The organism is Paenibacillus litoralis, assembly GCF_046244365.1.
Taxonomy (GTDB): Bacteria; Bacillota; Bacilli; order Paenibacillales; family NBRC-103111; genus Paenibacillus_V.
Window position 1 is genome coordinate 6067708 of record NZ_CP176395.1, and the last position, 230686, is coordinate 6298393.

At 53.7% G+C, this 230686-nt stretch carries 193 protein-coding genes, 2 tRNA genes, 2 pseudogenes and 2 other annotated features (2 of these 199 running past the window's edge); of the genes and pseudogenes, 30 read left to right on the plus strand and 167 right to left on the minus strand.

Features of this window, described 5'->3' with window-relative positions:
• The 12 genes from ACKGJP_RS25680 to ACKGJP_RS25735 form a co-directional block, all read right to left on the minus strand.
• Positions 1 to 699, minus strand: partial view of a SpoIID/LytB domain-containing protein gene (locus tag ACKGJP_RS25680; protein ID WP_409341630.1) — the start only. Its footprint begins 1434 nt before the window's first position; only the first 699 of its 2133 coding nucleotides appear in the window; the start codon lies at positions 697 to 699; its stop codon lies off the left edge, out of view.
• Between the two features lie 86 nt (positions 700 to 785).
• The gene (gene ruvB / locus ACKGJP_RS25685; protein WP_409341631.1) at positions 786 to 1796 is read right to left on the minus strand and encodes a Holliday junction branch migration DNA helicase RuvB; all 1011 of its coding nucleotides are present in this window, start codon (positions 1794 to 1796) and stop codon (positions 786 to 788) included.
• 18 nt (positions 1797 to 1814) lie between these two features.
• Positions 1815 to 2447, minus strand: coding sequence for a Holliday junction branch migration protein RuvA (ruvA, locus tag ACKGJP_RS25690; RefSeq protein ID WP_409341632.1), 633 nt, complete (start codon positions 2445 to 2447; stop codon positions 1815 to 1817).
• Positions 2448 to 2956: 509 nt separating this feature from the next.
• Complete coding sequence (gene ruvC / locus ACKGJP_RS25695) at positions 2957 to 3532, minus strand: crossover junction endodeoxyribonuclease RuvC (protein WP_409341633.1); 576 nt, start codon at positions 3530 to 3532, stop codon at positions 2957 to 2959.
• A gap of 223 nt (positions 3533 to 3755) precedes the next feature.
• Positions 3756 to 4445: a BofC C-terminal domain-containing protein gene (locus ACKGJP_RS25700; RefSeq protein WP_409341634.1), complete on the minus strand. Its 690-nt coding sequence runs from the start codon at positions 4443 to 4445 to the stop codon at positions 3756 to 3758.
• Between the two features lie 75 nt (positions 4446 to 4520).
• Positions 4521 to 6560: a LysM peptidoglycan-binding domain-containing protein gene (locus ACKGJP_RS25705; RefSeq protein WP_409341635.1), complete on the minus strand. Its 2040-nt coding sequence runs from the start codon at positions 6558 to 6560 to the stop codon at positions 4521 to 4523.
• A gap of 246 nt (positions 6561 to 6806) precedes the next feature.
• Positions 6807 to 7700, minus strand: a complete 894-nt coding sequence (gene pheA / locus ACKGJP_RS25710; RefSeq protein ID WP_409341636.1) for a prephenate dehydratase — start codon at positions 7698 to 7700, stop codon at positions 6807 to 6809.
• Between the two features lie 61 nt (positions 7701 to 7761).
• A complete protein-coding gene (gene thrB / locus ACKGJP_RS25715) occupies positions 7762 to 8709 on the minus strand; it encodes a homoserine kinase (protein WP_409341637.1) in 948 nt (315 codons plus the stop codon).
• Positions 8710 to 8884: 175 nt separating this feature from the next.
• Positions 8885 to 9943 (minus strand): threonine synthase, encoded by a 1059-nt coding sequence (gene thrC, locus ACKGJP_RS25720; protein WP_409341638.1) that lies wholly within the window; start codon positions 9941 to 9943, stop codon positions 8885 to 8887.
• A 62-nt stretch (positions 9944 to 10005) separates the two neighbouring features.
• Positions 10006 to 11292 carry a homoserine dehydrogenase gene (locus tag ACKGJP_RS25725; RefSeq protein WP_409341639.1) on the minus strand — a complete coding sequence of 429 codons (1287 nt, stop codon included), beginning with the start codon at positions 11290 to 11292 and terminating at the stop codon, positions 10006 to 10008.
• Between the two features lie 178 nt (positions 11293 to 11470).
• A complete protein-coding gene (locus ACKGJP_RS25730; protein ID WP_409341640.1) occupies positions 11471 to 11920 on the minus strand; it encodes an ACT domain-containing protein in 450 nt (149 codons plus the stop codon).
• Between the two features lie 935 nt (positions 11921 to 12855).
• Entirely contained in the window at positions 12856 to 13020 is a 165-nt protein-coding gene (locus ACKGJP_RS25735) for a hypothetical protein (protein WP_409341641.1), read from the minus strand.
• A gap of 179 nt (positions 13021 to 13199) precedes the next feature.
• Here ACKGJP_RS25735 and ACKGJP_RS25740 point away from each other — a divergent pair, with 179 nt between their 5' ends.
• The gene (locus tag ACKGJP_RS25740; protein ID WP_409341642.1) at positions 13200 to 13721 is read left to right on the plus strand and encodes an NUDIX domain-containing protein; all 522 of its coding nucleotides are present in this window, start codon (positions 13200 to 13202) and stop codon (positions 13719 to 13721) included.
• A 76-nt stretch (positions 13722 to 13797) separates the two neighbouring features.
• Here the strand turns inward: ACKGJP_RS25740 and ACKGJP_RS25745 are convergent, their stop codons facing one another.
• Positions 13798 to 14607 (minus strand): IclR family transcriptional regulator, encoded by an 810-nt coding sequence (locus tag ACKGJP_RS25745; protein WP_409341643.1) that lies wholly within the window; start codon positions 14605 to 14607, stop codon positions 13798 to 13800.
• Positions 14608 to 14896: 289 nt separating this feature from the next.
• Between ACKGJP_RS25745 and ACKGJP_RS25750 the strand changes: the two genes are divergently transcribed.
• Positions 14897 to 16192 (plus strand): aspartate aminotransferase family protein, encoded by a 1296-nt coding sequence (locus ACKGJP_RS25750; protein ID WP_409341644.1) that lies wholly within the window; start codon positions 14897 to 14899, stop codon positions 16190 to 16192.
• A 163-nt stretch (positions 16193 to 16355) separates the two neighbouring features.
• Here the strand turns inward: ACKGJP_RS25750 and ACKGJP_RS25755 are convergent, their stop codons facing one another.
• Positions 16356 to 17822 (minus strand): MDR family MFS transporter, encoded by a 1467-nt coding sequence (locus tag ACKGJP_RS25755; protein WP_409341645.1) that lies wholly within the window; start codon positions 17820 to 17822, stop codon positions 16356 to 16358.
• A 180-nt stretch (positions 17823 to 18002) separates the two neighbouring features.
• Between ACKGJP_RS25755 and ACKGJP_RS25760 the strand changes: the two genes are divergently transcribed.
• Positions 18003 to 18569 (plus strand): PadR family transcriptional regulator, encoded by a 567-nt coding sequence (locus ACKGJP_RS25760; RefSeq protein WP_409341646.1) that lies wholly within the window; start codon positions 18003 to 18005, stop codon positions 18567 to 18569.
• A gap of 68 nt (positions 18570 to 18637) precedes the next feature.
• Here ACKGJP_RS25760 and obgE read toward each other — a convergent pair whose 3' ends face one another.
• The 9 genes from obgE to ACKGJP_RS25805 form a co-directional block, all read right to left on the minus strand.
• Positions 18638 to 20005 carry a GTPase ObgE gene (obgE, locus tag ACKGJP_RS25765; protein WP_409341647.1) on the minus strand — a complete coding sequence of 456 codons (1368 nt, stop codon included), beginning with the start codon at positions 20003 to 20005 and terminating at the stop codon, positions 18638 to 18640.
• 31 nt (positions 20006 to 20036) lie between these two features.
• Positions 20037 to 20762: a Spo0B domain-containing protein gene (locus ACKGJP_RS25770; RefSeq protein WP_409341648.1), complete on the minus strand. Its 726-nt coding sequence runs from the start codon at positions 20760 to 20762 to the stop codon at positions 20037 to 20039.
• Positions 20763 to 21005: 243 nt separating this feature from the next.
• The gene (rpmA, locus tag ACKGJP_RS25775) at positions 21006 to 21317 is read right to left on the minus strand and encodes a 50S ribosomal protein L27 (protein ID WP_409341649.1); all 312 of its coding nucleotides are present in this window, start codon (positions 21315 to 21317) and stop codon (positions 21006 to 21008) included.
• 14 nt (positions 21318 to 21331) lie between these two features.
• Positions 21332 to 21667, minus strand: coding sequence for a ribosomal-processing cysteine protease Prp (locus ACKGJP_RS25780; RefSeq protein ID WP_409341650.1), 336 nt, complete (start codon positions 21665 to 21667; stop codon positions 21332 to 21334).
• Between the two features lie 9 nt (positions 21668 to 21676).
• On the minus strand, positions 21677 to 21988 hold the full coding sequence (rplU, locus tag ACKGJP_RS25785; RefSeq protein ID WP_113030278.1) for a 50S ribosomal protein L21: 312 nt from the start codon (positions 21986 to 21988) through the stop codon (positions 21677 to 21679).
• 14 nt (positions 21989 to 22002) lie between these two features.
• Positions 22003 to 22082, minus strand: a sequence feature (ribosomal protein L21 leader region).
• Positions 22083 to 22303: 221 nt separating this feature from the next.
• Entirely contained in the window at positions 22304 to 23545 is a 1242-nt protein-coding gene (locus ACKGJP_RS25790) for an Rne/Rng family ribonuclease (protein ID WP_409341651.1), read from the minus strand.
• Positions 23546 to 23707: 162 nt separating this feature from the next.
• Positions 23708 to 24583 (minus strand): M50 family metallopeptidase, encoded by an 876-nt coding sequence (locus ACKGJP_RS25795; protein ID WP_409341652.1) that lies wholly within the window; start codon positions 24581 to 24583, stop codon positions 23708 to 23710.
• Positions 24576 to 25664: a peptidoglycan DD-metalloendopeptidase family protein gene (locus tag ACKGJP_RS25800; RefSeq protein ID WP_409341653.1), complete on the minus strand. Its 1089-nt coding sequence runs from the start codon at positions 25662 to 25664 to the stop codon at positions 24576 to 24578. The genes ACKGJP_RS25795 and ACKGJP_RS25800 overlap by 8 nt, the downstream gene beginning before the upstream one ends.
• A gap of 284 nt (positions 25665 to 25948) precedes the next feature.
• The gene (locus tag ACKGJP_RS25805) at positions 25949 to 28246 is read right to left on the minus strand and encodes a glycosyl hydrolase family 95 catalytic domain-containing protein (protein WP_409341654.1); all 2298 of its coding nucleotides are present in this window, start codon (positions 28244 to 28246) and stop codon (positions 25949 to 25951) included.
• Between the two features lie 168 nt (positions 28247 to 28414).
• On the opposite strand from ACKGJP_RS25805, the gene ACKGJP_RS25810 reads away from it, so the two are divergent.
• Positions 28415 to 28564 (plus strand): hypothetical protein, encoded by a 150-nt coding sequence (locus ACKGJP_RS25810; RefSeq protein WP_409347254.1) that lies wholly within the window; start codon positions 28415 to 28417, stop codon positions 28562 to 28564.
• 111 nt (positions 28565 to 28675) lie between these two features.
• Here the strand turns inward: ACKGJP_RS25810 and ACKGJP_RS25815 are convergent, their stop codons facing one another.
• The 12 genes from ACKGJP_RS25815 to ACKGJP_RS25870 form a co-directional block, all read right to left on the minus strand.
• On the minus strand, positions 28676 to 29830 hold the full coding sequence (locus ACKGJP_RS25815; RefSeq protein ID WP_409341655.1) for an FtsW/RodA/SpoVE family cell cycle protein: 1155 nt from the start codon (positions 29828 to 29830) through the stop codon (positions 28676 to 28678).
• 6 nt (positions 29831 to 29836) lie between these two features.
• Entirely contained in the window at positions 29837 to 30631 is a 795-nt protein-coding gene (gene minD / locus ACKGJP_RS25820; protein ID WP_409341656.1) for a septum site-determining protein MinD, read from the minus strand.
• Positions 30632 to 30723: 92 nt separating this feature from the next.
• Complete coding sequence (gene minC / locus ACKGJP_RS25825) at positions 30724 to 31383, minus strand: septum site-determining protein MinC (RefSeq protein ID WP_409341657.1); 660 nt, start codon at positions 31381 to 31383, stop codon at positions 30724 to 30726.
• Between the two features lie 68 nt (positions 31384 to 31451).
• Entirely contained in the window at positions 31452 to 31982 is a 531-nt protein-coding gene (gene mreD, locus ACKGJP_RS25830) for a rod shape-determining protein MreD (RefSeq protein ID WP_409341658.1), read from the minus strand.
• Positions 31979 to 32848, minus strand: coding sequence for a rod shape-determining protein MreC (gene mreC / locus ACKGJP_RS25835; protein WP_409341659.1), 870 nt, complete (start codon positions 32846 to 32848; stop codon positions 31979 to 31981). Before mreC ends, mreD begins: the two co-directional genes overlap by 4 nt.
• Positions 32849 to 32939: 91 nt before the next feature.
• Positions 32940 to 33974 carry a rod shape-determining protein gene (locus ACKGJP_RS25840; protein ID WP_409341660.1) on the minus strand — a complete coding sequence of 345 codons (1035 nt, stop codon included), beginning with the start codon at positions 33972 to 33974 and terminating at the stop codon, positions 32940 to 32942.
• 57 nt (positions 33975 to 34031) lie between these two features.
• Positions 34032 to 34721, minus strand: coding sequence for a RadC family protein (radC, locus tag ACKGJP_RS25845; protein WP_409341661.1), 690 nt, complete (start codon positions 34719 to 34721; stop codon positions 34032 to 34034).
• A gap of 873 nt (positions 34722 to 35594) precedes the next feature.
• Entirely contained in the window at positions 35595 to 36362 is a 768-nt protein-coding gene (locus ACKGJP_RS25850) for a flagellar motor protein MotB (RefSeq protein ID WP_409341662.1), read from the minus strand.
• A complete protein-coding gene (gene motA, locus ACKGJP_RS25855) occupies positions 36355 to 37152 on the minus strand; it encodes a flagellar motor stator protein MotA (protein WP_409341663.1) in 798 nt (265 codons plus the stop codon). Before motA ends, ACKGJP_RS25850 begins: the two co-directional genes overlap by 8 nt.
• A gap of 463 nt (positions 37153 to 37615) precedes the next feature.
• Positions 37616 to 38941 carry an RNA polymerase factor sigma-54 gene (gene rpoN / locus ACKGJP_RS25860; RefSeq protein ID WP_409341664.1) on the minus strand — a complete coding sequence of 442 codons (1326 nt, stop codon included), beginning with the start codon at positions 38939 to 38941 and terminating at the stop codon, positions 37616 to 37618.
• Between the two features lie 479 nt (positions 38942 to 39420).
• Positions 39421 to 40077 (minus strand): response regulator, encoded by a 657-nt coding sequence (locus ACKGJP_RS25865; protein ID WP_409341665.1) that lies wholly within the window; start codon positions 40075 to 40077, stop codon positions 39421 to 39423.
• Positions 40074 to 40910, minus strand: coding sequence for a sensor histidine kinase (locus ACKGJP_RS25870; protein WP_409341666.1), 837 nt, complete (start codon positions 40908 to 40910; stop codon positions 40074 to 40076). Before ACKGJP_RS25870 ends, ACKGJP_RS25865 begins: the two co-directional genes overlap by 4 nt.
• 158 nt (positions 40911 to 41068) lie before the next feature.
• Between ACKGJP_RS25870 and ACKGJP_RS25875 the strand changes: the two genes are divergently transcribed.
• A complete protein-coding gene (locus ACKGJP_RS25875; protein ID WP_409341667.1) occupies positions 41069 to 41224 on the plus strand; it encodes a DUF1540 domain-containing protein in 156 nt (51 codons plus the stop codon).
• A 208-nt stretch (positions 41225 to 41432) separates the two neighbouring features.
• On the opposite strand, the gene ACKGJP_RS25880 is transcribed toward ACKGJP_RS25875, so the two are convergent.
• Positions 41433 to 42074, minus strand: a complete 642-nt coding sequence (locus ACKGJP_RS25880) for a Maf family protein (RefSeq protein WP_409341668.1) — start codon at positions 42072 to 42074, stop codon at positions 41433 to 41435.
• A 42-nt stretch (positions 42075 to 42116) separates the two neighbouring features.
• Complete coding sequence (locus ACKGJP_RS25885; protein ID WP_409341669.1) at positions 42117 to 42359, minus strand: DUF4321 domain-containing protein; 243 nt, start codon at positions 42357 to 42359, stop codon at positions 42117 to 42119.
• A 202-nt stretch (positions 42360 to 42561) separates the two neighbouring features.
• On the opposite strand from ACKGJP_RS25885, the gene ACKGJP_RS25890 reads away from it, so the two are divergent.
• Positions 42562 to 43830 carry an N-acetylmuramoyl-L-alanine amidase gene (locus ACKGJP_RS25890; protein WP_409341670.1) on the plus strand — a complete coding sequence of 423 codons (1269 nt, stop codon included), beginning with the start codon at positions 42562 to 42564 and terminating at the stop codon, positions 43828 to 43830.
• A 108-nt stretch (positions 43831 to 43938) separates the two neighbouring features.
• Here ACKGJP_RS25890 and ACKGJP_RS25895 read toward each other — a convergent pair whose 3' ends face one another.
• From ACKGJP_RS25895 to ACKGJP_RS25905, 3 genes are read right to left on the minus strand one after another with little or no spacing between them, the layout of a single operon-like run.
• Positions 43939 to 45177 carry an MFS transporter gene (locus tag ACKGJP_RS25895; RefSeq protein WP_409341671.1) on the minus strand — a complete coding sequence of 413 codons (1239 nt, stop codon included), beginning with the start codon at positions 45175 to 45177 and terminating at the stop codon, positions 43939 to 43941.
• Entirely contained in the window at positions 45174 to 45587 is a 414-nt protein-coding gene (locus ACKGJP_RS25900; RefSeq protein WP_409341672.1) for a GIY-YIG nuclease family protein, read from the minus strand. The genes ACKGJP_RS25895 and ACKGJP_RS25900 overlap by 4 nt, the downstream gene beginning before the upstream one ends.
• Positions 45588 to 45614: 27 nt before the next feature.
• A complete protein-coding gene (locus tag ACKGJP_RS25905; RefSeq protein ID WP_409341673.1) occupies positions 45615 to 46379 on the minus strand; it encodes a DUF2087 domain-containing protein in 765 nt (254 codons plus the stop codon).
• Positions 46380 to 46597: 218 nt separating this feature from the next.
• Here ACKGJP_RS25905 and ACKGJP_RS25910 point away from each other — a divergent pair, with 218 nt between their 5' ends.
• Both ACKGJP_RS25910 and ACKGJP_RS25915 read left to right on the plus strand, forming a co-directional pair.
• Positions 46598 to 46942, plus strand: coding sequence for a YckD family protein (locus ACKGJP_RS25910; RefSeq protein ID WP_409341674.1), 345 nt, complete (start codon positions 46598 to 46600; stop codon positions 46940 to 46942).
• 168 nt (positions 46943 to 47110) lie between these two features.
• A complete protein-coding gene (locus tag ACKGJP_RS25915; protein WP_409341675.1) occupies positions 47111 to 48160 on the plus strand; it encodes a phosphatidylinositol-specific phospholipase C/glycerophosphodiester phosphodiesterase family protein in 1050 nt (349 codons plus the stop codon).
• Between the two features lie 58 nt (positions 48161 to 48218).
• Here ACKGJP_RS25915 and ACKGJP_RS25920 read toward each other — a convergent pair whose 3' ends face one another.
• The 18 genes from ACKGJP_RS25920 to ACKGJP_RS26005 form a co-directional block, all read right to left on the minus strand.
• Positions 48219 to 48425, minus strand: coding sequence for a GapA-binding peptide SR1P (locus ACKGJP_RS25920; RefSeq protein WP_409341676.1), 207 nt, complete (start codon positions 48423 to 48425; stop codon positions 48219 to 48221).
• On the minus strand, positions 48401 to 49450 hold the full coding sequence (gene gap, locus ACKGJP_RS25925; protein WP_409341677.1) for a type I glyceraldehyde-3-phosphate dehydrogenase: 1050 nt from the start codon (positions 49448 to 49450) through the stop codon (positions 48401 to 48403). Before gap ends, ACKGJP_RS25920 begins: the two co-directional genes overlap by 25 nt.
• A gap of 275 nt (positions 49451 to 49725) precedes the next feature.
• Entirely contained in the window at positions 49726 to 50187 is a 462-nt protein-coding gene (locus ACKGJP_RS25930; protein ID WP_409347255.1) for an ArsI/CadI family heavy metal resistance metalloenzyme, read from the minus strand.
• A 16-nt stretch (positions 50188 to 50203) separates the two neighbouring features.
• Positions 50204 to 50635 carry a dual specificity protein phosphatase family protein gene (locus ACKGJP_RS25935; RefSeq protein ID WP_409341678.1) on the minus strand — a complete coding sequence of 144 codons (432 nt, stop codon included), beginning with the start codon at positions 50633 to 50635 and terminating at the stop codon, positions 50204 to 50206.
• 34 nt (positions 50636 to 50669) lie between these two features.
• Entirely contained in the window at positions 50670 to 51731 is a 1062-nt protein-coding gene (gene arsB / locus ACKGJP_RS25940) for an ACR3 family arsenite efflux transporter (RefSeq protein WP_409341679.1), read from the minus strand.
• A 129-nt stretch (positions 51732 to 51860) separates the two neighbouring features.
• Positions 51861 to 52283, minus strand: a complete 423-nt coding sequence (gene arsC, locus ACKGJP_RS25945) for an arsenate reductase (thioredoxin) (RefSeq protein WP_409341680.1) — start codon at positions 52281 to 52283, stop codon at positions 51861 to 51863.
• A gap of 46 nt (positions 52284 to 52329) precedes the next feature.
• Positions 52330 to 52653 (minus strand): ArsR/SmtB family transcription factor, encoded by a 324-nt coding sequence (locus ACKGJP_RS25950; protein WP_409341681.1) that lies wholly within the window; start codon positions 52651 to 52653, stop codon positions 52330 to 52332.
• 262 nt (positions 52654 to 52915) lie between these two features.
• Positions 52916 to 53953, minus strand: coding sequence for an MFS transporter (locus ACKGJP_RS25955; RefSeq protein ID WP_409347256.1), 1038 nt, complete (start codon positions 53951 to 53953; stop codon positions 52916 to 52918).
• Positions 53954 to 54315: 362 nt separating this feature from the next.
• The gene (locus ACKGJP_RS25960) at positions 54316 to 55821 is read right to left on the minus strand and encodes an SPOR domain-containing protein (RefSeq protein WP_409341682.1); all 1506 of its coding nucleotides are present in this window, start codon (positions 55819 to 55821) and stop codon (positions 54316 to 54318) included.
• A gap of 75 nt (positions 55822 to 55896) precedes the next feature.
• On the minus strand, positions 55897 to 57462 hold the full coding sequence (locus ACKGJP_RS25965) for an SAM-dependent methyltransferase (RefSeq protein ID WP_409341683.1): 1566 nt from the start codon (positions 57460 to 57462) through the stop codon (positions 55897 to 55899).
• Between the two features lie 673 nt (positions 57463 to 58135).
• A complete protein-coding gene (gene murC / locus ACKGJP_RS25970) occupies positions 58136 to 59515 on the minus strand; it encodes a UDP-N-acetylmuramate--L-alanine ligase (RefSeq protein ID WP_409341684.1) in 1380 nt (459 codons plus the stop codon).
• A 7-nt stretch (positions 59516 to 59522) separates the two neighbouring features.
• Positions 59523 to 60875 carry a bifunctional folylpolyglutamate synthase/dihydrofolate synthase gene (locus ACKGJP_RS25975; RefSeq protein ID WP_409341685.1) on the minus strand — a complete coding sequence of 451 codons (1353 nt, stop codon included), beginning with the start codon at positions 60873 to 60875 and terminating at the stop codon, positions 59523 to 59525.
• A gap of 257 nt (positions 60876 to 61132) precedes the next feature.
• On the minus strand, positions 61133 to 63829 hold the full coding sequence (locus tag ACKGJP_RS25980; protein ID WP_409341686.1) for a valine--tRNA ligase: 2697 nt from the start codon (positions 63827 to 63829) through the stop codon (positions 61133 to 61135).
• Between the two features lie 186 nt (positions 63830 to 64015).
• Positions 64016 to 64300: a binding site (T-box leader), on the minus strand.
• Between the two features lie 124 nt (positions 64301 to 64424).
• On the minus strand, positions 64425 to 66023 hold the full coding sequence (locus ACKGJP_RS25985) for a response regulator (protein ID WP_409341687.1): 1599 nt from the start codon (positions 66021 to 66023) through the stop codon (positions 64425 to 64427).
• Entirely contained in the window at positions 65998 to 67875 is a 1878-nt protein-coding gene (locus ACKGJP_RS25990; RefSeq protein WP_409341688.1) for a sensor histidine kinase, read from the minus strand. Before ACKGJP_RS25990 ends, ACKGJP_RS25985 begins: the two co-directional genes overlap by 26 nt.
• A 139-nt stretch (positions 67876 to 68014) precedes the next feature.
• Positions 68015 to 68905, minus strand: a complete 891-nt coding sequence (locus tag ACKGJP_RS25995; RefSeq protein ID WP_409341689.1) for a carbohydrate ABC transporter permease — start codon at positions 68903 to 68905, stop codon at positions 68015 to 68017.
• 16 nt (positions 68906 to 68921) lie between these two features.
• On the minus strand, positions 68922 to 69842 hold the full coding sequence (locus ACKGJP_RS26000; protein WP_409341690.1) for an ABC transporter permease: 921 nt from the start codon (positions 69840 to 69842) through the stop codon (positions 68922 to 68924).
• A 124-nt stretch (positions 69843 to 69966) separates the two neighbouring features.
• Positions 69967 to 71583, minus strand: coding sequence for a hypothetical protein (locus ACKGJP_RS26005; protein ID WP_409341691.1), 1617 nt, complete (start codon positions 71581 to 71583; stop codon positions 69967 to 69969).
• A 326-nt stretch (positions 71584 to 71909) separates the two neighbouring features.
• On the opposite strand from ACKGJP_RS26005, the gene ACKGJP_RS26010 reads away from it, so the two are divergent.
• A complete protein-coding gene (locus ACKGJP_RS26010; RefSeq protein WP_409341692.1) occupies positions 71910 to 72074 on the plus strand; it encodes a hypothetical protein in 165 nt (54 codons plus the stop codon).
• A gap of 131 nt (positions 72075 to 72205) precedes the next feature.
• Here the strand turns inward: ACKGJP_RS26010 and ACKGJP_RS26015 are convergent, their stop codons facing one another.
• The 3 genes from ACKGJP_RS26015 to ACKGJP_RS26025 form a co-directional block, all read right to left on the minus strand.
• A complete protein-coding gene (locus ACKGJP_RS26015) occupies positions 72206 to 73546 on the minus strand; it encodes a LysM peptidoglycan-binding domain-containing protein (RefSeq protein WP_409341693.1) in 1341 nt (446 codons plus the stop codon).
• Positions 73547 to 73743: 197 nt separating this feature from the next.
• Positions 73744 to 74631, minus strand: a complete 888-nt coding sequence (locus ACKGJP_RS26020; protein ID WP_409341694.1) for an RluA family pseudouridine synthase — start codon at positions 74629 to 74631, stop codon at positions 73744 to 73746.
• Between the two features lie 863 nt (positions 74632 to 75494).
• The gene (locus tag ACKGJP_RS26025) at positions 75495 to 75620 is read right to left on the minus strand and encodes a hypothetical protein (protein WP_409341695.1); all 126 of its coding nucleotides are present in this window, start codon (positions 75618 to 75620) and stop codon (positions 75495 to 75497) included.
• A 315-nt stretch (positions 75621 to 75935) separates the two neighbouring features.
• Between ACKGJP_RS26025 and ACKGJP_RS26030 the strand changes: the two genes are divergently transcribed.
• From ACKGJP_RS26030 to ACKGJP_RS26045, 4 genes are all read left to right on the plus strand, one after another.
• Positions 75936 to 77513, plus strand: a complete 1578-nt coding sequence (locus tag ACKGJP_RS26030; RefSeq protein ID WP_409341696.1) for a phosphodiester glycosidase family protein — start codon at positions 75936 to 75938, stop codon at positions 77511 to 77513.
• A 277-nt stretch (positions 77514 to 77790) separates the two neighbouring features.
• A complete protein-coding gene (locus ACKGJP_RS26035) occupies positions 77791 to 79266 on the plus strand; it encodes an FTR1 family protein (RefSeq protein WP_409341697.1) in 1476 nt (491 codons plus the stop codon).
• A gap of 19 nt (positions 79267 to 79285) precedes the next feature.
• Entirely contained in the window at positions 79286 to 79642 is a 357-nt protein-coding gene (locus tag ACKGJP_RS26040; RefSeq protein WP_409341698.1) for a hypothetical protein, read from the plus strand.
• A gap of 140 nt (positions 79643 to 79782) precedes the next feature.
• Positions 79783 to 80892, plus strand: coding sequence for a GRAS family protein (locus ACKGJP_RS26045; protein WP_409341699.1), 1110 nt, complete (start codon positions 79783 to 79785; stop codon positions 80890 to 80892).
• Between the two features lie 279 nt (positions 80893 to 81171).
• On the opposite strand, the gene ACKGJP_RS26050 is transcribed toward ACKGJP_RS26045, so the two are convergent.
• Positions 81172 to 85092 carry a polysaccharide lyase family 8 super-sandwich domain-containing protein gene (locus ACKGJP_RS26050; protein ID WP_409341700.1) on the minus strand — a complete coding sequence of 1307 codons (3921 nt, stop codon included), beginning with the start codon at positions 85090 to 85092 and terminating at the stop codon, positions 81172 to 81174.
• 354 nt (positions 85093 to 85446) lie between these two features.
• Here ACKGJP_RS26050 and ACKGJP_RS26055 point away from each other — a divergent pair, with 354 nt between their 5' ends.
• The 4 genes from ACKGJP_RS26055 (at position 85447) to ACKGJP_RS26070 (ending at position 91656) form a co-directional block, all read left to right on the plus strand.
• Positions 85447 to 87060 (plus strand): ABC transporter substrate-binding protein, encoded by a 1614-nt coding sequence (locus ACKGJP_RS26055; RefSeq protein WP_409347257.1) that lies wholly within the window; start codon positions 85447 to 85449, stop codon positions 87058 to 87060.
• Between the two features lie 148 nt (positions 87061 to 87208).
• Complete coding sequence (locus ACKGJP_RS26060) at positions 87209 to 88183, plus strand: ABC transporter permease (RefSeq protein WP_409341701.1); 975 nt, start codon at positions 87209 to 87211, stop codon at positions 88181 to 88183.
• A 94-nt stretch (positions 88184 to 88277) separates the two neighbouring features.
• Positions 88278 to 89153, plus strand: a complete 876-nt coding sequence (locus tag ACKGJP_RS26065) for a carbohydrate ABC transporter permease (RefSeq protein WP_409341702.1) — start codon at positions 88278 to 88280, stop codon at positions 89151 to 89153.
• A 112-nt stretch (positions 89154 to 89265) separates the two neighbouring features.
• Entirely contained in the window at positions 89266 to 91656 is a 2391-nt protein-coding gene (locus ACKGJP_RS26070) for a helix-turn-helix domain-containing protein (protein WP_409341703.1), read from the plus strand.
• A 120-nt stretch (positions 91657 to 91776) separates the two neighbouring features.
• Here the strand turns inward: ACKGJP_RS26070 and ACKGJP_RS26075 are convergent, their stop codons facing one another.
• The 13 genes from ACKGJP_RS26075 to hemL all read right to left on the minus strand — a co-directional run bounded on the left by ACKGJP_RS26075 (position 91777) and on the right by hemL (position 110726).
• On the minus strand, positions 91777 to 93969 hold the full coding sequence (locus tag ACKGJP_RS26075) for a glycosyl hydrolase family 28-related protein (protein ID WP_409341704.1): 2193 nt from the start codon (positions 93967 to 93969) through the stop codon (positions 91777 to 91779).
• Positions 93970 to 94016: 47 nt separating this feature from the next.
• Positions 94017 to 97040, minus strand: coding sequence for a cadherin-like beta sandwich domain-containing protein (locus ACKGJP_RS26080; RefSeq protein WP_409341705.1), 3024 nt, complete (start codon positions 97038 to 97040; stop codon positions 94017 to 94019).
• A 197-nt stretch (positions 97041 to 97237) separates the two neighbouring features.
• A complete protein-coding gene (gene tatA, locus ACKGJP_RS26085) occupies positions 97238 to 97438 on the minus strand; it encodes a twin-arginine translocase TatA/TatE family subunit (RefSeq protein ID WP_409341706.1) in 201 nt (66 codons plus the stop codon).
• A gap of 211 nt (positions 97439 to 97649) precedes the next feature.
• Positions 97650 to 98885, minus strand: a complete 1236-nt coding sequence (locus ACKGJP_RS26090; protein ID WP_409341707.1) for a M20 family metallopeptidase — start codon at positions 98883 to 98885, stop codon at positions 97650 to 97652.
• A 14-nt stretch (positions 98886 to 98899) separates the two neighbouring features.
• Positions 98900 to 100633: a dihydroxy-acid dehydratase gene (locus tag ACKGJP_RS26095; protein ID WP_409341708.1), complete on the minus strand. Its 1734-nt coding sequence runs from the start codon at positions 100631 to 100633 to the stop codon at positions 98900 to 98902.
• Positions 100630 to 100785 (minus strand): SDR family NAD(P)-dependent oxidoreductase, encoded by a 156-nt coding sequence (locus tag ACKGJP_RS26100; RefSeq protein WP_409341709.1) that lies wholly within the window; start codon positions 100783 to 100785, stop codon positions 100630 to 100632. Before ACKGJP_RS26100 ends, ACKGJP_RS26095 begins: the two co-directional genes overlap by 4 nt.
• A 27-nt stretch (positions 100786 to 100812) precedes the next feature.
• Positions 100813 to 102027, minus strand: a complete 1215-nt coding sequence (locus tag ACKGJP_RS26105) for a Gfo/Idh/MocA family protein (protein WP_409341710.1) — start codon at positions 102025 to 102027, stop codon at positions 100813 to 100815.
• Positions 102028 to 102057: 30 nt separating this feature from the next.
• Positions 102058 to 102936: a carbohydrate ABC transporter permease gene (locus tag ACKGJP_RS26110; RefSeq protein WP_409341711.1), complete on the minus strand. Its 879-nt coding sequence runs from the start codon at positions 102934 to 102936 to the stop codon at positions 102058 to 102060.
• Positions 102937 to 102953: 17 nt separating this feature from the next.
• Complete coding sequence (locus ACKGJP_RS26115; RefSeq protein WP_409341712.1) at positions 102954 to 103895, minus strand: ABC transporter permease; 942 nt, start codon at positions 103893 to 103895, stop codon at positions 102954 to 102956.
• A gap of 76 nt (positions 103896 to 103971) precedes the next feature.
• The gene (locus tag ACKGJP_RS26120) at positions 103972 to 105708 is read right to left on the minus strand and encodes an extracellular solute-binding protein (RefSeq protein ID WP_409341713.1); all 1737 of its coding nucleotides are present in this window, start codon (positions 105706 to 105708) and stop codon (positions 103972 to 103974) included.
• A gap of 167 nt (positions 105709 to 105875) precedes the next feature.
• Complete coding sequence (locus ACKGJP_RS26125; RefSeq protein WP_409341714.1) at positions 105876 to 107318, minus strand: response regulator; 1443 nt, start codon at positions 107316 to 107318, stop codon at positions 105876 to 105878.
• 3 nt (positions 107319 to 107321) lie between these two features.
• Complete coding sequence (locus ACKGJP_RS26130; protein WP_409341715.1) at positions 107322 to 109082, minus strand: sensor histidine kinase; 1761 nt, start codon at positions 109080 to 109082, stop codon at positions 107322 to 107324.
• A 342-nt stretch (positions 109083 to 109424) separates the two neighbouring features.
• Entirely contained in the window at positions 109425 to 110726 is a 1302-nt protein-coding gene (gene hemL, locus ACKGJP_RS26135; RefSeq protein ID WP_409341716.1) for a glutamate-1-semialdehyde 2,1-aminomutase, read from the minus strand.
• 80 nt (positions 110727 to 110806) lie between these two features.
• On the opposite strand from hemL, the gene ACKGJP_RS26140 reads away from it, so the two are divergent.
• Positions 110807 to 111466, plus strand: a complete 660-nt coding sequence (locus tag ACKGJP_RS26140) for a Crp/Fnr family transcriptional regulator (protein ID WP_409341717.1) — start codon at positions 110807 to 110809, stop codon at positions 111464 to 111466.
• Between the two features lie 110 nt (positions 111467 to 111576).
• Here ACKGJP_RS26140 and hemG read toward each other — a convergent pair whose 3' ends face one another.
• From hemG to lonB, 17 genes are all read right to left on the minus strand, one after another.
• Positions 111577 to 113031 carry a protoporphyrinogen oxidase gene (gene hemG / locus ACKGJP_RS26145; RefSeq protein ID WP_409341718.1) on the minus strand — a complete coding sequence of 485 codons (1455 nt, stop codon included), beginning with the start codon at positions 113029 to 113031 and terminating at the stop codon, positions 111577 to 111579.
• Entirely contained in the window at positions 113031 to 113969 is a 939-nt protein-coding gene (gene hemH, locus ACKGJP_RS26150) for a ferrochelatase (protein ID WP_409341719.1), read from the minus strand. The genes hemG and hemH overlap by 1 nt, the downstream gene beginning before the upstream one ends.
• The gene (hemE, locus tag ACKGJP_RS26155) at positions 113966 to 115036 is read right to left on the minus strand and encodes a uroporphyrinogen decarboxylase (RefSeq protein WP_409341720.1); all 1071 of its coding nucleotides are present in this window, start codon (positions 115034 to 115036) and stop codon (positions 113966 to 113968) included. Before hemE ends, hemH begins: the two co-directional genes overlap by 4 nt.
• Before the next feature lie 223 nt (positions 115037 to 115259).
• Positions 115260 to 116192 carry a Gfo/Idh/MocA family protein gene (locus tag ACKGJP_RS26160; protein WP_409341721.1) on the minus strand — a complete coding sequence of 311 codons (933 nt, stop codon included), beginning with the start codon at positions 116190 to 116192 and terminating at the stop codon, positions 115260 to 115262.
• Positions 116193 to 116199: 7 nt separating this feature from the next.
• Positions 116200 to 117192 carry a porphobilinogen synthase gene (gene hemB / locus ACKGJP_RS26165; protein ID WP_409341722.1) on the minus strand — a complete coding sequence of 331 codons (993 nt, stop codon included), beginning with the start codon at positions 117190 to 117192 and terminating at the stop codon, positions 116200 to 116202.
• A 72-nt stretch (positions 117193 to 117264) separates the two neighbouring features.
• Complete coding sequence (gene cobA, locus ACKGJP_RS26170) at positions 117265 to 118851, minus strand: uroporphyrinogen-III C-methyltransferase (protein ID WP_409341723.1); 1587 nt, start codon at positions 118849 to 118851, stop codon at positions 117265 to 117267.
• Positions 118852 to 118903: 52 nt separating this feature from the next.
• Entirely contained in the window at positions 118904 to 119863 is a 960-nt protein-coding gene (gene hemC, locus ACKGJP_RS26175) for a hydroxymethylbilane synthase (RefSeq protein ID WP_409341724.1), read from the minus strand.
• Between the two features lie 154 nt (positions 119864 to 120017).
• A complete protein-coding gene (locus tag ACKGJP_RS26180; protein ID WP_409341725.1) occupies positions 120018 to 120698 on the minus strand; it encodes a bifunctional precorrin-2 dehydrogenase/sirohydrochlorin ferrochelatase in 681 nt (226 codons plus the stop codon).
• Between the two features lie 31 nt (positions 120699 to 120729).
• Positions 120730 to 121554, minus strand: coding sequence for a cytochrome c biogenesis protein CcsA (gene ccsA / locus ACKGJP_RS26185; protein WP_409341726.1), 825 nt, complete (start codon positions 121552 to 121554; stop codon positions 120730 to 120732).
• Positions 121555 to 121793: 239 nt separating this feature from the next.
• Positions 121794 to 123206 carry a glutamyl-tRNA reductase gene (hemA, locus tag ACKGJP_RS26190; protein ID WP_409341727.1) on the minus strand — a complete coding sequence of 471 codons (1413 nt, stop codon included), beginning with the start codon at positions 123204 to 123206 and terminating at the stop codon, positions 121794 to 121796.
• Positions 123207 to 123287: 81 nt separating this feature from the next.
• Positions 123288 to 123818, minus strand: a complete 531-nt coding sequence (locus ACKGJP_RS26195) for an S-adenosylmethionine decarboxylase (RefSeq protein WP_409341728.1) — start codon at positions 123816 to 123818, stop codon at positions 123288 to 123290.
• Between the two features lie 190 nt (positions 123819 to 124008).
• Positions 124009 to 124410, minus strand: a complete 402-nt coding sequence (speD, locus tag ACKGJP_RS26200) for an adenosylmethionine decarboxylase (RefSeq protein WP_409341729.1) — start codon at positions 124408 to 124410, stop codon at positions 124009 to 124011.
• 385 nt (positions 124411 to 124795) lie between these two features.
• A complete protein-coding gene (locus ACKGJP_RS26205; RefSeq protein ID WP_409341730.1) occupies positions 124796 to 125374 on the minus strand; it encodes a non-ribosomal peptide synthetase module in 579 nt (192 codons plus the stop codon).
• A gap of 353 nt (positions 125375 to 125727) precedes the next feature.
• Positions 125728 to 126198: a hypothetical protein gene (locus ACKGJP_RS26210; RefSeq protein ID WP_409341731.1), complete on the minus strand. Its 471-nt coding sequence runs from the start codon at positions 126196 to 126198 to the stop codon at positions 125728 to 125730.
• Between the two features lie 127 nt (positions 126199 to 126325).
• On the minus strand, positions 126326 to 127060 hold the full coding sequence (gene yihA / locus ACKGJP_RS26215; protein ID WP_409341732.1) for a ribosome biogenesis GTP-binding protein YihA/YsxC: 735 nt from the start codon (positions 127058 to 127060) through the stop codon (positions 126326 to 126328).
• A 1119-nt stretch (positions 127061 to 128179) separates the two neighbouring features.
• Complete coding sequence (gene lon, locus ACKGJP_RS26220) at positions 128180 to 130528, minus strand: endopeptidase La (RefSeq protein WP_409341733.1); 2349 nt, start codon at positions 130526 to 130528, stop codon at positions 128180 to 128182.
• Between the two features lie 95 nt (positions 130529 to 130623).
• The gene (lonB, locus tag ACKGJP_RS26225; protein WP_409341734.1) at positions 130624 to 132315 is read right to left on the minus strand and encodes an ATP-dependent protease LonB; all 1692 of its coding nucleotides are present in this window, start codon (positions 132313 to 132315) and stop codon (positions 130624 to 130626) included.
• Positions 132316 to 132594: 279 nt separating this feature from the next.
• Here lonB and ACKGJP_RS26230 point away from each other — a divergent pair, with 279 nt between their 5' ends.
• Complete coding sequence (locus ACKGJP_RS26230) at positions 132595 to 133296, plus strand: N-acetylmuramoyl-L-alanine amidase (protein ID WP_409341735.1); 702 nt, start codon at positions 132595 to 132597, stop codon at positions 133294 to 133296.
• Here ACKGJP_RS26230 and ACKGJP_RS26235 read toward each other — a convergent pair.
• From ACKGJP_RS26235 to ACKGJP_RS26295, 13 genes are all read right to left on the minus strand, one after another.
• The gene (locus ACKGJP_RS26235) at positions 133262 to 134104 is read right to left on the minus strand and encodes a divergent polysaccharide deacetylase family protein (protein ID WP_409341736.1); all 843 of its coding nucleotides are present in this window, start codon (positions 134102 to 134104) and stop codon (positions 133262 to 133264) included. The genes ACKGJP_RS26230 and ACKGJP_RS26235 overlap by 35 nt on opposite strands.
• Before the next feature lie 176 nt (positions 134105 to 134280).
• A complete protein-coding gene (gene ispG, locus ACKGJP_RS26240; protein ID WP_409341737.1) occupies positions 134281 to 135378 on the minus strand; it encodes a flavodoxin-dependent (E)-4-hydroxy-3-methylbut-2-enyl-diphosphate synthase in 1098 nt (365 codons plus the stop codon).
• Between the two features lie 79 nt (positions 135379 to 135457).
• Positions 135458 to 136732, minus strand: coding sequence for an ATP-dependent protease ATP-binding subunit ClpX (gene clpX, locus ACKGJP_RS26245; protein WP_409341738.1), 1275 nt, complete (start codon positions 136730 to 136732; stop codon positions 135458 to 135460).
• 13 nt (positions 136733 to 136745) lie between these two features.
• A complete protein-coding gene (gene clpP, locus ACKGJP_RS26250; protein ID WP_409341739.1) occupies positions 136746 to 137336 on the minus strand; it encodes an ATP-dependent Clp endopeptidase proteolytic subunit ClpP in 591 nt (196 codons plus the stop codon).
• Positions 137337 to 137622: 286 nt separating this feature from the next.
• Entirely contained in the window at positions 137623 to 138924 is a 1302-nt protein-coding gene (gene tig, locus ACKGJP_RS26255; RefSeq protein ID WP_409341740.1) for a trigger factor, read from the minus strand.
• Between the two features lie 136 nt (positions 138925 to 139060).
• Positions 139061 to 139969: a hypothetical protein gene (locus ACKGJP_RS26260; protein WP_409341741.1), complete on the minus strand. Its 909-nt coding sequence runs from the start codon at positions 139967 to 139969 to the stop codon at positions 139061 to 139063.
• A gap of 164 nt (positions 139970 to 140133) precedes the next feature.
• Complete coding sequence (locus ACKGJP_RS26265; protein WP_409341742.1) at positions 140134 to 141939, minus strand: sensor histidine kinase; 1806 nt, start codon at positions 141937 to 141939, stop codon at positions 140134 to 140136.
• Between the two features lie 13 nt (positions 141940 to 141952).
• Positions 141953 to 142777, minus strand: coding sequence for a response regulator (locus ACKGJP_RS26270; RefSeq protein ID WP_409341743.1), 825 nt, complete (start codon positions 142775 to 142777; stop codon positions 141953 to 141955).
• Between the two features lie 112 nt (positions 142778 to 142889).
• Positions 142890 to 144566, minus strand: a complete 1677-nt coding sequence (locus ACKGJP_RS26275) for an extracellular solute-binding protein (protein ID WP_409341744.1) — start codon at positions 144564 to 144566, stop codon at positions 142890 to 142892.
• 63 nt (positions 144567 to 144629) lie between these two features.
• The gene (locus tag ACKGJP_RS26280; protein WP_409341745.1) at positions 144630 to 145523 is read right to left on the minus strand and encodes a carbohydrate ABC transporter permease; all 894 of its coding nucleotides are present in this window, start codon (positions 145521 to 145523) and stop codon (positions 144630 to 144632) included.
• Positions 145524 to 145535: 12 nt separating this feature from the next.
• Positions 145536 to 146399 carry an ABC transporter permease gene (locus tag ACKGJP_RS26285; RefSeq protein WP_409347258.1) on the minus strand — a complete coding sequence of 288 codons (864 nt, stop codon included), beginning with the start codon at positions 146397 to 146399 and terminating at the stop codon, positions 145536 to 145538.
• Positions 146400 to 146737: 338 nt separating this feature from the next.
• A tRNA-Arg gene (locus ACKGJP_RS26290) sits at positions 146738 to 146814 on the minus strand.
• Between the two features lie 684 nt (positions 146815 to 147498).
• Positions 147499 to 147572: transfer RNA gene (locus ACKGJP_RS26295), tRNA-Gly, on the minus strand.
• 220 nt (positions 147573 to 147792) lie between these two features.
• Between ACKGJP_RS26295 and lepB the strand changes: the two genes are divergently transcribed.
• A complete protein-coding gene (gene lepB / locus ACKGJP_RS26300; protein WP_409341746.1) occupies positions 147793 to 148344 on the plus strand; it encodes a signal peptidase I in 552 nt (183 codons plus the stop codon).
• Between the two features lie 208 nt (positions 148345 to 148552).
• Here the strand turns inward: lepB and hisJ are convergent, their stop codons facing one another.
• The gene (hisJ, locus tag ACKGJP_RS26305; protein WP_409341747.1) at positions 148553 to 149389 is read right to left on the minus strand and encodes a histidinol-phosphatase HisJ; all 837 of its coding nucleotides are present in this window, start codon (positions 149387 to 149389) and stop codon (positions 148553 to 148555) included.
• Between the two features lie 259 nt (positions 149390 to 149648).
• Between hisJ and ACKGJP_RS26310 the strand changes: the two genes are divergently transcribed.
• Together ACKGJP_RS26310 and asnB are read left to right on the plus strand one after the other, a co-directional pair.
• The gene (locus ACKGJP_RS26310) at positions 149649 to 149792 is read left to right on the plus strand and encodes a hypothetical protein (RefSeq protein WP_158560350.1); all 144 of its coding nucleotides are present in this window, start codon (positions 149649 to 149651) and stop codon (positions 149790 to 149792) included.
• 281 nt (positions 149793 to 150073) lie between these two features.
• Entirely contained in the window at positions 150074 to 151915 is a 1842-nt protein-coding gene (gene asnB / locus ACKGJP_RS26315; protein WP_409341748.1) for an asparagine synthase (glutamine-hydrolyzing), read from the plus strand.
• Between the two features lie 123 nt (positions 151916 to 152038).
• On the opposite strand, the gene ACKGJP_RS26320 is transcribed toward asnB, so the two are convergent.
• On the minus strand, positions 152039 to 152368 hold the full coding sequence (locus tag ACKGJP_RS26320; RefSeq protein WP_409341749.1) for a winged helix-turn-helix transcriptional regulator: 330 nt from the start codon (positions 152366 to 152368) through the stop codon (positions 152039 to 152041).
• 154 nt (positions 152369 to 152522) lie between these two features.
• Between ACKGJP_RS26320 and ACKGJP_RS26325 the strand changes: the two genes are divergently transcribed.
• A complete protein-coding gene (locus ACKGJP_RS26325) occupies positions 152523 to 153545 on the plus strand; it encodes an NADH:flavin oxidoreductase/NADH oxidase (RefSeq protein ID WP_409341750.1) in 1023 nt (340 codons plus the stop codon).
• Positions 153546 to 153745: 200 nt separating this feature from the next.
• Here the strand turns inward: ACKGJP_RS26325 and ACKGJP_RS26330 are convergent, their stop codons facing one another.
• From ACKGJP_RS26330 to ACKGJP_RS26405, 16 genes are all read right to left on the minus strand, one after another.
• Positions 153746 to 154414 (minus strand): non-canonical purine NTP pyrophosphatase, encoded by a 669-nt coding sequence (locus tag ACKGJP_RS26330; protein WP_409341751.1) that lies wholly within the window; start codon positions 154412 to 154414, stop codon positions 153746 to 153748.
• Positions 154389 to 155156 carry a ribonuclease PH gene (rph, locus tag ACKGJP_RS26335; protein WP_409341752.1) on the minus strand — a complete coding sequence of 256 codons (768 nt, stop codon included), beginning with the start codon at positions 155154 to 155156 and terminating at the stop codon, positions 154389 to 154391. The genes ACKGJP_RS26330 and rph overlap by 26 nt, the downstream gene beginning before the upstream one ends.
• A gap of 207 nt (positions 155157 to 155363) precedes the next feature.
• Entirely contained in the window at positions 155364 to 156422 is a 1059-nt protein-coding gene (locus ACKGJP_RS26340; RefSeq protein ID WP_409341753.1) for a GerMN domain-containing protein, read from the minus strand.
• Positions 156423 to 156727: 305 nt separating this feature from the next.
• A complete protein-coding gene (locus tag ACKGJP_RS26345; RefSeq protein ID WP_409341754.1) occupies positions 156728 to 158098 on the minus strand; it encodes an Nramp family divalent metal transporter in 1371 nt (456 codons plus the stop codon).
• Between the two features lie 474 nt (positions 158099 to 158572).
• The gene (locus tag ACKGJP_RS26350; protein WP_409341755.1) at positions 158573 to 159562 is read right to left on the minus strand and encodes an MBL fold metallo-hydrolase; all 990 of its coding nucleotides are present in this window, start codon (positions 159560 to 159562) and stop codon (positions 158573 to 158575) included.
• Positions 159552 to 160304, minus strand: a complete 753-nt coding sequence (locus ACKGJP_RS26355) for a class I SAM-dependent methyltransferase (RefSeq protein ID WP_409341756.1) — start codon at positions 160302 to 160304, stop codon at positions 159552 to 159554. Before ACKGJP_RS26355 ends, ACKGJP_RS26350 begins: the two co-directional genes overlap by 11 nt.
• Before the next feature lie 110 nt (positions 160305 to 160414).
• Entirely contained in the window at positions 160415 to 163072 is a 2658-nt protein-coding gene (locus ACKGJP_RS26360) for an SLC13 family permease (RefSeq protein ID WP_409341757.1), read from the minus strand.
• A 286-nt stretch (positions 163073 to 163358) separates the two neighbouring features.
• A complete protein-coding gene (locus tag ACKGJP_RS26365) occupies positions 163359 to 163583 on the minus strand; it encodes a response regulator transcription factor (RefSeq protein ID WP_010271013.1) in 225 nt (74 codons plus the stop codon).
• Between the two features lie 269 nt (positions 163584 to 163852).
• Positions 163853 to 164695, minus strand: coding sequence for a sugar phosphate isomerase/epimerase family protein (locus ACKGJP_RS26370; protein ID WP_409341758.1), 843 nt, complete (start codon positions 164693 to 164695; stop codon positions 163853 to 163855).
• A 501-nt stretch (positions 164696 to 165196) separates the two neighbouring features.
• Positions 165197 to 165850, minus strand: coding sequence for a YhcN/YlaJ family sporulation lipoprotein (locus tag ACKGJP_RS26375; protein ID WP_409341759.1), 654 nt, complete (start codon positions 165848 to 165850; stop codon positions 165197 to 165199).
• Positions 165851 to 165918: 68 nt separating this feature from the next.
• On the minus strand, positions 165919 to 166683 hold the full coding sequence (locus ACKGJP_RS26380; RefSeq protein ID WP_409347259.1) for a peptidoglycan-binding protein: 765 nt from the start codon (positions 166681 to 166683) through the stop codon (positions 165919 to 165921).
• 165 nt (positions 166684 to 166848) lie between these two features.
• The gene (locus ACKGJP_RS26385; RefSeq protein WP_409341760.1) at positions 166849 to 167730 is read right to left on the minus strand and encodes a TetR/AcrR family transcriptional regulator; all 882 of its coding nucleotides are present in this window, start codon (positions 167728 to 167730) and stop codon (positions 166849 to 166851) included.
• A gap of 14 nt (positions 167731 to 167744) precedes the next feature.
• Complete coding sequence (locus ACKGJP_RS26390) at positions 167745 to 170879, minus strand: efflux RND transporter permease subunit (RefSeq protein ID WP_409341761.1); 3135 nt, start codon at positions 170877 to 170879, stop codon at positions 167745 to 167747.
• A 360-nt stretch (positions 170880 to 171239) separates the two neighbouring features.
• Positions 171240 to 172118: an L-serine ammonia-lyase, iron-sulfur-dependent, subunit alpha gene (gene sdaAA, locus ACKGJP_RS26395; protein ID WP_409341762.1), complete on the minus strand. Its 879-nt coding sequence runs from the start codon at positions 172116 to 172118 to the stop codon at positions 171240 to 171242.
• A gap of 2 nt (positions 172119 to 172120) precedes the next feature.
• The gene (gene sdaAB / locus ACKGJP_RS26400; protein WP_409341763.1) at positions 172121 to 172801 is read right to left on the minus strand and encodes an L-serine ammonia-lyase, iron-sulfur-dependent subunit beta; all 681 of its coding nucleotides are present in this window, start codon (positions 172799 to 172801) and stop codon (positions 172121 to 172123) included.
• A gap of 297 nt (positions 172802 to 173098) precedes the next feature.
• On the minus strand, positions 173099 to 173374 hold the full coding sequence (locus tag ACKGJP_RS26405; RefSeq protein WP_409341764.1) for a hypothetical protein: 276 nt from the start codon (positions 173372 to 173374) through the stop codon (positions 173099 to 173101).
• A 143-nt stretch (positions 173375 to 173517) separates the two neighbouring features.
• On the opposite strand from ACKGJP_RS26405, the pseudogene ACKGJP_RS26410 reads away from it, so the two are divergent.
• Together ACKGJP_RS26410 and ACKGJP_RS26415 are read left to right on the plus strand one after the other, a co-directional pair.
• Positions 173518 to 173640: pseudogene (locus ACKGJP_RS26410) on the plus strand (IS3 family transposase); the annotation flags it as partial.
• On the plus strand, positions 173632 to 173799 hold the full coding sequence (locus tag ACKGJP_RS26415; protein ID WP_409347260.1) for an IS3 family transposase: 168 nt from the start codon (positions 173632 to 173634) through the stop codon (positions 173797 to 173799). The pseudogene ACKGJP_RS26410 and the gene ACKGJP_RS26415, both read left to right, overlap by 9 nt.
• 126 nt (positions 173800 to 173925) lie before the next feature.
• On the opposite strand, the gene ACKGJP_RS26420 is transcribed toward ACKGJP_RS26415, so the two are convergent.
• Positions 173926 to 174879 carry a DUF4838 domain-containing protein gene (locus ACKGJP_RS26420; RefSeq protein ID WP_409341765.1) on the minus strand — a complete coding sequence of 318 codons (954 nt, stop codon included), beginning with the start codon at positions 174877 to 174879 and terminating at the stop codon, positions 173926 to 173928.
• Positions 174880 to 175018: 139 nt separating this feature from the next.
• On the opposite strand from ACKGJP_RS26420, the gene ACKGJP_RS26425 reads away from it, so the two are divergent.
• Complete coding sequence (locus ACKGJP_RS26425; protein ID WP_409341766.1) at positions 175019 to 175894, plus strand: helix-turn-helix domain-containing protein; 876 nt, start codon at positions 175019 to 175021, stop codon at positions 175892 to 175894.
• Between the two features lie 135 nt (positions 175895 to 176029).
• Complete coding sequence (locus tag ACKGJP_RS26430) at positions 176030 to 177010, plus strand: ketoacyl-ACP synthase III (RefSeq protein WP_409341767.1); 981 nt, start codon at positions 176030 to 176032, stop codon at positions 177008 to 177010.
• A 275-nt stretch (positions 177011 to 177285) separates the two neighbouring features.
• Here ACKGJP_RS26430 and ACKGJP_RS26435 read toward each other — a convergent pair whose 3' ends face one another.
• The 14 genes and pseudogenes from ACKGJP_RS26435 to ACKGJP_RS26500 all read right to left on the minus strand — a co-directional run.
• Positions 177286 to 178299 carry a phosphotransferase gene (locus ACKGJP_RS26435; RefSeq protein WP_409341768.1) on the minus strand — a complete coding sequence of 338 codons (1014 nt, stop codon included), beginning with the start codon at positions 178297 to 178299 and terminating at the stop codon, positions 177286 to 177288.
• A gap of 7 nt (positions 178300 to 178306) precedes the next feature.
• A complete protein-coding gene (locus tag ACKGJP_RS26440; RefSeq protein WP_409341769.1) occupies positions 178307 to 179428 on the minus strand; it encodes a glycosyltransferase family 4 protein in 1122 nt (373 codons plus the stop codon).
• A gap of 150 nt (positions 179429 to 179578) precedes the next feature.
• Entirely contained in the window at positions 179579 to 180574 is a 996-nt protein-coding gene (locus ACKGJP_RS26445) for a glycosyltransferase family 61 protein (RefSeq protein WP_409341770.1), read from the minus strand.
• Between the two features lie 315 nt (positions 180575 to 180889).
• Positions 180890 to 181789, minus strand: coding sequence for an ATP-grasp domain-containing protein (locus tag ACKGJP_RS26450; protein ID WP_409341771.1), 900 nt, complete (start codon positions 181787 to 181789; stop codon positions 180890 to 180892).
• 32 nt (positions 181790 to 181821) lie between these two features.
• Positions 181822 to 182526 (minus strand): PHP domain-containing protein, encoded by a 705-nt coding sequence (locus ACKGJP_RS26455; RefSeq protein ID WP_409341772.1) that lies wholly within the window; start codon positions 182524 to 182526, stop codon positions 181822 to 181824.
• Between the two features lie 25 nt (positions 182527 to 182551).
• Positions 182552 to 183235 carry a PIG-L deacetylase family protein gene (locus tag ACKGJP_RS26460; RefSeq protein ID WP_409341773.1) on the minus strand — a complete coding sequence of 228 codons (684 nt, stop codon included), beginning with the start codon at positions 183233 to 183235 and terminating at the stop codon, positions 182552 to 182554.
• A gap of 69 nt (positions 183236 to 183304) precedes the next feature.
• A complete protein-coding gene (locus ACKGJP_RS26465) occupies positions 183305 to 184288 on the minus strand; it encodes a hypothetical protein (RefSeq protein WP_409341774.1) in 984 nt (327 codons plus the stop codon).
• Positions 184289 to 184305: 17 nt separating this feature from the next.
• Complete coding sequence (locus ACKGJP_RS26470) at positions 184306 to 185211, minus strand: NAD-dependent epimerase/dehydratase family protein (RefSeq protein WP_409341775.1); 906 nt, start codon at positions 185209 to 185211, stop codon at positions 184306 to 184308.
• Positions 185208 to 185777 (minus strand): dTDP-4-dehydrorhamnose 3,5-epimerase, encoded by a 570-nt coding sequence (rfbC, locus tag ACKGJP_RS26475; RefSeq protein WP_409341776.1) that lies wholly within the window; start codon positions 185775 to 185777, stop codon positions 185208 to 185210. Before rfbC ends, ACKGJP_RS26470 begins: the two co-directional genes overlap by 4 nt.
• Positions 185764 to 186876, minus strand: a complete 1113-nt coding sequence (gene rfbG / locus ACKGJP_RS26480) for a CDP-glucose 4,6-dehydratase (RefSeq protein ID WP_409341777.1) — start codon at positions 186874 to 186876, stop codon at positions 185764 to 185766. The genes rfbC and rfbG overlap by 14 nt, the downstream gene beginning before the upstream one ends.
• A gap of 36 nt (positions 186877 to 186912) precedes the next feature.
• Positions 186913 to 187686 (minus strand): glucose-1-phosphate cytidylyltransferase, encoded by a 774-nt coding sequence (gene rfbF / locus ACKGJP_RS26485; RefSeq protein ID WP_409341778.1) that lies wholly within the window; start codon positions 187684 to 187686, stop codon positions 186913 to 186915.
• Positions 187683 to 189008, minus strand: coding sequence for a lipopolysaccharide biosynthesis protein RfbH (gene rfbH / locus ACKGJP_RS26490; protein ID WP_409341779.1), 1326 nt, complete (start codon positions 189006 to 189008; stop codon positions 187683 to 187685). Before rfbH ends, rfbF begins: the two co-directional genes overlap by 4 nt.
• A 58-nt stretch (positions 189009 to 189066) precedes the next feature.
• A complete protein-coding gene (locus ACKGJP_RS26495) occupies positions 189067 to 190923 on the minus strand; it encodes a methyltransferase domain-containing protein (protein WP_409341780.1) in 1857 nt (618 codons plus the stop codon).
• 356 nt (positions 190924 to 191279) lie between these two features.
• Positions 191280 to 191768 (minus strand): annotated as a pseudogene (locus ACKGJP_RS26500) (DUF1796 family putative cysteine peptidase); the annotation flags it as partial.
• A 191-nt stretch (positions 191769 to 191959) separates the two neighbouring features.
• On the opposite strand from ACKGJP_RS26500, the gene ACKGJP_RS26505 reads away from it, so the two are divergent.
• Positions 191960 to 192814 carry a class I SAM-dependent methyltransferase gene (locus ACKGJP_RS26505; RefSeq protein WP_409341781.1) on the plus strand — a complete coding sequence of 285 codons (855 nt, stop codon included), beginning with the start codon at positions 191960 to 191962 and terminating at the stop codon, positions 192812 to 192814.
• A 69-nt stretch (positions 192815 to 192883) separates the two neighbouring features.
• On the opposite strand, the gene ACKGJP_RS26510 is transcribed toward ACKGJP_RS26505, so the two are convergent.
• From ACKGJP_RS26510 to ACKGJP_RS26550, 9 genes are all read right to left on the minus strand, one after another.
• Complete coding sequence (locus ACKGJP_RS26510; protein ID WP_409341782.1) at positions 192884 to 193504, minus strand: CmcI family methyltransferase; 621 nt, start codon at positions 193502 to 193504, stop codon at positions 192884 to 192886.
• Between the two features lie 40 nt (positions 193505 to 193544).
• Entirely contained in the window at positions 193545 to 194951 is a 1407-nt protein-coding gene (locus ACKGJP_RS26515; RefSeq protein WP_409341783.1) for a glycosyltransferase family 2 protein, read from the minus strand.
• 162 nt (positions 194952 to 195113) lie between these two features.
• Positions 195114 to 195470, minus strand: a complete 357-nt coding sequence (locus ACKGJP_RS26520; RefSeq protein ID WP_409341784.1) for a hypothetical protein — start codon at positions 195468 to 195470, stop codon at positions 195114 to 195116.
• Positions 195470 to 195841: a hypothetical protein gene (locus tag ACKGJP_RS26525; RefSeq protein WP_409341785.1), complete on the minus strand. Its 372-nt coding sequence runs from the start codon at positions 195839 to 195841 to the stop codon at positions 195470 to 195472. Before ACKGJP_RS26525 ends, ACKGJP_RS26520 begins: the two co-directional genes overlap by 1 nt.
• The gene (locus ACKGJP_RS26530) at positions 195828 to 196115 is read right to left on the minus strand and encodes a nucleoside-diphosphate sugar epimerase (RefSeq protein WP_409341786.1); all 288 of its coding nucleotides are present in this window, start codon (positions 196113 to 196115) and stop codon (positions 195828 to 195830) included. The genes ACKGJP_RS26525 and ACKGJP_RS26530 overlap by 14 nt, the downstream gene beginning before the upstream one ends.
• A gap of 165 nt (positions 196116 to 196280) precedes the next feature.
• The gene (locus ACKGJP_RS26535; RefSeq protein ID WP_409341787.1) at positions 196281 to 197570 is read right to left on the minus strand and encodes a beta-propeller fold lactonase family protein; all 1290 of its coding nucleotides are present in this window, start codon (positions 197568 to 197570) and stop codon (positions 196281 to 196283) included.
• Positions 197571 to 197602: 32 nt separating this feature from the next.
• Positions 197603 to 198895 (minus strand): beta-propeller fold lactonase family protein, encoded by a 1293-nt coding sequence (locus tag ACKGJP_RS26540; RefSeq protein ID WP_409341788.1) that lies wholly within the window; start codon positions 198893 to 198895, stop codon positions 197603 to 197605.
• 62 nt (positions 198896 to 198957) lie between these two features.
• Positions 198958 to 200232 (minus strand): beta-propeller fold lactonase family protein, encoded by a 1275-nt coding sequence (locus tag ACKGJP_RS26545; protein WP_409341789.1) that lies wholly within the window; start codon positions 200230 to 200232, stop codon positions 198958 to 198960.
• Between the two features lie 31 nt (positions 200233 to 200263).
• Positions 200264 to 201547 (minus strand): beta-propeller fold lactonase family protein, encoded by a 1284-nt coding sequence (locus ACKGJP_RS26550; protein WP_409341790.1) that lies wholly within the window; start codon positions 201545 to 201547, stop codon positions 200264 to 200266.
• A 169-nt stretch (positions 201548 to 201716) separates the two neighbouring features.
• Between ACKGJP_RS26550 and ACKGJP_RS26555 the strand changes: the two genes are divergently transcribed.
• Positions 201717 to 203021, plus strand: a complete 1305-nt coding sequence (locus tag ACKGJP_RS26555) for a beta-propeller fold lactonase family protein (RefSeq protein WP_409341791.1) — start codon at positions 201717 to 201719, stop codon at positions 203019 to 203021.
• A gap of 116 nt (positions 203022 to 203137) precedes the next feature.
• Here the strand turns inward: ACKGJP_RS26555 and ACKGJP_RS26560 are convergent, their stop codons facing one another.
• The 17 genes from ACKGJP_RS26560 to ACKGJP_RS26640 all read right to left on the minus strand — a co-directional run bounded on the left by ACKGJP_RS26560 (position 203138) and on the right by ACKGJP_RS26640 (position 225844).
• Positions 203138 to 203803, minus strand: a complete 666-nt coding sequence (locus tag ACKGJP_RS26560) for a class I SAM-dependent methyltransferase (protein WP_409341792.1) — start codon at positions 203801 to 203803, stop codon at positions 203138 to 203140.
• Positions 203804 to 203843: 40 nt separating this feature from the next.
• The gene (locus ACKGJP_RS26565; protein WP_409341793.1) at positions 203844 to 204761 is read right to left on the minus strand and encodes an NAD-dependent epimerase/dehydratase family protein; all 918 of its coding nucleotides are present in this window, start codon (positions 204759 to 204761) and stop codon (positions 203844 to 203846) included.
• A gap of 36 nt (positions 204762 to 204797) precedes the next feature.
• Positions 204798 to 205877, minus strand: coding sequence for a glycosyltransferase family 4 protein (locus tag ACKGJP_RS26570; protein WP_409341794.1), 1080 nt, complete (start codon positions 205875 to 205877; stop codon positions 204798 to 204800).
• A 65-nt stretch (positions 205878 to 205942) separates the two neighbouring features.
• Positions 205943 to 207019: a glycosyltransferase family 4 protein gene (locus ACKGJP_RS26575; protein WP_409341795.1), complete on the minus strand. Its 1077-nt coding sequence runs from the start codon at positions 207017 to 207019 to the stop codon at positions 205943 to 205945.
• Between the two features lie 2 nt (positions 207020 to 207021).
• Complete coding sequence (locus ACKGJP_RS26580; protein ID WP_409341796.1) at positions 207022 to 207750, minus strand: glycosyltransferase family 2 protein; 729 nt, start codon at positions 207748 to 207750, stop codon at positions 207022 to 207024.
• Positions 207751 to 207753: 3 nt separating this feature from the next.
• Positions 207754 to 208665: an NAD-dependent epimerase/dehydratase family protein gene (locus tag ACKGJP_RS26585; protein WP_409341797.1), complete on the minus strand. Its 912-nt coding sequence runs from the start codon at positions 208663 to 208665 to the stop codon at positions 207754 to 207756.
• Entirely contained in the window at positions 208662 to 209492 is an 831-nt protein-coding gene (locus ACKGJP_RS26590) for an SDR family oxidoreductase (protein WP_409341798.1), read from the minus strand. The genes ACKGJP_RS26585 and ACKGJP_RS26590 overlap by 4 nt, the downstream gene beginning before the upstream one ends.
• Positions 209489 to 210475 (minus strand): polysaccharide biosynthesis protein, encoded by a 987-nt coding sequence (locus ACKGJP_RS26595; RefSeq protein ID WP_409341799.1) that lies wholly within the window; start codon positions 210473 to 210475, stop codon positions 209489 to 209491. The genes ACKGJP_RS26590 and ACKGJP_RS26595 overlap by 4 nt, the downstream gene beginning before the upstream one ends.
• A 21-nt stretch (positions 210476 to 210496) precedes the next feature.
• Complete coding sequence (gene wecB / locus ACKGJP_RS26600) at positions 210497 to 211585, minus strand: non-hydrolyzing UDP-N-acetylglucosamine 2-epimerase (RefSeq protein WP_409347261.1); 1089 nt, start codon at positions 211583 to 211585, stop codon at positions 210497 to 210499.
• 72 nt (positions 211586 to 211657) lie between these two features.
• Positions 211658 to 213457 (minus strand): glycosyltransferase family 4 protein, encoded by a 1800-nt coding sequence (locus ACKGJP_RS26605; protein WP_409341800.1) that lies wholly within the window; start codon positions 213455 to 213457, stop codon positions 211658 to 211660.
• A 36-nt stretch (positions 213458 to 213493) separates the two neighbouring features.
• Positions 213494 to 213718, minus strand: coding sequence for a hypothetical protein (locus tag ACKGJP_RS26610; RefSeq protein ID WP_409341801.1), 225 nt, complete (start codon positions 213716 to 213718; stop codon positions 213494 to 213496).
• Positions 213715 to 215049, minus strand: a complete 1335-nt coding sequence (locus ACKGJP_RS26615) for a glycosyltransferase (protein ID WP_409341802.1) — start codon at positions 215047 to 215049, stop codon at positions 213715 to 213717. The genes ACKGJP_RS26610 and ACKGJP_RS26615 overlap by 4 nt, the downstream gene beginning before the upstream one ends.
• Positions 215021 to 216286: a glycosyltransferase gene (locus tag ACKGJP_RS26620; RefSeq protein WP_409341803.1), complete on the minus strand. Its 1266-nt coding sequence runs from the start codon at positions 216284 to 216286 to the stop codon at positions 215021 to 215023. The genes ACKGJP_RS26615 and ACKGJP_RS26620 overlap by 29 nt, the downstream gene beginning before the upstream one ends.
• Before the next feature lie 12 nt (positions 216287 to 216298).
• Positions 216299 to 217027 carry a sugar phosphate nucleotidyltransferase gene (locus ACKGJP_RS26625; RefSeq protein WP_409341804.1) on the minus strand — a complete coding sequence of 243 codons (729 nt, stop codon included), beginning with the start codon at positions 217025 to 217027 and terminating at the stop codon, positions 216299 to 216301.
• Between the two features lie 184 nt (positions 217028 to 217211).
• Positions 217212 to 217955 carry a glycosyltransferase family 2 protein gene (locus tag ACKGJP_RS26630; protein ID WP_409341805.1) on the minus strand — a complete coding sequence of 248 codons (744 nt, stop codon included), beginning with the start codon at positions 217953 to 217955 and terminating at the stop codon, positions 217212 to 217214.
• 376 nt (positions 217956 to 218331) lie between these two features.
• Positions 218332 to 224298, minus strand: coding sequence for a WIAG-tail domain (locus ACKGJP_RS26635; RefSeq protein ID WP_409341806.1), 5967 nt, complete (start codon positions 224296 to 224298; stop codon positions 218332 to 218334).
• A 358-nt stretch (positions 224299 to 224656) separates the two neighbouring features.
• Positions 224657 to 225844: a glycosyltransferase family 4 protein gene (locus ACKGJP_RS26640; RefSeq protein WP_409341807.1), complete on the minus strand. Its 1188-nt coding sequence runs from the start codon at positions 225842 to 225844 to the stop codon at positions 224657 to 224659.
• Positions 225845 to 226165: 321 nt separating this feature from the next.
• On the opposite strand from ACKGJP_RS26640, the gene ACKGJP_RS26645 reads away from it, so the two are divergent.
• Positions 226166 to 227287, plus strand: coding sequence for a YheC/YheD family protein (locus ACKGJP_RS26645; RefSeq protein ID WP_409341808.1), 1122 nt, complete (start codon positions 226166 to 226168; stop codon positions 227285 to 227287).
• A 90-nt stretch (positions 227288 to 227377) separates the two neighbouring features.
• On the opposite strand, the gene ACKGJP_RS26650 is transcribed toward ACKGJP_RS26645, so the two are convergent.
• The 3 genes from ACKGJP_RS26650 to ACKGJP_RS26660 all read right to left on the minus strand — a co-directional run.
• A complete protein-coding gene (locus ACKGJP_RS26650) occupies positions 227378 to 228232 on the minus strand; it encodes a protein phosphatase 2C domain-containing protein (protein ID WP_409341809.1) in 855 nt (284 codons plus the stop codon).
• 63 nt (positions 228233 to 228295) lie between these two features.
• Positions 228296 to 229546, minus strand: coding sequence for an extracellular solute-binding protein (locus ACKGJP_RS26655; RefSeq protein ID WP_409341810.1), 1251 nt, complete (start codon positions 229544 to 229546; stop codon positions 228296 to 228298).
• Between the two features lie 115 nt (positions 229547 to 229661).
• Positions 229662 to 230686: the 3' portion of an ABC transporter permease gene (locus ACKGJP_RS26660; protein ID WP_409341811.1), read on the minus strand. 658 nt of this gene lie beyond the right edge of the window; 1025 of the gene's 1683 nt are visible here — the last part of the coding sequence; the start codon falls outside the window, past its right edge — the gene reads right to left on this strand; its stop codon occupies positions 229662 to 229664.

Genomic DNA, 230686 nt, shown 5'->3' on the forward strand with positions numbered 1-230686 from the left:
ATCCGCATCCGTTTCTCGGCCGATCCATACGGCGTATGCCGCTCCGCCTGCACCGTTGTCGGTATAAACGAGATCCGCATCGATGCCGGCTTGCTCCAGCGCTGTTTGCTTGGCCGCCGCTTCCGCTTCGCTGGCGAAAACTCCTGCCGACAAGTGCAGCGGCCCGGTCAACTGCTGAGCTTGAAGCAGCTTGGCCATTTCGGCGTTCTTCATAAGGTCGAATAAGGCGGTTGCCGCCGCATCCTTGGTCGGATAAGCGCCTGCGGATACCTGATAAATCGCTTTACCTTGGCGGGCTCGTTTCCAAACGGCAGCCGCATAGCCAGCTTTGCGCAGCTTGTCCGATAAGGCGGTCGCTTTAGCCGGATCATCGGTTTCGAGCGCCTGAAAACCGAACTGGTCGGCGCTTGCCCTTACGTTCGTAAGCGAGTCTCCGCCTAGCCAAGATACGGAGCCGGCTGCATTGCGCAGCCCTACCGTCAATCCTTTATCCGAAGATAGCGTAACGACCGGCGCCGAAGCCCGGTACTTCCCGTTATCCAAAAAGAGCGCGACGCGTATGGCGTCCAGCTTAGCAACAGCCGGTGCGGCCGGCGCTGCAGCCGCGTAGGCCTGCTGCGCTTGCTGGATCGGCACCGCCGCCGATAGCAGCGAGACGGCTGCGCCGACGATCAGCCGCTTCTTGATACGTTTGGTCATCGGTTGCGTCTTCTCCCCTCACATGTTGTCGCTAGTTAAGACGCTTGCGACATACGAAAAGTTACGGTGTAGAAACGATTGCCTGTTTACTTATCCTCCCGCTTCGGCGGTTCAAAGCCCAGATGACGGTAAGCGAGAGGCGTTACCATGCGGCCCCGCGGCGTTCGCTGAAGAAAGCCGATCTGCAGCAAATACGGCTCGTATACGTCTTCAATCGTTTGGCTTTCTTCGCCGATCGTGGCAGCGATCGTCTCGAGTCCGACCGGTCCGCCTTGAAAGCTCGTAATGATCGCTTTTATCATTTTGTGATCGATAAGATCCAAGCCCAGTTTATCCACTTGAATTTGCTCAAGTGCCGTCCCTGCGATATCAACGGTAATAACGCCGTCCCCGCGGATTTGCGCGAAATCGCGGACCCGCTTCAAAAGACGGTTGGCGATACGCGGAGTCCCCCGCGAGCGCATCCCGATTTCCTCGGCCGCTTCGCCGACGATCGGCACCTGCAAGATTTCGGACGTACGGCTGACGATATAAGTCAACTCGTCCACCGTATAGTATTCCAGTCTGCTAACGACGCCGAAACGATCTCTCAACGGAGCGGATAGGAGTCCGGCTCTCGTTGTAGCTCCGATCAGCGTAAATTTCGGCAGATCGAGCCGAACCGAGCGGGCGCTCGGGCCCTTGCCGATCATGATGTCGAGGGCGAAATCCTCCATCGCCGGGTACAGCACCTCTTCCACCGTTCGGTGGAGGCGATGAATTTCGTCGATAAAGAGCACGTCGCCTTCCTGCAGATTCGTCAGCAGCGCAGCCAAATCGCCGGGTCTCTCGATCGCGGGACCGGATGTCGTGCGAATGTTGACGCCGAGCTCGTTGGCGATTATGTTCGACAGCGTCGTTTTGCCGAGCCCCGGCGGACCGTAGAGCAGCACATGATCGAGCGCCTCGCGACGCTGCTTGGCGGCCTCGATAAACACCTTCAAATTTTCCTTGGCCGTTGTCTGGCCTATATATTCGGATAAATAGCGGGGACGGAGGCTGAGCTCGGCGGCCTGTTCTTCCATCATCAGCTGAGCCGAAATAATGCGGTCTTCCATAATCGTCCTCCTCGTCCGTTAGCCTTTAAACAGCGCCTGCAGCGCCAGCTTCACAAATGTATCCGGCTTCTCCAGTCCCGTCGCCTTGTCCCGCACATCCGGCCAAACGCGGTCCACTTCCGTCTCGCTGTATCCGAGAGCGACAAGCGCAAGCTTCGCTTCCTTCCAAGCGCCGCCCCCGGCCCCCGGTGCCTCTTCTTTCTCCGCCGCGAACGCCGCAGCGACCGGAATAAGACCGCCTACAGGCAAATCCGCAAGCTTATCCTTCATATCCAAAATGATGCGCTGTGCCGTCTTCTTGCCGATGCCCGGCAAACGGGTTAGAAACGCGATATTCTCCTGATAAATGGCGGAAATGACTGCATCCGGACGCCCCGCCGACAAAATGCCGAGCGCTACCTTCGGTCCGATTCCCGACACGTCCAGCAGCTTGCGGAACAAGGCCTGCTCCTCGCGGGTCGCAAAGCCGAACAAAAGAATGGCGTCCTCGCGGACATGATGATGGATGAACATTGTGACGGGAGTTCCATCCCCGCTTGCGCCAACCGCATACGGATTCGGGCAGAATACCCGGTAGCCTACGCCGCCTACGTCAAGCACGACGTATTCCGTCTCCCGGTGGGCGAGCTGTCCTCGCAAAAAGTCGATCATGAGCGTACTCCCTTCCTCTACTCCGAGAGGCTTCTCTTAAAGCTAGTAAACTTTTAACTTCTAACTTCTAACTTCTAACGACTATTATTTCAAAACAACTGTCACTACTTCAGGAAACAGGAGAACCTAAAAAGCGTTCCGACCCCTCCTAAATCCTCCCCTTCTACAGCGCTTCAATCGAACAAGATTTCGAATTGAAGCGCTAAGGGGAGGACCCCAAGGGCCTGCCGGCCCTCTGGACTCCCGCAAGTAAACACGCGCATTTCCGAAGAATTAGCACAATGCTGGTACTACGCGCTCGGGGCCGCTTTTCGTCCTAACTTTGCCTGATGCAAAGTTTCAGGACACGCTCTACTTTTGATATACGGTGCTCATGCCGACTGTATTCGCAGTGTATACGCCCATTAAAACGGCTGCCTTACCTCACTGCTTACTTCACATTTCTTTTTGTTCAACTTACCCGATCCACCGATTTCCACAAAGGCTACGCTGATTCTACCTCCAGCAATCTACCATTCCGGACGTTTGGAACGTTTGCTTTGCTTTTTGGCTTCCTGCAAGAGTTCGGCGAGCCGGCTTGCGGCCGGGGCGGGGTTTTCGCTGATTTTGGCCGCCATCACATAGGAATGGGCATGGCAGATGGCAACCGCGAGCGCATCCGCGACGTCGTCCGGTTTCGGGATTTCGGACAAGCCAAGGAACATGCGGGTCATTTCCTGCACCTGGCGCTTCTCCGCCTTCCCGTAACCGACAATAGCTTGCTTGACCTGCAAAGGCGTATATTCCGCGAGCGGCAGCCCCTGCTGCACGGCGGCCAGCATGATGACGCCCCGGGCTTGCGATACCGCAAAGGCGGTCGTTACGTTTTTGTTGAAAAAAAGCTTTTCCAGCGCTACAGCATCCGGTTTATAAGTATCGATCAATTGCTTTGCCGCGTCGTAAACCATTTTTAAACGTTCACCCGGATCGGTGTGGGCCTCCGTCTGAATGCAGCCGTACTGCACAGGCGTCAGCTTGCTCCCGTTCTTGTCGATAAAACCGAAGCCGACAATCGCTATCCCCGGGTCGATTCCCAAAATGCGCAAGATTGTTCTCTCCCATCGATCAAACCGCGCTCGATTGTTATGAGCCGCCAGGATACGCGAACATATGTATTCCTTCCGCCATTATAGCAGATAGTTCAAGCTACGTTAAGGCTGTGCGCAAAACAAACCGGAAACCCGCGGCCTCATCGGCCGTTTGGACGATTGGCTGGATAAAATACGCACAAAAAAAGAGACGCTCCTGCGTCTCTCTTCCCGTTCTTCGCTAAGCCTTCGGCTTTTCGCCGCGCTCGCGCACCGCCTCCACCGCAAAATCGCTGAAGGTGGACAACACGCTGTAATATTCCGTCAAATCGCTGATACGAATGCCTTCATACAGTTGGTTGATAGCATCCGGCGGCAGACTGCTTTTCAGATGCTGAACATTTAATTGAAAAAAGGTCCGAATGACTTGATCGCGTCCGGGTATGCCTTCAAAGAGCGACAGATTTCCGTTTTTGTCGATCCCGAAGTAAGCCGTTTCCTTGCATTTTTGCGATAAATCCTCGATCTGCTCGACGAATGTCACGTCTCCGCCCGTACTTAGCTTAATCACCCACTGTGGATGCTCATCGGAAAGCTTCAAAATGTTTTCTTTGCCCATCAAGCCGACTTGCTGAGTCTCTTCTCCGCAAATATAGCTTTTTTGCACGGAAACGGTTCGTTCCTGTTCGCCGTTCGCGATGGCCTTCAGCGCTTCTTCCTGCTCTCGCGACATTTCCGCTATAGGGCGGACGCCCAGCTTGTTCGCCGCCGCCTGAACCGGAACCGCTTGCCGATTGCCGGACAGACTTGGGACATGCTTAACGGATACCGCTGCAAGGCCTGCCACGAGTAGTAAAGAGCCTAATGTCAGCCAACGCTTTTTAGAACGCAACCGCTTTTTCAGCTGCTTTAGCAAGCTCGAATAGTTCACGCCAATCCCCTTCTTCTTAGGCTTTTTCTTTATTTTTCCCAGACAGGAAAAGGATTATACGTATGATTTGCCCGTTTAATGGACGTTGATCCACGGTCCGCTGCTGCGGCGTTTTTTGGTGAGCGGCTTCGCTTGCTTTTTCCTGGCGAGCCCATGAAGGACTGCTTTATCGGATCCGGAGTTCGATTTCCCCGTGCGGTCGTTTTGATCAAACGCCTTTACGCCGCCGCTTCCTTCGTTATCGTTCAATCGGTTATCGGTTCCGTCATACCCGCTTCTCGCATGCGGAGGCCGATAGCCTTCTCTATCCTCCTGCGGGAAAAAAGGCTCCGTGTACGGCCTTGCATAAACGCCGCAAGGATCGCACGGCTGTACGAACGGCGTCTGCCACTGCGTTACCGGAGCGATTGCTCCCGGCATGCACATGCCCGTACCCGCCATTACCGGCGCACCCCAGCCAGGAGCTTGAGCCATCGGCATGTCGTAAGCCGGGCTCACGCCGTATGGCATCGACATTGGCGACGCCATCGGCATGGCTGCAGGACTTCCGCCATACGGCGTTGGCGTCGGCCCCCAACCTTGCGGTTCGCAATCTTCGTCCCACGGATTCTGCATGCCCCATCCAGGCTGATGCATCATCGGCTGATGCATCATCGGCTGTTGCATCATCGGTTGCTGCATCATCGGTTGCTGCATCATCGGCTCCTGCATCATCGGTTGCTGCATCATCGGTTGCTGCATCATCGGTTGCTGCATCATCGGCTCCTGCATCATCGGCTCCTGCATCATCGGCTGTTGCATCATCGGCTGCTGCATCATCGGCTCCTGCATCATTGGCTGCTGCATCATCGGTTGCTGCATCATCGGTTGCTGCATCATCGGTTGCTGCATCATCGGCTCCTGCATCATCGGTTGCTGCATCGGCTGTTGTTGCATCGGCTGCTGCATCCAGGGCTGCTGTTCCGACATGGACGCGCCGGCTACTTGTTCAGGCTGCGCAAACGGCTGTGCAATCGGAGGTCCTCCGTGCCCGCATTTGCATATGCCTACGCAGCCGCAGCCGCCCTCGCTGACCGGTGACACCGCCTCTTGCATGGGAGCCATGGCATAAGGCATCGGAGGCCCGGACGGCCCGCAGCCGCAACCGCCGGCCATAGGCAGAACGGCATGCATAGGCATTTCCATTTGAGGAGGAGCGTATTGCATCGGCATTTCCATCTGAGGTGGAGCGTACGGCATCGGCATGACGCTGGGCGCGGCAAACATTTGCGGGAAGGACGGCGCACTTTGGAACATCGTAACGTCAGGCGTCTGCATAAACTGCATCGCTTGATCGTGATGCTCGCTCTGAACCTGCTCGGGAGCCATTTGCATCTGCTGCCCATAGAACGGCATGTAAAAATTCGCGGACTGTGCCATGATTTCCGGAGCGGCCGGTTGTCCTTGTACCTCTACCGCCGGAATATTGTACTGAGCAAAAAGGTGTTCCGTATACAGGTGAAACTCCGGGAGCTGCTGAGCTTCGTGCATTTCTGCCGGCGCTTCGGCAACGGGAGGCTGCACCTGCGGGGCGGGAGCGGCCGGCATGACCGGCTCTATGCTCGGAGCCGGCGCCGGCATCGGAGTCGGCACGGGCATCGGAGCAGGCATGACGCCCGTAAACGGCTTTTGCCCGCTATAGTGAGGCCATTGCATGCCGCCTGTTCCTTGGTGCATTTGCGTTTGCCAATTATGATGCATCGGTTGGTGCGATTGCTGATGCATTTGATGATGCATACCGGCGCTCTTCGGAATATAGACGACTTGCCCCGTCAGCAGCACATCCGGATTTTTGAGCTGCGGATTGGTATCGAGCAACGATTTAAGCGGAATCCCCCACTCCTTCGAAATTTTCCACAGGGAGTCTCCCTGCTTCACCACGTAGCTGAATACATTTTCCGGCGGGTGCGGAACGGCCGGCTTTCCTGCCGACGGTATTTTGATTTTCATGCCGATATCCAGCTTGTTCGGGTCTTCCAGCTGTGGATTCATTTCAATTAATGTAGAAAGCTCGACATTATACTTTTTGGACAACGAGTAAAGAGACTCGCCTTTTTTGACGATATGGATTTTCAAAGCCTATTACCTCCTCCAAGATTGACGGCAGCCGCCCTGCACCGCGCAGTGCAAGAGCTGTAGACGGACTGGGCACTTATCCGGAAATGAACAGTACATTTTATGCAGCATATAGGCTTTTGACATCCCTTTATAAAAAAAACATTACGTCCCCCTCCGTCCAACGCTTGTCTGCGGACACGCAAAAAAACAGCCCCCCGATTGACGGGGAGCTGTCCATATGATCGCATGCCGGCTGCAGCGGCCTCACGCTTCCGATTTGATCGTTTCGTAATCGAAGCACGGGTACGAGCCAAGCGTACGAACCTGACAGCCAAGCGCTTCGATTTCGGCGATCGCCGCAGGCATCAGAACGGAATCGAGCGAGCCTTCGACATCGATATAGAAATAGTAGCTGCCAAGCTTCAGCTTGGTCGGACGCGACTCGATTTTGGATAAGTTGATGCGCCTCCAAGCGAAGGCGGACAGCACCTGGTGAAGAGCTCCGGGGAAATCCTCGGGAAGCGTCACGACAAGCGTCGTCTTCATCTGACCCGAAGGACGAAGACTTGGCGTCTCGTTGCCTACGAGCACGAACCGGGTATAATTGTTCTGGTGGTCGGTAATGTTTGCGGCCAAAATATCCAGCCCGTGCAGCTTCGCCGCCAATCGGGTGCCGATCGCCGCAAAGCCGTCCGGTCCTTCCGTTTCGCCGCGTTCCTTGACGATTTGCACGCCCCTGGCCGTGCTGCTGACGCCTTCCGATACGACACCCGGAATGTTGCCGCGCAAAAATTTGTAGCACTGGCTTGTCGCTACCGGAATCGAATATATTTTTTTGATGCCCGAGTATGGGCTGCCGCTTTCCGGCCGCAAATCCTGCTTGTAGCCGATCAGATTCTGAATCGACGGGTATACCCATTCCGCCAAAATCGGCAGATTGAATTCGTTGACGAGCAAATCCACGTGAAGACTGACCGAGCCGTCAATCGCATTTTCAATCGGAATGACGCTAAAATCCGTCTCTCCGTTCACGGTAGCCGTGAACACGTCATACATTTGCGGATAGCCGATATATTCGTATTCCCTGTCGCCAAGAAAACATAAGGAAGACTCCTGGGAAACGGTTCCTTCCGGCCCCAAGAAAGCGATGCGCTTCATGCCCTAATTTCTCCTTTAGAGGTACCGGTACTTTTTCTAGCGTTGCCAACGAACCGGCGCTTTAGATGTTTTGGAATAATGTACTACTCTCTGCAGCGGGTGTCAACACTTCGGCGCCTTGAAGATCAGGCTTCAGCCACATCGTATGGGCCGTGACGCCTTCCTTGCCCAGCGTATCGATCAAGTACTTCTCCAGCTCCTGCTTTCGGTCGTTCTCCGCATCGACGAGCGCAAGCAAGGTCGGTCCCGCTCCGCTAAGCGCAATGCCAAGCGCCCCGTGATCCACGGCTTCGCGCAGAATTTGCCCCATCCCCGGGATCAAACCGCTCCGGTAAGGCTGATGCAGCGCATCCTTCATGGCATGGCGAATCATGTCAAGACGACCGGTGCTCAGAGCCGCAACGAGCAGCGATGAATGGCTGAGGTTGTATACGGCATCCTTCATCGGCACTTCTTTCGGAAGGACATGGCGGGCTTTTTCCGTCAAAAGCTGAAACTCCGGTATCGCCACTAGCACTTCGAGCCGTTTATCCGGTTCCAGCCGGATCAGATCGGCGCGCGTCCCATCCCATTTGGCGACAACGAGTCCGCCGAATAGCGATGCGCCGACGTTGTCGGGGTGATTTTCCAGCGACGTAGCCATTTGCAGCAATTTATCCTTCGACAGCGGATTGCCGGCAAGCGCATTGGCCGCAACCAGCGCGCCCACGATGGCCGAAGCGCTGCTTCCTAATCCGCGGGTTAACGGAATTTCGCTTTGCATCGCGATGTCCAGCTCCGGTATGGAGACGCCTGCCTCGCGGAACACGAGCTGCGCCACCTCGTAAACCAGATTCGACTTATCGGTCGGCACGCCTTTGACGTTCTCTCCGTGCAGCCGGATAACCGTTTGCTCCGCTGCGGACATTTCGATCCAGGCATACAACTCCAGCGCCATGCCCAAGCAATCGAAGCCCGGCCCCAAATTAGCCGTGCTGGCAGGCACTTTGACGCGTACTTTACGGTTCATTTCGGTATTCGCTCCCTACAATAAAATACCCCGCATCCCGGGGTGTCCTGTTCAAACGCTCGGTACGTATCGTAACTTCGAAACGCTTCAAAAATGCTTCCTTACAAGAATGGCACTAAAGCAGGTTCCACTTTAGTGCCATCGTTTGCGATTCGCCGGAAGGCAGCATCCGCGTTTAGGAAAGCTTGCTGATCGCATCCATGACAGACTCCACCGTATCCTGTACGACAAGCGGTTCTGCGGCGACGCTCTTGATCGCGATGTTCGGATCCTTCAGGCCGTGGCCGGTCAGTACGCAGACGACAGACTCGCCGCCTTGGAAGTATCCTTCGCGGTGAAGCTTCATAACGCCGGCAATCGATGCCGCCGAAGCCGGCTCCGCAAATACGCCCTCTTTGGCAGCTATCGTGCGGTAAGCGTGTAGAATCTCGTCATCGGTGACGTAGTTGATTTGACCGCCGGACTGCTCGGCAGCTTCAACGGCCGTTTTCCAGCTTGCAGGATTGCCGATCCGGATTGCCGTCGCCACCGTTTCCGGGTTCGCAATCGGCTCTCCCTTAACGATCGCCATCGCGCCTTCCGCCTCGAAGCCGATCATTTTCGGCAGCGACTGGGACTTGCCCTTGGCTTTATATTCTTTAAATCCTTTCCAGTAAGCACTGATGTTGCCCGCATTGCCGACCGGAATCGCCAGGAAGTCCGGCGCCTTGCCAAGCTGGTCGCAGACCTCGAAGGCCGCAGTTTTTTGACCCTCGATGCGGTAAGGATTGACGGAGTTTACGAGCGTAATCGGATGGTTAGCCGTAATTTCACGGACGATTTCAAGGGCACGGTCGAAATTGCCTTCGATCGCGATAACCTTCGCGCCGTAAATAATCGCTTGCGCCAGCTTGCCGAGCGCGATGTTATTGTTCGGAATAAGCACGATGCAGTTCAAGTTGCCGCGTGCCGCATAAGCGGCGGCGGCGGCGGATGTATTGCCCGTGGAAGCGCACATGATCGTGCGGCTGCCTTCCTCCATCGCCTTGGCGACGGCCATAACCATCCCCCGGTCCTTGAACGAGCCGGTCGGATTAAGACCTTCATATTTAAAATAGACGTCCAGCTTAAGCTCCTCCGAAAGCTTCTCGGCGCGTATCAACGGCGTGTTGCCTTCATGAAGCGTCAGCAGCGGCGTATTTTCGTTTACCGGCAAATAATCCTTGTACGTTTGCAAAAGCCCCATGTATCTCATTTCGTAAAGCTCCTTCCGTATTTACCCCGTAAAATGTCGCGTTCGCGCGCTCGACTAGCCTACTAGCCTTCGACGCGGTATACGCTTTTGATTTCGTGGATGACGTCAAGCGATTCGAACTGCTTCAGCACCTTATTCATGCTCGCCTGGATCGCATTATGCGTGATAATAATAATTTCGGCTTGCGGAATAGCAGGATTCGGCTGCTGGAATACCGATTCCAAACTGACGTCATGATCGGAGAACGCCTGGGTGATTTTGTGCAGAACGCCCGCTTTATCCGCAACGTGCAGCAGGATATAGAACTTCGATGCTATTTCCTCATCGCTTTTTAATTTCTTTTCTTTATAGGTCATCAATCCGCTGCGGCCAGCTACGCCGAGCCCCATGTTTTTGCCGACGCGAATCAAGTCCGCCACGACGGAGGTAGCAGTCGGAAGCTCGCCCGCGCCCGGACCGTAAAACATCGTTTCCCCGACAGCCTCGCCGTAAACGTAAACGGCATTGTATACGCCGCCGACGGTAGCAAGCGGATGGGACGTCTTCACCATTGTCGGCTGGACGCTGACGCTGATCGAATCGTCTTTTCGTTCCGCGATGCCGAGCAGCTTCACTTCATAGCCTAGCTTTTTGCCGTATTGGATGTCTTCCTTCGAAACCTTGGAAATGCCTTTGACCGACACGTCGGACAACGCAATGTTCGAATGGAAGCCAAGCGTCGCCAGAATCGTCATTTTTCGGGCCGCATCAAGGCCTTCGACGTCGGAGGTCGGGTCCGACTCGGCGTAGCCGAGCTGCTGCGCTTCCGCCAGCACTTCGGCGTAATCGGCGCCTTCCTGGCTCATTTTGGTCAGTATATAATTGGTCGTGCCATTCACGATCCCCATAATTTTCGTAATCCGGTCGGAAGAGAAGCCCTCGATCAGCGTCCGGATAATCGGGATGCCGCCGGCCACGCTCGCTTCGTAGAAAACGTCGCAGCCCTTCTCCGCCGCTTTGGCCAATATTTCAGGTCCGTGCAGCGCCATCAAGTCTTTGTTGGCAGTCACAACATGCTTGCCGCGCTCAAGCGCTTCAAGTATGTATCCCTTCGTCGGCTCGATCCCGCCCATTACCTCGACGACGACGTCGATTTCGGGGTTATTGATGACATCCCATGGGTTGTCTGTCACAAGCTCGGAAGAAACACGCAAATTGCGTTGTTTTTCAAGGTCGCGCACCAATATTTTCGAAACCTCTATGGAAGCGCCAGTCTGTCTTTGCAAATCCTCCTGATGACCCTCCACAATACGGACGACACCCGTCCCGACCGTTCCAAATCCAAGAAGTCCTACTTTGATCGGTTTCATCTTTAATTCCTCCTCTATTTATCCCTGCGGCAAGAGAGCTAAGCTGCACAAATTTCCTGACGGCGCCGCCTTATTCCGCAAATTTCGCAACAATTTCGCAACGTACCGAAATCGGAATTTCATGCACCCAAACCCTGCTGCGGTGCGGGGCCCCCCCGTTATCGATTATCGTTCAGCATTATCCTTGGCCCAAGACGATAGCCCGTCGAACGCCTTCCTCGGAACGCAGCGCGCCGACCAGTTCATCGAGCTTCTCGGCGAGTTTCGATGTCTCTACCGTAACGACGACGTTCGCCATCCCTTGCAGCGGGATCGTCTGGTGAATCGTCAGCACGTTTCCTTCCATGCTCGCAATCAATTGCAATACTTTCGAAAGCATGCCCGAACGATGTTCGAGCAGCATGGAAATGGTTGCGATCCGATCCCGATTCAACTGATTCTGCGTAAAAACGCCGTCCCGATACTTATAAAAGGCGCTCCGGCTCAGACCCACTTTGTCTACCGCTTCGTGAATCGTTTTGACGTCGCCCTTGGACAGCAACTCTTTGGCTTGCGCGGTTTTAAGCACCGCTTCCGGCAAAATGTGCTCGCTTACCAAATAATATCGTTCCATGATCGTCCTGTCCATCCGTCCTCTATAGGGAGACTATTGTGCTTCGTATGTGGACATTATAACGAAAACTGACGACCTCGGCAATAGGATATTTGTCGAATTGTATACTTGGACAGGGCTGTTGACCGAAATTGAGAATGGAAGCGCCATCATTCAGGCGGGATTGCGAGGGTATCCTTTGGCGGGCGGAAACGGCAGACGATTCGGTTACGGGCAGATCGTATCCCCTTATTTAAACAGCAATAGACCCTGTTTATTATACCAGAATAAACAGGGTCTATCATTCACAAAACCTATTCACTTGTAAGACTATCCTCCTACAGAATCCTGAACCGTCGTACGTATCAGATTTCCTTTCAAATTGATAAAGTTCGGGTCCCCGCATGCCCCAATGACTCGGTATAGCTGCTTGGGCTATCCTCCTTCAATCGATGCTGCATTCTTGCTTAATGGGCATGCTTCGCTAACCTACGTCAATGGACTATCCCCTCTCTGTGTCAGATATTTATATCATTCGGCATAGGGAGCAGGTAGTGGATGGCCTGTCCGGTTTCGGAGCAGCGTTGCCATCTGAGATTCCCTAGTCGAATCATATAACGGGAGGTTGGAAGAGGATTGCTTGTTGCATGTGTTTATCTTAGCCTATTATTTTAATTTTGTAAATATTCTGAATATTTCGTTTTATTTCTATTTCGCCATTATATTCCTTCCTTTCTCTCGATTCCTTCACGATGCTAATGATTTCAAAAACTTGCTCATTTGACTTTTGAAAGAGCGCCCGCACATCTCGCTGCCGCTCACGATTCTCAGGAAGAGCTTTAAGCGAAAAGCCTGTCCGCAAGCGGATTGCAATTCAGCTCCCCTTCCCCCATAATTTAGTTTGATCGCGGAGCGGCTTTAGGGCGGACAGCATGTAACGGCAGCGCCGGATAACCGGCTAAAGCACCCGGTCACCTGCCCGGGTGCTTTAGCGTGACGATCTGCGACAGCACGGCTTCCTCATCTGCCACCGGTTCCTTGGACGGCTTACCGAAAATAAAGCCGGCGACGATGAACGCCGTTAACGATAACGTCGCAATTCGTTTAAATTCGTCGTCATCCTTCTGATTGGCCATAAAAATCCCTCCCGCTGCTTCTCTACCATTGTATGTGCTCGGGCATAATCCGATTGGACATTTGCCCATCCGGGAGGCGATTCGTACTGTGCAATAAAACGCGGGCTCGTCGCGGAAGCCGCTTGCTGCAATGCCGATAAGGCGATGCCCGATTTCACCGGAGCTGGAGGAGTAACCGTATGTTTAAACTGCGTTTGATGGCGACTGCCGTCTTATTTCATGAAAACGATCTGTTAATGATGAAGCGATCGCCGAATCGCACGCTGTCCCCAGGCATGTGGGCGGGAATCGGCGGACATTTGGAGCAGCACGAAATCGGCGATCCGAGAGCCGCCTGTCTGCGCGAGATCGAAGAGGAGACCGGACTCTCCGCCGGCGACATCCCGCATTTGAAGCTGCAGTACGTTCTTATCCGCTTGAACGGAAACGAAATCCGCCAGCAATTCGTTTATATCGGCCAAACGAATCGGCGGGATGTCGGCACTACCGATGAAGGAGAGCTTCACTGGATTCCGAGGGAACGGATATTCGGCCGTGAAATACCGTTCGTATTCCGGGAACTGCTGAACCACTATTTGACAAACGGTCCTTCCGATCATGTATGGATCGCTACGGCTTCCCTGCAGGATACGGAAAACGAAGCGGGCCCGAAACGGCAACCGGCTATGATATGGACGCCCATGCTCGATCCGCTCACCTGATTGCCGCAACAAACAAAGGGCTGTCTCAAAAGCGATTTCGCTTTTGAGACAGCCCTTTCCTTAGAGAGAACCCTCATTATTTAGGGGAAGCCGCCGCAGGGTAGCTTCCCTGAAAACCAAGCTCCTTGGATACGCCTTCGGCCGCCTGCTTCACCGATTCTCCAACCGTAATGAATTTGACGCCCGGCAAATCCTTACTGAGCGATGTGATGCTCATTGAAGCGACTACATTCCCCGTATAATCGTAAATCGGTGCGCCGATACAGCGAATGCCTTCCTCGAATTCCTCATCCTCTATCGAAAACCCGTGCTCCCTTACGAAACGGACGTCTTCCATCATCTTGTCCAGCGAACGGCTTCCTTTGTCCGATGGGCCCGACTGCTTTTCGTTGATCATTCGGGCGATCTCTTCGTCCGTCAAACCGGAGGCGAGAGCTTTACCCACGCCCGATGCGTGCAGCTCGTTGCTTTGTCCGACGGTCGTCGCAAATCTTACAAAGCCCGCACCCTCCACTTTATCGATATAGACCGCTTTTTCATTATAGAGAACAGCCAGGTGAGCGGTATACGGCGATTCCCTGACTAGGCGTTCCATGTGCGGGCGGGCGATTTTGAGCATATCCATCGATTTGAGGTAGCTCATACTCCAGCGGAACATGCCTTGTCCGAGCCTGTACTTGCCCTCGGTCGTCTTCTTAATGATATCGTGCTGCTCGAGCGTGTTCAAGATCACGAACGTCGTGGATTTGGGCAGCTCCAGCTGCGTATAAATTTCACTTATCGACAGCTCCGACTCCGCTAGTGCGTTCAGAATAGAAATCGCTTTATCGAGCGCCGGAACGGAATATTCCTTATCCTTGTCTTTCTCTTTCGCTACGCGTGCCATAAATTGAAGCGCCTCCCGGAAAATAGGCATCATAAAGTTATCATTTTGCATGAATCCTTGATGAAAGTTCAATATATTGAAACGATACCACCTGATCATCTTACCCTATTCCATTCAAATTTGTCAAAAGAGATATCCCCGGCATTCCGCTTTGTTTTTCTCACACACCTCTATCGGCCGCATTTTGTCGGAACAGCAATAATTATATATTGACGACTGCAGAATACAGCGCCTATAATCAATATATAGAACTAAGTTCACAATATTGAATGAGGAGACGATTACTCTCATGAACACGACTCGCAGCCAAGAGCTGTACGCAAAAGCTAACCTATACACACCGGGCGGCGTGCACTCCGCAACCCGTAACGTAGAGCCCCACCTGGTTTTCACCAGAGGTGAAGGCGCCTATATTTACGATGCCGATGGCAACAAATATCTCGACTATCAAGCCGCATTCGGTCCGTACATCCTGGGTCATAACCATCCTTACGTCAACAACAAAGTGATCGAAGCGATCTCCCGCACCGACATGTTCGGCGTAGGCTCGACGGATCTTGAAATCATTCTTTCCGAAAAAATCGTCAAGCACGTTCCTTCCGCGGATCAAGTGCTGCTCTGCAACTCCGGCTCCGAGGCGACGTACCACGCAATCCGCTTGTCCCGCGCCGTGACCAAACGCGATAAAATCATCAAGTTCCAAGGCTGCTACCACGGCTGGCACGACTACGTTGCCCGCAACATGCTTAGCGCTTGGGATATGATCGGCAAACGCGATCCGGGATCCGCGGGCATGCTGGATGATGCTATCGACAATACGCTCGTATGTACGTACAACGATCTTGAAGATGTCGAGCGCACGCTGAAAGCGAACGAAGGCCAAGTCGCCGCGATCATTATCGAGCCGATCCCTCACAACATCGGCTGCATCATGCCGCAACCGGGCTTCCTGGAAGGTCTACGCAGCCTGTGCGACGCGAACGGCACGATCCTTATTTTCGACGAAGTCATCACCGGCTTCCGTCACAGCATCGGCGGCTACCAGAAGGTTGCCGGCGTAACGCCGGACCTGACGACGATGGGCAAAGCGATGGCCAACGGCTATCCGATCGCCGCTATCGCGGGCAAAAAAGAATTGATGGAACGCTTTAATACGAAGCCGGGCGGCGACTGCTGGTTCGCAGGAACGTACAACGGCCATGCCGTAGGAACTGCCGCTTCTATCGCTACGATTGAGTTGATGGAAAACGAACCGGTTCACGAGCATATTTTCCGTCTCGGCGAAAAAATGCGTTCCGGTCTCCGCGAAATCCACAACCGTCTCGATATGGACGTATTCGTAGCCGGCTTCGGTTCCGTATTCACGACTTACTTCATGAACTTCGAGCCTAAGCATTATGCCGAGCTGCAGCACAACGACGCTGACTTCTACGTAAAATACCGCAAAAAGCTGATCGAGCGCGGCATCTACAAAATGCCGATGAACATCAAGCGGAACCACGTCAGCTACAGCCACACCGATGAAGACATCGACCATACGCTGGACGTGATCGAAACGGTTTTGAAAGAAATGCTGAACAAGTAACAGTCTGAACGATACGATACGACAACGGGGCGTTTCCGATTACGGAAACGCCCCGTTTTTATTTTGTTATGCCGCAGCCGTTTATGCAAAAAAAGCCCCAGCATGCTACTGGGGCTTTCCATGATTTCGCTATTCTTTTCTCCGGGACAAAGCCTTTGTCCGATTATGCAACCTCGCGTTTGCCGGAAGTAACCGGGGCGCTCGGTTTTACGCTTTTGCTGCGCACGAACAAGCTGATCGGCAAGGCGACAAGCGCAATGATCGTAGCGAGCAAATACACATCGTTGACGCTCATCGTAAACGACAGCATTTGGATCGTCGCTTTGTCCGTCGTTCCGGCTTTGACCAAGTCGGTCGCATGGGTCGTCGAACGGGAGGCGAGCAGCGTCGTGAAGATCGCGATGGCGAACGAACCGAACACGTTGCGGAGCCAGTTGCTGAGCGACGATGCATGACCGCTGAGCGCGGGCGGGATTTGTTCCATCCCCGCATTGCTCGCCGGCATCATCGTCAGCGCGATCCCGACGTTGCGCACGATCATCCAGAACAAAATATAGCCGTGCGGCACATCGACGCCTAGCCAGCTGAGCGGCAAGCTTCCCGCTGCAATCAGCACGATCCCGGCGATGAGCAGCACCCGCGGGCCTATACTTCCGTAAAGCTTCCCGACAATCGGCATGACAAGCGCCATCGCGAGCGAGGCGGGTAGCAATATCAAGCCTGTGTCAAGCGGCGATACGTGCTGGATGTTTTGCAGAAAAACAGGCGTCAGGAACGTACCTGAATACAAACTGATCGTAACGATGCTGGTGATGATCAGCGTAAGCGTATATCTGCCGTTTTTCAGTACACGAAGGTTCAGTAGAGGCGTTTCGGCCTTCAGCTCCCGCCAGACGAACAGTACGAGCGTAAGGAGTCCGAAACCGAGCAGCGACAACACTTTCCATGAAGTCCAGCCCCACGCATGGCCTTGCGATAACGAAACCAATATCGATGAACTGCTCAGGATAACGGTAATGAAGCCGATTGAATCAAATGATTTCGGTACGTTCAAGCGATAGAAAGGGATATACCGGGCCACAAGGAGAACCGCAACGAGTCCTACGGGCACGTTCATCCAGAACAGCCAAGGCCAATTCCAATTTTCCAGAAGCCAACCGCTGAAGGTAGGCCCGATCGCCGGAGCCAGCATGGAAGACGCCGCCCATAAACTGATCGCCATCGCCTGCTTCTCGCGGGGAATGATTTGATATACGATAGCCATGGTGGCAGGCGTTATCAATCCGCTGAATACCCCTTGCAAAATACGGAATGCAATCAGCGACGGCGCATCCCACGCAAGCGCGCAAAGCGCCGATGTAATCGTAAAACCGACCAAGGCGTACAGAAACAGCCGTTTGTAGCTGAACCGTTCGCCCAAATAGCCGGTTATCGGAGCGAATGTCCCCATCGACAGCATGAAGCCGGTGAGCGTCCATTGAATCGTGCTGAGCTCCGAATCAAAATCCTTTACCAACACGGGTATGGCGATGTTAATCGTGCTCATGCTAAGAATAGTGACGAAAGAACCGAAAAAGATGGCGATCATAATTGGTAAAAATTTGACGTTTTGAAGCTCGTCTTTACTCACACTCCAGCCCCCAATAACATTTGTGTATATGTCAATATCGACATATAATGATGAAAGATAACCAATATCATACTACGCCGATGTGACTATGTCAAAACTAACATATGGCAGAAGTACACCCGAAATACGCTTCATAGGCGCCCCTTCATTTTTGGGGGATTATAGAGGAGGTCTTTTCGCATGAATACACTCGCTTACGGACTCATGAGTCTGCTTACGTTGACGCCGACTTACGGCTATGATCTCATACCCAAAATCAAGCTATTTTGGCCGGCCACGCACGGACAAATTTACCCGCTGCTCGCCAAGCTCGTCGACAAAGGGCTGATCTCCTATGAACAAGTGCACCAGTCCGACAAGCCTGACAAAAAGGTGTACTCGCTTACGGAGAGCGGGCAAGCGGCCCTGCAGGCGTGGATAGCGGAACCGACCGCCGCTCCCGCTCTGCGGGACGAGCTAGCGCTCAAGACGTTCTGTATCCGGACGACCGATCGGGCAATCGCAAGCAAACTGTTCACGGATCGCATCCAGCTGTACAAAACCAACATGAAGGAGCTCGAAGACAAACGCGAGCAGCTCAGAATACGGCTATCGATCGACGATTTGACGCAAATCCCGTTGGATTCGCCTTATTTGGGAGGGTATTTGCTGATGCAAAAAGCGGAGTGGAACATGGCGAGTGACCTGCGGTGGTGCGAGTGGGCGTTAAAGCTGCTGGACCGAAGCGAATCGGTTCGTACTCCTTAGCCGGCTTCAAGCAGAGGCATCTTTTCCGAAACAAAAAAAAGCCCTGGAAGGGGCTTTTTTTTGTACTCTTATATCCGTTCTACGAACTCGAATTCGAAATCTCCGATTCGAATCGTCTGGCCTTCCTCGGCGCCGAGATCGCGCAGCTTTTTATCGATGCCCATATTGCGCAAAATGCGGGCAAACCGTTGAACGGCGTCGATCGAACCGAAATTGGTCCGTTTAATCAGCTTCTCGATGCTCCGACTGTCGATGACGAAGGCGTCATTGTCGCGGCGAATCGTATATTGCTGCTCGTCTTTAGGCGAAAGCCGGTAAATTTTACGCTCGCTGACTTCAACCACTTCTTCTACAAGCGGTGCATCCGGAATCGTGTCGAGCAGATCGGCTACTTTGTACAGCAGCTCCTGAACGCCTTGCTTGGAAGTCGCCGAAATCGCAATGACTTCGCGAACGATCCTCGCCGCATTCTCCTCCTCGGCTTCGCCGTTTGCGCCTGCAGCGGTCTCCGCGTTGCGCTCCGCTTCGTAAGCCGCTAGCTTCTCCCGGAATGCGTTCAGATATTCCTCCGCATCCGGTATGTCCATCTTATTCGCCACGATGATTTGCGGGCGCCGTTCGAGCGAAGCGTTGTACAGCCGCAGCTCGTCGTTGATTTTGAGCCAGTCCTCGAAAGGATCGCGGCCTTCCGTCGAAGCCATATCGATAATATGAACGATAACCCGCGTCCGCTCGACATGGCGCAGGAACTCATGTCCCAGCCCGACGCCCTGATGAGCGCCTTCGATCAATCCGGGCAAGTCGGCCATGACGAAGCTGCGTCCGTCCCCAACGTCGACCATCCCCAAATTCGGCGTCAGCGTCGTAAAATGATAGGCCCCGATTTTGGGCTGGGCCGCGGAAACGACCGACAGCAGCGTCGATTTGCCGACGCTCGGAAAGCCGACGAGACCTACGTCAGCCATTACCTTCAGCTCGAGCACGACCCAGCGCTCTTGGCCTTCTTCGCCGTTCTCGGCAATCTCGGGGGCAGGGTTGCTCGGCGTGGCGAAGCGCATATTGCCGCGCCCTCCACGTCCTCCGCGGGCCACGACAACCTCCTGCTCATGCCGCGTCAAATCTGCGATAATCTCCTGCGTATCGTCGTCGACGATGACGGTGCCCGGCGGAACCCGAACGATCATGTCGTCGGCATTGGCGCCGTGCATGCTTTTATTGCGCCCTTTGACGCCGCGCTCCGCTTTAAAGTGACGCTGGTAACGAAAGTCCATCAGCGTGCGCAGACCCTCGTCCACCCGGAAAATAACGTCGCCGCCGTTTCCGCCGTCACCGCCGGCCGGACCGCCTTCCGGGACATATTTTTCCCGCCGGAACGAAACGATACCGTCTCCTCCGTCTCCGCCTTTAACGAAAATCTTAGCTTTATCTACAAACATACATGCACCTCATTATGTACGAACTGGTATGTTAACCTCGGAAAGGCAATCGAATGGTGACGACAGCCCGCTCCTCGGAATATTCGCTTTCCTCTTGCGGCGCGCAAGTTGCATAAGCTTTCAGCTTGCCTGCAATCGCCGTCCGTAAACCATTCTCGTCATAGCTGCCTTGATAAACGTAATCGAGAAGCAGCTGGTTTTCCTCCACGTCGACGCTTAAGCTGAGCACATTGGGCTCGCCCTCTCCGGACATCGCGAAGCTGTCGAAAATATCGATCGTCTCGCGTATGAGACGGGCAGTCAGCGCCGTTTGAAGCGGCATGGCCGGCAGATCGATTTCCTGCTCGATGTCGACTTCCAGCGCCATATTCCGCTTGTCCACGCGAAAACTAAGCAAATAAGCGACGAGCTCCGGATCGCCAAGCTTGGAAATAAAGCTTTCCTGCATGACGGTTGCTTTTATTTTGTCCACATAGTCCTGCAATTTTTCATATTTCTTCAATCGGATATAACCGTACAACACTTGCAGTTCATTCATCCAATCGTGCCGGTGATGACTTAACGTGCGAATCAAATGCTGATCGCTTTCCAACCGTCGGCGGCGCCGTTCTTCTCGATGTACATACATGGTGCCGGCGGCCAGCCAGAGCCCTAGGAGCAACCTGCCGTAAAAAGGCATGGCGAAACCGATCATTGCAGCCAGCGCGGCCGCGTTTGCCAGCCAAAGCAGTGCCCTTACGTTATTCCACTGCCGCATGCATCTCTTCCTTCCCACACTTGGTCAACCCGTTCAGTATACCATTCCCGTTCCTCTTTTGGGAACCTCGTCTAACCCGTTTGCGCCAAGAGGAGAAGTTGTTTTTACTCTTTCCAGATACCAGGTTTCATTGACGCATGTCCTGCGAACACCGGGAAACGAACCCGGCTGCGTAGAATCGATAACCTTCCGACACTTCAAAAAAAACTCCGGCACAAAGGCCGGAGCTTCTCGGTACTGGTACTAAGCTTCAACTGCTGCTGCTACCGCTGGAGCTTCTACTGCGTAGACGCTCACTTTTTTGCGGTCGCGGCCCCAACGCTCGAACTTCACGACGCCTTCGATTTTCGCGAAAAGCGTATCGTCCGAACCGATGCCTACGTTGTTGCCCGGGTGAATTTTCGTGCCGCGTTGGCGAACGAGAATGCTGCCCGCAGTAACCGTTTGACCGTCAGCACGTTTAACGCCAAGGCGTTGCGCGTGGCTGTCGCGTCCGTTCTTCGTGGAACCTACGCCTTTCTTCGAGGCGAATAACTGAAGGTTCATTTGCAACATGGTTGTCGACCTCCTTACTTCTTATTTATGCGTATTGCGATATATTTGCCGTACGTCTCTTCAATCGATTGCAACGTGAGCACCATCGTTTCCAGCAGCAGCTGGAGCTTCTCCATCAAAGCCGGTTCGAGGCTGCCGGGAATGTTTCCCGAAGCGAACCCGTCCCGTAGACCGCTGCAGATCGGAATGCCGAGCAGCTTTTCGGCTGCGTTCACCGTGCCGATCGTCACTGCGGATACGCCCGCACAGACGATATCTTGTCCCGGATTCGCATACTTCGCATGGCCCTTGATGGAAAACGACAGAATCGCGTTGTCCGCAGCGTTTCGAACGATCGTGACCTGAATCATGACGGCCTCTTACGCTTGGATTTTCTCGATAACAACCTTCGTGTAAGGTTGACGATGACCTTGCTTGCGGCGATAGTTTTTCTTCGCTTTGTACTTGTACACGATGACTTTTTTGCCTTTGCCTTGCTTCTCCACTTTCGCGGATACGGACGCGCCTGCCACGGTCGGGGAACCGATCACGACACCGCTCTCCTTGGAAACAAGAAGCACTTTGTCGAAGGATACCGCTTCGCCTTCACCTGCGTTCAGCTTTTCGATATAAACGACATCGCCCTCTTGAACCTTGTATTGCTTGCCACCAGTTTCAATAATTGCGTACATTGTGTTGCACCTCCTCCATGTCTCAGACTCGCCTCACTCTAGGTGGCGCCTTGCGGCGCACTTGGGAACCCGATTCGTGCGGTTACAGCATGTTACGGGAACATACTAAAACATAGTATCACAATGATGGGCATAAAGCAATCATAGAATCGCGATTCCACCGCAGCGGGACTTATGACTACGAATCCCATTCGGTCCGATGCGGGCGCTTAGAAGGGATCCGTCCAACCTATCGGCAAAAAAGGCGTTTTGTCCGACCGCTTCGGAAAGCGGATGTACAAAGCGCCTTTTTCGACCGTGCGTCAGCCGCTCCGTTTATTTCCTGCTGCGCAGCAGCTTTCCGCTTCCCGCGCACTGCGGACAATGCTCGTAAAACATATCGTCCACCGTCTGCCGCACCTTTTTGCGCGTCAGCTCGAGCAAGCCCAGCTTCGTCCAGCCGACTACATGCGGCTTGGCGCGGTCGCCCTTCGCATGATACTCCAGTTCGTCGGAAATCGCCTTCCGCTCGTGCTCCTCGTTCATGTCGATGAAATCGACGATGACGATGCCGCCGATATCGCGAAGCCGAAGCAGTCGGGCGATTTCCTCCGCCGCTTCGCGGTTCGTGGTAAAGACCGTTTCGGCCAAGCCCGACGAACCGGTGAACTTGCCTGTGTTGACGTCTACGACCGTTAGCGCCTCGGTCTGATCTACGACCAGATACCCCCCGCTTTTGAGCCATATTTTGCGGCGGAACGCAAGCTCCAGCTCCTCTTCGATGTTATAGGCCTGGAATACATGGGTCTTGCTTCCGTATCGTTTAAGTCTTCCCGCTATGGCAGGGGCCATTTGCGAAACGAGCACTTCGGCTTCCCGCCACATCGCCTCGTCGTCGATCAAAAGCTCGTCTACCTGATTCGTAAACAAATCGCGAATCATTCTTTCCAGCATCCCCGCATCTTGAAACAAAAGAGCAGGCGAATGGCTTCGCTGGCCGGCCCGTTCGACGCTTACCCAAGCATCGCGGAGATGCGCAAGGTCGTTATGCAGCGCATCCGCGTTCTCTCCGCCGGCTACCGTTCGTAAAATGAGCCCTTCTCCGCTGCGGCGGATCGACTCGCCGATTTCCTTCAAACGCGACTTCTCGCGATCCGGCTCCACCTTCTTGGAAACGGCCACGTAATCGGCGTGCGGCATGTAAACGAGCCAGCGTCCCGGAAGCGCGTAGTGCGTCGTTACGCGTGCGCCTTTGGTGCCGAGCGGCTCTTTTTTGACTTGTACGATTATTTCCTGGCCCTTCGTAACGAGTTCCAAAATCGACGGCTTCTCGGCAGGCTGTTTTTCCAAATGAGCCGGAAGCAGGTCGTCAATATACAGAAATGCATTTTTTTCCATGCCGATATCGACAAATGCCGCCTGCATCCCGGCCAGCACGTTGACGACGCGTCCTTTATAAATATTGCCGGCCCGCCCGCGGTCCGCCGGACGCTCGGCGTAAAACTCGACCAGTCGACCGTTTTCCAGAACGGCTACCTGGCAGTTTTGTTCCGAGCCATGAACTACGATCCGCTTCATCCGCTCACCTCTTACGCTTCTGTTGCAGTCCCGAACGATCGGTTTGCTCTTCTCTTACTCTCTCAACCGCAGCGATACAAGCCGCTGCCGGCGACAACCGCCGCGAATACGTATCGAAGGCGTCTTTACTATCATAACACGAACCGCTTGCCGCCCGCACCCTTATGTAGGAATTGCATCGATCCTTATGTTCCCAGCGGGAGAGAAGAACGACTGAATCAAACGCTGCTCCGGCAGCACGCGTTCTATCGTCCCCTGCTTGCCGATGACGTAGACGAGATGATATTTTTCACGCATAAACAGCTGCATAATGTCCCCGATTCTATGATCCTCCGAAACGATGATCGGCTCCGCTACCGTTCCTTTGCGCACGTGAGAAGAAGCCCGGTTTTCGCGGCTCAGCAGAAATCGGACGAATTGATAAGGAAGGCTTTTATAGCCGTACCAGTTCGAGTAAAACAGAAAAACCCCGATCGCAAGCAGGTTCAGCTGTACGCCGCCTCCGCTCCCGATATGAAACAAGGAGCCCGTGATCATCACGACGCTCATAAAAAGGCTGATTACCGTACAGCACAGTAATGTCCTATGATAACTCATCGCGTAGCTTAGCAGCGCCTGCATCACTTTGCCTCCGTCAAGCGGGGAAACGGGCAGCAAATTGAATAAAGCGATCATGGCGTTGCACTTGATAAAATAATCCCACCATTCGGTTTCCGGCCAGCCGACCATTTTCATCCCGAAGGCGAAAGCGATCATCCAAACGTTCTGCAGCGGACCGGCCAACGCCACAAGCATTTCCTCCCGGGCAGGCAAATTGCCGGACTCTTCGACGACGACGACCCCCCCGAACGGCAGCAGCTGCACTTCCTTAACCCGCCACCCGAAGCCTCGCGCGGCAGCCATATGACCGAGCTCATGGACGAGAACGATCGAGAACAGCGTCAGCATCTCGACGAAATGTCCGGACAACAGCGAAACGACCATCATGAGCACGAACAGAGGGTGAAACCGGTACGCCGTGCCGAACGCCCTAATCAAACGTCACCACATCCGCCGGATCGATCGCGCGCAGTTCCTTGGAGAGCGAAAAATAAAACCTCCCGACGGTTTGACCCGGCGTCTGCGCTACTTTGCCCACCGCTTCCCCCGCTTCCAGCCAATCGCCCTGCTGCACGCTGGAAGGCTGAAGCAGCCCGTAGGTCGATTGATAGCCGCTGGCGTGCTGCATGACGACGGTAAAACCGGACGGCTCCCGATTACCGGCAGAAATGACGCGTCCCGTATCCAGCGCACGGACGACCGCGTTCTCCCCAGTCTGCACAACCACCCACGGATGTCCGCTAGCGAACGGCTCCAGCAGCTTGCCTTTAACAGGCCGGATGAAGCCATCCGTCGTTTTGGCGACCACCTTCTGCGACTCTTGATCCTTGGTCGAGCGAAACGTCGGCAGGAACGACGGAGAGCCGCTGAACGTTTCCTTGTACCATGCCGTTATTTTCGCGAACTGCATGTCCTCGTTAAGCGCATAGCGCACCCATTTTTGCCCGGTTTGAGCCCACGGCTGCGGAGTCTGGTACATGAACCAAATAAAACCGAACAATAACCCGCTGACGAGCAGTTTCACGGCAATCGATCGTTTGGAGGGAACGAATCTCCATGGCTCGGGGGGAGTGCCCGGTGAAGCTTGTTTCCCCCTTGCGCCATAGCCGGTCTGCGCCGAATAATAGCCGCCGTACTGGCCGGCTTGCCCTCCGCTCTCATGTCCGCCGTATCCTTCGGCAGTCGAATTCCAGCCGACGCCTTCCATTGCATCGTCACGCTTGCCGTAGCCGTACTGTTCAAGCAGCTCCTTCTCCCTCTGCTTCCATACGTATTCTGGATCTTCGAGACGCGGATCATAGCTGCTGCCGGCTTCCGGCCATGCCGGTAAAGCATGTCCCGCTTGCGGAGCGGCAGGCGCCTGTATGCGGGGCCAAACCCCGTCTCCTTTTCGCTCGTCCACGGAATCCGGGTAATACGGAGACAATCCTTCATTATCTTGAAACTCGTCCTTATGATGAAGCTGCAGCATCCGGATTCTGTCCTGTCTGCGCTGGCGAACGTTATTTTTCACTTCCATCCCGCACTCCTCCCTGCATCCCTACTTGTACAGCTTATGACGGCGGAAAGCGGAATATGAAGCAACTCGCCCTCCTTAAGTTCACAGCAAGGGAAACCTAATGTTAGGCTGCTAGGAAAGCAAAATGTGCTCCTTATAATATCCACTCAAAAAAAGCGGTTGAGCAGGCATAAAATGCCGCTCAACCGCTTTTGCTAAAAACTATCGTCTAACTTAGCTCTCTACGTAGGGGGAAAAGCCCGTTCTAAGGCAGCTTCCCTTCTAAAAGCTTCAGAGCTCGCTGACTACCCCTGGAACGTATACGTTTGTCCCGCTACCGCCTGGAAGCGAATGTAGGAGCTGTCATACCGCTCGAATCGTTCGATGTCCATACCGGCCGCTTCCGCAAGCGACCCGCTGAACCTCAGCGTACAAGTGCCGTTTTGCGACGCTCTTACCGTTAGCTTTGTCAACCGGGACTCCGCCCATTCGAACGCCAACTCGAAACCGCCTCTGGCCCGTAGGCCGCCGACCGATCCTCCGCTCCATTGCTGCGGCAATGCCGGGAGCAAGTGCAGCTCTTCGCCGTGCGATTGCAAGAGCATTTCGGCAATGCCCGCCGTGCCGCCGAAATTGCCGTCGATCTGGAAAGGCGGATGAGCATCGAACAAATTAAGGTACGTGGAGGAGCGAAGCAGCGCCATCACGTTATCGTATGCTTGGGCTCCGTCCTTCAGCCGAGCCCACATGTTGATGATCCATGCCCGGCTCCAACCCGTATGGCCGCCTCCGTTCGCAAGTCTTCGTTCAAGCGTCTGACGCGCCGCTTTAAACAGCTCCGGCGTTTTTTCCGTCACGAGCTCGCCCGGATGTAGCGCAAACAAGTGAGAAATATGCCGGTGGCCCGCCTCTTTCTCCTCGTAATCCTCAAGCCATTCCATCAGCTGGCCGTGTCGGCCGATTTGCGGTTGAGGAAGCTTTAGCAGTGCTTTCTCCAGCTCCTCGCGCAGCGACGAATCCGTTCCTAGAGCCGTAGCCGCTTCCAGGCAGGCATGGAATAACGCATAGACGATCTGGATATCCATCGAAGGCCCCATGCATAGCACGCCGGATTGACCGTTAGGCAGCAAAAAAGTATTTTCCGGAGATAACGACGGTCCGGTCACCAGCCGGCCTTTGGGGTCCTCCACCATATAATCGAGGAAAAACTCCGCAGCCTCCTTCATCAAGGGATAGGCGCGTTTCGCCAAGAAGTCCGTGTTTCCGCCGTACCTGAAGTGCTCCCAATAATGGAGGGCGAACCAAGCGCCGCCCATCGGCCAAATACCGGAAGGCATATGAATGCCGTCGATTGCCGTGTCCGCCCATAATCCGGTATTGTGATGCGCGACGAAGCCTCTTGCACCGTATACTTTACTGGCCGTATGCCTGCCTGTGACCCGCATGCGGTCGACAAGGTCGAAGAGCGCGTCGTGGCACTCCGCCAGATTGCATACTTCCGCCGGCCAGTAATTCATTTGAATGTTGATATTGATCGTATATTTGGACTCCCACGGCGGCACAAAATTGTTGTTCCAGATGCCCTGCAGATTGGCGGCCATGCTGCCGGGCCGCGAGCTGGCCAGCAGCAGATAGCGGCCGTATTGAAAATATAACGATACCAGTCCGTTGTCTTCATTCCCCTGCTGGACCCGCTTCAATCGTTCGTCGGTCGGCAGGCTAAGCAGCTCGCGATCCGACGTTCCGCTTTCGGTCAGCTTCAATTGAACGCGGTCGAACATCGATCTGTGCTCCGCGATATGATCCGCTTTCAGTCGCTCATAAGGCTTGGCCAGAGCCGAATCTAGCGTTCGCACGCAAGCTTCCAGCGGATTCGCGGAGCGGAACGAGGTCGCCGCCGCGAGCAGGAAGGTCACGCTGTCCGCACGTTCGACGGAAATGAAATCGCCGACCGTACGCACGCTGCCACCTTCTGCCGAAGCATGAAGCACCGCATGGAATGCAACGCCGTCGGGACCGCACTGCCCTTTCATGGCGATTCTGTTCGAACCGAGCACGATCGTTCCCCCATCGAACGGACGTCTGCTCAAGTTTGTCGAAACCGTGATGCCCGCAGGCTTATCCGAGGACAGCCGCACGGCAATAACCTGATCCGGCGCGCTCGCGAACAGCTCCCGAGTATACCGGACGCCGTCAATCGTATAGCTGACGCTGGCGATCGCGGTTGCCAGGTCAAGCTCGCGGCGGTATATTTCAGCCTTCGCACCATGGCCTTCGAAAGACAAGCTCCAATCGCCGAGCGGCTGGTACGGGCCGAAATATTTCGGCGTTGACGTCATCGCCATTTTGGCCAAACGCTGTGCCTCCTGCACCTCGCCCGCAAACAGCAGCCGCCTGATCTCCGGCAAATGAGCCGCCGCATCCGGACTGTTTCGATCCTGCGGGCCTCCGTACCATACGGTATCTTCGTTGAGTTGAATCAGTTCTTCTTCCAGCTTCCCGAAAACCATCCCGCCCAACCGGCCATTGCCGATCGGCAGCGCTTCCACCCATTGGGACGCCGCTTTGGGGAACCATAGCTTTGTTGCATTCATGTCGCTCATCGAGTATGTACTCCTTTTGGCGTGCAGAAGTAGTCTTTGTAATGGTTACGCTCCACATTGCGTGGGACAAGCACTTGTCAGATAACTGATATTTTAGCACGGAAAGATGCCATGTGGAAGATCAAATGAGCCGGCCAGCGAGAGGTTCGTCTCACGGTTCCGTACTGCATCGAGGTTCACGTCGGCAAGTTCAAGAAGCTTGGCGGTTCGCGGGAAGAGATGATGGAAGCGATCGTCGCCGCCTCCGCCGTCAAAGCCGGAGCCGCGCTCAGTCACAGCGTCAATGCGCTTAACGCTTTCGATCCCCGCACAACCTGATGGCATCAGGCATGAGGCAAAAGAAAGGCTGCCCACCGATAAAGGGGGACAGCCTTTCTTCGTCGAACCGCTATTCGGAACAGAGATTCCGTACCGATTGCACTTACGTGGTCAAGCCTCTTTGAACATCGAAGGTTTTTCCTGATGAAGCTTCACGCTCATCACGAGTCCGATCGCGATCATGTTGATAAGCAGCGACGTACCTCCGTAGCTGACGAACGGCAGCGTGATCCCGGTAATCGGCATCAGCCCGATGAACATGCCGATGTTTTGGAACACTTGGAACACGTACATCGCCACAATCCCGACAATTAAGTACGAGCCGCTTAAATCGGTCGATTGGATCGAGATCAGAATCATCCTGTAGATGAGCAGAAAATACAACATGAGCAGCACGGCCCCTCCGACAAAGCCGAACTCTTCGCCGACGACGACGAAAATGGAATCCGAATACGCGAACGGGATAAAGTTTTTGTGAACCGAATTCCCTTTTAAATAGCCGTCGCCGGTAAGCAGACCGGAGCCGATGGCGATTTTGGCCCGCTTCGATTGATACTTCTCGTCCTCGGAAACTTGATCCGGCATGATGAACGTGTCAATCCGTTCCACCCAGTGCTTCTTGTTATGATCGACGGCAAATTGCTTGATATCGTCGTGAAAATGAATGAACAAATAAAAAAACAAGGTGAGAAAGGCGCCTACAACCGCCGTACCGATCAGAACATGCGTGTATTTGATATTGCCGATCCAATACAGCCCGAGCAGGATGACCAGGTAGATGACCGCGTTCCCGAGGTCCGGCTGGATAAGCACCAGCACGAACGGCACGAACACGATCACGCCTACCGGAATGACGTCTCCCAGCAGCCTCAGCTGTTCTCCGTTCCTCTTAGCCATATATGCCGATGCCGCGATGATGATGAGCAGCTTCACGAGTTCCGCCGGCTGAAACAAGAATCCGCCAGGAAGCTTAAACCAGCCCTTGGCCCCGTTGATTTCCGCGCCGAACAAATACACGGCTACAAGCAATAGGATGCCGAACCCGTAAGTAAACCAGGAGGTTTTAATAAAAATGCGAAAATCGAGCAGCGCCACTACTAAAAAAACGACGAAGCTGATCGTGTAAATGATCAAGCTTTTGCTGGCGGGAACCTTAATATCGGGATCGTTCAAGGTTGCGCTGTATACGAGCAGCGTGCTAATGACCGCAAAGGCGCATAACAGGAATACGATCGACCAGTCAATTTTTTTAATTTTGTCAAGCAAGGTGTATCATCCCATTCCGAAAATCTTTCTTACCTTGCTCATAAAGCCCGCACGCTCGTCAAGCGGCATGAGCGGAACCGAGTCGCCAAGCATGCGGCGTGCGATGTTGCGATAGGCGATGGAAGCTTTGGAGGACGGATTCATCACCGTCGGCTCCCCGATATTGACTGCTTTGATGACCGCTTCGTCGTCCGGCACAATACCGAGCAGCTCGACGGCGAGCACGGAGCAAATCTCGTCGATGTCCAGCATATCACCGCTGCGCACCATATTGTTGCGGACACGATTGATAAGCAGCTTGGGCGAATGAATCTTGTTCGTCTCGAGCAGCCCGATGACCCGGTCCGCATCGCGAACAGCCGTGCGCTCGGGAGTCGTTACGACGATTGCCTCTTCCGCTCCGGCAACGGCGTTTTTGAAGCCTTGCTCGATTCCGGCCGGACAGTCGATCAGGACGAAATCGAAGTCCTTCTTCAGCTCGAGGACGATATCGCGGACCTGCTCCGGCGTTACCGCGTCTTTGTCTTTCGTTTGGGCTGCAGGAAGCATGTACAGCTCATCAAAACGCTTGTCTTTCACGAGCGCCTGCTGCAGACGGCAGCGCCCCTCTACTACGTTGATCAAATCGTACACGATCCGGTTTTCGAGCCCCATGACAACGTCCAAATTGCGAAGTCCGATGTCGGTGTCGACCATGACGACCTTTTTCCCTTGCAGAGCCAAAGCGGTGCCGATATTAGCTGTCGATGTCGTTTTACCGACTCCGCCTTTGCCCGCCGTTACGACTATTGCTTTGCCCATTGTTCCACTCCCCTAATCCCCAAAAAGTGACGTTAACCTGTCGAAGCTTATTCCGATTACTTTTCGGGGAGCCCCAGAAACCTGCGAATCCCCTATTGTCCGACTACGAGCGAATGCGGGCGCAGCCGTTGCAGATGCTGGATCTTCTCGATCTCCATGACGTCGTCGCGCACGTAAGCGAACTCCATGTACAGGGTGCCCACTCCCCATTCGTCGGGCGGACGGCTGATCACTTCCGCAATGCGAAGCTGGGTCGGACATAGCTGCGAGGCCGCGATAATCGCCTCTTTATTGCCTTTCGTGCCGGCATGGGCTGACCCCCGAAGCGCTCCCAATACGTAAATATCGCCGGTAGCCGTTAACGTGCCTCCCGGATTGATGTCTCCGAGCAGCATGACGCTGCCTTCGTAGTTGACGATTTGTCCGGAGCGGATCATGCCTTTCATCACCGATAACGAAGATGCAGCAGCTTCCGTCTGAAGCGCCACTTCCGAGTCGATCGATTGAATGAGCAGATTGCCGCAGCTGGCGAAACGCTCGCGCAGCCGCTCTTTATCTTCGTCGCCGACATATCGCTTGCCGAGCTTAATCTGAACATGAATAAGCGGACCGCTCAAAAATTGCTGATGCGTTTTGCTGAGCTTATGCTCAAGCTCGTTCAACAGTTCGTCGAACGGGCATGTATCGTCCATCAGAAAGATCAGGCCGTCTTTCACGCCTTTGATCGTCACATGATGCTTTGCTGCGTTCATATGCCTACACGACCTCCTGACACATACAATTCTGCTTGACAACACCCATTTCCTTCTACGGGGCAAAATTATTCGTCTTCCGCTGCTTGCGGGAAGGCGAGCGGTTCAAGCAGCTTACGCATCGGAACATAGATCGCTAGAGCGATAAGCAAATCGACCAAGAGACTCGGGACCATTTGATAAAGAAACGTTTGTTCCACATCGTTATGCGTAATTTGAAAAATACGATAAATGCCGTAATGAATCCATAGAAAAACGAGATTGCCGATCGCAATCAAAAGAAGACTGCTAAAAATGCCACCGCGCGTGCGCTGTGCCAGCCAGCCCACCAAATAAGCGCAGAAGCCCAAACCAAACGAATACGTACCGATCATCGGTCCGTAATAGACGATATCGTGAAGCAGGCCGAAGCCCAGACCATAAACCACTCCGCGATGCCTTCCTAAAAAAACGGAAATATAAAGCACGGCGAGAAGAATCAGCTGAGGCGACACCGTCACTTTGGTTTGCCATACCACAGGAACAAGCAGCTGCAGAACCGTGCCTTCCAGCAAGAATACCAAAAAAAGCAGAGCGATCAGCCAGTGCTGACGCATCATTCCGTCCCTCCCCCGGGGCGGTCCACGACAAATACTTCGCGCAAATGACGGAAGCTGGCTTTCGGTTGAATCATCGCTTTATACGTGATGCCGAATTCGCCGACTTCTTTGGAAACGACCGTACCGATCTCCAGTCCCCGCGGGAATACTTGACCCAATCCGGACGTAACGACGGTATCGCCCACGTTAAACTCCTCGGACCTTTCGATTTTGGACAAAACAAGGAGCTGGGATTCGCCGACGAAACGCTCGATCAAGCCGAAAGACTCGGTTTCTTTCCCTTTAACGGTCGCTGCGATTCCTTTGGACATGTTGTTCGTATCGTCGATGTCGGTAAGCAGCTGTACGGTCGAACTGAAGTCCGATACGACCATGATCCGTCCGATCAGCCCGTCTACGGACATGACGGCCATGTTCAGCTTGATCCCGTCTTTCGCCCCGAGATTGATATTGATCGTCTTCACGATCGGGTCGGTGCTGACCGCGATTACTTCCGCCACCCGGTACGTATAATTATCCGATTGCTTTTGGCGCTCCGTAAACGCGAGCTGTTCCTTGAAGCGTTTGTTCTGCGCTTCCAGGTCGTTCAGCCGCATCGTATCGCGAGCATATTGGGAAAGCGTCATTTTCAAAATTTTGTTTTCCTCATACACGACCCGCAGGTTATGAATGTCCTCAAAGAAACCCGCTACGATGCCTGCGGGTTTGTAAAACAGCCCCTGTGTCCACGAAACGGTATCCTTAATGAACCGTTCGGGCCATGTCAGCTTTTCTCTTTTGACGATCGTAAGACCGAACAGCGCAATGAATACGATTAGAGCCACCATCAGGATGAGCAGCTTCTTATTCCCCATTAATTTAAACAAAACCAAACACCTTCTGCCCGTAAAGGTCGTTCACGAAGCGGCTCCCCTATTCGATTCCAAATGCGGGATGCCGCTTCCGAACGCTCGCGAATTATCTTCTTGACTTGCTGGCAGGACCGGATTTGAGCTTGAACAAATGAATGTTCTCAAGCGCGCGTCCCGTTCCGATGGCTACGCAATCCAGCGGGTTTTCCGCAACAAGCACCGGCATGCCGGTTTCTCGCGAGAGCAGCTTGTCCAGATTGCGAAGCAGACCTCCGCCCCCCGTTAGCACGATGCCCCGATCCATGATATCGGCGGCGAGCTCCGGCGGACATTTCTCAAGGGTGACTTTCACGGCATCCACGATGCTTCCCACCGTATCGGTCAGCGCATCGGTAATTTCGTCGGAGGTGACGGTGATCGTCTTCGGCAAGCCGGATACGAGGTCACGGCCGCGAATTTCCATCGTTTCGATCTTCTCCATCGGAAGCGCGGAGCCGACCTCCATTTTCAAGCTCTCCGAGGTTCTTTCGCCGATCATCAAATTATATGTGCGTTTAATGTATTGCATGATCGCTTCGTCCATTTCATCGCCGGCTACCCGAATAGAACGGCTCGTGACGATGCCGCCAAGCGAGATGACGGCCACCTCGGTCGTGCCGCCCCCGATATCGACAACCATGCTTCCGGTCGGCTCCCATACCGGCAGATCGGCGCCGATAGCCGCTGCAAACGGCTCCTCGATCGTGTACGCTTCGCGGGCGCCCGCTTGTCTGGTCGCATCCTCGACAGCACGCTTCTCGACGGCGGTTATGCCGGAAGGGACGCACACCATAACGGACGGGTGACGCTGGAACAAATAGCGCTGTTTTTGCGCCTGGCGAATAAAATATTTGATCATCGTCGCCGTCGTGTCAAAATCGGCAATGACGCCGTCCTTCATCGGCCTTACGGCGCGGATATTGCCCGGTGTGCGGCCAATCATCCTTTTGGCGGATTCGCCTACCGCTTCGATCGTTTTCGTATCGGTACGAAGCGCGACTACGGACGGTTCGCGCACGACGATGCCTTTTCCTTTAAGGTAAACGAGCGTATTCGCCGTTCCCAGATCGATTCCCAAGTCTTTCGTGAATCCACCAAACATGGTTATGCTCCCTTCAATAATGAAAGCCCTCTATTGCTTTCCCGAGTAATTATTATATTATACGAAACCTTTCTCCTTCAAACTAACGAAACGGTTGTCACCCACAATAACGTGGTCAAGCACTTCAATCCCGATAATCGTTCCCGCTTCCATCAGCTGCCGCGTAATCGCGATGTCTTCCGGACTCGGCGTCGGATCTCCGCTCGGATGATTGTGAACGCAAATGAGCGAAGCGCTGCTTCGCTGAATCGCCGCCCGAAACACTTCCCGCGGATGAACGATCGATGCGTTCAAGCTGCCTATCGACAACGTTTCCCGGCCAACGACATGATTTTTGGTATTCAGAAACAGACAGACAAAATGCTCTTTCTGCAAGTAGCGCAAGTCTTCCATCACAAGCGCGGCTACGTCCTGCGGCGAGCGGATCGTTACTTTGTCGTCCATCGTGCTGCGGGCGATCCTTTTGCCCAGTTCGATGCTTGCTTTGAGCTGCAATGCTTTTGCAGCGCCAATCCCTTTAATGCGCGTGAGCTGATCGACACTCGTTTCCACAAGATTGCGGAGCGAGCCCGTTTCCATCAGCACCCGCTGCGCGAGCGTAACCGCCGACTCCGCATACGTACCCGTACGCAGAAGAATGGCGAGCAGCTCGGCGTTGCTAAGCGACTGAGCCCCAAATTGCAGCATGCGTTCTCTCGGTCTATCCTCACTGGGGACATCGCGCAATGTGAAATTGTGCGACTCCATCAATTCCCCTCTTTCGTTCGGTTGTTACGGCACTCTTCATATCACAAAGCGGCACTTTTACTGCCACACCCCATTATAGCATGTTTTTGCCTGTACGACGAATCGTGTGGAAACTTCGCGATCGGACTCGTTTCGTGTCGCTGCAAACTTGCCGGACCCGTTGCAGTTTGCAGGTTTATCCGGTTTTTGAGGATTTGCGATGCCCTCATCTGTTGGCATACTCGACGCTTACGAGATGTAATGAACCTGCGTTCACTAATAGTGAAGCAAACTTCACTATTCAGGTCTGGAAGTGAGTTTAAGCTGCAAATAGTGAAGCAAAAGTCGCTATTTTGCCGTTACGTTCACTAATAATGAAGCTGGATTCACTATGTGACTGCAGCGAATGTTTTCGAAGGCTTTTAGTGAATTTAGGTTCATTATTAGTGAAGCATAGTTCACTATTTTGCCGCCGGTTACTCGGCGCTTAAGCACTGGCTTGCTCGTTTGGTGAAAACTGATCAATCATCAGTATGAATGGGTGCGGGGTGCGGGGTGCGGGGTGCGGGGTGCGGGGTGCGGGGTGCGGGGTGCGGGGTGCGGGGTGCGGGGTGCGGGGTGCGGGGTGCGGGGTGCGGGGTGCGGGGTGCGGGGTGCGGGGTGCGGGGTGCGGGGTGCGGGGTGCGGGGTGCGGGGTGCGGGGTGCGGGGTGCGGGGTGCGGGGTGCGGGGTGCGGGGTTAGCGGTTAGTCGGTTAGCTGGTCGGATCGCCGCTACCTTGGCCACATAAATAAAAAAGACGGAGCAACCAAGGAAATTCCCGGTTGACGACCGTCTTTTTAGATTAGTTGCAGATCGCATTTGTAAGCACCCGACCTGTTCGGAGCAAGCCGCCTTAAGGTAAGGTTTTACGGAGGACGGACAGCTCCACCCGGCGGTTTTTCTCTCTTCCTTCTTTCGTATCGTTAGGCGCTACGGGGCGGAACTCGCCTTGGCCGATGGCGCTGAATCTGCCCGGCTCGAGCTGCTTGTTCTGCTGGAGCACCTTCATAAAATTGATCGCCCGCTTGGCGCTCAAATCCCAGTTCGATTCGAACTCCCGGTTGCTGATCGGAATGTTGTCGGTATGGCCGGTCACCAGAATTTGATAGCCCGGGTACTGAATCAGGATGTCGGCAAGCGTCATCCCCAGTTTTTGCGCCTCCGGTCTTACCGCAGCGCTCCCTGATCCGAACAACGCGGTATCGCTGATCGTGATCGTCAGCTGCTTATCATCGAGCCCTACGGCCAGCTGCTCATCCATCCCTTTGTCGGCTATGTATTTCTCTATGCTTTCCTTCATCGCTTCCAGCTCTTTCGTTTCCTCTTCGAAGCGGCCGTCTCCTTCCGCCTTGCCCGATTGCTCCAGGTCCTGGCTCTTGGTCGTCTGCGGCTGAATCGGCTTCGGGAACTGCGAAATGCCCGGCTGATTCATCACGCCCACATTTCCGTTGAAGGCGGCGTTAACGGCTTGCATCAGCTCGCTGAACTTCTTGCTGTCCACTTGGCTGGCTGCGAACAAGACGATAAAGAGGGCGAGAAGGAGCGTCAGCAAATCGGCGTACGGAATCAGCCACGTTTCATCGATATGCTCCTCGTGATGCTCTTTCTTACGCTTACTCACCGGCTTTGCCCTCCCCGGCTTGTTTCTCTTCAGGGAATCGCTGCGACAACGGGATGAAGATCGACAGCTTCTGTTCGATCGCGATGCTCGAAACGCCCGATTGAATCGAGAGGAGCCCCTCGGCCATCATTAAGCGGATTTCCGTTTCCTTCTTCGACATTTGCTTCAGCTTGTTGGCCATCGGATGCCAGAGCACGTATCCGGAAAAAATCCCGAGCAGCGTCGCGATAAAAGCGGCGGCGATGGAATGGCCGAGCTTGTCCATCTCGTTCAGATTGCCGAGAGCCGCGACCAGTCCGACGACGGCCCCGAGAACGCCGAGCGTAGGGGCATACGTACCGGCCTGCGAGAACAAAGACGCTCCCGAGCGGTGACGTTCCTCCATCGCCCCGATATCCTCAAGCAGCACTTCTTTGACAAAATCGGGATCGTTGCCGTCGATAATCATTTTCATGCCGTATTTCATAAAAGGGTCGTCAATCGATTCTACTTTGCTCTCCAAGGCAAGCAGCCCTTCGCGGCGGGAAATGTTCGTCCATTCGATAAACGTTTGAATAAGCTCTTTTTTGTCTTGCAGTTTTTGGCCGACGAAAATTTTTTTCAGCAAAAACGGAAATTTTTTAATTTCCGGCATTTGAAAGCCGATAAACAAAGTAGCGGCCGTTCCGACGAAAATGATGAGGAACGCGGCGGGATTGACGAGCGCGCTAAGACTGGCTCCCTTCAGTACCATTCCGACTCCAACTGCAATAACCGCAAGAATAATTCCGATAATACTCGACTTCTCCATGTAGCTGCCAGCCCCCCAGGTTATGTAAGTGAAAATTCATGGTGTCGCGCCGTCAATGATCATCGATTGCGCTCTCCCTATTCTAGTTCTTCCGAACCAGTTCTTCAACATATTCTTATTACAAGGTTATAAGAACCCCTTTATGACCGAGCTTCATGCCGTAAAACGAAGAAAATCGACTGCCGTTAACCGTTCATCCCAATAAAAAAGACGGCCGACGCGGGCAATACCCGGACATCCGACGCGCCCAACCAGACGATAGCGGTAAGCTTATCCCATAATATTGGACAAATAGGCTCAACAAAGCGACGTTTGCCTTCGATGCTCATTCCGATTCCTTTGCGAGGAGCCCTAACAATCCCCCGCACAGCAACTTGTGCCTTCGATGCTCATTACGCATATTCAAATAAAAAAAGGCCGTCATGCCTGACGGTTCAGGCGGACGGCCTTGCTGTATGGGGTCTTACGAATGTCCGGCTACGGTACGGAAACGCGAGGATAGCAGCCGCATTTCCTCCCGGTATTTCACGACCGTCCTTCTTGCAAGTTGCACGCCTTCCGCCGAAAGCAAGTCGGCAATCCGTTGATCGGACAGAGGCGCCCTTTTGTCTTCCGCGTCGATCAGCTGCTTGATTCTCGATTTGACGCTTTCCGCGGAAGCGGCATCCTGTTCGCCGGCGACGCTGCCGGAGAAAAAATATTTCAGCTCATACAGCCCTTGCGGGGTAAGTGCATATTTATTGCGTACGGTTCGGCTGATCGTCGATTCGTGTAAGCCGAGTTTTTCTGCAATCGCTTTCATATTCATCGGACGCATGCGGGTAACGCCGTGAACCATAAAATCCCGCTGCTCTTCCACAATCGCTTCGATTACCCGGTAAAGCGTCGCGTTCCGCTGCTCGAGGCTTCGGATCAGCCATTTGGCCGTTTGCAGATGATCGCGCAAAAAGAGGTTGACTTCCTTGCTGCCGCCTGTCACGAGCATGCTTTGGTAACAGCCGCTCAGCGAAACCTGGGGAATAAGCGATTCGTTAAGCGTTATGACGAATTGGTCCCGCTCCGCGGCAACGACGGCATCGGGGACGATATATTTGCCGTTGCATTCGCTGTAGGCAAGGCCCGGGCGCGGGTCGAGCCGGCGAATATAGTCGAGCGCCCGGACGACGGCTTCCAGCGGCGCGCGCAGCGACTCCGCGATCTTTTTGAGCTTGCCGCCGCCCAGCTCCTGCAGGAAGCCGATTACGACAGGCGCGGCGAGCGGGTCCGCATCCGGGTCGCGTTCGATTTGCAGCAGCAGGCATTCCTGCAGATTGCGCGCGCCAACCCCCGCCGGCTCCAACGACTGAAGCAGCTTCAGTGCCGCTTCGGCACGTGCCGACGGCGCTTGCAGGACGGCGCAAACTTCCTCCAGCCCGATTTCCAAATACCCGTCTTCATTCAGGTTGCCCGCCAAGAACGCCGCAATTTTGCGCTTGCTATCGTTCCCTGCGGCTGTACGGAGTTGACTGATCAGTGCCGATTCCAACGTTTCCGGCTGGCAAGCGGCCTCCGTTCTCCCGTAGCCTTTCGCTCCGTTCCCCGAATAGGCGCTTGCGGAAACTCCGACTCCCCGGTTTTTGCGGGAATCACGCCATGATATGTCGAGCATCGGATTGAGCGTGGACTGCTCCTGCACGTATTCCGCGAGTTCGGATGCGGACAGCTGGAGCAAATGAATCGACTGCTGAAGCTGGACCGTCATGCCGAGCTTGAGCGATTGGGTTTGCGTCAGCGCAGATTTTAGCGCCATCACGGTTCACCGCCTTTATACGTTTGCTAATACGCTTTGTCCTTCATTATAACGGAGAGATGACAAGAAATCCCTGCATAAAAGATGGAAGCGTTATCATAAATACGGCAATTCGCACCTTTCCTTATTTCGAGGCGATGAACGCTCTCGGATCGGTCGTCCGAACGTCGCCTTGAGCCGCCCGTACTCTATCGCATAACCAAAATGAGGCATAAGGTTCGCGGTCCGAATGCGTCTTGCCCCCTCGATCGTCAGGAAGACGCAAACCGCATGTATGGAGTCGCAGGCGATAGAAAACAATCCGAGCAGCACGTAAGTCATCGGCCTCCCTCACTTTCACATTATTTGGCAACGATTGTCCGTTATGCGTTCGAATTTTCGAACGCTTACGCAATTTGCCGCCTATTTATAAGCAAGCAAATAACGTGCCAATAATGTCCAAGGAGCGAACCGGTTACTCATCTGCATGCCGAATGTCGTTACTTGGGCTGCACCCAGCCTTGCTCATAGACGTAACGCATAAGCTGAACCCGATTTTCCAAATGCAGCTTCTGCAAAATGTTTTTCATATGGTTCTTCACCGTATGCTCCGAAATGACCAGCTGTTCCGATATTTCCCGGTTCGATTTTCCGCGCGCCACCCATTCCAGTATTTCTCTCTCCCGCGCGGTCAGCGGTCCGCGTTCCTCGTGAACGGTTTGCTCTTTAGGCGTAAACTCCTGCAAAATACGGATGGCCAGCTCCTTCGACATCGGCGCTTCGTCGGTGACGATCGCCCGTAAATATTCGTGCCAAGAGGAAGGGTGCAAGTTTTTGAGCAGATATCCTTGGGCCCCTTTCTTCAGCGCTTCGAACAGATTGGCGATGTCGTCCGATACCGTTACGATCACGATCTTTACATAGGGAAACCGGCTCTTGATCGCTTTCGTCGCTTCCAGGCCGTCCATTTCCGGCATATGGATATCCATCAGCACGAGATCCGGCATCATCCGCTCCGTCATTTCTATCGCTTGCTTCGCGCTTTGCGCTTCGGCAACGACTTCGAACATCGTGTCGATGCTCAGAATATCGCGCATGCCTTCCCTCGCATGCGCCGAATCGTCCACGATCAGGACGCGGAACACATTATTCATCATTTCCCCTTCTTTCGAATGACCATCTTCGTTTCCTTCTCCAGACGCTCAAGCGTCAGCTCCCAACCCATTTCCTTCGCCCGGTCCCGTAAAATTTGCAAGCCGTACTTGTCCGGCATGGCAAAAGGATCTCCTCCCAAAAAGCCTCGTCCGTCGTCCGTAACGGTACACGCCCAGCCGCCGTCCGCCATCGTTTCGCATTCCGCGCTGACCCGTTCGGCTTGAGCATGCTTGCGTACGTTCAGCAGCGCCTCGCGCAGTGAAGCGTACAGCTCGACCTTTTCCTTGGCGGAAAGCCGCTCTTCGGGCAGCTCCCAGCGGAAGTCTACGGCCATTCCCGTATCGTTCGCCGTTTCGGCAATCAAGGATCGAATGGACTCCATCCACGGCATCGTATCAGGTACAGGAGGCTTTCGCAAATTGGCGATCGCCTGCCGGACGTATTCATTGACTTGATGCACCGTTTTGCGCAGCTTTCCGATCTGCACCGCATGGTTCTCGCTTCCTCCGCTGCGCTCCAGCTGGTCCACCTTGACCGACAGCAAAAAAAGCGATTGCGCAATGCCGTCATGCAGCTCCCGGGCAATCCTTTCGCGTTCCACAAGCGCCGCCTTCAGTGCGCGCTCCTTGTTCAGCTCCTCCTGTGTCGTTTCGAGAATCGAAAACAGCTTGACCGAAAGCGTCACCGTTACGACAAAAACCAGAATCGGCGCGAGCATGTTCCCGACCTCCATCGAAACGAGGGACATGAGCAAATCGTGCCTGACATACTCCCAAATCCCGATGGTAAGTGTCGGAATCGTTAAGATCAACCATTTGATTTCTTTATAGGACATCCGTTTCCCTCCAGCTCCATCAGACGACAACGCCAAAAATGCACCGTACGCCCGGCCGTCCTTTGAACAAAAAAGGCGGTTTTTGGGCAGACTGGTGCTTTCATTGTATAAACCTGTGTGAAACTTGTCCATGCTAAACAGAAGGAGGTGAATGCAAAATGGCAAAAGATGTATTGTGCGAAGTCAATTCCTGCAAATATTGGGCGAACGGTAACAAATGCAACGCTTCTTCCATCTATGTGGTCAGCCATCGCGGCAAACAGGCGGTAAATTCGGAAGAAACCGACTGCAAAACATTCGAATCGAAAATCTAGATCGAATGCCCTGTGCCTCAAAACCAATCTCAAGCTTTACGAAACGGGCAGCCTTCGGCAAAAGGCTGCCTGTTTTGTCGCTTCGGTAATCAGTATTACCAAGAATGATAATTATTATCACACATTTGCCTGATTCTCATATGCTTATCCCAACTGCTCAACATACGGAAAAGAGATGACGCCAACGTCATCTCTTTTTTGATGCCTGTCAAGGCAATGCAATATCGAACTCGGCAAGCATCCCGCTGAGCAAGTTTAAGGATAACCCGACGACGGAGTAGTAATCCCCGTCTATTCTGTCGACGAAAGTCGCGCCAAATCCTTGCGCCGCATAGCTCCCGGCCTTGTCCATCGGCTCGCCGGTCGCGATATACCGCCTGATTTGCGCGTCCGTCAGCGCCTGAAGCGTAACGTCGGTCTTCTTGTTGCGCACTAGCAGACGCCCCGAGCGGCGATCGATGCAGGCGATGCCCGTGTATACCTGATGTACGGCTCCTTGCAGAAGCTTCAGCATGCGGAATGCGTCTTCCTCGTCCGCCGGTTTGCCGTAGACAACGCCGTTCAACACCACAATGGTGTCTGCGCCGATAATAATGCCCGAGCCGTCTTCCTCGGCCAAACCTGAAGCCGTGTCGCGAACCGTTCCCGTGCTTTGGCTTTTAAGCAGTTCGTTAACGGCTTCCGCTTTGCGCAGCGCGAGCTGCTCCACCATTGCGGCCGGAGCCGTTCCTTCCTCCACCGTTTCGTCGGCATGACTGACGACGATACGAACGGGCAAACCAAGCATGCGAATAAGCTCCTGCCTTCTAGGCGAAGAGGAAGCTAGTATGAGCGTCATCTTTCTCTCCATTTTTCTTTCCTCCGATTGGTCTTCCGTCTCTGTACGATTCTCTTACAGCTTCCGGTAAATCCATATTGCAGCTATCATCATGATGATGCTGATTAAGTTAAGCCTGATTTCAAGCAGCAGATCGTAACGGATCACCTGCAAATCCGCTTTCGGATGCCAGTTGATTTCCGCCGACTTCGTCAGAAACGATATGCCCGGCACGGAAGCGAGCAGCTGCGTAATAATCGCCCCGGCGATCAGCCCGATGACGATGAACAAAATAAGTGTCCAGTTCGACTTTTTCATCCGCGTCTCTCCTCATTCTCGCCCACAAACTATCATTCCCATTATACGGATTCGGACAAACCAATACAATGAAAGCCTTCCTTAGCTATCGCGCCTATCCTCAAACGGCAATATCCGTCAAAATTCGGCAATAGGGAAATATTTCATGGAAAACGCTACCGCATCCTGTGATAAAATGAACGCTGGGGAGGTACAGCTTACGATGAGAAAGTTATGGGTAACCCTATGCGCAGCCACTTGCGCCATGATGGTGGCGGCAGCTCCCGCCTCCGCCTTTAAGGTCGTCGTCGACGCCGGTCACGGCGGACGCGATCCGGGAGCGGTAAGCGCGGGCGGACTGCAGGAGAAATACGTCAATCTGGACATCGCCCAGCGGCTTAAGAACGAACTGCTGAGCCGGGGATACGAGGTGTCGATGACGCGGGATTCGGACGTCTACCTGTCGCTCGCCGAGCGAGTCGAATTTACGAACGAACAGAATGCCGACATTTTCGTGTCGGTTCATGCGAACTCCCATCCGTCATCCTCAGCCAAAGGATCGATGGTCCTGTATTACGATGCGGCATATCCGCAAAACGACTACCCGTCGAGCGCGGAAATGACCGCCTGGAGCGATGTAAGTAAACTGCTGGCGCAGCAAACGCTTGACGGCGTCGTGCGAAGCGCCGGAACCGAAAACGACGGCCTCGTGCCGAGCGCCGTCTATGTCGTCAGGATGGGAACGATCCCGAGCGTGCTTGTGGAAACGGCATTCTTGTCCAACCGGTCGGATGCCGCACTACTGGCGGACGCATCGGTCAGGCAGTCAATGGCCGAAGGCATCGCGAAGGGCATCGCCGAATATGCGGCGCTTCCGTTCCCGGACATTACGAACCACTGGGCCAAATCCTCGATCATGCGGTTGAAGGAAAAAGGGATTGTCAACGGCATTAATCATTATTTTTACCCGGACAAGCCTCTCACCCGCGCCCAATTTGCCGCGATTCTCGATCGCGCCTTTCATTTCGAGGAACCGAAGCCCGGCCAGAGCGGCGTCTGCCCGAAACCAGCGGAAACGGCTAAACAAACCGCCGCGAACGTCTCGGTAACGGGAAGCGTATACGGCGGCGAATGCAGCCCCGTTCCTGCTTCCTTCCGCGATTTACCTGCTACATACTGGGCGTACGAAACGCTAATGAAAGCAGCCAAGCTGCGCTACATGGACGGTTACGCGGACGGCACGATTCGTCCGGACCAGCCGATTACCCGCGCGGAAGCCGCTGCTCTGCTCGACCGGATCGTCGGCTCGAAGCTGCCTGCAGCAACTTCCGGCTTCGACGATGTCGCGGATACCATGTGGGCGGCCAAAGCGATTGGAAGACTGCATGCCGCAGGCATCGTCGGCGGTGTAGCGGATAATCTGTTCGCGCCGTCCCGCACCATTACCCGCGGCGAAATCAGCGCGATGATGGACCGGTATTTAAGCCGCTAGTCCAGTAAACGCTTTTCCCGTATGAACCGAAACGTAAACGGCTCCTCGTCCGGATTCGATCCGCGACGATGGAGCCGTTTTGGCTTTCTACTTGTTGGAGGATACCGATTATGCCGCCGTCTGCTTCTGTTCCCCCGGCTTCTTCAGCTTAAACAGGGGAATGACGAATAGAAGACCGATGACGAACACGGCACCTGCCGCTACAAAAATGGCAAGCAGCGAAAACTGATCCTTGAGCCATCCCGAGACGCTCATCGCGAGGACCATCATGCCCATAAAAAACGGATTCAACACCCCGTTGACGCGGCCGATGAACGACTGCTCCGTGTTTTGCAGGATAAGCGTACTAATCCCGATCATAAAGCAAGGGAGGAAAAATCCCATAATGAATTGCGCGACTACCGTAAGCGGAATCGAAGTCGACATGCCCATCGCCGCCGCCGCGATCGCATCCGCGATCATCCCGATGGCCAGCAGTCTTTGCGGCGCGACCTTCTTCGACAGGGCGGCGATCAGTCCGCCGCCGATCAGCATGGCGATGCCGTTCACCATCATGAACCACTGCAGATTCTCCTTCGGCAAGCCTAGCCGTTCCGTGAGCACGAATACTCCGAGAGGCTGCATAGAGCCGCTGGCGAGTCCAATGGCGGCGAATGTGCCGGCAAGCCCGCTCAGAACGGCGCTCTTCCTTACGTATCCGATCCCTGCGCCAAGCTCCCGCCAGAAGCCTTCGGACGTCTGCGCCCGTTCTTCTTTGCGGTCAGCCGGGAGCTTCGTCAGTACGGCTGCGGATAACAGGAATGCGATTCCCGTTATGACGATGGACGTCTGAATGCCGAAGTTCTGATAAACGACCGATCCGATCGCGGGACCGGCAATCATGAAAATCGCAGTGATCGTTTGCAGAAGCGCCATCCCTTGCTGAACCTTCTCTGCCGGAACGTGCTGCTTGAACAGCTTCATGCCCGACGGCTGCGAAAACTGAGACAGGATAGCGGAGATGAATGTGGCGAAGAACACGGCCTTCCACGATCCGAGAAACAACGTGGCGAAGACGGCAAAGACGGAAACCGCGCTAAGCACGTCGCACCAGACCATCGTCCGCTTAGGACGCCAGCGGTCTGCGAACGTACCGCCGATGAAAGAGAACAGGAAGATTGGGGCGAACTCCGCCACCGAAATGAGAGATACGGCGTAAGGATCATTGCCGGTCTTCTCCATGACGAACAACAATACCGAAAAATTTCGTACCCAAATGCCGATTTGCAGCAGCACGTTGGACAATAGAATCGTACGCACGAATGCGTTCTGGAATAGGCCCTTTCCTGCGGCCTTGTCGTTATTCATTTTTCCACACCTTTCTTATGATAGCCGCGCTCGCCGTACGGCTGAAGCTCGTCGAGCCATTTACGCTCCAGCGCCTGCAGCTGCTTTTTGTAATCGCGGACGACATCGGCGCGCATCCCTTCGGGGCTCTTAATATCCCGGTAATCGAACAATACATCGTCTCCCGTGTCGAGCAGTTCCAATACCTCGATCGTAAAACGCGTCTCCCCGCAAACCTTCCATTCGCTTTGCAGCTCCTTGTTCCGATGAACGCCGCTCGTCAGCTGAAACCGCTGGCTGTTGATCGTTCCTTGGATGTTCGGACTGGGGATTAGCAGCAGTTTGCCGTTCTCTTCGTTGCGAATGCGAACAATGCCCATATCGCGCTTCGTTTGCTCATAATTCAACAATAACTCTTCTCTTCTGTTCATTTCTCTTCCTCCTGGATTCCATCCATTCTAAACTTTCACCCAATAGGCACTGCAATCCGGCTGCCGGTCCATAAAGCCGTACTCGATCATGTACCTGCGCAGCGTTACGTAGTCGGCGAACGCTTCCTTCAGCACCGCGTTCACTTCCTTCTCGGTATACGTGCGATTGATTTCAAACCGTTTGATCAAATGTCTCAGGATGGCGATTTTGCGCTTTTCCTTTCTGGGAAACTCGCTGATCGCTCCGTCCAGTCCGTCCTTGAAATACGTATTGAGAAACAACGCGTTTTCCTCTTCCGTTATCACGAATCTTTCATCCAAGACCGTCGCCGTCCGGTGGATCGGTATAAGCTGCTGCTGCTTCTCCGGCTTGTCGTTCATGAGCTCCATGATAGCCAGAAACACTTTGGCCTGCTTCGCTTTCTCCCGCAGCGTAAACCGGTGGTTGCGTATGGTGGAGGTGCTTCCTCCCTCCAGCTCCTTGACGATCTCCGCATCGCTCATCCCTTGTTGAAAGCTGTGAATAAGCTGCTTCTGAAGATCGGTCAAGCCGGTGAGCTTCTTATCGAGACTCATCAAGTAGTCGAACATCGACGTATGGGCTTCGGCAATATGATGGCGTACGTATTTCTTCGCTTCGTAAAATACGCCGTCATGCGGGTATACGATGCCTTCTTCAAACCGTCTGCTGCAAACCAGACAAATATAGGACTCGCTTGCTTCCTCATAAACGAATCCGCGCTTCATTTCATCTAAGGAAGCATTCCAAAACAATTCAGAAATATCTATCAAAACAAACACCTCTCGATATCGTTTATTTATTATATAGACATCATAATCGAATGTTTATTATTTTTCAAGCAATTCAAATCAATAAACCAAACATTTTTTATTTTCGTCTAGAAAATAAGCAAACCTATTAACCAAATCGTTTATTGGATAAAACATGCATAAGCATAGGGTTGTCCAGCCATACTAATCACATCTTATAAAAAGGAGGTACGCGTGCAATGCGTAAACTATCGACGGCGCTCGTTACGGCGGGATTGCTGGCTGCACTCGGCTTCGGCGGCATGCAGGCTTATGCGGACCACCACCAAGCGCAGGAAGAATCGGCCAAGGTCCAGTTGACGGATCAGCAAAAGAACGAGCTCGCAGCCCTGCATAAAGATATTTTGGCAAAGAAAAAAGAAGTCATCGGCAAATACGTCAAATTCGGCGTCATGTCCGAGGAAAAAGGCAAGCATGCGGTCGATCGCATGGAGAAGCGTTACGAGAAGCTGGAGCAGAACGGCTTCATTCCCAAATGGGACAAGCATCATAAACGGGAAAAGGACGAACACCGCAATCCATAGCTTCGTTCGATTTCGTTAAAGCATTCCGCAAACCGGAACCATCGGCCTGAGCCGATGGTTTCTTCCTTTTTCACCCAATTGTGGATTGTTCACATTTTTCTAATCTTAGCTTAAGTTCGGTTCGCTACAATATGTATTGTCGATATCGCATGCTAGGAGGAATGATAAATGGATTTTCGACGCTATTCCATACTTGCGCTGCTTGCCTGTATCGGACTCGCTTGGGCCTTCCCCGTTCATGCCGACTCTTCGCCTGAATGGACCGGTTACCGGATGATCGCGCACGCGATGGGCGGCATCAACGGCCATGACTATACGAATTCGTACGAGGCTTTCTTGGTGAATTATGAGAAAGGGCACCGCGTTTTCGAGGTGGATCTGATCTTGACGGAGGACGGCAAGCTGGCGGCCCGGCACGATTGGCTCGCTTATACGGCCGACCTGCTTCAGCCGGAGCTTCCCGAGGAGAAGAAGGGCGTATCGCTTACGCTCAGAGACTTTAAGGGAACGCCGATTCTGGAGAAATACAAGGCGCTTTCGTTCAAGGATATCGTCAAAATGATGCAGCAGTATCCGGATATTTATTTGGTGACCGATACGAAAGAAACCGATCCCGTGCTTGTGACCGAGCAGTTCCGGCTGATCAAGGAAGGCGCCGAAGCCGTCGATCCGGCGATCTTGAACCGCATAATTCCGGAGCTTTACACGGAAGATATGGTGAAGACGGTCATGGACATCTATCCGTTTCCCAATAAGCTGTACTCTCTGTACCAGTCTTCCGATCCGGATGAGGAAATATTGCGCTTCGTCCGCGAGAACGGCATTCAAACGGTCGCTATGCCGGTCGAAAGGGCGCAAATGATGCCGGAGCTGATGCAAGGTCTGAACGATCTCGCCGTCAAGACGTACGTTCACTCCGTGAACAGCGAGGAAGAAATTCGCGCGATGACCGCTTTGGGCGTTTATGGCGTCTATACGGACTTTCTGGGGAACGAGCAGGAGCGGTTTTTCGCGGACGGCGCGGCGCCTGCGATAGCCGGCGTACAGCAAACGGCTGCGACAATCATGCCGCGGGCTGAGACGTCGCATGCGGCCGAAGCGGCCAAAAGCCGGTGGGGAACGCTTGAAACGATTGCGGTTAGCGGTGCGTCCGGTTTTTTGATCGCTATGGTAACGCTGCGGTTTGCACTCGGTAAACGAAGCCGGTATAGCCGGTAAAATGAAAAAGGGGCTGCTCCCAAGCGCATCTGCGCTTGCGGAACGAGCCCCTTTGGTTTTAATCGTTCATGACCGCGGCTGGCGCCGCATCGATTTTATGGGCTGCCAGAGCCCTGCAGTGATTGTCGTCGCATATGCCGTACAACGTTTTGACGCCGTTCGTCGGAACGGTATCGATGATTTCCCCGCAGCATTGACAAAGGATGACGCCAAGCTGATGCTTCGTTACTGAAGTTTGTATTACCTCGCTAACGCTTCGCTCCATGATAACTCCACGCTCCCTTTTTCCGCTTTCGCGACATATTCGGCAAAATCGATGACCCGGCTTGCATAAGCCCACTCGTTGTCGTACCAGGCAAGCAGCTTGATTTGATTGTCTGCGACCATGAGCGACAAACCGTCGATTACCGCCGATTTGTCATTGCCCGTATAGTCGCTGGACACGAGCGGCAGCTCGTTATATTCCACGATTGGAGCGAGCTTTCCGCTGACCGCTTGCCGGATGGCATCCTTCACTTCCTCTTTCGTAACCGGCCGCTTCACCAGCGCAGTCAAGTCGACCAAAGATACGTCTTGCGTCGGCACGCGAAGGGAAATGCCCTGCACGCGGGAAGCCAGATGCGGCAGCACGCCTGCAAGCGCCTTGCCTACGCCCGTCGAGGTCGGAATGATCGATTGCGTGCAAGCGCGGGCTCTGCGCAAATCTTTATGCGGATTATCCATATGATTCTGGTCGTTCGTAAAGGCGTGCACCGTCGTCATCCAGCCTTGCTCGAGCTGAAACGCTTCATCGAGAATGTGGAGGATCGGCGCCAGGCAGTTCGTCGTACAGGAAGCCGTCGACAGCAGCCGATGCCGCTGGGGGTCGTAGGAAGCTTCATTCACGCCCATCACGACGGTTAGATCGACGCCGCTTCCGGGTGCTGTCAGGATGACCCGGCCCGCTCCGGCCGTCACATGCTTGGCGGCGCCTTGACGATCGTTGAACTTCCCGGTCGCGTCGATCGCGATATCGATGCCGAGCCGCTCCCAAGGCAGCTGAAGCGGATCCCGCTCCATCACGATGTCGATCGCCTGGCCGTTGATCAGGAGCCTTTTATCCTCTATGTCGATATCCGCATCCCATTTGCCGTGAACGGTATCGTATTTAAGCAGATGTGCAACGGTTTCCACCGGGCTCGTCGTATTTATCGCCGCAATTTCGGCAGCGGCCAAACCTTTACTAAACGCACGCCGCACTAGCAGCCTGCCGATTCTCCCCATACCGCTGATTGCCAATCTCCGTTTCATCGTCGACCCCCAGTTCGTTAAGTAAGACGTCTTGATCTATGTATATCATACAATTATTTTATTTATGACGCAATATATAAAGGCACATTTTCTCTATTAGTATGTATTATATAAGAGGAAAGGAGCAAAATCGTCATCAATCATACACACTTTTCCGATTCACGCCGCTAGGCTTGTATGTCTGCTCTCCTTGTATTCATACCCCGGGACAGCAAAAAACAGTGACAACGACTCGTCACTGTTCGCTAACCATTATTACGTCAAGCGTACCGCAATCATTTTCGAAAAGATCCGAATTCGACCTTCACCGGCTGGGCCGGCGGCGCGCAGCAAAGCGAAAGATCGCGGGCATCGCCGGCGGATTCGAACTCGGAGTCTTCTTTCGTGCAGAAGATCTCCCAGGCGTTGCCGTCCGGATCGTAAACCCAAACTTTGTCCTGTACGGCGTAGCAGCAGGTCGTGTTCATCTCGTCGATCAGAAGTAATCCGGTTTGCCTTAGACGTTCCCCCATCGCAAGCACATCTTCGGTACCGTCTACCTGAAAGCCGAGATGGTTTAATACGCCATTTTTCTCGAACGGACGAACATTTAAGGAAAAGTGCAAGGCAGGGCTATCAAGTTCAAACTTGGCATAATTCTCCTTAACTTTTGTCGGCTCGGCTCCGAAGAAGGCGCGATAGAAAGCCAGTGACTTTTCGAGATCCGTGCAATTGACGGCAACGTGCATTCTTTTGATCATCGTAATCGCTCCTTTACGGATACATTTTCTTCAAAGCCTCTTTTTGCGCCGGCTTGACGTTAAGAACGGGGCGTATGCTTTTGGCTAGTTCCTCCGCCTCCTCAATCGTCTTGCTTACGCCAAGCTCGATCAGCACAGCAACGGCAACCGCACCGGTACGGCCTCTGCCTCCGTTGCAATGAAAAGCCACCTTCTTGCCATCGCGGTAAGCCTTCACGACTTCATCCGCAGCTTGTTTAAAGAGCGCCTCCTGGTTCTCCCCCGCATCGTCGCCAAGAGCTATTTTTATCCATTCTACATTGGCTTCCGGGTATGCGCATTGCTCCGCTTCGCCCCGCAAGTCCACAATGACTTCGCACTGCTCGTTCTTCACTACTTGTTCGACATCGGCTGCTCCGCACATAAAAATCTTATCGTCATACAACGCTTGATACGCTTTTTCCACACTGATCCCTCTCCTCTGAGTATATTTATCCGAACTATTGCCCAGTTGCACTCCCTTTAAAGTACTTTCGCTGGAACCGGAGCGCGACGTTAACAAGCGCAATCATCACAGGCACCTCAACCAGCGGGCCGATTACGGCCGCGAAAGCCGCACCTGAATGAATACCAAAAACGCCAATGGCTACCGCAATGGCCAATTCAAAATTGTTGCTTGCCGCCGTAAACGCGAGCGTAGAGGTCACCGGGTAACCGGCGCCGGCTTTTTTACCCATGAAGAACGATATCAGAAACATGATTACGAAGTAGATGAGCAGCGGAATTGCAATGCGAACCGCATCCAGCGGCAAAGTGACGATCGTTTCGCCTTTTAACGCGAACATGACGACGATGGTAAACAATAAGGCCATCAGCGTAAGCGGACTGATTTTAGGAATAAACGCTTGCTCGTACCAGACGCGGCCTTTCGCCCTAACCAAAGTGAATCGCGTGATCATTCCGGCGAGAAACGGGATCCCTAAATAAATAAACACGCTTTTGCCTACTTCAAGGATCGTAATGTCCACTACCATTCCTTCGAGCCCAAACCATCCCGGCAGCACCGTTACGAAGACGTATGCATAAACGGAGTAAAACAATACTTGAAAAATCGAGTTAAACGCGACTAAACCGGCAGCGTACTCCGTATCGCCTTTGCATAGATCGTTCCATACGATGACCATCGCGATGCATCTGGCCAAGCCGATCATGATCAAGCCGACCATATATTCCGGGTATCCGTTCAAAAACAGAATAGCCAGAACGAACATGAGGATCGGTCCGATCACCCAGTTCTGAACGAGGGAAAGCCCGAGGATTTTGCCGTCACGGAAGACGCGCCCCAGCTCCTCATAGCGGACTTTGGCAAGCGGCGGATACATCATCACAATCAACCCGATTGCGATCGGAATCGAAGTCGTCCCCGATTGAAACTCGTTCAGAAGATCGACGAAGGACGGCATCGCGAAGCTTAGAACGATCCCCGCAGCCATGGCTAAGAAGATCCATAACGTTAAATAACGGTCAAGAAAAGATAGTCGTTTATCGGTTTGTTGGCTCAAACGGACTCAGTCCCTTCATAAAAATGGGGTTATTTTCCTTCCCGGCAGACGCCCGTGAACCGGCAAAACACTTCGCGCAGAACGAGCGGGCTTTGCAGGTTGCAATCCTTTTGCAAGCCGATCGACTCTTTACTTGCCCTCTTTGACGAACTGCTCGATGCGGTTCTTTATGTCGTCGCGAACGGTACGGAACTTAGCCATGATTTCCTCTTCCGCTCCCGTCGCTTTCGCGGGATCATCAAATCCCCAATGCCATTTGACCACGTTCTTGTTCGAAATGACCGGACAATGCTCATCCGCATGGCCACAAAGCGTGATCACGTAATCGGCGCGGTTCAAAAGCTCCGGATCGATAACATTGGATGAATGGCCGCTAATGTCGATACCGGCCTCTTTCATCACTTGAACGGCTCGCGGATTTAAGCCATGCGCTTCCAATCCGGCGCTTTTCACTTCGTACCGTTCAGCTCCAAGAGCGCTTAGAAAGCCGTCGGCGATTTGGCTGCGGCAGGAATTTCCCGTGCAAAGGAAGTAAACCAGCTTCTTGCTCATCGTATGTGTTCCCCTTTGTTATAATAGTGATACTACATTGTCCCCTTTACTCGCAACGATTGGCGCACCCTGCTTTGATTTCGTCCAGCTTCTCCTTTTGTGAAGGAAGATGCTCCAGCAGTTCTTGCAGGTAGGGCATATCCCCGATTTCTAAGGAATAATAAATCCATTGCCCTTTGCGGGTTTCTTTTACGAGTCCGCCATCCTTCAATTTCCTCATATGCTGACTGACGTTCGGCTGGCTCGTTTGCAGCAGCTCCGCCAAGTCGCACACGCAGCATTCCTGTTCTTTGAGATACGCCAAAATCGTCAGTCTGGTCTTGTCGCCCGCCAGCTTGCATACCTCCGCCAGCCTATCGATGGATACCATACCTTCGCCTCCTCAGTCGCTTATGGGGACATTTAACCCCCGAAGCCATTCCATAACTATACCTTGCCAGCCCAATACAAATAATCGCATTTTATTCGGCCCCATTTCTCCGGCCTGTCATCTGTTAATGATTATATAATTAATTGATTATATTTAAAAGCGCTTTTAGGTTAAGGTTTTGTAAAGCGGTTCTCTAATCAAAAGACGGAGCCGGCAGCTCCGACGACATAAACGGATCGGAGCTGCCGGATGGATGTTGACGTTATCTCCTTTTTCTTGTCATCCAAAAAGCAATAAACAGAATACAGCAGCCCGTGAGGAAAGGTGCGAACATATTAACATCGAACAACAATCCCGCCAGCGCCGGACCCACGATATTTCCAACGCTTATATAGGCGTTATTCATTCCGGCTACGTAACCTTGTTCGGTCCCTGCCATCTTCGATAATTGTGTTTGAAGGGCTGGACGAAGCAGTGCCGTAGCGAAGAAAATTCCGGAAGTTACAAGGAAGAGGCTCCAAAAATCTTTGGCAAACAGAAGGACGACATAAGCGATGGAGGTAAAAAGGAGAGCGCCTTTTATCACCTTGTTCTCACCGAACTTCTTGATCGCTTTAGCTACGACTAACGCCTGCATACCCACACCGATTACAGCGCCTGCGGTAAGGATCATGGCAATATTTTGGGGGGTGAAATGAAAGCGTTTCGTAACGTATAGACCTAGGACGGACTCAAAATTAGCGATTCCGAAGGTCATCACCAGGACAAGTACAAAGAGCATCGCATACTTGGATTTCAGCGATTTGGCATATAGCATGAGAAACGATTCCTTCCGGACAACCTTAGCCCGCGCTGCTTTCATTTGATCTTTCGATAAACTTTCAGGCAAACAAACGATTGAAAAAATAACTGCGGCAATAGCCGCACCGGTCGCTGCATAGAGCGGCACTTTCGTTCCGTACCCCGCCAGAAACCCGCCAAGTCCAGGTCCGATTACAAACCCGAATGACATCGCTGCGCCTAGTAGGCTATTTCCTTTGGCCCGCTCTTCAATTGTCGTAATATCAGCCACATAAGCCATCATTGGCGGAACAATCAAGGCTGCCGCCACTCCTTCCAGCAGTCTTGAGGCATACAGCATCCATAGAGCATCTCCAATTGCAAATAAAAATTTGGCTGCGGCAAAGACAATGACACCTGTAAGAATGAATGCTTTCCTCCCGTATCGATCAGACAGTTGTCCGGTTTTTGGAGAACACAAAAAAACCTCCTTATCCGTTACTGGATAGGAGGCAGGCATACGAACAAAAAAGGTACGCTGCTCCCGACAAAGAAGCAACGTCCTTATTGTTATTATCTAAAAGCCCGCACTAATCCTATCCAGAAAATTCGTAAGCATACGATTTTTTCTTAGTGGAATAGGATTAGTGGATCATTGGCTTGGGGTCACCCTTTCGAAACTTATTGCTTGTTAGCAAATCATAAGGTTTTGGATAAGGTCAATGAAGGGACTTGTGACGAAATCGCCGGTTATACTAGTTTGCAGCGTTACGATTCCCGGGAAATCCGAGGCATGCTGCCCCCGCAAGCTGCTGTGAACGGTAAACGATGAATTTGCATAAAAAGGCTGCCCGGTGAAAAGCACGGGCAGCCTTACTCGCATTACGATTGTGCATTAATCGTTTGGAGCAGCTCTTTCTCGGCCAGAACAAATTGCATCATATACGTTTGCGCCTGCCACAGCATCGTGGATGAAGGCGTCTTTTTATATTCGTCAATCGATTTCTTCACCGAATTCATGGCATTGTTCATTTTATTGATTTGCGCCTTGGCTTCTTCCTGGGCTCCGTCGGCAACTCCGGCCGCCGCCTGCGTCCACGCTTCATGCGCGGTTTTGACCGACTGAACGGTAGCGTCGTCGAGAGGGGTCAGACTGGTTTCTTCCAGATGCATAAGCGTTAGCTTGCTAGCCATCTGAACGAGTTTGTCGGATTGGGTCAAATAATTTTGCAGCGCATCCTTGCTGCCGCTCCAGCGGACGCTTTTCAATTCGGGCAGCGTATAGGCTTTCACATAGATGTCGGTTTTCTCGGCCTGCAGCTGCTTGCTAAGCGCTTGTGCGCTTTCCTTATTGGCGGCAAGACCAATATAAACATACGATTTATCCGTTGTTTCCGTTACCGCGGCAAGTCCTTTTTTGCGCAAATCCGCCTGCGCGGTCTCCGCCCCTTGCGCGGTCGCGAAGCTGCCTCCTTGGAGCACCGTATACGAACGCGCCGGAATATTGACTGCGACGGACGAAGCCGCCACGCTTCCTCCAGTCGCGCCTGTCTGCGTCCCGCTTGCCGCAGTCTGCTTTTTGCCCGCATCGCCGGCTCCGCTCGTGCCCGTTTGATTCGGAGCGCTTACGGCGGTTTCCTGCTTGCCGTTCAGCTCGGGCAGCTTATCGGTTTCCGCCGCCTTGTCGTCCGAGAACATCGACAGCACGAAAAATCCGAGTGCCACCCCCGTCACGACCGCGCCGGTCACCGAAGCGGTAATTTTCATCCACGGTGTCCGGGTATGTCGAATATACCGCGAGCCCGTTACGGAAACGCCGGCAAACCCGGCATTTTTCCGGTCATGGTCGCATTCCGCTCCATAATACCCGCTCACCGGATCATAGCGCGTGTCCCGATAACGGTTTTCTCCGCGGCCGCCTTGCGAATACCGCCTGCTGCCGCCTTGCTCGTCGTCTTCCTCCATGCCCGTCCCCGCATGAAACGTCGGCTCCTCAGGCTCCGGCCATTCGGTCATTTCGCTTTTGGCGCCTCGGACGATATCCTTCTTATCCGGCTGTTCGCCCCTCCCGAAAGGCTGAGGATCGCGTTCGAAGCGCTCGTCGCGGTTTTCCGCTCTGCTTGCGCGTCCCGTTCCCGGCTCGTTCGACGGCCGCTGCTTCCTTTCATTCGATTCGCGGATCAGCTGCTCGATCCGGCGGGTTTCCGCATCGTACGGACTGTCCCACGCGCCGTAGTCGTTCGTATAAGGGTTTATTTCCCGAGCCGCCTTCTCTACGCGGAATTCCTCTTCGCGCAGTTGAATCACCTTCGGCTCTTCCGTCTGTTCCGGCTTGTTCGGCCGCTGATCCCGGTTATTGATCCGGTATGTAATTTTCGATTTTTGCATCCGACTCTCTCCCTTGTCCTAAAGTACTCTACTAGAAACATATGAGAGATAGGACAAAGATATGTCTTCCGCATACTACCCGTTTACGCTTTCTTTCCCGTCCAGCAACTGCCGGCATTCCGCGGCGTAACGCTCCGCACCTTCGTATGCGGGATAAAGCATCAGCGTTCGTTCGAAATACTCAAGGGCTTCGGCGTACTCGGTCCGCTCATAGCCGCATAGCCCAAGATTATAGCAGGTGGCGGCCGAATCCGGATCCGTTCGCAGCGATTCTTGGAATAATTGCGTCGCTTCCTCATACCTGCCCATCGCAAAATATAGAGATGCTAGAGTAAAAGCGATATCCTGCGAACCGTCCGCAACCGGATAACTTGCCTCCCGCACGCGTTTCAATACGTCATCCGCTTCCCCTCGATCTGCGGCATTCGCCTGCGCAAGCAGTAGGTATAGCCGATCCGCCGCTTTCTCCGCCATGCTGCTGTCGTACCCGCTCAATCGTATCCATGCGAGCAGTTGGCGCAAATCAAGCGCATGGACGTTGTTCCAAAAACTCGCTTTTACTTGATAGAAATCGTCCGGATTAAAATGTTCATAGAAAAGCTCGTGCGCCAGCCGGGTTTCCGTATACGATTGAGGGTGGGAAACGGCCATAAGACAAGCCAAATGCATGCCGCTTCGGTCATACGGCGAACCGAGCGGTTCGATCCCCTTCTGCTTGTAGAGCGAGTACAGCGCATGAAAATTCATCGGCAGCGAGACGCTTCCCGCATAGGGCACCGGCTCCGGGACGGGCTGCCGCTCGAGCTCCTCCAGTCGTGCGGTCCCTTTGTCTGCGGCAAGAAGGACAAGCTCCTGCCCTGTTGTTAGCGCCGCAATCCGCTCCAGACATCCGAGCGCTGCGGAAGGAAACAGGATATGCGTGCCTTCGCCGCTGAGGAGAGAGCGATACTCCTTAAGCACCCGGTTGTAACCGGCATGCGCGTAGCAGTCGCCCTTAACGGGATGATACGAAATGTGCAGCGGCAGACGGTTCGTTGTCGCATCCTCCGAAGCCGGCGAAGGCCGATCGGCAACCCGGCATTCGCTGACGGTCCCGTTCTCGTAATAAAATAAATCCTGCGGAATGCTGTCAAACACAAAATTGGCTATGACGATGACCGGATGCTCCAGATCGCCGCCTCGAATGGTCCGGCCGCCGACCTGTAGCGATAGTGCTTCGCTGCTGCCGGCATCGAACAGGCAATAATCGAGCTGTCCCTTTTCTGCAAAAGGCAGCAGCTTCGGATTGACGCTCCACTCCTCCACATAGTTCATCGAAATATCGCTCATCACATAACGATAACCCGGCGATTGCACCGCCAGAGGCTCCATCAGCCTGTCCAGTCGACGAAGAATATGATAGGCGAGCTGACCCGAGCCTGCGCCCAGCTCCACGATATGAACGGGCTGGCTCGTCCCCGGCTTTATCCTGCTCCTGTCACGCAGAAATCCGGCTATCACAGCAGCGTAGGCATGCGCGATGAGCGGATTGCTCGTCACGTAATAAGGAAGCTCTCCGCGCTGCCAGGCACGGACCCCTTTTTGCTCATAGTAACGTCTCTGCATGCGCCAAATCGCCGATTGCGACAGACGGGTTCCCATAGCTGCTGCCTCCGTTCGAATATGTAACTAACCTTGCCTTCCATGCTCATGCCTATATCCATACCTGATTCCGTTCCTGTTCCTGTTCCTGTTCCTGTTCCCGTTCCCATGCCCATGCCCATTCCTATACTCATTCTCATACCAACACCCCTACCAATACCCTTACCATTTTCCCGTTCCCACATCAATACCTATGCCCATTCCCACAACCATGCCTATTCGCATCCTGCGTTTACCTTTGCCGCTTTTTTAGGTCCATTGTGGAGGCGATGAAGGTTAGACGACGTCAAGGACTGCTAATCTCCGAATATTCAAAAAAACCGCGGATTAGACGACGCCAAAGGCTCTTATCTTGCCGGAAACCAGCTGGAACCGCCTATCCGAGGCAATTAGACGACGCAAGGGACTGCTAAATCCCCGAATACTCAAAAAAAACGCGGATTAGACGACGCCAAAGGCTCTCTTATTTAGTTGGGAATCGTTAAGAATCAACTCAGAGTGTTACCGCTGTCCTCGCCGAAAGTGCGTCTGGCCTTAGTCTTTCCGACGGCTCCCACAGGCGCTAATGGTTTGCCGAAAACTTAGCTCCGAACAGGATTCAGACTTTCATTATACAAAAAAAACGCCGGAGGTACCGCAGTACGCTCCAGCGCTTCGCTATGTTCGTTTAGGTCTAGCCTTTCCTGTCCTTCAGCGCTTTGGCCAAGCCGTCTGCGGCTTTCCAAATGTCACCGGCGCCCATCGTAATGACGAGATCCCCAGGCTTCACATGGCCATTCAAATAGCTTAGCACTTCTTCCTTCGTCGGAATGTGGCTGACGTTCGGATTGCTGTTCTGCCGAATCAGCTCCACCAGCTTCGCCGAGGTGATACCTTCGATTTGCTGCTCACCCGCCGGACTGTAAATGTCCGTGATGATGACCTCGTCGGCCTCCGGGAACGCCCGGCTGAACTGATCGAACAGGAAATAAGTACGCGTATAACGCTGCGGCTGAAAAACCGCAATGATCCGCTTGCCCGTCGCTTTCGCCGCGCTGATCGTCGCTTGGATTTCCGTCGGATGATGGGCGTAATCGTCGATGACCAGAATGTCGTCGACTTCGCCGAGCACCTGGAAGCGCCGTTTGGCACCGCGGAACTCGGTAATCGCTTCCGCAACCTGCTCGAAAGGCAAGCCTGCTTTCAGACAGGTTATGACCGTCGCCAGCGCGTTATAGACATTATGCCGTCCCGGTACCGAGAGCGTCACATCGCCGAGCACCTGTCCGTGATGAGTGACGCGGAACGACACTTTGCGGTCGCCAAGCGCGATATCCGTCGCTTTGTATTCCGCATCGGTATCGATGCCGAAGGTGACGACATCGCTTTTGATAATCGGCAGCAGCTCCCGGATCTCCGCATCGTCATTACATACGATTGCAATTCCGTCGGCCTTGACTTGGCTAAGAAACTTGGCATAAGCTTGCTTCAGCTTGTTGAAATCGCCGTCGTAATGCTCCAGATGATCGGCTTCGATATTCGTCACGATGCCGACGCTCGGCCGATACTGCAGGAACGAGCCGTCGCTTTCATCCGCCTCCGCAACGACGTACTCGCCTTTGCCCGCCTTCGCGTTGCTGCCGACATTCATAATTTCGCCGCCGATAATATAGGTCGGATCTTGGCCGCATTGCTCCATAACGAGCGATATCATCGACGATGTCGTCGTTTTGCCATGGGCGCCCGCTACGGCAACACCCTTGCGTTCGTTCATCAGTCGCGCCAGCATTTGCGAACGGTGGATAATCGGAATGTTCAGCTCGCCGGCACGTTTCATTTCTACATTGTCCTTGGAGAGCGCCGTCGAATATACGACAAGATCGGCTCCCTGCACATGAGCCGCTTCGTGCCCGATGTAAACGCGGGCTCCCTTGGCGGCGAGCTTCTCCGTAAGCTCTTGCTGGGCCAGATCGGAGCCGGACACATGATACCCCATTTCCAGCATCACCTTGGCAATCGCACTCATGCCATACCCGCCGATGCCGATAAAATGTACGCGTTCAGTCGTATTCACGATCTGCTCACCAGCCTTTTTCAGAATCTGTTTGATACAGCATCCATGTCCGTACGTCGGAAATTAAATACAACGTTCCGGAAACGACGCCTAGATCGTCCGGTCCCGTCTCTTTCTGCAGGAGGGTCAGCGCCTTCCGCCAGTCCGGCTCTACGATGACGTCAACCTTTCGCCCCGTTTCGGAAAGCTGCTCCCTCGCGAGCTCCGCCAATTCGGATGCGTTCATTTTTTTGAGAAAATCAGGCTCCGTAATGATTAAAGTATCCACCAATGGTAGTATATGCCTGAGATAGCCGGAATGATGCTTTGTCGACAGCATCCCCATCATAAATCGCAGCTTCCCGTATTGATACGTTTCGCGCAGCGCCTTCGCTAGCGTTTCCGCCCCTTCCGGGTTATGCGCGCCGTCGAGCAGCATTCTCGGATTGTCGGCCACCATTTCCAGGCGTCCCGGCCATTCGGTCACCTTCAGCGCATCCAGCAGCACCTCGTCCTCGATAACCAGCGCATTATACTGCCGCAGTACCTCGAGCGTCATCAGCGCAACGGCTGCGTTCTTCACTTGATGGCTGCCGTTCATCGTAATGCCAACATCGCTTAGACTGCGAAACGGCCCTTGAAAATGAAACTGCTGCCGGTTCAGCTCCGATGTCACGGCTTCATAACGGAAATCCCGCCCCATCAAATAGAGCGTCGCTTTCTTGTCCTTGGCCGTATTCTCGATGACCTGCAGCGCCTCCGGCTGCTCGACGGCGCTTACTACGGCTACACCCGGCTTGATAATGCCGGCTTTCTCCATAGCCACCTGCTCGAGCGTATCGCCCAGGATATCCATATGGTCATGGCCGATATTCGTAATGACCGAGACGACCGGCGACACGATATTCGTTACGTCGAGTCTTCCGCCAAGGCCGGTCTCCCATACGACATAGTCGGGATACGTGACGCGCGCAAAATACAGGATGGCCATCGCCGTGCAAATCTCGAACATCGTCGGCTGCCCTTGCTCGCCCTCGGCCATTTCGTCGCAGAGCGGCTTCAGCTGGTTCGCCAGCGCAAGCACCTGCTCTTCTTCGATATCCTGCTCGTTATACCGGAGCCGGTTCGTGAATTTCTCGATGTACGGCGACGTGAATGTGCCTACGTCATATCCGCTTTTGACAAGCGCTTTGGTCAGGAAGGCGCAGGTCGAGCCTTTGCCGTTCGTCCCGGCTACATGAATAAACTTCAGGCGTCTTTCCGGATGGCCCAGCTTCTCCATCAGCAGCTGCATCCGGCCGAGGCCCGGTCTGATGCCGAGCTTCGGCGCCCGTTCGGTTATCCACTGCACGGCTTCCTGGTAGCTCTGAAAACTGTTCATAGTTTCACACCTTTTTAGAGGTAGTTCAAAAAGTCAACTTATGATCACGAAGTTGATCGAGAAGCGTAGTCTCAAGCAACCTTCCCGGTACCGATAAGCCGACTTTTTGAACACGCATTTTTAGGGTCGTTCAAATCGTCCCCCTAATGACTTGGCGAGCGGCGATTTGCGGTTTTCTATCCTCATTCTGCTTATGGCAGGAAGCCGCGCGGACTATATATCGCCGCTGCGGCTTCCTTCCGGCATAGCAGTGTCTATTAACCTTTGAGCTCCGCGATGCGTGCGATCACCTTGTCGCGCTTGTCGGAGTAGTCGGCAAGCTTCGCCTTCTCGTCCTCGATCTTCTTGGCCGGCGCCTTCGATACGAAGTTCTCGTTGGCGAGCATTTTCTCGATGCGCTCGACTTCGCCGTGCAGCGTCTGAAGCTCTTTCTCGAGCCGCGCCACTTCCTGACCGATGTCGATCAATCCGGCAAGCGGGAAATACAGCTCGGCGCCGGTAACGACGGCGCTCATCGCCTTGTCCGGCGGCTGCAGCGCGCTGTCGATCTCGAGCAGCGAGGTTCCGCAGAAACGCTTCACGTACTCTTCGTTGCTTTGCAGAATGGCCAGCGTGTCGGCGTTAGCCGGCTTGATCAGCAGCTCGACCTTCTTGCTCATCGGCACGTTCACTTCGGCGCGAATGTTGCGCACTGCACGGATCGCGTCCATCAACAGCTCCATTTCGCGTACCGCTTGCTCCGCTTCGAACCGCTCCTCGTAGACCGGCCAGGAGGACAGCACGATCGTTTCGCCCTCATGCGGCAAATGCTGCCAAATTTCCTCCGTAATGAACGGCATGAACGGATGCAGCAGCCGCATCGTCCGGTCAAGCACGTAAGCGATGACCGCTTGCGCGTTCTTTTTGGCTTCCGCGTCGGTTCCATAGAACGAAAGCTTGCTGAACTCGATATACCAGTCGCAAAGATCGTCCCAGATGAAGTTGTACAAGAGACGTCCGGTTTCCCCGAATTCGTAGCTGTCGATCAGGCGCGTAACGTCTTTCACCGTCTCGTTCAGCCTGTGAAGAATCCAGCGATCGGCCGTCGACAAGCCGCCTTGACCGTCCGTTTGCGCCGCTTTCTCCAGCGTTGCCGTCACATCCGCAGCCGTAACGCCTTCCAGATTCATCAGGGCGAACCGCGAGGCGTTCCATATTTTGTTCGCAAAGTTGCGAGCCTGCTCGACGCGCTCGAACCGGTAGCGGAGATCTTGCCCCGGCGTGCTGCTCGTCGAAAGCATATACCGCATCGCATCGGCTCCGTATTGATCGATTACTTCAAGCGGATCGACGCCGTTGCCGAGCGACTTGGACATTTTGCGTCCTTCGGCATCGCGAACGAGCCCGTGCATCAGCACGTCCTTGAACGGAACTTGATCCGTAAACTCGAGTCCCGTAAAAATCATTCTGGCTACCCAGAAATAAATGATGTCATAGCCCGTAACGAGCAGGTTCGTCGGATAAAACCGTTGCAGGTCCTCCGTTTGCTCCGGCCAGCCAAGCGTCGAGAACGGCCAGAGCGCCGAGCTGAACCACGTATCGAGCACGTCGTTGTCCTGCTTCAGCTTCGAACCGCCGCATGCCGTACAGGACGTAACTTCCTCATGGGCAACATGCGTTTCGCCGCAGTCCTCGCAATACCAAGCCGGTATGCGGTGTCCCCACCAAAGCTGGCGGGAAATACACCAGTCGCGCACGTTTTCGATCCATTGCAAATATATTTTCTCGAAACGGTCCGGGACGAAATTGACGCCATTGCCGGACTTCTGCGCCTCGATGGCCCGCTCGGCGAGCGGCTTCATCTTGACGAACCACTGCGTCGACAAATACGGTTCGACAACCGCTCCGCTCCGCTCGCTGTGGCCGACCTGATGCACATGGTCCTCGATTTTGACAAGGACGCCAAGCTCTTTCATATCGGCTACGATCTGCTTCCGGCATACGAAGCGGTCCATGCCTTGATATTTGCCCGCGTTCGCATTCATCGTGCCGCTTTCGTCCATCACGAGCACCTGCGGCAGATCGTGGCGCTTGCCTACCTCGAAGTCGTTCGGGTCATGCGCCGGCGTAATCTTGACCGCGCCGCTGCCGAACTCCTTCTCCACGTATTCGTCCGCAATGATCGGAATTTCGCGGCCGATAATCGGCAGCACGATCATTTTGCCGATCATGTCCTTGTAGCGGTCGTCCTCCGGATGAACCGCTACGGCCGTATCGCCGAGCATCGTCTCCGGACGCGTCGTCGCCACCGTAATATGACCGGTGCCGTCAGCCAGCGGATATTGCAGATGGTACAGATTGCCCTGTACCTCTTTGTATTCGACCTCGATATCGGAAAGCGCCGTGCGTGCGGCCGGATCCCAGTTGATAATGTAATTGCCGCGGTAAATGAGCCCTTTCCGGTAAAGCTTGACGAACACTTCGCGAACCGCGCTCGAAAGTCCTTCGTCCAGCGTAAACCGCTCGCGGGAATAGTCGAGCGAGAAGCCCATTTTCCCCCACTGATCGCGGATCGTGCTCGCGTAATGCTCCTTCCACTCCCATACCTTCTCGAGAAACTTTTCGCGTCCGAGATCGTGGCGGGTAACGCCTTCCTCGCGGAGCTTCTGCTCCACCTTCGTTTGAGTCGCGATCCCCGCGTGGTCGGAGCCCGGAAGCCAGAGCGCGTCATAGCCCTGCATCCGTTTCGTGCGGACCATAATATCCTGCAGCGTAAAGTCGAGCGCGTGCCCGATATGCAGCATCCCGGTTACGTTCGGCGGCGGAATGACGATCGTGTAGGTCTCCGCGTCCTTGCGGCCGCCGGCAGCGAAATAGTTGCCCTTCAGCCAATATTCATACCATTTTTGCTCCGATGCCTTCGGATCGTACGTCGTCGGCATCGACAATGTTTTCGTTTCCTGCGCTTCGGTCATTGTCGCAATCCCCCTCAAATATTCCCCAAAAAGTGACGTAATGCTTTACAGCTGATTCCGGGTACTTTTCGGGGAGCCCCAAAAGATTTCCCCCAAAAAATAACGTGTTCCTTCGCACCGATCCCGGGTACTCATCGGGGAGCCCCGTTCCCCAAAGATGCCGGAAAAATCAAAAAACCTTTCGCCGCAAAGGACGAAAGGTTGAACTTCCGTGGTACCACCTTCATTTCGCGAACCGTTGCCGGACGCGACACTCAAGCACATAACGGCTGCTACCGGCGGATCGGGAACGTAACGGTTATGCACTCCAAAACAGCTCCTGTTCGAAACTCCATTGGCGAGCGCTAACGTACTTTCCATCCGCAACTCCCGGGCGACCTTCGGCGTAACCTTCCTGCGAAACCTCTCAGCGCTACCGGCTTCGCTCTCTGACAGGGGCTTATGCTTACTCTTCCCATTCGACGTTTTTCTGGCATTTTATTCAGTTATCTTTCCATATGATACCCGTAATCCGGCATAGAGTCAACGTTATGACATAAAATGTGCATTACCAGCATAGCCCAAACCCCCGCCCGCTTATACATGCCTGCAGCCCTCATTTTACTTCTCCCGGCGTAATCCCCCAATATTTGCGAAATACTTTAATGAAATAGCTGACGTCGCGGTAACCGGACAGCTTGGCCGCGTCCACCACCTTCATGCCGTCAGCCAGTCCCTTCATCGACAGCTTCATTTTGCGCTCCAGCACGTAGTCCGAGAACGCTTGACCGACTTGCTGCTTGAAGAGCCGGGATAAATAAGAGGAATTGATATACAGCTTATCCGCAACGCTCTGCAGCGAAATGTCTTGATCCAGATTCGCATCGACGAATGCCAGCATTCCTTTCACCGCATCATGGCAATGCATCGCATTGCGGCGGTTAACATGCTCGGCGATCCGGTTGACGGCCCCATGCAGCCAGCGGACGATATGCTCTCGCGTGGCCAGCTTCTCCGGCTGGCGCAAGCTGTCCGCGTATTCGCCGAGAGCTTCGCTAACGGGCCATCCCTGCCCTTGAACAGTACGGACAAGCAAGCTTGAGAAATAGAGAACATGCTCGAACGCTTCGTCGACCGAGCCTGCCGTGCCGATTCCGCGCACGACCAGCTCATCGATCGCTTGGTTAGCCAGTTCGGCGTTGCCCGCTTCGAGCGCGTGCATGAACCGCTTCTCGAGCATCGCATCTTGCGGAATGCTGTTCGACGGCCCCGGATCGTCCCGGAACGGAATCACGATGTCGTGTCCGTAGAGCACCCTCCCGCGAAGCGCGCGGCAAGCTTGCTCGTACGAACGGGAGATGTTCTCGGCTTCCGTTACCGGCATGCCGATGCCGGCGCTTGCGGTTACTTTCAATATTTCTTTGACGCAGCCGAGGAGCCGCGAGGCATGCTGTTGGACTTCGGCCATGAAGACATCCGGATCCATGTCCTCCAGATTTTCATACAGCAGCACCGTTCTCCCCTCCAAATCGGGAAAAACGATGCAGCCGTCATCCTGCGAATGATACTCTTCGGCCAGTTTCTTCAGCGTAAACTGCAGCAGCGCCGTGTCTTTGGCCGTAAACGACGTGCCCATATCCGGCAGCGGATCGGGATCGACGGCAACGACGGCAAACCCTTTTGCCTCAGCCAGCTCGATCCCCAGCTCGCGGCTTTTGCGACTGATCTCCAAGCTGTCGTATTTGCTTGATACCAGACTTTGATAGAAAAGCTCGCGCAACCGCGGCAAATGCTCCTCCCAGCGGCTCTGCAGCTCCGCTTGGTTATAATACTGCGCTCTTTCCTCGCGAAGCCGGTCGCGCGCTTCGAGCACGACCTCCAGCAGCTCCTCTTCGCCGGCGGGCTTGAGCAAATATTTGACGACGCCGAGCTCGATCGCTTCCTGCGCGTAACGGAAATCGTCATGTCCGCTCAAAATGATCAGCTTCGTCTGGGGCTGCCTGCCAGCGATATAACGTGCCACAGTCAATCCGTCCGCCTCCGGCATCTGGATATCGAGCATGGCGATGTCCGGCCGCGTTTGCTCGAACAAGCGGATCGCCTCTTTCCCGTTCTCCGCAACGGCGATCACCTCAATGCCGTGCTCTTCCCAAGGGATATGAGTCGCGATGTTCGTACGCAATCGGATTTCATCCTCCGCTATCAACAAGTTCATCGTCGCGCCCTCCTATCGGAATCCGTATCGTAATCGTGGTCCCTTCATCCTCCCGGCTGTCGATCTCCATCTCCGCCCGGCTTCCGTAATGCAGCTTCAATCTCGCTTTCACGTTCCACAAGCCGTAGGAAGTTTTCACCGCGCTTTTCGCTTCCGAAACGGCAAGCAGCGTGTCCGCGTCAAGCGACCTTAGCTGCTCCCTTAGCTGCTCCAATCGCTCAGGCGACATCCCTTTACCGTTATCCCGCACTCCCATAACAAGCGAACCGTCGCTTATCCCGCATGTCACAGTAAGCAGGCCGTCGCCTTGCTTTTTCTCGAGTCCGTGCAGAATCGCATTCTCCACCAGCGGTTGAAGCAGAAGCTTCAATACCGGCATATCCCGGCATTCCGCCTCAATTTCGAATCGGATCTCAAATATATCCATATAACGCAGCTGCTGGACGCGTAAATAATATTGCAAATGCTCGACCGTCTCCGAGACGGTAAGCATCTCTCTTCCTTTGCTGAGGCTAAGCCGAAAAAATTTGGACAAATTGAACACCATATCGCTTATTTCATGCGCCGCATAATTTTTGGCCGTCCAGTAAATCGCATCGAGCGTATTGTACAAAAAATGCGGATTGATCTGCGATTGTAAAAAATGCAGCTCCGTTTGCACGCGCATCAGCTGCTGTTCGTAAATATTTTTGATTAAATGCTTCTGCTCCCTCGCCATCTCGTTAAAGGAGCGCGTTAAAAATCCGAATTCGTCGTTGCGGCCTTCCGCGAGCTTCGCGTTCAAATTGCCTAACCGGATTTGCTTCATGCCGTGGGCGAGCGCGGACAAAGGCGCCGCAATACCCCGATATACGACCCATGAAATGATAAGCGCAAGCAAGACGCTGACAACGATAATCCAATACATGAGCATGCGCAGCTTATCCGTCTGCGTATATATAGCGGCTTTCGGCCGCTCCAGCTCAAGCGTCCAGCCCGTTCTCGCCCCCTTGACCGTTGCCGAAATGTAGGGGACGCCATCCACCGACACGCTGCCGACGCCGGGCTGTTCGCCCGAAGCCATCGCCGTCATCGTTTGAGGATCGGCTGACGTAACGACCAGCCTGCCTTCCTGATCGTACAGATGCGCCCTGTCGCCTTCCATTTGCAGCAGGTTTTTAACGAGCGAGAGCAGCTCGTTTTTTTTGACAGCCATGATCAGCACGTTATTGTTGGCGTTGCCGAACATGTTCATGCCCCTGACCAAGTAAGCGTCATTGCCGCTGAATAGCGTATCGTCCGGCGTAAAGCCCGCTTCTTCCTTCGACAAATAGAAAATCTGGTCCTTCCTGTTCTCAAGCGCCTGCCGGTACCAGGTTTGCTCCCGGTACAGCGGATTCGTCTTCGCGCCTATTTTGGACGATACCAGTAAGCCTGACGCGCCATGAAAAATATCGACATGCGAGACGAACGAATTGATCCCGTTGACGTTCGAAATTTGCGCAAGCACCTTTTGAAAATCAAGGAGCGAGGAGTTCGTCAGTTCGCTGCCTTCATAGAGCAAGTTTTGATTCAAACCCGGATCCGTCGAGAACAAAATCGAGAGCTCACCGATCCCGTTAACAGTCTGATCGATATAGGCCATCGCCGTCTGCATCGCGCTGTTCATTTGCTCGTTGACCTGCTTCTCCAATATCGTCCGCGATTTATACATCCCGTATAAGCTTATGGCAACGAGCGGCACCAGAATAAGCAGAAAATAACTGGTTAACCGGAATTGCGTCGATTGGAAAAACAATCCTTTCATTTTGCGCAGCCATCCCGCCATAGGTTCAACCCCCAGCATACCTAGCTTCAAGTAGAGGTTGTTCAAAAAGTCCCTCTCCTCCGCGATATCCATCCTTCCCGGTACCGGTAAGCCGACTTTTGGAACACTCCTTACTTGAGCGTATTCTGCCCGGAAAGCCGTTTTCCTGCTTGCGGGCGCTGCAGTCGTTGCGAGCGGATAACGTTTAGCCTTTTACGGCGCCGATCAGCATCCCTTTAATGAAATATTTTTGCAGAAACGGATAGACGGCGAGCACCGGCAATATCGCGACGACGACCGTCGCCATTTTGACCGTCTCGGGCGGCAGCGCGTTAAGCTCGGCCGCATTGACGATCTGCAGCTCCTGGCTGACATTCGGCGTCTGAATCATATTCCGCAGCACGACTTGAATCGGGTAAAGCGATTTATCCGTCAAGTACATAATACCGCCGAAATAGGCATTCCAGTGAGTAACTCCATAAAACAGTCCAAGCGTAGCCATGATCGGCATCGATAAAGGCAATATGATTCGTATGAGCGTCTGCATGTCGCTGCAGCCGTCCACATGAGCGGCATCCTCGATTTCGGGCGGCAAATTCTCGAAATACGTCTTCATAATCAGCATGTTGAAGGTAGAGACCAATCCCGGTATGATAAGAGCCCCTAACGTATTGGTCAAGCCGAGTCCGCTGACGACCAGATAGGTCGGAATGATGCCTCCGCTGAACAGCATCGTAAAGACGATGGCGAGCAAAATGGCGTTCCGGCCCGGCATCGCTTTCTTGGACAGCGGATAGGCGAGCAGCGCCGTAATGAGCAGGTTAAGCGCCGTACCGACGATCGTGACGATCGCCGACACCTTGAGCGCCTGCGGGATGCGCGGACTTGAAAAGATTTGCGTATACGCTTCAAAGGTCAACTTGCTGGGGATGATGACGAATCCTCCGTTTTTGAGCACCTCGGAGAACGGAGTGATCGACATGACCACGACGTAGTAGAGCGGAAACAAAGTCGACAAGGCGAACGCTCCAAGAGCTACGTAAAGCGCTGCGTCAACGACTTTGTCCGACTTTGTTTTATGCAGGACAAATGCCATGGTTACGCTCCTTTCCTTACCAGATTCCCGAGCCGCCGAACTTCTTGGCGATTTTGTTCGCGCCGATGACGAGCACGAAGCCGATAATCGACTTGAAGAAGCCGGTAGCCGCCGCCACGCTGAAATCAAGCTGCTCGATCCCTCGGCGGAATACCCAGGTGTCGATAATATCGCCGACCTCGTAAACGCGGGCGTTCTCGAAAATGTATATTTGCTCGAAGCCGGCATCGAGGATGCTCCCGAGCCTTAGGATAAGCAGCAGCACGACGACGTCGCGGATGCCCGGAAGCGTCACATGCCACATTTGCCTCCAGCGTCCTGCCCCGTCAACGACAGCCGCTTCGTACAGCTCCTGATTGATCGAGGCAAGCGCAGCCAAATAAATGATGGCGCCGAAGCCGGTATTTTTCCATAAATCGGTCAATATGATCAGCGGTCTGAAAAAGTCTTTATTCGTGAGCACATCGATCGAGCCGAGCCCATGATCGCGGAACCACGTACTGATTAAGCCGGAGTTGGGGGCCAAGAAGGCGAATGTCAGACCGAAGACGATAATCCAAGATAAAAAGTAAGGGCCGTACGTAATCGTTTGCACGATTTTTTTGAACCAGCGCACCCGTATTTCATTAAGCGCGAGCGCGAGAATGATGTCCGGCAGCATGTTGAAAATAATCCGGTATAAGCTGATAACGATCGTATTGCGCAGGATGATCGGAAAATCGGGCGTTTCAAAAAGCAGCTTGAAATTGTCAAACCCAACCCAAGGACTTCCCCAGATGCCTTTCATCAGATTGTAGCTTTTAAAGGCGATGACGAGGCCGCCCATCGGGACGTAATGAAACAATACGTAATACGCGATCCCGGGCAGCAGCATCAGGTAAAACCAGCGAAACCGGAAGACCGATCTCCACAACGGGTTTATTCGGATCGCATTCATGGCTTGCTCCTTTCGAATTCGGTAAAATGTGCGCGCAGCTTCTTCATGCATAGCCGGCTATCCGGAGATAACAACGGCGATGAAACGGAACGCTTCACCGCCGCAGATCGATTCCGACTATCCTTTATTCGAAAACATACGATTTCCCCTGTACCTTCGAAATTTGCTGCGCATAGGAGTCGAAAATATCTTTTCCTTTATACTTGCCCATCAGCTCTTGACGATAAGCCGGCCAGCCGGAAGAATCTTTGTCCTCCAGAAGCATTTTGGATACGACTTTGCGCATTTGCGTACGGAATGCCCCAAGGTCAAGACCGGTAGGCGGCGATACGTTCGTTCCGAGCGATTGGACGTATTTATACGACGTTATCTTTTTAACGACTTCCCTGTCGCGGTCGGTTTCGTTCGGATCGATTTTCTCAAGCCCCAGCACTTTCGGTTCGTCCGGCGTAAAGAAGGCATAGATGGCTGCAAAGTTGCCTTGATCGAGAATATCCTTTTTGTACGTCTCCGCATTGATTTTGACTTTGTTGCCTTCTTTCGTGTAATGCACGCCGCTCTGACCGTAATGCGTCAGTAGGAAGCCTTCCTCGCTTGCGAGCCAATCCAGGATTTCGATGCTTCGCTTGATTTTGGCATCGGTCGTTTTGGCGCTGAACAGGAACGGATTTCCCGGGAGCGCTTCATAGCCGACTCCGGCGCTCGCGAACGGATGGAACGGCTGCCAGTCAACCTTATCCGCTTTCGCTTTATCGTCTTTCAAAATATCTTTCGTTTTCTTCTGCACGCTGTTCGCTCCGTTATCGAAAGCGAAATCCTTCGTCGCCCCGTACACGATACCGGCTTTGCCGGCAGCGGCTTTATTGACATTCTCCGGCGCTTTTTGCAGAAACCAGTCCGGATCTACGATTTTCATGCTAAGCACGTTGCGGATGTCGTCCATGACTTTTCCGACGCGAATGTCGCTCTGCGAATCGATGAATTTGCCGTTGTCCAGGATGAAGCCCGCGACCAGTCCGTTTTTGCCGTACTCCGGCCATTCCATGCTAACGGTCGTACCGCCTCCAGCCGTCGTAAAGCCGAACGTATCGTTTTTGCCGTTGCCGTCAGGGTCTTTCTCCGTAAAAGCTTTCATCACATTAATCATGTCGTCGTACGTTTCGGGCACTTTGAGGCCCAGCTTGTCGAGCCAGTCTTTGCGGACGTAATAGGACACGTATTGCTGCTTCGGAAATGGGATCGGGGCTCTTTTGAACACATCCTGAATCTGATAACGTTTTAGCTCGTCCTCCTTGACCCATTTGAAATAGTTCGGCATCATCTTCGGCGTTACATAATTCGTCATGTCCATAGGCACGCCGTCAAGGATGTATTTATTGGAAGCCACGCCGTCGATCATAAACATGTCCGGCGTGTTGCCCCCTGCGACAAGCAGGTTCATTTTGTTCGTATATTCGTCGCCTATTTGCATGTGCGTCATTTGGAGGTCCACATTGAACTTTTCATCGATCGCTTTTTTGATAAAATCTTTCTCTTTTGGCGGCAGCGCGTAATTGTTCGGCGCATTCACAAACCAGCTCAGCGTAAGCTTCTCGGATTTGGCCGGAGCCGGCGAAGCGGACCCTGAAGCCGAAGGACTGGAGGATGCCGCCCCCTTGTCGTCGTTCTTTGTTGAGCTGCAGCCTGTAACGGCCAAACTGATAAGCAGCGTACCCGTTATTCCTGTTTTCCATGCCCGCATATAAAGCCCTCCCCTATATGTTGTAACCGATTACAATAATAATGATAGTATAGCCGACTCCTAAAAAACAGAAAACGATGATGACATTCACATAGGAATCTGATGACATTACGCGAGGCGGGTTTCGCTTATCCGGCTTAGGCACGAATGGATTTACACGGATCATATTCGATTAGGACCCTCTGTCGTGCGGGAAATACTCACATCCGCCTTAAGCGGAAAAGCAATCGGCATATCCGTGCTTGTCCTCGTCATAAAATGGAGATAACCGAAACCGCAATCCGGCGAAAGCCGGTTTTATTCGTTAGAAACAAAGGAGGGCCGATATGCAAAAGTGGTGGTGGAAACTCCGGTTCACATTAAAAGCGTGCTTGCTCCCGATCATCGTCTTTCAGTTTATCCGCACGCTTCTGCTGCCCAACCCGTTCGACGTGCTCATTTTGTTTATGCTGTTCCTGTTATATATCGGACTGCTGTTCGATTGGTTCTGACGGAGCGAAAGAAGTCGGCAGGGATTCACTCAACGTTCTTCCAATGAGAAACGGCTTCGTATGCGTTCCGAGATTCGCAACAAAAAACGCGTTCCGAATACGGAACGCGTTCCCATTTGTCCTTGATTTCATTACGGGATATAGATCACTTGACCTTCTGCGAGAGGCTGGCTCCCCAGACGGTTATACAGCACGATTTCACGCGGATTGATCTGGTAACGATCGGCAATCGACTCGACCGTCTCTTCTTTCTGCACAATGCATATGCGCACGCGCTTGAATTGTTGCTCGTTATTGTTAGCGCTAAGCAGCTTCTTCCACTCGATCGAATCCCTGCTGTGATCCGTTGCCACAGCAGACGCCGCATCGGCGTTTCCTGACGAAGGACCGCGAGACTCGGACTTCAAGGCGATCGACTTCAAATGATGCAGGTGCTCGAATTCGCCTGCCGGCTTGCCGGTAAAAGCGATTTTCAGCTCCTTCTTGTCTTCTTCGGTCTCCGGTTGCGGTTGAGAGACGGAAGGCTCCGACAGACGGGCTCGTTCATCTGCATATGTAGACTCGTCAAGCCGTCCGGATATTGGAGCTCCGCTCTCATTCTGCCAGGCGGCTTCCTGCTGCCGTTGCGGTACTATGTCGCTTGGCGGTTGCCACACCGTTTCCTGCACAGGCTCCTGCCATTCGCTTCTCCGGGCTTCCTGCGCCGCTTCCTCCACAGGCTCCTGCCATTGGATACTTCGGGCTTCCCGAGCCGCTTCTTGCACAGGCTCCTGAAGCTCGCCGCTTCGGGCTTCCCACTCAGCTTCCTGCACAGGCTCCTGAAGCTCGCTGCTTCGGGCTTCCCACGCAGCTTCCTCCACAGGCTCCTGCAGCTCGCTGCTTCGGGCTTCCCACGCAGCTTCTTCCACAGGCTCCTGAAGCTCGCTGCTTCGGGCTTCCCACACAGCTTCTTCCACAGGCTCCTGCAGCTCGCTGCTCCGGGCTTCCCACGCCGTACCCGGCTCCGCCTGCCGCTCCTGCACTTCGCCGCGCGCCGAGATGTCGCCGAAACCCGTCTCATGGACGAAGACGACTTCCTCTTCCTCGCGCCACCCGTTCGTATCCGCCGTCGTCAGCTCTATGCCTGCCAGCGAAAGGACGCCCGTGACATTCATACTTCGGGACGACAATAAATCGAAGTCGAAATTCTCAATCTCCACCGCAACATCTTCCATCCGGTGCACACGGTTCATCGGCAGCGTAATTTCAACGGGAATAAAATGCTCAAGCGAAAGGAGCTGATCATCCTCATCGCCCACATATTTGCCTGTCAGCCACAAATTCCCTTTCAATACCGCTTGGTCGCCTTCCGTACGCACCTGGATTTGTGGAAGCAGCTCGATTTCATCCAGCTCTTTGATTCCTGCAAGTTCATCCGAAAGATGCACACGCTCATAAATGTCAAAACGTAATCCGGCTTGCTGCCCCGCCACGCAAACCCCTCCCTTCAAGTGTTTCCCGAGCCATGAATCGTCCCTTGAAACGAAGCGGACCTCCTTGCATCGTATCGGCTGCAACAAGCTATCCGATACCGCGTATCCGCTCCGTCTTGACGACAACAGCATGCGTTCCCGTCAAGCGGTCTCTATTCATGTATATGGGCAAAAGGGAGGGAGCATGCCTATATTTTTCACTTGTCCCGCTTAAGCTTCCGATAGAGTTCCAGCAGATCGTCCGGCCATGCGGCCTCTACCTTTACCTCTTCCCCTGTCAGCGGGTGTCCGAAAGAGAGAGCGGCTCCATGCAGCGCTTGCCGGCCGATCAGCTTATCCGGCCCGCCATACAGTACGTCGCCTAACAGCGGATGCCCCAGATGGCTCATATGCACGCGAATCTGATGCGTCCGCCCCGTTTCCAGTCTCAATTTTACTAGAGAAACGCTGCCCAGCGCTTCGAGCCTCTCATAATGCGTAACCGCCGGATCCCCGTTACGGCTGACCCGCCGCTTCGAGCCGTGATGACGGTCCTTGCCGATCGGCGCATCGACCGTCCCCGTCCGATCGCGAACGCTTCCGCTGACGAACGCGATATACGTCCTGCCGATCGCTTTGCGCCGCATCGCCTCGTCGAATACCAGCTGCGCAAGCTCGTTCTTCGCATAAAGAACGGGACCGGTCGTCTGCTCGTCCAGCCTGTGAATATGACGCACCCTGCAGCGCTCTCCCTTGCAGGCGTAATAGCCGGCGACGGCGTGAGCCAGCGTTCCCCGCTGCCCGCTCGATGCGGGATGAACGGCCATACCGGCCGGCTTACCGACGACGAGACAAAAATCGTCTTCGTACAGCACCTCCACCTCCCGCCAATCGTCCGCCCATTCGTCCGCATACCGGTCCGTTTCCTCCGGAAACAGCCGAAGCCGCATTTTAGCGCCTTGAATACGCACGCCATCCGTATCGATCAGCTTCTTCGCGAACCCGGCCGGCAGCAAGCCGCTCAGCGCTTCGATCGCGGGAAGTCCCGTCCGGTCAGGCCCCAGCGTCAGCTCCAGCCACTCGCCTTTGCGCGTGTACGTTTTCATCGCGACCGCTTCGCAGCCGCAAACAGAATCAGCCCGAGCAGCATAGCGAAAAAGCCGGCTAGCACCAGCAAATCGAACGGGAAGCCCCAAAAATTATATTTACTCATTGCGTTTCCTCCTTGCGATCGTACAAACGGTATACGTTGAAACTGATTGTAGCAAAAAATAACGAATTTATCGATTTATTCGGGAGAAAGCGGTTGTTCCGGCTGCTGAAAAAAACGAAATGTCACTATTGCCCCGGCAGCTCGTGTACAAGCAACTCCCCGTCATAAAGCCCGACTGTCGGACTTGGGCTTGGGCTGTTAGGTTCCGCATTTTCGTCTTTTCTTTGTGAAACGCGCTTGTTTAGTGAACCTGCGTTCACTATTTATGAACCTAAGTTCACTATTCCCCCTCCATTCCCCCTTATTCGGGCGGATAGTGAAGCAAACGGGACTATTTGGCCGCGAGGTTCACTAATAGTGAAGTTTCCTTCACTATTTCGTATAGAGGCACGTTTTTACTCTCGGATTAGTGAAGTTAGGTTCAGTAATAGTGAGCTTACGTTCACTATCTGTCCGAGCATTCTCCAAATGTGTTTGCGAAAGGCCGATTGGTCTGGCTGTTTAGGGTTTGTTTTGGGGGGCTGGTTGGATTGGCTGTTGGGCTTGGCTGTTGGACTGATGGGGTTAGCTATTTGCGTTGGTTGTAGAGGGCGGTCGATTCGGGACCTGTCGGCCAGTAGAAGATCGATGTCCCGCGGCCCTCGCTAACCGCTTCGTACCAAGCTCTTGCCGAATCGAATAGTCGCTCGCAAGTCCCGATCCCTTGGTGATATTAAAAATTCTTCCATCTCCTGCAAACAGATAGACCCTTGTATATTAGGGCCAGGGAGATGTCAACTGCACCATCCGGTACGTCATCTCGTTATTGTCGTATTGTACGCCGTAGTCCGAGGTAGGCCGCCGCATAAGTCCGCTTTTATTTTTCAAACGCAATTTTGCCATCGCAGGCCCTTCGCGGCGATAAAGCCGGCACGATTGTTCCAAACGTTCTTGCTTGCCGTCTGCTTCGCCTCCCACTCAAACTTATTGTAGTGGAATAAGGAACAAAGACTCAAAATTAATGGATTACGGAAAAGTTTGGTTGGCAGGTAAGTCTTTCATACTACTTTTTCAGAATCCGATGTGTTAAAATATTCGGGTGACATTTTCATTTTTCACCTTGAGCTTGATAGAAAAAAAAGGGCCTTACAGCGGAGGATGCTCGCTCTGACTTGTACCCAAAGACAAATATAGATTTTTCATGGGAGTGGAATACACTTGAATATTGCAATCAACATGTGGGAGTCGGCGCGCGACGGACTTCGCGGTTGGAGCTGGATGAAGCGAAGCCTGTTCATCGTATGCGTAGTAGGCTTCCTTATTTCCAGCTTCCTGTTTTTGACCGAGCCCGGTCTCAAAATCCGCAAATGGATGGCGGAAACCGTAATTACCACGCAGCACCGCAGTTGGGCCTGGATGTTCGTAGGCGCGCAAATGCGCGATGAAATGGTGCAGTTGCTTCAAGATACGACCGATGCGATGGGTCAAGGACACGTCGATTTGAGCCGCATCAAAATTACGAAGCAAGGTTCGAAGAAAAACCGGACTCTAGACGAGCTGCTCAAAGTTGAAGACATATCCGGTCCTACCTGGAAAGGCAAAAAAATGACCGTTTACGATCCGACCACGATACGCGTCGTCGTGCCGAACAAACAAGGCGAAGGCGAGCGGATTACCGACATGGTGAAACGGACCGGCGCGGTAGCCGGCGTGAACGGCGGGGCCTTCTACGACCCTGACGGTCTCGGTAACGGATTTGCTCCTATCGGTTTTATTATGTCCGGGGGCGAGGTTATTTTTACGGAGCATGAGGGCAGCGTGCCTCAGCATTCGATCGGCTTCACGAAGGAAGGCAAGCTTGTCGTAGGTTTGTACAGTATCGATGAATTGCAGAAGCAAGGCGTTCAAGAAGCCGTATTCTGGAAGCCGCGGATCATCGCGGACGGCAAGCCGCTCATTACGCAAGGCGACGGCGGCTGGGGAATCGGACCTCGTACAGCTGTCGGCCAAAAGGCGGACGGTACGCTGATCTTTATCGTTATCGACGGACGGCAGCCTCCTTACAGCCTTGGGGCTACGCTGCGAGAGGTACAGGATATCTTCCTCGAGGATGAAGTCGAAAATGCCGGATTCCTTGACGGCGGCGCATCTTCGGAGATGGTCGTCGACGGTCAGCTGATTACGAAACCGGCCAGCCGTTACGGCGAACGCCGTTTGCCTTCGGCACTGCTTATTTTTGACCATCCGGAAGAATATGATGCGGATCACATTTGGGACGGTCTCAAGAAAATTGATGCGGGCGGCGCCAAAACGCATCCCGAGTTTTTGAAGGAGCAAGAAGAACTGCGGCAGAAAGGGTTGCTTAACCCTACGCCTAAAGCTACACCGTCATCTACGCCGACGAAGAAGCCGGAATCGACCGCCACGCATCAAGGCGGCGGGGATACCGGCAAACCTTCCGGCACGCCGAATCAAACGGAGACACCGAACATTTCGGCAACGCCAAGCTCCAAACCTTCCGGAGAAACAGGCGGCACTACCAAGCCGCCTAGCTCCTCGGCTACACCTGGAACGTCAACATCGCCGGGAACCGGCGGAACGCCTACGGCTTCCGCCAAACCCGCCGAAACGAACGGGACGTCGACAAGCCCAAGCGGCACGCCTCACTCGAGCGCGTCTGCAACGGTCAAGCCGTCAACCGGCGCCAGCACGCAAACGACCGCGCCATCCGGCCAAGCAGCCGGCGGCCAAGGACAGACGCAAACGCCTCAAAATCAGACGGCCAAGCCAAACTGATCCTCATATCTTACATACTTGGAGGCTGTCGTCTCGAGTCTTATCCGGACTTGGGACGACAGCCTCTTTTCCTATTCTCCCTATGATGCAAAAAAACTCCTTTCAAAGTTAGGGGCTGCCCCTTATCCGTTATTCCTATGAATATGACCGCCGTTGGATCAAACGTAAATCTAAGAATGAATATCTTTGTTGACGCGAAACACTTTATCATTTACTATGAATAAGGCAAAATTATATTGATAATGATTATCATTCCAAATGATGGATAAGGTGATTTATGAAAAAGAAAGTTGCGGTATCGATTTTACTGTTTATCTTTATATTCCCCTCCGTTCTAATGGCCGCAGCCGCTTCGGACGATCTTCAGAAAGCAAATGATTTTGTTGTCAAAGCCATTCCATTCGCTGAACAAAATGATTTTGTCCAAGCGAAGGATCAGTACGATAAGTACAACACCGACTGGTACCGGATCGAGAAAGGGATTAAGGATAAGTCCAAAGGAGCGTACCGCACAATTGAAGAAAATATGGGAGAGGTTCAATTCGCTTTTGCACAGAAGCCGGTGATCAAGGAAAACGTAATCGCCAGTTTGAAAAAGCTGAATATGACAAACCAAGCGTTTATTTCGGGAGACCTTTCTTCCTTCAAGGATCCGGCATCGGACGGGAAAACGACGATCGAAGATCTCGTTACTCTGCTTGAACAAGCAAGCTCAGCCCTCGATAAGAACGATGTTCAAGCTGCCAAAGCGTATATTCAAACCTTTCGGAACTCATGGCTGGATATCGAAGGGCTCGTATTGAGCCAATCGTCGAAGGTATATGCGGATGCGGAAAGAGATATGGTTCTATCCTATGCCCTGCTCACCTCTAACCCGCCGAAAATATCCGACGGCAAGCAAACGATACAACATATGCGTGAATACTTGATCCCTCTTGCCTCGAAATCCAGCTATACCATGGTTGACGTGATTACGATCCTGCTCCGCGAAGGTTTGGAGGCTCTTCTGGTCATCGTGGCGCTTCTCGGGTTTCTGAACAAATCCGGACACGGCGATAAAAAAAATTGGCTCTGGTACGGTTTAGGAGCAGGGGTTTTCGTCAGCATCGTCATCGGCGTCTTGGTTCAGTCCTTGTTTTCATCCGGAACGTTCGGAAACAACAACTTCCTGATAGCCGGCTGCACCGGACTGTTCGCGTCGATCATGCTTGTATATATGAGCTACTGGCTGCACAGCAAATCCAGTATTGCCACATGGAACCGATATATCCGTAATCAAAGCACCAAAGCATTGGCTACCGGAAGCTTATGGTCCATTGCCATCCTCTCCTTCCTGGCCGTGTTCAGGGAAGGTACGGAAACGGTGCTGTTCTTCATCGGAATGGCATCGTCCATCAGCTTGACAACCTTGCTGACAGGCATAATCACAGGTCTTTTGATTCTAGGCATCGTTGCGTTTCTGATCCTAAAGGTCGGCGTCAAAATCCCGATGAGGCCATTCTTTCTGGTATCCAGCATCCTAGTGTTCTACTTATGCTTCAAATTTCTGGGGATGGGGATTCATGGCCTGCAATTGGCCGGCGTGCTAAATGCGAATCATACGGAAAGCGTACCGACGGTTGACTTTCTTGGTCTTTACTCCACATGGGAAAACATCATTCCGCAAGTCGTTCTTCTGCTCGCTGCCGTATTCGTAGCTATTCGCAACCGGATGCAGGACAAAAAGCTTCAACAGCAGATGAATATAAATTAAACAATGGGGGAATTTCACTATGAAAGCAGTAAAATTAGTTGTAGCCATTCTATGTGTTGCGGCGGTTCTTGCGGCATGCTCTTCGAAATCCGTGTCTACTACCGATGGGGCGAAGAACATGCAGGCCACGCTGACGCAGATGCAAAAAAATGTCGAGGCAAACGATAAGGCAAAAGTAAAAGAAAATGCCGAGGCGCTTGAAAAAGAATGGCAAAAATTCGAAGACGACGTGAAGGATAAGCAAGCGGATGTATACGGCAAAGTCGAGGATCCCCTCGGCGCCATTCAAACCGGAGCCAAACAAGCTTCATTGGATCAAGCCGCTATGAAAGATCAGATTTCCAAACTTAATGAAGCGCTAAAGCAAGTAAAATAATAATTGCCAAACCACTAAAGCCATGCGATCGATGCATGGCTTTTTGGTTGTCGCTGCGATTCATAAGGTGAAAAAAATTCATCCTTCTCAGATTTTTTTGCCTGCCTTATGATCAAGTTGAAGAAAGTAAAGGAGATGGTATGAACCCTATGTTTACGCTCGATATTTCTAAATCGGTTGTTTTACGTACGGCCCTTCGGCAACTGCAAGCAAATCAGCCCGAAGCAGCTCATGCAACGCTTAAGAATCTTATTGATAACCATCTGAATCCGCTCCAATCTCCGTCTGATATTCTGTACCATGTATTCGCATCCGCTCTCGCCAAGCGGCTCTCTGCCGAAGCTGCCGAGGAAATCAATCTTTATTTAAAACCTTACGAGCGTTCGCAAATCGATTTATTCAATTTCGTCGCCCAGCAGCTGCCCTATGTAGGGGAAGCCGGACATGTAGCCAATAACTATTTGGCTCAATTCATGGAGGGCCATGAAGAAGTGTCGCTGCTAGATATAGGGATCGGAACCGGCCGTCAGGTAATCGCCTTGCTGCGAAAGCTGGAATCTGGAGGATCGCTGCCCCGCAGGATAACCGTTTATGGGATTGAACCGATGAAGGCTGCCTTGGATGCAGCCGAACATACGATTAGGCAGGAATGCGAACGGCTTGGCGTTGAACTTTTTTTTCACGGCTATCCGATATTTGTCGAAAATATTTCTGAAGAAGAGTTTGCATCTTTCATACGCCCATCCGGCTGCTTATGTGTCAATGCTTCATTCGCTTTGCACCATATTCACGGCTGCGAAGCACGAACGTCGGCGAGAGAAAACACGATTCGGAAAATACGCGCCTTGCAGCCGCTGGCCTTTGTACTGTCCGAACCGAACTCGGATCATTACGTGCAGGATATCGGCCAGCGTTTCGAGAATTGCTGGAAGCATTTCGAAACGGCATTTGCCTTTATCGATCAACTGCAACGATCTGCGGAAGATGCGATTCAGTTAAAGATGTTCTTTTACCGGGAGATCGAGGATATAGTCGGCAATCGGGAAGATTCCAGATTCGAGCGGCACGAGAGAGTTGAAACATGGATAAACCGTCTCGTCCATGCAGGCTTCCGCGTGCACGTATCGGAGAAAGCGATCGAAGGAATCGAACGGCATCCTCTTATGCGTGTTGCCTTGCATCAAGATTTTATCGGTTTCGATTATCGGAACGAAACGCTTGTCGCAGTCATTTGCGGTGTTCCAAAGTAGATATACGCTATGACTAGAAGTCGTAAGCAGGGCATGTAAAATATCCCCAGCCTTCCGCCATCCATTCATTGGTATCCGAAATCCTTCTTCGACCATTCCCTGCTCGCTAATCCGCTCTTTCTTAAACCATTCGTGCTTAGTCATCGGGATAGCTATTGAACCCGTGCAGCCTTCCGGCAGCGGGAGACAAACAAACGGCCTTCTCTGCTTCATGCAGAAAAGGCCGTTTGTAGTCCCCTATTCCACACCGATTCGGGTCATCCGTGCGCGAACTTGTCGTTATTCGCTTATCCGGCTGCGCAAATACTCGAGATCGGCCAGCAGCTTCCCGGCAAATGCGGCGTCGATCTTTTTGCCGGATTGCGCTTGAATTTCGTTCATAAGAGACTTGAATGCATCGCTCTTTTCATTCCCGTCCGCAAGCTTCTTCTGGATGTGCTCGACCTTCGACATCAAGCTGTTTAGAATCCCATGATGGGTGATCCATCCTTGCTCGGCTGCATATTGCAGCTCTTCGTCAAGATGATCCGCATCCAGCAACACCTTGAGCGTGAACGGCTGAACCGTCACGTTCCCCGCCTCGTCGGCGGCGGTGACGACAAGGGCATAATCGCCGGCGGCTAACGTTAACGGAGCCGCGGAGAAAGGCTGGCTGACAACTTTCCCGTCCAGCGTCACCTCTATCGATGCCACGCCGCTAAGCGGATCCGTTACCGTGAACGGTATGTTCACCTCGTCGGTGCGGTACACGCTTATTGTGACGGATCCGCCTGCCGCTGCCGGCGACTGCACGGCGGGACCGGTTCGGTCGATGCTTACCTGCGCAGACTTCGTTTGTTCCCGGTTTCCCGCCGCATCCACGCTATAATACCGGATCGCATGCACGCCGTCTTCGCTCAGCACGACCGAAGAGCCTTGCGTTTCGTTTCCGCCGTCAACGCTGTAGAACGTTCCCGCAACGCCGCTGCCTGGATCGGCCGCTGCAAACGTAACCGTCTGTGCCGACGTATGCCAGCCGCTTGCCGCGTCATCCGTCGTTACCGGGGCGACCGTATCCTTGAAGGTGACGACATGCGTCTTGCCGATCGAGCCGCTTACGTTTACGTTCACCTTAATCGTCGGAGACGTTTGTACGACTTCCACCGTGTCGTCTTTGCCGACAACCGACAACTCCCGCTTGTTCAGCTCGATCGTTATTACACCTTGCTTCTGCGTCGGATCCGATACCGCCAGCTTCAGTTCGCCGTTCGTTTCCTTTACCATAACGGATGCCGGGTTCGATGCCGTAATGAAATCCGCCGTCCCTGCTTGCCAGAAGTTGGCGGCCGTTATGCCAAGCGATGTTTCCTTCACGGCATGAACCTCGTTCGTCTCGCTGACGATCTCCACGGACGGATTGCGGCTGTAGAGCTCAGTCGCAGCCGCATCCTTATTCGGAAGCAGCACATACGAGTAAGAAGCGTTAGCCGGATTCACGCCATGATCGAAAGCCAGGCTCAAATAATGGCGCGTTATCGGGTCGGCGCTGCCGCCGGTATTGATGTCTTTCCAGGCGCCGGTTCTCGCTTCCCGCAGTCCGGACAAGCTCGCCTTTCCCGGGAAATAATAGCCGATTCCCGTATTCGGCACATTGCCCTCCGCATGCGCCCACTCCACGCCCTGCAACGATTCGGACCAGCCTGGGGCACCCGGTTTGACCGTGCCGTTTACCGTCAGCGCATTGCTGCCGTTGTCGTTCAGCTTGCGGTTATCCACAATCGTTTCCACCTTGCGGCCATCGGTTCCCGCTATGCCCGAGCCTAAGGCTACGATTTCGTCATCGAACGAAAACCACGATTTTTTGCCCTGCAGCTTGCTTCCCGTGCTTTTGTCGAGCGAAAAATCCATGCCGGCGGCTCCATAGAGCCCGTCGATCGAAGAACCGCCTACCCACGACCGGGGATTCAAATAAGAAGCCCAGTCTTTGGGCGCCAAGTAAGAGCCGTCCGTCGTCGTTCCCGCCAGCCGGTAAGAATCGACGGTCGGCCAGTAATCCTCACGGTATTGCGTGAGATCGTCATTATACAGGTACGTCATGCCGATACCGGTATACCAGCCCTTGACGTTCTCACCGTTGCCGTATTCGAAGGCGCTGATCCGGTCGGAGAACATGCTGATGCCGAAGCCGTAGCCGGGCCGCAAATGCACGACGCGGTCCATGCCGGCGAACACCTGGTGCTTGACGAGCTCGCCGCGCGGCGTTATCGATGCGTCGCCCATAAGCTTTTTGACAAGATTCATTTCATAGATCGGCAATCCGTCCGCATAGTTCACGAACGACTTGTCCGTCACGATCCATTCTTTCACCATTTGTTTGATCGTGAGCTTCTGATCCGCAGGCGCACTTTCGGCCAACCGCAAAATCGTCATAATGACGCCTCTCGCATTCCCCGCCGTTTGCCGCGACATCCCTCTTCCGTTGACCATATCCATCATGAGACCTTTGTAAATGATCGGTTCGAAGGAGTCGAATACCCAATTGTACACATTGTTTACATTCGGATCGGCGACCGGCCAAGGAGAACCGTTCAACAGCAGCATCATGTCGGCAGCGCGGTTCAGCCAAACCGAGCCGTAGCCGCCGGTGTAGGCAATGTTCGAGTGCTGAACCAGAGAACCGTCTTCGTATACGCCGTCCCCCTTGCTCGCATAAACGAACTCCGGTCCCATCGCGTCGCGTCCTTGAACGATTTTAGCGCTAAGCTTGCCGACTACGCCGCGCAAGCTGACGACGAACGCTTTGTCCAGCAGGTTGGCGCCGGTTTCGATTACGCCGTTAACGGTCCGCACCTTCGGCGTCGGAACGAATCGGTCGATCGGTTTGATATATTTGCCGATTTGATCCGGCGTCAATTCGTCGTACATCAGAACGAGGATATCGTTGACGATCTGAGGCGTGCCGATCTCCCAGTCCCACCAGTTGCCGTACTCCGTCTTCCTCTCGTTATAGCGGTTCTCGTACATCCAATCGAGGCCGCCGATGATGTCGTTCCGCAGTGCCGCATTGCCGTAAAGCGGCGAGCCTTCGATCGCATAAGCGAGCGACAGGGTGCGCAATGCGCCGTAAGCAGTTGAAATTTGTGACGAATCGGTCGTACTGGTCAAATCGCTCCACAAAAATGTCCGGCTCGGCGATTTGGCCATCGTATCCCAGCGGCCTGTTCCTTCCGCGTTCGTCACCTTACCGGTCAGCGAAGTCAAATAAGCCGCGATATCGGGATCGGCTGCATTCGTCCGCTCTCCTCCGACCAGTTTGCCATGCCATACGCGCCGAAGCTCGTCATAGGCTTGCATCGTCTCCGGCGGTTCCACGCTAACCTGGCATTCGGCGGACAGCTTCCCGTCCTTGGTTGTGACTTTGATAACCGCATTCCCGTAGCCTATACCGGTAACTGCGCCGTCAACGACGACCGCGACACCCGGATTCGAAGACGTCCACACGACGCTTTTGTCCAGCGCATCCGCAGGCGTATAGATCGGCGCCAGCGCAATCGTCTCGTTCTTTCCGATCGACACCGCATTCCGGTCGAGCCCGAGCCCGGTCAAGCCGTCCCATTTCGTTAGCGACACTTCGTCGAACCATACTTTTCCCGTTCCGGTTTCGAAAAAAGGCTCCACCTTAAGCTTCGTCGCACCGGCCGGGATGCTCATGAGCGCCTCGCGCTGCGTCCAATCGTTCGTCCCCGACAGCTTGGCCGTCGCGGGTCCGTCTCCCACTTTTTTGCCTGCGCTATCGAGATATTGCGTCCTCGCGAACACACCGCCGGATGAAACCGCATTGTCGGTCTTAATCCAGGCGCCCAGCTTATAACGCTGTCCCGGCGTCACCGGGACCGTAATGTTTAACGCGGTTCTGCTCGACGCATCGTGATCGATTCTTACGGACTTGCTCCCCTCGTGATAGACGGCCGTATCGACCGTCACTTTGCCGCTTCCGCTCGCAAACCATTCCCCCCATCCGCCTGCCGGTTCGATGTTGTTCGTCCATTTGTTGCGCGTTGTCGTAACCGTCGATTCGAATCCGCCGTTCGGCATCAGATTCGTTTGAGCCTCCTCCGCCGCTTTGACAGCGTTTACAGAAAAGACCGATCCAGGCACTGCCGGTGAACATGTACCGAACAACAAGGTGACTGCCGCAACAAACGCCGTTTTTTTCCGCAAATGTTTCACTCCTTTTTATTGTATAATTGGAGCTCCCCGCACAAAGGAATGAGAAAACGCTAAAGGTCATCATCGCTTTGTTGGGGTTTCTCAAGGTTACCGGCCCTCCGGCCGATGCCCAACACTATAAACAACAAGCGTCCGGCTGTATACTGACGATTTTTAATGTGGGACTGATTTGTTTAATGCCTGGGCGCGATTCTTACGAAAGTACAGCCGAAAGGAAAAGGTGAAAGTTTTCTTTTCCGGATGCAGAAGCTACACTGTGAACAACAGACCGGGTCGCCCGATCCGGTTTGACCAAAGAACGATACATGAACGATTAAAAGGGAGGCGCTTTCATTGAACAAAAAAATGAAGCAAGCAGGCACCGTCGCACTCGTATCCGCACTGGCCGTATCCGTCGCCGCATGCAGCAGCGGCAAAAACGAAGGAACCGCATCTTCCTCATCGCCGCAGCCGGCGAAGGAATCGCAGGCACCGAAGCTGTCGAACCTGTCGTATTGGGTGGCCAACCACTCAGCAGCCGCTTCGCAAATGAAAACGTACGCGGAAATGGAAATGTACAAAGAGCTTGAGAAAATTACCGGCGTAAAAGTCGAATTCCAGCATCCGCCGCTCGATGCCCAGCAATCGAAGGAACAATTTAATCTGATGCTCGCTTCCAACCAGCTTCCGGACGTCATCGAAACGATCTGGACGAGCAACTACCCGGGCGGACCGGAAAAAGCGATTCAAGACAACAAAATCATCAAACTTAACGATCTCATCGATAAATATGCGCCGAATTTGAAGAAGCTTCTCGCCGAGCATCCGGACTGGAAGAAGCAAATCATGACGGACGAAGGCAGCATCTACTCGTTCCCGTTCCTCCGCGGCGGCGACAAGGTCAGAGTGTTCTTCGGCCCGGGCATCCGCCAAGACTGGCTCGACAAGCTCGGACTCAAAATGCCGACGACGATCGACGAATGGTATACCGTATTGAAAGCGTTTAAGGAGAAAGATCCGAACGGCAACGGCAAAGCGGACGAAATTCCGTTCTACCTCGACAAAGCAATGATCGTCACCGACGCTCCGTTCCTCGGCGCTTGGGGCATCAACTACAGCTTCTACCAAGACGGCGGCAAAGTGAAATACGGTCCGATTCAGCCGGAGTACAAGGAATTTCTCGCGACCATGAACAAATGGTACAAGGAAGGCCTGCTCGACAAAGACTTCGCCGCTCCGAACGACAAGCTGTATGACAATAAAATGACGACGAACCTGATGGGCGCATCAGCCTTCTACAACGGCGGAGGCATCGGCAAATACGCCAACCTGATGAAGGACAAAGATCCGAGCTTCAAGCTGGTCGCCGCTCCTTATCCGGTGCTGAAAGCCGGAGACAAAGCGATCTGGGGTCAAAAGGACTTCGCTTCGAACGGCGTAGGCGCAGCCATCACGACAACGAACAAAAACCCGATCGAAACCGTCAAATGGCTCGATTACGCATACGGCGAAAAAGGCGATCTGCTGTTCAACTACGGTAAAGAAGGTGTCAGCTACAAAATGGAGAGCGGCAAAGCCGTGTTCCTGCCTGAAGTTATGAACCCGCCAAGCGGCGTGAGTCTCCAGCAATCGTTCGCTAAGCACAACCGCTCGACTTGGAGCGCGCCGTTCGTCTTGAGCGACAACTTCCAAATGCAATATTTGGCGCTGCCTACGCAGAAAGACGCGCTTGAAGTATGGTCGAAGCCGACGGCAGAACGCAAAATGCCGCTCGTGACGCCGACGAAAGACGAATCCAGCAAATTCGCTTCGGTCATGACCGACATCGAAACGTACCGCGATGAAATGATGCTCAAGTTCATCATGGGCGCCGAGCCGATCGAAAACTTCGATAAATACGTTAAAAAAGTGCAATCCATGGGCATCGAGGATGCGATCAAAATTCAGCAAGCCGCTTTGGAACGCTACAACAAACGTTAATAAAAGCCCCACAAAGTGACGTGAAGCTCTGTTGCGCATTCCGACTACTTTGAGGGGAGCCCCTAAGATAAAACCAATTCCGGACTGGGAGATGATTCGGTTCATCTCCCGGTTTGTTTATCTACAGGAAGAAAGGAAGGGAAAGCCGATGGCGCAAAGCACCGCTAAAGTGCCCGCAGGCACAGCAGCTCCGAACCAAATCTATCACGATCCGACCGTCTGGCAAACCATCCGCGCCGATTTGAAGCGGCACTGGCCGATTTATTTGATGGCGCTGCCCGTTATCGCCTACTATATCATTTTCCATTACGGTCCGATGTACGGCCTGCAAATCGCGTTCAAGGACTTTTCGGCGGCCAAAGGCATCTGGAACAGCCCGTGGATCGGCTTCAAGCATTTCGAGAGCTTCTTTAACAGCATCTATTTTTGGCGCTTGCTCAAAAACACGGTGCTCATCAACGTATACGAGCTTCTGTTCGGCTTCCCGGCTGCAATCGTCCTTGCGCTGCTGCTGAACGAAATCCGCAACACCATTTTCAAAAGACTTGTGCAAACCATCTCGTATTTGCCGCACTTCATCTCGATCGTCGTCGTTGCCGGCATGATGGTCGATTTTCTTGGCCGTACCGGTCTCGTCAATCAGATCATGGGCTCTTTCGGCATCGAACCGATCGACTTTCTGAAAGAAGCCGGCTGGTTCCGGTTCCTGTTCGTTTCCTCCGGTATTTGGCAAGGCATCGGCTGGGGCTCGATCATTTATTTGGCCGCTATCGCAACCATTGATCCGACGCTGTACGAAGCCGCCCGCATGGACGGAGCGAGCCGCTGGAAACAGACGCTGCACATTACGATACCCGGCATTATGCCGACGATCGTCATTTTGTTCATCCTCAATATGGGCAACATGCTGTCGGTAGGCAGCGAGAAGGTCCTTCTGCTCTATAACCCGATTACGTACGAAACGGCGGACGTCATTTCCACCTATGTGTACCGCAAAGGGGTTCTGGAGGCAAGCTACAGCTTCACGGCTGCGGTCGGCTTATTCAATTCCGTCGTCAGCTTCGTCCTGATCGTTGCAGCTAACAGCTTCAGCAAACGCTTGAGCGAAAACAAGCTGTGGTAGGGGATGGATTTGCCGGACGCTCCCCGCAAAGGAATAGAAATACGCTTCGAAGGCAGTTTTCACTTTGTGGGGAAGAAAGAAAGGAGAAACGACTATGAAACTATCCGCAGGGGAACGAACGTTCGGCTACTTCAATACGCTTCTAATGATCGGCCTATGCATCGTCACGCTTTACCCGTTTCTATACGTCTTATTCGCTTCCCTTAGCAATGCGACGTCGTTCCTGCAGCATCGCGGGCTGCTGCTCAGCCCGGTCGGCTTCGACCTCGGCGCCTACAAAGCCGTTTTCGACAATCCGATGATTACGAAGGGCTACCAGAACACGCTTCTATACGTGGTGCTCGGGACGGTCATCAACCTCGTCATGACGGCAATCGGCGCTTATGTCTTGTCCAGGCCGAAGCTGTATTTCAAAAATATCATCATGTTCTTCATCATCGTGACGATGGTTTTCCATGGCGGTCTCATCCCGACTTATTTGCTCGTAAACGATCTCGGCATGATGAACACGATGTGGGCGCTGCTAATCCCGGGTGCGATCAACACGTTCAACATGATCATTATGCGCACGTCGTTCCAAGGCGTACCCGTCAGCCTGGAGGAATCCGCCAAAATGGACGGCGCCAGCGATTGGACCGTTTTGTTCAAGATTATTATCCCGCTGTCCATGCCGGTTATCGCCGTTATGATTTTGTGGTATGCCGTCGGTCACTGGAACTCCTACTTCAGCGCCTTGGTGTATTTGCGCAATCGCGAAGATTACCCGCTCCAGCTCGTGCTGCGCGAGATCTTGATCGCCAACAACACCGATTCGATGATGACGGGCGCGGCCAGCGACGATAAATACGCGATCGGCGAAACGATCAAATATGCGACGATTATCGTTTCGACGCTGCCGATCATTTGTTTGTACCCGTTCCTGCAAAAATATTTCGTCAAAGGCGTTATGATCGGAGCCATCAAAGAATAAAACAACCTGCTCTTCCCGCCGAACGAGACCGAGCCGTCGCCAGAAATAACCATTTTGCCATCACCCGGGCTTCGGGTTACAATGGTCAGACAAAGCTATTTGAGGAATGGGCGTGACGTATGTGAAAATGCCGCTGCGCTGGCTTCAAATCGGCAGTCGCAAGAGCGTGCTGATGACGATGATCCTCTCCAATCTGTTCATCCTGCTGATTCCGCTTGCGATGGGTCTCTTTCTGTACACCAAAGTCGAGCAGAGCCTGGAAAGAAGCGCCAACCGCTCCAATACGGCCATGCTGGAGCAGCTCAAGCTGTCGCTAGACAACAAGCTGGCCGAAGTCGATATTTTGATGCGCCAAGTTACCTTGGATACGAAGCTGGACTATATGTTGAAAATACCTGCGGATGCGCACAGCGCGGACAAATTCCAGTTCGTCGAGTTCATGCAGAACAAGATGAGCCGGTACCGCAGCATGATCAGCAGCTTTATTTTCGATTATTACGTTTACTTCTCCGCAAGCGATACGATCGTCAGCTCGAATATGTTGACCGATTCGCGGACGTTCTACAACAATTCCTATATGTTCAAAGACATGTCGTACGACGACTGGAAGCAGAAACTGCTGGCTTCCCCCCATATGATGACGTATTTGCCCGTTACCGAGCTTACGCGCGGGCACGAAGCTTCCGCCAACATCGACTACATCCCGAAGGATGTCGTCACCTATGCACAGTCGCTGCCGATTCGTTCGCAAACCGACATTCTGGGCAATTTCGTCGTGTTGATCGACGTCAGCCAAATCAAGGAAATGTTCGCGCAGCTGGAAACGGCGAGCCACAGCGCGATTTATATTATCGACAACACGGGCAGAACGATCATGGGCACCGGGGCGTCACCGCTCCCGGCTGACCTGCTGAAACAAGTCGGCGCGGGGGAAATGACGTTCGATTACAAGCTCGACGGCATCAATCAAATGGTATCGGTAACCTCGTCGCAAAAAGCCGGCTGGAAGTACGTATCCGTTACGCCGAACGACGTTTTCATGCAGCAGGTCAACTTGATTCAGAAATGGGCGATCGGGCTGCTCCTGCTCTGCCTGATAGCCGGATTGTTGGCCGTTTACGCCGGAGCGTACCGGAATTACAGCCCGCTCAAAAAAACGGTCAACGCGATTATGCGCGGCAAAGAAATGAACGGTTTACCCGCTTCCAACGAATACGAGTTCATCCGCCAAACGATCGAGGGCTCCCTTCACGAGGAGAAAAACTTGCGGAACATGCTGGCGCAGCAAACGCCGGTTCTGCGTTCCAATTATTTGTCTCGCCTCGTTCGAGGCTATATGGACGTAGACGCGTTCGAAACCGGCGGACAGGCGCTCGGGTTCATGGACATTTCGTTCATCAGCGACCGGTTCGTCGTCCTTCTCGTCAAGATTGAGGACATCCGCCGCTTCAGCGAAAACGAAACCGAACAGCAATGGGCGCTTGCCCGCTTTATCATTCAGAACATCGGCGTCGACCTGATCGGGCCGAGGCATAAAGGATTCGCCGTAGAGCTGGATCGCGACCGCCTCGCCTTTCTCGTCAATGTGGATCCGGCATCGTCCGAGCAAGCGGACGCCGACGTGCGCAAGATCGCGGAGTCGCTAAACGGCGTCATCCCGGACCGTTTCAAGCTGGACATTACCGTTGCGGCGGGAGGCGTCCACGAGGGAGGCAAAGCGATCCGCGACTCCTATCCGGAGGCGCTCGCGGCGCTTGAATACCGGCTCATTAAAGGGAAGAACGCCGTTATTCATTTTCAGGATATTGCGGGTGCCGAGCAGCACTATTATTACCCGCTCGAATCCGAAATCCAGCTGATCAACTTCGTCCGAAGCGGCGATGCCGAGAGCGTCGACAAGCTGCTGGACAAAATTTATTCGATGAACTTCGATTCCACGCACATCACGCCGGAGCTTGGGAAATGCTTGTTCTTCAATGTGACGAGCACGTTCCTGAAAATCGTCAACGCCACGAACATGAATCCGAACGAGGTGCTGGGCACGGATTTCGATCCGCTTAAGGCCGTATTCAGCTACCCGACGGCGGAGGGTATGCATGCCAAGACGAAGGAGCTGTTCGGCACGCTGACCCGCTCCTTCAAAGTGGAACGCTCCGATCACAGCACGTTGCTGCTTCAGGAAATCGTCGCCCTGCTCGACGGGAGCCTCGACGATCCGAATCTCGGGCTCGCGCTCGTCGCCGAACGGTTCCGGATGACGCCGCAGTACATCTCCACCTTCTTCAAGAAAAACCAAGGGCAAAATCTGCTGGATTACATCACCCGCAAACGGATCGACAAAGCCAAGCGGCTGATGGAAAACAAAGAGCTGACGAACGCCCACATCGCGCAAATGGTCGGCTACACGAACGACGTCGTATTCATTCGCGCCTTCAAGAAGCTGGAGGGCATTACGCCGGGCAAATACCGGGAAACGGTCATGGCGGATAAGACGGGGTCGTAAAATAAAAAGGCTATCCGGACAAGCAGACGATGCTGCTTTCGGATAGCCTTTTGCTTATGACCGCTTCAAAGGACTTCTATTTCCCTGAGGACGCTCTATTCGAAAAACTCCTTTTGCTGCTTAATGCAAGTCGATTAAGGTTACACCGCTAGGCGCGCTTAACGTGGCGCCTGTTCGCAAAATAGAGACCACCGTATCGTCGGCGTAGCAAGCCGTAAACAATGCCGGCGTTCCGCTATTCTCCAGCCAGACGAACGGCTTGGAGCTCGTCGGCGAATCACTCGTCTGATAGAACGTGCAATGATGGAACACGGACTTCGGCTTCAGCGCTCCGTCCTCTTTAATATGAAGGACATAATCGTTTGCGCTTATGTCCTTTTCGAACCGGCAGTTGTGAAACTCCGTCAAAATATGGTTGCTGCTGTTTCCCCGCACAATTCGGAGAGCAGCTGCTCCCGACAACGTTATGGCGGAGTCGTTCATGCTTATACGGCCTGTTGTTACCAGCGCCATGGGACCATTCACTTCGCAATGATCGAAGCGGATCCGGCCTTGAGCGGCAGCCTTTCCCATAAGATGAGACAGGCTGCCGAAATTGCAGGAGTCGAAGCTCAATTCCGTAAAATCATGGATGACCGGAACCGTCACTTTGCAGTTCCGGACACGGATCGTCGGAGAACCGTCAAGGCTTTTCAGTACCATATGTCCGGGCTCGCCGACATTCGTATATTGATCGACCGTTACGATCGCCTTTGCACCGCTGTAGACGACAACGTCCCCCGACAAGCTGTCCTTTGAAACCAGGCTGGATTTATCGCCGTCTCCAAGGATCGTCCCGCAATTCATCATGTTGACAACGGATGTCGTTGATGGTTCCGCCGCTTCGTTATTGATGACAAATCCGACATAAGGCTTTGCGGCATCGGCGAAAGATAAATGAACGAAGCAATTCGTAAAGTGAAAAGCATCCTTATTGTCCGACCCTGTCAAATGAAAACCGAAGTTGGAGCCGTAAGCATAACACCCGTTGCAAGAAACGGAAATCACATCATGAGTCGCACCGTTCATCACAAAAGCATAATCCAAGTTATTGATCGATAAGCAGGAATCCAGCATGAATGCAGCGACTTCCGTCTGTTTCGTGATAGTTGACGCATGCATGGTAACGCATACGAATCCCCGGTGAGCGTTATTCTCGGCAACGCACTGCGAGAAGCTGACGTTTTCCGACTGCTCGGACCAGAACCCCGCATTCGATTCCGCACCACCGTACATAATGGAACCGTTATGCCCGTTATAGGCATAGCATTGCGAGTAGGTCACACTGGATGTCCCCGATTCCGTAACATATCCAATTCTTGTGTAATCTTCCGCATGGCAGCGGTCGTACTTCACATCATAAGAACCTTCGACGTATACGGCATCACCGAAGTTGCCCCGCGCTTTCCGCGTCGTACAGCTTTCGACATCAATCGCATGACAGCCGACCATTCGAATCGTAGAGAAGAAGCTGTTCTGGAAAATGCAATTTCTTAACTTGATTTGGCTCGCATTCAGCAGATAAAAAGCGACGGATCCGGAAAAAGCATTATACGTGGCGGCGCTCCAGGTCGATGGGTCGGCACTTACGTTCCCGTCAAACGTCAGTCCTTCAAACACCAGATTGCTTTGGCCCTCGACCTTGACGAAATCGCCATGGAAGGTGGACGGCTGCACCGACGCGTTGCTGCGAATAACCGCATTTTCGAAGGAATACCAGGAGGTAGTAGGTCTGAGGCCACTCCCCCTATAGGTCCCGTACGGAAAGCAAAGCGCCGAATGTACGGAAGCCGCATACGCGTTTGCCGCCTGGATGGCTGCCGAATCGTCCGTCGTCCCGTCTCCTTTCGCACCGAACCATTTGACGCTGACGAATTCCGTTTCCGGAAGACGCTTGAATCGTTTTCCTCCGGCCGTTACGAGCACGGTGCCCGTATTGTCCGCGGAAGTCGTGTCCGAAGCGTCATAGGCAAAATGACCTTCATGCCCGCGGTCCGTTATCAAATAGACGTCCGCTTCCGGCTGCGTAATCGCTCTAAGCTGTGCTATAGTGGTGAGCGCGACCATGCTCATGTTCATCAAGTCTTTCACTTTCGTGCGACTTTCGGCCGGATCCGCATACGCTTTGGTTAGGGCACCGTTGATGAGCCCTGTAGTCGCGAGGGCAGCCCCCGCCATACCGATCGAAGCGAGAAGCTTCCGCCTGCTGATGAACCCTTTCTCTTGCTCCGGATTTTGCTGCTCCGTAAGTTCCGCTTTCTTTTCGTTCAACATCGTTTATCCTCCTATAGAGTAATGGGGTATGGCAAGGAATCTGGGCGTTAATTGATAAAGCCCGCTGCCTGCAGCAGCCTTTTGATGGCGACAGCAGCCTGCGCCCGCGTTACGGGTTCCTGAGGGGCAAACCGGGTTTCCGTCATCCCGCTGAGGATGCCGTTCTGAACCATATGCACGGCAGAAGCTTCCGCCCATGAACGGATTGCGGTATGATCCTCGAAAGCATATAAAGTAAGCTTTCCTGCAGCAGCCGGCGGCTTACCTGCAAACGTCAGCGCGCCTGACAGGATAACGGCCATTTGCTCCCTTGTGATCGTTTCGCCCGGCCGGAACGTGCCGTTCTCGAAACCGTTCACGATGTGCGCCTTCGCCGCTGCGCCGACCGCGCCCGCGAACCAGTCCGATGCCGAAATATCGCTGAACGTCTTGGCATTTGCCGAATCTTCCGCGAGTCCGAGCGCGCGTACGATAAGGCTTACAAATTCGCCGCGCGTTACGTTAATTTCGGGGGCAAAGCTCGTTTCTGTCATTCCTTTCACGATTAGCTTGGAAGCAAGCAGCTCAACATCTCTTTTCGACCAGTGCTCGCGTAAATCGGCAAACGACTTCTCCAATCGGATTACCGCGTACAGACTGCTGCCGGTTCGATATATAGTTGCCGCCGTTATCCCGTTAACCGTCGTAAACACGGAAGGAACGAAGGATAGCGTGCCGGATACCGGGTCGACAAGGACTGCCGTCGCCCTCGAAGGATCGACGACGCCTGCAAGGATGAGGCTTCTCGTCACGTACATGCTTCCGTAGTCCGAAATCGGATGCTTGCTCCCGTTCGCCTCTACCGTCAGAGTGAACTCTACAAGATCGCCGGCCAGCGTGATGCCTGCCGCTTTCGCCAGTTCGGCCGCCCGTTCCGCCAGCGCGCCGGTCACCGTCTCCATCGTGACGAAGACGACGGCCTTGTCGAGCTCCTTGTCCGGTTGTTGCAAGAAGGAAGCAAGGACAGGCATGTTTACCGGAAGCGTATACGAAGCGTTATGTACCTTGATCGTAATCACTCCATGAGGAGCAGCATTCGCTGCATCGACAAGTGCTCTGGCCGGAATGCCGACGCGGCGCAGCGATTCCGATCCCGGCAATTCGAATGTAACCGTCTGTCCTTCCTTTGCTTTGTCTTTCAGTAAGCCGAACGCCTTGGACAGCGAATCGGCACGGAGCATTGCCGTGATTGCGCTTCTTCCATTCCCATCCGTTCCGGCCGTTATCGTCGCGGCGGAATTGCTCAGCGTTACGCCGTTCTGACCTACCGTCATATCGCCCGGTTCCGGCTTCGCGATAAGCGGGGCAGTCGTTGTCCCGCCTTCCGGTTCCTCCGTTACGACGCTGACACCTGCACGATTGATCGTTACTACGTATGTCTTGCTTGCCGCACCATCCTCGGCAGTGGTAACGATCGTTACGGGATTGACCCCGACCTGCAAGCTTACGGGAAACGATACGCCGCTTGCATGCGTCTGGCCATTTATTTGCATTGTCGTACCTGGAGCGTAGGTCACTGCGGTGACGCTTACGCTGGCAACCGTATGGCCTACATCGTCCGAATAAGCAAGCCTTCCTGCGGCAAATGCCGGCTGAAGCGTACCCGCGCTTACCGTCAATTGAGATAGATCGGCGTTCGCGGTTAGCGGAGATCCGGTTACATCGGCTCGATAGACGGTCAATGTGTAGGTCTTGCTCTTGAGTCCGTCCGCTGCAAGAACGGTAATTGGCAGCACATTAGCGCCTACCTGCAGGCTTACCGGAACGACCGCGCTGTTTCCGTAAACTTGTCCCGTTATCGAGATTGCCGCGGAAGGGTCGTAGGTCGTTGCCGTAACCGTCATCGCCGCAACCTCATGGCCGACAAGAACCGAATACTCGTTAATGCCTGGATCGAATGCCGGACTGAGGCTTCCCGCACTAATCGTCAGGCCGCTCAGATCCGCGTCCGTAGCGCGAAGCTCCTCGATGATCGTCAACGTATCGCCGTTAAAATTCGCTACGTAGATTTTATTCGAGGGGGAATCGACAGCCAAGGCGATTGGGTTCTTTCCGGCCGGAATCAGCGACGTCTGATGATTCGTTCCGTCAATCGCGGTCACGTTATGGCTGTCATAATTCGCCACGTAGATTTTGTTTGCAGCTGCATGAACCGCAAGCGCCGAAGGCCCCGATCCTACGGATACGAAAGAGGTGCTGTTGTCCACCCCGTCAATGACCGTCACATTGCCGCTGCCGGCGTTTGCAACGTAAATCTTATTCGTCGCCGGGTTGACGTCCACCGCATTTGGCTTCTTGCCGACCGTGACGGTCGACGTCGTTCCCGTCGCGCCTTCGATCACCGTGATGCTGCCGCTGAAGAAGTTAGCCGCATACACGCGATCCGTGATCGGATTTACCGCGATGGCGCTAGGCCCCGCTCCGGCCGGAATCGTAACGGCCGCATGGGTCGTCCCGTCGATGACCGTCACGCTGTCGCCATCGATATTTGCAACGTATATTTTGTTGGTCGTCTCGTTCACCGCAAGGGCAAAGGGGCTTTTGCCGGCAGGAACCGTTATCGTACCGTTCGTCGCCCCGTCGATCACGGTCACGTCGCCGCTGCCGACGTTCGCTACATAAATGTTGTTGGTGGCCGGATTCACGGCTACGGCAAACGGATTTTTTCCGACAGGCACCGTGACTGTTTCGTTCGTGGCGCCGTCGATCACGGTAACGTTATCGCTGTCCGCATTGGCCACATAAATTTTATTCGTAGCAGGATTCACCGCGATCGCATATGGGGTCGTTCCAACCCCGACGGTAGCGACTGTAACGAACCCTCCGTACGTATCTTCCATGACTGTCACATCGTCGCTGACCGCATTGGCCGCATAGACCCGGCTTGTCGCCGGATTGACCGCTACAGCGTGCGGCCCTCTTCCTGCGGACACGCTTGTTGCAGTGGCGGACGCGTCTGCTTTCGCCCCCGCCGGAAGTCCGGCGGCAAGCAGAACGATGACAAGCATGCCGACCCAAATAGATCGCAGCATGAAGCTTGATTGCTTCCTCATTCGTTCCCAGTTCCTCTCTACTCCATAGTGATAGCGCTTTCATTTTGGGGCTTGTTTATAACAGCCAGCGCGACTGCCCCTGCTCGCTACGAAAGTTCTGTTCCCTCTCGAAATAAGTCTCTAACGTCGTCTTCTTTGCCGAAACCGCCATAGTCGCTTTTTACCGCTATCATGCGCTATTTCCGTTGGCTCAGCACCATTTGCTCCCTTTCCTTTTCCGCCATGTCCAGTTCTTCCATCAGCGGCTTCGTTCCGGCTTTAAATTCGTGCAGCGTTCGACCTACTGCGCGCCCCAGCTCCGGCAGCTTGCGCGAACCGAAAAGCAATAGCGCAACCAATGCGATCAACACGATTCCGGTAGGACCGATCCCCGTCATTCCGTCTCACCTCCCCATTGTTTTACGTTGCCTCCCTTCTTGCAATCAAACGGCGAGCGCTTGCCAAACGAGCCCGCGGTTCAACCTAAGCCAAAACGGAGATAGCCGTTTTTCGTTTTCAGCAAGCGCTTACACCAATCTTAACCCGAACATCCTGCTCGTCATATGTCTATGATTGGGTACCGGTATGTCCATTTTTTCGTTTTTGCTTCTATCCTGCCTGCTCCGCCAGTTCTTGTATAAACTGCAAGTACACTTGAGTCGCCAGCTCCAATTCCCGGATTTCGACATATTCCACGTCTCCGTGAGCGGTGCTTTGATCCGGGCCGTGACAGAGTACCGGAGCGTTCAGCGCTTTGACCAAAATGCCCGCGTCGGTCACCACCTTCTTGCCGGCGAGCGGCAGCTCGATCCCCCTTACACGGCGTACTGCCCGCTGCAAAGCGGCAATAGCCGGATGATCGGAGTCGATCCTATAGCCATCTCTAACCTTGCGCATATCCAGATCAATCTCTACTCCGTATCGCAAAGTCAGCTGGCTCAAAAGGCTTCGGAGCTCGGCCTCCGCTTCGGCAAAATCCTGATCCGGACGATAACGCCTGACGCCTTCCAATTCCGCCTGGTTGGGCAGTTGATTATAAAACTGCCCGCTATGCACCGATCCGACAAAATACGAAGCAAACCCGATATCTTCGATCCATTCGTTTTCCAGCTCCGCGTTACGCTCCCGCAACAAGCGAACCGCTTCCGCAGCGACCTCGATCGGGTGCGAAGCGCCTGGCGGAGCATACAGCTGATGGGCAGGCTCTCCCTCCCGCTTGATCGCCACGCGGAAAGTTGCCGAGCCCAATTGGGCGATCGTACAGTCGCGCGTGGCCCCCTCCATGACGATTGCTGCATCAGCGCTAAGCGATATGTTCTTCGTCAAGGCGATCAAATCTTCGCCTCGCCCGCCCGGACTCTCGTGCAGACTGTTCGCTACGACAATGATTTTTCCGCGAAAGCTGGCTTGCGGCTGGCGAAGCGTCCGGATGACCTCCAACACGCAGGCGAGCGAGCCTTTCATATCGCATGCTCCTCTGCCGTAAATGCGTCCGTCTCGCAAGACGGCTGGCCCGTGAGCAAGCGGAACGGCATCCAGATGACCGTTGAACAAAATCGTTGGGCCTCCGTTATCTTCTCCGAATGTAGCAACCAGTGTCGGATTGTTCGGAATCCACTCGTACCGGTCTACCGTACATCCCGCCTCAAGCAGCATCTCTTTGTAGCGTTCGGCTATCCCTCGCGTATCGCCCGTAACGCTTTCCATACGCACCAGCTCCAAAGTATCCCGGACGATACGGTCGACATCCACTTTCGTGACCTCTTCGTTCAATTCGATATCCACCTTTCTCAGCCTCACCTGCCAATGGCTTCCTCCAATCACACAGCTCGCAGCCTCGTTCATGGCAGCGCCTCCCGCTATCCTCTTCCGACGATAGGCGGAACGAAAATAGCTTCCTCATCCGAATTCGGCCGCAAAAAATCGAGATCGCAGCCTTCGGGCGCCTGCAGCGCATGGTCTGCGAACATTCGCAAGTATCCTCGTTTATGACGCAATTCGGGACGGCGCCACGAGGCAAGTCGTTCCGCGATTTCTTCTTCCGATACCTGCAAGCTAATCGTCGATGCTTCGATATTCAGCTCGATCCAATCGCCGTCGCGCACGATCGAGAGCGGTCCGCCGACCGCCGATTCAGGCGAGACATGCAGAATAACCGCGCCATAGCTCGTTCCGCTCATCCGGCCGTCGCTGATGCGAACCATATCCCGTACGCCCTGCTTCAGCAGCTTGCCCGGGATTGGGATCGAACCCCATTCCGGCATGCCCATCGCCACCGGTCCGCAGTGCTTCAAAACAAGAACGCTGCTTTCTTCGACGTTCAGTTCTTCGCTATCGATCCTGGCCAGCATATCGGCATAATGTTCAAAGACGACGGCTTGACCGCGATGTCGGAATAAATGAGGGGATACGGCTGATTTTTTGATAACCGCTCCTAAGGGGGCGAGATTGCCCTTTAGAACGGCCAATCCGGCATTTTCCTTCAGCGGAGCCGCAAGCGTCGCAATGATATCCGTCTCCTCCGGCCAATCCGTGCGCCCCCCGCCGTATATTTGCGCAATCGGCTGCCCCGTCGCGCCGATGCAACCGCCATCCAAATGCGGCAGCAGCTCACGGATGACACGGCTAAGTCCACCTGCCTTATGGAAATCATCCATGCTGTATCGGCCGCTTGGCTGTAAGTTCACGAGAAGCGGAATCCCCTCCGCCATCTCCGCATACCGCTCGACCGGTATCCGGATGTTCAGCCTTCCGGCAATCGCGGTAAGATGGATCGCCGCATTCGTCGAACCGCCGAATGCGGCGAGCAGCTTGATGGCGTTGCCGAAGGCCGCTTCCGTCATGAGCCGGGAAGGCGTCAAGTTCTCCTTGACCATTTCAACGATTCGAAAGCCGGTAGCTTCCGCCGCCGACTTGCGTCTGGCATCGTCCGCAGGAATGCTGGAGGTATCGGGAATCATCATGCCCAGCATTTCGGACAAGCTTTTCATCGTGGAAGCCGTCCCCATGACCGGACAGCCGCCCAAGCCGCAGGAAATCGACTTTTCGAGCTGCAGCCACTCTTCGTCGGTAAGCAGTCCTGCCTTGTAATCATCGGCATATTTCCACAAATCGGTCCCATAGTTGACTTCTTTGCCGCGGAAGCTGCCCGAGGACCGGTGACCGGCAGCAAGCTGAAGGGCGGGAAGATTGCAGCTTCCCGCCCCCATCAGCTGTGCGGGCACCGTCTTGTCGCATTCGCATAGCAGCACGACGCCGTCGATCGGCTGCGAACGGATGCTTTCTTCAATATCCATCGATAGCAAATTCCGGTACGGCAAATCGGAAGGCTTCATAAAATCCGAAGGTGTCGATATCGTATGCAGCTCAATCGGATAGCCGCCGGCCAAAAGCACGCCTCGTTTGACGAATTCGACAAGCTCTTTATGCGGGTAATTACAGCTGTTAAAGTCGTTCCATGCGTTAAAAATACCGATGATCGGCTTGCCTAGAAACGTATCCGGGTTATGACCCATGGCGCGCATGGCCGAACGATGCTGGAAGGCAAGCTCGGCATTGTCGCTCTCAAACCATTCGCTGCTGCGGAATTTCACTGAAAAAACTCCTCCTGGAGCCGCCTAAGCTCGGCTTCCCTAATATCGAGCACGAACACGTTCGCGCCCTCCCGTAAAAAACGCGTCACGACGGCTTTTCCGATGTCTTGCGCGCCTCCTGTGACAAGTACTCTCTTCCCGTCCAATCTCAAAATCGAAACCCTCCAGCTCTCGCGACTCTAGCGCTTCTTTCCTTTGAAATTCACGAACCGGACAGGACTCCCGCCGGATTTCACGGACTGCACGGATAGCGGGAATACGGAGCTCCACATCACCGCGTCGTACACATCGATGGCAGGCCTTCTGCGTTGCTCGATCGCAGAAACGAATTCATCCAGCACGAAAAAATCGCCGCCGCCATGCCCGCTCCCTTCCGCTTCCTTCGCCCAGCGCCTCCAAAGCGGATGTTCCCATCTGTCCGCGTATTGCCATAACGGTTCCCATTCCGCTTCCGGCGCATCTTCTCTTCCTTCCGAGTGCGATACGCCCTTGGACTCGTTTTCGATCCAGACGAGCGGAGCTTCGCCGGCATAACGGGCGGATAAGTAGGCTCCTTTCGTTCCTTGCAGCGTGTAATGCGTCATATTGTGCGGGCGGGACGACTGAATGTCGTATTTGAGCGCGATCAGCGCTCCTTTCGCCGTGCGGATTAGCGTGACCGTCGCGTCGCCCGCTTTCCAGAAATCCGCTTGCGCGCCCGGATGCTCCTTGCCGAATTGCTCATAAAAGTACTTAGCCCCGGCTCTGCTTTTGGAAGAGAACGTCACAAGGGTGTCCAGCTCGTCGCCGCCATCCCGGTTAATGCCCATCCACTGCGCTACCGGACCGAGCGAATGAGTGGGATACGTACAACCGTCATAGTCCCGAAGCATGCTGCCGCGCCAGGTCAGACTCCCGTCTCCGTAGTGCAGCAAATTCCGGATATCGTGTATATAGCCGCACTCGGCATACGTCAGCTCCCCAAATACGCCCTGCTGCGCCATATGCCCAACCATCATATTGGACCGCATGTAGCAATAATTTTCCGCCATCATATACGTCATGCCCGTTCGCTCAACGGTTTCCACCAGCTCCCAGCAATCCTCAAGCGTATGCGCGGCGATCACTTCGCTGATCACATGCTTCCCCGCATTCATCGCTTGAATCGCTTGCCGCGCATGAACGAATAGCGGCGTGGCGAGAAAAACCGCATCCACTTGCGAATCGTCTACCAGCTTATCGTAGCTGTTGTAAGCGGTAATGCCGGGGAAATCTTCCTTCCACTTCTGCAAAACGGCTTCATTGCTGTCGCACACGGCGACCAACTCCGCGCGTCCCGCAAGACGCTGCAAGGAATGGCTGAAATAGGCTCCCCTTCTCCCTCCGACTACCGCGAGGCGAATCGCTCCTGCCATCTCGACATCCTCCTCTATAAATAGGCTTCGTTATCCCTTGACGGAACCGACCAGCAAGCCTTTGATAAAATACTTTTGCAAGAACGGATAAACGCATGCGATCGGCAATACGGTAATGACGGTAATCGCCATTTTGAACGTTTGCGGCGTGATCGCATACATTTGCGTTTGGCCCGGCGTCTTCAGCTGCTCCAGGGAATTGAACTGGTTCAACGCGTTGTAGAGCACGTACTGCAGCGAGTACAGGTTCGGCGACATCGTATTGTAGATTTGCGTATCGATAAACGCATTCCATTGGTTGACGCACTCGAACAGGACGACGGCGGCGAACACCGGCGTGCAAACCGGGAAGATCACCTGGTAAAACAAGCGCAAATCGTTCGCGCCATCGACGATCGCGGCCTCTTCAATCTCCTTCGGCAGCGCTTCGATATACGTTTTGATCAGCACCAGATTGAACACCGACACCGCGCCCGGCAAAATATAGATGAGAAAAGTCCCTTTAAGCTGCAAATAGCCCATCAACAAGTACATCGGAATAATGCCGCTGGAGAAATAAAGCGTAAAAACGAAATATTTGCGGAGCCACTTGACGCCGCCAAGCTCGTTTCGCGTCAACACATAGGCGGCCATCGACGTAATAAACAACATGACGGCCGGGCCGATGACCGACCTGAGCACCGAAATGCCTGTTCCCTTCAGCACCGCCGGGTCCTCCAGCGCTTTGCGGTAAGAGTCGAACGTAAAGCCGGACGGCCAAAGCACGAATCCGCCTTTGAGCATGCTGGGGGTGCTTAGCGAATAGCTGACGACATATAGGAAAGGGACGAGCATGACCGCCAAGACGGCTAGCATAAACAACGTATTGCCGATATCGAAAAGAGTGCCGCTTGCGGAACGTTCTCTCATAATGTTCTCCTGTCTGGTTAGAATATGGCTTTCCCTGTTGCTTTTTTGGAAATGGCATTGACCGCGATAATCAGAACGAGACTGATGAACGTCTTCATGATGCCGACTGCAGTCGCATACGGATAGTTCAATAGCTGCAAACCGTATTTATAAATGTAGAGGTCAAGAACCTCCATCTTCTCCCAGTTGATTGCGTTCGTAAACAGATAGAATTGTTCAAAATTCGAATTAAGAATCCAACCGCTGTTCAATATGAGAAGAACGATCAGCGTCGGAACGAGCGCCGGAATCGTAATGTACCACATGCGCTGAAAGCGGTTCGCCCCATCCATTTGCGCCGCCTCGTAATAGTCCTGGGGAATGGAAGCGATGGACGAAATGAAGATGACGCTGTTATAGCCAAGATATTTCCAGACGCCGAGCGCGATCATGAACATCCACGCATACTTCGGATCTCCCAGCACGTTGACGCCTTCCTCAATCAGTCCCCATTGCACCAGCGTTTCGTTCACCGCGCCGGAGGAAGTGGCAAACAGAGCGCTCGAAAGCGAATAAATTATAATCCATGACACGAAAAACGGGAAAAACGTTACAGTTTGTATCAATCGACCGAAAAACCGATGCCGGATTTCGTTCAGCAACAGCGCGAAAACGAAAGCCGCGCCCAGATTGGCGATCAGCGAACCGATATTCATAACCAGCGTATTGCGCAGCAAATAGACGAAATCTTTACTGTCCGTAAAAAAGCTCTGGAACTGCCGCAGTCCCGTCCACTCCGCAGGAAACAGCTTAAAGCCCGGCTTGTAGTTGATAAAGGCGATCAGCCAGCCGAATATCGGCACATACCAAAAGACGAACAGGAACAAAACGGCCGGCAAAAGCATCAGGTACAAGTATCGCTGCGCGAAAAATTTTGACGTTTTTTTCCCCTTCATCGGATTCAGAGCTGCATGGCTCATGATGGCTTCCTCTTTCCCGAAGCCGGCCGGAAGAAGAGGGGCATGCCGCCCGACTCCTCTCCCCCGCTCCGGCGTGTTATTTAAGCTGGCTTAACTGCGCCTGTTTTTCTTGATAGAGCTTGTTGTACTCATTCACGACGGTTTCCGGCTTTAATTGCTTGTAGCTGGCGATAACGGATTGGTACATCGTTTCGAATTCCTCGTCCGTCTTCGGCGAGACAATCAGCGTAGCCGAATTTTTGACCCGGAAATCGACCATCTTCTGGTGCAGGGCGCCGAGCTCCGACGTCGTATCGATGGCGATCGTGCCTGCGATTCCCGTGTTGGCCGCTTCGCCGGTCTTAACGAAATAATCCTTGGAGCTTTCCCAGCCAAGCTGTTTGTACGCGTCCCGCATGCCTTGGGTCAGCTGCAGCTCGTCCTGAAGCTTCGGATCGAGCGACATGCTGTAAGGGACGCCGTCCGGCGCATTCGACATCACGCTGCCGAGGAAATCGAACGATCCGAAACCGATGCTTCCGGACAATTCCGGATTCGTCAACGCCTTCTTATAGCTGTCCGTCGGCACGCGTTTTCCGTTCACAACGGTATATTCTTCTCCCTCAATGCCCGATTGGAGCAAAGTCCGCCCTTCCTCCGTCGCCGCCCATGCCACCAGCTCTTTAATCCGTTCCGGCTGCTTGGCGTTCTTCGTGATCGCGAAGATGGCGAACGGACGCGTATCTTCTACGCGAATTTGCCGCTTCTCATTGCGTTCGACCTGCTTCTTGCTGCGAATCGGCTGGTTGATGTATTGCAGCTCCGGATGTCCGGCATCGATCAGCCCCTGATTTGCCGCCGTCAAGCCCCATACCACGTACCAGCTCGACAACGCCCTGCCGCTGTTCAGCTTCTCTTGAAACTGATCCATTTTATCCGTGAACGAGTCTTTATCCAAAATGCCTTCGCGGTACAGCTTGTTGAAGAAAGCGAGGCTCTCCTTCACGTATTCGTTGGTCATCATATCTTCGAACTTCTTGTCTACCTGGTTCCAAAGCACGCCTAGATTGCCGGCCGCCGTCGAATATCGGCCGCCCTTCTCGTACATAATCGAGGAAATTCCTTGCATCCCCCACGGCTCCCCGAAAGGCACGATCATGCCGATCGTTTTCTTGCCGTTCGTGGTCGGATTCGCTTCAAGCCCCTTCTTGAGAAACTGGATGTAATCGTCCGTCGATACCAGCTTCGGCCAGCCCTGCTGCTTCAGAACGTCGGTACGGACGCCCACGTCGTTGACTTCGACATTGTTCCGGAAGTCGACCGGCACCATGCCTTCCCATTTGTACAGCTTGCCGTCAAACGCCGACAATTTCCATAACGGAAGTTGCACCTTGTACCGTTCGGAGAACGCCGTCGAGCTTTTGACCACATCGTCGATCGGCAGCAGCGCGCCGGCTCTCACGTACTTGTCGAAGGTCGCATTGTCCTGAATCGCAATGATTTCCGGATAGTCGCTGCCGGCCAGCATCAGGTTCAGCTTGTCCGCGTAGTTTCCGGGCGCTTGCGTATACTCGAACACGATGTTGAACTTCTCTTTGATCTTCTTGCCGATCTTCGTTTCGTCGCTTCGTTTGATCTGGTTGTTCCCCTGCGTGAGCACTTTGATCACGTACTCTTGTTTGACTGCCGGGCTTTTGGAGCTTTCCGCGGCAGGCGAGCCGGACGGCGGGCTGCTTTGCGCGCCTTCCTTGGTTTTGTCTGTACTGCATGCCGAAATGAATAAGAGACTGCCGATAAGCGCTGCGGATACGAGCCTTTGACGTGTAGCTTTCAATCCGTTTTCCTCCCCCAAATGGATCTCTCAAATCTAACACCAATACGTAAGTAAAACTAACCGTTTATGTTAGTATTACTTCTGCTTTTATTATATAGCCGAACCAAACCGGCTGAACATGTTCGTTCTTTAGGTCCCGGATGTTCATCTTTTAGATAACGCTTTCATTATTCATGACCTTCGCCCTTGGCATAAGTCTCCCGGTATTGCGTAGCGGTCTGACCCGTGCTTTTCTTGAACGTTTTGGCAAAATGAAAATAGTCCAAATAGCCGGCTTGCTCGGCTACTTCCTGAATCGGTGTAGACGAATCGGCCAGCAGCTCACAAGCATATGCGATTCGCTTCTTGGTCAAATACTGCAGGAAGGTGTCCGCCCCCTCCTTGCGAAACAGTTGGCTGACATAGCTCAGATTCAAATCCAGCTGATCGGAGACGCTCTGCAGCGAAATATCCTCCCGGAAATGGGTATCGACATACGCGACGATTTTGAGGAAGGTCGCATTTTGCGAACCCGGCGCGCTAACCGGGATGGAACGGGTATAATGATCGGTTAGCAGCTCTCTCACATAATCGATCAAGCGATCCATATCCCTGAATCTGCTCACTAGCTCCTCGTATGTGATCAGATGTTCTTCCTCGATCGGATACAAGCTGAACAGGACCATATGATAGAAGGATAATGCGCTGCGAATCGTAAAATGGCCGCCCTCTATACACGAACGAACGCGTTCGATCAGCGGATCGATCCACTCGGTATTTTGCGACTTACTTAGCTTCCAAAGCAATTCCTTCAGCTCGCCCGCCTTGCCGTTCTCAGCAGAGGCCAGCCAGCACCCGCTTTTACCGGCAATAAAAAAATGATGCGCCGCCGAATCGGCTTCACCGATCGCTTGAATGAGCTCGGCTGGGTCCATTATCCGCTTTCCTATGCCGATTCCCTCGACGCCTGACGGAAGAGCTTCGGAGAACCTATCATAAAGAGCCGCCGTTTGATCGCCCCGAAACAGATGTGCACATTTTTTTCGCCCCGTTTGCAGCGATAGTCGAGGGATGCAGGGGAGCTCCGGCAACGATGCCGGCTCCGAATCCGAGCTTATGACAACCAATACGGTTGCGCCAACCTCTCCGTCCCACGGCAGCCCCAGCCTGCCCATGATTTGTTCTATGCGCGGCTTGGCGCCGGCGCTTTTCTCCTGCAGCAGATTGAGCAGCTCGATCTGGAGCATCGCGCCCTGCGCCTGCCGCTTTCGGCTGTATTTCCGGAGAATTTCGCTGATTTCTTCTTCATCGAACGGCTTCAAGCAGTAATCGAGCGCGCCGTATTGAATCGCTTTCTTGGCATATTCGAACTCTTTATAGCCTGACGTAATAATAAAGCTGATATCCGGGTTCCATTCATTGATTCGCCGCATCAATTCAAGACCGTCCATACCCGGCATGCGAATATCGGTAAACACCAGATCCGGCGTCAATTCCTTTATTTTCTCGAAGCCTTCCTCGCCGTTGAACGCCTCGGCAATGATTTCGAAGCCAAGCGAACGCCAATCTATCGAGCTTTTCAAGCTTTTGACGATCCATTTCTCATCATCGATCAACATTACCCTATACATGGCTCATTCCTCCCGCTTCGGCAGCAAAATGATGACTTCCGTCCCGGCTTCCGGGACGCTTTGTATGCTCAAGCCGAACGCCTCGCCATAAACGGTTCGCAAACGATTATGGACATTGACGACACCCAGATGCTCGCTGTTTTTGATCCGATCCATAAACTCGTCGCCGGCTGCCAGCTCCGTTCTAATGGAAGCCAATTTTTCGGCCGAAATGCCGAGCCCGTCGTCCTTGATCCGGATTTCGATATTGCCGTCCGGCAGCATTTGTCCTTGAAGCAGCAAATTCCCTTTCACCATCCTGTTCTCCAAGCCATGTGTGATCGCATTTTCCAATATGGGCTGCAAAATCATCTTAATCACCCGGTAATTCAGCAGCTCGCCGGAAAACTCGATTCGGACATCGAAGCGATCGTCGAACCGGAACTGCTGAAGCTTCAAGTACGCTTTTGCAATCTCCAGCTCTTCCCCCAGCTTCACTTCTTCTTGCCCTTTGATGCTGTAACGCAGCATACGGCCAAGCGCGCCGAGCATTTCCCGTATTTCATGCGCCCCGGTTTCGCTAGCCATCCCCTTAAGGGATTCCAGCATGTTGTACAGAAAATGCGGGTTCACCTGCTGCTTTAAATAAGCAAGCTCCGCCTGCTTCTTCATTAGGCCGAGAGCCATGATACGCGTTCTTGAAGAAACGACCTCATCCGTCAAATGATCGATTTCATTAAGCATCTCATTGAATTTTTCGGCCATTACCATGATTTCGTGATAACCGAACAGCTGAAGCCTTTTCTGCTCATGATAAATGTTTTTAACCTGATGGACCTGAATAAAGCGCATAAAGGTGCGTATCGGACCCAGAACGTTGCGGCTTATCATCCAGATCAGCAGGCACATGAACGGGATAAAAAAAGCCAATATCCACCAATACACTTTCCTCGTTTGATCCAGCCCGCGAAACAGGTCGTCCTTCGAAAATACGTTGACGATTTTCCCTTCCATCGCCCGCAGCTCTACGGACTGAACGACATTCTCGTCCTTCTGGTTGCCCGAGAGCGCCTCCAAATCCAGCTTTTGTCCAATCATCGCAGGCTCATTGCTTGAACAAACGATTCCGCTGCGATCCAGAACGTAGAAATTCCCGAAGCTATTCTGAATCATCGTGCCAAACTTCGGAAACAGCGCCTGCAAATCCAGAATGACAACCAAATGTCCGAGCGGATACGCCGGAAAAATATTGCTGACCGTCGTTCCTACCGCGAAATATTGATGCTCGACATTGCTGTCGACGATTTTTCGAAAGCCGTAATAATACGGCTTCAAATGCGTACCGCTCATTCCCTTCATATCCGCTATTGTATCCATGACCAGCTGTTTATTGTTCGGGTCCGACATCAGATTCAGGTTATTCTCGTTCGCTCCGACGATCGTCATGGCGACGATGCCGGTCTCGAGCTGAATCATTCTCGTTACCTGGGAGTCGACCTTCCGGAAAAAGTCGATCTTGTCGAGCAAGTCGCTCGTTTTCAAATACTGATGCACATCCGAGTTGATGCCCGTATTGACGAGCAAGCCGTCGATCCTGTCGATTTGGGACTCGATATATTGCGTTATTTTATCTAGTAGTTCGATCGAATACTCTTGATTTTTTTCATAGATCATTTTTTTGGATTGCGTGTACGTAACGAACATGACCAACAGGATGGCCACCAGAAACAGAGAGAACATAGCCAGCAGTTGCAGCTTAATCGGTCGCTTCTTCCAATAATCCATCCCTTATCCCCCTCGCAGCTTATCGATATTGTATGAGATAAAGGAATGTACAACAAGAAAATATTGTTGCGGGATACCAAATAGAGCCCTTGCCGCATTGCAGCGCAGGCACTTTTCGTGTATATGCTTGCGACGACTGACAGCGGCCGCTTCCGAGCTTCTATCCATTATAAATTTGTGCGCCGCCCCTTGGCATGTCAGTTTTTTAGGCGGCTATGTTTATCTTTTAGAAGGACCCGCTAGCTTCCGAAACATCGAAAAAAGCCCCTTACCTCCCGCGTAAAGCGAGATCGGTAAGAGGCTTAAAGAGTGAACGATAAACTTTATTGAAAACAACCGAATTTACAGCCTGCGCAGCGCTTCGCCGTGCGCTTCGATCGTCGCGTCGATATCGTCGTTCGTATGCGCCGCCGAAACGAACATGCCTTCGAATTGCGAAGGCGCCACGCTGACGCCGAGATCGAGCAAATTGCCGAAATAACGGTTGAACTTGCTCAAGTCGGACGTCTTCGCCGTTTCGTAGTTGGTTACGCGCTGCTCCGTGAAGAACGGGCATACCATCGAGCCGATCCGGTTGATCGTGCTCGGCACGCCGTATTTCTCCGCGTTGGCCAGCATTCCGGCTTCGAGGCGGGCCGACTTCGCTTCCAGCGCTTCGTACACCTCGGGCGTCGACAGCGAAAGCGTCGTGAAGCCCGCCGCCATCGCAAGCGGATTGCCGGACAGCGTACCCGCTTGGTAGATCGGGCCGCTCGGCGCCATACGCTCCATAATGTCGCGGCGTCCGCCGTACGCGCCGACAGGCAAGCCGCCGCCGATGACCTTGCCGAGGCAAGTCAAGTCGGGCGTAATGCCGAAGCGCCCTTGCGCGCAATTATAGCCGACGCGGAAGCCTGTCATGACTTCGTCGAAAATAAGCAAGCTGCCGTACTGCTTCGTAATGTCGCGAAGTCCTTGCAGGAAGCCCGGCACCGGCAGTACGACGCCCATGTTGCCGGCGACCGGCTCGACGATGACCGCTGCGATGTCTTCGCCGTACGTGGCGAAAGCAACCTTCACGGATTCGATATCATTGTACGGCACCGTAATCGTATTGACCGCAACGCCTTCCGGTACGCCCGGGCTGTCAGGCAGACCCAGAGTCGCTACGCCGGAGCCCGCTTTGATCAGCAGCGAATCGGCATGGCCGTGGTAGCAGCCTTCGAATTTCAAAATTTTGCTGCGGCCCGTAAAGCCTCTGGCGAGGCGAAGCGCGCTCATCGTCGCTTCGGTTCCGCTGTTTACCATACGAACAAGCTCGATCGAAGGAACCCGTTCGCAAACGAGCTTGGCCATGGCCGTTTCCAGCTCGGTAGGCGCGCCGAAGCTGGTGCCGTTCTCCGCCGTCCGCTTGATCGCTTCGACCACTTCCGGATGAGCATGCCCTAGAATCAGCGGGCCCCAAGAGCAGACGTAATCGATGAATACGTTGCCGTCGATGTCGTAAACGCGGGAGCCTTCGCCCTTCTTGATGAAAGCCGGCGTCAGACCGACCGATTTGAACGCGCGTACGGGACTGTTGACACCCCCTGGAATATACTGCTTCGCCTCGGCGAACGCTTCACTCGAAAGCTTGTCGGTTCTAGTGCGCGATTGTTCCAACATGTTCAACATCTCCTATCTCAATAGTGGGTTCATATGATAAAATGACAGTGGTCATTCGATACGAGGGGCGATGAAATCCGATGTCTTTTGATGCACTGCGCAAAGTACCGCTGTTCAATCCATGGAATGACAGCCAACTGGAGGCGGTAGCAGGCCTCTGCACCCGCAAATCGTTCAAAGCCGGAACCGTTCTCTTCCGGGAGAACGAGCCGGGCAACACGTTCTATATCGTGCTGAAAGGCTCCATTAAATTATACACGAGCAGAGGCGGCGACGAAAAAATATTGTCCGTCATCCATGAAGGCGACTGCTTCGGCGAACTTTCCCTGCTGGACGGCAAAGCCCGCTCCGCCTCCGCCCAAACGCTGTCGGACAGCACGCTGCTGTCGCTGACGGCATCCCAATTTCTCAGCCTTCTGAAGTCCGACTTCTACATGACGCTCATGATCATGCGCGAGCTTTGCCAGCGGCTGCGGGATACGAATCAGCATGTGAACGACTTGACGTTCCTCGATGCCCGTTCGCGCGTGATCAAGAGCGTCATTACTTTGGCCAACAAGCACGGCAATCGTCAAGGCAATACGATTACGATCAAGCTCGTCCTTAATTACGACGAGCTCTCGCAAATGTCCAGCGTGCAGAAGCCGGTGTTGATGCAGGTCATGCGCGATCTGCACGATAAGCAAATTTTGGTCCATGAAGGCAGTGACATCAAGCTCGATTTGTCCAAGCTTCGTTGAAGCGCCCTTCCGAAACGGCACCGGCCGCCCTCTCTCAGGGCGGCTTTTTGGCGCAGATATGGACCGTTTAGAGAAGACGCCGTGCAACTTCTAGGCGGGCTGAGTGCCCGTTACGCGAACAAACGGCAAAGCTCCAGCGCCGCTTCTTTGCTTTGGCGGACGCAGTCCGGGATGCCGACTCCGCGGAAGGCGGCTCCGGTCAGCTTCACATGGGGCATTTGCGATTCCACCTGCTTGCGTACCCCCGCGATCGTATCGAGATGCCCGACCGGATATTGCGGCATCGAATCGTTCAAGCGGGTCACTTCAGCAAACAACGGCTTCGCGTTAATGCCGTGCAGCTCGCCGATATCCTTGCGCACCTTGTCCACGAGCTCGCCGTCCGCGTACAGCAGCCGCTCTTCTTCGCCGGTTCTGCCGACGTAGCAGCGCAGCAGCACTTTTCCCTGCGGCGCGGTGTGAAGCCATTTGGACGACGTCCACGTGCATGCCGTAATAAACCGGCCTTCTTTACGCGGAATGACGAAGCCCGAGCCGTTGAGCGGATGGCGGACGTCTTCCCGGTTGAACGCCATAATGACGTTGGCAACCGAAACATAACGAATGGAGCCAAGCGCCTCCACTCCGGGAACGCCGGGAAACAACTTCGACAGCGCATATGCCGGCAGGGCAGCGATCACCCCGTCGGCCGGCAGCTTCTCGCCGTTCTCCATAACGACCGAGTAATCCGATCCTTCCCCGGTTGCGTCACCGCCCCCGGCAGCTTCCTCGTTGCGAACGACCGCCTGAACGCCCTGCCCGCTTACGATCCGGACGTCGTTCAGCTCGTCCAGCAGCGCCTCGACTAAAGTGGACAGCCCGTTCTTGTAGGTCAAGAACACGCTTTTTTGGGCGATCTCCGGCAAGCCGGCAGCGGCAGCCGCGCTTTTGCGGTTGGCCATCATCCCCTTGATGAGGCTGCCATACTTGCGTTCCGCTTCCTGAAACTGCGGGAATGTCGCTTGCAGGCTTAGCCGATGGGTATCCCCCGCATAAATGCCGGCAAGCAGGGGCTCGGCAATATGATCGAGCACTTCGCTTCCAAGCCTCCGCTCGATGAAATCGCCGAGCGATTCGTCCGCATCCCCCTTCCGAACGGGGAGCAGCAGATCCAATGCGGCGCGCGCCTTGCCTGCAACGGAGATCAGGCCGCTTTTCATGAACGGCCCGATCTCCGTCGGAATGCCGAGCACCAAGCCCGGAGGCATCGGATGCAGCTTGCCTTTATGCAAAATATACGATTGCTTGCCCTTCGGATTCGTCGCGGTCAGCTCATCCTCCAGCCCCAGCTCCCGGGTGATGTCGAGTATCGGCGTTTTGCGGGCTAGAAACGAGTCCGGGCCTTTTTCGATCACGAAGCCGTCCTGGCGCAGCGTGTGAATTTTACCGCCGATCGTTCCGCTCTTCTCCACGATCGTGACGTTGACGGGAATCCTTTTTTCGGCAAACAGCTTTTTCACGTAAAACGCGGAGCTGAGCCCGCTAATGCCGCCGCCCACAACGACGACTTGCTTGACCGATGCCATTAGCGATCGTCCCTTTCGGCTTCGGAAACGACAACGTCGCGCAGCGTTTCCATGTATAGCGGGTCGGTGTTAAGCGATTCCGTGCGCTCCAGATGCATCCCCAGTTCGGCGGCAAGCTGTTGGCATTCGATATCGACGTCATACAGCACTTCCAAATGGTCGGAAACGAAGCCGATCGGACAGATCAGCACATCCTTTACCTGCTCTTCCGCATGAATCGTCCGCAGCGTGTCCTGAATGTCGGGTCCGAGCCAAGGAACAGCCGTGCGGCCGGCGCTCTGCCAGCCGAACTGCCAGTTCGTAATGCCGCAAGCCTCCGCAACGGCCTTGGAGGAAGCCATCAGTTGATCCACATAAGGATCGCGCATCTCGAGTATTTTCTCGGGAAGACTGTGCGCCGTGAAAATGACGCGTACGGCGCCGCGGTCTTCAAATTTAGCCAGCGTATGGTTGACGCGGATCGTCAGCGCTTCGAGCAGCTTCGGATGAAGCTCGTAGCTTTTCACGAAACGGATCGGCAGACCGGCCTCGTCCGCCTTTTCCTGAGCTCTCTTGATGTAGCTTCCTACGCTCATCGCCGAGTAGTGCGGCGCCAGTACGACGCCTACCGCTTCCTTGATCCCGTCTGCAGCCATTTGCGCTATACCGTCTTCAATGAACGGAGTGGCATGCTTCAAGCCTTGGTAGCAGGTATAGGCAACGTCTTCGCCGCTACCGTTGTTCAGCGCCTCTTCCAGAGCCGCAACCTGCTTGTTCGTATTTTCGCGCAGCGGGAAAAAGCCCCCCACGATCGCTTCGTACCGGTCTACAAGCTCCTGAAGCTGCTCCGGCGACGGCGGCGAGCCTCTTCGAATATGCGTGTAGTAGGCCTCGATCTGGTCCATGCTCTCCGGCGTGCCGTAGGACATCACCAGTACCCCGATATGCCGCTTGCTCATTTCGCTACACTTCCTTTCGCATCTTGCGCCGCAATCGCCTCGCGCGAGTAGCGGTGAATGAAGCCGGTCAGCTCGTGCAGCTTCTCCAGCGAAGCTTCCGGAAACAGCCCGTGACCGAGATTGAATACGAAGCCGGGACGCTCGATGCCTTGATCGATGATGTCCTTGGCATATTTCTCGATGACCGGCATCGGAGCGGTCAGCACCGTCGGATCAAGATTGCCTTGCACGGCATAACGATCGCCGACACGGCGGCGCCCCTCTTGAATCGGTACCCGCCAGTCCAAGCCGATGACGTCGGCGTTTATCCCTTGCAAATCGGGAAGCAGCTCCCCCGAGCTGACGCCCGGGAAGTAGATTTTCGGTTCGCTTAGCGGCTTCAATTCGTCAAAAATACGGCGAATCGTCGGCAGCACGAATTCCCGGAAATCGGCCGGCGACAACGCGCCGACCCAGCTGTCGAACAACTGAACGGCTTTCGCTCCTGCGGCAATATGTGCTTTCAGGTAGGTAATCGCCATATCGCCGAGCTTCTGCATCAAGGAGTGCCATACGGCCGGCTCGCTGTACATGAGCGCTTTCGTTTTCAAATAGTTTTTGGAAGGTTTTCCTTCGATCAAATAGCTTGCAATCGTAAACGGTGCACCCGCGAACGAAATCAACGGAACCTTCAGCTCGCGGTCCAATATCCGGATCGTCTCCAAAATGTGCGGCAAGTCTCCCTCGACATCGATCGGACGCAGCCTTTCGACGTCCGCAGCGGACTGGATCGGATTATGAATGACCGGTCCGATGTTTTTGACGATATCGAAATCGATTCCGATCGATGCGACCGGATTCATGATATCGGAATACAAAATCGCCGCATCCACCCCCAGCTTGCGGATCGGCATCAGCGTTACTTCGGCGGCAAGCTCCGGCTGCTTGCAAATCTCAAGCAAGCTGTACTTTTCTTTAATCTTGCGGTAGTCGGGATCGTACCGGCCGGCCTGTCTCATATACCAGACCGGAACCGTCTCCGTCCGTTCCTTGCGGCATGCTCGAATAAATGTATCGTTGTAACTCACTCAAATCTCCTCATTTCCATAGATCCAATACTTTTTATTATGCCCGTTTTAGGAGAGTGCAACAACCCGAATCCCGTACAGAAACCGACAAAAGTATGACAAAGGGAATACCCCTCACCCGTAAAAAAACGAGCTGCGGTCAAGGCGACAACGTTCGCGATTGCTCGCCGCCTAATCCCACACTCGTTATAAAACTCGTTAATTGCCCGGCTTTCGCTCGCCGTCATTCCGCTAGCCGCTCCACGAGCCGGTGCGTCGGAAGCGTCAGATCCGCGCGTATCCCGCATGCCTCCGGATCGTTCAAGCAGGTAAGAAAATGATCGACAACTCCGGCAAAGCCTCGCCGTTCAAGCACCGTATCCCAGCTGCCGAAAGTTCGCTGGAGCGGAGCCGCTCCCGCCGCATACAGCTGGGCAAGCTCCATATTCAACACCTCGGCGGAACGTCCGCTTCCGTGCAGCTCCAGCTTCTCCATGTCGGCGCCGGCCGTGCGCACCATTTCGTACTTGCCGAGCCTCCCGGCATAATCGCCGAATGCAAGCATGCCCGCGGCGTCAAGCAGCCTTCCGCTCCCGTCCGCGCGTAGTCTTTTGCCTATGATTTCGGCATCCGGGCCTCCAAGCCACAGGAGCAGATCGAGCATATGAATCAAATCGTCATAGATGGTCCGCTTGGCATCATGTTCCTGCAGCTTCGTCCGGTGCTTGAACGCGCCGCAGCTGTCGATCCCGCCGGCTTCCTCCACCCATGCTTTGGCCACTTGATACATGGGCGCATAGCGGCGGTTAAAGCCGACGGCCAGCAGCATCCCTTTGGCTTCCGCATAAGCCGCCATCTCTTCCGACTCTCCGATGTTGTAGGAGAGGGGTTTATCGACGTAAACGGCCGTACCGCTTCGCAGGCAAGCCATCGCAATATCGCGGTGCGTTTCCGTCGGGCTGTGTACGAATACGGCATCCAGCCCGAGGGCGAGAAGCTCGTCCAGCCTTGTTGTGCCGAACGGGATGCGGTACGTCGCTTTCGTCCGTTCCACCGTCGCGGCCGACGCGCTCATCACGCCTGCAAGCTCAACCGTTTGATGCTGGGAAAGAAGCGGCAAATACACCTTGCGCGCGATATCTCCGATGCCGATCAAGCCGATGCGCGACCGTTTCACGTCAAGCTCACCCCTTCAGCCATTTGGCGACGTCCTTCGCAAAGTACGTCAGAATCATATCTGCACCGGCACGTTTAAAACCGGTCATCATTTCGAGAACGATTGCTTCTTCGTTGATCCAGCCCTTCTCCGCCGCAGCCTTCACCATCGAATATTCCGCGCTGACATTGTACACGACGACCGGCAGATCGAAGCTGTCCTTCAGCATGCGGACGACATCCAAATAAGCAAGCCCCGGCTTGACCATCAGCATGTCGGCACCCTCAATCACGTCGGATTCGGCTTCGCGCATCGCTTCGCGGACGTTGGCCGGATCCATTTGATACGTTTTGCGGTCGCCGAACTGCGGCGTCGAATGCGCCGCATCGCGGAAAGGTCCGTAGAAAGCCGAAGCATATTTCACCGAATAAGACATGATCGGGACATGCTCGAAGCCCGCTTCGTCCAGTCCGGTACGAATCGTGTGCACGAAGCCGTCCATCATATTGGAAGGCGCGATCACGTCTGCGCCGGCGCGAGCCTGCGAAACCGCGGTTTTGACAAGCTGCTCCAGCGAAAGATCGTTGTCGACCGTCGCGCGGTTCATCACCGGATCCACATGAATGACGCCGCAATGGCCGTGGTCGGTAAACTGGCACAGGCACGTATCCGCTACTACCAGCAATTCCGGGTGCATGCGCTTGATCATGCGCGTCGCTTGCTGGACGATTTCCTCATCGTCGGAGGCAGACTTGCCTTCCGCATCCTTGTAAGCCGGAACCCCGAACAGCAGCACCGCTTGAATCCCGAGAGCGTCGATTTCTTTTAATTCCTCTTCCAGCGTATCCAGCGAAAAATGATAGACGCCCGGCATCGACGGAATTTCCTCTTTTACTCCCTTGCCGTGAGTGACGAAAATCGGATACACCAAATCATTTACGGTAACTTGATTTTCTCTTACCAGATTGCGCATCGCCTGAGATCCTCTCAACCGGCGGTGGCGTACTACGGGGAATGCCATCGATATTACCTCCTGCTGATTCTGATTGTCATGCTGACTCTATAGGATGAGACTATAAAAAACGGGATAAGTTCATTCGTCCGTGCGTCCTTCGGCTCCGGCGCTCTTCTTTACGGGCAGCGGCGCGGCGGCAAGCGCCTGCACCAGCGACTCGATCGTCGCTTCTTCCGCTACGGCCTGCACGGTAAGCCCGGCATTACGCGCCGTTTCGGCCGTGATCGGACCGATGCACGCGAGCGTGAGACCCGCCAGCAGCTCTTGCGGCCGCTCTACGCCCTTCTTGGCTAATATGGCCAGAAGATTCGTCACCGTCGACGAGCTCGTAAACGTTACGGCGTGGATGGAACCTGCTTCCAGCATCGCGATGATCTCGCCGACTTCCTCCGCTTCGGAAAGCACCGTCTCGTACACATCCGCTTCCGTAACATCGAGACCGACCTCGCGCAGCTTGCCTGGAAGCCATTTTGCGGCAATATCCGCCCGCGGAAGCAAAACGCGCTGTCCTGCGGCCAGCATCGGCTCGAGCGCCTCGAACAACGAATCCGCCTGAAATTTTGACGGCAGCGACTCGGCAATGATGCCGCGCTCCAGCAAGCTTTCCGCCGTTTTGGGCCCTACGGCGGCTATCCGTGCCTTATGCATCTGCCTGACGTCGATGCGCAGCTCCTTCAGTCGCCGGTAAAAGTACTCGACGCCGTTCACGCTCGTAAAGATGACCCAGTCGTACCGATCCAAATGCGCAAGCGCATCATCCAGCTTTTGCAGCGTCGCCGGATCGATCGGCTGACGCATCTGCACGACCGGAAATTCGACGGCTTCTCCGCCGAGTTCATCGATCCGCTCCGCCAGCTCGCTAGCCTGGCTCCGCGAACGGGTAACCATGATTCGTTTGCCGAAAAGCGGCTTATGCTCGAACCAGGCGAGCTTCTCGCGCAGCCGTACGACTTCGCCGACAATAATGACGGCCGGCGATTGAAAGTTCGCTTCCCGTACCTGCTCCACGATCGTCTCAAGCGTTCCGACGAGCGTTTCCTGCTCCATCCACGTCCCCCAGCGGATTAGGGCCACGGGCAGATCGGCCGGCTTTCCGCATCTTAACAGCTGATCGCGAATATTCGCGATGTTGGCCACGCCCATCAAAAAAATGATCGTCCCGGTAGCGGAAGCAAGCTTCGCGTAGTCGATATCGGAATACGTTTTATTGTTGTACTCGTGACCCGTCACGATTGTAAAGGACGACGTAAAGTCGCGGTGCGTTACCGGAATACCGGCGTAAGCGGGCACTGCGATGGCGGATGTGATGCCGGGAACGATCTCGAAACGAATGCGGTTGTCCGCAAGCAGCTCCGCTTCCTCGCCGACCCGTCCGAACACGCAAGGATCGCCGCCCTTAAGGCGCGTAACCGTCTTCCCTTGCACGGCCAGATCGACAAGCAGCTGATTGATTTCGCTCTGCTTGAGCATATGCTTGTCCGGCAGCTTGCCGACGAATATTTTCTCGGCGCCGTCCTTCATATGCTTGAGCAACTGCGGGCTCGCAAGCCTGTCGTACACGACGACGTCGGCTTTCCGAATCGCTTCAAGCCCACGGAGCGAAATGAGCTTCGGATCTCCCGGTCCTGCGCCAACCAAATAGACGATTCCTGTACCGTTCGCCATGAATGGAAACCTCCTAAGTCCTCTCTTCTCCGAAGAAAGGATCCTTACCTAATTAAGATTGAGCCGTCGCTTCTGCGAGCATCCGGTCCGCCCCCCGCATGATCATAAACTGCGCGAGCTTATCGCCCAGCCGCTCGGGATCGCTGCCCGAGACTGTCTCGCGCAGCAGCTCGCCGCTGACTGCTGAGCCGACGATGCCTGTCAGCGTCAAAAGCCGTGCCGAAGACTCGCCTTCTTGCGCGGGCTCCAGCCGGGCATAGGCGCCGATCGGCACCTGACAGCCGCCCTGCAGCGTACGGAGATAGCTTCGTTCAGCCTCTACGCAGCGCGCTGTCTCGTCATCCGTAAACTTGCCGAGCAGCTCCAGCATGAACGTATCGTCGCCGCGGCATTCGATGCCGAGCGCCCCTTGGCCGACAGCCGGAATACAGAGGTCCGCCGGCAAATATGCCGTAATCCGGTCCTTCCAGCCCATCCGGTGCAAGCCTGCCGCCGCGAGCAAAATGGCATCGAAGCCTTCCTCTTCCAGTTTCCGGATCCGCGTATCGATATTGCCGCGGATCGATTCGATCTGAAGATCGGGCCGATGATGCTTAAGCTGACTTGCGCGCCGCAGGCTGCTCGTTCCGACCTTCGCTCCCACCGGCAGCTCGTCCAGCGTCAAATAGCCTTGACGCGAAATCAGGCAGTCGCGGGGATCCTCGCGTTTGGGCACAGCCCCGATAACCAGTCCGTCAGGCAGCTCGGCCGGCATGTCCTTCATGCTGTGTACGGCCATATCGATTTCGCCGTCTAGCAGCGCTTGTTCGATTTCCTTCACGAACAAGCCCTTGCCTCCTACCTTTGACAAGGTAACATCCAGTATTTGATCGCCCTTCGTCACGATTTTGCGAACGGCAAACTCGCATTCGATTCCATCCCTCTTGCAAATGTCCTTTAGCTGCTCAATGACTTGATTCGTTTGCGTCAGCGCCAGCGCGCTTTGTCTAGTGCCTACTACGATTGTCCGCATTGTCTGAACCCCCATGTCTAAAATCCCCTCAAAGCGATGTCAGTCCAACGAAACCGTTCTGCCGCAGCAAACGGATAGCTGATTCCTAGCGCTTTGCGTAGAGTTTTCCAAATCCTTAACTAGCGAAAATGCCCGGCTCCCGCAGCCGATACCGCTAGAGCCAAGCTTCCAAACCGAACGATTCCGGCTCCGCCTCGAGTTTATGCATCAGCTCGCGGCGAAAGGACTCGAACTCGCCTCTGCGGATACGTTCCAGCAGATCGATCCTGACAATCTCTCTTGCAAGCGCGTGCCTATGCTCAGCATCTTTGACCAACTGCCGTACTTTCAAACGGAATTCGCTTAAGAAATCGAGATACGTCGCATACTCCGGTCCGTACTCGTCTTTCAGCTCCCGCACCATATCCCGCGCTAGCGCAGGGCTTGCGCCGGACGTGGAGACGGCTACCTGCAGCTTGCCGCGGGTGAACGCGGCAGGGACGATAAAGCTCCCCGTTTCCGGCCGGTCGACTACGCTGACCAGCCGTCCGGCATCCCTTGCCTCCGTACAGACCTTTTCATTCACGTCCTCGACGTTGGAAGCGGCGATAACGAGTAACGCCCCCTCCGTGTCGCCCGGTTCAAAGCCCCTCAGGAGGACGGTTATTTTGCCTGCTGCCGCCCATTCTTCAATCCGGTTCGTCAGCGCAGGGCTGATCACGGTCACATTCGCTTTAGACGCAAGCAGCGATTCGATCTTTCTTTCGGCAATCGTTCCTCCGCCTACGACGACGCAGCGTTTGCCGGTTATGTCGAGCATGACCGGATAATACATACCGGCGCCATTTTCGTTCACAGTCGCTCACTTCCTCGCTTGCCTAACGGCCTCATAACCAATGGTGAAACGATGACATGTAGTTCGTCAAAATCATATTCAGCAGCACGATGCCGAACGCATAGAGGTTCCAGAGCGCAAGCCGGTTGCCCGCGGGCTGAAAAAACTGCCGCATGATATAGTAATAGAAATAGGCGGCAAGCACGACAAGCGAATTGATCACCTTCGCATCAAGCAGCAGCAAGGCGTTCCCCTGCAGCAGCACCCATACGATGCCAAGCGCCAGCGCCGCAACGAGCAGCGGGATTCCGCTTATGGAAGCGCGAAACGCATACATATCGATTTTCTCGAGACTCGGCAGCCGTTTGACTGCCTGCGACCACTGCTTGCCCTTCAGCCGGCGGTGCAGAAACAAGTACATGCCGGAGAAAACCGCCGCTACCGTAAAAGCCGCATAGGCGGCAACGGCTAGCGAAATATGGACGAACAGCAGCTCGTCGTCGATTTCCCACCCTTCCCGGCTGGGCACCATCTCCGGATTGCCGAACACGTTAAGGGCGAGCGCCGCGAAACCGCCTATATTAATGATAAATACGAAGAGCTCTATTCTCAGAAACCGGCTGATAATAAGCGACAGCGTCAAAATAGCCCAAGCAAACAACAACAGCGTTTCCGTTTTCGTGAATGCGGTCAGCAGCTCATGACTGTACAAATGGGACGCCAGGTAGAACGATTGCAGCACCCATACAAAAACAAGCAGCCCCGTTCCCATCCGTTTGGCGCTCCGATTCGCTTTCGCGAAGTCGGAGAAGTAAAACAGCAGGCCCAGGGCGTATATGTAAAGGATCGCATCAAATAGCCAGGTCTGTTTAACCATGCGTTCCTCCTCTATAGATCCCCCATAAAGTGAAGCGAGATCTTCGTAGCTTAATCCTAGTACTTTACGGGGAGCCCCGAAACCCTTCCCCACAAAGTGAAGTGAGGCCTTCGCAGCTTATTCCGAGTACTTTGCGGGGAGCCCCGAAACCTTTCCCATAAAGTGAAGCGAGATCTTCGTAGCTTAATCCTATTACTTTACGTGGAGCCCCGAAACCTTTCCCCCGACCAGCTCCCCCGTTATGGTCTAACCAGCATTTCCGCTCCGGCTAAGGAACGAATATCGATATGCGGGTCGTCCGCTTGAATGGTGACGGCTTGACGAACGGTAACGGCGGCAATCCGCTCTTCCGCCTCCCGGCTCTCGGCATTCTTTTTCTCCTCAAGCAGCGCCTCCAGCGCGAAAAACTGGGTAAACATCGCAAGCGCCTCGTCGCCCTTTTTCTCGCCCGCCATTTCTTTGACGCGCTGAATCGGGTCGCGAAGCATTTGCGTCACAATGCTTTTGGTCAGCTTGCGAATGACCTTCACCTGACGCTCGTCGAGCTCCGGCAGCTTATTCAGCATACTTTCGAGCGTTTCCTCGTGAATGCGGTTCGCCTTCGTCTGCAGGGCATTAATGACCGGGCCCATCCCGATCATTTTGTACCACTGATCAAAAGCAGCGATCGCTTCCGCGATCATGCCTTCGATTTTGACGGCCTCTTTCCTGCGCTCCGCCAAATTGCTGTCCACAATCGAATGCAGATCGTCAATATCGTACAAATAAACGTTAGCCAAATCGCTGATCGTCGGATCCAAATCCCGCGGAACCGCAATATCGATCATGAACAACGGACGCGATTTTCTTTTTGGCAAAACCCGCTGAACGTCCGCTTTCGTCAGAACAAGCTGAGAAGCCCCGGTGGAGCTGATGACGATATCGGCTTCGGCGAGGCATGCCGGAAGCTGCTCCATAGAGCACGCGATTCCGTGAAACTTACCCGCCAGTTCTTCCGCACGGGCGCTCGTCCGGTTTACGACCAGCACCTTGCGTACGCCGCCTGCATGCAAATGCTTAGCCGTCAGCTCGCTCATTTTGCCTGCGCCGATAATGACGACCGTTTTATTCGCATAGCTGCCGAAAATACGTTTGCCAAGCTCTACCGCCGCATAGCTGACGGATACCGCATTTTCGCCGATCGACGTTTCCGAGTGAGCCCGCTTCGCAAGCGTAATGGCTTGTTTGAACAGGGTGTTAAACAACGTCCCCGTCGTTTTCTCCTGCTGCGCAAGCAGGAAGGCGTCACGCACTTGGCCGAGAATTTGCGTTTCACCGATGACCATGGAATCGAGCCCGCTCGTAACGCGGAAAAGATGCTCGACCGCTTGACCGTCCTCATAAATATATAAATGCTTATTGAAATGGTGGCGCGACACGCCGAACCAATTTTCCATAAATTCGCGAATATAATGACCGCATAAGGTCATCCGGTCGACAACTGCATAGATTTCCGTTCTGTTGCAGGTGCCCACAATTACACATTCGAGGATGCTGTTCGTTTGTCGCAGCTTTTGCAGTGCGGAAGCAAGCTCTTCTTTCATAAAAGCAAACTTCTCGCGAATTTCGACAGGAGCTGTCCTATAGTTTAGACCGACCGCGATGATATGCATTGTGTTCACCCTCCTTTCGCAAACCTAATTATAGCACAGAATCGTACTAGTCCCACCGCAATCTATGAAAAAAGTATGAATTTAATGCTTCTGTACGTCCCGGAGTTGTTCGACAATCGCCTTATCCGTCTTCTTCAGTTTGTCGTTTTGGGACGAAATCACGCTGCCTCCGGAGGACATCAGCTTGGCGTAGTCTTCGTTCATCGTTTTATACAGCTTGCCTGCAGCTTGAATCGTCTGCACTTCCTCCGCTTTTAACGCGCGCTGCCCGGCAATTTGCAGCCTGACGATATACTGCAGCAGCTGCTGCATCGACGCAAGCTCGGACAAACGATCCCCTTCCGCCATGACCAGCCTTTCGTGGGTGTAGTTCGCCGAATAAGCCGCTTGCTTGAGGGCATTGAGCTCATCCGTATTTTTTGCCTTTTCGGCCTCCGTAACCGCATTCGCGAGCAGTTCCATTTGGAATTGAGACACCTGAAACAGCAAATGTGCTGCATCTTCATGCCCTTCCTCGCCCTTCTTCCCGCCGGAAAGCTGGAGCAGCGTTACTAAAATCACGAAGCCGGCCAAAAGCCATACGAACAATTTCCCGATACGTAGCTTTCCCATTTCATTCCCTCCGCATCCACCAATATCCCCACAAACATTTCGCACTTATCGTCTGCGGCGCCTCAATAGGAACTGCCTGGCTAATGAGGCTACTGGTTTCATTGTATGGACACGGATCAAAACAAATAACCATGGATTGCTCCATGGTTAGGTTCTCCGCTCTATAAGGAAAACTTTTAATCGCCGTCGGTTATTTCACCATTTCGGCTTGACGGATCGCAGGCGTTTCTACCTTCAGCTCGCCGAGTCCACGAATGAGCTTCTTCGCGTGTACCGTCTCTGGCTTCAATACCGATATCATATAATCGATAGCCAGCTGAGGATCAACCGTTTCACCGCAAGTATAGCAATCAAGTGCGGCAAAACCTCTCTCAGGATACGTATGAATCGAGATATGGCTTTCCGATAACATAACTAAGACCGTTGCGCCTTGTGGTTCGAATTGTTTGGCTTGAACCGACAATACGGTCGCGCCACAAACCTCAGCAGCTTCTACCATTTGTGCTTGCAGCCATTCCGCGTTGTTGAGAAGGTCAAAATTGACTCCCCAAGTGTCTACGGCAACGTGGCGCCCGAAAGTTGAGTATTCCATCTTCCGGTTCCCCCTTCCTAGGAATAAAATTGTTTGATTTCATCCGCTAGGACCTACGTCATTCACTTCTCGAGGGAATAATCTCTCGCAACATTACATGTCCTGAGTGAATCCTGGTTCCTATAAAGTTTTCAACGAAGATAAAAATAACATCTATTGACCGGAAATGCAATACTTTTTTTTGTAAAGCCAGCTTTTGACACCCGCTGAACAGCATATGCCGGCCTGACGCCGAAAGTGCCTGATTCCGCACATTTTCACCCTAAAATAAAGGTATTTATCACGAATTGCCCTTCCATAAAAACAATAAGACCCGCTCTAGGCGGGCCGCTGCGTTCAACAATTTGTCATAATTCCCATGCATTCACATCAACGCTATGTTTAGTTAAGCTTCCAGTACGAACAAACGGTGCGCGAGCATTTTGAGGTGCTCGTCGATCGCGTCTTTCTCTCCGCTTTGGTTGCGCAAATCAAGAAAATGGTCGATTTCGTACCAAATCTTCTGGATTTCACGCTCGGCTTCGCTGCGACGGAACATTCGTTCAAATTCTCCGATCGTATCTTTGTACTCGTATACGATCTTCTCCTGATTTCCTTTAAGCTCGACGATTCTCACAACAGTTCCTGCGGCATACTGGTACACCATGGTGTAACCGGTATAGATGCGATTGACGATCGCACTGCCTTTAAAATCGGATAAAGCCTTACGCATTAGATTGACGAGGTTCGGATTCGTAAAACGGCATGAGCCTTCAAACACATACTTTCCCATTTTGCGCTCGAATGACAACGCAATTTGATCGCCCGGGCGGTCCATAAACACGACTTCTTGGCTTCCGTTTTCCAGCACTTTTACTTGCAAAAGATTCTGATGCCCTTGAAACATCGCAATAAACCTCGACATTTCCGCTTCCGTTAACTCCAGGCAGGTTTTGACGTATTCGGTCGCTAACCTTTGCGCCATAAAAATCCCTCGATTCTGTTTTTCAAGCCCTTTGAAACCTTTACACTTATCATTATACTACAGGCTGCATCAATATTCCTGCAACGAATTCTGACGATTCAGGCAAATTCGCTGAAAAAACCGCTTTTAGTATCGAGAATATCGCCATAACCTTATGTTTCCGTTTCGATTCCTCCGTCTCCCTTGGATATGGATGGGGAGTTCTCTTTATTTTACTGCAATTCTCGCCTATCTGCAAAATATCTCCGTATTCCTACTCCCAAACTAAAGAGAGCTTTCCGCGACAGAACAAAGGACCGTCCGCATGGTATACGGCACAGTCCAATATTCATGGCTATCTCTCGTCGCCGAGCTTAAACGATGTGTACGAGCTCCTTGAAAAGAACGGTATCTCCTTCTTGCGGCGATGTAGGCACTCCGCCCACGCTGTTCAGGCCGAAATGGTTCGCCACGACGTTCGTGACGCTGGATAGTAAAATAACCACTTCATAATGAAAATTAACCGCAGAAATGTTCGTATTGAAGGAACGGAAAGAATTGGCTGCTATCGTTTGTGCCACGCTCGACAATACGACCGGACTGTTCTGGTTGTTCCAGCTGAACACGACAACTCTTACTTGGACAGGCGAAGAACGGCGGTTTACCACCTCCGTATGGGAAAACTCCGTATTTGCATTCTTGTTGATGATTCCGGTAGTCAGTGTCACTACATTCTCGATATCGGCATGCTCCTGCAGCGACTTGACGTATACGGCGACCTTCTTTTTGATCGCTTCCTTTCTAATCGAGTTGACTCGCATAGTCGGACGCTTATTGGTTCTCATTTTAGCGAACTCCTCCTTATACATTTCTATTTCTAGTAAATGCAGAAGAGAGTCCGTTTGCTAGGACGAATTGCACCTATTAATAGAAAAAGCGCCGAAACGGCTCTGTGCCGTCAGCGCTACTCTACTATTTTGCGGGTTTTTCCAGATCCTGTTGTTGCTCTTCCTCTTGAGCTTGGGTTTGGGTTTGGGCTTGGGCTTGGGTTTGGGTTTGGGTTTGGGCTTGGGCTTGAACCTGTTCCGGTTCATGCTCTTGCTCCAAGCTTTCTTCTTCGTTCCATTCGAGCTTTTCCTTAATGATATCCCAAAGCTCGTCCTTCCCCATGCCGGTTTCCGACGAGAATAAAATAAAACGGTCGGCGGAGTGAAAACCCAACGTTTGCTTCACGATTTTCACATGTTTCTGCCACTGGCTGCGGCTTATTTTGTCCGCTTTGGTCGCTACGACGCATACCGGAAGACCGAGATGCTTGAGCCATTCATACATCGACTGATCGTCCTTGGACGGCGCATGTCTAACGTCTACAAGCTGCAAAATGAGCTTGAGCTCGTCCCTCTGCGTCAAATACTGCTCGATGAATTTCCCCCATCGCTCGCGCTCCGACTTGGACACCTGAGCGTAGCCGTAGCCCGGCAAGTCGACGAAAAATAAATCCTCGTTTATTTTATAATAATTCAGCGTTTGCGTCTTGCCGGGCTTGGAGCTTGTACGGGCTAAGTTTTTGCGTTGGATCATCTTGTTGATCAAAGACGATTTGCCTACGTTGGACCGGCCGGCAAGCGCGATTTCCGGCAGTCCGTCCTCCGGATATTGCGACGGGCTAACTGCGCTTATGACGAATTCGGCGTTCTTGACCTTCAACCCCGTTCACTCCCTTCTATGGACTTTTCAAAGCTTAGTTTTAAAAGCAAAAACCAAAAACTTTTTTTACCCCTAATTCCTAGCCCTAAAAGCATTTTTAACCTTAAAGCGTTTCTATCCTTAAAGGCGTTTTTACCCCTAAAGCGTTTCTACCCCTAAAGGCGTTCCTACCCCTCCTAAATCCTCCCCTTCAAAGGGGAGGACCCCATAGGACTCCGCCCTCTGGACTCCCGCTAAGGGCCCCGCCCTCAGACTCCCGAACATCGAGGGCCTCGCCCTCAACCCTCCCATTTCAAGTAACAAAGTACCCCACAAAGCGTTCTAACCATCCTACCGCCTAGGAGACGACCTTTTTTCAATCTGCCCAAACAGTGACTTTCGATCTTCTAGCCACCATGACCTGGAGAGTCGACACTTTCTAAACACTATGTTACTTAAGATCGCCAACTACTCGAATTCTAGCCAAGTTGAGACAATAGTGAATGTAGGTTCACTATTACTGAAGTAAAGTTCACTATTTACACCTGTTTCACTCTCTACCGGCCATATAGTGAACCTCACGTAACTATTTTTCCGTTACATTCACTAATAGTGAACTTTTGTTCACTATTCAGACCAGAGGACCGTCTAGAGAGCAAAATAGTGAAGTTGAGTTCACTAATAATGAACTTATATTCATTATTTCAGCTAGCTTCGCATTTTTAGCGCAGCATCTCGACTTGCGAGGATAAGAAGCAACTACGAACAGCAATAAGCAAATGACTGGCGTCCTATCAACCTGCGAGTGGCAGACAGCCGCCAGCCGATCAGCAGTACCCGTAACCTGCATCCGGCAGACAGCCACCAACCGATCAACATTCCCCACAACATGCATCCGGCAGATTGCCACCAGCCCTCAGCAGTCCCAGCAATCTGCAACCGACAGCGACCAGCCGACCAGCAGTACCAGCAATCAGCATGCGGCAGATAGCTACCAACCCTCAGCAGTCCCCAAAACCTGCATCCGGCAGATAACCACCAGCCGATCACTACCAACTGCAACCCGCGATCATTCTCCCGTATTGCTCGCACCCGCGCGAAACCCCAAGAGCATAGCGCTCTTGGGGTTACATTGCATATTTACTGGGGAGTCGCCACTTTTTCAGCCGGCTGGACAAGCGCGTGTTCGAGCACTTCATCCATATGACCTACCGGGATAAACGTCAGATCGTTTCGCACGCTTTCCGGTACTTCATGGATATCCTTCTCATTGTCCTTCGGCATCAGCACCGTTCGGATGCCTGCGCGGTGGGCGGCCAGCGACTTTTCCTTCAAACCGCCGATCGGCAGTACGCGCCCTCGCAGCGTAATCTCACCGGTCATCGCCACCTCGCGGGAAACCGGAATATTCGTAAGCGCCGAGATAAGCGCCGTCGCCATCGTAATACCTGCGGACGGACCGTCCTTCGGAATGGCGCCTTCGGGAATATGAACGTGTATATCGTTCTTCTCATGAAAATCCGAAGGAATATTCAGTACACCCGCACGGGAACGGGTATAGCTGAATGCCGCTTGAGCCGACTCCTTCATCACGTCGCCCAGCTTGCCCGTAAGCGTCAGCTTGCCGCTGCCCGGCATCACCGTCACTTCGATGACCAGCGTATCGCCTCCGACTTCCGTCCAGGCGAGCCCGGTTACCGCTCCGATCTGATCCTGCTCTTCCGCCATGCCGTAACGGAACTTCGAAGGTCCGAGATAATCTTTCAGATTATCATTCGTAATGACGACCTTTTTGTCCGGATTCGTTACGATTTCCTTTGCCGCTTTCCGGCACAAGCTTGCCGTTTGCTGCTCCAGATTACGCACGCCGGATTCCCTCGTGTATTCGCGGACGAGCTTCATCAGCGTCGCTTCTTCCAGCACAAGCTGTCCGGGTTCCAATCCGTGCTCGCGTTCCTGCTTCGGAAGCAAATATTTTTTGACGATCTCCAGCTTTTCGATCTCCGTGTATCCCGGAATGTAGAGCATCTCCATCCGATCGAGCAGAGGACGCGGAATGTTGTGAACGGCATTAGCCGTCGTCACAAACATCACATTCGATAAGTCAAACGGCAGTTCAATAAAATGATCGCTAAAAGTGCTGTTTTGCTCAGGGTCAAGCACCTCAAGTAAGGCGGACGCCGGATCTCCGCGGAAATCCATCGCCATCTTATCGATTTCGTCGAGCAAAAAGACCGGATTGCTTGTTCCCGCCGTCTTCATCCCTTGAATGATGCGTCCCGGCATAGCTCCGACATACGTCCTGCGGTGACCGCGAATTTCCGCTTCGTCGCGCACGCCGCCAAGCGAAACGCGAATGAATTCGCGTCCGAGCGACCTTGCGATCGAGCGGGCGATCGACGTTTTCCCGACGCCTGGCGGCCCGACCAGGCATAGGATGGGACCTTTCAGCTTTTTGACCAGCTTCTGAACGGCCAAATACTCGAGTACCCGTTCCTTCGGCTTCTCAAGTCCGTAATGATCCTCGTTCAAAATTTGCTCGGCCTTGACGATATCAAGATCGTCATCCGACGCTTTCGACCATGGAAGCGACAGCAGCCAATCGATATAGTTGCGAATGACGCTTCCTTCCGCCGAAGAAGCAGGCATTTTTTCCAGCCTGTCGATTTCCTTCTCGATCTTCTCCCGCACTTTGTCAGGCACGTTCGCCTCGGACAGCTGATTGCGAAGCTCCTCGATTTCGCCGGCGCGTCCTTCTTTCTCGCCTAGCTCTTTTTGGATCGCCTTCATTTGCTCGCGCAGGTAATACTCTTTTTGCGTCTTTTCCATTTGCTTCTTGACGCGCTGGCTGATTTTACGTTCCAGCTCGAGCACTTCGCGCTCGTTGTTAAGAATGTCAAGCAGCTTTTCAAGCCGCTGCCTGACATCGATCGTTTCGAGAATTTCTTGCTTGTCTTTGATTTTGAGCGAGAGGTGGCTGCAAATGACGTCCGCAAGCCTGCCCGGCTCCTCGATATCCGAAACGGCGGCAAGCGTTTCCGGCGTTACCTTCTTCGACAAATTGATATAGTGCTCGAACTGGCTCAGCACCGTCCGCATCAAAGCGTCGATTTCAGGGTCGGCTAGCTCCTGCTCGGGCAGTTCCTTCGCGTTGACTTCATAGTACTCGTCGTTAATCAGATATTCCACGACTTCCGCACGCATCGTACCTTCAACGAGAACGCGAATCGTACCATTCGGTAGCTTAAGCATTTGACGCACTTTGGCTATCGTGCCGATGCGGTAAATATCTTCCTTGGTAGGCTCCTCGATGTTCATTTCCGATTGGGAACAAAGGAGAATCAAGCTGTCGTCGACCATCGCCCGCTCAAGCGCGCGAACCGACTTCTCCCGCCCGACATCCAAATGCAGGACCATGCTCGGATACACCAGAAGTCCCCGCAACGGCAGAAGCGGCAGCCGTTTTATCTTCGTTTTGGTCGGACCCATTGTTCCAGCACCTCCAATGTATGTGAAACCAACAAGCTGCTGTTCATTAACGGATCGCAGTAACACTACGGCGATCTTAGTTATTTTACCAAAACTTAATTCAAAATACCAATTCCGGGCGTTGCCGCTATAACGTCGCTCGGTGCCGGCACTTGGACCGTACGTTCGCCGATCTTGACGCCCAGCGCTTCGCGCAGCACGTCCTCGATCGTATCGACCGGGATGATCGTGATGCCGTCCAGCGTAGTAAACAGCTCCTGCCAATTTTCCCGGGGGATGATGACCTTGGTGACGCCGGCTTGCACAGCCGCCTCCACTTTGGCTACAACGCCGCCGATCGGCTTCACGTTGCCGTGAATGCTGACCTCGCCCGTCATCGCAAGCCGGTTGTCCACCGGAATCCGGTTGATTGCGGACGCGATTGCCGTAGCCATCGAAATGCCCGCCGATGGCCCGTCGATCGGAACGCCGCCCGGGAAGTTAATATGCAGATCGTAGTCGTCCGGATTCATGTCCAGACGCCGCAGCACGGTTAAGACGTTCTCCACGGAGCCTCTCGCCATGCTTTTGCGCCGCAGCGTTCTGGAGCCTCCGCCGACTTCTTCCTCGTCTACAACGCCTGTAATATTAAACACGCCTTTACCCGGCTGGCTCGTCTGAATGGCCGTTACTTCTATCTCCAGCAGCGTGCCGAGGTTCGGTCCGTAGACGGCCAACCCGTTGACGAAGCCGATTTGCGGCTGTCCGGGCACCTTTTTCTCCGGTCTAGGCGAAAGCTGGCTGCTGCTTACGACCCACTCGACGTCAGCGGCCCCCATCTCTTCACGGTTGTCGGTCATCGCTAACCCGGCAGCAAGCTGAACGATATTTACCGCTTCGCGTCCGTTGGTCGCATACCGTTTGATGACTTCAATCGCTTGACGGTTCTCGGGAAACCCGATTTTGCGAACGGCGTTCGTCGCGATTTGGCCGATTTCATCGGGCAGAAGCGGCCGGAAAAAGATTTCCATACAACGAGAACGGATAGCTGGCGGAATTTCCTGAGGCGTCCGTGTCGTGGCACCTACAAGCCGGAAATCGGCAGGAAGCCCGTTTTGAAAAATATCGTGAATATAGCTAGGTATATTACTGTCCTCGGAATTATAATACGCACTCTCCAGGAATACTTTCCGGTCTTCCAGCACCTTCAGCAATTTATTCATCTGAATCGGATGCAGTTCCCCGATTTCGTCAATAAAGAGTATCCCGCCATGCGCTTTCGTTACCGCTCCGGGCTTGGGCTGCGGGATGCCGGCGACGCCCATCGCTCCCGCACCTTGATAAATCGGATCGTGAACGGAGCCGATCAGCGGATCGGCGATCCCTCTTTCGTCGAAACGGGCCGTCGTCGCGTCGATTTCCGTAAACTTGGCGTCATATTTAAACGGCGAGCTGCCGCTTTTTTTCGCTTCTTCCAGCACGACTCGGGCCGCTGCCGTTTTGCCGACACCCGGAGGACCGTAGATGATCACATGCTGCGGATTCGGCCCGCAGAGCGCTGCTTTCAGCGCGCGAAGCCCTTCCTTTTGCCCGACGATATCGTTCATGGCGGCAGGCCGCGTTTTCTCGGAGAGCGGCTTTGTCAACGAAACGGAGCGCAGTTTGCGCAGCTTCTCCAGCTCCTTTTTGGACTCGCGGTCGATTGCCGTACGGTTCGTTTGCTGATTGCGCAGCAAATTCCAGAAATAAAGACCGATGACAACCGCAAAAAATAATTGAATGACCATTAAAATCAAGCTAAGACTCATATTCGTCCTCCCCTTTTGACCGGACGCCTTCCAATCGGCCCGGTATGGAACGTTCCATGTTGAAAATCCCTACCTGATAGTATTGCCTGCTGCAGCCAGCATTATCCATGGAATTTGTTTTCGATTTTGGCTAATCGGCAAAAAAACGGACTTCTTATTCCCTCTCCATCATGAAAAGCCATATAGCGGCATGCTTTCGGATGCATGACTTTCTCCGTTTTGCGCCATTCTACTCGTATGTTTGTTATGGATTTGTCGAGCTGGAAGGGGATGACGAGCATGCAGAAAACATTCAAGCGCCTGGCAGCATTCATGCTGGTATGGGGAATTATTCTACTTCAGCCTCCTCAAGCTTCTGCGATCCCGGCCGTTATGTCCGATATGGACATCGTGATCGATGTAGGCCACGGAGGAATCGACGGCGGAGCGGTAAACGGCGATCTTCTGGAAAAGGATATCAATCTGCAGCTGGGCAAGCTGCTTTATGCCGAGCTCCAAAGCAAAGGGTACCGTACCGTCCTAAACCGTACGGGGGATTACGCGCTAAGCGAGGACAATCATTGGCTTCGTTCCAGCAGGCATCGCCGGGATTTGGCGCAGAGGAGTTTAATCGCCAATCAGCTGCATCCGAAAATGATGATCAGCCTGCATGTCAACTGGGCCAAAAACCGCAACAGAAACGGCGGGGTCGTTCTTTATCAAAACAACAGCCACAGCATTTTACTGGCAAATTTGCTGCAGTCGTCTTTAAATAACTTGTATGGCCAAACGAGGGAGCCGGTATTCGGCAAAACGTTTTTTATTTTGAATCATACCAAATGCCCCACGGTAATCGTCGAAATGGGCTTTATCTCTAATGCAAGAGATAGACGGCAGCTAACCGCCCCTGCTAAACAGAAACAGTTAGTCGCCGCCCTGAGTGTCGCCGTCGATCAATATTTCGCCTTTACGGAATCCGCCGGCTCCCGCCCTCAGCCGTAACGGTCGCTACCTTGGAGAGCGGGACGAATTGCGCTTCCTTCTCCAAGTCCGGGTAATATTTGCGCAGTACGGCGGCCGTGTTTTTGCCGGAATCGCCGACATGCCCGATTGCAACCGTAAGATCGTTTTCGTGGACGTGCTTCTGAAACAATTTGACCTGCTTGGCAATATGCGCTTGCGTAACGATGTCATCGAAAAACATATGATTATCTACCGTCTTCACCCCAACCTTCGCTGCTACGGCCGGAACGACGCTGCGATAGTTCGTCTTACTGTCCAGAAAAAACAGTCCGCGTTCCCGGCAAACCTCAAGCACGATAGTCATAACGCGCTCATCCCCTGTCGCTTTCGAGCCCATATGATTATTCATGCCGACTGCGAACGGCACATCGTCAATCGCTTCGTTGACGCGCTTGCGGACTTCCTCGTCCGTCATCGAAGTCAGAATCGCGCCGGGACCCAGCCAGCTCTTTCTCCCCTTTATAGGCTCCATCGGCAAATGGACGATAACCTCATGCCCAACTTTATGCGCCCATTCCGCATCGCGCTTCGTCGAAGGCAGAAACGGCATGACCGCTACCGTAATGTGGAACGGCAGCTCCATCATTTCCTTGGTCCCCTTCATATCGCTGCCAAAATCGTCAATGACGATGACGCCTCGCTTCGTCTTTGCCGGCGCCGGTTCTTCATTGCCCGATTGGAGCGCCGCAGCAGTTACTAAAGGCGTCGCACCGCTCGTGCCGCTCATTCCGGCAAATACCAGCCCGGCAGCCATCAATATGCGAAAAAAACGAATACAGTTTACCATGTCGATTCTCCTTTTACGGTTAAATAAGGTTTCGTCTTGTTATTTGTAAAAGGGTGGTAAACTATACGGTTTCTTTCACATATTCGGCAAAAATCGGCAAGGCTGATAAATCAAAAAAGAGCCGCAGCTCCGGTTTGGCCCGGCAGTTGCAACTCTTTTTGAACGAGTCTATGAAATTAATGACGGCGTCCCGGAATCGTTCCGGTTTCCTCATAATGCTTGACGATAATATCGATTTCCTTCTTAAGCTCCGCGAGCAGCTCGGCTTCAGGTACCTTACGGATCATTTCCCCGTATCGGAACAGCATGCCTTCGCCACGGGCTCCCGCAATCCCGATATCGGCTTCGCGAGCCTCTCCGGGTCCGTTAACCGCACAGCCCAGCACCGACACTTTGATCGGAACCTTGATTTTGGAAATGTACTCCTCCACTTCGTTCGCGATGGAGAACAAATCAATATCCAAACGGCCGCAAGTCGGGCACGAAATAAGCGTAGCCGCATTCGAGATAAGGCCGAACGCTTTCAGCATTTCGCGAGCTACCTTGATTTCTTCAACCGGATCCGCGCTAAGCGAAATACGCATCGTCGAACCGATTCCTTGAGAAAGCAGAGCGCCCAGCCCGGCAGCGCTTTTGACGGTTCCCGAGAAAAGCGTTCCCGATTCCGTAATGCCAAGATGCAGCGGATAACGGAACGTGGAAGCCGCTTTCGTATACGCCGCGATGGCCATCGGCACATCCGATGCTTTCAGCGAGACGATAATATCGCGGAAATCAAGCTCTTCCAAAATGTTGATGTGGAACAAGGCGCTTTCGACCATGGCATCCGGCGTCGGATATCCGTATTTATCGATTAAGTGCTTTTCGAGCGAGCCCGCGTTAACGCCGATCCGAATGGGAATGCCCCGCTCTTTGCAGGCTCGGACAACCGCTTCTACTTTGTCCCGTTTCCCGATATTGCCCGGGTTGATCCGGACCTTATCGATTCCGTTCTCAATCGCGGTCAACGCCAAACGGTGATCGAAATGGATGTCCGCTACGAGCGGGATCGAAATTTGCCGCTTGATATCCTTGATCGCTTCTGCCGCTTCCTTGTTGTTGACGGTTACGCGAACGACCTGACAGCCCGCCTCTTCGAGGCGATGAATCTCCGCTACGGTCGCTTTGACGTCGGCAGTCTTTGTCGTACACATGCTCTGGATGATTACTTCATTGTTCCCGCCGATCGTCAAATTCCCCACTTTGACGGGAACGGTATCGGTTCTATGGTACATGACCGTCTCTCTCCCATGACGGCAAACACCTCCGCTCCGAAAGGATCGGATTGGAGGAGTTTACACGTGTATTGTACGCTTATGCGCTCTCTTCTTTTTTCTTCGATTTGCCGCTGGCTTCCTTGCCTTCTTTGGTTGTCAGCTCGGGAGCGACTTTCTGCTGAATGACTTCCTGCGTTACCAGGCAGCTCGAGACGTCGCTGCGGGACGGTACTTCGAACATGACGTCCAGCATAACGGCTTCGATGATCGCTCTGAGACCGCGCGCTCCGGTATTCCGTTTGATGGCTTCCTTGGCGATCGCCTCCAGCGCATCGTTCTGGAACTCCAGCTTCACGTTGTCCATTTCGAGCAGCTTCTGGTACTGCTTGACAAGCGCGTTTTTCGGTTCGGACAAGATCCTCACCAAGGCAGCTTCGTCAAGCGGCTCCAGCGTCGAAATGACCGGCAACCGGCCGACAAATTCCGGAATCAGACCGAATTTCAGCAGGTCCTCCGGAAGCACCATCGACAAATATTCGCCGGGCTTCAGGTCGGCTTTCATACCGTCCGTGCCGAAGCCGATTACTTTTTTGCCGATCCGGCGCTTAATAATCGATTCCAAACCGTCGAACGCTCCGCCTACGATAAACAGAATGTTCGTCGTATCGATTTGGATGAATTCTTGATGCGGGTGCTTGCGACCGCCTTGCGGAGGAACGGAAGCGACCGTGCCTTCAAGAATTTTGAGAAGCGCTTGCTGAACGCCTTCACCAGACACGTCGCGGGTAATCGATGGATTTTCCGACTTGCGGGCCACTTTATCGATTTCATCGATATAGATGATGCCGCGTTCGGCTTTCTCCACGTCATAATCAGCCGCTTGAATCAGCTTAAGCAAAATGTTCTCGACATCTTCCCCGACATAGCCGGCTTCGGTCAGCGAAGTCGCATCGGCGATCGCAAACGGCACGTTCAAAATTTTGGCGAGCGTTTGCGCTAGCAGCGTTTTACCGCTGCCTGTAGGTCCGAGAAGCAAAATATTGCTCTTTTGCAGTTCGACGTCTTCCAGCTTGCTTTGCGAATTGATCCGTTTGTAGTGGTTGTAAACAGCCACGGACAACGATTTCTTCGCTTGATCCTGGCCGATGACATACTGGTCGAGAATGACGCGGATATCCTTCGGCTTCGGTACGTCCTTCAGATCGAGCTCTTCATCATGGCCGAGCTCTTCCTCGACGATTTCCGTACAAAGCTCGATGCATTCGTCGCATATATAAACGCCCGGTCCTGCAACAAGCTTTCGCACTTGATCCTGCGACTTGCCGCAGAACGAACATTTCAGTTGTCCTTTTTCATCGTTGAATTTGAACAATCCAATCCCCCCTTTAAATCAAGTCCTTGCGAGAGATGACTTCGTCGATCAATCCGTACGCTTTGGCATCTTGGGCGCTCATGAAGTTGTCGCGGTCCGTATCGCGCTCGATTTTCTCGTAGGGCTGTCCGGTGTGCGTGACATACATTTCATTGAGCTTCTGCTTCGTGCGGATAATCCAGTCGGCGTGGATCTTAATATCCGTCGCTTGACCTCTTACACCGCCCAGCGGCTGATGGATCATCACTTCGCTGTTCGGCAGCGCGAAGCGTTTGCCTTTGGCTCCCGCCGTTAGCAGAAGAGACCCCATGCTGGCGGCCATGCCCATGCACATCGTCGATACGTCCGACTTAATGAACTGCATCGTATCGTAGATGCCGAGTCCGGCCGTTACCGATCCGCCCGGTGAATTGATATACAGGAAAATATCTTTCCCGGAATCCTGCGCGTCCAAAAACAGCAGCTGTGCAATGACAAGATTGGCTACATCATCGTCGATTGCGCTCCCGATAAAGATAATTCGGTCCTTAAGAAGCCTGGAGTAGATGTCGTAAGATCGCTCTCCTCGAGCTTCCTGTTCCACAACCATAGGTATTAGACTCATACAGCCAACCCCTTTCCTGGTCAAATAACTCCACAAAGTCCAAGCGCAAGCTTCCTGACGCACATTCTTAATGAAAAGATATGCGGGAAGCTCCGACAAACGCCTAAGAAGAAACGGTACTGCCGCTATCAGGACGTGTGACCCGCGGCGCAAATACCGATTCGTTCTCTCATTGTAGCACGTTTGTGCAGCAAAGTCATTTTCACCAAACAGGGCGAAAAACGCCCCGATTTGAAAAGAAAGGCACGTATCGGTGACGTGCCCCCTTTTGCTTCTTCACTTATGTTTACGCAGCGCTGGAACCATTTTTGCTATGCTCTACCAAAAAATCTACGGTTTTGCGAACGACCAGGTCCGTTTTCATAGCAGACAGGTTGCCGTTAGCCGCAAGAATGGTGCGAATTTCCTCAACGGAACGCTGGTACTGCTGTGCCATGTTCTCAAGTTCTGCGTTCAGATCGTCTTCGGATACTTCAATGTTCTCAGCTTTCGCGATAGCCTCAAGAACCAGGTTGTTGCGAACGCGCTTCTCGGCGTCTTCCTGCATTTGCTCGCGCAGCTTTTGCTCGTCTTGGCCGGAGAATTTGTAATACATTTCGAGATTCATGCCTTGCATACGCAGACGGTTCTCGAAATCCTGCAGCATGCCATTGATTTCCGTATCGATCATAACGGACGGAATTTCAACTTCTGCGGAAGCAGCCGCTTTCTCGATGACTGCATTCTCTTTTTGGCTTTTCAGGTCTTGCGCCTTGCGCTCTTTCAGGCGTTTCTCGATGTCCTGTTTGAACTCGTCCAGGGTATCGAATTCGCTGACGTCTTTGGCGAACTCGTCGTCGAGTGCAGGCAGCGATTTGCGCTTGATTTCATTAACCTTCACTTTGAAGACCGCCGCTTTGCCTTTCAATTCCTCAGCGTGGTAATCTTCAGGGAACGATACTTCGATATCCTTCTCTTCGCCTTTCGCCATACCGACGATTTGCGGCTCGAAGCCGGGAATGAAGCTGTTCGATCCAAGCTCAAGAGAGTAGTTCTCCGCTTTGCCGCCGTCGAAAAGAACGCCGTCTACGGAACCTTCGAAATCGATAGCTGTAATGTCGCCGTTCTCCGCTCCGCCTTCTTCGATCACGTTCAGCTCAGCATGGCGTTGTTGCAAACGGTTCAGTTCCTCGTCGATTTCTTCCGAAGTAACTTCCGCGTTTTGCTCTTCCACTTCGATCCCTTTGTATTCGCCAAGGGAAACTTCCGGTTTTACAAGAACTTTTGCCGTGAATTTCAGCGTTTCGCCTTTGGCGATTTGCTCGACGTCCACTTCAGGACGGTCGATCGGCTCGATTCCGGTTTCTTTTACCGCATCCATGTACGCGTCCGGCAGCAAAATGTCGATCGCATCTTGGTACAAGCTTTCAATACCGAAACGTTTTTCAAAAAGCGCCCGTGGCACTTTTCCCTTACGGAAGCCTGGAACCGTTACTTTTGCGGATACTTTCTTGAACGCCTTGTCCAATCCTACGGCTACTTGCTCCGCGTCAACCTCTACAGTAAGAACACCTTGGTTCTTCTCTATTTTTTCCCAGCTTGCTTTCATTTTATGCCTTCCCCTCCAAAAAATGTACCGTCGTATTTATCACGTTCTGGCCAAGGAAACCGCGCAGTGGTTGTCCTTATGCCATTATAACCATTCCATTATATCACAAAACGTTCTCATTTCAAGTTAAACCGATTCATAGTCCCGGGATAAAAGCCTTCAGCGCTTTTCTCGCCGCCTGCCAGTCGCTCTCAAGCTCCGGTTCCACTCCATATTTGGCGAAAATGTCTGCCGTTTCTGCCGCCCGTTCGCCCTGTAACGCAGCGATAGACCGCTCATGAAGCGCGGCCGCCCAGATGCGACTTTGCTCGTCATCGGCGCTCTTCAGACGTTCGTAAGTTTCCGTTCCATAGTAAAATGCCAGCAAATCATGCCACGTCTGCTCCGCGAATGCGGCAAGCATCGGGTCGTCCATTCCGCAGGTCTCATGGAAAATCGACAATACCCGCCTTGCGGATTCCGGAAACTGGCCGGGACTTTGCGGCGTTTCGCTGGGCTTCGCTCTCATAGGCCCGTCCGGTCTCGGCAGCACGACCTCCGTCTTCACCCCTCTTCGCCCAAGCGCTTGAAGCGCCGCGAACTGATCGACGGGAGACAGCTTCGCCGCTTGCAGCCAGCGGATCAGCGAGGCCTCGATGTCGCGGTCGCCTCTGCGAATAAGCGCAAGCTGCTCGAGCGCAATCATCTGCTCCGCCGGCGTCCCCGCACGCTCGAGCTTCTCGAACAACTTCAGGACGAAAGCATCGTCCGTATCGGCGCGCTCATTCAGATGTCGGCTCAGCAGCTCGGTCTCGGTTTCATGCTCTTCTTCGGAATCGTCGGGTTCAGGCGTTTGAGGCGCTGCATCCGCCGGCTTTGTCGTCTCCGGGAAGGTCGTTTCCAGCCAGCTAAGCAGCGATTGCCACTCTTCCTCCGCGCTGGGGTCGCCGCTTTCGCAGCCGATCAAAAACCGGAGCATCCGGGCCGCTTCCGCAAAGCGGTCCGTCTCGAGCATGCGCGTCAGCTCGATTTGGTAAAAGTCGATCGACTGCGGAAATAAAACCACATTGCTTTTCTCCATGTCGGTCAGGCCAATCTCCACCAATCATGTTAGTCGTATTGCCTTTGATCGTACCGCGAATGGCGTGAAATTGCAAAAAAGGTTAGACGGTTTGAGCAAGGATTACAGCTACCGTTGAAATATAAGCACTTATATAGGTGAAACATATGCTACGCCGAAACCGAAGCGGACTCCGCATACGGCACCGAACGCCGAACGCACGGAATCCGTATGCATACCGACGTGCCGATGCCGTGTCTGCTATGAATCGTTACGCCGTAGGGCTTTCCGTAATGAAGCCGTATGCGTTCATGAACGTTATAGATCCCGTATCCTTCTCCTTGTCTCGTCTCTCCAGGCGTAACCCGCCCAAGCGTCTGCTGCGTCATGCCGATGCCGTCGTCGATGATGCAGATCTCGATGTCGTCCCCGGCCCGGCGGCCCGTTACCCTAATGTGGACCCAATCGCCGCACCAGGCGTGCTCCAGGATGTTTTCAAGGAAGGGCTGCAAAATAAGCTTCACCGTCTCGTAGCGCAGAAGCTCCGGCTCCACTTCGAACAAAACGTCCATCCGGTCTCCGTACTTGACCTTCTGAATATCGAGGTACGCCTTCGCCTGCTCCAGCTCGTTTGCGAGCGGGATAATCGTCCGTCCTTCGTTCAGCGAAAGCCGGTAAAACAAGGCCAGATTCCGCACCATGCGGTGCAGCTGCTCGACCTGTCCGAATTTGGCCAGGCGGCTGATCGAGGACAGCGTATTGTAAAGAAAGTGCGGATTGATTTGCGCTTGGAGCGACTCGAGCTCCGCCTCTTTCTTTTTGAGACCGGTCACGTAAACCTCCTGGATCAGCTCGTCGATATGCTGCGCCATGGAATTGATCGAACGGGAAATCGCCGAGAACTCGTCCTTGCCTTTGAAATGGATTCGCTTGCGGAAATCTCCCCTGCGGAAGGACTCCAGCACGAGCACGATGCGGGAAACCCGCCTCGCGAAATACCGTGATAAAAACATGCTCAGTAACAGAAAAATGAGGAAGATCGCCAAGCACACGGCAAGCGTAAGCAGCTTTACCTTGCGGGCGTCTTTCTCGACCCATTCCTTCGGAATATGCGCTACGAGCCGCCAACCCGCCACCTCGAACCTCTCTTCAATCGTAAGCACCCCATTGCCGCCGTCCGCCGCATCGCCGCCGCCTTGCGGCCCTCCCGTCCGGAACAGCACGATGCCGTCGTTTTGTTCGATCCTTATCGATGTGCCTTCTCCGAATGCCGGCTTTACGCTTTCGAACAGCTCGGAAAGCCTGACCGTAAAGCGGAGGAAACCGATCTCCTTCAGCTGGGTTACCGCGTTCGTATCCACCATGCGCCGGAGCAGCGAAATATTTCCGTACTCGGCGTCGTTCTCGACCTGCTGCCAGCCGAACGTCTGCCCGTATTTTTCCGCCGGGAAGTTACGATACCAGTCCTCGTACTCGATGCGCATAAGATGAAACACATCGTAGCTCTGGCCGGCATACGTGAGCGGATCCGTACCGTTATAAGAGCTGTACATTTCGGGAAGCGTTTCGTTCCGCAAATAGACGCTTAGCCATATTCGCCCGCTGGTCGCCTTGAGCACGCCGTCGAACTTGGGCTGCAAATATTCCGTTGTCGACTCGTAGGAGTACCAGCCTCCTTCGTACTGGCGAAGCCGCGTGGCGATCGAATTGTCGTAATAGATCATATCCGACAGACGGATCAGATCCTCCATCCGGTACTCGATGTTATCCTTCATTTGCCGCATGGCCGTTTGCACGCTGCCCGTTGTCTGCTCCCGAATCGAGTTCAGCAGAATGGAATTTGCAAAATAGCCGAATACGATGACCGGCACAAGCGAGAAAATCAAATACGAAAACATCAGCTTGTAGCCGAACGGCACAAAGCTTGCTTTGGAGGCTGGCGCGTCCGCTTCCGTCCACTGTTCGCGACCGGTCATGACACCCCTCCGTTCACAGCGAGTTCCGGAACTCGGCCGGCGTCATCCGGTACGTTTCCTTGAACTGCTTGCTAAAATACGGCATGTAACGGTAGCCGACGCGGTAGGCGACTTCATAGATGCGCAATTTCGGATCCCGCAGCAGCTCGCCCGCTTTCTCCATGCGCTGGGCTACCAAGCATTCGTGGAACGTCTGGCCGTTTCCTTCTTTGAAGAGCTGGCCCAAATAATTCGGCGAAAATCCGAATTCGTCCGCGGCCTCCTTCACCGTAATCGGCTGGTCCAGACGATCGCGCATATATTCGACGATTTGGGCGATCAGCTTGCCGTTCTTGCCTCCGGCTCCCGAATGCCGCTCGAACTCTCCGCTTCCAGACATCCCTTCGGAGTGCGGAAGGTCGCGACGAACGGCGCCGGTCAACAACCGCTGCATCTCCCGCTCCGTTTGCTCGCGCTTGCGCGCATCGTCGAGATCGCGGCGCATCCGCGCAAGAGCATCGATCAGCTCCTGATCGTCCATCGGCTTTAGCACATAGCTGTATGCCTGCAGAGAAAGCGCTTCCTTGACATAGTGAAAATCGCGGTAGCCGCTGACGAATACGACCCTCATATCGGCAACCCGTTCCCTTGCCAGCTTGGCGAGCTCCAAACCCGACATATTCGGCATATGGACATCCGTTACGAGCACGTCGATCTTTTGCTTTTCGATCAGATCGCATGCGGCAAAGCCGTTCGTGACGGCGCCTACGACTTCCATGCCCAGCTCGCTCCACGGGATAAAGGTCTTCATGCCTTCCAGATCCAGCGTCTCGTCGTCCGCGATCAGCACTTTGTACATGGCGATTCCCCCTCTTTAAGTATGCAAAAACGGAAAGGGGGCGTACGGCTTTCGTACCCCCATTCCCGTATGATCGCGGACGGCGCTGACGGCCGCCCGCGTAAAGCGATGCTTACTTCTTCGCCATTTTGGCTTCGTTCTCTTTCCACTTCTTCGTGTAATAGTCGAGCATTTTCTGGTAGCCGAGCGCTTGCGCATCCTTCTCCGCTTTGTCGATAATTTGCGAAACCTCTTCCGGGCTGCTCGCCAATATCGCTTGCGCGCGTATTTTTTTGTACAGCTCGATAACGCGCTCGCGAATGATGCCTTCGTCGCTGTCCTTAGGCGGCTCGATGCCGCGCATCGCCGTCAAATCCATATGCGAATCCCATGTGACGGTGCTTTGGTAGGTCGTCGCCCAGGAACGCTTTTCGGGTGGAAGCATTTGCTCCGCCTTGACCTTGATCTTGTCGTTGTAAGTTGAGTTGCCGACGAACTGAAGGTTATCCGTGTCGCTCATGTTTTTCTGGCGTTCCGGATCGGACACGAACTTATCCGTCAGCTTCGGCAGGCCTTCGGCATCGAGTCCTTGCCAGTACATGCCTTCCGGTCCCCAGATGATCTCCCTCGTGCCTTCCTCGCTGGTCATCCAATCGAGCACCGCGAAAATTTTCTCCGGATCTTTCGCTTTCTTCGTTATCCCTGCTGCATTCCAGCCGGCGCGGTCGTAGTGGGCGATCTTAATATTTTTGGGGTTGAGCCCGGCTTTGTAGATCGGCTGAATCATAAAGTAGCCGGCATCGGGATCCTTTTTCTTCAGCAGCGCGTCGGCCGGTCCGCCAATCTCCGTCCCCTGGATGTCCGCGAATACGGCGACGCGTCCCGTATTAAGCTTTTCTTTCACTTGATCCAGCTTCTGCGTCAGCGCATCCTGGGTCATCAGCTTCTCGCGGTGCAGCTTGTTGACGAACGTAAGCGCCTCTTTAAACACCGGATCGGCAAACAGGGAAGTGAACTTGCCGTCCTTCGGAAGCGCTCGCAGCGTACCCATATAGGAAGCTGGATTGAACTCGCGGAAGGCCGAGAACAGGATATCCACGCCCTTCCCTTCGGACGCCTGCCCCGGCTCGAACGGGGTGATGTCCGGATACTTCTCCTTGACCAGCTTTAAGTATGCGTACAGATCGTCGAGCGTCTCCAGCTTCGGCTTGCCGAGCTCGTTGTATATTTTCTTATTGACGACATAGCCCGCGTTGCCTGTCGGCTTATTCGTATACCAGTTCGGGAACAAGTAGAGCTTGCCGTCCGTATGGCGCAGCGAGTTGAGAATTTCCGTGCCCGCCCACTTCTTGAGGTTCGGGTATTTGTCCAAATACGGATCGAGCGCCACGAGCTGATCGTTTTCCATCAGCCGATTGAATTGGTCCCTATCGCCCCAAATGACGTCGGGCAGGTCGTTCGATACGATCATCGTATTCAGCTTCGCATCCGCATTGCCGCCGGCCTGAACGGCCGTAATGTTGATTTTGTACTTATCCTGAACGGCTTTGGTGAATACGTCCTTGCCCCATGGAGGCTGCGTATACCAGCCATAATGTCCGTACAGCGTGAACGATACCGGCTCGCTACCCACTTTGAACGCGTTCGACTTCGGCGCTTCCGATGCAGCACCCGCTGCAGTCGAGGCCGGACTCGGACTCGAGCTCGCGCCCGTCTTCGTGCCGCCGTCGCTGCCGCAGCCGGCCAATACGGTGCCTGCCGCCATAATAACCGCTAAGGCTCCTACCCCTTTTTGACGCCAATCCTTCATGCTTACGTGCCCCTTCCTTATATTACTAGTATATGCTTAAAGCTGGTAGCTTTGAAGCCGGAACTATTCCTTAAGCGATCCGACGAGGACGCCCTTGACGAAATACCGCTGCAAGAACGGATACACGAGAATGATCGGTACCGTGATGACCATCATCGTGGCCATCGTCAGCGACTTGGTCGTATACTTGCTCGCTTTCACGACAAAGCTTTGTGCGGCGGAATCGAGCTGTCCGAGCTGCTCGGAAGCCAGGTTCGAATCGAGCATCCGCTTGAGAAGCGCCTGCACGGGCAGCATGTTTTCGTTGTTGATATAGATGGAGGCGACGAACCAGTCGTTCCAATGCGCGATCGCCGTAAACAGAGCGAGCGTCGCCATAACCGGCCCGGACAACGGTACGACGACCCGCAAGTAAGTGCCCCAGTATCCGCAGCCGTCGATTCGGGCCGCATCCTCGAGACCGGCCGGTATCTCTTTGAAAAACGTCCGGAAGATGATCATGCTCCACACGCTGACCAGCGATGGAATGACGAACACCCAGAACGAGTCCATCAAGCCGATGCTGCGAATGAGCAGGAAGGTCGGGATCAAGCCACCGCCAAAATACATCGTGATGACGCAAAAAGTCATATAGTAACCGCGCCCGATAAGCTCCCTGCGGGACATGCCGTATGCGAGCAGCGACGTGACGGCGATCGTGCAGAATGTGCCTACTGCCGTTCGTGCGATCGATACGCCGAACGCCTTCAAATACCGGAGATCATTCAAAACGATCTCATAATTTTCGAGCGTGAACGCCCTCGGCCAGAACGTGACGCCGCCGATGCTCGTATCCGCTCCCTCGTTGAACGAAATGACGGCCGAGTTCCAGAACGGATAAAACGTTGCGAATGCGAGAATCAGCAGTGCTGCATATATGACAATGAGAAAGATGCGATCTTCTATGGCCAGCTTCAATCGAGTTCCTCCTTACCATAGGCTGTTGCCGGTGCGGCGCGCCAATTGGTTCGCTGCGATCAGCAGGGTTACGCTGACGACCGCCTTGAACAAGCCGACCGCCGTAGCAAACGAATAACGGTTCAAGTTGATACCCATGCGGTACACGAACGTGTCGATGACGTCCGATACATCGCGAAGCGCCGGGTTGACGCCGAAGAGGAGCAAATCCTCGAAGCCCGCATTCAGCAAATTGCCCACCGCCAGAATGAAGAAAACCGTTACGACGGGCATGATGCAAGGGAGCGTAATCAAGTACATCATCTTAAACCGGCTGGCGCCGTCTATAGCCGCGGATTCGTACAGATGGGGATCGACGCTGGCGATGGCCGCCAAGTAGACGATCGATGCGAAGCCGATTTCCTTCCACACGTTCGCGGTGACCAGTATCGTCCAGAAGTATTCCGGTATGGACAGCCACGGAACCGGCTCCTTGATGACGTTCAGCGACTGCAGCAAAATGTTTACGCTTCCATTGTCGCTCGCAAGCATCGAGATGGTGAAGTTCGCAACGATCACCCACGAGAGAAAATGCGGCAAGTAGCTGATCGTCTGTACGACTCGCTTGAATGCCATATTTTTCACCTCGTTCAGCATGAGCGCTAGAACAATCGGGGCCGGAAAGCCGATCGCGATTTTGAGCCCGCTGATGACAAGCGTGTTGCGCATAATGACGTACAGCTCGGGCGATTCGAAAAAGATGCGGAAATGCTTGAATCCGACCCATGGCGCCGCCCACATGCTCTTGAAGACGGAATAATCTTGAAACGCTATCAGCACCCCGTACATCGGAAAGTAGCTGAATACCATAACAACTGCCAAAGCCGGCAAAACCATAAGCTGCAAATCCCACTGCTTCAGCCAAGCTGCGACCTTGGATTTGCGCTCGACCGCCCTCTGACTGTCCGTGCCGATAACGGTCGCTTGTTGCTCCAATCCGACCACCCTTTCGTTTTCGTCGTTCGTCGTTGACCTCGCTTCTAATCTTACCGGGAGGGGCTTTCTCGCGACTACTTGCCTAAACAACGAAATGTGATAAAAATCAATGAAAGCGTATTATTTGGGAATTTATACAGAAGGAGGATGGTCTTGAAAACATCGCGGGACGCAAAAAAGCCACCCTCCGAAGAGTGTGGCTGTTCGTTGATTGCTTGGAAAAGCAAATGTGGCAAAAATGGCGTCCCAGGAGGGATTCGAACCCCCGACAACTCGCTTAGAAGGCGAGTGCTCTATCCGACTGAGCTACTGGGACACGAGCGAACTATAATATAACACGAATGCGCATGAGGCGCAAGCGTTCGCGCAAGATTTTTTTGGCAAAACTTTCAGAATGCGCGTAACGGCGTCCATTCCCTTTTGCCCGTTTCAGTCGACGACGCTGCTGATCGGAAACCTTGAGTGAGCGTAATATCGTTCTTAAATCATGCCGACTACCCCGGACATTAAGGCTGCTGGCGGGACCAAAGGAGGAGAGTCTCACGCTGCTAAAAAGCTTTTGGGGACAAGCAATACTTCACAAACCACCGTTACTGACCACCCCGAGCAAACGCCATCTAAACTGCGCGGCCATACTTCTAGGAGCTGTCGGTATTGGGGCAACACACTTTTGGCTACAGGCGTTAATGAGGCGGCTGTATTTCTAGCAGCAGGCGGTGTCGGGCGGTTTGCACTAGTCAAACAGACCCAGGCGTCTTCTAAATCGTCGCTTATGCCAATTCTTTCGAATTTAGCAGTCCTTCACGTCGCCTAATTGCCCCACACCGACCGTTTTCGCCGATTCCGCGCTGGATAAGAGTCCTTCACGTCGTCTAATTCGTCTCTCCTGCGGATACATGTGAATTTAGCAGTCTTTCACGTCGCCTAGTTACGTTTGCCAAAATACAAAAACACCCCATTTGAGCAAAAACTCAAATAGGGTGGAATGTGCGATTCATTATGGAGCGGGTGAAGGGAATCGAACCCTCGCCTCAAGCTTGGGAAGCTGGCATTCTACCATTGAACTACACCCGCATATACCTTTAAGTGGAATTAATAGTAGCACATTCGGTTTATAAACGCAATCGCGATTCTGCTTGGCTGCGGCGGCGGGGAACTGTCTCGGGCGCGGGGATTCCCCCCCCGTTTACGCCTATAAGCAAAACTTGCAGGCTTGATTCCAGGCACGGTATACTGGTGGAATAGCAGCTCGGACTTGCGCGTGCGAGCCATTCTGCCGACGGAGGTATCAATCATGAAAAAACTATTGCGTGAAGTGTGGAGCTGGAGCAGCTCGATTGCCGTAGCCGTTATCATTTCGCTACTGATCAGCACCTTCGTCGTGCAGCCGACCAAAGTGCTCGGACATTCCATGGATCCCACTCTCCAGGACAACAAACGAATATTCGTATCCAAGCTGACGCACACGTTCGCCTTCGAGGCCGACTATTCCGACATCGTGATCATCGACAGCCGGGTCGACCGCAAGCGGACCTTCAAGGACGACCTGCTGGAAAACGGCCTTTTGAGCCTCATTTCGGGCAAGGAAGACGATCACATTTACTTCGTCAAACGGGTGATCGGCAAGCCGGGAGACACGATCGTCATCAAAAACCACAGCGTCTACCGCAACGGCGAGCTTCTAGAAGAGCCATACGTAAAAGAGCAGATGAACACCGCAGGGGAGAAAACGTACGTCGTTCCGGAGGACCACATCTTCGTTATGGGAGACAACCGGAACCACAGCACGGACAGCCGGGAGATCGGCTTCGTCCCTTTCGATCACGTTCTCGGTAAAAAAATGTAGCTATCCTTCGTACAGATCGTATATGAAGCGTTCCGGTCGCAAGACCGGGGCGCTTTTTTCATTGCTGCAGCCTTTGCACAATCCCTCGAACCCTCAATCGCCCAACCCTTCCGCTGGCCGCCGGTCAGCAATCCCGAACTATCTGCACAGTAAAAACCGCCATCTCCGTAAACGGAAATAGCGGCTGTCTTGCCATATGTAACCCCTACTACTTTTCACTTGCCGCATCCATCTGAGCTTCGTACCAGTCCCAGCCGGTTCCCACATGATCCGGGCGATGCGAATCCGAGCCGTAGACGCATTCGATGCCCCTCTTGACGCACTCCTGCAAAAACCATTCCGGCACGTACGGCTTGCCGCAGGTTTGCACGCGAAGGCCCGCCGTATTGACGTCGATGCCGACTCCGGCCGATTCCAATTGCGGAATAATCGCTTGCAGCCTTTTGCGGATTTGCGTATCGTCGATTTCCGGCAAAGCAAGTCTGAACTTCTCGATCAGATTGATGTGACCGATCCGCTTTCGCATAGGTAGGCTTGCGGCGAAGGCAATCGCAGCTTCGACGTGGTTATAATATTCGTCAACGACTTTGGCCATCGAACCATAGTGGGCGAGCAGCCCTTCCTTGAAATCGTCCGGCGTGAAATCGATGCAGCGCATCCCGTCTACGCCCGGCAAATAATGAACGGAGTATACGACATCTTCGATATCCTTTTGCCATTTGTCGACAATGCGTTCCGTATAATCGGTTCGTCCCTGCAAATAATCGAATTCGAGTCCGACTGCAATGTCGATTCGTCCTTCATATTGGCTCTTCATCCCGCGTGCGTAAGCCATGTAGGCAGGAAGCTCCTCTTCCGGCATGGCAAGCTCGCCCATCAGCTTGTCGTTGGACGGAATCCAACGCGCCGGCAGCGGTGGATGCTCGCTGATCGTATACCGCTCGAAACCGAGAGCGAGCGCGCGGTCGATGTAAAGCTCTTCTTCGTCACTGCTGCCGTGGTAACAAAACTTCGTATGCGTATGGCCATCCCATTTGAATGCCATTTTTACTCACCCCGCTGCATCGTTACGGCGTCCCGTTCTACCGATAGTCTGTACGTCGCGCGGACTATTTTCCGCGGCACATCCTGCGCCGTCGATAAAGACGCCTTCTTTTCAGTCTAACATGAAGATGTTCCCGCGTCACCCCGCCGACCCCGGCAAAGTCATTCGCTGTAAAAATGCGTACATAGCAATCGGCGCGTTCAGTCATACTACAACCGTCGGGTGGCTTACACCCATTCACTAATCGGAGGTGATCCTGATGGCAAGCACGGCGGTTAAAGAACAAACGCGCAAAATCCAGGAAAGCTGCAATAAGCTGCAAAATACGACCGGCGAAATGGACATTCGCAATGAAGTCGAAAAAATCAAACAGGCATGCAGCGTCATTGAGAGCCAGTTATAAGCGCACCGGATTCCGGATATAAGGGCGTTACCTAGGCGGGACATGGAGTCCCGTCTTTTTCAACGATTCAGAAAGGTTATCTCCGCTGATTGTTCATCGTCTCTGCAAACGTACGGCATCAAACATCGGCCTTATGCGCAACCGCATTCCGCCAGCCGCCATTCGCGATCCCGGACAGACATCATATCCGCACTAGCCGCATACCCTGTATCATTATGGTCGCTAATGTCGAATCCGGCATCGATTAACCATGTCAGTAAGCTGGAAGGGGATGAATGCGAATGTGCGGAATAACGGGGTGGATCGATTGGCAAAACGATTTGACCCGCCATCCTTCCATTCTTGTAAATATGACCGAAACGATGGCTGCCCGCGGACCGGATGCCTCCGGAACTTGGATTTCGAGGCACTGCGCCCTCGGGCATCGGCGTCTTAGCGTCATCGATCCGGAGAACGGCGCGCAGCCGATGACCCGGCTGAACGGGGATGTCACGTATACGCTCGTATACAACGGGGAGCTATACAACGCGATCGAGCTGCGCGGCGAGCTGCTCCAGCGGGGGTACAAGTTTACGACGCATTGCGACACGGAAGTCCTGCTCGTATCCTTCATCGAATGGGGAAGAGCGTGCCTTGACAGATTGAACGGTATTTTTGCGTTTGCCGTTTGGAACGACCAGGACCAAACGCTGTTTATGGCGAGAGACCGGCTGGGGGTTAAACCGTTATTCTACGCGGAGCTGAGCGGCGTCCTGCTGTTCGGCTCGGAGCCGAAAGCCATTCTCGCTCATCCCGACTTCCCTGCCAAAGTCGATGCGCAAGGGTTTGCCGAACTGTTCGCGATCGGTCCCGCGCGTACGCCAGGCGTAGGCGTTTATCAAAACATGCATGAACTGAAGCCAGGTCATGCGATGGTATACGATCGCAATGGGCCCAGCATACGTCCCTATTGGACGCTGGTAAGCTCCGAGCATGCGGATGATCCCGCGGCTACCACGCAGCATGTCCGCGAGCTGCTGATCGATACGGTCGAGCGCCAGCTCGTCTCCGACGTTCCGGTGTGTACGCTGCTGTCGGGCGGTCTCGATTCGAGCGCCTTGACGTCGATCGCCGCTTCCTACTACAGCAGGAACAATCAAGGACAGCTGCATACGTATTCGATCGATTACGTCGACAACGACAAGCATTTTCAGGCTAATTCGTTCCAGCCGAACTCCGACGCTCCATGGATTAAACGAATGACCGAATATCTCGGAACCGAGCCGCATTCGTTTCAATTCGATACGCCGGAGCTGGCGGATTCGCTTATTCCGGCCATGCAGGCCCGGGATCTGCCCGGGATGGCCGATATTGACGGCTCGCTTTATTTGTTCTGCCGCGAGATCAAAAAAGGCGCCACCGTCGCCGTATCCGGCGAAGCCGCTGACGAAATTTTCGGCGGGTATCCGTGGTTTCATCGCGAAGAGGCGCTGAATGCCGATACGTTTCCTTGGTCCCTCTCCTTCGCGGACCGCTTGCAGATCATGTCCTCCGAGCTGATCGACTGGACGAAGCCGGAGCAGTACGTGCGGGACCGGTACCGGCAAGCGCTCGACGAAGTGCCGCATCTGGCCGGCGAAACGCCGCAGCAGCGCAAGATGAGAGAAATTTCCTATCTGAACATTACCCGTTTCATGCCTACGCTGCTCGACCGTAAAGACCGGATGAGCATGGGCGTCGGACTGGAGGTGCGCGTGCCGTTCTGCGATCATCGCCTGGTCGAATACGTGTGGAACATTCCTTGGGAACTAAAGACGGCGGGCGACCGGGAAAAAGGCATTCTCCGCAAAGCGCTCGTCGGCATTCTGCCCGACGATGTGCTCACCCGCAAAAAGAGCCCCTATCCGAAAACGCACAACCCGAATTATTTGGAGAAAACGAGAACCTGGCTGCGCGACATCGTGAATGACCCATCCTCTCCTCTGCTTCCGCTGATCAATGCCGACAAGGTGCGGGAGCTGATCGATACCGCGACGCCGCGCTCGAACTTCCCTTGGTTCGGTCAGCTGATGAGCACTCCGCAGCTGTTTGCCTATTTAATTCAGATGGACGCCTGGCTGCGGACCTACAAAATCAGCGTATAGACCCTTAAAGCGAGAGCATCGCCGATTTCCTTACAAAAGAACGATCAGCAGGCAATACGTATGCTGACAGAAGCGACCGTTTATTCCAGCGGCCGCTTTTTTGTATGTTGAGGGAACGCTAAGCTAAAGCGTTTCTCCCCACATTTTCAGCTCGACGAAAATGGATTCCAGCTGTTTCCCCTTTTCGGTCAACGAATACTCGACATGAGGCGGTATTTCTGGAAATACGGTGCGATTGACGATATCGTGGCGCTCCAGTTCCTTCAGCCGGACGGAAAGGGTTTTGGGACTGATGCCTTCGAGCGATTTGAGCAGATCCCCAAACCGTCTCGGACCGTCGAGCAGCAGATCGCGAATGATGAGGAACATCCACTTGCTGCCGATAATCTCTATCGCCTTCTCGATCGAGCATGACATGCCGGGATCGCATTTGGTTAACTTTTTGGCTTCCATTCATCTTCTCCCCGATTCCATAAAATCGTCCTAAAGCCAAGTATAGCCCATTACTTACTTTAGGGAAATAATATAACGAAAAGATCACTACTTTTCAATCGATAGTTTATTGCATACAATATCGCTTATCAAACAGAAAGAGGAGAGAGCTGCCATGCCGCGTTTATCCGAACCCTATACATTGAAAAATTTATCGTTGCCCAACCGGATCGTCATGCCGCCGATGTGCCAATATTCCGTAACGGCGAAGGACGGGAAGCCGAATGACTGGCATCTGGTCCATTATGTGTCGCGAGCCGTAGGAGGATCCGGTTTAATTATTATGGAAATGACCGATGTCGAGCCGGACGGACGTATCTCCGATTATGATCTCGGCTTATGGTCGGACGATCATATCCCCGCCTTTGCCCGCATCGTCTCCGAGGTGCAGCGCTATGGGTCCAAAATCGGCATCCAGATCGCCCATGCCGGCCGTAAGGCGCTCGACGCCGCCGTTCCCGTCGCGCCGTCGGCGATCGCTTTTGCGCCGGACGCCAAAGTCCCGAGGGCGCTCGAAACGGCCGAGGTGCGGGAAATGATCGTCCGCTTCCGCGAAGCCGCAAGACGGGCGGTCGCCGCCGGCGTCGACACGATCGAGCTGCACGGCGCGCACGGCTACTTGATCCATCAGTTCCATTCCCCCGGCATGAACCGCAGGGAAGACGAATACGGACGCGACCTGGCGCTGTTCGGCAGCGAAATTATACGCGAAGTGAGAAGCGTCATGCCGGCCGAAATGCCGCTGCTGATGCGTGTCTCCGCCATCGAGTATATGGAGGGCGGCTACGATTTGGAACATAGTCTGGCCGTCTTCGAGCGGTACAAGGAAGCGGGCGTCGACCTGTTTCATGTCAGCACGGGCGGGGAAGGCGGTCCGGCTGGTCCACGCAAGCCGGGCAACTACCCGGGCTATCAAGTACCGTTCGCTCGCGCTGTCAAAGAAAAGCTGCAGCTGCCGGTCATCGCCGTCGGCATGCTTGACGAGCCGCAGCTTGCCGATGCGACCGTCGCAAACGGCGACGCCGATCTCGTAGCCGTCGGACGCGGCATGCTGCGCGATCCGTACTGGGCGACGCACGCGCTCCGCGAGCTTGGCGCCAAGCCGCCGCTCCCGAAGCAATATGAGCGAGGGTATTGATATATACGCTTTCCGAAGAATAAAAGCGAAGCGGTCGTTCCTAACAACTGCGCGCCATACCATTTCTCTGGCATTCAGAAATTCGAATGACGAATACCAGTAAAGAAGCCGTCAAACCCGCTTTCCAAGGGGTTTGACGGCTTCTTCGTCCGTACGGCGTCGGCTTGCTCCGCCCTATCGAATTCGAAAAAGAGAGCGGGCTATTCCCCGCTCTCCAGTATGGCCGTCAGCTTCCGCAGCGCTTCGCCGCGGTGGCTGATTTGATTTTTGCGCTCGGCCGCAAGCTCGCCCATCGTACGTCCCTGCTCCGGCACGTAGAAGAGCGGGTCGTAGCCGAACCCGCCTTCGCCGCGCGGCGCGCTGACGATATAGCCGCGGCATTCGCCTTCGACGTGCAGCGCTTGCCGCGATGCGGGATCGTAGAGCGCCAGCGCACAGACGAAGGCCGCACCGCTCAGCACGAGCGGATGCGGCTCCCCTTCCGCTCCTGTCCGCTCAGGCAGCTCGCGAGGCTGAACGCGGTGAGCCAGCTCGGCGATCAGCTTCGCGTTGTTCATCGCGTCGGTCGCTCCCTCGCCTGCGTACCGCGCAGACCAGACGCCCGGGGCGCCGTCAAGCGCATCGACGCACAACCCCGAATCGTCCGCCAGCACCGGCTCGCCAAGTTTTTCCGCGATCGCACGAGCTTTGATCAGCGCATTGTCGGCGAACGTTTGGCCGTCTTCGACGATGTCCGGCATATCCGGCACGTCGTTCAAGCTTTTCACTTCGATGCCGAAGGGCTCAAGCATCCTGGCAAACTCCGCTGTCTTGCCGCGATTGCGCGTAGCGATGACGAGCGTTTTACCGGTTTGTAGCGTTTGCCGCATGCGCCGCTCCTCCAATTCGTCCGGCAATCGGGCCGAGCACCTGACGCTGCAGCTCGATCATCGAGTGGATCCCGGACTCGGCCAGCGCAAGCAGACTGTCCAGTTCAGCCCGCGAGAACGGCTCTTCTTCCCCTGTGCCCTGAACTTCGACGAACTTGCCTTGTCCGGTCATGACGACGTTCATATCGACTTTGGCGGACGAATCTTCTATGTAACAAAGATCGAGAGCCGGTACGCCGTTAACGATGCCGACGCTTACCGAAGCCAAAAAGTCCGTAATCGGAAACTTGGCCATCTGTTTCGCTTCCACCAGCTTGTTGATCGCGATGGCCATGGCAACGAACGCTCCCGTAATCGACGTCGTGCGCGTACCCCCGTCAGCCTGGATGACGTCGCAGTCAAGTGTAATCGTCCGCTCGCCGATCTTATCGAGCTCTACGACGGAACGAAGCGCTCGCCCGATCAGCCGCTGGATTTCCATCGTCCGGCCGCCCAGCTTGCCCTTCGCCGCTTCCCGCTGGTTCCTCACTTGCGTCGAGCGGGGAAGCATGGAATATTCGGCGGTTACCCATCCCTTGCCTTGCCCTTTCATGAAGGGCGGAACCCGGTCTTCCACCGTAGCGGTGCAAATGACCTTCGTATCGCCCACTTCAATAAGGACGGAGCCCTCCGCATGCTTGATATAGTCTGTCGTTATCGTAATCGGCCGCAGCTGATCGCCGGCCCTTCCATCTACTCTCATTGTGATCGTCCCCCTCAGCGTAAAGTATACTTCATTTTACCAAAACCGATCAAGGAACCCCGCCTTTCGCTGCGAGAACACAAAAGCGCTCGTCGTTCGTATAAGGCGCTGCCGGTTGACCGCAATGCAGCCGCTCAGTATAGGCCACCGTCCGCCAGCATCCGGTAAAGCATGGAAAAAGAGGGCGTTCGCCCTCTTTTTCGAATGCTACATTTTCACCGGGTTAATGTTCGTCGGCCGCGTGACAGGCTTGCTAAGGCTTTCATTGTTCGTAGCCGTAACCTTGACGTCGCCGTTCACCAAGATCTGCACCTTAGAGGCTCCCGTATTTTCGGTTACCGAAAGAACGACCGCCTGCAGCGCATCGGCGGACACCTTTTTGTCCTGCCCCAATATTTTATCCGAGAAGTCGACCGTTACGGTCGTTTTATCGCTCGACAGCTTCACATCAAGCACCTCGGCCGTCGGCGCAACGACCTGGGACAGGCCTTTGCTTCCAGAAGGCCCTTTAATCAATTGGTCGACGGCCGCCTTCGCGACTTGATCGGTTCGGGTAATCATCCGCGTCACCGGAACGAAATAGTGATTGCCGTCCGCCGACGTATTTGAGAAATATACCGTTACCGGCGTCGATTGGCCGATCTCGGCTCCCGGAGCGAGCTCCAGGTTAATGCCCTTGGCACGCGTAAGCGGCGAATCGAGCGGCGTTTTGGCAACCGGCATTTCTTTCAGATCCGCGCCGTTTATCCGAAGCTTTACTTTATCGACCGTCGAAAAACCGGTTAGCGTCCATGTAATAGCTTCCAACAGTTTTCGCTCATCCTGGGCTTTATATGCGGAAAATTCCTTGGAAAAATCGACCGTCGCCAGCTTTTGCTCGGCATTGATGTTTACCGTCAGCTTGGTCCCTTTCGGAATCAAGCCGGCAAAGCCCTTCGGCAGCATGCTTTGGGCAGGGCCGCCGTCCACCAAATACTCGAGCGCTTGCGCCGCAATCCCTTCTTTCTTCGGAACCTGGATGCTAAGAGGCGCGACAAATCCTTTGTCATCCTTGAAATACACCGTAACCTGCTGCGACTGTGCCGCCGATACGGGGGCGTTCGTTTCCGTTCCCGCTTGACCGCCGCCGTTCATCATTTCCTCCGCCCCGATCGGCGGCGGGTCGATGCCTTGGCTCGAGCTGTCCTTGAATGTCGAACAACCGGCCGTCATCACTGCGATAATGGCCGCCGCGGCAAGCCAGCGCATCCGTCCTTGCATAGCCATATACGATTCCTCCTCAAGCGTCTCCTCAGAAACGCAGTATCGTAAGCGGCAAGTCGCTCGACCTGCTGCCCAAAATTTCGGCTTGGCAACGAATAGTCGCTAGCCTGTTTGTACTATTATGTATACGAGCCCCCGGTTATTTTATAACCACGTTTTGTCCAATATCCCGCAACGAAACCGCCGCTTTTCTAGATGCTTTTTCCGAATGGCCAGCCGCAAAAATAGAGACTCGCCGATACGATTCAATGAAGACCCGGCAACGGCAAAAAAACCGCCGAATGGCGGTTTCGCGATTCCTTCGGCGGTTAGCCGAAAAAGGTTTGGATAAGCAAATAAGCATTCAGCGCGGCGATGATGAACGCAACTGTCCAAGCGAGCGCTTTTTGCCATGGCTTGTTGACGAATTCGCCCATTTTGGCCTTGTCGCTCGTAAATTTCACCAGCGGCACGACCGCGAAAGAAAGCTGCAGCGACAGGATGACTTGGCTTAAAATGAGCAGCTTCGCCGTCCCGCTTTCCCCGTACATCGCGGTTACGATGACGGCAGGGACGATCGCGATCAAACGCGTAATCAGCCTGCGGAGCCATGGCGCGAGCCGGATGTTAAGGAACCCTTCCATCACGATCTGTCCGGCAAGCGTACCCGTGAGCGTCGAGTTTTGGCCGGAGGCGAGAAGCGCCACGCCGAACAAAACGCTGCCGATCGTCGTCCCGAGCAGCGGCGTAAGCAGATTGTACGCCTCTTGAATTTCGGCGACCTCCGTCATCCCTGCTTTGTGAAACGTTGCCGCAGCGATGATCAGAATCGCCGCATTAATGAAAAGAGCAAAAAACAATGCGATCGTCGAGTCCCATGTTGCATATTTGATTGCCTGGCGTTTCCCTAGGCTTGTTTGCTCAAAGCTGCGCGTCTGCACGATCGACGAATGCAAGTACAGGTTATGCGGCATGACGGTCGCGCCCAAAATCCCGATCGCAATATACAGCATCATCGGATTCGTTACGATATCCGCGCTGGGTACGAATCCTCTTACGATACCGCCCATGTCCGGCTTTGCCAGAAACATTTCGATCAAGAAGCAGCCGCCGATGGTGACGATCAATACGATGACGAGCGTTTCGATATAGCGGAATCCTTTATTTTGCAAAAGCAATACGACAAGCACGTCGACTGCGGTTATGATGACGCCATAGACGAGCGGGATGCCGAACAACAGGTTTAGCGCAATGGCCGAACCGATTACCTCCGCCAGGTCGCAGGCGGCGATCGCCAGCTCGCATAGCACCCAAAGCGTAAAAGCGACCGGTTTCTTATAATGATCGCGGCAAGCCTGCGCCAAATCTCTGCCTGTAACGATCCCAAGCTTACCGGCAAGCGCCTGCAGCAGTATCGCCATCAGATTGGAGATCAGGATGACGGACAGCAGCGTATAGCCGAACGCCGAGCCGCCTGCGATGTCCGTCGCCCAGTTGCCCGGATCCATATAACCGACCGCTACCAAATACCCCGGACCGGCGAAGGCTAAAAACTTTTTCAGCCAAGATCCGTTCGTCGGTATCTTGAGCGACCGGTGCACTTCAGGCAGCGATGCCCTTCCGTCATTGATGCGCCAGGCTTGCTTGGGCTCTCCGGTTTGCTGCTCGTGCGCGAGCAAAGTTCCTGTTTCTTGACTCATATCGTTCACTCTCCGTTCGGTATCTCAAAGATGGGACAAGCTAATTTTGTTGCACTAGGGAAACATTAAGCTATAAAAATACCTCTACCGTTGCAGCCCGGAAGTCGGACGATAGCAGCTAGAGGTCATGGTTGAAGACGTAGTAGGAATCGTTCCTGCCGATTCAATCATGGCGATCGGACTTTCCGTTCAAGCACAGCCCACAGAATAATTTATCATATGCAGGCGACGAACAATTGCTCCGTACTCAAATTGTAGATACACAAACTTTTTTTGTCAACGGAAACTTTTTGCCTTAAGGAAACATTTCGATCCGTCCAAAAAATGCCCTGCATAAACTCGCTGTTCTTCATAAGAAAATGATCTTTCGGACAAGGAAAAACGCCTGCCGGCATCTCTCAGATAAATGAACAAAAAAACACAACCTTCTATAAAAGAAAGTTGTGTCTGCGCTTACTGCGCTTATCTGTACGTTCAGCAGGCCTGAAAAACAGATGTACCATCCCGCTCTTCTTCCCGGACGCGACCTTGCCCCTGTAAATAGAACAAATGCGCGAGCGTCTCCGACAATGCAAAACGAAGCTGGTGGATCGAAAGGCGCGTGCCGAACGTCCTGACGCACAGCTCGTAAGCGGTCAGCGGTTCGGTCAAGGAATTACGCATAAGCTCGAGCCGCTCGCCATGGTGCGCGATCAGCTCTCCGGCCCGGCGCGCGAACGCAGCGAACGGCTCCCGGTGTCCGGGGTACGCCTTGTCCACCTCGATCCGCTGCATGTCCCTCAAGCTATCCAAGAAAGATTGCAGAGGATTTTGGTCAAACCCTGGGATATAGCTGACGTTCGGGGATATTTGCGGAAGCACATGGTCGCCGCAGAACATTTCGCGCCGCTCCCTGTCGTAAAAGCATAGATGCCCCTCCGCGTGACCGGGCGTATGAATCGCTTCGCAGGTTCTCGAACCGAGCTTGACGACCGTTCCCGGCTCGATGACCGTTACGGCCGGCTGAGGCGAAACGAGCGGCACGAAGCTGTCTAGATGAGGCACGAGCTGCTCCGCAGGATCCCCGGTCAAGCCGTGCTTGCTAAACAAGTCGGCGATCCGCTTCGTCATCGGCTCTCCATTCTGCCAAAGCGCATTCACCTGTTCGAAGCCGGTAGCGGACAAGCGAACGGGCGATTTGCTTCTTTCTTGGAACCAGCCCGCCAGCCCGTAATGATCGGGGTGATGATGGGTAAGCACGATCTGCTCGATGTCCGCGTAACCGATACCGAAACCATCCAGCGTCTGTTCCCAGAGGAGCTCGGCTTCCCCGGTATGCAGTCCGGGATCGATCACGGTAAAGCCGTCTTCGCCGCGCAGCACATAGCTGTTCACCCATCTAAGCGGAAAGGGAAGCGGGACCTTTACCTGGAGCACATCGTCCTCCCAGTTCCTGGCGCCGCGGACGAAAGACCTATCCGCCATGGCTTGCACCCGCCTTTTTCGTTCCGACCATGATGAGCCTCTTGGAATCGGCTTTGGAATACGGCGTTCCGTCCGGCGTTCCGTACATGCTGTCGATCCGCAGCGACGTTGCGTCTAGCATCCGCTGAAAGTCGGAAAGCGAGTACAACCTGACCTGCTCCATATACCGGCGCTCCGCCATCCCCTCTTCGCGGACCACGATCAGTTTGCGTACGCTTCCGCCTTCTATGGAGCGGCTTTCTTCGATAAGCAGATTCCCGTCTTCCCGCCTCGTGAATGGCACGAGATGGCGTTCTATGTATGCGGCGTTCAGAAAATCGATGATGAACCGGCCGCCGTCGTCCAGCAGCCTGTCGATTTCGTGAAGCACACGGGTATTCTCGCGCTCGTCTTCGAAATAACCGAAGGAGGTAAACAGATTGACCACCGCATCGAACGTCTCGTCAAGCGGGACGTCCCGCATGTCGCCGCGCACCCAGCGCACTTTTTGCTCGGTGTCGTGAAGGGCCGCTTCCTGAAGCATCGCCTCCGATAAGTCCATCCCCGTCACCCGGTAGCCGGCTTCAGCCAGCGCCAGCGAATGCCGGCCCATGCCACAGCATAAATCGAACACCGAGGCTCCGGCCGGCAAGTCCAGCCAACCGATCATTTTCCTCACTTCGGACATCGCGCATTCCAAATCCCTGTGTTTATATACGTTCAGATAGTCTTTGCCAAAGCTTCGTTCATACCAAGCTGTCATGAAATGTACGCTCCCCTGCCCTCCGTGCTATATCCCATTGTACCGATTTGCCCTTGGCGAAGCAATTGAAACCAGGCTTATGCAGTATGCTCTTCATCGCTTGCTGCCTTCTACGGAATCAGGTCGATCAGCTTCCAGTAAGGAATGCAGACCGCCACGAGAGCGGCGACGACGCCTGCATAGCATAAAGCCATTCGCATGCCTTGCTTATGGGTGAACGCTTTTTCCTCGCTGCTGTAATAAGCCGTCAAGTACGTGGGCGACTGATATGGGAAGAAGAACGGGTCTGTGGACAGCAAAACGACGAATACGAGCACCCAAGGATGAATGCCGATTTGCGCCGCCAAGGGGAGCAGCGACATGACCAGCACGATGACTGCCGGATCGTCGCGGATGACGAGCGTAACCAGGAACGAAATGACGATGACCGCCAGCAAAAACGTATAGGGCGATCCCATGAACGGCGCCATATACTCGGCAAGCGTTCCGGAAAGCGCTTCGACAACGCCCAGCTGAGTAGCCACCTGCGTGAAGCTGAAGGCAATCCCGATAAACAGCATAAACGGCCAGTCGATGCCGCTTTTCAGCGTTTTGTTATCCAGTACGCCCCCGACAACCAGTGCCGCAAAGCCGAACAGCATAATCCATACGTTGTCAATCCCATGCAGAGGCTGAAGCATCATCAATCCGATGCAGCCGATCGCAACCGCCAGCGTCGTTTTCTCATCCTTCGTCAATTTGCCCAGAATGCGAAACTGCTCCTGCAGCACCTGATCGGATAGCGGCCTGCCCGGCGAGTCCGGTCGGAAGAATAGCCGGATGCACAGCTTCATTCCCAGAACGAAAACAAGAAGCGGAGGCAGCGCGTAGAACATCCATGCGAACCACGAAAGCTCACTCTGCCCGGGAACCAAGCCGTACGCCATCACGTTCGTATAAGAACCCGTTAGAAAAAAGGGCGCCATAAAGCCGTAAAACACCATCGCGGCTAAACCGAGGCCGGCCGCACCTTTGCTCCGGTGGGCAAAGCCCATCGACTCGGAGATCGTTTTGGCAATCGGCACGCCCAGCGTAGCTTTGGCCGTCGAGGAAGGAATGAGCGGATTGAGCAGCAAGCCGCTGATCGTTATCCCCCATAGCTGTCCTTGATAGCTTTTGGGGAAAGCTTTAAGCGCAATCAAGGATAACCGGTACAAAATGCCCGACTTCGTAATCGCTGTCCCCAGCGCCAAGATGAACAGCATATAGAACCAGACCGGCTCGGCAAAGCCGGACAGCGCCGCGCTCGGCTCCGCAATGCCGCCCAACACCCAATACATCGCCATGAACAAGGCGACCAGAAAATCCGGCACGATATTGACGATCCAAAGGACAACGGCCGCTAGAGCCACCCCTACGAAATTCATGCCTTCTCTGGAGAGGCCGCCGAACGGATCGGACAGATGAAAGAACAACATGCACGAAGCAGCAAGCAGAACGGCGATCAGTGCTTTCCGGCCGCTTTTGCCGCCGAAGCGCTGAGCCGCTTCGTCCACCCGCATGGTACGCTTGATGCCGTCCAGCGACAGCTTCGCCTGCCAATACGATCTCCCGTCATCCGCTAAGGAGCCTGCGGCCGGCACCGCCCCGGTTGGCTGCTGCACCGTTACCGACAATAGTCCCGCCATGCCGAGATATTCCAGCGCTTTGTCCGGCTCGTTCCGCCGTCTGCAATAATCCGCCCCGATCTGGTAGAGCTCGGCGGCTTGTCCGTCCGAAAAGTACTGCCTTCGGCTTGCGAGGGCCGATTCCAGCTTCGAAAAAGCGGCATCGCCGGCCGCTTCCAAAGAATACGTCAGGTATCGAAGAAATAACGGGTAACGGGGATAAAGGATAGAGCCCGGACAGCCGTCCAGGCAAGTATATAAAGACGTCTGCCAGTCCGTCGCCGGACCGGCCAGCTCCGTTTCCTGCCCCTCCGCAAGCTCAAAAAGCAAGGACCAGTCCTCGCTGTCCCCGGCCAGCTCAACCGCCAAATGCGGGCTGTTCGTCGAGGACAAATACAAGGCTAGCGCGCGTATGTACGTTTTCCGCTTCTCGTAGCCGAACGCTTTGACGAACGTCTCGGCGAGCATCGCCCGAAATGCCGGATCGACGGCGACCAGATCGGAGCCGCCTCCCGGTACTGGTTGAACGAATGTCTCAAGCTTCGGATTGTCTTCCCATGCTTCCGGCAAAGAGGGGTATCCGAGATAACCGGCAAGGAAACGGATGCTGGCAATCGGAACTGCGGCAGCATATAGCAAACTTGTTCTTACCGGCTCCGGCAGCGCCTCGAGCTCGTCGCGAATCAGCTTCTGCCGCTCTTCCTTGGAGCTGTGCAGCTCGCGGTTGGTGGAAACGAGCCGTTTGGCCAGCAAACGGATAAAATAGTTCGAGATGACCGGACTCTCGTTGGTCAGCTCGAGGAACGTCTCCGCGTCTATTCGCGACAGCATGGTCTCGCCAAGCGCCACGGCCGTCGCGGTCCGCGCCTCCCCGGTAAGCAGCGCCATTTCGCCGAACGTGTCCCCCTCTTGAAGCACGGCAAGCGAATGGCTCTGGCCGTCCGCTCCAAGCGTGAACAGCTCGATTCGGCCGGAGCGGATGATGTACATGCTGTCGCCTTCCGCGTGCTGTTTGAAAATAACCTCGCCGCTTGCCGCCCGAACCTGCTCCAGCTTCCCCAGCAGCCGCGCCTGTTCGATTGCGGTCAGCCCGCGAAACATATCTATCTGTGTTACTTGCATGACGTTCCACCTTATGAAAGGAATGTAGAGATAAATCTAACAAATATAGGCAACATTCGCATTATAGTGAATGCCGCTGTTTTTTGCCATACCTATTTCGGGATATTTGTGAAGTGAAAAAACCAACGCATGTGTGAATGAATTTGTCAATTACATCCAACCCCCACTTACGATAGTACCATAAAAATTCCCAAACAAACTCAAAGAACCTTCCATCATCCATCCGCCGTAACGTACCAGCAGATGGAGGAATAGAAGGTTGGGTTGAGTTAAAGAGGGGCATCTGTTAAATCTTTAATTCCCCAAGCTTAATCAGCTCGACAACGGCTTGTGAACGACCTTTTACGTTCAATTTCTGCATCACATTGGAAATGTGGTTGCGCACGGTTTTTTCACTGATAAAGAGCTGCTGTGCAATGTCTTTGGTCGTTTTGTCTTGCACCAGCAGTTCGAAAACCTCGCGCTCACGATGCGTGAGTAAAAACTTGCTTTTGTGGTCGCTGCCCTTCAATGTGTCACCCCTCCTTGCCTGGGATTTAGATAGTTACAAGGTATAGGGATACAGTCAAATCATATTATGAGTGGCCCGCCGTTTAGGTGCTTTCGTTAAGCAAAAATGGGCGAAAACCACCGGAATCGATTAGATTTGGCTTCTGGAACGACCCTACGCTTGTTTTCGTTAGACGAAGCAGCTCGTCCTCAAGCACACAACAAAAAGCTGCCCCAATAAGCAGCATCCATCTGCTTTTGAGACAGCCTGTACATTTCGATCGTGCTCGTTTACAGCAGCGACTTGATGTAAGCGATATTCCGTTCGAGCAATTGTTCGCTCGTGCCCGACTTGCTAAAATCTTCGAAGCTGAGCCAGCCGTCGTAGCCGACCGCCTTCAGATCGCCGATAATTTGCTTCCAATTCGCCACGCCTTCATGCACCGGGCACGAATCGGCGCGCCATACCGGTTGATCCGGCTGCTCGTTCTTGACCCACCAAGCGTTCTTGACGTGGACGTGAGCGAGGTAGGGCCCCAGCAGCTCAAGCCCCATTCTGTACTGCTCGAAGCCCTCGTACACCATGTTGCCCGGATCGTAAATGACCCCGATATGCTTAGGATCGAAGCCGTCAACCAGCCGGTGGGCCAAGCTTGCGCTTGTGGCGATATTGTTCATATGAATTTCGATAAGTCCTTGAATGCCGTATTGACGGCTGAGCTCCTGCACGCCCTCCAAATACGAGCGCGCTTCCGCATACAGGGCTTGATACGTCTTGCTCCGGTTATAACCGGGAACGCCTACGCGAATCGAAGGCGCGCCGAGACGCTTCGCGATTTGCATGCCGCGTTCGACTCCCGCCAAATCGCCGCACTGCAAATAACAAGCCAAATTCGGCGTTTCCAACCCGATTTGCCGTACCGACGCATTCAACCGGTCAAGCGCTTCATCCGAAGATGCCGTATCGACGGAACACAAATTGTTTCCCCAAAAAGACGGCGTCTCCCCCGCCTTCGACGGATCGACGTTCGTCACCCGCCACTCCACACCGTCATACCCTGCATTACGCAAGGCTGGCAGCGCTTGTTCAGGCGTCAAATCCGGCAGCATAACCGTAAATACCGCAAATTTCATGGCTTCGCTCTCCTTAACTGATCCATAATGGAATGATGGACTACTCCATAATCATAAAATTGTTCACGTGTTCATTGTAGCAGACGGAGCATCTGATTAGCCAGCAGATCTTAGAATCGATCGAGATACACAATCCGTTATACCCCCCCCGGCCGTTCTAAGCCCCCCCCTGCTATCCGCACAACCTTCCCTAGGGAATACCAAGCCCCTGTTGTATAACATACAACATTTCAACGATTTTCTTCTCCCCTGTCGGGAACATGTTGCAAGAAATGCAGCATTGCTGAGAAAAACGGTTAATATCGTTCTCTCCATCGCATTATTGTTGCAAAAATTACAGCATTTCCCACGTCTCTCCCCTATTTGAGACCAATATGTTGTAAATCCTGCAACAACTCAAACCCAACCTCTTTACCTTGCAGCAATGCACCACATCATGAGGCGAGCTTCCCGCGAAAAAATAGGAACTCCGCCGTCAATCCGGCGGAGTTCCTATTTGGCTTACCGTCCCGGCGTCCCTGCACGATACGGAAAAATGCGCTCGACCATCGTGTAGAACTCTTTGACAAACCCGGAAACGGGCTTCCCGTTCTTAATATCCTGCGCGTAAACGCCCATCCGCTGTACAAAGTCCGGGTTGGCGGAAACGTATACGTTGTCGACGTTCGGGTTAACCGACTTCACTTTATCCGCGATCTGCGTTTTGAGCTGGTCGGAAACGTCCGTAATGGTGCGGTTGTTCGTCGAAGGATCGTTGCCGTTGGTTACGCCGGCTCCCGGATGAAGCCCGCAGCCGACGAATGCCGTCCGTCCGGCCACAAAGACGTTGGCCGACTTGATTCCGTCCATCGCCTCGACCGCTTCCGCGATCGACTGCGCGTTCTCCAGGTTATTCGCATTGTTCGCATTGCCCAGCGGCGCCATCGGCGTATTGTACGGGCCCGGCGACTGCCAAGCCGTACCGCCTTGATTGTAATGGTTGCCTAAACCGTGCATGTTTCCTGTCGCATTCGGCACCACGCCCCGATCGGAGGCGTTGTGCCGAATATCCGTGGCGCCTTGCCGCTGCTCCCGGCCGCAGCCGGTGACGGCTGCCGTCAGCGCCAGTGCAAGTATGGCAATGGAGATTCCTTTAGCCATGCTATTTCGTTTCATGCTTAATCACTCCTTATCTGTAAATTTTCGCTTCGATCAGCCTTATCACTTGCTCCCCGCATCGTAAGCTATTTGCCGATAAACTGCTGCGTGAACATTTTGCCGCACGGACCGCCGTCAACGATCCCGATGCCGATATGCGTGAAGCTGGACTTCAGAATGTTCTCGCGGTGCCCCTGCGAATTCATCAGCGATGTGTGAGCTTTGGAAACGGACGAGTTGCACGCGATATTTTCGCCGGCTGTCCGATACGAAATGCCGAATTGCTTCATCATATCGAACGGAGAACCGTAGGTCGGCGAATCATGCGAGAAGTAATTCAAATCGACCATGTCTTTGCTTTTCAAACGGGCCGAATGGGAAAGCTGGGTATCTACGGCAAGCGGTTTTAGGCCGGCCTTTTGACGTTCCTGATTGACCAAATCGACCATCTGCTGCTCTTCCGCGCTTAAACCGGTGGCAGGCGGCTTCGACGGTGCAGGGGTCGGCTTAGGCGTAGGCTTAGGAGTAGGCGGCGGCGTAGGTTTAGGTCTCGGTATTTTTAAGTTGCCGTAAGCCCATAGGATGGACTCCAGCGTTTTACCGTCCACCGCACCGGTTGCGGGAAGTCCGTAAGCTTTCTGGAATGACTTGACCCCTTGTACGGTTTGCTCCCCGTAATAGCCCGTAATCGTTCCGGAGTAATAGCCGAGCGATTTCAGCATCCCTTGAACCGCGAATACGTCGGGTCCGGAAGACCCGCCGCCGAATCCGTGAGCGCTGAGGGCAGGCACCACCATCAAAGCGATGGAAAGGAAGCCGATTAAGAAAAGCTTCTTATTTCGACGATACATTCCTGACAAGCTGTTCACTCCTCTATATCGTTGGTATGTAATCGGCTTGCTCCGGGCATTCGCCTGAAGCAGACAACCTTACTATGCCCAGTGCCGGTAAAACTACTACAAAACGCCAAAAAAACCGCAGACATCGTCTGCGGTTTCGGTAATACATGCAAGCTGCTATAAATAGGCTTCGATCAGACCAAGGGTTTGGCGGATCTCTTTTTCTTTGCAGCCTTTTAGAACGGCCAGCATCCCTTTGACAATCACTTTCTGCGGCTCCGGCTTCTCGAATTCCGCTTCCAGCACGAGCAGACTGGAAAGCATATCTTCGCGCAGGTGACGCTCTAGCTGCAGCGGTTCGATCAGCTTGCGGAGACGGGATATTTCGTCGAATACGGTCCGCTCTTTTTTGATGGAAAACAGCTTGGCCGTCTCGATTAATTGCTCCAGCTTATCTTCGCTCAAAATCGGCTCCGGCCGCTTCGTCATCAAGCTCATCATCAGATCGTCCAGACGGTCGGCCAAAAAGACGGCCAGCTTCCGGAAATCCATGCTATCAGGGGCAAATAAAACGTATTGCGAATACTCATGGTTCAATCCGCTGAAGAGTGCAGCCGCGTCCAGCAAATAAGGCCGCACTTGCTCGCCGTATATGGCGAGCACATGCGAGCGGTAGGTTTCGATCGTCTGCGCCCGAAGCCCGAAAAGGAACTTCTTCATATCTTCATTGATATGAAGCGAATGCTCCTTGAACAGCATCATGATGAAATCATGATTTTCCACAAATTGCTCGAATTGCACCTCGATAAAGCGTATCAGCCTTTCGCGCGGCTCAAGCGTCGTATCGCTTGCGATCGACTGCATCTTGGTCAGCATCATGGTGAAGCCATGTTCGAGTATCGAGATCAGGAGATGCTCCTTGGACTTGAAATAAAAGTACAAGGAGCCTTTGGCAATACCCGCCGTGTCGGCGATTTCCTGGATCGAAGTCGCGTGGTAACCTTTATTCGCGAAACATTTGATCGCCGTGTCGAGAATATGCCGTTTTTTATCGTTCACGACGTTTCACATCCTTAGGCTTCCGATTGAAGAGGCGCCCGTCTTCTTTTTTTGCCGAATTTCGCCAGGAATTCATAAACGATCGGCACGATCAAGAGAGTGAGCAGCGTCGAGCTTGTCAAACCGCCGATTACGGTTACCCCGAGTCCTTTCGAAATAATGCCGGAGCTTTCGAAGCCGAATGCGAGCGGAAGCAAAGCGCCGATCGTAGCCAAAGCCGTCATCAAGATCGGACGCAGACGCGTTCCTGCCGCCTCAAGAAGGGCTTCGCGCGTCGACAAGCCTTCGCGTTCTTTATGAATTACGCGGTCAAGCAAGACGATGGCGTTCGTAACGACAATCCCGATCAGCATGAGCGCTCCCATCATGGCAGCCGCGCTTATCGTCTCTCCGGCAATAAGCAAGCCGACCAAGGCGCCGATAACGGTGAACGGCAGGGAGAACAGAATCGCGAATGGCGTCATCGCTCCGCCGAACGTGATGACCAGAACGAGATATACGATCGCTACCGCTGCGGCCATGGCCAGCCCAAGCTGCTTGAACGTTTCGTTAAGCTGCTCGGTCACGCCGCCGAATTCAACCTTCACGCTCGCGGGAAGCTTCAGCTCGTCGACTTTCGCCTGCAGGTCGCTGGAAGCCTTCCCTACGTTGGCGGTCGTAATGTTCGCTTTAATATCGACGTGCATGACGCCGTCCTTGCGTGCCACCGAGTTCGGAGAAGTGCCTTCCGTAACTTTGACGACATCCTTCAGCGGCACTTCAATGCCGAGCGGCGAAGTAACCGTCGTGTTCTTGATATCTTCGATCGAATTGTACGTTTTCTTATCGACTTCTACGAACACCTGCATCTGCTTGCCGTCAACCTTGACTGTAGTTAGAGCGGGATTTTCCCGCACCGGACTGAGCTTCATCGCAATTTGCCCGGCTACGAGGCCGTACTGGCTCAGCTTTTGCTGATCCGCAACGAGCGTATATTGTCCATACGTTTTGGAAAGCGTATTTTCCACTTTCTCGAACGTGCTGTCTTGGCTCATGATACCTTGAATTTGTTCCACTACTGGTTTGATATCCTCCAAAGTATCCCCGAATACGGACAGATTCAGACCGCCGCCGCTAAAGCCGCCGGACATATCCATCGTGTTCCAGGTGCCGCCCTCCGGCCCCAGCTTGCGAAGATCTTCCAGCAATAGCTTCGTTTCTTCTTCAAAGTTCGGATAGTTGTCTTTGTATTGGATATAGAACAGCGCCGACTTGGATGGCCCCGGGCTCATCGGGTTTTTGCCGCCCACGGAATATTGCATGTTTTTCAAGCCTTCTCGTTTCATGATCAGCTTCTCGGCTTCGAGCGTTTTCTTCTCTACATCCGCCAGCAGTTCTCCCGGAGCCGGAGCATACGTGATCATCGTATACTTTTCTTTCTCTTCCGGCAGGAAGCTTGTGCCCACAAGCGGGATCAGGAAAAGACTACCCACCAGAACGACGATGGCAAGACCGAACACGATGGCCTTATGGTTAAGCGACCAGTTCAATACCTTTTTGTACGCACCGCCGAGCGCACCCGGCTTATCTTCGTGATGCTGCTTGTTTTTGAGGCCGTTCTTAAACATCGAATGTCCGAGCATAGGCACGACCGTAACGGCGACGACTAGCGACGCGACTAGCGCGAACACCATCGTCAGCGCGAACGGCATAAACAGCTGGCCGATCGGACCGCTGACTGTGCCAAGCGGCAGGAATACCGCGATCGTAACGATCGTGGAAGACATGATCGGCATGAACATTTCGCGCGTCGCTTCGCGGATAAGCTCTTTGCCCTTCAGCTTCTCCGACTGCAGCGACATGCGGCGGTAAATGTTCTCGATAACGACGATGGAGTCGTCGACGACCCGTCCGATGGCTACGGTCATCGCGCCCAGCGTCATGATATTCAGCGTAATCCCCATCTGATTAAGCAAGAGAACGCCGATAAGAAGCGACAAAGGAATGGAAATGATCGAAATGATCGTCGTCCGGATGTTGCGCAGGAACAGCATGATGATAATGACGGCGAATAGCGCGCCGAATGCGGCTTTGCTCAGCATCGTTTTGACGGATTCCTCGATCGGCTTGCCTTGGTCGAGCATCGTAGTCAGCGTAACGCCCGGCTTGTCTTTCTCGATTTTAGCGGCCTCGTCCTTGACTTTGTTGACCACTTCGACCGTATTGGCGTCGACTGCCTTGACGATTTGAATGCCGATCGATTCCTTACCGTTCGTACGCGAAATCGACTCGGCTTTACCTACCGTTTTTACGTCCGCGATCTCCGACAGCTTAACGGTCGGAATGCCGGCGGCTAACGGATTTTGGCCGCCGCCGGGAGCGGCTTCCCCGGCGCCTGCGCCAGGAGCTCCCATGCCCGCTCCGGAAGGAATAGCAGGGATGTTCAAATTTTTCAGATCGTCGATGGAAAGGATATTGCCGTCAACGACGACCGTTTTCTCCGAATTGCCCATCTGATAAACGCCGAGCGGGATTTTCACCGCCGACCCTTGAATGATGCCTTTAACGGTTTCCTCGGTAATGCCGAGGGAAGCCATTTTGGCTTTATTGAATGCCAGCTCTACGTTCTTTACATGCTGCCCGGCGATTTCCACGCTAGCCACGCCCGAAATGCCGTCGATGGAAGGCTTGATTTCGTTGGTGACGAGATTCGTCAAATCCTCAAGCGACTTGTCTTCGCTCGAAACGCTAAGCGAAATGACCGGGAAGGCGTTCAGGCTGATTCTGGCGATATCCGGAGCTTGAGCCCCTTTGGGCAGTTGAAAATTCGCCAGAGCGTCGCGTACTTCGGTAGTCGCTTTGTCCAAATCCTTATTGTAGTCGTATTGAATGATGATCGACGAAACGTTCTCCATCGATGTCGAATCGATCTGGGAAACGCCGTTCAAATTTTTCAGCCTCTGCTCGAGAGGCTTCGTGAGTTCTTCTACCACTTGCTCGGGAGAAGCCCCCGGATAAATTCCCGTTACAGTCAGAATGGGAATATCCAGATTAGGGAGCGTTTCCTGCTTCATGCTCGTCCCCGCGTACAGCCCGGCTACCGTTATGATGATCGTTAGCAGCCACACGGCAAACTTATTGTTTAACGAAAAATTGATAATGCCCTTCACCGACTCCACTCCTTCTATTCTACTTTTCTCTTTAGAAACACCCGTCCTGCCGTCAGCATTTCCCCGGACAATGCCCCTTATGCCGTTTAGGCCTTTTCCGGCTGACTCGACCGAACGGTCAACCTTCTTCACATTATAATCGAACGGTCGGTCGAGTACAAATGAAAATATTTTGAACGATCGGTCGAGTCGATTAGGACGGTCAAGGATAAACGGCTTCGCCGTCCTTTTAGGGACAAGCGCGTTTACCGAGATTTAGAGCGACTTCCACGGTTTACTTTCTGAAAAATCAAGAAAAAAGAAAACCGGCCTCAGGCGGCTGCCCTTGGACGGTCTTCTTTCCTCTTGCTCTATGTGAACTTAGCTTTTGCCGTAAAGCTTCTGCATGATCTGCTTGCCGGTCGGCGTTTGCGCAAGGCCGCCTTTGGCCGTTTCGCGATGCTTCTCCGGCATCGCCGCGCCGACCTCCAGCATTACCTGGATCACTTCGTCGGACGGAATGACGCTGCGTACCCCGGCCATCGCCATGTCGGCCGCTGCGAGCGCGGTAACGGCACCGAAGCCGTTGCGGACGATACAAGGGATTTCAACGAGTCCGCCGACCGGATCGCAAATGAGACCGAGCGTATTTTTGAGCGCGAGTCCAACGGCATGCGCCGCTTGCGCGGGCGTTCCTCCGCGTAGCTCGACAAGCGAACCGGCCGCCATGCCGATCGCGGATCCTACTTCCGCCTGACAGCCCCCTTCGGCACCGGATACGAAGGAGTTGTTGGCGATGACATAGCCGATAGCGCCCGCACTGAAGAGCCCCATCGTCATATGGTTGTCATCCCAGCCGAATCGCTCTTGGCTGCTGACGAACACGCCGGGTATGATGCCGCACGAGCCGGCGGTCGGCGTAGCGATAATGCGGCCCATCGAAGCGTTAACTTCGGAAACTGCCAGCGCATAAGCCATCGCCGTACCGGCATCGCCGCCAAGCGACGCATCCCCCGTAGAGACGCGCTGCTGCACTCGCTGGGCGTCCAGTCCGACCAGTCCGCTGCGCGAAGTCGTATCCTCCGTCAGCCCTTTGCGGACAGCCTCTTTCATGATGTCGTAGTATTTGGCCATGATGGCGAACTGTTCGTTCTCCGACTGTCCGGACTGCTTCGCCTGCTCCTTCAGCATTAGGCTGCCGAAGGTCAATCCCTCCTGCTCGCATATTTCGACCATTTGTTGAATGGTGCGGAATCTCATCGTCAATCGCCGTTCCTTTCCGAAAAATCGATTTTGGCCACTTCGCGCACGGTGGAAATCGCGCCGAGCTCCTTCATGAGTTCGGGCGTAATGGTGCTGTCCAGCTCGAGTACGGTCATCGCCTCGCCGCTGCGGCCTTTGCGGTCGTTGCACATCGACCCTATGTTGATGCTCTCCCGCATCATAATGCGCGTAACCTCCGCTATCATCCCCGGCCTGTCTTCATGAGAGAGGATGAGCGTAGGGTAAATGCACGTGAATTTGACGACAAATTCGTTCACGCTCACGACTTCGATATTGCCGCCGCCAATCGAAACCCCGGTCAAAATAACCGTTTTGCCGTTAGCCGAAATGGTCAGCCGAGCCGTATTGGGGTGAGAAAAAATGCCTTTTCCCCGTCCGAAAACGATCGTCATGCCCGCCTCCTCGGCGTTCGCGATCGATCTTGGTATGCGTAAATCGTCAGTATCGTAATCCAGCAGTCCCGCAACGATCGCTAAATCCGTTCCGTGGCCTTGATACGTTTCGGCAAACGATCCGAAAAACTGGATGTCGGCATGAGTCGGCATCGCGCCGAGCAGTTGCCGCGCGGCGCGTCCGATGCGTACGGCGCCCGCTGTATGAGAACTCGACGGTCCCACCATCGGCGGACCGATGATTGAAAACACATCTTTGAAGCGCATGGCTTGGTTCCTCCTGTTCGCCGCTTGCCGCGTCATTACGGTCATTCGGCTCAAAAAGCTGACGATCTATATTCTCTTCCTTGATCAATTATCCTACGTATTCGACAACGCTTCACGTCTTTAAATCGACCTTATCGGTAAGCGCTCGTCCGATTTGACTTACGGTTTCCCGGATAATGGAACGCGCACAACCCGGCAAATCCCCGGATCCCTTTGATTATATCCGTAAACGCTTCCGAAGTGCACCCGCTATACGCTCTCCATTTGCAATATCTTCCAGTTCTACCATCTCCCGCGCTAGGACGGCATCTCCTCCGAGCTTGTACCTCGGATCCGCACGGCGATATTTACGGTGCATCCAAAATAGTCTAGCACGCCGGCCGTGTTGACAACAATAGCCGTTCCGAGTTGATGGCCGATTTTATCGTCAATCCTGTCCTCCGCAGGCAGATTATCCTGAAACGGGCCGATAAAGCGCAGAATGTCGAATGCCGCCCGGAATGCGTCCTCGGCTGATGAAAGACGGCCATTGCCGCATTTATCGATCGCCCCGGTCGGATCGCTCTTCTCCAACACTAATGTCGCGTTCGGTATGATTCATTATATGCATCATCGAGACCGTCGTCGCGGCGCCCGGTAAACGGGCATCGGTGCGCGCCGCTGCGAATTTAAGCCGATATTCCGTCCGATAGCCGCATTCCGAAACGTTTAGACAAGCATTTGAAACGCATAAAGACGTGACTGGACTGATCGTTCACAGCGATCAGGGAAGCCAGTACACGTCCCATGCATACCACGGCATGCTGCCAAAGGTTGGCGCCCAAATCAGCATGTCTCGACGAGGCAATTGTTATGACAATGCCTCAATAGAAAGCTTCTTTTCACATTTGAAAGTAGAAGCTCTCTATCCCTATGATATCCGAAGTATCGAGGAAGCACAAAGGCGAATTGAGGAATACATCCGCTTTTATAACGAGGAACGAGCACAGAGAAAATGAAACAAGCTGACGCCGGTTGAGTACCGACGCCAGCTTGTTTTCCAGCCGCTCTTCCACCCCATACCCCTCCCCTCTTCTCACCTTCCCTGCTTTCTGTTACGACTTACTACCTCGCTGCCCGATTCGTTACAACAGCAGTCTGCCGTAAGCTTCGACAGGAGGCTCTCCGTACTTCCGAAAATACGCTTCGTCCAGGAAAACCCCGAAGGAGCTGACGGAATGGATACCTTGCGATTTATAATAGGCAATATCCTTGGCGGCGGCCGTTTCGTCGAAGCGCAGCTCATTTACCGGTTTCTTCCACCTGGCTTGGAGGGAGACGTCCAACCAATAATCCAACGCTTGCGCATGCTCCGATCCAAACACTTGAAGATTGCGGGCCAGCGCCAGCTGGAACTGCTCATCGCTATGCGCCCCTTGCGGATTCGCTTCTTTCATTCGATGAATGACCGGACCCGTTATTTCGAGAAAAACGCCTTCATTCGGCTTCACTTTCTCCGGAGGCAACTCGAGCGTCGCCGCATAAGCCAGGTACGACAGTTTGGCATTACGGTCAACGGTTCGAATCGCCTCCATAATGGCGTTCATCACAAGCAAATTTTGATCGCTCGCGGTATAAAATCGGCACTTGTCGCAGCAGCACCACGGCTTGTTGTCGTCCTGCCACATGGAATAGCGGCCGGTCGTCGGCTTCAGCAGCCCCGCTAGCTTAACGGCATTGGTCCCGACCACCTCCAGCGCCTCCTTGCTCGACGGACAAAAATTGTCATTAGGCGTCCTGTTCCCCTGCTCATCCATGCGGAACCAGTGCGGATGCTCGTAAAAAAGGCTTCTCGGCAGCAGCCAGCTCATCGCATGAAGCTCGAATTCAAGCTCAATTTGGCTATCGCTTAGAAGATGCTGCGTCTTCTTCCCTTCCTCGGATTGAAAATAACGGATCATTTTGTCGATTTTGGCGTTTAATAGATGCTCCGGACCCCAATTGTGCAGCCCCAGGACATTCAGCTTCGCCTTGTTCAGAAGACTAGGCCAACCGTAGTGCCAATCATCCAAATCCAGTACAATGCCTCTTCTCTCCATCCTATATCTCCTTCTGCCGGTTGATAACTCTAGTATAAAGAGAGCTTTTCCAGGCGTCCTGCCATCCGTACCGAGAAACCTCTCATTTTTTTGGTATACTGATAAAAAGACCGCGAGCCGCTTTTCCGGAGGTACTGAGATGAACCATCCCGTCTATTTAACCGAATATCCGAATATGCACAGCACGTTTCCGTTCAGCATCAAAACGGAGCGGATCGAGGGGATCTTCAGGCATCGCCACGATTTTCTTGAGTTCATTTTCGTGTTGGAAGGCCAGGGCGTACAGATCGTTAACGGCATCCGGCACTCGCTCCAGCCGGGAACCTTGGTTTTTCTGCTCCCCTACCAGTTTCACGAGATCACGTGCGAGGCCGGCCGCCATTTGAAGCTATTCATCTGCAATTTCGATTTGGAGCTATTGTTTCATTCGAAGGAAGGGGACTGGGGACTTGCGGCAATCGTCCTAGAGGACTCCGCGGGGCTCCCTCCGTATGTCCAGCCTGAGGAACGCGATAAAATGCGGATGGACGAAATATTCGGGGAAATGATGCGGGAATATGAAGGAAACGATCGAATGCGGCCTATTATGATCAAGGCCAAGCTGCTCGAAGCGCTCGTACTGTTCGATCGCTTTCGGTACAGGCAGCATGCAAACGGGCTCGAGGAAGGCTCGAACGGCAACCGGGAACTTGGCAAAAGGAACTTTTGGCAGGTTATTCGATATGTCCACCTTCATTACCGGGAAGAAATGACGCTCGACCATCTCGCCGGCATCTTTCACTACAACGCCTCCCATTTGAGCGAGTTGTTCAAAATCCGGATTGGGCAAACCTTCGTCCACTTCCTGCAAGGGCTGCGAATCCGCCATGCTTGCGGGCTGCTGTCGTCTACCGAGCTATCCGTAGCTGCCATTGCCTACGAGGTAGGCTTCGGGTCGTTTCAAACGTTTTCCCGTACGTTTCTCAAAATCAAAGGAATCCAGCCGACCGCCTACCGAAAACGATCGAGAGCATAGGCTCTTGTCCGTTCCGTGACGGAGACACGAATATGCCGGATTGACAAATCGGATGAATCGAGATACTTTTAATACATAATATAATTAGTACCTGATACTAATACTAGGTAATGAAAACCCGAAAGGAAGTGCGCTATGACAGCTCATGCCAAAATAACGGCTATCGGCTCCTATGTGCCCGACCGCCTGCTGACGAACGCCGATTTGGAGAACATGATCGACACGACCGACGAGTGGATCGTTCAGCGGACGGGGATCCGCGAACGGAGAATTGCCGCAGCCGATCAATTTACGAGCGATTTATGCGCAGCCGCGGTCGAGAGGCTGATGGAGACGTCCGGCAAGGCCGTGGACGACGTAGACATGATAATCGTCGCGACGCATACGCCCGATTTTCCGTTTCCGAGCGTATCCGCGATGCTGCAAGCCAAGTTCGGCATACGCTCCGCAGGCGCCGTCGATCTAAACGCGACATGCGCGGGCTTTACTTACGGGGTGCATTTGGCAGGCGGGCTGATCGCATCCGGATTGCACCGCAAGGTACTCGTCGTAGGAGCCGATACGATGTCCAAAATAACGGATTATACCGACCGCACCACGTGCATTTTGTTCGGCGACGGCGCCGGCGCCGTCTTGGTCGAGCGCGACGAAGAGCAGCCGTCCTTTTTGGCCGCACACATGGGTACGGACGGCAGCGGCGGCATCCACGTCTACCGCACCGGGCTTTCCAGCACGATGAACGGCGTACCGCTCGTCGATACGAAATGTTTTGTCCAGAACGGCCGGGAAGTCTACAAATGGGCGGTTAGCACCGTAACCGAGGGCATCCGCACGATAACCGCCAAAGCCGGCTTATCGCCAAGCGATATCGATTGGCTCGTCCCGCACAGCGCCAATATGCGCATTATCGAATCGATTTGCGAGAAAACGGGCATTCCGCTTGAGAAATCGCTGCACAGCCTCGTAACTTGCGGAAACACTTCGGCTGCATCGATTCCGCTGGCGCTTGACCTCGGCGTTCGCGACGGGAAAGTCAAGAAAGGGGACCTGGTGTTGCTCTACGGTTTCGGCGGCGGACTCACGCATGCCGGACTTTTACTGCGCTGGGGAATATAACGGTTATACCCGAATTTCAAACGAAGGTGACTGAGCCGTTCCGGAAATTTCGAATTCACAAGAATTAGACGCCAAGCATGGGCGGGTGCTCCGCACCCGCCCTATTCGACGTTAGATTGTCTGGTTAGTCGGGATCAGAATACCCCGTTTTATTTACGAGGAAGCGGGCCGTCTCCCACAGTCTCCCTTTCAAGGATTTACGGCTATGCTGTCCTTTAAGGGCGGGCGTGTGTACCGGGGAATCGAGCAATCAGCGGAGAAGCTACTTTCTGAGATTACTGCCTTGCAATATTGGAGCTATGTTTCGCGGCATACTTATCAAGCTTTTGTAAAAAAAGACCCACCCGCCTTTCGGAAGCTAATGCCCATTGCAACCATTTCTTGGTCAACGGAAACCTCTTAAAAGGGGTAAGCACTAACCACGATGTAAACGGAAAGCGTAACCAGACGCGAATAAGCTTATAATCGTTTTTGTGAAGTTTTATAACTTGACGGTAACCGTCGAGGATAGCTTTTGCGATTGCAAAATTCCATTTATAATCTTTGCAGGAATTATAGATGACCCGATATAAGTCGTAGGCGCGCAGATCGATATGCAATGTTTCGAAGTCGATAAGATAGGTTCCTTTGGCATTTATAATAAAATTGCTCGGTCCCCCATCTCCATGGCATAATACTCCGTTTTTACGTGGATTACGGCGGTAGCTGCGATATCCGCTGCTTTGCAACAACGCTTTCGCTTGGTTTGAATAACGTAATATTTCAGAACCGTGTTGTTTCAAAATCCGGTTAATCGGCAGACTAAAACCATTTCTATTCGCTTTAGCAATCTTTTTTAGTATATAGTGGTGCCTGGAACGTAAGGTGGAGTACCAGGTCCCGATCTCACTGTAAGCGATACTCCCTTTAACTCCAGTACGACCAGCCTTATGGAATCGTGCCAATGCGACACCGCAAGCCCGCATATCCGCTAAAGAGCGCGGAGAGGGTTCCCTACCTGCGATCCAAGGAGTTAGTATGAAAAACTCACCTTTTTGCGTAATTGCATAAGATTTTTGTCCTTCCGGCTTTTGTGGATTTCGCCATGCCAGGAGTATCCCTCTGCGCCTGACACGAAGCAATGTTCTATCTATCCACCGTAGTCGCTCACGCCGCTTACGCATTCGCTTCAGACTGTACGTAATACCGTTTGGAGTTACAATCCGGTATATACCTTCCCTGATTTTCTTTTGCGTACTTACTCTTACTCCAAACTGATTTGCAATACCAGTAATCGATTGCGCGCTCAATACAAGTTCACCTCCTGCATTTCATAAACAATGTTTTATATTGTCGTGCGATTGCAGGCCATCTATATCGGGCAGCAGTCGAACGTGCATTAATTTGCCGAATCTTCGACTTAATCGGGTTTCTCCATAAGGCTTCAATTGCTCGGGCGATAGAAGCCTTATTTACAGAGGGAATGATTTGGGCATTTCTAGTGTTTACAAATTCCTTTAACCCCCCGGACAATGTAGAAACAAGAGGCACCCCGTTTGCCATTGCTTCCAATGCGACTAGACAGAACGATTCCGTTTTACTTGGAACAATAACGGCACCGTAAGAAGCGTACATCCGTTGTACCGCATCATACGATCTGTTTTTGATCCAGCGAATTCGCTTTGCGACGCCAACTTGTCTTGCAAGGGCACGCAACTTTTTCTGATATCTCGCTTTACCGCTTCCGACGATCGTCAAACGAACATGTTTATGCCTCCGCGATAAGAGGGCAATTGCTTCAATTAAGGGCTTAATCCCTTTCGAGGGTATAAGTCTTCCTACATAGAGCAGATTAGTCGGGGCACCGAAAGATCGCTTCGATACCGGTTTCACGCCGTGCGGAATGACAACAATTTTACCTCTATTGGTTCTGAGATAACGCTTCTTGATTGCACCTACCTGCCAACGGCTTGGAACGATGATTCGTCTTGCGATACGGATCAACTTCGCTTGGTTCTTTCCCGGCTGCGAAAAGATTCCTTGTGATGCCATTGAATGACATGAATAGACGATAGGAATATGAAACTGGTCACCGGCTTTAGCTGCAGTATCGGCAAATTCTGTACTGTGCACATGAATGAGATCCGGTTTGGAACAACCCTTTGCAGATGCGGCACGCATAACCATGTTAGCTTTGAATGAATGTTTGGCCCGGTTAAAGTGGGTTGATTTTTTGGGTAGTCTAAGGAGACGCAAATTAGTTGTGGGGCTTGATGTCATCAATCGATTGGAAAAGCCGGAGCATAGAACGGTAACTTTCACGCCATTCTTGCTTAGCGCTCTAGACAAGAAAGTGGAAACGATCCCCAGTCCTCCTATTATATTGGGTTGAAACTCGTTGGTCATGACCCATATTTTTAGTTTTCTTTTGCTTTCCATTAGCCCCTCCTTACAGACGATGTCAAAGTCCATTGTATTCAACGATAACAAAAGGGTATGGGTTTATGAGTTCAAAAGGTAATAATGAAGCCGTAAGCTAGCAGCTGCAAACGGCAGGGAAGTGTACAAGTGGGTGGTAACTTACCGACTTCAATTATCCGTATATATGCCGGCAAGCTCCAATACGCTCTTAAACTTTTCAATATCGATTTCTATATCATCGAAACCGTGAGCCGGATCGACCTTGTCAGGCGCACGTTCACCTTCGCCGAACAAATAATAATAGTCCAGCTCAAGCTGATTGCAGATCAACCAAAACACATAAACCGGAAAGCTCGGGGCGAACAATTCCACCACCTTCGTCCCGGGCCGGCAAAAAATAAGATTCGTAAGGCCCGAGCCGTGGGGAGAAACGATTAGTTTAGCCGAAGAAAAGACCTGCGCCTGCTGAACGACGGAATACAGTTCCAGATGCACGAGCTTGAATCCAAGCGGACGCAATATCTCGAACAACTGCTCTTCATTCGTAACTCTCCGATTGGATGCCAGGGAACGGCTGATAAAAATCTTTTCGTATTCGGCAGCGGGTGCGGTCCCCCTCGAAATCAGCAGTTCCTTCCTCAAATATTGAATTTGCCAAAGATGGGGGCCCCAATCGATTGCAGGGGCTACCGGAACGATCAGCCTCCTCGACTGCAAATGGAAGGTATCATAACAATGAAGCTGTTTCTCTTTTGGAATGCCTAACAATTCGAGCGTCTCCGCTTGAAAGGGGCACCGATCCCCGTTCACGATATAGCGGTCGATCGGAATTCCGCTTTGATTCAACAAATCCAGCCGAGATATGGCGTCGAACATCCAGTGGTAATACATCCCGCTCGCGCAAAAAGTGAGCACGCCTATCGTCTCGTCGGTATGTTGCAACGGCGGAAGCGCAGGCTGGCGAAAGATATGATGTTCGCTCGGTATCATGGGCGGAAAAATGGAAACGTCCCATAGAAGGATGTTGTCGGGGGTAATGACCGCTCCGTAATCCCCCCAAACCCGGCCGTTAGGAATTTCGGCGACGTACGGAGCCGGCGAATAAAACTGTTTGAGCCGAAATACGGCGTGAAGTTGTTCGTCAATGCCTTTGGGCGGATTCAAATCTATCGCATGCTCCTTGTAAATATGATGATGCCATGCGGGTTGTTTGAAAGCCCAATCCCATGTCGACAAACAATAATGTTTTGGCGGAGGATAACCGGCAATGCCTTTTGCGGACCGGCGAGTCGTTCGACCCGGGTGTTTGCGTTTATTTCGGCGCCCGCTTGCCCTTCTCTTTGTCCCCGGAAGTCTTTTTCTGGCGCCCTTGCGCGCCTTACGCGATCGTCTGCCAACCGTTTTTTTTGTTTTTTTCCGCGGGTACCTCCTATAGTTGTTTCTTTGAGCTTCCACGGCATACACTCCCCCAGTCGAAACTCAATCGGCCGTAAACACCTCTTCGTAATATCTCATCATTTTCAAGCCCCATGCGACCGGCTTCGGTTCGATCGGCCGGTAATGAATGAAATGGTCGACCGCCAGCGCTATCCAGTTTTCGCTTGCCGCAAATCCGAGGGCCATCCCTCCGGCTACACGGGGATTAATTTCAATAAACTTGATTTCCCCTTCCGGGGTCTCGATGCATTGAAGGTTGACCGGGCCGGTGAAAGGCAGTCCGGCGCATATCTTTTTGACCCACTCTATGATTTTCGAATGATTGACGACGACGCCGGCCGTAGACTTTCCGTCTTTGACTTGCAGCCTTTTTCGCGGAATGATATAAACCGGCACGCCGACCCGGTCGCAAAACACGTCCACCGTGTACTCTTGCCCGCTTACGAATTGCTGCGATATCATGCCTTCCATGGAGAGGGTATCGTCCGACATCACGATCCCTTTGCCCCCCCTGCCGAAACGCGGCTTGACCAGACGGTAGTTTTGGCTGAGCGATGTGTCCGGTACCGGGATGCCGTTATTCGTAAAATGCAAATACGTTAACCATTTATCCGTGCAAACTCGTATCGTTTCCGGCTCGGAAATCACGGTATGGATGCCCATCCCCCGCAATTCGCCGCTCCGTTCGCTCCAATCGAGCAGCGTCTCGTGCAGGGACGGAAAGACGACGTCGACTTTTTTATCTGTTAAATGATGATAGACGCTCTCCCAGAACTTGTCGCTCCCTGCACTCGGTAAAGTAAAAAACTCGTCCGCAAGAACGCTCGCGGCAACCTGAGCGTCCATATCCGCCGCAATTGCGCTATATCCCGCCTGATGGACGGATCGGATCAAGTATCCGGTCGTGATGCAGCCTGCAGCCTCCAAAAAAATACGGTGCACCTTCGCTCACCCCATCTGATGATAGTAGAAAGCTAAAAAAAAGAGAGCAGCCTATCTCTGCACGTTCCGACTTCATGCAGCCGATGAACGTCCGAACCTATCGAAACATAAGGATTGATTTTCCGGCACAACGCCAAGAAGTTTTCGAGATCCGTCAAATAGGAGGTGTTGATTTCGATGGCGATCCCGCGCGCCAAAGATTGTTTCATCAACGTTTCATGCGATTTCTCGGGGAACGAGCCAAATCTGCGATAGGTCATTCCCCCGGGATGTGCCAGCACATCGATTGGGGCGCTTCTCAAAAGTCCAAGCGATAACTTCAGCTCGATTTCGGCGCATTCGTCGGCTTGAAGATCGTTCATCGATCTTCCGGCGAGCATTTCCGGAGGAAAGCCATGTACGCTTCCAAGTACGATGTCGCATTGCGCCAGAACGGCCGGAGCAGCATCCAGGCCGCCCTTCGCATCGAGCGCCTTGGCTTCGCAGCCGACGTAAATGTCCGGCGAAGAACCGTTCGATTTTTCCTTTATGACCTCGCCGGCAAAATCCGCAAACCAATCCGAGCTTTTGCGGACATGCTCCGTAAAAGCGATCCCCGCCAATTTCGTCCGGCGCGCCGCTTCAAGTATGGCCTGTATCGTTTCTTCCCCGTCCGTACGATTCGTGTGCACCTGATACTCGACATTCAGTCTCTCGCGGGTTAAATCGCGAAACCGGTAAAAAACGGGCTTCCCCAACGTCTTCCCCTCCAAGGATAAACGGCTAGGCCAGCGTTGCACGCATCAGATGATATTTTTCGGCATAACGGACGCCGATTTCCATGCCGCGCATTTCCGCCCATCGTTTCACGTTATGAGGAGAGATCAGACTCGCATCCTCTCTCACTTGCGAGACGTGCTGCTGAAAGGCCGCTACCTTTTTGTCGATCGTGTCGCTGATGTCCAGGTACAATTCGCCCGCATCGTGAATTTTGGGGTATTGCCAAACGATAAAAGGATATTCGTACATGGCGATCAGCTTGATTTGGCGGTTCGGACTGGGGCGCAGACCCGCCATGCAAGCTTTGAACAAAGCTTGATGATCTTGATGAAAGCTTGGATACGGGACCAGCACCATTGTTGGACAAAAAGTAGACAAGATCCGATCGATTTTGGTAACCAGTTCATTCTGGGGGATGGTGTCAAGGAACGATTCTTTATCGTCATACATCACTTCGTAATCGTTGCAGCCCAAAACGTTCAAAGCTGCGGCAAGCTCCTTCTTTCGGGTATTCGCAGTAATTTTTTCCTCGGCATGGTGGAACTTCAAAGTTCCGACTGCGGCCAATATGACTTTGACCCGATTGTTCATTCTGCAAGCCATCTCGATAAGGCCGCCGCAGCCCAGCACTTCATCGTCGGCGTGCGGTGCGAAAATCACTATCCTTTCCTGTCCGGAAATAAACATCCCCTATTTGCCCCCTCATCATCTTTCATTCCTTTTCATTCCATACCGTCACAGTTCTGATGAAGACGCCTAGATGTTTCGCTTTCCTTTTGCTGCAACTTTCGGGATCCTGAGCCGGAGTCGTTTCCTGACGGTCCTGCTGTTTGTTTTCCTTACCATTTTTTGAACGTTCTTCCGATTAGGCCTCCTGTTGACCGGCAGTCTGCGTTTGATCCATGTACGGTATGGCTTTTGTCTCGCTTTTCTTAACCTCTTCTTCGGAATCGGAACGGGAGCCTCCGCTATCCCTTCCGCAATCCATCTTCTTGCCGGATCGTCTGCCGTACGTCGGATAGGGTGCATGAAATAAATGTTGCCCGTTTGCTGCGCCGCCTTCGCATCCCCGAAAGATATCGCCGGCTCGTGACGGATAAATGCGGCTGCCGGAACGGGATAGTCGCGAAACGTCCCTCCGCAGCGTACGGCCAATGTGGCATGCAAGATTTCTTCAAGGGCGACAACGCGGGTAGAAGCAAACAAGCTTTCGAGCCGAGTTCGATCCAGACCGTCATACATGCGATGAAAGAGATTGCGCCGATATACCTGACCGTTGGCAAACATTCCGCATAAAAAGTCCGTCCCGAAGAGCCCCTGCCAGGCATGCCATTCCGCCCACATGCTTTGGCCGGGAATCCAATCGCCCGGACCGAATTCCTGGTGCATGTTTACCCCCATGCAGTCGTATCCTTGCATGGCTTTGTCCAGGAAGGTCTCGAAGCCCGGTTTGACGAACAGAACGTCCGAATCGATATAGACGAGATAATCGTATTCCATTTCCGTTTCCCGAAGCCAAGCGGAAATATCCATAAGGACGCGCCCGGTCCTTCCCCAGGCAAGCGGCCCCCGGCTATACGGACAAATCGACAGGTTTGCAATGCTTCGCCCGAAGTTCGGGTCGCCGGAAGAATTGTACAAGACGATCTTGCTGCCCGGATTATAGTCCGATATATTTCTTACCTGCTGAGCCAGGATCGGTTCATTTTCGTGGGCCAATATGGCAAAGCAAATCATCATAAATCCCTCCTTTCCCGTTACGGCTTGCTCCCGAATCCCATCTTTAGGAGCCCTTCCTCCAGCGTTATAGTAGGCTGCCATCCCGGCAGAGGCTCTCCCTTGCTCCAGGGAATCATCACTTCCCGCTTCCGGTAAGGCCGCGCTCCCCATTCGATCGGCAGCTTTCTTCCCATCGACTGCGCCACCAGCTCCACCAGCTTCTTGAGCGGAATCGGCTTTCCGGACGAAAGGGCATACGTTTCGCCGCCCTTTGTCAGCCCTCCCAAAAGTCTTGCGGCAGCCAGCCTATATGCCTGTACAACATCATCGATGTAAACCAGGTCGATGAGCTGCTCTCCCCCGGACATCTCTAACGCTCCCCGTCCGCTCGCGGCCTCTTGCAGAAGGGAGAACAATTTTTTGCGCGGATCGCCGGGTCCGTAAGTATCGAACAGCTTTAGCGTAATCACCTTAATCGACGCCGCCTCAACGTAATAGGTCAATATGGAGTCCATCGCTTGCTTCGTTGCCGCGTACAGGCAGACCGGATTAAAGTCGCTGTTTTCATAGTGCTGCCAGGATGTACCCGTATTGATCAGACGAGATACTCCGTATCGCGCCATCGCTTCGGCAAGCTGCGTGCCGAATAGGACATTGGCGCGCAGCATCGGCTCGATATCCCCCGGCCGATGCTCCGCCATAAAGACGGAAGCCAAGTGAAAAACGATTTCCGGCTTCGCCTCCTGAAATATGGCGAACAGCCGGTCTATCGTGCCGTCATAACGATGAATCGTCAAATTACCGGTTAGCTTCTCGAGCAGCCGCGGATTGGAATCGGGCCTTGCGACCGCGTGAACGTCCCAGCCTTCGGAGGCCAGACGCGCTGCCAGACGCGATCCTACGTAACCCGTCGCTCCGGTAACGATCGCTTTAGTCGCTTTCATTCTCTCCGATCAACTCCGCCCATTGGATAGGCAAACGGGCTTGCGAATTCGTCCAAGCCCGGAAAGCCGCGGTCCCGATCCGAGACGACCGGATCCCGTACCGGCCAAGGAATCCCGGCAGAATCCCACCTTATGCCCTTGTCATGCAGGGGGGAATACGACGTCGACACATTGTAGACGAGAAGGGCGTCTTGACTCCGTACGCAGAAGCCATGCGCTAGCCCGGCCGGGATATAGAGCATGTTGCCCTTGTCCGCGCTTAGGTCGAGCATCGCAAACCGCCCGTAAGTAGGGGAACCCGAACGAAGGTCGACGACTGCATCCGTTACATTCCCCGAGACGCAGTACACCAGCTTGACATGCTCCCAAGGCGGTGTTTGAAAATGCAGTCCCCGGATTACATGCCGGTAAGAAAACGAGTAATACTGTTCGGCAAACCGGGTTTCCAGCCCGTTATCGGCAAAAAAATCGTCACGAAACGTTTTGACGAACAGTCCCCGCTCATCCTTGAACCGATCCGGAGCGATTTCATAGCATCCCGTTATAGCCGTTTCATGAATCCGCATCGCCCGTCACCCTCGTTCCCGTTCGTTCATACTCGTTGATTTGTTCGATGCACGACTCGGCCGGATCGCGGCCGCTCGCGTATGCCCGGGTCCATTCCACCACTTTGTCGACCGCCGTCTCGATATGCCATTTCGGGTGCCAATCCAACCGCAAGCCGGCTTTCGAGCAGTCTAGCCTCAGTTGCGAAGCTTCATGCGGATAACTTCCTGTGTCTATCTCGTAGCCGGCTCCATTCCCCCACTTCTCACATAGCCGGGAAACGATCCATTGCACCGGTTTGGCGTCGTCGTGCCCGGGACCGAAATTCCATCCTTCCGCATATTCCGGGCCTTTCTCGTAAAGCTTCTGCGCTAAAGCCATATATCCGCTTGACGGCTCCAGCACATGCTGCCATGGCCGGATCGACCGGGGATTCCGGATTTTGATTTTTTGACCGTTCTGCAAAGAATGCATGCAATCCGGAACCAGCCTGTGAGCGGACCAGTCGCCGCCGCCGATGACATTGCCCGCCCTTGCCGAGGCGATCGCCACACCGTGCTCGCCGTAATCGGACGGTTGAAAAAAGGAGTTTCTGTAGGAGGAGGTAACCAATTCCGAGCAAGCTTTGCTCCCCGAATACGGATCGTGTCCTCCCAAAGCGTCATGCTCCCGGTAGCCCCATATCCATTCTTTATTCTCGTAACATTTATCCGTGGTCACGTTAATGACTGCTTTGATCCGGCGCCCGTTCTTCACGGCCTTCGTGACAGCTTCTAGCAGATTGACCGTCCCCATCACGTTAACTTCGAAGGTACGCCCCGGATTGCGGTATGATTCCCTTACAAGCGGCTGCGCCGCCATATGAATGACAATGTCGGGATCGGACGTATACAGCCTGTTATACAGCACGTGCTTGTTTCGGATATCGGCAATATGCGATTCCACGAACCGGTCCAACCGGGAGCTTGCGTAAAGGCTGGGATTTGTAGGCGGGCGCAGTCCGTATCCGGTTACGCGGGCGCCCAGCAGATGAAGCCACAAGCAAAGCCAACCGCCCTTGAACCCGGTGTGCCCGGTGACAAACACCTTTTTCCCGTTCCAGAACATTCGATCCGCCATCGTCTCTCTCCCCGCTTCCAGGTGGCAAAAAGTGAACTACGGTTTGCGCCAATGTGCTTTTCCGGATTTCCACAGCTCCTCGAGGTATTTTTTATCCCACATCGTGTCCATCGGATGCCAGAAACCGTCATGTTTATACGCAACGAGCTGGCCGTCTTTCGAAAGGTTTTCAAGCGGCTCCTTTTCAAGGATCGAATGGTCGCCTTCTATATAGTCAAAAACCTCCGGCTGACAAACGAAAAATCCGGAGTTGACCCAGCCCCCGTCTCCCTTCGGCTTTTCTTTGAATCTGGATACGAGATTGTCGCCTGTCAAGTCAAGTGCTCCGAATCTTCCGATCGGCTGCGTTGCGGTTACCGTCGCCAATTTGCCGTGCTTCCGGTGGTACGCCGTCAATGCTCCGATATCGATGTCCGAAACGCCGTCTCCGTAGGTCAGCATGAACGGCTCGTTTCCGATATAGTTTCGTATGCGTTTGACCCTTCCGCCGGTCATCGTATCGGTGCCCGTATCGACCAGCGTTACTTTCCACGGCTCGGCAACATGACTGTGAATCGTCATTTGGTTTTGACTGCCGAAATCGAACGTAACATCGGAATTAAATAAATAATAATCCGAGAAATATTGCTTAATCAGGTTTCCTTTATAACCGAGACAAATCACAAAGTCATGAAACCCGTAGTACGAATAAATGTTCATTATGTGCAGAAGAATAGGCCGATCGCCGATCTCGATCATAGGCTTCGGTCTTAAATGGCTTTCTTCGCCTATTCTTGTCCCGTATCCCCCCGCTAAAATGACGACCTTCATCGTCCGCCACCTCTTCCGAACGCCGCATGGAAAACGGCAACGACGTACTCTAACATTTCCCGCGTCAACCCGGGATAGAGCCCGATCCAAAACGTACGGTTCATAATGCGGTCCGAGTTCGTAAGGCTGCCCGATACCTGGTGCCGGATGCCCGAATAGGCCGGTTGACGCAGCAGATTCCCCCCGAATAGAAGACGAGTGCCTATCTTGGCGCCTTCCAGCTTCTCTATCAGCTGATTTCTTCCAAGGGAAGACGAATTCCGCACCGTAATGGGGAAACCGAACCAACTGGGATTGCTGTTCGCGGTCGGTTCGGGCAAAACCAGCACGTCTTGAAGCTCGGACAATCCTTGATAAAGATAAGCGAAATTCTCTCTGCGCCTTTCTATAAAGCCGGGAAGCTTTTTGAGCTGGGCAACGCCGATTGCCGCTTGCATGTCGGTGATTTTCAGATTGTATCCGATATGGCTGTACGTGTATTTATGGTCGTATCCTTCGGGCAGTTCCCCCAGCTTGCATGCGAACCTTCTGCCGCATGTATTATCTTTGCCGGGGTCGCACCAGCAATCGCGTCCCCAATCGCGGAACGATTCCACGATCCTTTTGAGAAGAGGATTCGAGGTAAGCACCGCGCCCCCCTCGCCCATTGTGATATGGTGAGCCGGATAGAAGCTTACCGTGGCCATATCGCCGAAAGTCCCTACTCGCTGTCCGCCATATTCGCTGCCTACTGCGTCGCAAGTATCTTCAATCAACCAGAGTCTATGTTTTTTCGCTACGCGGAGCACTTCGTCCAGTTGAAACGGATTTCCGAGCGTGTGCGCAATCACGATCGCTTTGGTACGGTCGGTCACCGCTTGCTCCAGGAGGGAAACATCGATGTTGTAGGTGGGGATATGAACGTCGACAAATACCGGAATCAACCCGTTCTGGATGATAGGATTGACCGTAGTCGGGAAGCCTGCAGCGACGGTAATAACCTCATCGCCGGGCTGAAGCCGGCGGTCGCCTAGCGAGGGTGACGTCAAGGCGGAAACCGCAAGCAAGTTCGCGCTTGAGCCCGAGTTGGTCAAAATCGCGTACCTTGTACCGATAAACCTGGCGAATTCGCGTTCGAACTGTTCCGAGAAGCGCCCTGTCGTCAGCCAAAAATCAAGCGAAGCATCAACCAGATAATCAAGCTCTTCCTCATCGAACACTTTTCCGCTGACAGGAACCGCATCCTTACCGGGCTCGAATGTTCGCTCAGGCCAGTGCAGCCGATAATAGTTGCGGACTTGTTCCAAAATGTTTTTTCTAACCTGCTCTACCGATTCCGCCATCAAACCGTCCTCCTCCCCCATTCGCTTGATTTCTTCTGAAGCCGGATTTATTAGCGTTTTATTTCCTATACGGTCTTCTCTTGACGAATGCGGGTCTTTTCCAATGCGCCGCCCCACTCGTTTTTTTGACGAAGGTTTTTCTCGGTTCCAATCCGGTTCTGGTCTTGATCACCTTGAACTTTCTAACCGGTTTGGGTGTTATGGACGTTCTGTATGTTCTGGATGCTTTGGGCGTTCTGATCGTTCTGCCTGCTTTGGACGTTCTGAACGTTTTGGGCCGTATTGCCGCTCTGAACGGTTTAGGCGCTTGCGTTTTTTTGAACGTTTTGCGCTGTACCGCCGGGGGAAGGGGCTGCGGGATCGGAATGACTCCCTTATACGGGATTCGCGGCAATCGAATGCCGGACAGGCGCTCTACCAAATAGTTGGCATTGAATGCCTTCTCATCATACTTCTCCAATTCTTTGCTATCTCGGACAAACACATGTCCCGGAGCAAATTCGTCGTAATGGATATGCATGCCTACGGCGCGTTCCTCGGGAGCCAGTCTGGGCTTGCGGTCTTGGAAAATCTTTTTCTCCGCCTGCATCTGCGACCTGAAAGGGTAATGCTTCGTCAAAAATTTATAAGGGCATACCCGCTGGCCTTCGAACCAGGCATTATGGCCGCCGTCCAAAAGTAATACTGGCTTGCCGGTATTTTTCCATATTTTAATTTGATGGAAGTCCGACTCCAGTTTTCCAAAATCGAAATGCTGCAAATTCGCCTCGTGATCCTTATTCTTGTAATCCTCATTGCCTATAGGAAAAAACTCGATGACCGTATGATCGATCGCATTGAAGCCCATCCGATCCACGTAGGCGATCGCCTCGCGCACATTCATTTCCGGCCACGGGGAAACCCTGATTTCGTCGACGTCATGATGAATATACCAGTCGGCATAGATTGTTTTTGACACCTCGGTAACTCTCTCAAGCAATTGATACCAGCTGAAATAAGGGGCCGGCCCCTCGACGGGGGATCTTTCGCAACCGAGAAAATAAGGGTGCGATCGAAACTCCGATAATTTCTCGTACGTGGAATCGGTCGACCAATTATCGATAACATAGACGTGAATACGCTGCTCCAGCAGCCGATTGACCGACTGAGTAATAATATCTTCCTCGTTATACGCCGTGAGAATGGCAGCAACCTTGATATCGTTCAGATTGGCTTTCGTTAACCGGTTATTTCCCATGACGGATAAAATCGTTTTTTTCTCGAGATTGTAATGATTGTTCATCGTGAGGCCTATAAACTCCACTTGAAATTGAAAATGCTGCAGCAATGCTCCCAACTCCGCCAAGTTCCACTCCCGCACATGCCCCGGATTAGCAGGCGGCCCCGCGTGGTCCGGCGAGGCGGACAAATCCCGATCCGGAGTGGACAACAAGCATGCCGGCGAATGATCCGTCATTCTTTTCAAATTCCTTAATAGATGGGAGGGGTCCATCAAATGTTCGATCACGTCGGCGCATATGATGATCGCTTGGCTTACGATTTCATCCGGTAACGGAATGGTTGCCGCTTGTTCCAGATCATGCTCTTGCCAAATGCCGAATGGATAATGCTGTCGGCAAACCTCGAGATTCGGCCCGTAATCGATCCCGATGATTTCAAATCGGGGATACAGTTCGGCCAGCTTTTTCCCGTTCCCGCACCCTATATCGACAATATAGCGGCACCCGAACCGCTCGCCCAAGTATCCGGCCAGCTCATACACATCCGGTTGATAGATAACCCATTTGCCCTCTTCATATTTGTCCTCAAAATATTCGGGTTTGGATCGGGAGGTATAGCCCGGTTTTATGAAAAACCGGCTTGAATCGGAATGCTCGAGCGGTCTATTATCCATCATCCGTTCACCCCATACCATATGACTTGCTCCTATACTATGCATCTTTCGTCAATGGTCGATGAACATTAACCCATATCTTGTTCGATTTGGCGCATACCTATCCGCATACGGCCTTGTCAACGGATACGCGACTATGTAATCAAAAAAATTCCTTTCGAAATAGACGAGTGAAATCTCATCTATTTCGAAAAGGAACGATTTTCTGCAATCCGGCGAAGTATTCTCATTCATGTCAAACGAACGCCGTCAAAAACGTACTTCCATAAATGATCGTTGCAGTTCCAAATGTCATAGCCTTGCATTTCCAGTACGCAAACATTATCCAGTCCCCAATCATGCTCCCTGAGTCCGTGTGCGACCGAGTAGTTTACTAGAAGAATGTTATAATCATGCTTGACCAGACCGGACAGGACGGATTGCAATTCTACGACTTCATGGCAGTGTCCGCCCGCCCGAACGAATAGAATGGATTTGCAGGCTGCCGTCTTATCCAGAAACCGCCCTATGCGCCTGTCCATTTTTATTTTAAAACTCTCGTAAGAGACTAGGTAAGCCGGAGTATTGATGCTTATGGGAAAATCATGATGGGTTTGGATATTGTACGCATGGTCTTTCAACACGTAACTTTTTCCATGCCCGTCTATTCTCTCGATCGTCATGTTGGGCAGCTGCATGAAACCGCTAAAGCGGTTTCTAAGCAATCTATTAACATCGAAAAGCGAGTCGGAAGTAGTCAACCAATCCAACGGACCTGCAAACGGCCTCAAATTGTTTTTCTGGAGCTGAATAGCAGGTGAACAGTTGCAGCCCAGGCTGAAAATCGCATCATAGTTACCCTTTATACCGCTTAAGTCCATTTGCATCACCCGTTCTATCAGAAATGTTCTATTTAATTACATGTATACGATTCGAGTAAGAAGTCGGCTTGGACTTTGTTGCCTTTTTGGCACGGGATAAACCCGCTATTGCCCCTCCCAATCCGTCTAATCAATGTCGTTCTTCTGGACGTATGATAATCGGAAAAACCGCTATCGGCAAAGGAGCGAGAAGAGACATGGCTTTATTCGGTTCAGAGCGGGACAGTCGTATTTATGAAGCAATCAAGGCTTATAACGAACAAGCTATCCTGCAGCCGCAGCTTGTTATCGACGAGGTTATCGCAAGCCTTCGGCAAAACAATGTCGCTTTCACGGGAGAACGTGTCGTCATAAACGATGCCGTCGAAAGTCAATACCGCAACGTGCTCGAAGAACATATCGCAAGATATGCGCTCGCATGCCGGCTGATCAAAGGCATGCAAGTTCTGGATGCGGCTTGCGGCACCGGGTACGGAGCGAAAATGATGGAAGCGGCAGGCGCAGCATATATAACCGGGGTCGATATATCGGAGGAAAGCATTGCGCATGCCCGGAACGACTATGGAGGAGACCGTATTTCCTATCTTGCCGGAGACGTCCGTTCGCTGCCTTTTGCGGCTGCCAGCTTCGACGCGGTCGTATCTTTCGAAACGATCGAACATATCCCCGATGGCTCGGTATGGATCCGGGAAGCGGCCCGAGTCCTTAAGCCGAAAGGACTGTTTATCGTATCCACGCCGAACCGCGGCGTAACGAACGCCGGGTTGTATTATTGCGAACAGCCGATCAATCGGTATCATCATTTTGAATATACGGTCACGGAATTTTCCGGCGAGCTGATGAAGGAATTCGATCTCTTGGAACTGTACGGACAAACCTTCGTGAGCGATACTTTACATGCGGGCGTTCAATTTTTGCGGCAAATCTACCATCGGAACATGCAGTACATGCCCAAAGCTATGACTGCGATCGCAGGTCATAACCTGCTCCCGCTGGGCCATATCAAGAATGCCCAGCCGGCATACGTCGTCGCGGTATGCAGGAAAAAATAAGGATAGGATATACGTTCCGGCATTATGAAAAAGGCAGGCTAAGCGCCTGCCTTTCTCATTTATTCGACCTTACTTCATCCTCCGCAAATAGCCGTTCGGATTGAACGTCATGTGGAATTTATGCTTGCTCGTGTCGATTACGAAATGATCGGTTTGAGACATAAACTTCTGTACCGCTTCCATCGGCCCGGGAAGAAGCTCCGGGAGAACGGGGTGGCCTACGCAAGTATCTTCCACGATCATATAGCTGCCGACCGTCACAAGCTGATTGAAATTTTGCATCTCGCCTAAAACATGCTGCTCCGAATGATCCGAGTCGAGAATGACAAGCACGACCTCTCCGGGCAAGATTAAGCTCTTTACCTGCTGCAGCATTTCCGGCGATGCCGAATCGCCGATCATGTACGTGATACGATGATGCTGCGGGCGCGGCTCATGGGCATGCTTATCGATCGACAGAATACGTCCCTTCATCAGCAGGTCGCACATAGACGCAAGAAAATACGCGCTTCCTCCCCTGTACGTTCCGCATTCGATAATGACATCGGGACGAACTTCAAACAAGATTTCTTGATATAAAAACAAGTCAAGCGGGCATTTCAAGACCGGGTGTCCGAGCCAATGCGTTTGTTGCTGCCAGACCAGGCTGTCAAAATAAAGATGGAAAAACGGATCGATCACGTTTTTCATGATTGCTCCTCCTCAAATGGGTGCTCATAAACTTGCTCACTTACCGATTTATCGGCCTTCCGATCGACAGTTTCCGAAAATTGGCTTCGTCAAGCGAAATGATGCGGTCCGGATGCCATTTGTAGAATGAAAAGGTTGCGTGATCGACAATTTGCCTCAGCTTTTGCCCCTCGGAATAATAGAAGCTTCCGTCAGGAGCCGCGAAGTATCTGTATTCGGGCAGTTCATATTCCTCCAGCGCGTTGCCGACTTGAAGAGCAGGCCAATATCCGTAATACAAGCTTGCAAGATATTCATCGGGAACCGTTACGATCTCCTCAAAGGAAAACTTCAAGCCCGCGAAATCTTCGTAGCTATGAAAAGGAATCAGGCTGCCGTTTTCGATCAAATAGGTACTGGAGTTAGAGCCTTTTGCAACGAACGATTTGGGAAAGTGGGCAGGGAAGCTGCCGCCGGCATTCAGCTGGATGCCTGTCGGAAACATAGCGAGGTCGTCATCCGCTATCGTCACGATTCGGTCAACGTCGTATCGCAGACAGTCGAACGTTGCGCGATCGAAAACCAGTCTTTTTTTTCCCCTTTCCAGAAAGTACACCTCCGGAGCCGAGCCTTTGACCAGTATGCCTCCTGGAATTCTGTTCGCTTTTCCAAGAAGTCTCTCGTTCTTTCTGGCCTCTTCCAGATTCTTTGGCAGAAACATATCATCGAGTACGTAGGCGATGCGGTCGGGATCGAAGCCCCATTTCTTGATGTACGAGATCCGGTTGATTCCGGCGATGCCCTTCATATCGAGGCCTCCGCCTTTGAAGCCGGAGTTTCCCGCATGATAGACGAACGTATCGCCTGCAAGCAGCAACGAGTAGCCGGCCAGCATAGCCCTGTAGCTGTAGTCAGCATCTTCGTACACCCCGAAAATGAACTGTTCGTCCATCAGTCCGATTTGCTCGACGAGCGCTCTTCTGAACATGACGCAGAAACCGCTCAGGCAGGTCACTTCCTGCCATTTGGCCGGGTCATGCCGGTTGAATGCATCGGCAAACCGGTGATACTCCGCTTCGGTTGCGTATCCGGGATTCAGCATCTGTACCGGAATGACCCAGTTCGATCTCGGTCCGACAATTCCGACTTGGGGGCTGCTGAGAAGCGCCGCAAGCAGGTTATCCAACCAACGATGCGATACGACCGTATCGTTGTTGAGCAGTACGATCTGGTCGCCCCGTGCTGCCGACATCCCTTGATTGACTCCTGCGGCGAAGCCTTTGTTCTGTTTGTTTGCAATCAGTCTGATATCGGGCATTTGCCGCAAATTGTCCAGCGTCTCGTCTAGCGATGAGTTATCAACGATGATAAGTTCGTAAGGCTGTTTCGTATAAGTACGGATACTGTTTAGACAAGCGAGCGTTTTTTGCCAGTTGTTGAACGTCAAAATCACGATGCTCGTCAGCATTGAGCCACACTCCTTTCATTATGGACTCCTCATCCGCATGTTCCTATTATCATATTAAAATAACGCTGCATAAGGCACGACGGTTTAACCGCTTCAGATACCCATATCTCTTATGCTTCGTCAAACGCAAACAACCCGCCATGCCGGCGAGTTGCTAAGTGGTTATTTCCGATTAGGTTTCACGAGTCTTTCATTGAGCCATATTTTGCCCGGTCTGCCTTTTCGGATGCGGCTTATGCGGATGCAGGCAATTTTCTCGGCCAATATCTTCTGGTAGCGTGCAAAAGCTCTCATTTGTCTCAGCAACTCCGGGTCGACCCCCGGTACGCCAGATTCCTTCCGTGAACCGCTATCGGCGGTCAATTCTCGGGATTGGCCGACATGTGTCCGATCGCCGTTATCCGCAGCCGACCGGACATCGGCCATCGATTCGATCATGCGTGCCAGCGCCCGCTGACTTCTTGCGAGAGACTGCAAAATATGCAGCTTCGCTTCATTTTGTTTTTGCCATGCGTTCATCAGTCGTCTCCGTTATCATCGAACATGTCGTCGTAGCCCGCCGAGTCGCCTTCGTTACCGCCTAAAACGATTTTCAGGTTTTTGGCGAGCCCTTGCTCCATCTTGGTCAATCCGTCGATCACCTCGATGACCGTATCGTGAATATCAAGCGTCTGCTTGTGAAGATCGTCGGGCGATTTATAGCGGGAAGGCTGCAGGTTACTGCAAATCCAATTTTTCGCTTTTTCCGCCTCGTATGCTTTCGCCTCCAGAATGGCGGCGATATTCGATTGAATTTTGGCCGAAGCCTCCAATATTCTTACATACGATTCGCTCCGTCCGGGCGGAGGATTGCTTTCTCGTCCGTTGTTTCTGCGTTTATTCCCCTTCATTGCTGTTCAATTCCTTCATCACTTGCGTCAAGTTATCGGCCATCGCATCCTCTAGATCCGCCAAGCTGTTTAAGTAAGAAGTAAGGTTCTTCGTTACCGAAAGCGCAAAATCCGTTGTGCCTTCAAACCCTTCGACCGACGGATTTTCGTTCGGTATGGCCGTGATCAGTCTTGCCGCGTGAACGACCGATTGCCGCTTGGCTTCGATAATTCTTGCAAGCTCATGATGGGATTTGGACATATGATGGATGATCGCCGTAATTTGCTGATCCAATCGAACAACCCCCGTCTGTAGGTGTGATGTAGCGGTGAAGCCGTGACGTGTCCTTATCCCCAGCATATGCATGCGATGCCTGTTGTGACTCCGCAGTTGTACGCGTTTGCTGCTCGAAAACCGTTCCCGGTCCGGATATTGGAAGCTCCACCTAAGGTTTTAAGGTTAAAACAACAAAATCGGCGTAACCGCTAAGCCATTGGGAAATTTGCCGACAGAAAGGGTTCCAAACGTATTCGTAGCGGCGTCAATGACAAATATCGTACTTCTGAAAGAGTTTGAAATGTAGACACGCGAACCGTCAGGGTGGATTGCGATTGAAAAAGGTTCGCTTCCGGCAGGAAAAGTCACCGTAACCTCTACCAAATTGATATTCGTGTTAATGACCGATACGGTACCATTGCCGTTATTTGCGACATAAGCGCGTGAACCGTCAGGGGTAATCGCGATTGGTTTGATTCCAAAAGGGAGGCTTCCGGCAGGCAGGTTTACCGTAGCCACAACCGTATTGGTTACCGTGTTAATGACCGATACCGTGTTCAAGAAAAAATTTGGGACATAAGCACGAGTACCGTCCGGGGTAATCGCAACCCCAGTGGGATTGCCTCCGGCAGTTAAAGGCACCGTAGTCACGACCGCATTAGTTGCCGTATCAATCACCAGAACCGTATCGTCGCTAACGGGTACATAAGCGCGCGTTCCATCAGGCGTAATCGCGATTCCATTAGGAGTCTCTGTGGGAGGCATGGGAATAGAAGTTATGACCGTATTGGTTCCCGTATCGAGCACCGTTACCGAGGCAGTGGCACCATTCCCGCAACAAACATAGAGGCGTGAACCGTCCGGCGTGAATGCAAGATCGGTGGGATTCGTATTGCCTGCCGGCACGATTGTAAGAACCGTATTCGTAGCGGTGTCGATAATCGTTATGGAGGCAGAGCCGTTATTGGTAATATAAGCACGCGAACCGTCAGGCGTGATCGCAACGCCGGTACCAGGAGTGAACCCGGTCACGTTGGTCACGACGTTATTCGTCCCCGTGTCCACTACCCATCCGTTTGCCGCATACAAAAACAGAAGCTCTCCGATTTTGGAAAACTCCCCTCTCAGCACATGTTCATTAATGACTTGACCGTCTGCTCCTTTCTCCAAAACCGTAATGGCAATATCGTTGGCCCCCCGCCCGCTGGTGATAACGCGCACGCCGAATACATCCAGGTTTGCATCGACGTTGTCTACGGTAAAGCTGCAATCGGGTTCATTGAACGGATTAAGGGATACCAGCGAAACGGCATAGATCGTTTTGCTCGCAAGCCCGCCGCCCGCCGGGTTGATAAAGTAAGCTTCGGCGCCGGCAAGCGCCGTCTTGCGTCCCGTATTGAAAAGCCGAATGGTCAACTGGGTCGTCCGGGGAAATTGGCGATTATCGATCGGTCCCGTATCGTACACGGCCATTTTCATCTCTCCTTTTTTTATCAAATGACATATTAAAATAAAAGTATCGGCGTAATGGCGACATTAGCGGGGATAAAGCTTACGGATACAGTCGCAACCACGGTTTGCGTCGAGGTGTCAATCACCGATACCGTAGCACTGCCAGTATTCACAACATAAGCACGTGAGCCGTCAGGGGTGATCGCGATGTCTGCAGGATCATTGAGACCAGCCACCGTTGTTACCACCGTATTGGTTTCCGTGTTAATGATCGTTACGTCATCCGTTCCGAACGTTGCGACATAAGCGCTTGAACCGTCAGGGGTGATCGCGATTCCGAAAGGAACGCTAAAGGCAGCCAAGGTCACCGTAGCCACGATCGTATTGGTTCCCGTATCAATCACCGATACGGTATGAAGGCCTTGATTCGTGACAAAGGTACGTGAACCGTCAGGGGTGATCGCAAGGCCAAAAGGATCAGCTCCGGCAGGCAAGGCCACGGTAGCCACGATCGTATTGGTCCCCGTGTCAATCACCGAAACGTTGTCGAGACCGTTATTCGCAACATAAACGCGAGAACCGTCAGGGGTGATCGCGATGTCTGCAGGATCAGCTCCGGCAGGCAAGTTTACAGTTGCCGTTACCGTATTGCTTCCCGTGTCGATCACCGATACCGTATCGTTGGCAAAATTCGCAACATAAGCGCGTAAACCGTTCGGGGTGATTTCGATTTCACCAGGACCCGCTCCGATAGGCAAGCCCACGGTATTCACGACCGTATTGGTCGCCGTGTCGATTACCGCTACCAAATCGGCTATAGAAGAGGTGATATATGCCAGCAAACCGCCCGGTGTGAACGCTATTCCGCCAGGACGGCTCACGCCGGTCACCGTAGCTAGGGTCGTATTGCTTTCCGTATCAATCACCGATACGCTGTTGCCCAAAGCATTTGAGACATATGCAAACAGAAGTTCCTCAATCCGGGCAAGCTCCCCTTCCAGAACACGCTCCTTGATGATTTGGCCGTCCGCTCCTTTTTCCGAGACCGTGACGGCAATATCGTTACCCCCAAGTCCGCTGGTGACGACACGCACGCCGAATACATCCAGGTTGGCAAAGACATTGTCCAAGGTAAAGCTGCAATCGGGTTGATCGAACGGATTGAGGGTGACGAAATTTAATGCATTGATCGTTTTGCTTGCAAACCCGGCGCCTGTCGGGTTGATAGAATAGGCTTCGATTCCGGCAGTCGCAGACTTGCGTCCCGTATTGAAAAGACGAATGGTTAACAGGGTCGTTCGGGGAGCATTCCGATTATCGATCGGACCTGTATCAAAAACTGGCATCTTCATCTCTCCTATCAGTCATATTCAGAAAGCTCTCCTTTTCGCGCCGGCTTATTCTAGGTCTAAAACAACAGAATCGGTGTAATCGCGATGCCGTTGGGAGAAGGTCCGACAGGCAAGGTTCCAACCGTATTGTTTGAAAGGATAATTACCGACACCGTTTCATTGCCATTGTTTGAAACATAGGCGCGCATACCGTCAGGCGTGATTGCGATTGAGGTAGGTTGACTTCCGGCAGGTAAAGTCACCGTAGACTCGACCAAATTGGTTTGCGTGTTAATGATCGATACCGTACCGTTAGCAACATTTGCGACACAGGCGCGCGATCCGTCAGGCGTGATCGCGATTGCGAAAGGGAAACTCCCGGCAGCCAAGGGCACCGTAGCTATTACCGTGAGGGTTCCCGTATCAATTACCGGTACCGTATCGTTATCAGCCACGACATAGGCTCGCGAACCGTCAGGCGTGATCGCGATTCCAGTAGGATCGCTTGAGACAGGCAAAGGCACCGTAGCCACGATCGTATTGGTTATCGTGTCAATCAACAATACCGTTCCGTTACCGAGTGAGACATAAGCAGTCGAACCGTCAGGTGTAATTGCGATTCCTTGAGGAAACGCAGGTACGGGCACCGAAGCTACTACCGTATTGGTTCCCGTATCAATCACCTGCACCGTAGAGCCTAAAAGATTTAGGCAGCAGAAATAGGCGCGTAAACCGTTAGGTGTTATCGCAATAGATTGAGGATTAAGATTGCCTGCAGGTACGGTTGCCACAACCGTATTCGTTGCCGAATCAATGACCGATACCGAAGCAGAACCGTTATTTGTGATATAGACGCGCGTACCGTCAGGAGTGATCGCAACGCCATTAGGAACTGAACCAAGGCCGCTCACATTACCGACTATCGTATTGGTCCCCGTATTAATGACCCATCCATTTGCTGCATATACAAATAGCAATTCTCCGATTCGGGAAAACTCCCCTTTCAGCACATGCTCGTTAATGATTTGCCCGGCTGCTCCTTTTTCCAAAACCGTGACGGCAATATCGTTAGCCCCTAGCCCGCTGGTAACGACGCGCACACCGAACACATCCAGGTTGGCAAAAACATTGTCCAATGTAAAACTGCAATCGGGTTTATTGAACGGATTGAGGGAAGCGGAATTTAAAACGTAGAGCGTTTTGCTTGCAAGCCCGCTGCCCGCCGGATTGATATAATAGGCTTCGATTTCGGCAATCGCAGACTTGCGTCCCGTATTGAAAAGACGAATCGTTAACAGGGTCGTCCGGGGAGCATTACGATTATCGATCGGACCCGTATCAAAAACTGCCATCTATCATCTCTCCCTATCAGTCATATTCAGTCTAAAACAATAAAATCGGTGTAATGGCGATGTCAAAGGGAGCAACTCCTACAGAAATCGTCGCAACAACTGTGTTGCTTACGGTATCAACCATCGATACCGTGGCACTACCGAAATTTGCTACATAGGCGCGCGATCCGTCAGGGGTGATCGCGATTGCTACAGGACTCAGGCCAGTCACCGTTCCCACTACCGCATTAGTTCCCGTATGAATCACCGTTAAATTGTTGGCAGTTGCGACATAAGCGCGTGAACCGTCGGGGGTGATCGCGATTCCTGAAGGATCGCTAAACGCAGGCAAAACCACCGTTGCCACGATCGTATTGGTTCCGGTGTCAATGACCGATACCGTATTAGGTCCTTGATTTGTTACATAGGCGCGAGAACCGTCAGGAGTGATCGCAACTCCACGAGGATCGCTTCCGGCAGCCAAAGGCACCGTTGCCGTTATCGTATTCGTTCCCGTGTCAATCACCGATACCGTATCATTGCCAAAATTAGCTACATATGCACGTGAACCGTCAGGGGTAATCGCGATTGCTTGAGGGTCGGCTCCGGCAGGCAAGGGCACCGTAGCCGTTACCGTATTGCTGCCCGTATCAATTACCGATACCGTATCATTGCCAAAATTAGCTACGTATGCGCGTGAACCGTCAGGGGTAATCGCGATTCCCGAAGGACCGCTTCCGGCAGGCAAGGGCACCGTAACCGTTATCGTATTGGTTCCCGTATCAATCACCCCTACGGAGTCACTTATTGAATTTGTGACATACGCGCTTAAACCGCTAGGGGTAATGGCAACTCCGCCGGGGAGGGCTACCCCGGACACCGTAGCCGCTATCGTGTTGCTTCCCGTGTCAATCACCGATACATTGTTACTTAAACCGTTTACGACATAGACAAACAAAAGCTCCTCGATCCGGGCAAGCTCCCCTTCAAGCACATGCTCCTTAATGATTTGACCGTCTGTCGCTTTTTCCGTGATCGTGACGGCAATATCGTTAGCCCCAAGTCCGCTGGTGATGATACGCACACCGAACACATCCAAGTTGGCAAAAACATTGTCCAACGTAAAACTGCAATCGGGCTTATCGAACGGATCGAGGGTTACGATATTTAAAACATAGAGCGTTCTGCTTGCAAGCCCGGTACCTGTCGGATTGATATAATAGGCTTCGATACCGGCAATCGCAGGCAAGCGTCCCGTATTGAAAAGGCGAATCGTTAACAGGTTCGTTCGGGGAGCGTTTCGATTATCGATCGGCCCCGTATCAAAAACTGGCATCTAGCATCTCTCCCTATCAGCAAATTCATATACCAGTATATGTATTTGAGAGACAAATCGTATGGATTATATGAATCTTAAAAACAACTTAAACGGGCCCTCCTTATCGGACATATACTAATCTGCGAGATGACATCTATGCAAGATGACTTGATAGGGAGGTATTTTTATGGCTGTACTCGATACTGGGCCGATAGATAACAGGTTCGCGCCGCGCACGACGCAGCTCGTAATTCGATTGTTCAATACCGGCCGATTGCCCGCGATTGCAGGTGTTGAAGCATACTATATGAATCCTTCCGGGGATGGATTCACGAGTGAAACGCTCTACGTAGTCGAACTGGTCGCTCTAAATCCATTCGGCACGCCCGGTTCCGGGTTTACCGCGGACAACGTCTTTGCGAATCTGGACGTATTCGGGGTTCGGGTCATTACCAGCGGGCTTGGGGCAAACGACATCGCCGTCACGGTCTCGGAAATAGGATCGGACGGGCAAATTCTTAAGGAGCATGTGTTGGAAGGGGAACTTACCCGAATTCAAGAGCTTTTGTTTGCATATGTCGCGAGTCCGGGAAGCAGCACCGTTACGGCGATTAACACGGCAACGAATACGATGACTAGGATTCCTGTCGGAAGCAATCCTAATGGAATTGGGATTACCATCGATGGTACACGAGCTTATGTCGCGGATAGCGGCAATGATACCGTAGCGGTAATTAACACGGCAACGAATACGATATTGACGACGATTCCCTTCCCTGCCGGAAGCGAACCTCAAAGAATTGCCATTACCCCCGACAATTTACGTGCTTATGTCACGAATTCCAGTGCCGATAACGTTACGGTGATTAACACGGCAACGAATACGATATTCACTGTGATTCCCTTCCCTGCCGGAAACGCTCCTACTGGAATTGCGATTACACCCGACGGGTCACGGGCTTATGTCACAAATGATGGAGATATAACCGTTACGGTGATTGAAACGGCAACGAATACGATATTCGCCACGGTTCCCTTCCCTCCCGGAAGCGAACCTAACCGAGTTGCGATTACACCCGACGGGACACGAGCCTATGTCACGGATGGCAGCATTTTTGGTCCCTCTTCGGTCAGGGTAATTAGCACTTTTGCGAATGTAATAGTGGCTACTATTCCCTTCCCTGCCGGAAGCCTTCCTTTTGGAATTGCGATTACCCCAGACGGTTCACGGGCTTATGTCGCGAATAACGACAATGATACCGTGACGGTAATTAACACGGCAGCAAATACGATATTCACGACGATCCCTCTCCTTGCCGGAAGCGGTCCTCTTGAAATTGCGATTACCCCCGACGGTTCACGGGCCTATGTCACGAATATTGATAATTTTTCCGTTACGGTAATCGATACGGCGCTTAATGCGGTCATAGCCAACCTCCCGGTTGCAGTTTCTCCCAGAGGCATTGCGATTACTCCGATTCTATTATTTTAAGCTTGGAGTCATAAATATCCATGAAAAAACAACCTGCGATCGTCAGGTTGTTTTTTCGTGGATGGAGAAGCGACGCTACATCGTGATGAATCGTCTGTCGCCTCAAGCAAGCGCACCTAACGGGTCGCTACGAGAATGGTTACGAAGCCATGCTGGGCGTTATGAATAATCGATTCGACCGTTTGGGTATGTCTCTCGCAAATGCGGAAGCCGCAATTCGTCAGAAGCTGTTCCAATTCGAGCGGACGATAATGGCGAAAATGATGGGGATTGATGCGCTCCGGAAAGCAATAATTGTCGAGATGCGGGATGACGTCCTCGTTCGGCGCCGATATGAGCAGGGCTCCGCCCGGCACTAGAAGATCGTACAGCTTGGCGACGAACGCTTTATCGTCTTGCATGTGCTCCACCGTCTCGAAGCAGGTAATGATTTCAAACTTCCGGATCGGCAACTGCTCGGCAAAATCCTCCGACAGATCCCCCTTGACATAGGCCGCTTTTTCGTGCGGATAGTAAGTCCGCGCCCATTCCAAGGCATGATCCGAGCGGTCAATCCCTATAACCGCACGGCATTTGGAGTAGTGCGCGACATAGCTTGTTCCGTATCCCGATCCGCATGCGACGTCAAGTACCGATACGCCTTCCGGAATGTAAGGAATCGCAAAATGATACCGGATCAGATGGTCGTATTGGGTTTGATCGTACCGTTCGGAATAGACGCGCTCCCAGCTCGTCAGCTCGTCATCCATGTTCCAGTCCGATAAATCCTTATAAATTTTCAAATGGATTCCCCCCTGTTTCTATTAAAATGAGCCGGCGCTATTACACACCGTAATAACCCAGCGTACGCCGCACCCCTTCTTCAAGCGTAACGGCAGGCGTCCAGCCAAGCTTCTCCGCAGCCTTCGCATTGGACAATACGCTGTGCCGTATATCGCCGGGACGCGGTTCCTGGTGTAGGACGGTCCGCTTCCGCCCCGAACAAAGCAGCATGATCTCGATCAAACGGTTGATGCTCGTCTGTACGCCCGTCGAAATATGAACCGTTTCACGGCTGCCCTCCGTCAAGGCGATCGCATTGGCTTCCGCCACGTCTCCGACGTACACGAAATCCCGTGACTGCTCGCCGTCGCCGTGCACGATGATCGGGCTTCCCGTCCGAAGCGCCTGCGTAAACTTGGCGACGGCTCCCCCTTCGCCGATAACGTTCTGGCGCGGACCGTAAACATTGCTGTACCGGAGCATCGTATAATCGAGACCGAACATGCTCCCCGCCAGCCTCAAATACATTTCCGCTACATATTTGGATATCCCGTACGGAGAATTCGGCCCGATCTGATGCCCTTCGTCGATCGGCAAATAGTCCGGATCTCCGTAAATCGCCGCAGAGGCGGCGTACACGATTTTACGCACGCCGTAATCCTTTGCGGCTTCTATCACTTTAATCGTACCTTGAATGTTAACGGCCTCATCAAGGGCCATATTTTCCGTCGATTTGAATACGCTGGCTTGCGCAGCCTGGTGGACGATGCAATCCGGGCGAAAATGCTCCACCGCTCGGCCAAAAGCATCGCTCAGCAGATCGCAATGATAAATGTTGACATCCATGCCCTTGACGTTATCCAGGCTGCCCGTACTCAAATTGTCGGCTATGGCCACCTCATGTCCTTTGCGCAGCAGACGATCCGCGATATGCGATCCGATAAATCCGCAGCCGCCCGTCACCAACACCTTGCTCATCCCCAGCTTCCTCCCGCATCAATCTTGACTGCCTTTTTACAGAGCGCCGATTTCCTTTAGCATCGTTATAAAATGACCGCAGTACGCATCGACGCTGAAATAGTCTTCCACATGACGTTTCGCTTGCCTTCGGATCGTTTCCCGCAGCTTTCTGTCGCCTACCAGCTCAAGCGCTTCGCTTACTGCCCCGTCCACATCGCCATGCTCGAAGTATTTGCCTGTCGCGTTATGAACGATAGCGCTTCTCACCCCGTCCGAATCGGTAGTCAGCACGGGACAGCGGCAGCTCATCGCTTCGATAACGGCGTACGGCGCTCCTTCCACCCTTGACGTTGCGCACAGAAAGCCGCCGGAATCGCCGATTGCCGAGAACAGCTCCGGCATTTGCGCGTGAGGGACATTGGAATGGAGCGTCAGCCGGTTCTCCAGCCGCAAATCCGCCACCGTCCGTTCGAAAGCGTCCTGCTCGCCGCCCTCCGCAAGCGTATGATCGTGAAACATCCACAGCTGCAGGTCCGGTACGCGTTCCGCCAAGTTATAGCCGATATACAGAAAATCGCGCCAGTTTTTGTTGTACTCCAGCCTACCGAACCAGGCCGCGACCGGCGCTTCCCGGCGAGGCGCTGAACGATAGGTGAACGATTCCGTATCGAGCGGATTGTTGAAGCTGTAGGTCATAATTTCCGGGAACGTTTGCTTGCACATGACCAGCACATGCGGAGTGGCGGGCACCAATATCGCATCCGCGTAAGTCGCGACGAACTCGCGGCTGACAGCCATTTTGCGCGCGGCCTCCTCCATGGTGCCGAGTCCTTGTATTTCATACACGATGCGTCCCCCGTACCCGAGCTGACGAATCGCCCGCACCTCCGTAAATGCGCATGTAACGACGACCGCTTCGTATTGGTAATGATTGACGATCCCGATCATTTCGGCCGGATCGTTTGTCACGAACGTTTTGATCGTCTCCTCGGCGCCGATATTTTGCAGCCCGCTGCCGGGGTGGAAATATAGGCAATGGCATTCGATGCCGCGTTTGGCAAGCGCACGGCAGCGCTCCCGGTTCAACGTGTCCATGCCGCCGCCTGGAATGATGTACATGAACAGGATTTTCATAAACGATTGCCCCTCGTTTCTCTAATCGCGATCGGCGCATCTGTCCGCACCCGAACGAATGGATCTTACATGACACCAAGTTGCTGGAGCATATTGACAAAATTAACGGAATACCGCTCGATGGAGAAATGCTCCTCAACGTGCTTCCAAGCCTGAGCGCGTATTTGTCCCCGCAGCTTCGTGTCCTTCATCAGCTCCAACGCCTCCCGAACGGCGCCGTCGATATCGCCGTGCGCATAAAATTTGCCCGAATAATTATGAATGACCGCCGTTCTCACACCGTCCGAATCGGTCGTCAGCACCGGGCAGCGGCAGCCCATCGCTTCGTAAATGACATATCCCGCTCCTTCTACTCTCGACGTCGAAACGGTCAGTCCTCCGGAATCCCCGATAGCCGAATAGATGTCCGGCATTTCCGCGTGAGGGACGTTGGAGCGAAGCACGAGCCGGTCCCGCAGGCCGAGATCGGACACCGTAAGCTCGAACGCTTCCGTCTCGCCTTGTTGGGCGAGCGTATGATCGTGGAACATCCAAAGCTTCAAATCCGGAAAATGCTCGAGCAGGTTATAGGCGATAAACAAAAAATCGCGCCAATTTTTGTTATATTCCATTCGTCCGAACCAGCCGAGAATCGGGGAAGTTTCGGAAATCTTTTTGCGGTAAGAGAACAAGCTCGTATCGATCGGATTGTTGAAACTGAAGCGCATTTTGTGCGGCAGCATTTCGTCGTACAGCGCATGCAAATGCTCCGTTAACGGCAGCAATATCGCATCCGAATACGCGTTAATGCAATCTTTGCCCGCGAGCGTCTCATGCCTCGCCATATCCATCGTGCCGAGCCCCTGGTTTTCGAAAATGACAGCTCCTTTGTATCCGAACTGCCGCAGCATACGCGCTTCCAAGTAAGCGGACGTCACGACAATGGCGTTGTATTGATACTGGTTGACGATCCCCATCATGCCGGCCGGATCTTTCGTAATGAAAGTCGGAATGCCTTCTGCGTTTATATTTTGCAGGCCGCTTCCGGGATGAAAATAAAGACAATGGCATTCGATGCCCCGCCGGGCCAGCGCATGGCAGCGCATCCGGTTTAACGTGTCGACGCCGCCGCCCGGGATGACATACATGAACAGAATACGCACGTTTAGGTCACCCCCAGCTGTTTCAAATGCTCCAGATAAGCGGTCATCCGCCGATTGTACGTATCCTGAATCATCGCCACCTCGTGCGCGACGTGGGATGCGCAAGTAATTTCCCGCATGTTGGAGTGCGTCCGGTGCAGCGTCAGCGATTCGTTCAGAAAGTGAAAATCGACGCCGTTCAAGATGATTCTGTACCACATGTCGTAGTCGTGCGCGAGCCATAGCCCTTCGTTAAACAAGCCAAGCTCAAGCATCAAGCTGCGGTCCGTCATAACCGTACACCCGTTAATCGGATCGCCGATCAGAAACGTGCTGTACAGATGCGTCACCGACCGGAACAGCATCGCCGCCGCTTGCGCGAAAACATGGCTTTTTTCGTTGATTTTGTCGTAATTCGTAAAGCATGCCCTCGCCTGATGCGCCATCATGTACGAAACCTGGCGTTCGACCTTGTACGGATAGTACATGTCGTCTGAGCTGAGCCAGCAGAAATAATCGCCTGTCGCCTCGAGAATGCCGCGGTTGACTGCGCTCGCCGTTCCGCCGTTCGGTTTCTCGATAAATTTGATGCGGTCGAGAAACGGCTTTACTCTGCCGAGCTGCTTGGTCGAGCCGTCGCTGACGACGACGACCTCGACGTTGGAATACGTCTGGTGCAGAGCGCTTTGTATGGCCTGATCGATATATGGATCGTTATAAAAAGGAATGACAATCGATACTTTGGGTAACATCGGTTACGACCTCCTTCGAAAATAGGCAAGCGCGCCTTCTATCGAATGCTCGAATGGAATGGCCGGCCGCCAGCCGAGAGCGGATATAAGCGTAAGATCGACGGGTTCGGGATCAGGAAGCGAGAGCTGATTTTCGCGAATCGAAATCTTCAATTCCGCCGGCGATTGGTTTTTGAACGCCTCGACCGTCTCACCGAGCAACCGCTGCGTGCCCGACCCGATCTTGTATGCGGCGCCTTCGCTGCCCCTCTCCAAAATTACCGCGTAAGCCGCCACCGCATCCCTTACGTCCAGAAAGTCTCGTTTCTCTTCGTAGGAGGACAGAACGAACGGCGCAGCCGATCGGCCAGCTTCCACTTCGGAAACCCACTTGGCAAGCAAGCCGCATATCCCGTTGGATGGCCCCGGCCCGATCAGATTGGAGGGCTGAACGAACAGCACCGGCTGTCCGAATAAATGTCCCCAAGATTGAGCGGCGAGCAGCTGCATCGTTTTGCTCAGGCTATACGGATGCGGCGGCTTAGGAGCTTCACTGGTCATGGCGAAGTTCAGCATCGAGCTGACGGCAAGTATCCGGCAGGAAGGATTGACGAGACGCGCGGCATCAAGCAAATAGAATGTAGCAAGCACATTCGTTTCCATGCAGTCTGCTGGCCGTTTCCACGATTCCGAGACGGCGTTCATGCCGGCCAAGTGCAGAAGGTAATCGGGCTTTGTGTCCTCCATAAGCTTGTGGACGGCACGGCTGTCGGTCAACTCGCACGCCACGGTCCGGCAGCCTTCCGCGACCGGCTCCGGAGACGTGACGTTTCGCACGACGGCAACTACGTCGTACCCGGAGTCGACGAAATACCGGCAGGCATGCCGGCCGGTAAAGCCGGCCGCCCCCGTGATCAGCAAACGATTGCCGGTCATCGTCTTCCCTCCATCCATTCGCGCATTTCACTTATCATGACGGACAGCGCCGGAACCTTGGGATCGAAGTCGGACCGCGTGTTGCGAAGCGTGCGGTCGAGCCTGATCGCGTCGTCCGGCACGATCGTGACGTCCTCCTTATCGAAGGCCGCTTGAAACATGCGCAGCAGCTCGCACTTGCTCGCTTTATCCGCCGCCGTCAAATGATACAGCCCGGTTACTCCGCCTTCGAGCATCCGAACGGCCGACTTCGCGAGCTGCAGCGTCGTCACCCCGTTCCACATAACGCGGGTATAGCCTTTTACGACGCCCTTCTGTTTCATGAACCATGCAAACAGCCCGATTCCGTTGTCGCGGATTTCCGGGCCGATGATGGAGGTGCGTATCGTCAAATGAAGCGGACTGCGCACTTCCCCCATCGCTTTGCTCCGCGCATAAACGGATGTACCGTCAGGCAAATCGCCTTCTTCGTAATCGCCGCGCTCTCCCGAGAACACGCAATCCGTACTGATATGAACGAGCTTCCCGCCGTTCCGCTCGACGAGCCTGCGCAAATGATGCGGAAGAAGGCCGTTCACGTAGAACGCCTCCTCCTCGTTGCTTGCCGCATGTTCGTTGAGCATGCCGATCGCATTGATGACCGCATCCGGCCGGAGCTGCTCCAACAGCTTCTCGACCGATGGCAGGTCCGCCGCATCCAGACAGATGCCCTGCGCATCGCTTGCATCGCGGGTCGTATACCGTACGTCGTGGCCGGTTTCCCGCCGCAAGTAGTCGATCAGCATATGTCCGGCCATCCCCCTGCCGCCCAATACGAGAATTCTCATGGCAAAAACCTGCCTTTGACAAGAAGACTTCGAATGTCTGCCTTGTTCATGAGCCCTTCGTTCGAGCTATAATTCAGCTTCCCGGCAGGCGGATATTCGGCGTAAGTTTGCTTCAGTCCCGGTATATCCAGCGTCGGCAAAATGATCAGATACTGGCTGTCGTAGGCGATCGTATTCGGGCTTTCGTACTCGGAGTAAAGAATCTCGTGAATTTTTTCGCCCGGTCGGACGCCCAGCTCTTTGATCGTCACGTTCGTCCGCCCTAGCGCCTCGATCAGCACTTCGGCGAGATCGATTATTTTGCAGGTAGGCATCATCATGACGAAAATTTCGCCGCCCAAGCTCTCCTTCGACGCTTTGAAGAGAAGCTCGATCGCATCTTCGAGCGTCAGGAAAAAGCGGGTCATCTGCGTGTCGGTTATGCCGATTTCATTCTTTTCCTTGATCTGTTTCATGAAAATATGAATAACGCTGCCGTTCGTGCCTAGCACGTTGCCGCCCCGTACGCAAACGAATTTCGTTTCGGATTTCAGCAGATTGGCATGAACGATCAGCTTCTCTCCGATCGCCTTCGTCATGCCGTAAAAGTTCGACGGGTTGGCGGCTTTGTCCGTCGAAATGTAAATCACTTTTTTCACCTTGTTCTCGATGGCCGCCTCTATGACGTTCTGCGTGCCGACGACGTTGGTCTTGAGCGCTTCCAGCGGCTGGTCCTCGCAAACCGGCACATGCTTCAGCGCCGCGAGATGGTAGACGTAATCCGCCCCGGCGCTTGCTGCGATCAGCGCCTCCTTATCCCGGATATCGCCGATGCAGAACCGGAGCCGCGGATCGTCGAACGCCCGCTTCATCGCCACTTGACTCGTTTCGTTGCGGGAAAATACGATGATTTCCTTCGGGTTTTTGTAGAGGAGCTGTTTCACCAGCTCATGTCCCCAAGAACCTGTCCCCCCAGTGACAAAAAACGTGCTGTTTGTGAACATTTGCTTTGCCCTCCTACTGTCTTACCTTCGAATTTGCCCGCTCAGAAACTTGACGACCTTGGCGGAAACGTCCGTATCCAAATACCCTACGGGACATACCCAATCGGCCGGCATCGATAGCATCGCGTCGACAGCCTTGGCGATTCGGTCCGCATTAACGCCGGAAACGACGTTACTGCCGCAATCGACCGTTTCGGGGCGCTCCGTGCTGTTGCGTATCGTTACCGTAGGCACATGGAAGATGCAGCATTCTTCCTGCACCGTACCGCTGTCCGTCAAGGCGCAGCAAGCGTTCTTCTCCAGCGTAACGAAGTCGAAGAATCCGAACGGCTCGTAGCATTCGACCAGCGGATGCAGCGTCAGCGAAACTTCTCCTTCCAGTCTGGAGCGCGTCCTCGGGTGCAAGCTGCAAATCATCCGCCGCCCGTATTTCGCCGCGACCAGGTTAAGCCCGTCTACGATCGCCCTCAAGTGGGCAGGGTTGTCGACGTTCTCCGCACGGTGCACCGTTACGACAAAGTAAGGCTCCTTCTCCAGCTGCAGCCGTTCCAGAATCGTACTTCCTGCTATTTCTTTCTCAAAATACCGCAGCACCTCGAAAATCGGATTTCCCGTTTCGACTATGCAAGCGTTCGAGATGCCTTCCCTAAGCAGATTTTGCTTACTTTGCGGGGTGTAGGGCATGTTTATGCTGGAAATCGCATCGATGACACGGCGGTTCTTCTCTTCGGGCACCGTCCAGTCGTAGCAGCGGTTGCCCGCTTCCATGTGGACGACTGGGATGCCCATCCGTTCGGCGACGATAGCGCTTAGCGCGCTGTTCGTATCGCCGAGCACGAGCACTTTATCCGGCTTTGCCGTTTGCAGAATGCGCTCGGTCTCGCTAAACAGCACCGACAGCTGTCCGCCCAGCGAAAGCTGCTTATTCGCGAGCATGTAATCCGGCTGCCTTACGTTCAATTCGCGGAAAAACACTTCGCTGAGCGAGGGTACGAAATTTTGCCCCGTAAAGACGAGCGTGTGCGAGTCCGCATAGGAATCAAGCTTGCGAATCACGAGACTGAGCCTGATGATTTCAGGCCGTGTACCGAGAATCGTCACGATGTTCATGAACGTTCGCTCCATTCGTTAAACTCCGTTCGTACAGCTGCCTCCTGCCAGCCGTCAAACCGGTAAGGGAGACTACATCCGGATCGGCTTTCCGATTTCAAAAGAGGCGATTTCGTTTGCGGCAAGCGCAACGATTCGGTCGTACCGCAGCAGAAACGAATATAACGCTTGTTCGCTCTCAACCGGGCGCAGCTTCTGCCTCTCCGCATAGAACACGCTGCCGTCGGCGGAAACGTACAGCTCATAGTCGAGCAGCACGCCGCTCTCGAATTGCCGGTCGTCGATCGGCCGTCCCTCCGCGAAAAGCTGCAAATAAGGGTCCGGCAGGCGCAGCGCTTCACCGGCCGCTCGTTCGATCTGCTTAAGCAGTTCGGCCGATTCGATCTTATGGCGAATCCCATCGCTAACCGCATAAATCGATCCGTCCGAAGCGGCAACGAGCATATGCCTCGGCGCATCGGCCGGCAGCAAACTCTCGCAGCAAACGGGCCGCCCCGTCGGGAATCGCGTTAACGCGTCATGATCCGTCACGACGACTCGTTCCCAGCCGTACCCGAAAAAGTAAAGGGACTGCTCACTGGCGAAGGGGCGTTTCTTGCCGTCCTCCAGCAAGAAAAGCGCATTCGAATCCGCCATGAGCACGATTCCGTTCGGCCATTCGAGCGGCATCCCCTCCCTGGCCTTCTTGACCGCACCCGCTTTCTCGACGATACGGTCGATAATCCCTTTAAGCCTTTCGCGGTAAGCCGTAATGCCGAAATGGCCGATCGCAATCGCCTTGCTCGCTTCGCCTACCGCTTGCCGGTAGGCCGTGTCCGCGGCCAAAATGCCGACGATTTTGGCAAGAGCCGCAGCGTCACCCTTCGGCGCGAGATGATTGCCGTTGCCCGTCACCGTAAGCAGCTCAGCCAGTCCGCCCGACGCGTAAGCGGCCACCGCTTTCTCGAACATCATGCCTTCGAGGGCGGTCATGCCGAACCCTTCGTCGACGAGGCTCGGCATAACCAGCACGTCTATGGCAGGCAGCACCGCTTCGATCCTTCTCGTAAAGGGCGCTACGAAGAACCGCTGCGCGGCGCCCGAGAGCCGTACATGGTGCATGCAGGCATCATAGTATCCGCGTTCCGTCGGGTTGCCGACGATCAGGAAGCGGGCCGATGGCAGCGATTGGCTCAAGACGGTCGACATGAAAATAAAGTGCTCCAGCCCCTTCTTCGGAACGAGGTCCGAGGCAATGAACGCGATGAGCGGCTCGCTTTCGCTCAGCCGCAAATTGTTCCGAAGCGTCTTCCGATAAACGGCGTTCGTTCCGGCCCGTACCGTACCGTTCCAAGCCGGGTACAGGACATTCGTTTTGAACGACAGCCCGTACCTGAGATACGGAGCCAGCATCGTGTGGCTGATGCCCACGATCAGATCGGAATGCTGGTTCATGAAAGCGACGGCGTCGTTCGTGTATTCATTCTCAAGCAGCATCTCGGTCACAAGCCATATGACGGGAATGCCGAGCCGCTTCGCCGCAACGGCCGGAACCGGATTGACGCAGGTAACGGTTACGACCGCATCCGGCTGGCGGATGTGCATGATATCCAGAAGCGGATTGACATAGCCGGCAACAAGAGCCTGCTCCAGCTTAGCCTGCGTATTCGGCTGAGGCTCCCAGAGCGCCTCCGTAATCGGATAATGCTGAACGATGATGTCAATGCCGATTTTGCGCGCCTCGCCGGATAAAATCCCTTCGTTCGGAACGACCAGTATGCAGTCGTGCATCCGCTTCAGCTCGCCAAGCAGAAAAAGCAGAAACTTCTCCGCACCGGTTATATGATCCGTATAGCAAATGTGGGAAAATAGCATAATTGTGCTTCGGGACACGGGATTGTCACCTCCTGTCGGACTGAAAGCCGAAAACTACCCCATGCCTGCCTGGTACCCTTGCGCGGCGCCCGCCGGGAAGCCGGCATGATATCCTTCTTGGAAACCTCGCTGGTATGCCGTAAGCAGCCGGGGACGCCGTTTACCGAGCCTCCGGCCCCCTTTTCTCCCTTTTCTCCCTTTTCGTCCCGCTGCTCTCCTGCCTTTCCCCATTCTCTTGCCTGCAGGCAGCGGGATTCTCCTTTTCCGTACGGCTTTCATGAATACCCTCCCTCTTCCTTGCCGACAGGCCCGTCTGTCGCTTCCTGCACGCTCTCCGGGATCGACACTTCATTCTCCAGCTCCACATGTCCCGGAAGCATTTGCTCCAGATTGACGTATTCGGGATCGGCGAGCGGGACGACTTTGTGCGGAAACATGATTTTGAACATCGAACGCAGCCTATTCGGATACGTGTGCTCGAGCAGCGTTCGCCGCAGCCCGCGAAGCGAGATGTCTCTCCGTTCCCGTTCGTGGGTCAAATAGTGATTCATCTTCTCCACGAAATCATGCGGATTGTGATACGTCACGATTTCTTCCCCCGGCCGGTACATCGTGCTCAAGTCGCTCCGGACATCCGTCAGCTGGAAAGCGCCGCATGCGGCGATTTCGAAGGTTCTGGGATTTACCGATTGCGCCGGAATCCGCCTGCGGTTGCTGTTCCACGAATCGTCCGTTGCGGAGCGGTGGATGTTGATGACGATCTTCGAGCCGAAGTAATGGCGCGCCGTTTCGAGCGGTCCCATCCATGCCTTCGTATTGATCTGCGATGCAAGCCGGCGGTATGATTTGAGACGCTGCCACCACCATCCCGAGATAAGCACCCGCTTTCTGGCAAGCGCCCCGGCGACTTGGTCCATAAAGTGGACCCGGTTCCAGAAGGCCGATCCGATGAAGCAGACGTCCTTTCGGTAGTTCAGGACGACCGGTAGCGGCCGGTACACGCTCGGGCTGGCAGCAAGCGGCATATGATGGACGTTCGAGTGGCCGAGCCGCCGGTAAAAGTCGACGCACCCGACATCCTGCGTAAACACATAATCGTAATGGACGGCTAGGCGCGGCGTGAAATCGGAATAATACGGATCGTCTGTGAACCAAACGGCCGTCGGAATGCCCTCGGCCCGGATCGCCCTTACTTGCTCCGGAGGGAATTCCATGCCTTCCAGCACCAGCACAAGATCCGGGCGTAATTGTCTCGCTGCGGCAGCTACGTTCGTATTCGGCGCAACGACGTTCCGAACGGCGACGACTTCCGATAGCGCTTGGATGACGCCATCGTCGAGCGGCGAATAGGGAAAACCTTTGCCGGACGTCACATAGAGCACCTTCAAATCGAGCTGGGGCGACTGATCCTTCGGAATTTTGGCGATAACCGCGTTGCATTCCCCAAAATAATGACCCTCGTTCAGGCCTTCCCGATAGCCGTTCTCCCTCCCTTGGCTCCAGCTTCCGCCCGCGATTTTTCGCCGAGGCCCCGCCGCGCGTTTCTTTATCCTTCTTTTGCCGGAGGGAGCGCTCCCTCTTTTAATTTTGGTGGCCGGTTTGCTGCTCATGCTCTTCCCTCCCAAGCGTTTGATCGCCCGCTCCTGTATCGCCCGATGGAACCGGCCCCGGGCGCTCTTCCCAAGAAGCCCCGCCGGAACGGAGCCCTTCTTCGGCAACCGGAGGAGCGGCCGACCTGTTCCTTTTATTGGATAGCAAACTTCCCGTACCCATCGTCGTCACGAGCAGCGTGTACAGCCTGCGCCTGTAAGAATGCTCGGCAAGCGTCCGGTGCAGCGCTCTGGCCGCAATGGCCCGTCTCTGATCCTCGTACCGCAAATAATGCTCGATCTTGGCAATCAGCTCGCCCGGGGTCGAGAACGTTTCGATATCGTGCCCGGGCGTGTAGAAGTTCGTCAGATCGCTGCGGATATCGGTAATTTGCAAGGTGCCGCACGCGGCGATTTCAAAGGTGCGCGGGTTAACCGACAATCCGGGCAGACGCCTGCTGTTCCGGTTATGCAGCGCATCGTCGTGCGAACGATGAATGTTGATGACAATTTTGGAGCCGGCATAGTAATTGACCGTTTCAGCCAGATCCGTCCAAGCCGCAATTTTAGGTGCAAGCTTTCTGTAATGCCTAAGCCTTCTCCATAATCCTCCCGCCAGGAACGAATTCTTGCGGGCTAAGTAGGGGGCGATTTGATCGAATGTACGGATCCGGTTCCAGAAGCCGGTGCCGATAAAGCTGATTTCCTTGCGAAAATGAATCGGCACTTGGCGAGGATGAAAAATGTTGCGGCTCGCCGCAAGCGGCAGATGATGCACGTGCTGGCAGCCCAGTTTCCTGTAGAACGGCACGCAGCTGATTTCATGTGTGAACACGTAATCGAAATGCCGCGCAATCGCCGCCGATTTGTCCGTAAAATACGGATCGTCGACGAACCATACGGCTACCGGGATGCCCAAAGCGCGAATCGCGTCGACGACCGGGGGGCCGATCAGATGAATCCCGTTCAGGACGAGCACGAGATCCGGACGAAGCTGCGCAATTTTGGCGACCGGGTTATCGTATGGCAAACAACGCGAAAACCTGGTGACGAGTCCGCTCAACGATTCAATAATGCCGTCGTTTACGCCGAACATCGCTTCTTCGATATAAGCGACGTGCAGGTCGAACAGGACGCCCTCCGTCTCGGCGTGTTTGGCGGTTATCGCTTGGCAAACCCCGTAATGGTGGCCTTCGCTCCATCCGACGTTGTAGCCGGCAGCCCGGCCTTGCGCCCAGGAATTTCTAGGCTTGGGCATACTGGTAACCTCCTAATCCTCATTCGTGCCGCTACCCGACATGAATGCCGACGCTTCCGCCAGCGAATCGAACGTTCCGGCATCGGTCCACCAGCCTTCAAGTACGGAGTAAGTAAGTTTGCCGGACCGGGCGAATGCATTGTTGACATCCGTAATTTCCATCTCCCCGCGCGAGGAAGGCTTGATTTGGCGGATGATCTCGAACACCGACGAATCGTAGAGATAGATGCCGGTGACGCAGTAATCGCTGGAGGGGGCGGCAGGTTTTTCCTCGATATGTTTGATTTTGCCGTTCTCGATATAGGGGACGCCGTAGCGCTCCGGATCGGGCACCTGCTTCAGAAGCACCATCGCTCCTTCCGGCTGCCCGTCGAAAGCCTTGACGTAACCGGACAGCTGCGCCTCGAACAAATTGTCGCCGAGCATGACGACGAATTTCTCCCCTTTCGGAATGAACGACTCCGCCGCCGAAAGCGCCTGCGCGATGCCGCCCGCCTCATCCTGAATCCGGTAGGTCAGACTGACCCCCCATTCGCCCCCGCTGCCGAGCAGTTCCATGAACAGTCCCGCGGACTGCTTTCCGGTGACGATCATGACGTCGCGAATGCCCGCTTCGCGGAGCTTATTGACGCCGTACAGGATCATCGGAAGCTTTCCTACGGGAAGCAAATGCTTATTGACGATTTTCGTGAGCGGATACAGTCTGGTGCCGGTACCTCCCGCTAAGATGATTCCTTTCATCGTTTCGACCACCTCTCCACATAATCCCCGCAGCTGCGACCGGACATTGCCCGCTATTGCCGCACCGGCCGGGAACTCCGGGAACGAAAGCCGCCGGCGTCTTCGGTCGCGTACTTCCTTACCGGGAAATCGGATAACTTCCGTAGCTTCATACCGTGTTGAACGCCGGGTATGGCGCTTGGCGCTATCGCCAAACGAACCGGCGGGGATCGACTCCCCATTTGTTCATAAACTTTCGGCGGTTCTCCGCAAGGAGACTCATCCTGCGAAGCCGGTATTCCCTGCGGAAACTGACGCTGCCGTAATGGTGCACCATCACGTCGCCGGCCATCATCAGCCGGTATCCGGCTTTTCGGGCTCGGTAGCAGTAATCGTCATCCTCGTAATAGCCCGGAGAGAACGATTCGTCCAGCTCGCCGATGCGCTCCATCACCTCCCGTTTGAACAGGAAGCAAAGTCCGACGATCCGGCTCACCCTCCGCCATCTTCTCGGATTATGCCGATTGTGCCGCCTTGCGCGCAGATGAAATTGACGGATGGTACGATAATCCTTCCTGCGCTTCTGTCTTCCGCTCGCATAGTTCGTAACCGGTCCGACGATGCCGACGTTCGCGGCGCTATTCAAGCAGGCAAGCATATTCGGCAGCCAATTGTGGGTCACGACGACATCGTTGTTCAGCAGCAGCAGCGTCTCCCCTTTGGCTTCCCGGAGTCCCGCGTTGCAAGCCTTCGGAAACCCCTCGTTGGAAGCCAGTTTGACCACATGGACATTCTCCGCCGCACACCAATCGTCCGTTCCGTCCGTCGATCCGTTATCGACGACGATCACTTCATAAGCCCCCTGGGTATGAGCGCGGATCGCCTGGATGCAGCCAGCCAGCATTTGCAAGGCGTTGAATGTCGGTATGACGATGCTCGTTAGCGCCATAAAACCCCCTCCAAGCTCGTTTCTCCAAACTTATCAATATGCGTCCGCCCGTCGGCTTTTAGAGGCTAGCATTCACCCATAAGTAGGATAGAGTCTTGCCTTTCTAGTTCCCTAGCGAGCGAAATATAGTTTAATTACACCCCATTGTATGTACAGGAAAACGATACGGAACGGCATTTGTACAACATATCCATATGCCTCCCGCAAAACGCGAAAGACGCCTACAGGGCCGTCCGGCCGACTGTCAGGCGTCTTTCGCTAGTTGTAGATTGTGAGTTTTCGTGAGGCCTTCGCTAGGCTTAAGGCGAACCGTACATACGGTTCCGCCGAGCCGCAGGATTGTACCGGCTAGAACCGTTTGGCAATCCGGATAGCGTTACGCTTTTTTGGCGCCGATGGCGATCCAGGTAAACACGCCCTTTACGGCTGCTCCCGCTTTGGCGCGGACGACCTCGATCACCGCTTCCGTTTGCCTTCTCGTCTTCAGCGACGTGTAGCAGGCGGCGTCGCTCGACATGGCGACGATGGCGTATTGATCGTTTGCGAACGGTTGGTCAAACGATACCGTTATGACGGCGTTGTCGGCCTCCTCCGCCAAGACGAACGGCGCCATCCCGAACTGCTGAAGCGATCCCGCTTGCGCTGCCGTGCTTTGCACCGGCGCGAAGGCGAGCTGCTTCACGGTAATGCTGCCTGCCGCCAGATGCTCGGCGCTTACGGATGCTGGAGCGATTTTGTCGCCGGTTACCGCACGAGCGGCGATTTTATCGGTCGTCACCGCCAGGTCGCGCAGTTTATCGGTTGTAACCGCGGTGTCTTCGATATGCGTCTCGATGATGGCCTGCGACGAAATATGCTCCGCAAATATCGAATCGTTGGCGATATGCTCGCCGCGAACGGACTCGAGCGCCAGCTTCTCCGAGGTGACCGACTCGTTCGCAAGCTGATCCGTGCCGACTGCGCCGGGCTGGAGCAGTTCCCCGCCGATGCTCTGCTCGACCAGATGCTCGGGCAGAACCGAGCCGGCCGACAAATGCTGGCTTTGTACGGCTCCGCATGCGATATGCTCGCTATCGACCGCGTTCTCCTCGATATGGCCGGAAGCGATGCTTGCCGCCGCCAGCTTGTCGCCGGTTACCGCGCCGTCCGCCAGCTTTCCTTCGCTAACCGCGCCGTCCTGCAGCAGCCCTTCGACGATCGCGCCTTCTTGCAGGTGTTCGCTGCCGATCGACTGCGGTGCGATGTGCTCCGCGAATATCGACTCGTTGGCGATATGCTCGCCCCGCACCGCTGCCAGCGCCAGCTTGTCGCCGGTTACCGCTTCGCTTGCCAGTTGATCCGTACCGACGGCGCCCGCCTGCAGCAGGTCTCCGCCGATGCTCTGCTCCGGCAGAAGATCCGGGATAAGCGCGCCGACCGCAAAATGATGCGTCTGGATCGATGCGGCGGCAATCTGCGTGCTGCCGATCGCGCCGTCCGCGACATGCTTGCTCGCGATGCTGCCGACCGCCAGCTTCTCGGAGGTTACGGCACCCGGCGTCAGCTTGCTCGGAGATACCGCTCCGTCCTGCAGAAGCGCTTCGCCGATCGCGCCTTCGCCGATATGCGCCGCTTCGATAACTTGGTTGCCGATTTGCTTGGCTCCGATCGTGCCGCTTTCCAGATGCTCCCCGCGTATCGCCGCCATGGCGATCTTGTCGCCGGTCACCGCGCCGTCCGCGATAAGCTCGGAAGCGACCGATCCCAGCTGCAGCAAATCGCCCGAAAGGCTGCGTTCGGCGAACATGTCTCCGTTAAAACCGCTGTCTGCAAAATGATGCATGGAGATGGAACCGGACGCGATATGCTCCCCATGGACCGATTTCGGCTGCAAATGCCGCGTTTCCACGGCTCCCGCCGCGAGCTTCTCGCTCGTTACGGCGCTCGCTCCGAGCTTCGCTTCGGTAATGCTTCCCGCAGCAAGCTGCGCCTCGCCCACGGCCCGTTCCCGTATATGCTCGGTGCCGACGGCCTGTGCCCGAATATGGCCGGAGGCGATCGTCTCTTCGCCAATATGCTCGCTTTGGACGGCGGACTTGCCGATGTGGCGGCTTGCGACGGAGGCCCCGCTCAAATGAGCGCCATGCACCGCGTTTTCCTGCAGCTGCTCGGCCCCGATCGTCTTCGCCGCAAGATGAACCGTCTTGATCGCACCCGCCGCGATATGATCCCCGCGTACGGCATCCCGATCGATCTTGTTGCCTGTGACCGAGCCGTATGCAAGCTGTGCGCTTCCGACCGCCCCTTCCTTCAGCAGTTCCCCGCCGATGCTTTGCGATGCGAGATGCTCGGTATGAACGGACCCCGGCGCAAGATGAACCCCAAGCACGGCGCCTCCGGCGATATGGAGGCTGGATATCGCGCCTTCGCTCACATGCAGGCTGGAAATCGAACCGGCTGCAAGCTTGTCGGTTGTCACCGATGCGGCTGCAAGCTTCCGGGCGGACACGGCGCCGTCCTTCAGCGCCGCTTCGTCTACGGCTTCTTCGCGGATATGCGCGGTTTCTACCGCTTGGGCACGAATATTTTCGGTGCCGATCGTTTGCGCGGCGATATGTTCGCCCCTGACGGACCTTCCTGCGATTTTCGCGGACGTCACCGCGCCGTCAGCCAATTGCGGTTCGCCGACCGCTTCCGGCTGCAGCTTCTCGCCCCCGATGCTCTGGTCGGCGATGCGTTCCCCGGTAATGCTTCGTTTAGCCAGATGGGTGTCCTGAATCGTCTCGGCCGCGATATGAGCGCCATCCACGGCGCCTTCTGCGAGATGCCTGCTTTCTACCGAAGCGGATGCAAGCTTCTCCGACGTTACGGCTTGCGAGACGATCTTCGTTTCGGTCACGCTACCTGCCGCCAGCAAGGGGGCGATGATCGAGTTTTCACGAATATGATGAGTGCCGACCGATTGCATGCGGATATGTCCGTACGCGATGGATTCGTTCGTAATATGCTTGCTCTTAACGGCTCCGAAGGCCAGTTTCTCGCCTGTGATCGCCCCGTCCGCGATGTGCTGGTTTTCGACTGCATCCGGACGAAGCAGATCGCTGCCGATGCTTTGACCCGCGATATGCTCGCTCAGCACGGCTTCTTTGGCGAGATGGCGGCTATCGACGCTGCCCGTCTGCAGATGCAAGCCGTGCAGCGCACCATCCTGAATATGATCGGCGCCGACCGATTTGGCGGCCAGATGGGCAAACTCGACCGCGCCCTCGTCAATATGGCCGCTTTGGATCGATTTCGGGGCGATATTAACCGAGTTGACCGCACCCTCGGCAAGCTGCTCGTTGCCGATCGCGCCCGGCTGCATCAGATCGCCGCCGATGCTGTGCTCTTGCACGTTCTCAAGCGTAAATACGGCTTTATCGAGATGCTGCTGGCAGATGGCGCCAGGCTGAATGTGATGGCTGTGAATGATATGATTTTGCAGATGCTCGTCGGTTACGGACTTCGATCCCAAATGAATCGTACCGATTGATTTGGGCGCAATATGATCGCTTCTAACCGATTCCGCCGCCAATTTCGCATCCGTAACAACCCCGTCGTTCAGCTGTTCGGTCGACACTTGCAGATTGACGATCATCGAGGCGTCGAGACTAAACGTATCGGATAAATGATCTTCGCTCAGCGTGTTGTTCTCGATATGCTTGCCGGTTATCGTACCGTACTGAAGATGCCGTCCTTGAATGACTTCATGCCGGATATGCTTGCCTTCGATAATCTCCGTTTCCAGCTTATCGTTCGTTATGGAATAAGAAGCAAGCTTGCTACTTGTCACCGCTTGATCCTTGAGCAGCTGCGTCGTTATGGCCTGCTCGCGCAAATGCTCGGTCGTGACCGATTGAAGCGCAAGATGCTCCGACTGAATCGCCTGCTTCGCCAGATGGTTGGGTCGAACGGCTTCCTGCGCAAGCTTCTGGCTGTTCACGGCGCCGTCCGCCAGATGGTCGGTGCGGACGGACAATCCCTTCAGCTTGTTGCCGCTGACGGCATTGTCGCCGATCTTATCTTCCGAAACCGCGGCATTGTCAAGGTGAAACGATTTGATAACGCCGGACGGCATATGATAGCCGCGGATCGCCTCCGTTAAAATGTGCTTGCCGTCGATCGAATCCGTCTTCAGCTTGTCGCCGCCGATAGTGCCCATTGCGATTTTCTCGCCGGTTACGGCTCCGTCCTTAAGGAGCGGCGTAGTGATGGCCTGCTCGGCGAGATGGACGGTCTTAACGACCTGATCGGTCAAGTGCCGGGATTCGATCGTGCCCGTTTCGATACTGGCCGAGGTCACGGCCCCCTGCGTCAAATGCTGGGGTCTGATCGATTCGTCGGCAATTTTCCCATGGGTGACGGAAGCGTCGGCCAGCTTCTCCTCGGTAACCGCATCGTCCTGCAGCTTGACAGTCGAGATCGTATGATCCTCGAGCTTTTCCTCCGTAACCGAGTGATCGATCAGATGCTGCGAACCGACGATACCGTCGCCCAGATGCAGGCTGAGAATCGCGCCCGTTGCTATTTTCACGGACGAGACCGATCCGTCCCGGATCACCCGGCTTGTAACCGCCTCGCTCTGCAAGTGCTCGGAACGAACGGACAGCTCGTGGATATGATGCGCTTGAACGGAATCGGGGGAAAGCTTGGCGGCCGTTACCGCATGGTTGCGGATATGTTCGGCTCCGACCGTATCGTTACGGATATGTTCGGCGTTGATGATGTCGGGGCGCAAATGGTAGCCCATGATCGTGCCGCTGTCAATTTTGCTTTCCGTTACGGCGCCGTCGCGCAGTTTATCCGTCGTTACGGCTCCATCGGTCAGCTTTGCGGAGCTGACGATATAGTTGGCCAAATTGTTCGCTTGAATCGCGCCGCTTTTGATCTTTTCGTGCGTGATAGTCTGATCCTGTATCAGATCGGTCGTAATCGATTGACCGTGAAGATGCTTCGTCTGAATGGAGCCGTCGGCGATTTTGATCGCATCGATCGTCTTATCTGCAAGCTTCTCCGACGTAATGCTGTTATCCATCAGCTTCTCGCCGGAAATCGAACGGTCTCGCAGCTTCTCGCCCGTGATGGCGCCATTGGCCACATGCTGTTCTTCGATGGCATGCGGAGCGATCTTGCTCGTTGTCACGGAGCGCGTTCTCAGTTTTGTCGAATCCACTGCGAAATCGCTTAAGCTGTCCGTCCCGATGCTGCCGGGCTTGATTTTGCTCCCGTCAATGGCATGGTTAGCAATCTTCTCCGTTGTAATGCCTTCATCGACGATATCATCCGTATAAATAATCGGCGAACCGCCCGATTCTTCTTTGCGCGCATTGACGATTTCGACGGTTTCCATCCAAACTTCCTTCGTAGGCTCCTTTTCTTGCTGCAAAGTTTCCAGTTTCTTGACCGTAAAGTGAGGCGGCTTGATGACCGGCTTCACTTTGCTCTGCACGGTTTGCCATTGGTGGAGGCTAACAAGCTCTTCGCTGCGCGAAGCTTCCCGGTTCTGGAGATGATGTTGCGCAAGTGAACTTTCCGGGCCTTTGTAGACAGCAATTTCCTCTTTGCCTGTTTCCCTGTCGCGTTCCTCATCGGTAGCTTTCTCGCTGCCCGCAGAATCGTTCACCCGTTCCGTGCGTTCCTCGCTCTCCGGACGGAGAGCCTGCACTAAGGCGCCAGCCGCTTCCGCTTCGACTGCCTTATTCTTGCCGATGGCGGACGTCTCTTCAGCCGGCTCCTGCTTCTCCTGCTTCTCCTGCTTCTCCTGCTGCTCCTGCAGTTTCTGCTGCTCCAGTTTGCGCTGCTGCGACAACCGGTGCTGCAATTCCTGCCTCTCCGCAAGCTCCTGGCGATCCCGTTCCAGCTTTTCGCGCTTGCGCTGAAGCTCCAGCCTCTGCTGCTGTTCCTGCTTGGCGGCGATTTCTTTCCGCTCTTGCTCCAGCCGCTCCCGCTCCTGCCGGTCCTTCTCTTTCCTTTCCGCTTCCTGGCGTTCCCGCTCCAGTCTTTCCTGGCGTTCGATCCTACTTTGCCGTTCGGCCTTTTCCTGCCGTTCAAGCCGCTCTTGCCTTTCGAGCCTTTCCTGCTTCAGCTGTCTTTCTTGTCTCTCCTGTCTTTCTTGCCTCTCCTGTCTTTCTTGCCTCTCCTGTCTTTCCGCATGCTCCGAGCTTGCCGTACCCGTGTCCTCGCCGACCGCGCCGGCTGCTTGTTTGTTTTTGTTGTCGGTCTTTACATCGTCAATCCAGCTTAGCTCCATCGTGTTGTATGCGTTGTAAACAATGCCGCGAGCCCCGCGTTTGTTTGACCCAGGAGAGGACTTCTTTTTTTTCATGAGGATGCTCCTTTCTGACTTATCGTCCATGTTCAACGTTACCCTTTCAACCGAGTTGGACCGGAAGCCTGCAGCGGCTTCGTCATGCTCTGCCTGGAAGCCGCTCTCGAAATACATTTTCTCTGAACGGGGACAAAGGGGGGTTTGAACACTTCTGTTGTACTTGGTCTTTTGTATCGTATGCTCCTACACCGCCCATGGTCACTTACCCGGGAAATTTTGAAGCTCGCCTTCGGAATCGGATGTATCGTATCGTGATGCCGCATTAACGTTCGCCGACCGTTCCGCCGCAAAATAAAAAAAGAACGATCCGCTCCGCGTAAGCGCGAGCAGTCGTTCATTCGGATGTTATGCCGGGTTATAGGCACGGTCCGTCCGGGTCAGCAAGCGATCCCTTTTGTTCGCAGAAATGAGCCATCCAGCGGTTCGCCGTATGTCTCCATGTGAACGTCGACTCTACCCGGCGTATGGCTTCCTCTCCCATTTTTTGCTGCAGGTCGTCATTGCCGATTACATTGACGATCCGCTCGGCCAGCTGCTCCTGCAATCGATCAAGTTCGACTAGATAACCGGTGCTCTCGTGCTCGATGATCTCTATCATGCCTCCGGCGCGAGTGGCAATTACCGGTACGCCCGACGCCATTGCCTCTACATTGACCAGCCCGAACGCTTCGCGCTGCGAAGACGGTACTACGGCCACATCCGCAATACGGAACCAATCCGAAATCTGATTGTAAGGCACATAGGGCACAAATCGGACGTGCTGCGGCATTTTACTTCCCATCCGGTGAAGCTGTCTTACGTAGTTCGTCGTTCTTCGCGATCCGTAGAAGGCCCCGCCAACGATGAGCAGCATGGCGTCCGGCTCCTGCTTCACGATATCCGGCATCGCCTGCAGAAGGTGGTGAATCCCTTTCGTTTTGATCAGGCGTCCGACGTACAAGATGATTTTGCGGTTCTGCAAACCGTGTTTGGCCAGCATGTCTTCCCGAAACAGCTTCCCTTCCTCCGACCAACGCGACACGAACTGCTCCCGGTTCACCCCTAAATAATTCACCCTAAGCTTGCTCCGAATGGCGGGAAAACGCTGTGCCATCCTTTCGAGCAAAAAATGGCTGTTAACCAGAATACGGTCGGTATGACGGAAGCACGAAGCAAGCTCCCTCTGCCCGATATGCGGCTTATTGACGAAATTGAGGGAGTGCAAAAAAAGCCAAACCGGCGTCCGAGGATGCCTTCTTTTGAGAAAACGGGCGTGCCGCGGGCGGTTATCGACTTGGATCAAATCGTAGCGCTGCTTGCGGATGCGATTGTTCACTGCTTGAATATACCCTTTGCGCCTGCGCCCGGTTACTCGCAAATACGTGACCCCTTCGTTGACTTCGCTCGCGGCATAGCCCGGTGCGCGTATTCCATAAACATGACAGTCCGCCTGTTCCTGCAATAAGCGCGTCACTTCGTACACCACTCGCTCTACCGAGCTGCTGCGCGTAGACGGCACGGCAAAGGAGCCAGGGGTAACAACGGCTATTCGCGGTCTGTTCATCGCTTGAACCACCTCTCTGACCCAAGATAAACGACTGACGGCGCCTTGTGGAGCCGTGCGGTTGCCGAGATATCGAACGATTGGCGAAGGCTATGCTTTCCGGATTGAGAACGTACATGCAGTCACGGCGAACATGGCCTAGCCTCTTGCTTGTGTTACTGTATTGTATACAGCGGGTCCCATTTGTTGAGAAAAATGGTTGATGGCACAATGCGCCCGTCCACTCCTGCTGCGGGATAGAAACATACATTACATCAAAAAGCTGTCCACGAATATTGCCGCGCCGCACGGAAGCATAACCATTTATCGGGAGGTAACGGAATGAAACAGTCTTACGTTGGCATCATGCTCAACGACTCGCTGTACCGAAGGCTTCCATCGGGGAGAACGGGGCATGAAGCCCCGGTCTTGTATGAGCATGCAGCCGAGCAGTTCGGGCTCGTCCCCTGCTACTTTCGGCTGACCGACATTTCGTTCCGCAAGAGGATGATGCGGGCATTCGTACGCAGAGGCGGGCGTTACCGAAAAGAAACGGTGGAATTGCCTCAAGTCATTCATAACCGGGCGATCTTCTTCGACCGCCGTTCGCAGCACAAGGTCGCCATGCTCACGCAATCCGGCATGATGCTCTTTAACGGATGGAACCGGTACGGAAAACTGACCGTACACCGCTGGCTCGCTCAAGACGAATCGCTGCTGCCTCATTTACCGGAATCGCGCCATGCTACAAGCAGTGAAATTCGGCACATGCTTACTGCATACGATTCCCTTATTCTAAAGCCCGACAACGGCAGCGTCGGCATCGGCGTCATGAAATTGGAGAAAATCAAACCGGACGTCTGGGAGCTCCTGATGCCCCTCGGACGCTTCGGCAGAAGACATGCGAGATATTTGTTTCGCGAGACGATTCCCCGCCGTCTCGCCGCCAGACTGCGCGGCAAACGGCATCTCGTGCAGGAGCGCATTCCCCTTGCGCTGCATGACGGCCGCCCCTTCGACTTGCGCGTGTCCGTTCAGCGCGACGAGAGCGGCGGATGGCAGATTACCGGTATCATCGGCAAAGTTGCCCGTAAAGGCTCCTATATTACCAACGTAGCGCAAGGGGGGAAAGTCATGACTCTCGATAAGCTGCTGGAATCGTATCCGCAACTGAATGCGGCGAAAGTGAAGGCGGATATCGAGGATCTTGCGCTTCGCGTAGCCAAACAATTAAGTTTCCGCCTTCCTCTTGCCGCCGATCTCGGTCTCGACATCGGCTTGACCGAATCCGGTTTCCCGATGGTGATCGAATGCAACGGTCGCGATCAGCGTTACAGCTTTCGCGAAGGGGGCATGCTCGAGGAGTGGAAGGCGACCTACCGGAATCCGATCGGCTTTGCCCGATTTTTGCTGGATAACGCCGAGAAGGAAGCCGAAGAGCCGGGTACCGATAGTCGGACGTGATTCTAGGAGGAGGAAGCGCAGAAACGGCAAAAAAGCACGCCGCCGGCGGCAATGCGCTGCGGAGTGCTTTTTCCTATTCATCCCGATGAACTACGTAAAATGAATCCAAATAGCCGTTTTGTCGTCAGACGTTTTGAACCGGGGATATTTCTGGCATTCGCTGTCGGAGGCCTCCAGAGCGAGGAGAGATTCCGCATAGCCTTGCAGCGTCCTCTCCGTCATTTGCGCGATAAGCGCATGGGGATCGAAGTGACCGGCTTCACTCTCCTGCGGCGGAAACAAGCCGTCCGTAATGAGCAGCAGCGACTCCAGCTGGATCCGGTTGATTCTGCCGAATTCCAGATGATCCGCCAGCTCCTTCTCTCCATTCATGATCGCATAGCCGTCGAACGTATTCATCGTATTCTTATTGGCCAGTATGGCTGGCGAGACGAGCTTCCGCAGCTCCGCCTGACTCGTGATGCCCCGCTCGATCCCTTGGACGAGCAGCCCTTTCGTCTTGGCGTCGATATGACCGACCTGGTCGCGCGATACCGTACGAACGCTGCCGTCCTTGTACACGGCGTAAATCATGCAATCGCCGGCCTGCACGTACTCGATATGCTTCTCTCCCACTCGGACAAGAGCGATTCCGGCAGACCAAACCGCTTTTTTGTCGGCCGTATCGATGCCGAACGATTCCATCTCGCGTTTCAGGAGATCGTTCGCCTCAAGCACCGCTTCCTCCAGCCTGCATCCTGCGGCCGCTTCCTCCTTCAAAGCCTCCAAATACGCCTTGACCGTATTCGAAGCCAAATATCCGCTTGTTTCCTGATTCGGTCCGCGGAACGGCGTGAGCGACGTCGCTCCATCCGCAACGCCATAAAGCTGAAGCTTCTCGTTCACAATCAGCGCATCTTCGTTCCACTCGCTCGTTCCCCGTATCGTCAGCTGCTCTATTCGCATCTCGTGACATCCTCCCAAAGCTTTTCGTAGGCGGCAAGTCGCCGGACTTGCCTCTCTATTCCGTTAAGGCGACCGCAGCGCTTCCGCGGCCTTCTCTGCGGACGATTCCGGCACCAGCTCGATCGTCTCGAGAAGCTGGTCGATTTTCTTCCAGCGTTTGGGATCGTCCAGGGATGCCGGCTTCACCGCCAAGCTTCCCGAAGCCTCCAGAACGAATCGCTCGCGCTCGGTCAGTTGCTCTTCCTTCATCAGCTTATCCGCGATATCCCAGCGCGCCGGAAGCAGCCCGAGCTGCCTGAGCAGGCGCAGCTGCACTTGATCGCTTAACGCATAGCGGATGCAGCGGAGCGCCGCCTGCTCTTTCTCCGGGGTCGAGCGGATCAGCGCAAACGCCCGGATTTCGGGTAAGATCGCGGTTTGCGCGAGCCGCGGCAGCGGTGCAATTTCGAATACGAACTTGCCGCCGATATATTTCTCCAGCATCGTTATCCGGTCGGAGCCGCTGATGAATAAGCCGGCCTTGCCATTGATAAAATCGCTTGCCGCGAGCTGATGCTGCAAAGGCTTCATCACGCGGGAGCCATAAGCAAACCGCTTCCAAAGCGCAAATGCCGAATCGTACCCCTGCTGCCCGTCAAGCTTTCCTCCGCTGTCAGTCAGAAGGCTTTGAAAATACCAAGGCTGATCGCGGTCGACGGCCAGGCCCCAATAGTCGGTCGCGCCGTCCCCGTTCACATCCTTGGTCATCGCCTCGCCAGCCTTCAGCGCATCCTCCCAATCCCCGAACGCTGCCTTCGTCTCGATGCCGGCAGTTCTCAGCATGTTCATGTTGGCATAAAGCACGGGAATGCCGCCGCCGAACGGCACCGCCCAATCCTTCTCCTTGTACCGGAAAGGGGCGGTAAACGCGGCCGGCATGCGGCTTGCAAGCGTTGCGTCCGCTTCCGTTTCGCCGTCCGCCGGAAGCAGCGCCCCCGTCTCGGCAAGCTGCGCGACGCCGTATAAGCTGTCCAGCTCGGCGATTTGCGGCGTCGTGCGGGTAGAAATGGCCGCCGTCAGCTCCTCGTAAAGCTGGATGCCGGAACGGAACGTGCGAATGTCCAGTTCCAGCTCCGGATGCTCGCTCTGATAATCGCCGAGCAAGTCCGCCAGCCCTTCGCTGTGCACCCAAATCGCGATCGATTCCGAGCTACCGGCGCTTTGCAGGCTGCTGCCACCGGTATCGCCGGGTACTCCCGTTATAGTCATGTACGTTGCGGCAAAGCCGGCGACGATAACCGCCGCCGCCAGCCAGCCGAGCAATTTTCTACCCATTCGATCGAATCTCCGGAATCGTTTTCCTTCATCATATCACAGTCGTAAGCTAAACCCGCACGGAGACGGATCGTGCCGTTAATGAAAACGCAAGCTAGTCGGCAGTGTCTTGCGACTATAGCTGCAATCCCTTCTTACTCAATTTGTTCGCAATAATGAGCGAAATGAGTGTGCTCACGGTCAAGATCGATGCAAGCGCCGCGCCGGTGCCGTAGTTCGAGGTGAACACCTCGCTGTAGATCGTGACGGAAATCGTCGCCGTAGCTCCGAAATAGAGGACGAGCGTGGAGCTGAGCTCGTTGATCGTCGTCACCCAGCTTAAGATAGCGCCGGACAGCACCCCGGGCGCCATCAGACGTCCTGTCGTTTTAAAGAACGTCTTCATCGGCGGCACGCCCAAGCTGATCGAAGCCTCCTCGACGCTGCGGTCCAGCTGGTGCAGAATAGCGGTACTGGAACGGATCGTATACGGCAGCTTCCGCACGACATAGGCGATTACGAGGATGACCCAGGTGCCCGTCAGCACGATAGGCGGCTTGTTGAACGCAATGATAAGGCTGATCCCGAGCACCGTGCCCGGCATTACGTATGGAATCATCAGCAAGCCGTCCAGCATGGCGGTCAGCTTCGATTTGCGGCGTACGAGCACGTAGGCGACCAGCATGCCGACCACGATCATAATCACGATAGAAATGAGCGAATACGTGTACGTATTTATAATCGCCTTCGGTACGCGGAACAAAATTTCGCGGTAGCTGTTCAAGCTGAAGCCGGGATGGAAAACCGGCCCCTTCGTTTTGATGAACGATGTAACGAGAACGGTTGCCTGCGGGATCATCGAGACGCATGCAATCGTCAGCGCGCCTGCGGTAAACAACGCTTTTTGCAGCGGCTTCAGCTTTTTGAGCTTCGGCGTGCGCATGCCGGACATCGTATAATTTTTGCGGGAAACGAAGTAGCGCTGCGCGAACAAAATGCTCGTCGAGCACAAAATGAGAATGACGCTAAGCGTACTGGCCATCGCCGGATTGCCGCCCATTTCGCTGATGAACTGCTCGTAGGCAAGGATCGGCAGCACCTTGAAGCCTTGACCGAGCAGCATCGGCGTCCCGAAATCGGCGAAGGAAGCCATAAATACCA

What these genes read in the sequence shown, in the direction of transcription:
- ACKGJP_RS26380 (WP_409347259.1), bottom strand. Translation starts at nt 166,683, where the DNA reads ATGTATCGTCGAAATAAGAAGCTTTTCTTAATCGGCTTCCTTTCCATC.
- thrB (WP_409341637.1), bottom strand. Translation starts at nt 8,709, where the DNA reads ATGAACCGTAAAGTACGCGTCAAAGTGCCTGCCAGCACGGCTAATTTG.
- ACKGJP_RS26465 (WP_409341774.1), bottom strand. Translation starts at nt 184,288, where the DNA reads ATGATGATTTGCTTTGCCATATTGGCCCACGAAAATGAACCGATCCTG.
- ACKGJP_RS26510 (WP_409341782.1), bottom strand. Translation starts at nt 193,504, where the DNA reads ATGAAAAACGTGATCGATCCGTTTTTCCATCTTTATTTTGACAGCCTG.
- ACKGJP_RS26655 (WP_409341810.1), bottom strand. Translation starts at nt 229,546, where the DNA reads ATGGGTAGAAAATTGCTCGGCTGGCTGGCGGCGGCGGTTATCGTCGCC.
- ACKGJP_RS26265 (WP_409341742.1), bottom strand. Translation starts at nt 141,939, where the DNA reads ATGACCGGTCGCGAACAGTGGACGGAAGCGGACGCGCCAGCCTCCAAA.
- speD (WP_409341729.1), bottom strand. Translation starts at nt 124,410, where the DNA reads ATGGAATACTCAACTTTCGGGCGCCACGTTGCCGTAGACACTTGGGGA.
- ACKGJP_RS26065 (WP_409341702.1), top strand. Translation starts at nt 88,278, where the DNA reads ATGAAACTATCCGCAGGGGAACGAACGTTCGGCTACTTCAATACGCTT.
- ACKGJP_RS25725 (WP_409341639.1), bottom strand. Translation starts at nt 11,292, where the DNA reads ATGAAACCGATCAAAGTAGGACTTCTTGGATTTGGAACGGTCGGGACG.
- ACKGJP_RS25875 (WP_409341667.1), top strand. Translation starts at nt 41,069, where the DNA reads ATGGCAAAAGATGTATTGTGCGAAGTCAATTCCTGCAAATATTGGGCG.
- ACKGJP_RS26610 (WP_409341801.1), bottom strand. Translation starts at nt 213,718, where the DNA reads ATGAAAGCCGTACGGAAAAGGAGAATCCCGCTGCCTGCAGGCAAGAGA.
- ACKGJP_RS25950 (WP_409341681.1), bottom strand. Translation starts at nt 52,653, where the DNA reads ATGGTATCCATCGATAGGCTGGCGGAGGTATGCAAGCTGGCGGGCGAC.
- ACKGJP_RS26545 (WP_409341789.1), bottom strand. Translation starts at nt 200,232, where the DNA reads ATGGCAGTTTTTGATACGGGTCCGATCGATAATCGTAATGCTCCCCGG.
- hisJ (WP_409341747.1), bottom strand. Translation starts at nt 149,389, where the DNA reads ATGGCATTCAAATGGGATGGCCATACGCATACGAAGTTTTGTTACCAC.
- ACKGJP_RS25955 (WP_409347256.1), bottom strand. Translation starts at nt 53,953, where the DNA reads ATGCCTGCCTCCTATCCAGTAACGGATAAGGAGGTTTTTTTGTGTTCT.
- sdaAA (WP_409341762.1), bottom strand. Translation starts at nt 172,118, where the DNA reads ATGAGATTCCGCACCATTCAACAAATGGTCGAAATATGCGAGCAGGAG.
- ACKGJP_RS26210 (WP_409341731.1), bottom strand. Translation starts at nt 126,198, where the DNA reads ATGAGAACCAATAAGCGTCCGACTATGCGAGTCAACTCGATTAGAAAG.
- ACKGJP_RS26330 (WP_409341751.1), bottom strand. Translation starts at nt 154,414, where the DNA reads ATGCGGCAAACGCTACAAACCGGTAAAACGCTCGTCATCGCTACGCGC.
- ACKGJP_RS26045 (WP_409341699.1), top strand. Translation starts at nt 79,783, where the DNA reads ATGAACCCTATGTTTACGCTCGATATTTCTAAATCGGTTGTTTTACGT.
- ACKGJP_RS26540 (WP_409341788.1), bottom strand. Translation starts at nt 198,895, where the DNA reads ATGCCAGTTTTTGATACAGGTCCGATCGATAATCGGAATGCTCCCCGA.
- ACKGJP_RS26340 (WP_409341753.1), bottom strand. Translation starts at nt 156,422, where the DNA reads ATGGCTATGCAAGGACGGATGCGCTGGCTTGCCGCGGCGGCCATTATC.
- ACKGJP_RS26130 (WP_409341715.1), bottom strand. Translation starts at nt 109,082, where the DNA reads ATGGATTATTGGAAGAAGCGACCGATTAAGCTGCAACTGCTGGCTATG.
- ACKGJP_RS26350 (WP_409341755.1), bottom strand. Translation starts at nt 159,562, where the DNA reads ATGGCGGATAGGTCTTTCGTCCGCGGCGCCAGGAACTGGGAGGACGAT.
- ACKGJP_RS25865 (WP_409341665.1), bottom strand. Translation starts at nt 40,077, where the DNA reads ATGATGAATAATGTGTTCCGCGTCCTGATCGTGGACGATTCGGCGCAT.
- ACKGJP_RS25800 (WP_409341653.1), bottom strand. Translation starts at nt 25,664, where the DNA reads ATGGAAGTGAAAAATAACGTTCGCCAGCGCAGACAGGACAGAATCCGG.
- ACKGJP_RS26580 (WP_409341796.1), bottom strand. Translation starts at nt 207,750, where the DNA reads ATGTTACCCAAAGTATCGATTGTCATTCCTTTTTATAACGATCCATAT.
- hemC (WP_409341724.1), bottom strand. Translation starts at nt 119,863, where the DNA reads ATGCGGACAATCGTAGTAGGCACTAGACAAAGCGCGCTGGCGCTGACG.
- ACKGJP_RS25885 (WP_409341669.1), bottom strand. Translation starts at nt 42,359, where the DNA reads ATGAAAAAGTCGAACTGGACACTTATTTTGTTCATCGTCATCGGGCTG.
- ACKGJP_RS26035 (WP_409341697.1), top strand. Translation starts at nt 77,791, where the DNA reads ATGAAAAAGAAAGTTGCGGTATCGATTTTACTGTTTATCTTTATATTC.
- ccsA (WP_409341726.1), bottom strand. Translation starts at nt 121,554, where the DNA reads ATGGTTAAACAGACCTGGCTATTTGATGCGATCCTTTACATATACGCC.
- ACKGJP_RS26495 (WP_409341780.1), bottom strand. Translation starts at nt 190,923, where the DNA reads ATGGTATGGGGTGAACGGATGATGGATAATAGACCGCTCGAGCATTCC.
- ACKGJP_RS26110 (WP_409341711.1), bottom strand. Translation starts at nt 102,936, where the DNA reads ATGAGAGAACGTTCCGCAAGCGGCACTCTTTTCGATATCGGCAATACG.
- ACKGJP_RS26570 (WP_409341794.1), bottom strand. Translation starts at nt 205,877, where the DNA reads ATGAAAATCCTGTTCATGTACATCATTCCAGGCGGCGGCATGGACACG.
- ACKGJP_RS26360 (WP_409341757.1), bottom strand. Translation starts at nt 163,072, where the DNA reads ATGCAAGTAACACAGATAGATATGTTTCGCGGGCTGACCGCAATCGAA.
- ACKGJP_RS26230 (WP_409341735.1), top strand. Translation starts at nt 132,595, where the DNA reads ATGCAGAAAACATTCAAGCGCCTGGCAGCATTCATGCTGGTATGGGGA.
- tatA (WP_409341706.1), bottom strand. Translation starts at nt 97,438, where the DNA reads ATGACGGGGATCGGTCCTACCGGAATCGTGTTGATCGCATTGGTTGCG.
- ACKGJP_RS26515 (WP_409341783.1), bottom strand. Translation starts at nt 194,951, where the DNA reads ATGCTGACGAGCATCGTGATTTTGACGTTCAACAACTGGCAAAAAACG.
- ACKGJP_RS26430 (WP_409341767.1), top strand. Translation starts at nt 176,030, where the DNA reads ATGACAGCTCATGCCAAAATAACGGCTATCGGCTCCTATGTGCCCGAC.
- ACKGJP_RS26620 (WP_409341803.1), bottom strand. Translation starts at nt 216,286, where the DNA reads ATGCCCAAGCCTAGAAATTCCTGGGCGCAAGGCCGGGCTGCCGGCTAC.
- ACKGJP_RS26535 (WP_409341787.1), bottom strand. Translation starts at nt 197,570, where the DNA reads ATGGCCGTGTACGATACGGGACCGATCGATAATCGCCAATTTCCCCGG.
- ACKGJP_RS26105 (WP_409341710.1), bottom strand. Translation starts at nt 102,027, where the DNA reads ATGGCAGGAGCGATTCGCCTCGCGGTAGTCGGAGGGAGAAGGGGAGCC.
- ACKGJP_RS25840 (WP_409341660.1), bottom strand. Translation starts at nt 33,974, where the DNA reads ATGTTTGGTGGATTCACGAAAGACTTGGGAATCGATCTGGGAACGGCG.
- hemH (WP_409341719.1), bottom strand. Translation starts at nt 113,969, where the DNA reads ATGAGCAAGCGGCATATCGGGGTACTGGTGATGTCCTACGGCACGCCG.
- ACKGJP_RS26275 (WP_409341744.1), bottom strand. Translation starts at nt 144,566, where the DNA reads ATGAAGGATTGGCGTCAAAAAGGGGTAGGAGCCTTAGCGGTTATTATG.
- ACKGJP_RS26115 (WP_409341712.1), bottom strand. Translation starts at nt 103,895, where the DNA reads ATGAGCCATGCAGCTCTGAATCCGATGAAGGGGAAAAAAACGTCAAAA.
- arsC (WP_409341680.1), bottom strand. Translation starts at nt 52,283, where the DNA reads ATGAGCAAGAAGCTGGTTTACTTCCTTTGCACGGGAAATTCCTGCCGC.
- hemL (WP_409341716.1), bottom strand. Translation starts at nt 110,726, where the DNA reads ATGTTGGAACAATCGCGCACTAGAACCGACAAGCTTTCGAGTGAAGCG.
- rfbC (WP_409341776.1), bottom strand. Translation starts at nt 185,777, where the DNA reads ATGCGGATTCATGAAACGGCTATAACGGGATGCTATGAAATCGCTCCG.
- ACKGJP_RS26235 (WP_409341736.1), bottom strand. Translation starts at nt 134,104, where the DNA reads ATGGTAAACTGTATTCGTTTTTTTCGCATATTGATGGCTGCCGGGCTG.
- ACKGJP_RS26010 (WP_409341692.1), top strand. Translation starts at nt 71,910, where the DNA reads ATGCAAAAGTGGTGGTGGAAACTCCGGTTCACATTAAAAGCGTGCTTG.
- gap (WP_409341677.1), bottom strand. Translation starts at nt 49,450, where the DNA reads ATGAAACGGAGATTGGCAATCAGCGGTATGGGGAGAATCGGCAGGCTG.
- lepB (WP_409341746.1), top strand. Translation starts at nt 147,793, where the DNA reads ATGAAAAAACTATTGCGTGAAGTGTGGAGCTGGAGCAGCTCGATTGCC.
- ACKGJP_RS26440 (WP_409341769.1), bottom strand. Translation starts at nt 179,428, where the DNA reads ATGGAAAGCAAAAGAAAACTAAAAATATGGGTCATGACCAACGAGTTT.
- mreD (WP_409341658.1), bottom strand. Translation starts at nt 31,982, where the DNA reads ATGATGCGTCAGCACTGGCTGATCGCTCTGCTTTTTTTGGTATTCTTG.
- ACKGJP_RS25960 (WP_409341682.1), bottom strand. Translation starts at nt 55,821, where the DNA reads ATGCAAAAATCGAAAATTACATACCGGATCAATAACCGGGATCAGCGG.
- ACKGJP_RS26375 (WP_409341759.1), bottom strand. Translation starts at nt 165,850, where the DNA reads ATGAAACGAAATAGCATGGCTAAAGGAATCTCCATTGCCATACTTGCA.
- ACKGJP_RS26650 (WP_409341809.1), bottom strand. Translation starts at nt 228,232, where the DNA reads ATGCGAATAGAGCAGCTGACGATACGGGGAACGAGCGAGTGGAACGAA.
- ACKGJP_RS26460 (WP_409341773.1), bottom strand. Translation starts at nt 183,235, where the DNA reads ATGTTTATTTCCGGACAGGAAAGGATAGTGATTTTCGCACCGCACGCC.
- ACKGJP_RS25750 (WP_409341644.1), top strand. Translation starts at nt 14,897, where the DNA reads ATGAACACGACTCGCAGCCAAGAGCTGTACGCAAAAGCTAACCTATAC.
- ACKGJP_RS26355 (WP_409341756.1), bottom strand. Translation starts at nt 160,304, where the DNA reads ATGACAGCTTGGTATGAACGAAGCTTTGGCAAAGACTATCTGAACGTA.
- ACKGJP_RS26140 (WP_409341717.1), top strand. Translation starts at nt 110,807, where the DNA reads ATGTCTTTTGATGCACTGCGCAAAGTACCGCTGTTCAATCCATGGAAT.
- ACKGJP_RS26090 (WP_409341707.1), bottom strand. Translation starts at nt 98,885, where the DNA reads ATGAACGAGGCTGCGAGCTGTGTGATTGGAGGAAGCCATTGGCAGGTG.
- ACKGJP_RS26005 (WP_409341691.1), bottom strand. Translation starts at nt 71,583, where the DNA reads ATGCGGGCATGGAAAACAGGAATAACGGGTACGCTGCTTATCAGTTTG.
- ACKGJP_RS26425 (WP_409341766.1), top strand. Translation starts at nt 175,019, where the DNA reads ATGAACCATCCCGTCTATTTAACCGAATATCCGAATATGCACAGCACG.
- rpmA (WP_409341649.1), bottom strand. Translation starts at nt 21,317, where the DNA reads ATGTTGCAAATGAACCTTCAGTTATTCGCCTCGAAGAAAGGCGTAGGT.
- ACKGJP_RS25980 (WP_409341686.1), bottom strand. Translation starts at nt 63,829, where the DNA reads ATGACCGAAGCGCAGGAAACGAAAACATTGTCGATGCCGACGACGTAC.
- ACKGJP_RS25805 (WP_409341654.1), bottom strand. Translation starts at nt 28,246, where the DNA reads ATGAGCGACATGAATGCAACAAAGCTATGGTTCCCCAAAGCGGCGTCC.
- thrC (WP_409341638.1), bottom strand. Translation starts at nt 9,943, where the DNA reads ATGAGATACATGGGGCTTTTGCAAACGTACAAGGATTATTTGCCGGTA.
- ACKGJP_RS26470 (WP_409341775.1), bottom strand. Translation starts at nt 185,211, where the DNA reads ATGAAAGCGACTAAAGCGATCGTTACCGGAGCGACGGGTTACGTAGGA.
- motA (WP_409341663.1), bottom strand. Translation starts at nt 37,152, where the DNA reads ATGGAGAAGTCGAGTATTATCGGAATTATTCTTGCGGTTATTGCAGTT.
- tig (WP_409341740.1), bottom strand. Translation starts at nt 138,924, where the DNA reads ATGAAAGCAAGCTGGGAAAAAATAGAGAAGAACCAAGGTGTTCTTACT.
- rfbF (WP_409341778.1), bottom strand. Translation starts at nt 187,686, where the DNA reads ATGAAGGTCGTCATTTTAGCGGGGGGATACGGGACAAGAATAGGCGAA.
- ACKGJP_RS26000 (WP_409341690.1), bottom strand. Translation starts at nt 69,842, where the DNA reads ATGAATGCGATCCGAATAAACCCGTTGTGGAGATCGGTCTTCCGGTTT.
- ACKGJP_RS26060 (WP_409341701.1), top strand. Translation starts at nt 87,209, where the DNA reads ATGGCGCAAAGCACCGCTAAAGTGCCCGCAGGCACAGCAGCTCCGAAC.
- ACKGJP_RS25870 (WP_409341666.1), bottom strand. Translation starts at nt 40,910, where the DNA reads ATGTCCTATAAAGAAATCAAATGGTTGATCTTAACGATTCCGACACTT.
- ACKGJP_RS25900 (WP_409341672.1), bottom strand. Translation starts at nt 45,587, where the DNA reads ATGAACAGAAGAGAAGAGTTATTGTTGAATTATGAGCAAACGAAGCGC.
- ACKGJP_RS26550 (WP_409341790.1), bottom strand. Translation starts at nt 201,547, where the DNA reads ATGCCAGTTTTTGATACGGGGCCGATCGATAATCGAAACGCTCCCCGA.
- ruvA (WP_409341632.1), bottom strand. Translation starts at nt 2,447, where the DNA reads ATGATCGACTTTTTGCGAGGACAGCTCGCCCACCGGGAGACGGAATAC.
- ACKGJP_RS26520 (WP_409341784.1), bottom strand. Translation starts at nt 195,470, where the DNA reads ATGAACGCATGGCAAAAACAAAATGAAGCGAAGCTGCATATTTTGCAG.
- obgE (WP_409341647.1), bottom strand. Translation starts at nt 20,005, where the DNA reads ATGTTTGTAGATAAAGCTAAGATTTTCGTTAAAGGCGGAGACGGAGGA.
- ACKGJP_RS25735 (WP_409341641.1), bottom strand. Translation starts at nt 13,020, where the DNA reads ATGGCCAATCAGAAGGATGACGACGAATTTAAACGAATTGCGACGTTA.
- minD (WP_409341656.1), bottom strand. Translation starts at nt 30,631, where the DNA reads ATGGGCAAAGCAATAGTCGTAACGGCGGGCAAAGGCGGAGTCGGTAAA.
- ACKGJP_RS25920 (WP_409341676.1), bottom strand. Translation starts at nt 48,425, where the DNA reads ATGGAGCGAAGCGTTAGCGAGGTAATACAAACTTCAGTAACGAAGCAT.
- ACKGJP_RS25985 (WP_409341687.1), bottom strand. Translation starts at nt 66,023, where the DNA reads ATGAACTTGTTGATAGCGGAGGATGAAATCCGATTGCGTACGAACATC.
- ACKGJP_RS25895 (WP_409341671.1), bottom strand. Translation starts at nt 45,177, where the DNA reads ATGAATAACGACAAGGCCGCAGGAAAGGGCCTATTCCAGAACGCATTC.
- clpP (WP_409341739.1), bottom strand. Translation starts at nt 137,336, where the DNA reads ATGAGTCTAATACCTATGGTTGTGGAACAGGAAGCTCGAGGAGAGCGA.
- ACKGJP_RS26505 (WP_409341781.1), top strand. Translation starts at nt 191,960, where the DNA reads ATGGCTTTATTCGGTTCAGAGCGGGACAGTCGTATTTATGAAGCAATC.
- ACKGJP_RS25890 (WP_409341670.1), top strand. Translation starts at nt 42,562, where the DNA reads ATGAGAAAGTTATGGGTAACCCTATGCGCAGCCACTTGCGCCATGATG.
- ACKGJP_RS26195 (WP_409341728.1), bottom strand. Translation starts at nt 123,818, where the DNA reads ATGGGAAAGCTACGTATCGGGAAATTGTTCGTATGGCTTTTGGCCGGC.
- ACKGJP_RS25975 (WP_409341685.1), bottom strand. Translation starts at nt 60,875, where the DNA reads ATGAACAGTTTTCAGAGCTACCAGGAAGCCGTGCAGTGGATAACCGAA.
- ACKGJP_RS25790 (WP_409341651.1), bottom strand. Translation starts at nt 23,545, where the DNA reads ATGAAGCGGATCGTAGTTCATGGCTCGGAACAAAACTGCCAGGTAGCC.
- rfbG (WP_409341777.1), bottom strand. Translation starts at nt 186,876, where the DNA reads ATGGCGGATCGAATGTTCTGGAACGGGAAAAAGGTGTTTGTCACCGGG.
- ACKGJP_RS26080 (WP_409341705.1), bottom strand. Translation starts at nt 97,040, where the DNA reads ATGCTGCGATCTATTTGGGTCGGCATGCTTGTCATCGTTCTGCTTGCC.
- rph (WP_409341752.1), bottom strand. Translation starts at nt 155,156, where the DNA reads ATGAGAGTAGATGGAAGGGCCGGCGATCAGCTGCGGCCGATTACGATA.
- ACKGJP_RS26585 (WP_409341797.1), bottom strand. Translation starts at nt 208,665, where the DNA reads ATGACCGGCAATCGTTTGCTGATCACGGGGGCGGCCGGCTTTACCGGC.
- ACKGJP_RS26345 (WP_409341754.1), bottom strand. Translation starts at nt 158,098, where the DNA reads ATGAGTCAAGAAACAGGAACTTTGCTCGCGCACGAGCAGCAAACCGGA.
- asnB (WP_409341748.1), top strand. Translation starts at nt 150,074, where the DNA reads ATGTGCGGAATAACGGGGTGGATCGATTGGCAAAACGATTTGACCCGC.
- ACKGJP_RS26320 (WP_409341749.1), bottom strand. Translation starts at nt 152,368, where the DNA reads ATGGAAGCCAAAAAGTTAACCAAATGCGATCCCGGCATGTCATGCTCG.
- ACKGJP_RS26630 (WP_409341805.1), bottom strand. Translation starts at nt 217,955, where the DNA reads ATGGCGCTAACGAGCATCGTCATACCGACATTCAACGCCTTGCAAATG.
- rfbH (WP_409341779.1), bottom strand. Translation starts at nt 189,008, where the DNA reads ATGGCGGAATCGGTAGAGCAGGTTAGAAAAAACATTTTGGAACAAGTC.
- ACKGJP_RS25915 (WP_409341675.1), top strand. Translation starts at nt 47,111, where the DNA reads ATGGATTTTCGACGCTATTCCATACTTGCGCTGCTTGCCTGTATCGGA.
- ACKGJP_RS26640 (WP_409341807.1), bottom strand. Translation starts at nt 225,844, where the DNA reads ATGAACAGACCGCGAATAGCCGTTGTTACCCCTGGCTCCTTTGCCGTG.
- ACKGJP_RS26025 (WP_409341695.1), bottom strand. Translation starts at nt 75,620, where the DNA reads ATGGCAAAATTGCGTTTGAAAAATAAAAGCGGACTTATGCGGCGGCCT.
- lon (WP_409341733.1), bottom strand. Translation starts at nt 130,528, where the DNA reads ATGGGTCCGACCAAAACGAAGATAAAACGGCTGCCGCTTCTGCCGTTG.
- hemB (WP_409341722.1), bottom strand. Translation starts at nt 117,192, where the DNA reads ATGGCATTCCCCGTAGTACGCCACCGCCGGTTGAGAGGATCTCAGGCG.
- ACKGJP_RS26370 (WP_409341758.1), bottom strand. Translation starts at nt 164,695, where the DNA reads ATGAAATTTGCGGTATTTACGGTTATGCTGCCGGATTTGACGCCTGAA.
- ACKGJP_RS25760 (WP_409341646.1), top strand. Translation starts at nt 18,003, where the DNA reads ATGAATACACTCGCTTACGGACTCATGAGTCTGCTTACGTTGACGCCG.
- ACKGJP_RS26325 (WP_409341750.1), top strand. Translation starts at nt 152,523, where the DNA reads ATGCCGCGTTTATCCGAACCCTATACATTGAAAAATTTATCGTTGCCC.
- ACKGJP_RS26055 (WP_409347257.1), top strand. Translation starts at nt 85,447, where the DNA reads ATGAAGCAAGCAGGCACCGTCGCACTCGTATCCGCACTGGCCGTATCC.
- lonB (WP_409341734.1), bottom strand. Translation starts at nt 132,315, where the DNA reads ATGAGTCTTAGCTTGATTTTAATGGTCATTCAATTATTTTTTGCGGTT.
- ACKGJP_RS25770 (WP_409341648.1), bottom strand. Translation starts at nt 20,762, where the DNA reads ATGCGGCAGTGGAATAACGTAAGGGCACTGCTTTGGCTGGCAAACGCG.
- ACKGJP_RS26565 (WP_409341793.1), bottom strand. Translation starts at nt 204,761, where the DNA reads ATGAGCAAGGTGTTGGTGACGGGCGGCTGCGGATTTATCGGATCGCAT.
- ACKGJP_RS26525 (WP_409341785.1), bottom strand. Translation starts at nt 195,841, where the DNA reads ATGAAGGGGAATAAACGCAGAAACAACGGACGAGAAAGCAATCCTCCG.
- ACKGJP_RS25745 (WP_409341643.1), bottom strand. Translation starts at nt 14,607, where the DNA reads ATGGCACGCGTAGCGAAAGAGAAAGACAAGGATAAGGAATATTCCGTT.
- ACKGJP_RS25880 (WP_409341668.1), bottom strand. Translation starts at nt 42,074, where the DNA reads ATGGAGAGAAAGATGACGCTCATACTAGCTTCCTCTTCGCCTAGAAGG.
- ACKGJP_RS26625 (WP_409341804.1), bottom strand. Translation starts at nt 217,027, where the DNA reads ATGAAAGGAATCATCTTAGCGGGAGGTACCGGCACCAGACTGTATCCG.
- ACKGJP_RS26415 (WP_409347260.1), top strand. Translation starts at nt 173,632, where the DNA reads ATGTCTCGACGAGGCAATTGTTATGACAATGCCTCAATAGAAAGCTTC.
- ACKGJP_RS25730 (WP_409341640.1), bottom strand. Translation starts at nt 11,920, where the DNA reads ATGGACAGGACGATCATGGAACGATATTATTTGGTAAGCGAGCACATT.
- ACKGJP_RS26075 (WP_409341704.1), bottom strand. Translation starts at nt 93,969, where the DNA reads ATGTTGAACGAAAAGAAAGCGGAACTTACGGAGCAGCAAAATCCGGAG.
- hemG (WP_409341718.1), bottom strand. Translation starts at nt 113,031, where the DNA reads ATGGCATCGGTCAAGCAAGTCGTCGTTGTGGGCGGCGGCATTAGCGGG.
- ACKGJP_RS26635 (WP_409341806.1), bottom strand. Translation starts at nt 224,298, where the DNA reads ATGAAAAAAAAGAAGTCCTCTCCTGGGTCAAACAAACGCGGGGCTCGC.
- ACKGJP_RS26595 (WP_409341799.1), bottom strand. Translation starts at nt 210,475, where the DNA reads ATGTTCACAAACAGCACGTTTTTTGTCACTGGGGGGACAGGTTCTTGG.
- ispG (WP_409341737.1), bottom strand. Translation starts at nt 135,378, where the DNA reads ATGTACCATAGAACCGATACCGTTCCCGTCAAAGTGGGGAATTTGACG.
- ACKGJP_RS25780 (WP_409341650.1), bottom strand. Translation starts at nt 21,667, where the DNA reads ATGATTCAGGTCACGATCGTTCGAAACGCTGCGGACAACGCGATTCTG.
- ACKGJP_RS26285 (WP_409347258.1), bottom strand. Translation starts at nt 146,399, where the DNA reads ATGGTTTTGCCGGCTTTGGCAGTTGTTATGGTATTCAGCTACTTTCCG.
- ACKGJP_RS26590 (WP_409341798.1), bottom strand. Translation starts at nt 209,492, where the DNA reads ATGAGAATTCTCGTATTGGGCGGCAGGGGGATGGCCGGACATATGCTG.
- ruvB (WP_409341631.1), bottom strand. Translation starts at nt 1,796, where the DNA reads ATGGAAGACCGCATTATTTCGGCTCAGCTGATGATGGAAGAACAGGCC.
- ACKGJP_RS26310 (WP_158560350.1), top strand. Translation starts at nt 149,649, where the DNA reads ATGGCAAGCACGGCGGTTAAAGAACAAACGCGCAAAATCCAGGAAAGC.
- rpoN (WP_409341664.1), bottom strand. Translation starts at nt 38,941, where the DNA reads ATGGCGCTAAAATCTGCGCTGACGCAAACCCAATCGCTCAAGCTCGGC.
- ACKGJP_RS26040 (WP_409341698.1), top strand. Translation starts at nt 79,286, where the DNA reads ATGAAAGCAGTAAAATTAGTTGTAGCCATTCTATGTGTTGCGGCGGTT.
- minC (WP_409341657.1), bottom strand. Translation starts at nt 31,383, where the DNA reads ATGAACGCAGCAAAGCATCATGTGACGATCAAAGGCGTGAAAGACGGC.
- ACKGJP_RS25740 (WP_409341642.1), top strand. Translation starts at nt 13,200, where the DNA reads ATGTTTAAACTGCGTTTGATGGCGACTGCCGTCTTATTTCATGAAAAC.
- ACKGJP_RS26645 (WP_409341808.1), top strand. Translation starts at nt 226,166, where the DNA reads ATGAAACAGTCTTACGTTGGCATCATGCTCAACGACTCGCTGTACCGA.
- wecB (WP_409347261.1), bottom strand. Translation starts at nt 211,585, where the DNA reads ATGAACATCGTGACGATTCTCGGTACACGGCCTGAAATCATCAGGCTC.
- pheA (WP_409341636.1), bottom strand. Translation starts at nt 7,700, where the DNA reads ATGAAGCGCATCGCTTTCTTGGGGCCGGAAGGAACCGTTTCCCAGGAG.
- ACKGJP_RS25910 (WP_409341674.1), top strand. Translation starts at nt 46,598, where the DNA reads ATGCGTAAACTATCGACGGCGCTCGTTACGGCGGGATTGCTGGCTGCA.
- ACKGJP_RS26420 (WP_409341765.1), bottom strand. Translation starts at nt 174,879, where the DNA reads ATGGAGAGAAGAGGCATTGTACTGGATTTGGATGATTGGCACTACGGT.
- ACKGJP_RS26125 (WP_409341714.1), bottom strand. Translation starts at nt 107,318, where the DNA reads ATGTATAGGGTAATGTTGATCGATGATGAGAAATGGATCGTCAAAAGC.
- hemA (WP_409341727.1), bottom strand. Translation starts at nt 123,206, where the DNA reads ATGCATATCATCGCGGTCGGTCTAAACTATAGGACAGCTCCTGTCGAA.
- cobA (WP_409341723.1), bottom strand. Translation starts at nt 118,851, where the DNA reads ATGGCGAACGGTACAGGAATCGTCTATTTGGTTGGCGCAGGACCGGGA.
- ACKGJP_RS26020 (WP_409341694.1), bottom strand. Translation starts at nt 74,631, where the DNA reads ATGAAAACGTACACGCGCAAAGGCGAGTGGCTGGAGCTGACGCTGGGG.
- ACKGJP_RS25965 (WP_409341683.1), bottom strand. Translation starts at nt 57,462, where the DNA reads ATGGGAACCCGTCTGTCGCAATCGGCGATTTGGCGCATGCAGAGACGT.
- rplU (WP_113030278.1), bottom strand. Translation starts at nt 21,988, where the DNA reads ATGTACGCAATTATTGAAACTGGTGGCAAGCAATACAAGGTTCAAGAG.
- sdaAB (WP_409341763.1), bottom strand. Translation starts at nt 172,801, where the DNA reads ATGCGCTTCAAAGATGTGTTTTCAATCATCGGTCCGCCGATGGTGGGA.
- ACKGJP_RS26615 (WP_409341802.1), bottom strand. Translation starts at nt 215,049, where the DNA reads ATGAGCAGCAAACCGGCCACCAAAATTAAAAGAGGGAGCGCTCCCTCC.
- radC (WP_409341661.1), bottom strand. Translation starts at nt 34,721, where the DNA reads ATGGAGTCGCACAATTTCACATTGCGCGATGTCCCCAGTGAGGATAGA.
- ACKGJP_RS26555 (WP_409341791.1), top strand. Translation starts at nt 201,717, where the DNA reads ATGGCTGTACTCGATACTGGGCCGATAGATAACAGGTTCGCGCCGCGC.
- ACKGJP_RS25995 (WP_409341689.1), bottom strand. Translation starts at nt 68,905, where the DNA reads ATGGCATTTGTCCTGCATAAAACAAAGTCGGACAAAGTCGTTGACGCA.
- ACKGJP_RS26205 (WP_409341730.1), bottom strand. Translation starts at nt 125,374, where the DNA reads ATGGCGCAAAGGTTAGCGACCGAATACGTCAAAACCTGCCTGGAGTTA.
- ACKGJP_RS26270 (WP_409341743.1), bottom strand. Translation starts at nt 142,777, where the DNA reads ATGTACAAAGTGCTGATCGCGGACGACGAGACGCTGGATCTGGAAGGC.